The 229827-nt window shown below is 72.7% G+C and carries 186 protein-coding genes, 5 pseudogenes and 1 riboswitch (2 of these 192 only partly in view); of the genes and pseudogenes, 81 read left to right on the top strand and 110 right to left on the bottom strand.

Annotated elements, in window-relative coordinates; translation table 11 throughout:
* From ACFY9V_RS12385 to ACFY9V_RS12400, 4 genes are all read right to left on the bottom strand, one after another.
* Positions 1–281: the 5' end (the start) of an alpha-galactosidase gene (locus tag ACFY9V_RS12385; protein WP_391161110.1), read on the bottom strand. The gene continues 1942 nt to the left of window position 1, outside the view; 281 of the gene's 2223 nt are visible here — the first part of the coding sequence; its start codon is at positions 279–281; its stop codon lies off the left edge, out of view.
* A gap of 708 nt (positions 282–989) precedes the next feature.
* Positions 990–2054 carry a substrate-binding domain-containing protein gene (locus ACFY9V_RS12390; RefSeq protein WP_391161112.1) on the bottom strand — a complete coding sequence of 355 codons (1065 nt, stop codon included), beginning with the start codon at positions 2052–2054 and terminating at the stop codon, positions 990–992.
* Between the two features lie 86 nt (positions 2055–2140).
* Positions 2141–5242, bottom strand: coding sequence for a glycoside hydrolase family 2 TIM barrel-domain containing protein (locus tag ACFY9V_RS12395; protein ID WP_391161114.1), 3102 nt, complete (start codon positions 5240–5242; stop codon positions 2141–2143).
* Between the two features lie 163 nt (positions 5243–5405).
* Complete coding sequence (locus ACFY9V_RS12400) at positions 5406–6434, bottom strand: substrate-binding domain-containing protein (RefSeq protein WP_391161115.1); 1029 nt, start codon at positions 6432–6434, stop codon at positions 5406–5408.
* Between the two features lie 198 nt (positions 6435–6632).
* On the opposite strand from ACFY9V_RS12400, the gene ACFY9V_RS12405 reads away from it, so the two are divergent.
* The 3 genes from ACFY9V_RS12405 (at position 6633) to ACFY9V_RS12415 (ending at position 10990) form a co-directional block, all read left to right on the top strand.
* Positions 6633–8867, top strand: coding sequence for a hypothetical protein (locus tag ACFY9V_RS12405; RefSeq protein WP_391161117.1), 2235 nt, complete (start codon positions 6633–6635; stop codon positions 8865–8867).
* A 138-nt stretch (positions 8868–9005) separates the two neighbouring features.
* Positions 9006–9896, top strand: a complete 891-nt coding sequence (locus tag ACFY9V_RS12410) for an alpha/beta fold hydrolase (protein ID WP_391161119.1) — start codon at positions 9006–9008, stop codon at positions 9894–9896.
* Positions 9893–10990, top strand: coding sequence for a Gfo/Idh/MocA family oxidoreductase (locus ACFY9V_RS12415; protein ID WP_391048319.1), 1098 nt, complete (start codon positions 9893–9895; stop codon positions 10988–10990). Before ACFY9V_RS12410 ends, ACFY9V_RS12415 begins: the two co-directional genes overlap by 4 nt.
* A 36-nt stretch (positions 10991–11026) precedes the next feature.
* Here the strand turns inward: ACFY9V_RS12415 and ACFY9V_RS12420 are convergent, their stop codons facing one another.
* From ACFY9V_RS12420 to ACFY9V_RS12440, 5 genes are all read right to left on the bottom strand, one after another.
* On the bottom strand, positions 11027–11380 hold the full coding sequence (locus ACFY9V_RS12420) for a hypothetical protein (RefSeq protein WP_391161121.1): 354 nt from the start codon (positions 11378–11380) through the stop codon (positions 11027–11029).
* Between the two features lie 256 nt (positions 11381–11636).
* Positions 11637–13946 (bottom strand): 5-methyltetrahydropteroyltriglutamate--homocysteine S-methyltransferase, encoded by a 2310-nt coding sequence (gene metE, locus ACFY9V_RS12425; RefSeq protein ID WP_391161124.1) that lies wholly within the window; start codon positions 13944–13946, stop codon positions 11637–11639.
* Positions 13947–14110: 164 nt separating this feature from the next.
* Positions 14111–14333: riboswitch (cobalamin riboswitch) on the bottom strand.
* Positions 14334–14473: 140 nt separating this feature from the next.
* Positions 14474–15319 (bottom strand): undecaprenyl-diphosphate phosphatase, encoded by an 846-nt coding sequence (locus tag ACFY9V_RS12430; RefSeq protein WP_355333158.1) that lies wholly within the window; start codon positions 15317–15319, stop codon positions 14474–14476.
* A 169-nt stretch (positions 15320–15488) separates the two neighbouring features.
* Positions 15489–16064: a TerD family protein gene (locus ACFY9V_RS12435; protein WP_188283548.1), complete on the bottom strand. Its 576-nt coding sequence runs from the start codon at positions 16062–16064 to the stop codon at positions 15489–15491.
* Between the two features lie 152 nt (positions 16065–16216).
* Positions 16217–17875 (bottom strand): LCP family protein, encoded by a 1659-nt coding sequence (locus ACFY9V_RS12440; protein WP_355333160.1) that lies wholly within the window; start codon positions 17873–17875, stop codon positions 16217–16219.
* A gap of 206 nt (positions 17876–18081) precedes the next feature.
* On the opposite strand from ACFY9V_RS12440, the gene ACFY9V_RS12445 reads away from it, so the two are divergent.
* Positions 18082–18333, top strand: a complete 252-nt coding sequence (locus ACFY9V_RS12445; protein ID WP_391048328.1) for a hypothetical protein — start codon at positions 18082–18084, stop codon at positions 18331–18333.
* Positions 18334–18395: 62 nt separating this feature from the next.
* On the opposite strand, the gene tatA is transcribed toward ACFY9V_RS12445, so the two are convergent.
* Positions 18396–18674, bottom strand: coding sequence for a Sec-independent protein translocase subunit TatA (gene tatA / locus ACFY9V_RS12450; protein WP_391161128.1), 279 nt, complete (start codon positions 18672–18674; stop codon positions 18396–18398).
* A 180-nt stretch (positions 18675–18854) separates the two neighbouring features.
* Between tatA and ACFY9V_RS12455 the strand changes: the two genes are divergently transcribed.
* A complete protein-coding gene (locus tag ACFY9V_RS12455; protein WP_391161130.1) occupies positions 18855–19292 on the top strand; it encodes a Sec-independent protein translocase TatB in 438 nt (145 codons plus the stop codon).
* A gap of 42 nt (positions 19293–19334) precedes the next feature.
* Here the strand turns inward: ACFY9V_RS12455 and ACFY9V_RS12460 are convergent, their stop codons facing one another.
* Positions 19335–20105, bottom strand: coding sequence for a hypothetical protein (locus ACFY9V_RS12460; RefSeq protein WP_391161132.1), 771 nt, complete (start codon positions 20103–20105; stop codon positions 19335–19337).
* A 147-nt stretch (positions 20106–20252) separates the two neighbouring features.
* Here ACFY9V_RS12460 and ACFY9V_RS12465 point away from each other — a divergent pair, with 147 nt between their 5' ends.
* Entirely contained in the window at positions 20253–20651 is a 399-nt protein-coding gene (locus ACFY9V_RS12465) for a metalloregulator ArsR/SmtB family transcription factor (protein WP_188283553.1), read from the top strand.
* A 33-nt stretch (positions 20652–20684) separates the two neighbouring features.
* On the opposite strand, the gene ACFY9V_RS12470 is transcribed toward ACFY9V_RS12465, so the two are convergent.
* Both ACFY9V_RS12470 and ACFY9V_RS12475 read right to left on the bottom strand, forming a co-directional pair.
* Complete coding sequence (locus ACFY9V_RS12470; RefSeq protein ID WP_355333171.1) at positions 20685–21974, bottom strand: cation:proton antiporter; 1290 nt, start codon at positions 21972–21974, stop codon at positions 20685–20687.
* A gap of 6 nt (positions 21975–21980) precedes the next feature.
* Positions 21981–22466 (bottom strand): TrkA C-terminal domain-containing protein, encoded by a 486-nt coding sequence (locus ACFY9V_RS12475; protein ID WP_391129492.1) that lies wholly within the window; start codon positions 22464–22466, stop codon positions 21981–21983.
* A 729-nt stretch (positions 22467–23195) separates the two neighbouring features.
* Between ACFY9V_RS12475 and ACFY9V_RS12480 the strand changes: the two genes are divergently transcribed.
* Positions 23196–24449, top strand: a complete 1254-nt coding sequence (locus ACFY9V_RS12480) for an MFS transporter (protein WP_355333594.1) — start codon at positions 23196–23198, stop codon at positions 24447–24449.
* 66 nt (positions 24450–24515) lie between these two features.
* Here the strand turns inward: ACFY9V_RS12480 and ACFY9V_RS12485 are convergent, their stop codons facing one another.
* Entirely contained in the window at positions 24516–26366 is a 1851-nt protein-coding gene (locus ACFY9V_RS12485) for an arabinofuranosidase catalytic domain-containing protein (protein ID WP_391161134.1), read from the bottom strand.
* Positions 26367–26764: 398 nt separating this feature from the next.
* On the opposite strand from ACFY9V_RS12485, the gene ACFY9V_RS12490 reads away from it, so the two are divergent.
* Positions 26765–28288 (top strand): FAD-dependent oxidoreductase, encoded by a 1524-nt coding sequence (locus ACFY9V_RS12490; protein WP_391161388.1) that lies wholly within the window; start codon positions 26765–26767, stop codon positions 28286–28288.
* Between the two features lie 64 nt (positions 28289–28352).
* Here ACFY9V_RS12490 and ACFY9V_RS12495 read toward each other — a convergent pair whose 3' ends face one another.
* Positions 28353–28595, bottom strand: a complete 243-nt coding sequence (locus ACFY9V_RS12495) for a hypothetical protein (protein WP_391161136.1) — start codon at positions 28593–28595, stop codon at positions 28353–28355.
* A gap of 88 nt (positions 28596–28683) precedes the next feature.
* Here ACFY9V_RS12495 and ACFY9V_RS12500 point away from each other — a divergent pair, with 88 nt between their 5' ends.
* Entirely contained in the window at positions 28684–29445 is a 762-nt protein-coding gene (locus ACFY9V_RS12500; RefSeq protein WP_391161138.1) for an FCD domain-containing protein, read from the top strand.
* Positions 29446–29603: 158 nt separating this feature from the next.
* Here the strand turns inward: ACFY9V_RS12500 and ACFY9V_RS12505 are convergent, their stop codons facing one another.
* A complete protein-coding gene (locus ACFY9V_RS12505) occupies positions 29604–31061 on the bottom strand; it encodes a UbiD family decarboxylase (RefSeq protein ID WP_391161141.1) in 1458 nt (485 codons plus the stop codon).
* A gap of 451 nt (positions 31062–31512) precedes the next feature.
* On the opposite strand from ACFY9V_RS12505, the gene ACFY9V_RS12510 reads away from it, so the two are divergent.
* Complete coding sequence (locus ACFY9V_RS12510) at positions 31513–33531, top strand: NPCBM/NEW2 domain-containing protein (protein WP_391161144.1); 2019 nt, start codon at positions 31513–31515, stop codon at positions 33529–33531.
* A gap of 85 nt (positions 33532–33616) precedes the next feature.
* Here the strand turns inward: ACFY9V_RS12510 and ACFY9V_RS12515 are convergent, their stop codons facing one another.
* From ACFY9V_RS12515 to ACFY9V_RS12595, 17 genes and pseudogenes are all read right to left on the bottom strand, one after another.
* A complete protein-coding gene (locus ACFY9V_RS12515; protein WP_355333187.1) occupies positions 33617–34519 on the bottom strand; it encodes a BadF/BadG/BcrA/BcrD ATPase family protein in 903 nt (300 codons plus the stop codon).
* Entirely contained in the window at positions 34516–35538 is a 1023-nt protein-coding gene (locus tag ACFY9V_RS12520; RefSeq protein WP_391161149.1) for an SIS domain-containing protein, read from the bottom strand. The genes ACFY9V_RS12515 and ACFY9V_RS12520 overlap by 4 nt, the downstream gene beginning before the upstream one ends.
* The gene (locus ACFY9V_RS12525) at positions 35535–36662 is read right to left on the bottom strand and encodes a Gfo/Idh/MocA family oxidoreductase (protein ID WP_391161150.1); all 1128 of its coding nucleotides are present in this window, start codon (positions 36660–36662) and stop codon (positions 35535–35537) included. Before ACFY9V_RS12525 ends, ACFY9V_RS12520 begins: the two co-directional genes overlap by 4 nt.
* Positions 36659–37411 carry a TIM barrel protein gene (locus ACFY9V_RS12530; RefSeq protein WP_355333193.1) on the bottom strand — a complete coding sequence of 251 codons (753 nt, stop codon included), beginning with the start codon at positions 37409–37411 and terminating at the stop codon, positions 36659–36661. Before ACFY9V_RS12530 ends, ACFY9V_RS12525 begins: the two co-directional genes overlap by 4 nt.
* On the bottom strand, positions 37408–39579 hold the full coding sequence (locus ACFY9V_RS12535; RefSeq protein ID WP_391161152.1) for a primary-amine oxidase: 2172 nt from the start codon (positions 39577–39579) through the stop codon (positions 37408–37410). Before ACFY9V_RS12535 ends, ACFY9V_RS12530 begins: the two co-directional genes overlap by 4 nt.
* A gap of 151 nt (positions 39580–39730) precedes the next feature.
* A complete protein-coding gene (locus ACFY9V_RS12540) occupies positions 39731–40492 on the bottom strand; it encodes a GntR family transcriptional regulator (protein WP_355333197.1) in 762 nt (253 codons plus the stop codon).
* Entirely contained in the window at positions 40489–41550 is a 1062-nt protein-coding gene (locus ACFY9V_RS12545; RefSeq protein ID WP_391048358.1) for a Gfo/Idh/MocA family oxidoreductase, read from the bottom strand. The genes ACFY9V_RS12540 and ACFY9V_RS12545 overlap by 4 nt, the downstream gene beginning before the upstream one ends.
* Positions 41551–41643: 93 nt before the next feature.
* Entirely contained in the window at positions 41644–42615 is a 972-nt protein-coding gene (locus ACFY9V_RS12550; RefSeq protein ID WP_391161154.1) for an NAD-dependent epimerase/dehydratase family protein, read from the bottom strand.
* Entirely contained in the window at positions 42612–43406 is a 795-nt protein-coding gene (locus ACFY9V_RS12555) for a sugar phosphate isomerase/epimerase (protein ID WP_355333205.1), read from the bottom strand. The genes ACFY9V_RS12550 and ACFY9V_RS12555 overlap by 4 nt, the downstream gene beginning before the upstream one ends.
* Entirely contained in the window at positions 43403–44062 is a 660-nt protein-coding gene (locus ACFY9V_RS12560; protein WP_366823664.1) for a ThuA domain-containing protein, read from the bottom strand. The genes ACFY9V_RS12555 and ACFY9V_RS12560 overlap by 4 nt, the downstream gene beginning before the upstream one ends.
* Positions 44063–44184: 122 nt before the next feature.
* Positions 44185–45828, bottom strand: coding sequence for an ABC transporter substrate-binding protein (locus tag ACFY9V_RS12565; protein ID WP_391161157.1), 1644 nt, complete (start codon positions 45826–45828; stop codon positions 44185–44187).
* Between the two features lie 29 nt (positions 45829–45857).
* Complete coding sequence (locus ACFY9V_RS12570) at positions 45858–47054, bottom strand: oligopeptide/dipeptide ABC transporter ATP-binding protein (RefSeq protein WP_391161159.1); 1197 nt, start codon at positions 47052–47054, stop codon at positions 45858–45860.
* Complete coding sequence (locus ACFY9V_RS12575) at positions 47051–48058, bottom strand: oligopeptide/dipeptide ABC transporter ATP-binding protein (RefSeq protein ID WP_391048662.1); 1008 nt, start codon at positions 48056–48058, stop codon at positions 47051–47053. Before ACFY9V_RS12575 ends, ACFY9V_RS12570 begins: the two co-directional genes overlap by 4 nt.
* Before the next feature lie 207 nt (positions 48059–48265).
* A pseudogene (locus ACFY9V_RS12580) lies at positions 48266–49108 on the bottom strand (ABC transporter permease); the annotation flags it as partial.
* A 3-nt stretch (positions 49109–49111) separates the two neighbouring features.
* Positions 49112–50086: an ABC transporter permease gene (locus ACFY9V_RS12585; RefSeq protein ID WP_355333214.1), complete on the bottom strand. Its 975-nt coding sequence runs from the start codon at positions 50084–50086 to the stop codon at positions 49112–49114.
* A gap of 3 nt (positions 50087–50089) precedes the next feature.
* Positions 50090–50725: a ThuA domain-containing protein gene (locus ACFY9V_RS12590; RefSeq protein WP_391048373.1), complete on the bottom strand. Its 636-nt coding sequence runs from the start codon at positions 50723–50725 to the stop codon at positions 50090–50092.
* Positions 50726–50741: 16 nt separating this feature from the next.
* Positions 50742–51821, bottom strand: a complete 1080-nt coding sequence (locus tag ACFY9V_RS12595) for a Gfo/Idh/MocA family oxidoreductase (RefSeq protein ID WP_391161162.1) — start codon at positions 51819–51821, stop codon at positions 50742–50744.
* A gap of 383 nt (positions 51822–52204) precedes the next feature.
* Between ACFY9V_RS12595 and ACFY9V_RS12600 the strand changes: the two genes are divergently transcribed.
* On the top strand, positions 52205–53149 hold the full coding sequence (locus ACFY9V_RS12600; RefSeq protein ID WP_391161164.1) for a zinc-binding dehydrogenase: 945 nt from the start codon (positions 52205–52207) through the stop codon (positions 53147–53149).
* Positions 53150–53197: 48 nt separating this feature from the next.
* On the opposite strand, the gene ACFY9V_RS12605 is transcribed toward ACFY9V_RS12600, so the two are convergent.
* On the bottom strand, positions 53198–53959 hold the full coding sequence (locus tag ACFY9V_RS12605) for a GntR family transcriptional regulator (RefSeq protein ID WP_355333224.1): 762 nt from the start codon (positions 53957–53959) through the stop codon (positions 53198–53200).
* Positions 53960–54146: 187 nt separating this feature from the next.
* Here ACFY9V_RS12605 and ACFY9V_RS12610 point away from each other — a divergent pair, with 187 nt between their 5' ends.
* The 3 genes from ACFY9V_RS12610 to ACFY9V_RS12620 all read left to right on the top strand — a co-directional run bounded on the left by ACFY9V_RS12610 (position 54147) and on the right by ACFY9V_RS12620 (position 57880).
* A complete protein-coding gene (locus ACFY9V_RS12610; RefSeq protein WP_391048380.1) occupies positions 54147–54827 on the top strand; it encodes a PhzF family phenazine biosynthesis protein in 681 nt (226 codons plus the stop codon).
* 180 nt (positions 54828–55007) lie between these two features.
* Positions 55008–55985: a YhjD/YihY/BrkB family envelope integrity protein gene (locus tag ACFY9V_RS12615; protein ID WP_355333229.1), complete on the top strand. Its 978-nt coding sequence runs from the start codon at positions 55008–55010 to the stop codon at positions 55983–55985.
* Between the two features lie 68 nt (positions 55986–56053).
* Positions 56054–57880: a glycoside hydrolase family 15 protein gene (locus ACFY9V_RS12620; RefSeq protein WP_391161167.1), complete on the top strand. Its 1827-nt coding sequence runs from the start codon at positions 56054–56056 to the stop codon at positions 57878–57880.
* Between the two features lie 19 nt (positions 57881–57899).
* On the opposite strand, the gene ACFY9V_RS12625 is transcribed toward ACFY9V_RS12620, so the two are convergent.
* A complete protein-coding gene (locus tag ACFY9V_RS12625) occupies positions 57900–58412 on the bottom strand; it encodes a hypothetical protein (RefSeq protein ID WP_391161169.1) in 513 nt (170 codons plus the stop codon).
* A gap of 178 nt (positions 58413–58590) precedes the next feature.
* Between ACFY9V_RS12625 and ACFY9V_RS12630 the strand changes: the two genes are divergently transcribed.
* Both ACFY9V_RS12630 and ACFY9V_RS12635 read left to right on the top strand, forming a co-directional pair.
* Positions 58591–59511: a PfkB family carbohydrate kinase gene (locus ACFY9V_RS12630; RefSeq protein ID WP_391161171.1), complete on the top strand. Its 921-nt coding sequence runs from the start codon at positions 58591–58593 to the stop codon at positions 59509–59511.
* Between the two features lie 165 nt (positions 59512–59676).
* Positions 59677–61308, top strand: coding sequence for a hypothetical protein (locus tag ACFY9V_RS12635; protein ID WP_391161173.1), 1632 nt, complete (start codon positions 59677–59679; stop codon positions 61306–61308).
* Here the strand turns inward: ACFY9V_RS12635 and ACFY9V_RS12640 are convergent.
* Positions 61303–61932 carry an HAD-IA family hydrolase gene (locus ACFY9V_RS12640; RefSeq protein WP_391161176.1) on the bottom strand — a complete coding sequence of 210 codons (630 nt, stop codon included), beginning with the start codon at positions 61930–61932 and terminating at the stop codon, positions 61303–61305. The genes ACFY9V_RS12635 and ACFY9V_RS12640 overlap by 6 nt on opposite strands.
* 286 nt (positions 61933–62218) lie before the next feature.
* On the opposite strand from ACFY9V_RS12640, the gene ACFY9V_RS12645 reads away from it, so the two are divergent.
* Positions 62219–63319, top strand: coding sequence for a substrate-binding domain-containing protein (locus ACFY9V_RS12645; protein ID WP_391161178.1), 1101 nt, complete (start codon positions 62219–62221; stop codon positions 63317–63319).
* Between the two features lie 46 nt (positions 63320–63365).
* Here the strand turns inward: ACFY9V_RS12645 and ACFY9V_RS12650 are convergent, their stop codons facing one another.
* The 7 genes from ACFY9V_RS12650 to ACFY9V_RS12680 form a co-directional block, all read right to left on the bottom strand.
* Positions 63366–63770, bottom strand: a complete 405-nt coding sequence (locus tag ACFY9V_RS12650; RefSeq protein WP_355333246.1) for a hypothetical protein — start codon at positions 63768–63770, stop codon at positions 63366–63368.
* 111 nt (positions 63771–63881) lie between these two features.
* Positions 63882–64343, bottom strand: a complete 462-nt coding sequence (locus ACFY9V_RS12655; protein WP_355333247.1) for an SRPBCC family protein — start codon at positions 64341–64343, stop codon at positions 63882–63884.
* Positions 64344–64368: 25 nt separating this feature from the next.
* A complete protein-coding gene (locus ACFY9V_RS12660; protein WP_391161180.1) occupies positions 64369–65343 on the bottom strand; it encodes a phosphotransferase in 975 nt (324 codons plus the stop codon).
* 97 nt (positions 65344–65440) lie between these two features.
* Positions 65441–73114, bottom strand: a complete 7674-nt coding sequence (locus ACFY9V_RS12665) for an amino acid adenylation domain-containing protein (RefSeq protein WP_391161182.1) — start codon at positions 73112–73114, stop codon at positions 65441–65443.
* The gene (locus ACFY9V_RS12670; RefSeq protein WP_391161185.1) at positions 73111–87897 is read right to left on the bottom strand and encodes an amino acid adenylation domain-containing protein; all 14787 of its coding nucleotides are present in this window, start codon (positions 87895–87897) and stop codon (positions 73111–73113) included. Before ACFY9V_RS12670 ends, ACFY9V_RS12665 begins: the two co-directional genes overlap by 4 nt.
* Positions 87898–88273: 376 nt before the next feature.
* A complete protein-coding gene (locus tag ACFY9V_RS12675) occupies positions 88274–88492 on the bottom strand; it encodes an MbtH family protein (RefSeq protein WP_188285961.1) in 219 nt (72 codons plus the stop codon).
* A gap of 835 nt (positions 88493–89327) precedes the next feature.
* The gene (locus tag ACFY9V_RS12680) at positions 89328–90737 is read right to left on the bottom strand and encodes an SDR family NAD(P)-dependent oxidoreductase (RefSeq protein ID WP_355333601.1); all 1410 of its coding nucleotides are present in this window, start codon (positions 90735–90737) and stop codon (positions 89328–89330) included.
* A gap of 307 nt (positions 90738–91044) precedes the next feature.
* Here ACFY9V_RS12680 and fahA point away from each other — a divergent pair, with 307 nt between their 5' ends.
* The 3 genes from fahA (at position 91045) to glpK (ending at position 95053) form a co-directional block, all read left to right on the top strand.
* The gene (fahA, locus tag ACFY9V_RS12685; RefSeq protein WP_391161187.1) at positions 91045–92283 is read left to right on the top strand and encodes a fumarylacetoacetase; all 1239 of its coding nucleotides are present in this window, start codon (positions 91045–91047) and stop codon (positions 92281–92283) included.
* 256 nt (positions 92284–92539) lie between these two features.
* On the top strand, positions 92540–93394 hold the full coding sequence (locus ACFY9V_RS12690; protein ID WP_355333260.1) for an MIP/aquaporin family protein: 855 nt from the start codon (positions 92540–92542) through the stop codon (positions 93392–93394).
* A 141-nt stretch (positions 93395–93535) separates the two neighbouring features.
* On the top strand, positions 93536–95053 hold the full coding sequence (gene glpK, locus ACFY9V_RS12695) for a glycerol kinase GlpK (protein WP_355333263.1): 1518 nt from the start codon (positions 93536–93538) through the stop codon (positions 95051–95053).
* 135 nt (positions 95054–95188) lie between these two features.
* Here glpK and ACFY9V_RS12700 read toward each other — a convergent pair whose 3' ends face one another.
* The 3 genes from ACFY9V_RS12700 to ACFY9V_RS12710 are packed head-to-tail and all read right to left on the bottom strand — an operon-like array spanning position 95189 to position 98036.
* On the bottom strand, positions 95189–95743 hold the full coding sequence (locus ACFY9V_RS12700) for a hypothetical protein (protein ID WP_391161190.1): 555 nt from the start codon (positions 95741–95743) through the stop codon (positions 95189–95191).
* A complete protein-coding gene (locus ACFY9V_RS12705) occupies positions 95740–97320 on the bottom strand; it encodes an ATP-binding protein (protein ID WP_391161192.1) in 1581 nt (526 codons plus the stop codon). Before ACFY9V_RS12705 ends, ACFY9V_RS12700 begins: the two co-directional genes overlap by 4 nt.
* Positions 97317–98036 (bottom strand): response regulator, encoded by a 720-nt coding sequence (locus tag ACFY9V_RS12710; RefSeq protein ID WP_391048419.1) that lies wholly within the window; start codon positions 98034–98036, stop codon positions 97317–97319. Before ACFY9V_RS12710 ends, ACFY9V_RS12705 begins: the two co-directional genes overlap by 4 nt.
* Positions 98037–98321: 285 nt before the next feature.
* On the opposite strand from ACFY9V_RS12710, the gene ACFY9V_RS12715 reads away from it, so the two are divergent.
* Positions 98322–99116 (top strand): DUF3152 domain-containing protein, encoded by a 795-nt coding sequence (locus tag ACFY9V_RS12715; protein ID WP_391161389.1) that lies wholly within the window; start codon positions 98322–98324, stop codon positions 99114–99116.
* A gap of 172 nt (positions 99117–99288) precedes the next feature.
* Here ACFY9V_RS12715 and ACFY9V_RS12720 read toward each other — a convergent pair whose 3' ends face one another.
* Positions 99289–100488 carry an Ig-like domain-containing protein gene (locus ACFY9V_RS12720; protein ID WP_391161195.1) on the bottom strand — a complete coding sequence of 400 codons (1200 nt, stop codon included), beginning with the start codon at positions 100486–100488 and terminating at the stop codon, positions 99289–99291.
* A gap of 362 nt (positions 100489–100850) precedes the next feature.
* Here ACFY9V_RS12720 and ACFY9V_RS12725 point away from each other — a divergent pair, with 362 nt between their 5' ends.
* Positions 100851–101861 carry an ABC transporter permease gene (locus tag ACFY9V_RS12725; RefSeq protein ID WP_391161390.1) on the top strand — a complete coding sequence of 337 codons (1011 nt, stop codon included), beginning with the start codon at positions 100851–100853 and terminating at the stop codon, positions 101859–101861.
* A gap of 167 nt (positions 101862–102028) precedes the next feature.
* Here ACFY9V_RS12725 and ACFY9V_RS12730 read toward each other — a convergent pair whose 3' ends face one another.
* The 8 genes from ACFY9V_RS12730 to ACFY9V_RS12765 form a co-directional block, all read right to left on the bottom strand.
* On the bottom strand, positions 102029–102346 hold the full coding sequence (locus tag ACFY9V_RS12730) for a hypothetical protein (protein WP_391161198.1): 318 nt from the start codon (positions 102344–102346) through the stop codon (positions 102029–102031).
* 50 nt (positions 102347–102396) lie between these two features.
* Entirely contained in the window at positions 102397–103782 is a 1386-nt protein-coding gene (locus ACFY9V_RS12735; RefSeq protein ID WP_391161201.1) for an FAD-dependent oxidoreductase, read from the bottom strand.
* Positions 103773–105404, bottom strand: coding sequence for an AMP-binding protein (locus ACFY9V_RS12740; RefSeq protein ID WP_391161205.1), 1632 nt, complete (start codon positions 105402–105404; stop codon positions 103773–103775). Before ACFY9V_RS12740 ends, ACFY9V_RS12735 begins: the two co-directional genes overlap by 10 nt.
* Positions 105401–106444: a UbiA family prenyltransferase gene (locus ACFY9V_RS12745; RefSeq protein ID WP_391048430.1), complete on the bottom strand. Its 1044-nt coding sequence runs from the start codon at positions 106442–106444 to the stop codon at positions 105401–105403. The genes ACFY9V_RS12740 and ACFY9V_RS12745 overlap by 4 nt, the downstream gene beginning before the upstream one ends.
* A gap of 43 nt (positions 106445–106487) precedes the next feature.
* Entirely contained in the window at positions 106488–108239 is a 1752-nt protein-coding gene (locus ACFY9V_RS12750) for an AMP-binding protein (RefSeq protein ID WP_391161207.1), read from the bottom strand.
* Positions 108236–109852 (bottom strand): CoA transferase, encoded by a 1617-nt coding sequence (locus tag ACFY9V_RS12755; protein WP_391161209.1) that lies wholly within the window; start codon positions 109850–109852, stop codon positions 108236–108238. Before ACFY9V_RS12755 ends, ACFY9V_RS12750 begins: the two co-directional genes overlap by 4 nt.
* Complete coding sequence (locus ACFY9V_RS12760; protein WP_391161211.1) at positions 109849–110688, bottom strand: methyltransferase; 840 nt, start codon at positions 110686–110688, stop codon at positions 109849–109851. Before ACFY9V_RS12760 ends, ACFY9V_RS12755 begins: the two co-directional genes overlap by 4 nt.
* 77 nt (positions 110689–110765) lie before the next feature.
* Positions 110766–111272 (bottom strand): hypothetical protein, encoded by a 507-nt coding sequence (locus tag ACFY9V_RS12765; protein ID WP_355333292.1) that lies wholly within the window; start codon positions 111270–111272, stop codon positions 110766–110768.
* A 364-nt stretch (positions 111273–111636) separates the two neighbouring features.
* Here ACFY9V_RS12765 and ACFY9V_RS12770 point away from each other — a divergent pair, with 364 nt between their 5' ends.
* Complete coding sequence (locus ACFY9V_RS12770) at positions 111637–112887, top strand: nucleotide sugar dehydrogenase (RefSeq protein ID WP_391161213.1); 1251 nt, start codon at positions 111637–111639, stop codon at positions 112885–112887.
* Positions 112888–112910: 23 nt separating this feature from the next.
* Here ACFY9V_RS12770 and ACFY9V_RS12775 read toward each other — a convergent pair whose 3' ends face one another.
* Complete coding sequence (locus tag ACFY9V_RS12775; RefSeq protein WP_391161215.1) at positions 112911–114170, bottom strand: DegT/DnrJ/EryC1/StrS family aminotransferase; 1260 nt, start codon at positions 114168–114170, stop codon at positions 112911–112913.
* Positions 114167–115369 (bottom strand): aminotransferase class I/II-fold pyridoxal phosphate-dependent enzyme, encoded by a 1203-nt coding sequence (locus ACFY9V_RS12780; RefSeq protein ID WP_391048445.1) that lies wholly within the window; start codon positions 115367–115369, stop codon positions 114167–114169. Before ACFY9V_RS12780 ends, ACFY9V_RS12775 begins: the two co-directional genes overlap by 4 nt.
* A 410-nt stretch (positions 115370–115779) precedes the next feature.
* Here ACFY9V_RS12780 and ACFY9V_RS12785 point away from each other — a divergent pair, with 410 nt between their 5' ends.
* The 7 genes from ACFY9V_RS12785 to ACFY9V_RS12815 are packed head-to-tail and all read left to right on the top strand — an operon-like array spanning position 115780 to position 122266.
* Positions 115780–116826 carry a Gfo/Idh/MocA family oxidoreductase gene (locus tag ACFY9V_RS12785; protein ID WP_391161218.1) on the top strand — a complete coding sequence of 349 codons (1047 nt, stop codon included), beginning with the start codon at positions 115780–115782 and terminating at the stop codon, positions 116824–116826.
* On the top strand, positions 116816–117763 hold the full coding sequence (locus ACFY9V_RS12790; protein ID WP_391161220.1) for a TIM barrel protein: 948 nt from the start codon (positions 116816–116818) through the stop codon (positions 117761–117763). The genes ACFY9V_RS12785 and ACFY9V_RS12790 overlap by 11 nt, the downstream gene beginning before the upstream one ends.
* Positions 117760–119226 carry a M20/M25/M40 family metallo-hydrolase gene (locus ACFY9V_RS12795; protein WP_391161222.1) on the top strand — a complete coding sequence of 489 codons (1467 nt, stop codon included), beginning with the start codon at positions 117760–117762 and terminating at the stop codon, positions 119224–119226. Before ACFY9V_RS12790 ends, ACFY9V_RS12795 begins: the two co-directional genes overlap by 4 nt.
* Positions 119210–120316, top strand: coding sequence for an Ldh family oxidoreductase (locus ACFY9V_RS12800; protein ID WP_391161225.1), 1107 nt, complete (start codon positions 119210–119212; stop codon positions 120314–120316). The genes ACFY9V_RS12795 and ACFY9V_RS12800 overlap by 17 nt, the downstream gene beginning before the upstream one ends.
* Positions 120313–121251 (top strand): Gfo/Idh/MocA family oxidoreductase, encoded by a 939-nt coding sequence (locus ACFY9V_RS12805; protein WP_391161227.1) that lies wholly within the window; start codon positions 120313–120315, stop codon positions 121249–121251. The genes ACFY9V_RS12800 and ACFY9V_RS12805 overlap by 4 nt, the downstream gene beginning before the upstream one ends.
* Positions 121245–121799 (top strand): DUF6917 domain-containing protein, encoded by a 555-nt coding sequence (locus ACFY9V_RS12810; protein WP_391161229.1) that lies wholly within the window; start codon positions 121245–121247, stop codon positions 121797–121799. The genes ACFY9V_RS12805 and ACFY9V_RS12810 overlap by 7 nt, the downstream gene beginning before the upstream one ends.
* An 11-nt stretch (positions 121800–121810) precedes the next feature.
* Complete coding sequence (locus ACFY9V_RS12815; RefSeq protein WP_391161231.1) at positions 121811–122266, top strand: carboxymuconolactone decarboxylase family protein; 456 nt, start codon at positions 121811–121813, stop codon at positions 122264–122266.
* A 12-nt stretch (positions 122267–122278) separates the two neighbouring features.
* Here ACFY9V_RS12815 and ACFY9V_RS12820 read toward each other — a convergent pair whose 3' ends face one another.
* From ACFY9V_RS12820 to ACFY9V_RS12840, 5 genes are all read right to left on the bottom strand, one after another.
* A complete protein-coding gene (locus ACFY9V_RS12820) occupies positions 122279–123046 on the bottom strand; it encodes a methyltransferase domain-containing protein (protein ID WP_391048459.1) in 768 nt (255 codons plus the stop codon).
* 95 nt (positions 123047–123141) lie between these two features.
* On the bottom strand, positions 123142–123504 hold the full coding sequence (locus ACFY9V_RS12825) for a DUF742 domain-containing protein (protein WP_188283832.1): 363 nt from the start codon (positions 123502–123504) through the stop codon (positions 123142–123144).
* Positions 123505–123553: 49 nt separating this feature from the next.
* Positions 123554–123976: a roadblock/LC7 domain-containing protein gene (locus tag ACFY9V_RS12830; protein ID WP_355333321.1), complete on the bottom strand. Its 423-nt coding sequence runs from the start codon at positions 123974–123976 to the stop codon at positions 123554–123556.
* Positions 123977–124075: 99 nt separating this feature from the next.
* Complete coding sequence (locus tag ACFY9V_RS12835) at positions 124076–126940, bottom strand: nitrate- and nitrite sensing domain-containing protein (RefSeq protein WP_391161233.1); 2865 nt, start codon at positions 126938–126940, stop codon at positions 124076–124078.
* A 285-nt stretch (positions 126941–127225) separates the two neighbouring features.
* A complete protein-coding gene (locus tag ACFY9V_RS12840) occupies positions 127226–128440 on the bottom strand; it encodes a transposase domain-containing protein (protein WP_391161235.1) in 1215 nt (404 codons plus the stop codon).
* A gap of 271 nt (positions 128441–128711) precedes the next feature.
* Between ACFY9V_RS12840 and ACFY9V_RS12845 the strand changes: the two genes are divergently transcribed.
* The 3 genes from ACFY9V_RS12845 to ACFY9V_RS12855 all read left to right on the top strand — a co-directional run bounded on the left by ACFY9V_RS12845 (position 128712) and on the right by ACFY9V_RS12855 (position 131704).
* Positions 128712–129536, top strand: a complete 825-nt coding sequence (locus tag ACFY9V_RS12845) for an ATP-binding cassette domain-containing protein (protein WP_391048467.1) — start codon at positions 128712–128714, stop codon at positions 129534–129536.
* A 28-nt stretch (positions 129537–129564) separates the two neighbouring features.
* Complete coding sequence (locus ACFY9V_RS12850) at positions 129565–130470, top strand: ABC transporter permease subunit (protein WP_391048469.1); 906 nt, start codon at positions 129565–129567, stop codon at positions 130468–130470.
* Positions 130471–130642: 172 nt separating this feature from the next.
* The gene (locus tag ACFY9V_RS12855; RefSeq protein WP_391161239.1) at positions 130643–131704 is read left to right on the top strand and encodes an ABC transporter substrate-binding protein; all 1062 of its coding nucleotides are present in this window, start codon (positions 130643–130645) and stop codon (positions 131702–131704) included.
* 84 nt (positions 131705–131788) lie between these two features.
* Here the strand turns inward: ACFY9V_RS12855 and ACFY9V_RS12860 are convergent, their stop codons facing one another.
* From ACFY9V_RS12860 to ACFY9V_RS12870, 3 genes are all read right to left on the bottom strand, one after another.
* Positions 131789–132757 carry a pirin family protein gene (locus tag ACFY9V_RS12860; RefSeq protein WP_391161241.1) on the bottom strand — a complete coding sequence of 323 codons (969 nt, stop codon included), beginning with the start codon at positions 132755–132757 and terminating at the stop codon, positions 131789–131791.
* A gap of 120 nt (positions 132758–132877) precedes the next feature.
* Complete coding sequence (locus ACFY9V_RS12865) at positions 132878–133069, bottom strand: hypothetical protein (RefSeq protein ID WP_188283824.1); 192 nt, start codon at positions 133067–133069, stop codon at positions 132878–132880.
* Positions 133070–133138: 69 nt separating this feature from the next.
* On the bottom strand, positions 133139–135061 hold the full coding sequence (locus ACFY9V_RS12870; RefSeq protein WP_391161243.1) for an acyclic terpene utilization AtuA family protein: 1923 nt from the start codon (positions 135059–135061) through the stop codon (positions 133139–133141).
* Positions 135062–135187: 126 nt separating this feature from the next.
* Between ACFY9V_RS12870 and ACFY9V_RS12875 the strand changes: the two genes are divergently transcribed.
* Positions 135188–135730 carry an NUDIX domain-containing protein gene (locus tag ACFY9V_RS12875; RefSeq protein WP_391161245.1) on the top strand — a complete coding sequence of 181 codons (543 nt, stop codon included), beginning with the start codon at positions 135188–135190 and terminating at the stop codon, positions 135728–135730.
* 12 nt (positions 135731–135742) lie between these two features.
* On the opposite strand, the gene ACFY9V_RS12880 is transcribed toward ACFY9V_RS12875, so the two are convergent.
* Positions 135743–136075 carry a hypothetical protein gene (locus ACFY9V_RS12880; protein WP_391161247.1) on the bottom strand — a complete coding sequence of 111 codons (333 nt, stop codon included), beginning with the start codon at positions 136073–136075 and terminating at the stop codon, positions 135743–135745.
* A gap of 29 nt (positions 136076–136104) precedes the next feature.
* Between ACFY9V_RS12880 and ACFY9V_RS12885 the strand changes: the two genes are divergently transcribed.
* From ACFY9V_RS12885 to ACFY9V_RS12900, 4 genes are all read left to right on the top strand, one after another.
* Positions 136105–137280 carry a hypothetical protein gene (locus ACFY9V_RS12885; RefSeq protein WP_391161250.1) on the top strand — a complete coding sequence of 392 codons (1176 nt, stop codon included), beginning with the start codon at positions 136105–136107 and terminating at the stop codon, positions 137278–137280.
* A complete protein-coding gene (locus tag ACFY9V_RS12890; RefSeq protein WP_355333343.1) occupies positions 137267–137404 on the top strand; it encodes a hypothetical protein in 138 nt (45 codons plus the stop codon). Before ACFY9V_RS12885 ends, ACFY9V_RS12890 begins: the two co-directional genes overlap by 14 nt.
* 74 nt (positions 137405–137478) lie before the next feature.
* Complete coding sequence (locus ACFY9V_RS12895; RefSeq protein ID WP_188283850.1) at positions 137479–137874, top strand: YidH family protein; 396 nt, start codon at positions 137479–137481, stop codon at positions 137872–137874.
* Positions 137871–138230: a DUF202 domain-containing protein gene (locus ACFY9V_RS12900; RefSeq protein ID WP_355333345.1), complete on the top strand. Its 360-nt coding sequence runs from the start codon at positions 137871–137873 to the stop codon at positions 138228–138230. The genes ACFY9V_RS12895 and ACFY9V_RS12900 overlap by 4 nt, the downstream gene beginning before the upstream one ends.
* 95 nt (positions 138231–138325) lie before the next feature.
* Here ACFY9V_RS12900 and ACFY9V_RS12905 read toward each other — a convergent pair whose 3' ends face one another.
* Both ACFY9V_RS12905 and ACFY9V_RS12910 read right to left on the bottom strand, forming a co-directional pair.
* A complete protein-coding gene (locus tag ACFY9V_RS12905; protein ID WP_391161252.1) occupies positions 138326–139210 on the bottom strand; it encodes a hypothetical protein in 885 nt (294 codons plus the stop codon).
* Positions 139211–139254: 44 nt separating this feature from the next.
* Positions 139255–139974, bottom strand: a complete 720-nt coding sequence (locus ACFY9V_RS12910; RefSeq protein WP_391161254.1) for an FCD domain-containing protein — start codon at positions 139972–139974, stop codon at positions 139255–139257.
* A 114-nt stretch (positions 139975–140088) separates the two neighbouring features.
* Between ACFY9V_RS12910 and ACFY9V_RS12915 the strand changes: the two genes are divergently transcribed.
* A complete protein-coding gene (locus ACFY9V_RS12915) occupies positions 140089–140607 on the top strand; it encodes a gluconokinase, GntK/IdnK-type (RefSeq protein ID WP_391161256.1) in 519 nt (172 codons plus the stop codon).
* 74 nt (positions 140608–140681) lie between these two features.
* Positions 140682–142076 (top strand): gluconate:H+ symporter, encoded by a 1395-nt coding sequence (locus ACFY9V_RS12920; RefSeq protein WP_391048487.1) that lies wholly within the window; start codon positions 140682–140684, stop codon positions 142074–142076.
* A 64-nt stretch (positions 142077–142140) separates the two neighbouring features.
* On the opposite strand, the gene ACFY9V_RS12925 is transcribed toward ACFY9V_RS12920, so the two are convergent.
* Positions 142141–143448: an enolase C-terminal domain-like protein gene (locus ACFY9V_RS12925; protein WP_391161258.1), complete on the bottom strand. Its 1308-nt coding sequence runs from the start codon at positions 143446–143448 to the stop codon at positions 142141–142143.
* A 175-nt stretch (positions 143449–143623) separates the two neighbouring features.
* On the opposite strand from ACFY9V_RS12925, the gene ACFY9V_RS12930 reads away from it, so the two are divergent.
* The gene (locus tag ACFY9V_RS12930; protein WP_391161260.1) at positions 143624–144703 is read left to right on the top strand and encodes a phosphotransferase; all 1080 of its coding nucleotides are present in this window, start codon (positions 143624–143626) and stop codon (positions 144701–144703) included.
* Positions 144704–144709: 6 nt separating this feature from the next.
* The gene (locus ACFY9V_RS12935) at positions 144710–145930 is read left to right on the top strand and encodes an acyl-CoA dehydrogenase family protein (protein ID WP_391048496.1); all 1221 of its coding nucleotides are present in this window, start codon (positions 144710–144712) and stop codon (positions 145928–145930) included.
* Positions 145931–146038: 108 nt separating this feature from the next.
* Here the strand turns inward: ACFY9V_RS12935 and ACFY9V_RS12940 are convergent, their stop codons facing one another.
* The 4 genes and pseudogenes from ACFY9V_RS12940 to ACFY9V_RS12955 form a co-directional block, all read right to left on the bottom strand.
* Complete coding sequence (locus ACFY9V_RS12940; protein ID WP_391161262.1) at positions 146039–147022, bottom strand: zinc-binding dehydrogenase; 984 nt, start codon at positions 147020–147022, stop codon at positions 146039–146041.
* Positions 147023–147040: 18 nt separating this feature from the next.
* Positions 147041–147664: a TetR/AcrR family transcriptional regulator gene (locus ACFY9V_RS12945; RefSeq protein ID WP_355333369.1), complete on the bottom strand. Its 624-nt coding sequence runs from the start codon at positions 147662–147664 to the stop codon at positions 147041–147043.
* A gap of 112 nt (positions 147665–147776) precedes the next feature.
* Entirely contained in the window at positions 147777–149441 is a 1665-nt protein-coding gene (locus tag ACFY9V_RS12950; protein WP_391161265.1) for an AMP-binding protein, read from the bottom strand.
* A gap of 176 nt (positions 149442–149617) precedes the next feature.
* A pseudogene (locus ACFY9V_RS12955) lies at positions 149618–150379 on the bottom strand (SDR family oxidoreductase); the annotation flags it as partial.
* A 285-nt stretch (positions 150380–150664) separates the two neighbouring features.
* On the opposite strand from ACFY9V_RS12955, the gene ACFY9V_RS12960 reads away from it, so the two are divergent.
* Entirely contained in the window at positions 150665–152131 is a 1467-nt protein-coding gene (locus tag ACFY9V_RS12960; protein WP_391161267.1) for a serine-threonine protein kinase, read from the top strand.
* A gap of 60 nt (positions 152132–152191) precedes the next feature.
* Here ACFY9V_RS12960 and ACFY9V_RS12965 read toward each other — a convergent pair whose 3' ends face one another.
* Both ACFY9V_RS12965 and ACFY9V_RS12970 read right to left on the bottom strand, forming a co-directional pair.
* Positions 152192–154966, bottom strand: coding sequence for a penicillin acylase family protein (locus ACFY9V_RS12965; RefSeq protein WP_391048505.1), 2775 nt, complete (start codon positions 154964–154966; stop codon positions 152192–152194).
* Positions 154967–155189: 223 nt separating this feature from the next.
* Positions 155190–155933: a class I SAM-dependent methyltransferase gene (locus ACFY9V_RS12970; RefSeq protein WP_355333380.1), complete on the bottom strand. Its 744-nt coding sequence runs from the start codon at positions 155931–155933 to the stop codon at positions 155190–155192.
* Positions 155934–156271: 338 nt separating this feature from the next.
* Here ACFY9V_RS12970 and ACFY9V_RS12975 point away from each other — a divergent pair, with 338 nt between their 5' ends.
* A complete protein-coding gene (locus tag ACFY9V_RS12975) occupies positions 156272–157711 on the top strand; it encodes an amidase family protein (protein WP_391161269.1) in 1440 nt (479 codons plus the stop codon).
* Positions 157712–157905: 194 nt separating this feature from the next.
* Entirely contained in the window at positions 157906–158367 is a 462-nt protein-coding gene (locus ACFY9V_RS12980; protein ID WP_391048511.1) for a MaoC/PaaZ C-terminal domain-containing protein, read from the top strand.
* Between the two features lie 55 nt (positions 158368–158422).
* Here ACFY9V_RS12980 and ACFY9V_RS12985 read toward each other — a convergent pair whose 3' ends face one another.
* Together ACFY9V_RS12985 and ACFY9V_RS12990 are read right to left on the bottom strand one after the other, a co-directional pair.
* On the bottom strand, positions 158423–159037 hold the full coding sequence (locus ACFY9V_RS12985) for a TetR family transcriptional regulator (RefSeq protein ID WP_391048514.1): 615 nt from the start codon (positions 159035–159037) through the stop codon (positions 158423–158425).
* A gap of 186 nt (positions 159038–159223) precedes the next feature.
* Entirely contained in the window at positions 159224–160378 is a 1155-nt protein-coding gene (locus ACFY9V_RS12990) for an acyl-CoA dehydrogenase family protein (protein WP_391048517.1), read from the bottom strand.
* An 89-nt stretch (positions 160379–160467) separates the two neighbouring features.
* On the opposite strand from ACFY9V_RS12990, the gene ACFY9V_RS12995 reads away from it, so the two are divergent.
* The gene (locus ACFY9V_RS12995; protein ID WP_391161271.1) at positions 160468–161121 is read left to right on the top strand and encodes a TetR family transcriptional regulator; all 654 of its coding nucleotides are present in this window, start codon (positions 160468–160470) and stop codon (positions 161119–161121) included.
* 72 nt (positions 161122–161193) lie between these two features.
* Entirely contained in the window at positions 161194–161739 is a 546-nt protein-coding gene (locus ACFY9V_RS13000; RefSeq protein WP_391161273.1) for a DUF402 domain-containing protein, read from the top strand.
* A gap of 97 nt (positions 161740–161836) precedes the next feature.
* Here the strand turns inward: ACFY9V_RS13000 and ACFY9V_RS13005 are convergent, their stop codons facing one another.
* From ACFY9V_RS13005 to ACFY9V_RS13025, 5 genes are all read right to left on the bottom strand, one after another.
* Positions 161837–162919 (bottom strand): zinc-binding dehydrogenase, encoded by a 1083-nt coding sequence (locus ACFY9V_RS13005; RefSeq protein WP_391161275.1) that lies wholly within the window; start codon positions 162917–162919, stop codon positions 161837–161839.
* Between the two features lie 266 nt (positions 162920–163185).
* Positions 163186–164586 carry an aldehyde dehydrogenase family protein gene (locus tag ACFY9V_RS13010; RefSeq protein ID WP_355333606.1) on the bottom strand — a complete coding sequence of 467 codons (1401 nt, stop codon included), beginning with the start codon at positions 164584–164586 and terminating at the stop codon, positions 163186–163188.
* A 301-nt stretch (positions 164587–164887) separates the two neighbouring features.
* Positions 164888–167128, bottom strand: a complete 2241-nt coding sequence (locus tag ACFY9V_RS13015) for a molybdopterin-dependent oxidoreductase (protein ID WP_391161278.1) — start codon at positions 167126–167128, stop codon at positions 164888–164890.
* 147 nt (positions 167129–167275) lie between these two features.
* Entirely contained in the window at positions 167276–167881 is a 606-nt protein-coding gene (locus ACFY9V_RS13020) for a TetR/AcrR family transcriptional regulator (protein WP_355333401.1), read from the bottom strand.
* 7 nt (positions 167882–167888) lie between these two features.
* Positions 167889–168542, bottom strand: a complete 654-nt coding sequence (locus ACFY9V_RS13025) for a TetR family transcriptional regulator (RefSeq protein WP_391048525.1) — start codon at positions 168540–168542, stop codon at positions 167889–167891.
* 142 nt (positions 168543–168684) lie between these two features.
* Here ACFY9V_RS13025 and ACFY9V_RS13030 point away from each other — a divergent pair, with 142 nt between their 5' ends.
* The 5 genes from ACFY9V_RS13030 (at position 168685) to ACFY9V_RS13050 (ending at position 174363) form a co-directional block, all read left to right on the top strand.
* Complete coding sequence (locus ACFY9V_RS13030; protein WP_391161280.1) at positions 168685–170100, top strand: DHA2 family efflux MFS transporter permease subunit; 1416 nt, start codon at positions 168685–168687, stop codon at positions 170098–170100.
* A 1-nt stretch (position 170101) separates the two neighbouring features.
* Entirely contained in the window at positions 170102–170929 is an 828-nt protein-coding gene (locus ACFY9V_RS13035; RefSeq protein WP_391161282.1) for a GDSL-type esterase/lipase family protein, read from the top strand.
* 67 nt (positions 170930–170996) lie between these two features.
* The gene (hmgA, locus tag ACFY9V_RS13040; protein WP_391161284.1) at positions 170997–172337 is read left to right on the top strand and encodes a homogentisate 1,2-dioxygenase; all 1341 of its coding nucleotides are present in this window, start codon (positions 170997–170999) and stop codon (positions 172335–172337) included.
* Entirely contained in the window at positions 172334–173080 is a 747-nt protein-coding gene (locus tag ACFY9V_RS13045; protein WP_355333412.1) for a GntR family transcriptional regulator, read from the top strand. The genes hmgA and ACFY9V_RS13045 overlap by 4 nt, the downstream gene beginning before the upstream one ends.
* A 14-nt stretch (positions 173081–173094) precedes the next feature.
* A complete protein-coding gene (locus ACFY9V_RS13050; protein ID WP_391161287.1) occupies positions 173095–174363 on the top strand; it encodes a type ISP restriction/modification enzyme in 1269 nt (422 codons plus the stop codon).
* Positions 174364–174627: 264 nt separating this feature from the next.
* On the opposite strand, the gene ACFY9V_RS13055 is transcribed toward ACFY9V_RS13050, so the two are convergent.
* Entirely contained in the window at positions 174628–174891 is a 264-nt protein-coding gene (locus ACFY9V_RS13055) for a hypothetical protein (protein WP_188283793.1), read from the bottom strand.
* A 390-nt stretch (positions 174892–175281) separates the two neighbouring features.
* On the opposite strand from ACFY9V_RS13055, the gene ACFY9V_RS13060 reads away from it, so the two are divergent.
* Positions 175282–176451 (top strand): DUF5925 domain-containing protein, encoded by a 1170-nt coding sequence (locus ACFY9V_RS13060; protein WP_355333418.1) that lies wholly within the window; start codon positions 175282–175284, stop codon positions 176449–176451.
* 477 nt (positions 176452–176928) lie between these two features.
* On the opposite strand, the gene ACFY9V_RS13065 is transcribed toward ACFY9V_RS13060, so the two are convergent.
* The 4 genes from ACFY9V_RS13065 to ACFY9V_RS13080 form a co-directional block, all read right to left on the bottom strand.
* The gene (locus tag ACFY9V_RS13065) at positions 176929–177300 is read right to left on the bottom strand and encodes a GntR family transcriptional regulator (RefSeq protein WP_188283791.1); all 372 of its coding nucleotides are present in this window, start codon (positions 177298–177300) and stop codon (positions 176929–176931) included.
* Complete coding sequence (locus tag ACFY9V_RS13070; protein ID WP_391161289.1) at positions 177297–178427, bottom strand: methyltransferase domain-containing protein; 1131 nt, start codon at positions 178425–178427, stop codon at positions 177297–177299. Before ACFY9V_RS13070 ends, ACFY9V_RS13065 begins: the two co-directional genes overlap by 4 nt.
* Before the next feature lie 36 nt (positions 178428–178463).
* Complete coding sequence (locus ACFY9V_RS13075; RefSeq protein WP_391161292.1) at positions 178464–180116, bottom strand: carboxyl transferase domain-containing protein; 1653 nt, start codon at positions 180114–180116, stop codon at positions 178464–178466.
* Between the two features lie 67 nt (positions 180117–180183).
* Entirely contained in the window at positions 180184–180630 is a 447-nt protein-coding gene (locus ACFY9V_RS13080) for a MarR family transcriptional regulator (RefSeq protein WP_391161294.1), read from the bottom strand.
* A gap of 86 nt (positions 180631–180716) precedes the next feature.
* Between ACFY9V_RS13080 and ACFY9V_RS13085 the strand changes: the two genes are divergently transcribed.
* On the top strand, positions 180717–181091 hold the full coding sequence (locus ACFY9V_RS13085) for a cupin domain-containing protein (protein ID WP_391161297.1): 375 nt from the start codon (positions 180717–180719) through the stop codon (positions 181089–181091).
* On the opposite strand, the gene ACFY9V_RS13090 is transcribed toward ACFY9V_RS13085, so the two are convergent.
* The gene (locus tag ACFY9V_RS13090) at positions 181084–181944 is read right to left on the bottom strand and encodes an alpha/beta fold hydrolase (protein ID WP_391161300.1); all 861 of its coding nucleotides are present in this window, start codon (positions 181942–181944) and stop codon (positions 181084–181086) included. The genes ACFY9V_RS13085 and ACFY9V_RS13090 overlap by 8 nt on opposite strands.
* 435 nt (positions 181945–182379) lie before the next feature.
* Here ACFY9V_RS13090 and ACFY9V_RS13095 point away from each other — a divergent pair, with 435 nt between their 5' ends.
* From ACFY9V_RS13095 to ACFY9V_RS13110, 4 genes are all read left to right on the top strand, one after another.
* A complete protein-coding gene (locus ACFY9V_RS13095) occupies positions 182380–183078 on the top strand; it encodes a hypothetical protein (RefSeq protein WP_391161302.1) in 699 nt (232 codons plus the stop codon).
* Positions 183079–183084: 6 nt separating this feature from the next.
* Complete coding sequence (locus ACFY9V_RS13100; RefSeq protein WP_391161304.1) at positions 183085–184626, top strand: DNA polymerase Y family protein; 1542 nt, start codon at positions 183085–183087, stop codon at positions 184624–184626.
* Entirely contained in the window at positions 184619–187918 is a 3300-nt protein-coding gene (locus ACFY9V_RS13105) for an error-prone DNA polymerase (protein WP_391161306.1), read from the top strand. Before ACFY9V_RS13100 ends, ACFY9V_RS13105 begins: the two co-directional genes overlap by 8 nt.
* Before the next feature lie 90 nt (positions 187919–188008).
* The gene (locus tag ACFY9V_RS13110; protein WP_391161308.1) at positions 188009–188572 is read left to right on the top strand and encodes a 2'-5' RNA ligase family protein; all 564 of its coding nucleotides are present in this window, start codon (positions 188009–188011) and stop codon (positions 188570–188572) included.
* Here the strand turns inward: ACFY9V_RS13110 and ACFY9V_RS13115 are convergent.
* Positions 188456–189817 carry an MFS transporter gene (locus ACFY9V_RS13115; RefSeq protein WP_391161311.1) on the bottom strand — a complete coding sequence of 454 codons (1362 nt, stop codon included), beginning with the start codon at positions 189815–189817 and terminating at the stop codon, positions 188456–188458. The genes ACFY9V_RS13110 and ACFY9V_RS13115 overlap by 117 nt on opposite strands.
* An 80-nt stretch (positions 189818–189897) precedes the next feature.
* Here ACFY9V_RS13115 and ACFY9V_RS13120 point away from each other — a divergent pair, with 80 nt between their 5' ends.
* The 3 genes from ACFY9V_RS13120 to ACFY9V_RS13130 all read left to right on the top strand — a co-directional run bounded on the left by ACFY9V_RS13120 (position 189898) and on the right by ACFY9V_RS13130 (position 192077).
* Entirely contained in the window at positions 189898–190593 is a 696-nt protein-coding gene (locus ACFY9V_RS13120; protein ID WP_391161313.1) for a helix-turn-helix domain-containing protein, read from the top strand.
* Positions 190593–191060 (top strand): PPOX class F420-dependent oxidoreductase, encoded by a 468-nt coding sequence (locus ACFY9V_RS13125; protein WP_355333452.1) that lies wholly within the window; start codon positions 190593–190595, stop codon positions 191058–191060. The genes ACFY9V_RS13120 and ACFY9V_RS13125 overlap by 1 nt, the downstream gene beginning before the upstream one ends.
* Positions 191061–191153: 93 nt before the next feature.
* Positions 191154–192077: a transglutaminase domain-containing protein gene (locus tag ACFY9V_RS13130; protein WP_391161316.1), complete on the top strand. Its 924-nt coding sequence runs from the start codon at positions 191154–191156 to the stop codon at positions 192075–192077.
* 7 nt (positions 192078–192084) lie between these two features.
* Here the strand turns inward: ACFY9V_RS13130 and ACFY9V_RS13135 are convergent, their stop codons facing one another.
* The 5 genes from ACFY9V_RS13135 to ACFY9V_RS13155 all read right to left on the bottom strand — a co-directional run bounded on the left by ACFY9V_RS13135 (position 192085) and on the right by ACFY9V_RS13155 (position 198387).
* Complete coding sequence (locus tag ACFY9V_RS13135; RefSeq protein WP_391161319.1) at positions 192085–193074, bottom strand: WYL domain-containing protein; 990 nt, start codon at positions 193072–193074, stop codon at positions 192085–192087.
* A 173-nt stretch (positions 193075–193247) separates the two neighbouring features.
* On the bottom strand, positions 193248–194273 hold the full coding sequence (locus tag ACFY9V_RS13140; protein ID WP_391161321.1) for an alpha-lytic protease prodomain-containing protein: 1026 nt from the start codon (positions 194271–194273) through the stop codon (positions 193248–193250).
* 239 nt (positions 194274–194512) lie between these two features.
* A complete protein-coding gene (locus ACFY9V_RS13145) occupies positions 194513–195256 on the bottom strand; it encodes a DUF1684 domain-containing protein (RefSeq protein WP_391161323.1) in 744 nt (247 codons plus the stop codon).
* 236 nt (positions 195257–195492) lie between these two features.
* A complete protein-coding gene (locus tag ACFY9V_RS13150) occupies positions 195493–196557 on the bottom strand; it encodes an FMNH2-dependent monooxygenase (protein WP_391161325.1) in 1065 nt (354 codons plus the stop codon).
* 588 nt (positions 196558–197145) lie between these two features.
* Positions 197146–198387 (bottom strand): DUF5685 family protein, encoded by a 1242-nt coding sequence (locus ACFY9V_RS13155; protein WP_391161327.1) that lies wholly within the window; start codon positions 198385–198387, stop codon positions 197146–197148.
* Between the two features lie 458 nt (positions 198388–198845).
* Between ACFY9V_RS13155 and ACFY9V_RS13160 the strand changes: the two genes are divergently transcribed.
* From ACFY9V_RS13160 to ACFY9V_RS13170, 3 genes are all read left to right on the top strand, one after another.
* A complete protein-coding gene (locus tag ACFY9V_RS13160; protein WP_391161329.1) occupies positions 198846–199289 on the top strand; it encodes a cell division protein SepF in 444 nt (147 codons plus the stop codon).
* Positions 199290–199870: 581 nt separating this feature from the next.
* A complete protein-coding gene (locus ACFY9V_RS13165) occupies positions 199871–200974 on the top strand; it encodes a DUF262 domain-containing protein (RefSeq protein ID WP_391161331.1) in 1104 nt (367 codons plus the stop codon).
* 13 nt (positions 200975–200987) lie between these two features.
* Positions 200988–201632, top strand: a complete 645-nt coding sequence (locus tag ACFY9V_RS13170) for an MAE_28990/MAE_18760 family HEPN-like nuclease (RefSeq protein WP_391161333.1) — start codon at positions 200988–200990, stop codon at positions 201630–201632.
* 41 nt (positions 201633–201673) lie between these two features.
* Here the strand turns inward: ACFY9V_RS13170 and ACFY9V_RS13175 are convergent, their stop codons facing one another.
* Positions 201674–202144 (bottom strand): GNAT family N-acetyltransferase, encoded by a 471-nt coding sequence (locus ACFY9V_RS13175; RefSeq protein ID WP_391161335.1) that lies wholly within the window; start codon positions 202142–202144, stop codon positions 201674–201676.
* Between the two features lie 36 nt (positions 202145–202180).
* Positions 202181–202963 (bottom strand): UTRA domain-containing protein, encoded by a 783-nt coding sequence (locus tag ACFY9V_RS13180; protein ID WP_391161337.1) that lies wholly within the window; start codon positions 202961–202963, stop codon positions 202181–202183.
* 457 nt (positions 202964–203420) lie between these two features.
* Here ACFY9V_RS13180 and ACFY9V_RS13185 point away from each other — a divergent pair, with 457 nt between their 5' ends.
* The 12 genes and pseudogenes from ACFY9V_RS13185 to ACFY9V_RS13240 form a co-directional block, all read left to right on the top strand.
* Positions 203421–203717, top strand: a complete 297-nt coding sequence (locus ACFY9V_RS13185) for a hypothetical protein (protein ID WP_391161339.1) — start codon at positions 203421–203423, stop codon at positions 203715–203717.
* A complete protein-coding gene (locus tag ACFY9V_RS13190) occupies positions 203714–204001 on the top strand; it encodes a hypothetical protein (protein WP_391161340.1) in 288 nt (95 codons plus the stop codon). Before ACFY9V_RS13185 ends, ACFY9V_RS13190 begins: the two co-directional genes overlap by 4 nt.
* A 20-nt stretch (positions 204002–204021) precedes the next feature.
* Positions 204022–204330: a DUF6303 family protein gene (locus tag ACFY9V_RS13195; RefSeq protein WP_391161342.1), complete on the top strand. Its 309-nt coding sequence runs from the start codon at positions 204022–204024 to the stop codon at positions 204328–204330.
* Between the two features lie 20 nt (positions 204331–204350).
* Positions 204351–205218: pseudogene (locus tag ACFY9V_RS13200) on the top strand (protein spdB).
* Complete coding sequence (locus tag ACFY9V_RS13205) at positions 205215–205529, top strand: hypothetical protein (protein WP_391161344.1); 315 nt, start codon at positions 205215–205217, stop codon at positions 205527–205529. Before ACFY9V_RS13200 ends, ACFY9V_RS13205 begins: the two are co-directional and overlap by 4 nt.
* A 6-nt stretch (positions 205530–205535) precedes the next feature.
* Entirely contained in the window at positions 205536–205712 is a 177-nt protein-coding gene (locus ACFY9V_RS13210) for a DUF6257 family protein (RefSeq protein WP_391161345.1), read from the top strand.
* An 87-nt stretch (positions 205713–205799) separates the two neighbouring features.
* The gene (locus tag ACFY9V_RS13215; RefSeq protein ID WP_391161346.1) at positions 205800–208001 is read left to right on the top strand and encodes an FtsK/SpoIIIE domain-containing protein; all 2202 of its coding nucleotides are present in this window, start codon (positions 205800–205802) and stop codon (positions 207999–208001) included.
* A gap of 137 nt (positions 208002–208138) precedes the next feature.
* Positions 208139–208447 (top strand): RRQRL motif-containing zinc-binding protein, encoded by a 309-nt coding sequence (locus ACFY9V_RS13220; protein WP_391161347.1) that lies wholly within the window; start codon positions 208139–208141, stop codon positions 208445–208447.
* An 87-nt stretch (positions 208448–208534) separates the two neighbouring features.
* Positions 208535–209182: a DNA methylase gene (locus tag ACFY9V_RS13225; protein ID WP_391161348.1), complete on the top strand. Its 648-nt coding sequence runs from the start codon at positions 208535–208537 to the stop codon at positions 209180–209182.
* Positions 209152–210121 (top strand): annotated as a pseudogene (locus tag ACFY9V_RS13230) (ATP-binding protein); the annotation flags it as partial. The gene ACFY9V_RS13225 and the pseudogene ACFY9V_RS13230, both read left to right, overlap by 31 nt.
* A 442-nt stretch (positions 210122–210563) precedes the next feature.
* A complete protein-coding gene (locus ACFY9V_RS13235; protein ID WP_391161349.1) occupies positions 210564–210800 on the top strand; it encodes a helix-turn-helix domain-containing protein in 237 nt (78 codons plus the stop codon).
* A 143-nt stretch (positions 210801–210943) separates the two neighbouring features.
* Positions 210944–211102: pseudogene (locus ACFY9V_RS13240) on the top strand (integrase); the annotation flags it as partial.
* Positions 211103–211337: 235 nt separating this feature from the next.
* Here the strand turns inward: ACFY9V_RS13240 and ACFY9V_RS13245 are convergent.
* A complete protein-coding gene (locus tag ACFY9V_RS13245; RefSeq protein WP_188283771.1) occupies positions 211338–212537 on the bottom strand; it encodes an acyl-CoA dehydrogenase family protein in 1200 nt (399 codons plus the stop codon).
* 321 nt (positions 212538–212858) lie between these two features.
* Positions 212859–214451, bottom strand: a complete 1593-nt coding sequence (locus tag ACFY9V_RS13250; RefSeq protein WP_391161350.1) for an MFS transporter — start codon at positions 214449–214451, stop codon at positions 212859–212861.
* A 388-nt stretch (positions 214452–214839) separates the two neighbouring features.
* Between ACFY9V_RS13250 and ACFY9V_RS13255 the strand changes: the two genes are divergently transcribed.
* Positions 214840–215910, top strand: coding sequence for a phosphatase PAP2 family protein (locus ACFY9V_RS13255; protein WP_355333473.1), 1071 nt, complete (start codon positions 214840–214842; stop codon positions 215908–215910).
* Between the two features lie 18 nt (positions 215911–215928).
* On the opposite strand, the gene ACFY9V_RS13260 is transcribed toward ACFY9V_RS13255, so the two are convergent.
* From ACFY9V_RS13260 to ACFY9V_RS13275, 4 genes are all read right to left on the bottom strand, one after another.
* The gene (locus tag ACFY9V_RS13260) at positions 215929–216162 is read right to left on the bottom strand and encodes an I78 family peptidase inhibitor (protein WP_188285797.1); all 234 of its coding nucleotides are present in this window, start codon (positions 216160–216162) and stop codon (positions 215929–215931) included.
* Between the two features lie 210 nt (positions 216163–216372).
* Positions 216373–217650 (bottom strand): glycosyltransferase family 4 protein, encoded by a 1278-nt coding sequence (locus tag ACFY9V_RS13265; protein ID WP_355333476.1) that lies wholly within the window; start codon positions 217648–217650, stop codon positions 216373–216375.
* Between the two features lie 137 nt (positions 217651–217787).
* A complete protein-coding gene (locus tag ACFY9V_RS13270) occupies positions 217788–218489 on the bottom strand; it encodes a transglycosylase family protein (RefSeq protein WP_355333479.1) in 702 nt (233 codons plus the stop codon).
* A 217-nt stretch (positions 218490–218706) separates the two neighbouring features.
* Positions 218707–219336, bottom strand: coding sequence for a transglycosylase family protein (locus ACFY9V_RS13275; protein ID WP_391161351.1), 630 nt, complete (start codon positions 219334–219336; stop codon positions 218707–218709).
* A gap of 477 nt (positions 219337–219813) precedes the next feature.
* On the opposite strand from ACFY9V_RS13275, the gene ACFY9V_RS13280 reads away from it, so the two are divergent.
* A complete protein-coding gene (locus tag ACFY9V_RS13280; protein ID WP_355333484.1) occupies positions 219814–220626 on the top strand; it encodes a hypothetical protein in 813 nt (270 codons plus the stop codon).
* Positions 220627–220822: 196 nt separating this feature from the next.
* Complete coding sequence (locus tag ACFY9V_RS13285) at positions 220823–221071, top strand: hypothetical protein (RefSeq protein WP_355333486.1); 249 nt, start codon at positions 220823–220825, stop codon at positions 221069–221071.
* 39 nt (positions 221072–221110) lie between these two features.
* Here ACFY9V_RS13285 and der read toward each other — a convergent pair whose 3' ends face one another.
* From der to ACFY9V_RS13310, 5 genes are all read right to left on the bottom strand, one after another.
* Positions 221111–222577, bottom strand: a complete 1467-nt coding sequence (gene der, locus ACFY9V_RS13290; RefSeq protein WP_355333489.1) for a ribosome biogenesis GTPase Der — start codon at positions 222575–222577, stop codon at positions 221111–221113.
* A gap of 90 nt (positions 222578–222667) precedes the next feature.
* Entirely contained in the window at positions 222668–223363 is a 696-nt protein-coding gene (locus ACFY9V_RS13295) for a 1-acyl-sn-glycerol-3-phosphate acyltransferase (RefSeq protein ID WP_391048590.1), read from the bottom strand.
* The gene (cmk, locus tag ACFY9V_RS13300) at positions 223321–223998 is read right to left on the bottom strand and encodes a (d)CMP kinase (protein WP_355333492.1); all 678 of its coding nucleotides are present in this window, start codon (positions 223996–223998) and stop codon (positions 223321–223323) included. The genes ACFY9V_RS13295 and cmk overlap by 43 nt, the downstream gene beginning before the upstream one ends.
* Positions 223999–224335: 337 nt before the next feature.
* The gene (locus tag ACFY9V_RS13305; protein WP_355333494.1) at positions 224336–225421 is read right to left on the bottom strand and encodes a prephenate dehydrogenase; all 1086 of its coding nucleotides are present in this window, start codon (positions 225419–225421) and stop codon (positions 224336–224338) included.
* 312 nt (positions 225422–225733) lie between these two features.
* Complete coding sequence (locus ACFY9V_RS13310; RefSeq protein WP_391161352.1) at positions 225734–226210, bottom strand: YidB family protein; 477 nt, start codon at positions 226208–226210, stop codon at positions 225734–225736.
* A gap of 136 nt (positions 226211–226346) precedes the next feature.
* Between ACFY9V_RS13310 and ACFY9V_RS13315 the strand changes: the two genes are divergently transcribed.
* Both ACFY9V_RS13315 and ACFY9V_RS13320 read left to right on the top strand, forming a co-directional pair.
* On the top strand, positions 226347–226709 hold the full coding sequence (locus ACFY9V_RS13315) for a DUF952 domain-containing protein (protein WP_355333500.1): 363 nt from the start codon (positions 226347–226349) through the stop codon (positions 226707–226709).
* Positions 226710–226844: 135 nt separating this feature from the next.
* On the top strand, positions 226845–227558 hold the full coding sequence (locus ACFY9V_RS13320; protein ID WP_391048599.1) for a DNA polymerase beta superfamily protein: 714 nt from the start codon (positions 226845–226847) through the stop codon (positions 227556–227558).
* Positions 227559–227661: 103 nt separating this feature from the next.
* Here the strand turns inward: ACFY9V_RS13320 and ACFY9V_RS13325 are convergent, their stop codons facing one another.
* The 3 genes in view from ACFY9V_RS13325 to ACFY9V_RS13335 are tightly spaced (each overlapping or abutting the next) and all read right to left on the bottom strand, a layout consistent with a single transcriptional unit that may run on beyond the window.
* Positions 227662–228795: a pseudouridine synthase gene (locus tag ACFY9V_RS13325; protein ID WP_188285806.1), complete on the bottom strand. Its 1134-nt coding sequence runs from the start codon at positions 228793–228795 to the stop codon at positions 227662–227664.
* Positions 228795–229487 (bottom strand): SMC-Scp complex subunit ScpB, encoded by a 693-nt coding sequence (scpB, locus tag ACFY9V_RS13330; RefSeq protein WP_391161353.1) that lies wholly within the window; start codon positions 229485–229487, stop codon positions 228795–228797. Before scpB ends, ACFY9V_RS13325 begins: the two co-directional genes overlap by 1 nt.
* Positions 229484–229827, bottom strand: partial view of a segregation/condensation protein A gene (locus tag ACFY9V_RS13335; protein WP_391161354.1) — the final stretch only. 769 nt of this gene lie beyond the right edge of the window; the window shows 344 of its 1113 coding nt (coding positions 770–1113); its start codon lies beyond the right edge, outside the window — the gene reads right to left on this strand; its stop codon occupies positions 229484–229486. The genes scpB and ACFY9V_RS13335 overlap by 4 nt, the downstream gene beginning before the upstream one ends.

Here is a 229827-nt window from a genome sequence, read left to right on the forward strand (position 1 = left end):
ACCAGGTGCCGGTCCCAGCCCGCCCCCGGATGCCAGTAACCCGCCGCGTCGCCGAGCGGAACGGCCAGCCGCAGTACGGCCGTTGTGGCCGCGTCGGCGCGCAGTTCGAGCACGTCGGCGTCCACGGGACGCCCGGCGCCCCCGTCCGCACCGGCCACGTGACCGCCCGCGGGCTCAACGCTCAGCCGCGCGCCGTCCGTCAGCAGGCTGACCGAGGCGCCCCGCACACACAGGGCGTCGCGTGCGGCCCACAACCGCGCCGGACTGGCGAAGTCGGCCATCACCGCTCCTTTCCGAGGTCGGGGAAACATGTCTGACCAGCTGAGACAACGTTGCCTGACGAGACAAGCGGCGTCCCCCAGGGGGTTGGAGGGGATCACGACGCCCGCGCCACGGCTCCGGCCGTGCGCGCTCACCGACAGGTGGCGCCTTCGTTCCTGGTCAGCTACGTCCTGACGGCTGTCGACAGATCAACCACGCATACCGGAAGGAGCACCGGGGCAGGAGGCCCGACCCGGCCGCCCTCCGCAGGCGGTCGTGCTGAACCCTAGCCACCTGAGACAACGTTGCCTAGAGTTTTCGCGCGAGTGACAGAGAAATCCCGCGCGGAGATCCGGAGAGCGACCGTGTCACAAGCCGTTCACCCGCACGCGCCGGACATCTCCGTCCCCGGCGGGGCCGGGGCCGGGGTCGGGGCCGGGGTCGGCGAGGGTCCCGTCGTGGACCACCGCACCGGCGAACCGGACTGGGTGGACATCCCGTTGGGCGCACTGTGGCGCGCCGCCCTCGGCGGCCGGGGAACGGCGCACGGGGCGGCCCGTATCGGCATGAGTCTCGGCGCGGTAGCGGTACGGGACCGCGCCGGTTGCGTGGCGAGTGGGGACGTTCGCGGGGGTGAGTGCGGGGTGGGCGTGGGGGGCGGGGCCTGAACAGGACCGACGGCGGCCCGGTTCAGTCCCGCGCGGGACTCGGCGGGGCCCCCTCGCCGGTCACCGTCCGGCGCCCGGCCGCGCCGCGCCGTGCTCGACCAGGGTGGTGGGGATGACCACCGTCTGGGGCCGCGACTTGTCCCCCGCGATCCGCCTGAAGAGCAGTTCCGCGCCGATCCGGCCGATGGCGCGGGCGTCGTAGGACACCACGGTCAGCGGGTGGGCCATCAGCGCGGCGGTCTCGAAGTCGTCGAAGCCCACCACTTCGACGGCGCTGCCCGCGCCGCCCGCGCTGCGCGCGCCGCCGAGCCGGTTCAGCGCGCCGAGCACGCCGAGCGTGAGCCGGTTGTTCAGCGCGAACAGCGCGGTCGGCGGCTGCGGCCCGGTGAGCATCCGCTCGACGGCGGCCTCGGTGTCGCGCACGGTGTGCAGGCCATATCTGATCAGGTCGGGGCGGTACGGCAGCCCGGCCCGCTCCAGCGCCGTCTCGGCGGCCGACAGCCGCTCGACCATGGGGTGGATGCTCAGCCAGTCCGAGACCACGCCGATCCGCTCGTGGCCGCGGGCCGTCAGGTGCTCGATCGCGGACCGCGCGCCCGCCGCGTTGTCGATCAGCACGGTGTCCGCGCGCAGGTTGGTGGGCGGCCGGTCGAGGAACACCGCGGGAGTGCCCATGTCGATCTCCGCGCGCAGGTAGACGTGGTCGGCGGTGCTGCCGGCCGGTACGACCAGCAGCCCGTCGACGCGTCGCTCGCACATCTGCAACAGCAGTCGGCGTTCCCGCTCGGCGTCCTCCTCGGAACTGGCGGTGATCAGCAGGGTGTCGTTCTCCAGGGCGCACTGCGCCGCGGCGGCGGCGATGCCCGCGTAGAACGGGTTGGCCAGGTCCTCGATGAGCAGGCCGACCGTGGCCGAGGTGGACTGCGTGCGCAGGTCCCTGGCCATGTTGTTGCGGCGGAAGCCGAGCCGCACCACGGCGGCCCTGACCCGCTCGGCCATCTCCGGATCGACGGTGGACACGCCGTTGACCACACGCGAGACCGTTTTGAGACTGACGTCGGCCTCCCGGGCGACGTCGGTCATCGTCGGCCGCCGCGGGGCCGCGCTCGGGCTCGGTGTACTCACGTGCTGCTCCCCTCGGCGACGCGGCGCCGAGGGGAGGGCCAACGTTGTCTCACGCTCGGATCATACCGCCGCCGGGGTCGCCGAAATCACCCTACGCCATCGGCTGCCGCCTCCCCTTCCGTCAGACCGAACCCGAGCGTGAAGCGGCCCGGTACGGCGGCCAGATGGTGCCGGGGCTGCAACGCGTGTCCGCAGGAGGCGCTGCCGAGGCCGTGGTGTTCGAGGTCGACATTGAGGTGGATGCGGCCGTCGGGCCTGAGGTCGGCGGTGTGCCTGGCCGCCGCCAGGGCCGCGGTGGACCAGGGCCGCGCGGTCAGGTCGAACCAGGGGCTGCCGGTGATCTCCAGACCGGGCCCCGCGGAGTCGCCTTCGGGACCGGTGAGGCGGGCCCAGCGCACATGCCGCCGGTTGCCGTTCTCCTGCGGGTACACGTACGGCGTCTGCGCCTCGGCGACCGTGGTCGCGTACCGCCCGACGCGGACGGCCTCCTCGCTGTCCCGGTAGGACTCGCCGGGACCGAGGCCGAACCAGCTCAGCCGGTCGAGCGCCGCCGGGAGGGTCAGCGCGACGCCGAGCCGGGGCAGCGGTACCTCCCAGGTGCCGACGGGCCGGGTGTCGACGGTGAGCACGAGCCGGTCTCCGGGCCCGGTGGTCCAGTGGTAGTCCGCCAGCATCGCGAGGTCCAGGCCCGCCGGGGCGATCCTGGTCCTCACCGTGAGGCTCGCCTCGCCCGTCGAGATCTCCAGCACCTTGTGCCGGAGCCGGTGCAGGCCACTGCGGTGCCAGGCGGCCAGGAGCGGCGACCGGCCGTCGTTGTCGATCGGGGCCCGCCACAGGTCGACGCGGGGGCCTTCGAGCGCCAGGTCACCGAGGCGGAGCAGCCGTCCGTCGGCCGCGTCGAACTGTCCGGCGCCGAGGCTGATCGTTCCGCGGCGGCGCGCCCGAGGGGTGGTCGTGGTGGAAGCCGCGCCCGCGGGTGCCGCCGTCAGCATGGTCGTGGTGGAAGCCGCGCCCGCAGGTGCCGCCGTCAGCATGGTCGTGGTGGAAGCCGCGCCCGCAGATCCCGCCGTCAGCGTGGTCGCGCCGTTGCCGTCCGGGGCGAACTGGGACCAGGCGACGGTGTGCCCGGCTCCGGCCCACGACTCGTCCGCGCCGAGCTGCGCGCTGAGGGTCACCCAGCGCTCCCCCGGTCCCGCCGCGGCGAGCGCCTTGGCCAGGCTGTCGGGCCAGTCCGCGCGGCGGGTGTCGCCGGGGCCGGTCACCGGGACCTCCCACGCGCCCTCCCCCGCCTGCTCGCCGTCGACTTCGAGCAGCCAGACCCAGCGCAGGTAGCCGGTGTCCCGCGTGTGGTGCAGATTGCGGATCTCGACTCCGCCGCCGTCGCGGCGGGCGGTGATCCTGACCGGCTCGATGACCTTCGCGTACTCCAGGAGTCCGGGAGAGGGGGTGCGGTCGGGGAAGACCAGGCCGTCGGCGACGAAGTTGCCGTCGTGGACGGGCTCGCCGAAGTCGCCTCCGTAGGCGTAGAAGAGCGTGCCCTCCTCGTCGCGCTGGGCGACGCCGTGGTCGATCCACTCCCAGACGAAGCCGCCCGCCAGCCGGGGGCTGCTCTCGAACAGCTCCTGGTACTGGCGCAGTCCGCCGGGGCCGTTGCCCATCGCGTGGGCGTACTCGCACAGCAGGAACGGCATCGCGCGCCTGCGGGCGTCGTTGGCCGGGTCGCCGGTGAGCGGTTCCTGGCGCGCGGCGACCGCCGCCACGAACGCGTAGTCGGGGTACATCACCGAGTACACGTCGGTGTAGGCGCAGTCGTCCCAGTCGCCCTCGTAGTGGATCAGCCGGTCGGGGTCGCGGTCGCGGATCCACTCGGCCATGGCCGCGAGATTCGCGCCGACGCCGGACTCGTTGCCGAGCGACCACATCACGACGCTGGGGTGGTTCTTGTCGCGCTCGACCATCCGCTCGGCCCGGTCGAGCAGCGCGGGGCGCCACTCGGGCTCGTCGGAAGGGTTGCGGCGCCAGCCGTTCTCCGAGAAGCCGTGGGTCTCCAGGTCGCACTCGTCGACCACCCACAGGCCGTGTTCGTCGCAGAGGTCGAGGAAGGCGGCGGCGGGCGGATAGTGGCTGGTCCGCACGGCGTTGATGTTGTGCCGCTTCATCAGCAGCACGTCGGCGAGCATCGTCTCGCGGGTCAGCGCGCGGCCCCTGACCGGGTCCCATTCGTGCCGGTTAACGCCGCGGAAGACGAGCGGCCTGCCGTTGGCGGTGACGACGCCGTCCTCGACCACGACCCGGCGGAAGCCGATACGCAGCGGGACGCGTTCGGTGGCCGTGACGAGTTCGCCCGCGTAGAGCCGGGGCTGTTCGTCGCTCCAGGGGGTGACGCCCGGCGCTGTGTGCGGACCGGCGGGATCGGCGTCGGTGATGCCGAGTTCGGGGACGCTCAGGCGCGCGTCGTCCGCGCCGTCGACGTCGACCCGCAGGGTGCCGGTGCCGGAGTGGTGGTCGTAGTCGGCGTGCACGAAGAAGTCGGCGATGCCGCCGGCCGGCCGGACCAGCAGCCGTACGGGGCGGAAGACACCCGACAGCCACCACATGTCCTGGTCTTCCAAGTAGCTGGCGGACGACCACTGGTGGACCCGTACGGCCAGCACATTGCGGCCGGTCCGCAGGGTGTCGGTGACGTCGAATTCGGTGGGCAGCCGGCTGCCCTTGCCGTCGCCGAGCGGCCGGCCGTTGAGCCAGACCGCGAAGGCGGAGTCGACGCCCTCGAAGCGGAGCACCGCGGTGCCGCCGTCAGCGAAGCCCTCCGCGACGTCGAACTCCCTGCGGTACTCGCCTGTCGGGTTCTCGTCGGGCACGCGCGGCGGGTCGACGGGGATCGGGAAGGTGACGTTGGTGTACGCGGGTGTGCCGAAGCGGCCGGGTCCGGGGACGCCGTCCATCTGCCAGGACGAGGGCACGGGGACGGTCGTCCACTCGGCGGCGTCGAACTCCGGGGCCTCGAAGCCCACGGTCACGTCGTGGAGACCGTCGCCGAGCCGGAAGCTCCAGTCGCCGTTCAGGTCGAGGGCGGGTGCGTCGGAGTCGAACGACGCGCGGGGCCGCAGCCGGCCGTTGCCGGGTGATACGTCCTCGACGTAGGCGCAGGCGTCCGGGCTTTCGCTCCGGTTCTGGGCGTGGTCCATCGGTGCGACCGGTCCTTTCCGGGGTATGGGGCGTACCTATCGGGGGTGTACGAGTCGGGGCTGACGCGTCAGGCGGCGGGATCGCGCGGGGCGGGGCTGATGTGCCGCGGGCTTGCGCGAAGCGGGGCTGACGCGGGGCGGGATCGCGCGGGGCGGCGGGTGCTCAACCGGCCGCGCGCGGCGGCGCTGTGGAAGCGCGGACCTTGAGCGTGCTGGGCATGACGTTCTCGCGCTGGGCCGGCGGGCGGCCGTCCAGCAGGTCGAGCAGGATCTGTGCGGCGCGTCGGCCCACGTCGACGCTGTGCAGGTTGACGCTGGTCAGCGTCGGGTCGACGAGGTCGGCGGCCTCGGTGTCGTCGAAGCCCGCCACGGACACGTCGGCGGGCAGGGCGTGTTTGTGCTCGCGCAGCCAGCGCAGCGCGCCCAGGGCCATGCCGTCGTTGAAGGCGAAGATCGCGGTGGGCGGTTCCGGGTGGGCCATGAGCCGTTCGGCCGCCGCGTAGCCGGAAGCGGCGGTGAAGTCGCCGTGCTCCATGAGGTCGTCGGGGACAGCGCGGTGCGCGTCGGCCAGGGCGCGGTGCAGCCCGCGCAGCCGGGCGGCCATCGCGAGCCGGTTCTCCCGGGGGCCGTTGACCACGCCGATGCGGCGGTGGCCGAGGGCCAGCAGGTGCTGGGCGACGGCGTAGGCGCCGCCCTCGTCGTCGGGGTGGACGCAGGTGAGGTCTTCGGCGGTGTAGCCGATGACCACGGTGGGATATCCGGCGGACCGCAGGGCGGGCAGCGACTCCCCGCCGGTTCCGGCCTCGACCAGCAGGCCGTCGACCTGGCGGCGCTGGACGAACCGGCGGTAGGCGGAGGCGGGTTCGTCGGCCACCTCGCAGGTGGACAGCAGCAACCCGTAGCCGCGCGAGGTCAGTTCCTGGTCGGCGCCCTGCACCAGGCGGATCAAGTGGTCGTTGGAGAAGGCGAATCCGGGGTTGTGCGGCAGGACGACGCCGATCACCTCGGTACGGCCGCTGGCCAGGGCGCGGGCACCGGCGCTCGGCCGGTAGTCGAGCGTCCGCATGGCGACCAGCACCCGGTCGCGTACGGCGTCGGTGACCGTACGGTCGCCGTTGATCACGCGGGAGACCGTCTGGTGGGAGACACCCGCCTCGGCCGCGACGGTACGCAGAGTCGGCCGGTCCGACACGGGGCATCCTCGATTCTTCAGTGACCGTTCACATGACGCGTCACTCATCGTAGAACCGATCGCCGCCGAGCGGAAGAGGTACGCGCCATTGACGCCGGGTACGGCGAGTCCTAGCTTTACCTCCCGTCAAGTGAACGGTCACTCGTGTACCGCCAGACCGGCTCGAAGGTGTCGGCCCCACGACGGAGGTCCCCGAACATGAGCGAGCAGGAACCCGCAGACAATCCCCCCGCACCCCGTCACACCCCGCGCGGTACCGGCGCGGTCTCCCGCCGGCGGATGCTGGCCTACGGCAGGAACGCCGCGATCGTCGCCGGAGCCGCCGTGGCGCTTCCGGCCGCTGTCACCTCCGCGGCGCGGGCCGCCGCCCCGCCGCCCGCCGCGCCCACCGGCGCGTCAGGACCGCTCGCCGCGCCCCCGGTGGCCACCGCGATCCCGACCAACACCCTGCCGAACGTGGTCACTTCCTGGACCGGGAACACCTTCTCCGGGGCCACCGAGTGGGTGCAGGACTTCGTCTTCAACATCGCCGTCGCCAAGGACGGCACCGTCTACACCGTCAGCTTCTGGGACGAGGGCGGGAACTACGCCGGCATCTACAAGGACGGTCATCTCATCGGGAACTGCCACGGCGCGAACGGCGACGCGGTGGCGGTCAACGACTCGTACGTCTATCTCAGCGTCGGCAACGGCCTGACGCGCTTCGGCCTGAACGGCGCCGCCACCTCGCTGACCTACGCCGTGGGCAGTCCGCCCGCCGCCGCCGCGGCCTCGGCGACGCAGGTGGTCGCCACCGACCGGGCGGCCAACCTCGTCAAGGTCTTCGACGCCGCCAGCGGTGCGCTGCTGCGCAGTTGGAGCGTCAACAAGCCCGGCGCGGTGGCGATCGGCGCCAACGGCGAGATCTGGGTGGTCGCGAATGTCACCCGCGACGCCAACGACGGCCACTTCTGGCACGCCGACCCCGCGCACCCGGCGCAGATCCTGCACTTCTCCAACACCGGCGCGGCGCTGGGCGGAACGATCAGCGGCCCCTCAGCCGACTGGCTGCCCACCTCGCTCGCCGTGGACGTCCACGGCGACCTCCTCGTCGGCGACAACGGCCCGCTGCGCCAAGTCCACACGTACACCGGCCTGTCCGGTACGCCCACCCGGGCCCGCAGCCTCGGCCAGGCGGGCGGCATCGGCGCGGGGACACCGGGCCGGGTCACCGCGGACAAGTTCTTCGGCATCGTCGGCGTCGGCGGCGACTCCGCGGGCAACGTCTATGTCGCGATGTACGAATTCGGCACCTGGCTGCGGAAGTTCACCGCGACCGGGGCCGTGGTGTGGCAGCTCCAGGGCAGCGCCTTCGTGGACTCCGCCGACTTCGACCCGGCCTCCGACGGCGTCGAGGTCTACACCAAGCAGAATCACTACACCATCAACTACGCGCGGCAGCCCGGCACCGACGCGACCTGGCGCGGCTACACCCTCGACTCGGTCAACTACCCGCAGGACGCACGGCTGTTCCTGCCCGGCCATCACCACCACGCCACCTCGCCCTTCCTGAAGCGGCTCAACGGGCAGATGTACATGTACGTGACGGGCATGTACTGCGGTCACCTGCTCATCTACCGCTTCCAGGGCGAGATCGCGAAGCCGTCGGGGGCGATCTTCAAGGCGCACTGGTCGGGCGCCGATCCGGGCGACGACCCCAACTGGCCGCCGAACCAGCCCGCCTCGGGTCAGTGGATCTGGCGCGACCTGAGCGGCAACGGCGCCTTCGAGGCCGGGGAGTTCTTCCAGCCGGGCGACGGCAGCAACTCCCCCGGCAACTGCTGGGTCTGGTACGTCGACGACCGGGGCGACATCTGGGAGGGCGGCGACCGCGACCTGCGCCGCTACCCGTTGCAGGGCTTCGACGCGCAGGGCAACCCGGTCTACACGTACGCGAGCCGGGAGACGATCGCGCTGCCCGCGCCGTTCAGCGTCGTCCGCCGTCTGCACTACGACGTGGCCACCGACGTGATGTACATGGTCGGCTACACCCCTGACCAGGTCTTCGACAACGCCCACTGGAAGGAGTGCGGCAAGGTCCTGGTGCGCTACGACAAGTGGAGCACCGGCAACCGCACCCCGGCCTGGACGCTGCTGCTGCCCTGGGACACCGCCGCCAACCCGATCGTGACGATGGTGAGTCTGGCCTTCGCGGGCGACTACATCTTCATCTCCGGTATCGCGACGCGCGGGCAGATCTGGGTGTGGAAGGCCGCCGACGCCAGCCCGGTCGGGACCTGGCAGCCCGGCGCCAACGTCGGCGGCGTGGAACGTACGGGGTGGGTCGACGTGCCGTACGGCATCACCGCGACCCGCAGGTCCAACGGCGACTATCTGGTCCAGGTCGAGGACGACCTGTTCAACAAGGTGCTGCTGTACCGCTGGACGCCGTAAGGACGCGCGGGTGCGCGGACGGGCGGCCGGAGGGGTGCCGCCCGTCCGCGCCGATGCGCGCCGGTACCAGCCGCCGCAAGTCGTCGAATGTCGGTCCGTGGGGATGACGTCAACACATCGAGCAGACAGGGAGTTTCCGTGACGGACGGACAACGGGTGCGGGTGGTCGCATCCGACGGCGTCGAGCTGGACGCCGTCGTGCACCGCCCCGCGTCCGGCGCCCCCGGTACAGAGTCCGGAACAGAGTCCGGAACAGGGGCCGGAACAGGGGCCGGGAGCAGGCCAGGGACCAGGTCCGGAACGGGCCCCGAGGGCACGGTGCTCCTGGTCCACGGAATCTCCGCGGATCTGGACGAGGGCGGGGCGTTCGTGCGGCTCGCCCAGCGGCTGGCCGAACAGGGCCTGACCGCGCTGCGGTTCAGCTTCCGCGGGCACGGGGAGAGCGGCGGCGCTCCGCAAGGTGTGACGATCGCCGGGGAGATGCTGGACCTGGCGGCCGTCGCGGCCTACGCCGAGCGGGAGTTGCCCGGTCCGCTGGCGGTGGTGGCGGCGAGCTTCGGCGCCGTGTCCACCGGCCTGTCGATGCCCTGGCTGGGCGGGCGGCTGGCCCGCCTGGTGCTGTGGAATCCCGTCCTCGACCTGCGCCGGACCTTCCTCGAACCCGAACTCCCCTGGGGGCTGGCGAACTTCGGACCGGGTCCGCTGAAGGGCCTCGCCGAGCACGGGGAGCTGCTGATCGGCGGCCGGTTCGCCCTGGGCCGGGTGCTGTTCGCGGAGCTGGCCGCCCACCGGCCGATCGACGCCTACACCGCGGGCGGCCCGCCCGCCCTCGTCCTGCACGGGGACCGCGACGACTGCGTCTCCTTCGACATCGCCCGTGACGTCGCGGCGACGGTCCCGCACTGGGAATTCCGCCCGCTGCCCGGCGCCGGCCACGGTTTCCACTCCCCCGAGCACGAGCCCGAGGCGATCGCGGTGACCGCGCGGTGGCTCGCGCGCGGCATGACGGCCCAGGGGGGCACCGTATGACCCGGCCGGCCGGAGACCTTCCGTACCGTACGGCGCTGATCGGCGCGGGCAGCATCGCCGACGACGCCCATGTCCCCGCGATCCGGGCGCTGTCCGGGCAGCTCGACCTGGTGGCGGTCGCGGACTCCGACCCGGCGCGGGCCGGGGACTTCGCGGCGCGGCACGGCATCGCGCGCGGTTACGACGACCCGCTGGAACTGCTGGCCGTCGAACGGCCCGACCTGGTGGTGATCTGCTCCCCGTCGTTCACCCACACCGATCTGACGGTGGCCGCGCTGGAGGCGGGTGCCTGGGTCTACTGCGAGAAGCCGCTGTGCGGTTCGCTGGCCGACCACGACCGGATTCTGGCCGCGGAGCGCGCGACGGGCCGCTGCTGCGCGCCGGTCTTCCAGTGGCGGGCGGGGTCGGGCGCCGCGCACGTACGCGGTCTGCTGCGCGACGGTGTGCTCGGGCCGCCGCTGCTGGCGCTGTGCCAGACCACCTGGTACCGGGGCGCGGATTACTACGCGGCCCCGTGGCGCGGTCGGCGCGCCACCGAACTGGGCGGTGCCACCGTCACGCAGGGCATCCACGCCATGGACCTGATGCTGTGGCTGATGCCCGACTGGGCGGAGGTGAGCGCGCGGATCGCGACGGTCGACCGGGACATCGAGACGGAGGACGTGTCCCTCGCCCATGTCGCCTTCGCCTCCGGCGCGCAGGCGTCGATCGTGAACAGCGTCGTGTCGGCGCGCCAGGAGTCGTATCTGCGGATCGACTGCGCGCGGGCCAGTACGGAGCTGCGCCACCTGTACGCGTACGGCAACGAGCACTGGACGTTCACCCCCGCGCCCGACCGGCCGCCGTCCACGCCCGGCTGGGACACCATCGGCGCCGAGGTGCCCGCGCACCAGGCGCCGCAGCTCGCGGACCTGGTCGCGCGGATGCGGCGGGGCGAGCCGCCCGAGCACACGGCGGCCGACGCGCGCCGCACCACCGAATTCGTCACCGCCCTCTACAAGTCGGCCGCGACCGGCCGCCCGGTCCCGCGGGGCTCGATCGGCGCGGACGACCCCTTCCACCGGTCCTGGTGGGGCGCCCCGCCCTCTTCCTGACGGCTCCCGCGCTCCCCCGGCCCGCGCGCCGCGCCCTCACCGCCGGGCGGTGCGCGGGCTCCGGCGGCGCAGGTACTCGAGGAGCAGGACGTTGGCGAGGGCCGCGGCGATCAGGAGGACGACATTGAGCGTCGCACTGCCCGCGCTGAGCCAGGCGGCGTCGTCGCCGTCGGCGTTCGTGGTGGACGCCCACAGCCCGCCCACCCCCTTGAGCAGCGCGTAGCCGCCGTAGACGAGGACCAGTGCCGCGATCCCGAAGGGCAGGGTCACGGCCACGGCCAGCAGGTAAGGAAGGCTCGTCCCGGTGACGGCGCCGAGCACCGCCAGGACGGCCACGACCGCCATGTACAGGCCCTGGACGGTCCGCCATCCCCATGTCGCGCCGCGCATCGCCGTACTCCCCCCGCTGACGAACCACCACCGCACATGACTGTAGGCCCGGCGTGCGCGCGGGGAGCCGGGAGGGCCTCGCCATACGGGCCGGAGGGGCCATACGGGCCGTACGCGTCGCATACGCCGCACGCGCCGTACGCACACCGCGTCGAGCCGGGACAGGCGGCGGCGCGCCCGGCCGGGAGAGACGGCGAAGGCTCCGCGCGTCCCTCCCTGCCGTCGCGACCGCGTCACGCGGCCGTCGGCCGGAGCCTCACAGCTCGGCGCGCACCGTACGGGCCGCCGCCACCAGATTCTCCAGCGACGCCTTCGTCTCGGGCCAGCCGCGGGTCTTCAGGCCGCAGTCGGGGTTGACCCACAGCCGCTCGGCGGGGATGGCGAGCAGGCCCTCGCGCAGCAGCGAGGCCGCCTCCGCCGCGTCGGGCACCCGCGGCGAGTGGATGTCGTACACGCCGGGTCCCGCCTCGCGCGGGTAGCCGTGCGCGGCCAGTTCGGTGGCGACCTGCATGTGGGAGCGGGCGGCCTCCAGGCTGATGACGTCGGCGTCGAGGTCGTCGATGGCCTGGACGATGTCGCCGAACTCGGCGTAGCACATGTGGGTGTGGATCTGGGTGCCGGGAGCGACGGCGCCGGTGGTGAGCCGGAACGCCTCGGTGGCCCAGTCCAGGTACGCGGGCCGGTCGGCGGCGCGCAGCGGCAGGGTCTCGCGCAGCGCGGGCTCGTCGACCTGGATCACGCAGGTGCCCGCGGCCTCGAGGTCGGTGACCTCGTCGCGCAGGGCGAGCGCGACCTGCCGCGCGGTGTCGCCGAGCGGTTGGTCGTCGCGGACGAAGGACCAGGCCAGCATGGTGACGGGACCGGTGAGCATGCCCTTGACCGGGCGGTCGGTGAGCGACTGGGCGTACGACGTCCAGCGCACCGTCATCGGCTCCGGCCGGGAGATGTCCCCGGCCAGGACCGGCGGGCGCACGTACCGGGTGCCGTAGGACTGCACCCAGCCGTGCCGGGTGGCGAGGTAGCCGGTGAGCTGCTCGGCGAAGTACTGCACCATGTCGTTGCGTTCGGGTTCGCCGTGCACGAGCACGTCGAGGCCGGTCCTCTCCTGGAAGGAGACGACCTCGCCGATCTCGGCCCTGATCCGCTCCTCGTACCCCGCGGTGTCGATCCGGCCGGCCCGCAGGTCGGCGCGGGCGGCGCGCAGGTCGTCGGTCTGCGGGAACGAGCCGATGGTGGTGGTCGGCAGCAGCGGCAGGCCGAGCCGGGCGCGCTGGGCGGCGGCGCGCTCGGTGTACGGCTGGGAGCGGCGCCCGTCGGCGTCGGTGACGGCCGCGCTCCTGGCGCGTACGGCCGGGTCGCGGGTGATCGGGGAGGCGGCGCGGGAGGCGAGGGCGGCGCGGTTGGCGGCGATCTCGGCGGCGATGGTGTCGGTGCCCTCGGCCAGGCCCTTGGCGAGCGTCACGATCTCGGTGGTCTTCTGCGCGGCGAAGGCGAGCCAGCCCAGAATCCGGGGGTCGATGTCGCGTTCGGGCGCGGTGTCGAGCGGGACGTGCAGCAGCGAGCAGGACGCGGCCACGTCGACGCGGTCGGCGAAGCCGAGGAGGGTGGCGAGGGTGGCCAGCGACTTCTCGTAGTCGTTGATCCAGATGTTGCGGCCGTTGACGACGCCCGCGACGAGCCGCTTGCCCGGCAGTCCGCCGACGGCGGCGAGGCCGTCCAGATTCGCGGCGGCGGCGTCGGTGAAGTCCAGCGCCAGGCCCTCGACCGGGGCCTTGGCCAGGACGGGCAGCGCCTCGCCGAGCCGGTCGAAGTACGAGGCGACCAGCAGTTTCGGCCGGTCGGTGAGGCCGCCGAGGTCGCGGTAGGCGCGGGCGACGGCGTTCAGTTCGGCCGGGGAGCGGTCCTGGACGAGCGCGGGCTCGTCGAGCTGCGCCCAGGTGGCGCCCGCGGCGCGCAGGTCGGCGAGGACTTCGGCGTAGACGGGCAGCAGCCGGTCGAGCAGCGTCAGCGGCTCGAAGTCGGCGGCGACGCCGGGGGCGGGCTTGGCGAGCAGCAGATACGTGACCGGGCCGACCAGGACGGGCCGGGCGGTGTGGCCGAGTGCGGCGGCTTCCTTGAACTCGGCGACCTGCTTGGCGGAGTCGGCGGTGAAGACGGTGTCGGGGCCCAGTTCGGGGACCAGGTAGTGGTAGTTCGTGTCGAACCACTTGGTCATCTCCAGCGGCGCCACGTCCTGCGTGCCGCGGGCCATCGCGAAGTAGCCGTCGAGCGCGTCCGCGGTGACGGCCGACCGGTGCCTCGGGGGGACGGCGCCGACCATGACACTGGTGTCCAGCATGTGGTCGTAGTACGAGAAGTCGCCGGTCGGCACCTCGTGGACGCCCGCCTCGGCCAGCTTCCGCCAGTTCGAGCGGCGCAGGTCCGCCGCGGTCTGCCGGAGGGCGTCGGCGGTGACGCGGCCCTTCCAGTAGCCCTCGACGGCCTTCTTCAGTTCACGGTTCTCACCCTGGCGGGGGTAGCCGTACACGGTGGCCCGTGCTGCCGCGGCTGCGGACTTCGCTGTCACGGAAATCTCCTTCGCGAGATGACTCCTGGCCTCCCGGCGACGGGACGCGAGCGCGAAAGGGAGGTGACAGACCCGACGGACCCACAGTGCCCCGCAATGGCACCGGTCCGTCCGATATGCACGCCGACCCGCCCACGAGGTCACCGGGATATCCGTACGCGAACGGTCGCGTACGGGCGACGGGCAGGTCTTCGGACTCGCGGGCACGTCCGCCTGAGGCGGACACCTACTGACCGTCGCTTCCCAGGTCCGGTACGTCGGACCCAGTGCGTATGACGGCGGTCGTTCCCACTCACCGCTGCGGGGCAGTCCCGGATTCGCACCGGGTTCCCTCTTGCGACGCGACCGCCTGGCTGACGGACGCGAACCTGTCGCACCGGCCAGGCTAGAGCGCGGACCACGCTCCGGTCACGTCGGACCACATTCCGGACGGCGGCCCCGGCCCTGAACCGGTCCTGGCCCTGCCATGACGCGGCCCTGGCCCGGTCCTGACCCAGCCCTGACCCGGTCCTGGCCCGGTGCGCGCTCTAGCCGGAGGTGGCGCCCGCGCCCGCCGCGACCGCGCCCGTCGCCACCAGCGCGATGATGACCACGCCGAGCAGCACCCGGTAGATCACGAACGGCGTGAAGCTGCGGTGGGAGATGTACTTCAGGAACCAGGCGATGGCCGCGTAGCCGACCGCGAAGGCGATGACCGTCGCCAGCATCGTCGGGCCCCAGGCGGGCGCCGGGCCGCTGCCGAGCTTGAACAGCTCCAGGCCGCCGGAGGCCAGCACGGCGGGGATGGCCAGCAGGAACGAGTAGCGCGCGGCGGCCTCGCGGCTGTAGCCGAGGAACAGTCCGGCGCTGATGGTGCCGCCGGAGCGGGAGACGCCGGGGATCAGGGCGAGCGACTGCGCCAGGCCGTACCAGAGGGAGTGCCGGAAGGTCAGCTCGGTGATCGGCTTGGGGCGGCGCACGGCGCGGGTGCGGTCGGCGACCGCCAGGACGAGTCCGAACAGGATCAGGACGGTGCCGGTGATCCGCAGGTCGCGCAGGCCGTTCTCGATGGTGTGCTGGAATGCCGCGCCCAGGACGGCGATCGGGACCGTACCGACGATCACGAACCAGCCCATCCGCGCGTCGTGGTCCTTGCGGCGCTCGGGGTGGAACAGCGACGCGGTCCACGCCTTGACGATGGTGGCGATGTCGCGCCGGAAGTAGATCAGCACGGCGGTCTCCGTGCCCAGTTGGGTGACCGCGGTGAAGGCCGCTCCGGGGTCGTCCCATCCGGCGAGGACGGAGACCACGCGTATGTGCGCGCTCGACGACACCGGCAGGAATTCGGTCAGACCCTGCACAAGGCCCAGGACAGCGGCGGTGAACCAGGACACGGCGGGGTGCTCCGGGGAGAGTTCGAGGGGAGGGTGGGTGAAGCGGGCGACGGCGTGCGGAGTCCGGGCCGGGGACGCCCGAAGGGAATGCGGGCGGCCCCGGCCCGGCCGAGGACGTCAGCGGCCGACGCGGCGGCCGGCGTCAGAGGTGGTGACGCCGGCACCCACGTCAGATGTTGACGCCGAAGTCGGTGGCGATGCCCGCCAGGCCCGAGGCGTACCCCTGGCCGATGGCGCGGAACTTCCACTCCGCGCCGTTGCGGTACAGCTCTCCGAAGACCATAGCCGTCTCGGTCGAGGCGTCCTCGGTCAGGTCGTACCTGGCCAGCTCCCGCCCGTCGGCCTGGTTCACGATCCGGATGAACGCGTTGCGCACCTGGCCGAAGCTCTGGCCGCGCTTCTCGGCGTCGTAGATCGACACGGGGAAGACGACCTTGTCGACCTGCGGGGGCACGGTGGCGAGGCTGACCTTGATCTGCTCGTCGTCGCCGTCGCCGCCACCGGTCAGATTGTCGCCGCTGTGCACCACGGAGCCGTCAGGGCTGCCGAGGTTGTTGAAGAACACGAAGTGCTGGTCGCTGAGGACCTTCCCGCCCACGTCGCACAGCAGCGCGGACGCGTCCAGGTCGTAGTCGGCGCCCGTGGTGGTCCGTACGTCCCACCCCAGGCCGACGGTGACCGCGGTGAGTCCGGGAGCTTCCTTGCTCAAAGAGACATTGCCGCCCTTGGACAGAGTCACGCCCACGAAATTACCTCCGGTTGCTTGGGGGTTGTCGGTAGTCGGTTGTCGATCGCCGGTATGTCGTCGTCCGCGCGCGTCTGCCAGGTCAACGGCGTGCGCGCCACGACAGTTCCACGGTTGCGTAACAGCTTAAGCGTTACGGGTGTGTGCGCGGGTCAGTCGTCCGAGTCGGGCTTGGAACGGGCGGCGGCGTACGCCTGGGTCGGCGTCATCGGGACCCGGTTGATCTGGACGGTCCGGTAGCGGCTGACCTTGGCGCACGTGTCGGAGTCGTCGGCGGTCTGGGCGTGGGAGTTGCCCAGCGCCACCTTGGTGTCGGCGGGCGGCGCGGAGGACTTCCCGCCGGGGAAGGTGGTGCCGCTCGGCCAGTCCGCCCCGATCACGAGGGTGAGCCCGGCGACGGCGCCCTCCTTGAGGTGGGACGTCGCGATGCCGAGCGTACGGGCGACGGTCCCCGCCTCGGACCGCTGGCCGGGGCCGTAGGTCAGGGTCGTGGTGGCGGCGGGTGCCGGGGCGTTGCCGCCTGCGGTGGCCGGGTTGAAGCCCTTGCCGGTCAGGGTGTCGACGATCTCGGACGCGCGGCCCCCGATGCCGGTGCCGTTGCGCACCCGTACGGTGATCGCCGAGGCGGGGACGGACGTCGCGGTCGGGCTCGCCGACGCGGTCGCCGAGGCCGCGGCGGACGTGCCGCCCGAGGCGGTGGTCAGCGACTGGTCGTTGGCGATGGTGGCGAACAGCGTCTTCGCGCCGGGTCCGACCACCACCCGGTTGGGGTCGGTCGGGTCGGGCCCGGTCTGCATGGTGGTGAAGGTGATCCGCTTGGACGGGACCTTGTCGAGGTCGGAGGCCAGGCCGACCAGCTTGCTGATGCTGCCGAGGCCGGTGTCGACGGTCAGCGCCTTGGTCGCCGCGTTGGCGAGCTTGTAGACGGCCGCCGGGTTGGTGAGGGTGCCCGCGCTCTTGAACTTGCGGATCAGCGAGCTGAGGTAGATGTGCTGCGCGTACGTACGGCCGAGGTCGCTGCCGTCGCCGAAGCCGTGCCGCGAGCGGAGGAATTCCAGCGCCCCGACGCCCTTGAGGGTGTGGGTGCCCCGGGAGAGCTTCAGATGCGAGTAGGTGTCGTACACGTCGGCGTCCACACAGACCGACACCCCGCCCACGGCGTCGGACATGCTGACGACGCCGGAGAAGTCGACCTGGATGAAGTGGTCGATCGGAATTCCGGTCAACTTGTGGACGGTGGCCACCTGGCACGCCTGGCCGTACGTCAGGGCGCTGTTGATCATGCCGTGGTAGCCGGGGGTGGACGCGCCGGTCTTGGGATTCTCGCAGGCGGGCACGTCGGTGAGGGTGTCGCGCGGGATGCTCATCACGGTGGCGTTGGAGCGGTCGGCGGAGATGTGCACGACCATCTCGACATCGGCGTTGCCCCCGGTCTGGACGCCGGTCTTGGCGCAGCCGCCGCCCAGTTTGCAGTCGGCCTCGGTGGTCCGGCCGTCGCTGCCCATCACCAGGATGTTGATCGGCGTGCGCCCGAAGGCGTCCGCCTTCTCCTGGCCCGCGCTGTCCTTGCCCGCGCCGTCGGTCAGGGACACGCTGGTGATGTTGCCGTTGAGGTGCTGGTAGAGCCAGTAGCCCCCGCCCGCGGTGACCAGCAGGAGCACGGCCAGGGATATGCCGCCGATCTTCAGGAACCGCCGGCCCCGGCCGGCCTGCCTGGCGCGCCTGCCCCCGCGGCCCGACGGCCGGGACCGCCCGCTCTCGGCGCGAGCGGCCGCCCGCGCCGCGGCCCGGCCGCTCCAGGGCTCGGTCATCTCCCGTGCTCCCTCTCCCGGGCGGCCCCCGTGGGGTGGTGCGGCCGGATTCGGCGGGTGAAGCGGCGCTTCACCCAAGGCTTCATGGTTGCGCAACGCGGCAAGGGTAAATCATGGCTCTGTGGGGTATCCGTGAGCGTCGCACCCGCGGCCGGCCTCCCCACCGGACACAGTTCCTGGTTTACGCAACCTTTAAAGTGTCTGCTATGCCAGAAACGCTACGACGAACCGGAAGGACACCTGTGGCCTGGGAGTGGGCGCATCTCGACGGAGGCCCGGCGGACGGCATGCGGGTACGGGTGACAGGCCCGCCCCGCGTGCTCCAAGTCACATCCGGATGCCAGGCGGAGGACGAGGCCGACGGCGACGGGCGGGGGCTGCGCGTCGAGGCGCTGTACGTCTACCGCCTCAAGCACGGTCAGCCACTGCGCTACGGCTGGGACCACGCCAGCCCCTGATGTCGTACGGGCCCGCGCCCCGGATCACGCGGGCCCGCGGCGCGCCGCGGGAGGGAGGTCAGTCAGTCTCGCGGCGCGCGTTCGGGTTCGCGCACAGGGCGCGCGCCGACGGTCTCGCCGGGCGCGGACTTGACCGTACGGACCGCGGGGTCCGCGCTCGCCCCGGCCGTCGCCGTGCCGGGACCGGGCTCGTCCTTCAACGCCTTGGTCTCGCTCTTGAGGATGCGGAGCGACTTGCCCAGCGCCCGCGCGGAGTCCGGCAGCCGCTTGGAGCCGAACAGCACGATGACCACGAGCGCCACCACCAGCAGGTGCCAGGGCTCCAGTCCGTTTCTGAGCATCAACGTCTCCGCTTCCACACGCGTCGGTCCGCCGTCGCCGGACGGCGATGTGCCGCCCGGACTCAACAGTTGCTACATTGCGCAATTATGAGAGTAGCGGTACCGAGGCGCAATGCCCGCACGGGCCCCCGTCCGGACCGTCCCCGCCCGTGCGCGCACCCTTCTCGGAGGTGACCGAAGGTGATCTTCGACATCGGCCCGCTCAAGCTGCTGACACTGCTCGTCCTGGCCACGCTGGTCTTCGGCGACAAACTGCCCGACATGATCACGCGGGCGAGAGACCTCATCCGCGCGGTACGCTCCTTCGCGGACGACGCCAAGGAGGATGTGCGGCGCGAACTCGGCCCGGAGTTCAAGGACTTCGAGTTCGAGGACCTGAACCCGCGGACGTTCATCGCCAAGAATCTGCTCGGCGACGACGACGCGCTCGGCCTACGCGAGATCCGCGACAGCCTGCGACTGGACGGCGAGGCCGAGGAGTTGCGCGAGGCGGCGCGGACGCTCAGCGACGGCGTGGACCTCACGAAGCCGTCCGCCGCGCCGGTCGCCGCGCGGGCGGCCGACGGGTCCGAGCCGGTCGCGTACCAGCCCGTCGCGTACGACACCGAGGCCACGTAGGACGGGCGCCGGGATCAAGCGCCTTGGCGGGTCAGGCCGTTGTCACCGCTCGCCGTCGTTCGGGCTGCTGAAGCCGGGGCTGCTGTAGCCGAGCCGGGGCGGCTGTCGCACCAGACTCACGCCGTCGCCCGAGCTGAAGCCCGGGCTGCTGTAGCCCAGGCGCGGCCGTTGGCGTACCAGGTCGACGCCGACCGGCGGCGGGCCGACCGCGCGGGGAGCGGCGGCCCCCGCCTCGCGCGCCAACCGGTCGAGCAGATACGGCAGTACGCCCCGCACCAGCAGCGCCTGCCGCCATGCCTCGTGGGCCTCGGCCACGTCCCGGCTCTCGCGCGTGACCGCGCCGTCGCGCCGGGCGGTCAGCGCCAGTCCGGCCAGACCGATCAGCAGGCTGACGCCGAAGACCGCCGCGCACAGGAAGCCGATGTCGATCAGCGGGGCGCTGATTCCCGCGCCGCTCGCGACGGCCCTGATCCCGTACCCCAGCACCAGGAAGATCGCCGCCGCGATACCGCTCAGCATCGGGACCAGGACGGCCAGGGTGGCGAGGACGCCGGGGCCGCCGACCGCGCGCACGACCGGGCGGACGCGGCCGCGGGAGTGCGCGCGCAGGCCGGTGTACCGCTCGTACTCGGGCGCCGCGGTGGCACCGATGGCGTCGGCGTCGGCCAGGGCGGCCGTCCGCAACTGCTCGGTGTTGGGCGCGCCCGGCAGGGCGCGGAGCGCGAGCCGGACGCGCTCGCCGCGCAGCGCCTGATCGAGAACCTGGGCGAAGTCAGCCCGGTAGATGTCGTCCGGCCGCTTGCCGCTGTCCATCATCCCCGCCCCGGCGTGTGTCGACGCGCGGCACGTCACCTTGTCTGCCCGCGCGTACGCATCAGGATAATCTTCCCAGTTGCATGATTGCATAATTACGCAACTGACTGAGAGTATCATGCCAGCGGCGCGGACCGCGGGCGCCGCATGCGTACTCTGGTGCTCGGAAAAGCCGCTGCGGTCAGGGAGGTTCACGTGACGAGGTCTGCCGCGGAGTTCGGCGACCCCAGCCCGGAGTTGTTCCAGAACGCCGCCGCTTCCTTCGGCTTGCTGGCGTCGACCATGCGACTCCAGATCGTCTGGATCCTGTCCGAGGGCGACTGCGACGTCACGGGGCTGGCCGAGCGGGTCGGCGCGACCCTGCCCGCGGTCAGCCAGCACCTGGCCAAGCTCAAGCTCGCCGGGCTCGTGCACTCACGGCGCGAGGGCCGACGGCAGGTCTATCTGGTGGACGATCCCGATGTCGTCACGGTGGTGCGGGTGATGGTCAGTCAGCTCGACCGCCGCTCCGCCCCCTCGCGTGACGTCCGCGGGCTGGGGGCCTGACAGGCCACGCCCCGGCCCCCTGCCGCGCGGAGGTCACGTACGGCTGGGCGCCGGATCGGCATCCGCGTCCACGTCGATCTCCACCGGCTCGACCGGCTCGACCGACTCGACCGGCTCCACCGACTTGACCAACTCGACCGCGGGAGCGGCGGGCGCGGGTTCCGGGCGGCGGATGGCCCCGGTGAGTTTGCGGGCGATGGGCTCGGTCCAGCGGGCGGTGAGCGGGCCGAGGACGACCAGGATCAGCACATACGCGGTGGCCAGCGGCCCGATCCGGGGCTCGACACCGACCGCGAGTCCCGCGATGACGATGGAGAACTCGCCGCGCGCGACCAGCGTGCCGCCCGCCCGCCACCGTCCGGCGGGCCGGATTCCGGCCCTGCGCGCCGCGTACCAGCCGGTGGCGATCTTGGTGAGGGTCGTGACGACGGCCAGGATCAGCGCGGGGACCAGGACCGGCGGGATGTCGGCGGGGATGGTGCTCAGGCCGAAGAAGACGAAGAAGACCGCCGCGAACAGGTCCCGCAGCGGGGTCAGGAGATTGCGGGCGCCTTCGGCGACCTCACCGGAGAGCGCGATGCCGACCAGGAACGCGCCGACGGCGGCGGACACCTGGAGCTGCTGGGCGACACCGGCCACCAGCAGCGTCAGGCCGAGCACGACCAGCAGCAGCATCTCGGGATTGTCGGAGGAGACGGCGCGGCTGATCAGCCGCCCGTGGCGCAGCGCCACGTACAGGACGATCCCGACCGTGCCGAGCGAGATCAGCAGAGTGAGGGTGCCGCCCGCCAGGCTCACGCCCGCCAGCAGGGCGCTCAGGATCGGCAGATAGACCGCCATCGAGAGGTCTTCGAGGACCAGCACACCCAGAATGAGCGGGGTCTCACGGTTGCCGAGACGGCCGAGGTCCCCGAGGACCTTCGCGATCACACCCGACGAGGAGATCCACGTCACGCCCGCCAGCGCGACGGCCGCGACCGGACCCCAGCCGAGGAGGATCGCGGCGGCGGCGCCCGGCAATGCGTTGAGGACGAAGTCGACCGCGCCGGACGGATATTGGGTCTTGAGGTTGGTGACGAGTTCCGAGGCGCTGTATTCCAGACCCAGGAGGAGAAGCAGCAATACGACACCGATCTCGGCGCCGGTCGCGACGAATTCCTCGCTGGCCTGGAGCGGGATCAGTCCGCCTTTGCCGAAGGCGAGTCCCGCGAGCAGGTAGAGCGGGATCGGCGAGAAGCCGACGCGTCCCGCGAGGCGGCCGAGGATGCCCAGGGCGAGGATGATCGCTCCGAGTTCGATGAGCATGTCGGTCGTGTTGTGCACAGGTTTCTATCCTCCTGTGATCAGTTCGGCGACGGCGCCGACGCCTTCGCGGGTGCCGACGACCACGAGGGTGTCGCCGACGGCGAAGCGGAAGTCGGGGGTGGGCGAGGGCACGGCGGAGGTGCGGCGGAGCACGGCGACGATCGAGGCGCCGGTACGGGTGCGTACCTGCGTGTCGCCGAGCGTGCGGCCCGCGTACGGCGAGCGTTTGCTCACGGTGATGTGTTCGGTGACCAGGTCGATCTCAAGGTGTTGTTGCAGGTGGCCGACGGGGTCGGGGGTCAGCAGGTCGGCCAGCGCGGTCGCCTCGTGGGGCGCGAGCGCGGTCGCGTCCTTGCAGGCGTCGTCGTCCTCGGGGTCATGGAACGCCAGGAACCGCCTGCCGTCCTGGTGCACGACCACCGACAGGTGGCGGCCGGACTCGGTCGTCATGTCATAGCGGGCCCCGACTCCCGGCAGCGGGGTCTTTCGGGCGCGGGCGGTTGGTTCCATGAACGTGCTCCATCGGGACGCGGGTGCGTGAGTGCCGGTCGCGGACGCCAGCATGCGCGTCACCCGGCAGAGTTCTGTGCCGGGTGACGACGCGCGTTATGCGGTGGCGTGCCGCAGCGCTCCTGCCACAGCGCCCGGCGTGGGAGCCGGACGCTGTCAGCAGTAAGGCGCGGAAAGGGGGTCCGTATCAGGTACGGCGTCCCGAGGCGCGTTCTCGACACGCGCGACCCGGGGAAAATACGGCGATGCCGTGGGGAGGACTTCCGACATGGTCGCGGATGCGCCTACGACGAGGACATCCCGTTCCATGACGTATCCTCCTCGGCTCACCTCTGCGACATATGTAAAGCGCTGGTCAAGACTCTAGCGCATAATAAATGCCGCAAATCCCACATGAGTGGATATAACACCCCATGCGGATCTCTCATGGCCGGGAATTCACCTGGGCGTCACAGGGCGGGTCGGACCGCCGCGACGCGCCCCGACCTGCCGGTACGCCGGGTCCGGCCGGCCCCGCCAACAATTCGGGTGCGCCCTTCGCCGCCCGGGGGCTAGGGTCCCCGGGGCCCATGACTGAGCGGTTCCGAGGAGACGAAGGGGTGGTCGGCCGTTCCGGCGCGCGCTGACGACGGAGGCGTTCCCGCGAAGGCCGCCGAGCCGCCCGCGGCTCCGGAGACGCCCGGGTCGCAGGGGCCGCAGGGGCCGCCGCGATCGCCGGGACCGCCAGGGCTGTGGCGGGACCGGGATTTCCGCTGGTTATGGGTGGGGCAGACGGTCTCGCAGCTCGGGGAGCACGGGAGCGCGGTGGTCCTGCCGCTGATCGCGGTGCTGCTGCTGGGCGCCGACGGCGGTGAGGTCGGGGTGCTGCGGGCGGTGGGGCAGGCGCCGATACCGCTGCTGTCGCTGTTCGTCGGGGCGTGGGTGGACGGATGGCGGACCCGTACGGTCATGGTGGCGGCGGACTGCGGGCGGGCGCTGGCGCTGGGGGCGGTGGCCGTGGCGTGCCTGCTCGGCGGGCTCGGTCTGCCGGTGCTGCTGGTGGCCGCGTTCGGCGTCGGGGCGCTGTCGGTCTTCTTCGACGTGGCGTATCAGGCGTCTGTCGTACGGCTGTTGGACCGCGACCAACTGGTCAGCGCCAACAGCGCGCTCGAAGGCAGCAGGTCGGCGGCGCAGATCGGCGGCCCGGCGCTCGGCGGTGTGCTGGTGTCGCTGCTGTCGGCGGCGGTCGCGCTCGCGTCCAGCGCGCTGTTCTTCGCGCTGTCGTTCGTGTCGATCCGGCGGATTCGGCGCGGCGAGGCGGTGCCTCGGCGCTCGGGACGTACGCCCGCTGTCCGGCGGCGGATTCGCGAGGGGGTCGGATTCGTCGTCGGTGAACCGTCGTTGCGGGCGGTGTGCCTCGCCTCCGCCGCCTTCCAGTGCGCCTTCGCGGCGACGATGACCGTCTATCTGCTGTTCCTGCCCAGGGAGTTGGGCCTGTCGGGCGCTGTCGTCGGGCTGGTGCTCGCGGCGACGGGGCCCGGCGCGCTGGTGGGTTCGCTGCTGGCGGCCCGGCTGCCGGGCCGGTTCGGCCACGGCCCGGTGCTCGCGTGCGCGGCCGTGCTCGGCGACAGCGTGATGATCGGCGTACCCGCGCTGCACGGCGGCGGCGCGCTGACCGTTCCGGCGCTCGTGGCGGTCAACCTGACGTTCGGCGCGTGCGGTCAGCTGGTCAGTGTGACGCTGATGGCGGTGCGGCAGACCGTCACTCCGGACGAGATGCAGGGCCGCGCGGCGGCGACGATCGGCTTCGTCGGCATGGGGACGGCCCCGCTCGGCTCGCTGCTCGGCGGTCTCCTCGCGGCGCAGTGCGGTCTGCGCACCGGCTTCCTGGTGGCGGCGGCGGGCATGCTGCTCTCCCCGCTGGTGATCTCCCTGTCCCCGCTCGCCCGGCTGGGCCGTACGCTCCCCGTCCGCGGAGCGGCGGACGCGTCGGCCCGGACGTGAGCGCGACGGAGGTGGCGCGGGCACCGGGCCCGCGCCACCTCGGTCACACGTGCGTTGCGCGCTCTGTCAGTTGAGGGTGAACTTCTGCGCGGCGCTGCCGTTGCAGTCGTAGATCTGGAGCCGGGTGCCGTTGGCGCCTGCGCTGTTGGGGTCGTCGAGGCAGCGGCCCGACTGCGGGTTGAGCAGCGAGCCGTCGGCCTGCTGCTGCCAGACCTGGCCGCCGACGCCGTTGCAGTCCCACAGCTCGACCTGCGTGTTGTTCGCCGTGCCGTTGCCGTTGATGTCCAGGCAACGGCCGATCGTGCTCAGCGAGCCGTTGGCGTTGTGGTACCAGTGCTGGTCGGCGGCCCAGGACTGGCAGTCCCAGAGCTGCACGGCGGTGCCGTTGACGCCCGTGTCGTCGGCGGCGACGTCCACGCACTTCCCGGCGGGCGCGGGCACCGGGGCGCCGCCCTTGACGGCGAATTTCTGCGCCGCGCTGCCGTTGCAGTCGTAGATCTGGAGGCGGGTGCCGTTCCCGGTGGCGCCGCTCGGCGAGTCGAGACAGCGGCCCGACTGCGGGTTGAACAGCGAGCCGTCGGAGCGCTGGATCCACTTCTGGCCGCCGACGCCGTTGCAGTCCCACAGCTCGACCTGCGTGTTGTTCGCCGTGCCGTTGCCGTTGATGTCCAGGCAACGGCCGATCGTGCTCAGCGAGTTGTCGGCGTTGTGCGTCCAGTGCTGGTCCTCGGCGTACGTCTGGCAGTCCCAGAGCTGCACGGCCGCGCCGTTGACCCCGGTGTCGTCGGCGGCGACGTCCACGCACTTGCCGCCGGGGCCGGTGATCGTGCCCTGCGGGCCGTTGGGCACATTGGTCTGGCCCGAGTAGCCGACGGAGACGATGTTCGCCTGGACGGCGTTCTCGGCGGCGTCGGTCGGATAACCGGCGACCATCACGCCCTCGAAGAAGGTGCCCATGTTGCGGTTGCTGTTGTCACCGCCGGTGCCCAGGATGATGCCGCCTTCCTGGTGCATCGGTTTGTAGCCGCCCCGTGTCGGCAGCGACCCGTTCCACCAGGTCGACAGGCCCCCCGATTGGGAGTCGCCGCCCTTGATGGCGTACGTCGTCTGCCCGTTGTTCTTCAGCACCGCCGTGACGTAGGCGCTCTTGTTGCCCGCGTTGGCCGTGTTGGAGCCGTTGTCGCCCTGGAACATGCCGTTCTCCATGTCGGCCTCGACCCAGGGGCCCGAGCCGTTGCACGGCGCGAAGTAGCAGGTGGTGGCGATGCTCACGGCGTCCATGTGGCCGTTGCCGGTGTCGGACGGCGTGCTCTCGGCGTTGCCGTAGTCGAAGCAGCAGTCGGAGCCGACGTGGGTGCCGCTGGCGACCATGTAGACGCCCTCGGGCTGGCCGTTGACGGGGACGCCGGAGGCCGCGCCGGTGTAGCGGTAGCCGACGCCCGGCGAGATCCAGATGCCGTACACCTTGTGGCCGCCCGCGTGCACGGCGATCTCGCTCGCGTCCGCCCCGCGGTCCACGCCGCCTGCCGTGCCCGCGGGGCCCGGCAGCAGGTCGTTGTGGCGCGAGGTCTGGTCGTAGACCTTGGAGATGCGGCAGGTGGTGTTGGCACAGAAGACGTCCTGCTGCTCGGCGTTGGCGTAACCGCCCGTGGCCAGCAGCCCGATGTCGGCCCTGCCGCCGTCCGAGGCGCGCGTGACCTGGTACAGCGGGCCGTTGTACGCGGAGAACAGGGCGCGGGTGGTGCTGTGCGCGGCGACGCAGGGGGTGCCCGCCGCGCCGTAGAGGTCACAGGGCAGCGAACCGGCGGCCTGCGCGGTGCCCGGCAGGCTGATGAAGGCGCTGAAGACCAGGCCGAGGGTGGCCACGACCGAGGTCAGCAGGGCTTTCCAGCGGGCGGTGTATCTCCTTTTGCGCATGCGGTGCTCCTAGGGGTGGGGGGTGGAGCGGAGACGAGCGGTGCCTGCGGGGACGGGCGGCCCGAGCCGGGCGTGGGGGCCCGGATCGATCGCCTGGGGGACGTGACGGGTGCGGGAGGGACGTGAAGGACACGCGGGGTCGACCGGCTCGGAAAGTACGCCCCCTGTTCGACCCCGTCAATATTTGTTGCTTTCTTTGGCTTCGGCCGGGCACGACCTGTCCGAATCTGTGGCCCGGCGAGGAGTGCATTACCTCTGTGACACAAGTCAACTGACGTGGTGTAACACGCCGCTGCGAGAGTTCCCCGCGCCATGAGCGAAAGGGGACATGACAGATGACACCGTTCAATCGCCGTGACTTCCTGCGCGCCGTCGGGGCCACCGGCGGCGCGGGAGCGATGCTGGCCACGATGGGTGCGCTGGGTCTGGCGCCCAGCGCGGAGGCGGCCACGCGCGGGGCGCCGTACCGCGCGCCGCGGCCGGGCGACTTCCACCTCACCGGCCGCGCCGCCGCCAAGGTCGTCGTGCTCGGCGGCGGCATCGCCGGACTGACGACCGCCTACGAACTGGGCAAGGCGGGCTACGACTGTACGGTCCTGGAGGCCCGCGACCGGCCCGGCGGCCGCAACTTCACCGTACGCGGCGGCGACACCACCACCGACCTGTACGGCAACCGGCAGACCGCCCGCTTCTCCGACGGCCAGTACATGAACGCCGGTCCCGCGCGGATCGCCCAGTGGATGGTCACGCTCGACTACTGCCGTGAACTCGGCGTGCCCATCGAGGTGTTCACCAACGTCAACGCCGACACCTACCTCTACAACGAGTCGGCCGGAATGACCGAGCCCATGCGTTACCGCAGCGCCAAGGCCGATGTGCTGGGCTACGTCAGCGAGTTGCTGGCCAAGGCCACCGACCAGGGCGCGCTGGACAAGGACCTGACCGCCGCCGACCAGGAGAAGCTGGTCGAATTCCTCAAGGACTACGGCGCGCTCGGCAACACCCTCGACTACAGCGGCGGTTCGCGGCGCGGCTACTCGGCCTGGCCGGGCGCCGCGGGCACACCGGGCGTGGTGGCGGGCGGCGTGCCGACCGCCTCCGAGATCTTCGCGACCGGCGTCGGCCGCTACTTCGCCTTCGAGTTCGAGTTCGACCAGGCGATGCTGATGTTCCAGCCGGTCGGCGGCATGGACCGGATACCCCACGCGCTGGCCGCCGCGGTCGGCACGCGCAGGGTGCGGACGGGCTGCGCGGTCACGAAGGTCACCGACACCGCGCACGGCGTCACCGTCACGTACACCCAGGGCGGCAGGACGCGGACGGTCGACGCGGACTTCTGCGTCGCCGCCATGCCGCCGAACATCCTCGCCAAGGTGCCGCACAATCTGGGCGCGGGCGTCCAGTCGGCACTTGAGGCCATCACCCCGTCCTCGGCGGGCAAGATCGGCCTGGAGTACGCCTCGCGCTGGTGGGAGACCGACCACCGGATCTACGGCGGGATCACCGAGACCGACCTCGACGTCACCCACATCTGGCACCCGTCCTACGGCTTCCACGGCAGGCGCGGTCTGCTGATCGGCTACTACAACACCGGTTCCAAGGCCGACTCCTACGCGGCGCTGAGCCCCAAGGCCCGCGAGGCGCGGGCGGTCGCCGCGGGCGTGAAGATCTACGGCGAGAAGTACCGTACGGAGCTGGCCACGTCCTTCTCGCACCACTGGCGGCAGTTCCCGTACCAGGAGGCCGCCTGGCACAGCACGCCCGGCGGACCGGACGCCGCCCGCTACCAGCCGCTCAACGAGCCGACCGGGCATGTGTACTTCGCCGGTGACTGGCTCAGCTACATGGACGCCTGGCAGCACGGCGCCTTCACCTCCGCGCGCAAGGCGGTGACGGCGCTGCACCGGCGGGTCCTGGCCTGACGCACCGGGTCGGCCGCGAGCCGACGGGGGCGGTACGGGAGGGGTACGGGGGCCGGGGCCGGTCTCAGGCCGCGGGGCGGTGGATGTCACCGCTCAGCCCGGTCAGCGGCAACCCCGTACCGCCCCAACGGCACGTGACGAACCCGGCGGCCACGGGCACCGCCGTCTCCTCCGGGGTGCGGGCCCCGAGGTCGACGGCCTCACCCGCGTCGAGCGGCCCGCGGATGACGGCCGCGGCGTACGGCGTGCCGCCGGCTCCGGTGATTCCGACGCCCCGTGCCACCCGTGGTGTGATGTGGTGATCCATGACAGACCCTTCCATGAGTCGCGAGGAGGGCCCGCGAAGTGCCGGGAGAACCCGCGGGCGTGGGCGGGCGGCCGTGAGCGGAGAGGCGGTGGGTGACGCGATGGCGGTCAACGGGGAGGGCCGGGACGCCCCGCGTGCGTCCGGACCGCCGCTGACGGCCGGTGAGCGGGAGATCCTGCGGGTGCTGCGCCGGTCGGAGGACCTGGACAGCGTGGCGGCCCGCATCCTGGTCTCGGTCGGCAGCGCGATCATCGAGGGCCGGCTGAAGCCGGGCGACGACCTCAACTCCGTCGACCTCGCCCGGCAGTTCAGCAGCAGCCGGACTCCGGTGCGCGAGGCGTTGCTGACCCTGGAGCGCGAGGGCCTGGTCGAGATCGCGGCCCGCAAGCGCCCCCGCGTGCGCCGCCTGGGCCTCACCGAGGTCCGGGAGATCTACGAGCTGCGGTCCGAGCTGTACGGGCTGGTGAGCCGCCGGATCATCGCCCACCGCACGGCCGGTGAGATCGAGGTCTTCGACGGCGTTCAGGCCCGTCTCGAGGAGGCCGCGGCGGCCGGGGACCTGGAGCGGTACTTCTGGCTGATCGTGGACTTCCGCAACACCGAGGCGCGGCTGGCCGGGAACGAGACCGTGCGCGCCGTCCTCGACTCGGTCGGCATCAGGACCCTGCATCTGCGTCACCTCAGCCTCTCCCTGCCGGGCCGCCTCGACACGTCGGTGGAGGACCACCGCAGGCTGGTCCGCGCGTACGCCGACGGCGAGGCGGAACTGGCCGTCGCGCTCACACGGTCCATCGTTCTGCGCGGTCTGGCGGCGGTGGAGCGCTCGGGGTGGACGGGCTCCCCGGACTGACCCGCCGGTCGACGTCAGCGGGCCTGCGCGTCGTGGGCGCTCCTGGACCGCGCGGCCCCGCCGGGGGCGTCCGCCGCGGTGCGGGCCCGGTGGAGGGCGACCGCTTCGGGGCGGCGGCCGCCGCGATCTCGTCGGCGATCCTGTCCAGGACCGGGCTGTCACCTGGCACCGCCCAGGATGTCCGGCCAGCGGCGTATCACGTGGTCGACCAGTTCCCTGCTGGCCTCCGCGACCCGCGGGAAGTCCTTGAGCCGGGTCCAGGGGCGGCAGGCGTCGATCACGGCGCGGGTGTTGAACGGCGGCAGGCCGGGTGCGCGCAGCGGGTCGACCCTGCTCCCCCACGTCTGCCGCATCGTCTCGATGTCGTCGGCGGGGTCGGTGCGGGTGCAGACCGCCCACATCACGTCGTTGAGGCTGCGCGGGTCGACGTCGGCGTCCACGACGACCACGAATTTGTTCATGTACGCGGCCTGCGGGAGCTGCGAGGTGAGGTAGCCCGCCTGCCGGGCGTGACCCGCGTAGTTCTGGTGGATCGACACCGCGAGCAACTGCCGTCCGCCGCCGACCTCGTGGGCCCAGACGCCCTCGACGCCGGGCAGTCCTGACCGCACCAGCGCGTCCTGGATCATCGCGGACTTCATCACGCTGCGCATGTAGGAGTAGTCGTGCGGCGGCTTGCCGGGAGGGGCGCCGAGCAGGATCGGGTCGTGGCGGTGGTAGATCCGCTCGACGTCCATGGTGAGCACGGCCTCGGTGCCGCCGCTGTAGTAGCCGGTCCACTCGCCGAACGGCCCTTCCTGCTCCCGGCGTTCGGGATACAGCCAGCCCTCGACGGCTATTTCGGCGGTCGCGGGGATCGGCAGCCCGGTGACCTCGCCGCGGATCACCTCGACGGGGCGGCCCAACACGGCCCCGGCGTACTCCAGTTCCGACAGTCCTGTGGGCACCTCGGTGCCCGCGACGACCAGCAGCAGCGGGTCGTGGCCGAGCGAGGCGGTGACCGGCGCCCGGCCCTCGCGGGCGAACCACTCGCGGACGTGCGCGGCGCCGTGCTTGCCCGCCTCCATGTTGATGCTCGCCGCCCGCCCGCCGTTCTGCACCTGCATGCGGTACGCGCCCGCGTTGAGGACGCCGGTGGCCGGGTCGGTGGTGAAGACGGCGCAGCCGGTGCCGATGTACCGGCCGCCGTCGTTCTCGTGCCATTTCGGCACGGGGAAGGCGAGCAGGTCGGCGTCGGCCGCGGTGATCACGTTCTCGGTGACGGGGCCCCGGTCGACGGCCTCGACGGGGTACTTCCCGGCGTTCTCCACCCACTCGTTGGGTCGGGTGCGCAGCGCCTCGACCAGACCGCGGTCGTCCAGGTCGGTGCCGAGCCGCAGGGTCATGCCGAGCCTGCGGGCGTTGGCCATGCTGGCGGTGAGCACTCGCCGGCCGGGCCGGTAGCCCTCGATGTCGTCGAAGAGCAGCGCGGGCGGCGAGGGGCGTTTGTAGTTGACCTCGGACGCGGCGCCGATCTCCTTGTCCCAGTGCGCGCCGGAGAGGGTGCGGACCTCACCGAGTTCCCCGGCCAGTTCGAGCCAGGTCCGCAGGTCATTGACGTCGTCGAGAGACCTCACGCCACTCGCCTCCCGTTCTCTCATGTGTGTCGCGACGCGATGAAGGTCGAAGAAGCCGCAAGAGTAGTCCGCGAGTTGTACGTCGCCGGTGCCGCTGCGCCCGCGGATGCCCGGGTCCCTCCTCGTCGAGGTGAGCGAGCACCGCATTTCCCCTGAAGTGTCGACACTCGACCACGGGACCCGATTGAAGCAGGGGGGATACCCCCTGTCCAGGGGCCAGCGACCGCACCCCTGCGCCGTTGAGTGTCGACACTTCTGGTGAATCTGACCGAAGTCTTGTCATGGCCCCGCACGGCTCCTAACGTGTCGCCGCGAAGAAATTTGCTCGACTCTGTTCAGTTCCGTTGAGTCAAAGCGTCGAAATGCCAGCGATCCGCACACGATCAGTCCCACGGCGCGCATCCGCGGACCTCCGGTCCGCCTCGCCCACCCCGCGAGCAGAGGATTCTCCATGCCACGACTCGTCCGCAGGCTGCTCGCCTGCGCCACCGCCTGCACCCTGTGGGGCGGCGCCCTCGCGGGCGCGGCCGTCACGGCCGGTGCGGTGGTCACCGCCACCCCCGCCGCCGCACTCGACAACAGCCTCGCCCGTACGCCCCCGATGGGCTTCAACGACTGGAACGCCTTCGGCTGCGACGTCAGCCAGGCCCTGATCGAGCAGACCGCCGACTACCTGGTCAGCTCCGGTCTGAAGAGCGCCGGATACACCTACGTCAACATCGACGACTGCTGGATGACGCACACCCGCGACGCCGACGGCCGCCTGGTCCCCGACCCGGTGAAGTTCCCCGACGGCATCAAGGGCACCGCCGACTACGTGCACGGCAAGGGACTCAAGCTCGGCATCTACGAGGACGCGGGCACGGCGACCTGCGCCGGGTACCCGGGCAGCCTCGGCCACGAGACCACGGACGCGCGGACCTTCGCGGACTGGGGTGTGGACTACCTCAAGTACGACAACTGCAACAACACCAGCGACGGCACCCGCGAGGACTACGTCAGGCGGTACACCGCGATGCGCGACGCGCTGGCCGCCACCGGCCGCCCGATCGTGTACTCGCTGTGCGAGTGGGGCGTGCAGAACCCGTGGGAGTGGGCCGGTGACGTCGGCAACTCGTGGCGCACCACGGGCGACATCAGCGACAACTGGACGAGCATGCTGTCCATCGCCGAGGACAACATGCCGCTGGCGCCGTACGCGGGCCCCGGCCGCTGGAACGACCCCGACATGCTGGAGGTCGGCAACGGCGGCATGACCGACACCGAGTACCGCACGCACTTCTCGCTCTGGTCGATGATGAACTCGCCGCTGCTGATCGGCACCGACCTGCGCAAGGCGACCCCGCAGACCCTGTCGATCCTCGGCAACAAGGACGTCATCGCCCTCGACCAGGACCCGCTCGGCAGCCAGGCCGCCGTGGTCTCCTCCGACGGCGGCCGGTACGTGCTCAGCAAGAAGCTGGCAGGCGGCGAGCGGGCGGTGGCCCTGTTCAACTCGGGCGACCAGGCGCAGCGGATCTCCACCACCGCGCGGGCCGCGGGACTGCCCAAGCGCGGCAACTACTCGGTGCGCGACCTGTGGTCGCACACCGACTACCAGAGCGCGGGCGGCCTGTCCGCGACCGTGCCCGCGCACGGCACCGTCCTGCTGCGGGTCGGCACCGACCCGCGCGCGGTCCTCGCGCCGCCGCTGTTCGACACCGGGGTCACCGGACCCGACCACATCGAGCCGGGCCACAGCGCGACCGTGTCCACGTACGCCACCGACCTCGGCTCGCTGCCCGCCGCGACGGTGAAGGTGCGGCTGACCGGCCCCGACGGCTGGACGGTCCGCGCGACCGGCGCCACCGGCAGCCTGCTGCTGCCCGGCGGCCGGACCCTCACCACACCGTGGACGGTCACCGTGCCCGCCGACGCGCGACCGGGCGCGTATCCGGTCACCGGCACGGTCAGCTACCGCGATCTGGTCAACGGCCGTACCGTCACGGTGCCGTTGGTCGGCAGCGTCGCCGTCAAGGTGCCGCCGCCCGCGGGGACCAGCTACCTCAGCGACCTGCCCTGGACGACGTCGAGCAACGGGTGGGGGCCGGTCGAACGCGACCGCAGCAACGGTGAGACCGGCGCGGACGACGGCAGTCCGATCACGCTCGGCGGCACCGTCTACGCCAAGGGCCTCGGGGTGCACGCGCCGAGCGACATCGCCTACTACCTCGGCGGCGTCTGCTCCACGGTGACGGCGACGGTCGGCGTGGACGACGAGAAGAACGGCAAGGGCACCGTCCGCTTCACGGTCGTCGCGGACGGCACGACGGTCGCCGACAGCGGCGTGGTCACCAACGCCATGGGCGGCAAGGCGCTCACGGCCGACGTGACCGGCGCGCAGAATGTGCGGCTCGTCGTGGACGACGGCGGCGACGGCAACGACAGCGACCACGCGGACTGGGCGGACGCGAAGCTCATCTGCTCCTGACCGCCCACGAGCCGGGGCGGCGGCGCGTATCCCTCCCACGCGCCGCCGCCCCGGCCCATGTCAGCCCGTGTCGCCCCGGCCCATGTCAGCCCGTGCGGTGCCGGGCCCGGGCCAGCGCCACCGCGCCCGCCACCGGGGGAACGTCCAGCAGGCGCAGGGTCAGCGAGGGGTGCGCGGCGGCGAGCCGGGCGCGGAAGGCGTCGGCGAGCCGCGGCTGGCGCACGACGACGCTGCCCGCGGCCACCACCGTGTCCCCGACGGCGCCCCGGCCGACGAGCCGGGTCACCAGCAGCGCCAACTGCCGGCCCGCCTCCTCGACCACCGCGGCGGCGAGCGCGGAGCCCGCGTCGGCGGCACGGAAGACGGCGGGCGCGGCCGGTCCCCAATTGCCGGGCGTGGGTTCGTCGTTGACGGTACGGGCCAGCGTCTGCGGGTCCGGGTCGCCGAAGTGGTCCAGCAGCGCCGCGAGCAGTCCGTCGTCGGCCCGCCCGGCGTCGTACGCGGCCAGCGCCGATCTGACGGCGTCCCTGACGATCGCGGGCGCGCCGCCCTCGTCGCCCAGCACCCAGCCCCAGCCGCCCGCGAAGAGCACCTCGCCCGCGGCGTCGGCGCCGACGCCGATCGAGCCGGTGCCCGCGATGACGCCGATGCCGGTGTCGAGACCGGCCGCGGGCACCAGCAGCGCCGCGTCGTTGACGACGACGGCGGGTACGCCGAGGGCTTCGACGGCAGCCGCCAGGTGCGCGCAGTGCCGCTGGGTGTCGCAGCCCTGCGCGCCGATCCCGACGGCGGCGATCTCGTCGCCCTCGGGCACCGCGCCCGTCAGCCGTTCCAGCAGCCAGCGCGCGGCGGTGTCGACCGGCGCCGCCTCCCAGCCGTCGGCCGGCAGCGTGCGGTCGGCGCGCGGCGACGCCGCCGGGTCGGCCAACGGCGCGACGCGGACGGCGAGTTTGGTGCCGCCCACGTCGGCGCCGACAACGACCTTCATACGCCCGGCCGTTCGGCCGCGACCTTGATGTCGGAGTTGTGGAACACGAATTCCTCGATCTCAACTCCCCTGACCTCGGCGACCGCTTCGACGAGGATCTGTGCGACCAGGATTTCGATGATCGCACGCTGCGCGGCCGGGAGGCGCGGCACGGTGACGGGGTGCAGCAGCGGGCCGCCCTGGACGGGCTCGCTGGTGACGAGGACGACCCGGTGGCCGGAGTACGCCAGGGTCTCGGCGACGGCGAGTTCGCGGGTGTCGCCGAAGATGACGTGCACCCCGCCGCCCGCCGACTCCATCGAGCCGTGCAGATACTGCCGGGTGCTCATGCCGGTCGACGGAATCCTGGCGACCTCGCGGAAGAGCAGGGCGCTCGCCTCCGCCGAGCCGACCGCGGGTCCGGTGCCGACGAAGTCCGCGGAGGTCGCGGACGCGAACAGCGGTGCCAGCGCGCGCAGTTGGGGTGTCAGGACGCGCTCGGTGCGGGCGAAGACCTCGCCGAGGCGGGCCCAGCCGTCGTCGATCCGGCCGCCGTCCCAGGCGTCGGCGAGGAGGCCGAGCGCGGCGACGGTCGCGGTGTAGCCGATGGTGGACGCGTAGCTGTCGGGGATGCTGCCGAGGCCGAGCACACCGCTGGCGAGGTCCGCGATCGGCGACGGCACGACGTTGACCACCGCGAACCGTCGCGCCGGGTCGACGGAGTCCAGCACGGCGAGCGTCTCCGCGCTGCGTCCGCTCTGCGAGACGCCGACCACCGGGTGGGCGCTGGCGGGGAAGGGCAGCGGGTGGTCGCCCGCGCCGAGCCGCCAGGAGTGGACACCGCGGCTGCGCAGCGCCCAGACCGGCGCGCACGCGGCGGCCAGGCTGGCGCCGATGCCGACGAAGACCGGTCCCGGCCCCGCCAGCCGGCCCTCCGCCGCCGACGCCGTGACCGCGCCGGTCAGCCGGGTGACCGCCGTGGCGAGGGCCTCCGCCTGGGTCGCGCGGGCCGCCGAGTAGGCGATGTAGCCGTCGGTCATTTCTGCTCCGTTCCTTCGGACGTCCGGGTGGTCGGATCCCAGTGCGGCGGGATCGGTGGGACAGGCGGCGCGGTGCTGTCGATCCGTACCGGCGCGCCGAGGTCGGCGGACTCCTCGATCGCGAGCATGACGTCGAGTACGTGGTAGGCCAGTTCGCCGCCGGCGCGCGGTGGTCGGCCCGCCCGGATCGCGCGGGCCATCTCCAGGACGCCCACGCCCCGCCCGGCCGGGGCGCCGGTCGCGGGGACGGTCCGCCACGGCGCCTCGGGGGTGATGTCGGTCAACAGCCGTGTGGGGCCGTCGAATCCGCTGACCGGGACCTCCAGCACCCCGTCCGCGCCGGTCACTTCGAACAACTGGCGGCGTACCGGCGAGTCGAAGCTGTAGACGGACGTGCCGACCACCCCGGACGCGAAGGTGGTGAGGACGCTGAGGTGCGTGTCCACCTCGACGGGGAAGCGGGTGCCCGCGTCCGGTCCGGAGCCGACGGTGCGCTCCGCGCGCGGCCGGTGCCCCGCGGCGGTCACCGAGGCGACCGGGCCGAGGAGTTGGACGAGCGCGGTGAGGTAGTAGGGGCCGATGTCGAAGAGCGGGCCCGCGCCCTTGGCGAAGAGGAACCCCGGCCCGGGGTGCCAGGCGTCGGGTCCCGGGCCCTGCATCAGGGTCAGTACGGTCCGCGCCGGGCCGACCGCGCCGTCCGCGAGCAGCCGCGCGGCGGTCTGGATGCCGGGGCCCAGGATCGTGTCGGGCGCGTTGCCCACCGCGACCCCGGCGGCGCTCGCGGCGTCCAGGACGGCGCGGGCGCTGTCGCGGTCCAGCGTGAGCGGCTTCTCGCCCCACACGTGCTTGCCCGCCTCGATCGCGGCGAGCGCGACCTCGTCGTGCGCGGCGGGGACGGTCAGGTTGACCACGAGGTCGACGTCGTCGCGGCGCAGCACCTCGGCCGTCGTGCCGGACACCGGGACGCCGTACGCGTCGGCCTGCGCCCTGGCCCGCGCGGGGTCGAGGTCCGCGACGGCCGTGACGGCGAGGTCGGGGTAGGAGGTCAGCGAGCGCAGGTACTCGTCGGAGATGTTGCCCGCGCCGACCACCGCGACGCGGGTCGGTGCCCCGTGCGCGCTCACGCGGTCACCAGCTCGCGGAAGTAGGCGGCGTTGCGCTCCACCAGCGGCCATACGTCGCTGTGGTGGGCGACGACCTCGACGACCGGCAGTTCGAGTACGGGGGCCGCCAGCGCCACGACCTCGGCCATCCGGTCGGTGGCGTCGACGCCGAGCACCGGCCGGTCGTTGCCCGGCTCGCGGTCCCGTACGACGTGCAGCAGCCTGACCCGGTCGCCGAGCCGGGGCAGCAGCTCGAAGACGTCGGCGCCGCCGACCCCGGCCCAGTAGACGTCCAGTTCCAGGACGACGGCCGGGTCGAGGAGTCCGGCCAGCACCTCGTAGGCGGGGACGCCGTCCACGCGCTGCGCGAACTCGAAGTCGTGGTTGTGGTAGCCGATCCGCACACCGCGCGCGGCGGCCTGCTCGGCCGCCGCGTTGAGCGTGTCGGCGAGCCGCTGGACCCCGGCGCGGTCGGCGACGCTGTCGGGGGCGACCCACGGGGTGATCACCGTGCCGATGCCCGACTCGACCGCGGCGTCCACGATTTCGGCGGTGTCGTGGCGCAGTACGGAGGAGTGCGCGGTGGCCGCGTGCAGGCCGCTGTCGCGCAGGGCGGCGGCGAGCCCGGCCGGGTCGGTGAGGATGTCGTACGGCTCGGCGTGTGTGAAGCCCAGCGCCGCCAGGCGCGCGAGCGTGCCGTCGAGCCGGTCGGGCCCGAGGTCGTCACGCACGCTGTAGAGCTGGATGCCCAGCGGGTGCTCTGCCGTCATGCTCCGGCCTTTCCGTGATCGTCGTGCTGCTGCTGGTGTTGGTGGGTGTGGTCGTGGCGGCCGTGGTCGTGGTCTTCGCCCCGGCCGTCCCGGTCGTCGTGGCCCCGGTGACCGTCATGGCCCTCGTGGCCCTGGTGACCGTCATGGCCCTCGTGGCCGTTGTGGCCCGCGCCGTGGGTTCCGGCCGGGTGGCAGTGGTCGCCGCTCGACGGCGGGATGTCGAGGGTGGGATTGCGGCCGAAGAACCCGTACGGCTTGAGGACGAAGCCGGCCGAGTCGACCGGCATGACCGGCCAGTCCTCGGGGCGCGGGAAGTGGGTGAGCCCGAAGGTGTGCCACAGCACGATGTCGGTGCCGTCCACGTCCCGGTCGGCGGCGGTCCAGGCGGGCAGCCCCGCGCCGCCGGTGTGCATGTTCACCAGGTCGCCCGCCGGATAGTTCTCGTCCGGCGCGTACGGCGTCACCCACAGGTGCTTGGTGGCGTACGTGGCCCGCCGGTGGATGTCCGACTCCTCGTCGGCGAGCAGCACGGGAAGGCCCTCGGGGTGCAGCATCCAGCCGACCGGGTTGCCGAGCCGGTTGGTCACCGAGGGGTTGGTGATCAGCCAGGAGCGGTTGCGGGTGTTGTCGGCGAGCCGCTGCGCGCCCGCCTCGGTGCGCAGCCGGGTGACGGACTGGGTGAAGCCGGTGCCGGTGGGGTTGGCGGGTCCGCGCGGGACGAGGGCGGCCTCGACCTCGTCCACGGCGTTGTCCGTACCGTCGACCGTCATGTCCAGCCGGGCGCTGAACAGGTGCTGGTGGTAGGGGGCGCCGAGGCCGGGGGCGAGTTCCGAGGCGAAGGGGTGGCCGGGGCCCTGGTAGGCCGAGGTGAAGACGACACCGGTCGCCTTGACCTCCAGCTCGATCGCGCCGTCGAGCGAGAAGTACCAGTAGAAGCCGTAGTCGTAGTTGCCGACGGTGACGAAGAAGGAGACGACCAGGCGGCGGTTGCGGCGTGAGTCGGACGAGCCGGTCCAGTTGTCGTAGTGCTTCCAGAGGATGCCGGTGTCCTCCTCGTGGACGCAGATGGCCTGCGGGACGACCCGGACCTCGCCCGCGCTGTCGGCGAGCACGGCGTCCAGGTAGGTGATGTCGCCGACGCAGTCGCAGCCCGGTTCAAGGGAGTTGGCGAAGCCGCCGAGCAGGTATTCGCCGCAGTCGAAGAAGTTCTGGAACCAGCGCTGCGGGCTCGGGTCGCCGTAGGGGACCATCATCTCCGCGATGGAGGCGCGGTAGAGCACGGGGCGCGGCACGCCCGCGTCCTCGATGGCAACGTTGTGCAGGACCAGGCCCTCGCGCTGGTCGAAGCCGATCTGGAGGGACCAGCCGAGCCAGTGCAGGACGCCGTCGTCGTCGACGGTGAAGCTGGGGCCCTCGGGCTGGGTGATCTCGATGGGCTTCAGTCCCGCGCGCGGCTGCTGCCCGACCCACGCGGGGTCGTGGAAATTGCCGTCCTCGCGCGGCACCGGCAGGTCCATGTGGTCCTGGACATCGAGGACTTCGCGGGTCACGACGTCCACGATCGCGGTGACGCCGTCCACCGGGTGCGCCCACCCGAGGTCGTCGGGGGTCTTCTGCACGAAGGTGAAGCAGCGCTGGAGGCGGCGGCCGGTCTCGCCCTCGCCCGGCACCCCGGCCGACAGCGGATTGACCCGGAGCTGCGTGAGGTCGGTCAGGCCGCGCTTGCGCATGGCGGCGAGCCAGCGCTCGTCGCGGTGCACGATCTCCTCGACCAGCGGGAACTCGGCCAGGACGACGGGGACATGGCCGTCGGTGGCGACGTCCAGTTCCCTGGCGGTCACGACCCGGTCCTGCTCGGGGCAGACGACGGTGTGGTACGAGACCCCGGTGCGCATGTCGATGAGCATCACGCGGAAGCGGCGGGGGGCCACGTCGCCCGCGAGCAGTTCGCGCTTGTCCTGTTCGGCCAGGCCGAGGTACGCGACATGGGTGTCGGGGCCGAGGAGCCCTTCGCGCCGCAGCAGCGCGGTGGTCGCGGTGATCTCCGCCGGCCGCGGTGAGGCGAGGGCCCCCGCGAGAGCCCCGGCGGGGGACCCGGCGAGCGCGTCGGCGCGGGCTCCCGGGACGGCCCCGGCTATGACGGACGGTTCAGGCGGGGTCGGGGTCACGAGGTCTCCGCATCTGCGAGTGGGTCCGGGCGGCGGGTCGGGGCGAGGGAGGCGGCGCGCGGGCGGCGGGCCGGGGCGGCTGCCGCGACCCCCGGGCGGCGGGCCGGAACCGTACGGGAGCGCGCCGTGGCGGCGGCCTTCGGGTGACGGCTCATGTCGCGTTGCCGCGCGCGAAGGAGGTCCGCAGCCGGTAGCGGTCGCCCGCGTACCGGATCGCCGAGGAGAGCAGCGGGCGCTGGCTCCGGTCGCGGACGATCTGCCGCATCTCCAGCACTGGCGTGCCCGCGGCGATGGCGAGGTGTCCGGCCAGTACGTCGTCGGCCGGACGCGCCTCGATCGTCGTGTCGGCCCGGTCGAGCTGGAAGCCGAGCCCCGCGATGGTGTCGTAGAGCGAGTGGTCGGTGAAGTCGACCTCGTCGAAGCCGACGGCGATGTCGGCGGGGACGAAGGACTCGTCCACCGCGATCGGCACACCGTCGAGCATGCGCACCCGGTCGACGCGGTAGAGCGGGGTGCCCGGCGCGATCTGGAACGCCTCGGCCTCGTCGAAGGTCGAGGTGCCCAGTTCGCGGCGGAGCACCCGCGAGGTCGGCACCAGGCCCATCCGGCGGGCCGTCTCGGTGAACGACTCCAGGGTGTTGGGCCACTCCTTGCGCTCGGGCACGCCGACGTACCAGCCGCGGCCGTGCGCCGGGCGCAGCACGCCCTCCTCGACCAGCGCGGTGAGCGCCTTGCGCAGGGTCACGCGGGAGATGGCGAGCATCTGGCACAGTTCGCGCTCGGGCGGCAGCCGTGAGCCGGGCTCGACCTCGCCCGCGGCGATCCGTTCCTGGAGCGCGGCCTTGGCCTGGAGCCACAGCGGCTCCGGGTAGTGCGTGGTGAGCGCCCGGGGCGCCGTGTGCTGCGTGCTCATGCCGGGACCTGGACCTTCTCCCATGTGCCCGAGCGCATGGAGGCGTAGCAGGCGTCGAGGACGCGGTTGACGACATGGCCGTCCTCGAAGGTCTCCAGCGGGGTCTCGCCGCGGGCGAAGCGGTCCACGAAGTGCCGCATCTCCTGGCTGAAGCCGTAGGCACGGGCCTCCTCGGGCACCGGGTGGACCCAGCCGGTGTCGGCGTCGGCCTTCTCCACCAGGTAGCCCGCGGGGTTCTCGATGAAGCCCCACACCGGGGTCGCCGAGGTGTCGGTGACCAACCGGCCCGCGCTGCCGACCAGTTCGTGGCGCAGTTGCATGCCGCCCTTCTCGATCCACGAGGACTCGACGGTGGCGAGCTGGCCGCCGGCGAATTTCAGCAGCGCGACGGCGGTGTCCTCGCCGGTGGTGCGGTCGGCGTGGGCGAGGGTGGCGCCCCAGGCGAAGACCTCGGTGACGGGGTTGTCCTTGCCGAAGAAGTGCCGGGCGGACTCCACGGTGTGGCAGCCCATGTCGAGCAGGGCGCCGCCGCCCGCGGTCCGCGCGTCCCAGAAGTGCGGGGCGTGCGGCCCGGAGTGCGCCTCGCGGGCGCGCAGGGTCAGCAGGTCGCCGATGGCGCCCGCGGCGACCATCTCGTGCGCCTTGGCGATGTTCGGCGAGAAGACCGAACTCTCGGCGTAGCCGTGCCAGATCCCGGCCTCGCGGACCACCCGCAGGATCTCGGCGGCCTCGTCGCCGTCGCGGGCCAACGGCTTGGTGCAGACCACGCCCTTGCCCGCGGCGGCGACCGCCCGTACCGCGTCCAGGTGTGCCTCGTTGGGCACGGCGACCACGACGAGGTCGACGTCCGGGTCCGCGCACAGCGCCGCCATGTCGTCGTAACAGGTCGCGTCCGGCGCCCACTTGGCGGCCAGCGCCTGTGCGCGTGCGAGGTCGCGCGAACAGGCGGCGACGAGCGCCGCGTTCCGTACGTCCTGGAGAGCGTCCGCGTAGGTGTCGCCGATGAATCCGGAACCGATGAGCCCGACGCCGATCACGCGTTCCTCTTCCCTCGTCATTCTCGCCCCATGATAGCAAAGTGGTTTTGCATTGGTCTTATAAAGGTACGCCACGTAAAGACCACGGAGTACCACTGTCCGGTGCGGCGCCCATCACGCCTCCAGCAGGCCGTCGAAGGCCCGGTCCAGGTCCTCGTCGACCACCCGCAGTCCGGGGTGGGCGTCGTAGTGCGCGAGCGCCTCACGCGCGCCCTGCGCGAAGGAGACCTCCGGCGCGAAACCGGGGACCAGCGCCCGCAGCTTGGAGGTGTCGAAGAGCATCGAGTGCCGGAAGTCGTGCTCCAGCACGTCCCGCCACCCCGGCACCAGCTCGGCGATCGACTCGCTCGACCGGTGCCGCAGCACCGGCTCCCGCACCCCGGCCGCGGCGGCCAGCGCGAGATGGATCTGGTCCCAGGTGAGGATCGCGCCGCTGACGACGTTGACGCTCTCGCCGATCGCCTGACCGTTGCCGAGCAGCGGGACGAAGGCGCGCGCGAAGTCCCGTGAGTGCGTCAGGGACCACAGCGAGGTGCCGTCACCGTGCACGACGACCGGCCGGCCCGCCCGCATCCGCTCGATCGCGGTCCAGCCCGCGAGCACCGGGATCACCGTGCGGTCGTAGGTGTGGAAGGGCCGCACGATCGTCAGCGGGAAGCCCGCCTCGCGGTACGCCTCCTCCAGCAGCAGCTCACAGGCGATCTTGTCCCGCGCGTAGCCGAAGTGCGGCTGGCGGCGCGGGCTGGACTCGGTGATCGGCAGCAGCGGCACCGGGCGGCCGAAGACCGAGCAGGTGCTGATGAAGACGTACTGCCCGGCCCTGCCGGCGAACAGCTCCCGGTGGTCGCGCACGTCGTCGGGCGTGAAGCCGACCCAGTTGACGACGGCGTCGAACTCCTCGCCGCCCAGCGCCGACGCGAGCGCGGCGGCGTCCCGAACGTCCGCGCGCAGCGACCGTACGCCCTCGGCCGGCGGCCGGACGGGCGCGGACCGCGTCACGATCGTCACGTCGGCGCGGCGCGCGACGGCCTCGCGGGCCGCCGCGGAACCGATCATCCCGGCGCCGCCGAGGAACAGCACCCTCATGCCCGCTCCTCGGTCGGCGCCGGGACGTGCGAGGCGCCGCGGGAGAGCCCGCGGCCGACCAGGTGGTCGTAGGAGCGGCGCAGCGCCTCGAACGTGTCGATGTGCAGCCGCTCCAGCTCGACGATGTGCCAGCGCAGGCCGGACGGCGTGGTCAGCGTGCGCGCCCAGTCGATCCGCCCCTCGCCGATGGGCACCATCACGTCGTCCTCGTAGCTGACGGCGGGGCCGTCCTTGACGTGCACGAAGCGCGCCCGGTCGCCGAGCCCGGCCAGCACCTCGGCCGGGTCGGCGCCGCCCATCTGCGCCCAGTAGGCGTCGAGTTCGACCAGGACGCGGTCGTCCAGCAGGTCGAGCAGCAGGTCGTATGCCTGCCGCCCGTCGAAGACCTGCGAGAACTCGGCGAAGTGGTTGTGGTACGCGATCCGCATGCCGCGCCCGGCGGCGCGCTCGGCGGCCTCGTTCACCCGCTCCACACCGCGCCTGATCGCGTCCGGCGAGTCGAACTCCTCGCGCTCCATGCTCCAGACCAGCACCTCGGCGCCCAGCTCCTGGTTGGTGTCCAGCAGCGCCTCGGCGTCAGGACCGGCGGGGAACGGGGTGTGCGCGCTGGTCAGCGCGAGCCCGGCGGACGCGACGGCGTCCCTGACCCGGGCGGCCCCGAAGTGCTCCACCAGGCCGTACGTCTCCACGCCCGCGTAACCGATCCCGGCGATCTCGGCGAGCGTGCCCTCCAGGTCGGCGCGGGCCAGATCGAGCACCGTGTACGTCATCACACCGATCTCGGCGGTCACGCGTCCTCCTCCGTACGGCGGGCCGCCCACAGCAGGGCCTGACGGACCAGGGCGCGCACCGGCGGCTCGCCCCACGAGCGCATGTCGTGGCCGAGCGCCAGATACACCACGCGGCCTTCCCCGGCCTCGCGGGCGTAGAGCACCGGGATCACCTCGCCGTCCGCGCGGCGGCGCGAGGCGAGGACCGTCACGTCGTCGTCGGCCAGCTCGAACTCGTAGTACTCGTCGAAGAGTTCGAAGTCGGACAAGCCGCGTGTGACCGGGTGGTCCGCGACGATCTCGACGGTGTGGCGGCCCTCGTGGTGACCGGGGCCGTGCGAGAGGTAGCGGTTGCCGAGCAGTTCGAACAGCGGCCGGTCGGCCGGGTCGAGCCCGTCGCCCGCCCAGCCCATGATGTTGGCGCCGTGCACGCCGACCAGGCCCTTGCCCGCGCGTACGGCGTCGGCCAGCGCCTGCTGCTGCTCGGTCGCGAAGTGGCCGCCCGCGGTGTAGAAGAGGTACACGTCCGCCTCGGCGGTCTCCGGCCGCGCGTCGACGAAGCGGCTGGTGCCCATCGCCTTGCGGGTCGCGAACCCGGCCTCGGTACCGAGCTGTTGGAAGACCTCGGCAGCGCTCAGCAGGTCGTGGTGGATGTCGTCGCCGTTCACGATGACCATGGCTCTCGGGGTCGAGAGGTGTGGCATTGCGTTCCTCACAGATGGCTTGGGTCGTGCGTCGTGGCGTGGCTCGGCGGCCCCCGCCCGGCCGCGGGAGGCGGGCCGGGCGGGGGCGGGGAGGGTCAGACGGGCTTGAGCCGCAGGGCGACGACGGGGTTGGGCACCGGGCTGAAGTACGGGTTCTGCGGTGTGGGGAACCCGGTGGCCTTGGCGGTGCTCCAGTTGCCGTAGCTGCCCCAGTAGAACATCGGGATCCACGGCAGGTTCTCGACGAAGATCTCCTCGATCCTGTTGATGATCTGCTGCCGCTGCTCGTCCGTGGTCGCCTTGGGGTACTCGGTGAACAGCGTCGCGGCCTCGGCGTTCTGGAACCGCTCGATGTTCTGGAAGGTCGGCGTCGCCTTGCCGACCGGGTAGTACAGATTCGGGTTGATCGTGTCGTTGTAGTACGAGAAGGCGCGCGGCGCGGAGTTGACCGGGTAGCCCATCGTGGAGTCGAAGTTCCCCTTGGACGTCAGCCCGTTGATGTCGTTGACCGTGGTCGTGTCGACGTTGAGCTTGATGCCGATGTCCTTGAGCTGCGAGACCAGCACCTGCACGCGCGCGGCGATGTCGGTGTACGCGGAGGGGAAGCTGATCGAGAACTCGACGCGCTTGCCGTCCTTGCGGTAGTAGCCGTCGCCGCCCTTGGCGTATCCGGCGTCGGTCAGCGTCTTGTGCGCCTTGTCGACGTCCTGGACGAAGTCGACTCCCTTGTACCGCGGGGCGATCGAGGAGGCGTAGGCGGGCATCGGCAGACCGGTGACGCTGGTCGCGGGCGGCGCGCCGCTGGCCGCGCCGACCTGCTTGCGGTTCACACCGAGACTGATCGCCCTGCGCACCGCGATGTCGCTGAGCGGCCAGCGCTCCAGGTTGGGGATGATGCCGTCGGTTCCGGCGATCGGGGCCCAGTAGTTGTAGTGCTTGTTCCGGCTGAGATACGTCTTGTCGGCATTGGCGATGTACGTGCCGCCCCAGTCCGCGAGGCCCTGGACGAGCGCGTTGGTCATGCTCTCGTTGTCCTTGTACGCCACGAACCGCAGCGAGCTGATCTCCGCCTTCGGCTGCCAGTAGTCCTCGTTGCGCACCAGCAGGAAGCTCTGCGCGGAGAACGACGACAGCTTGAACGGCCCGGTCCCCACGGGGTTCTTGTCGGTGTACGTCGTCGGGTCCTTGACCTTCGACCACAGGTGCTGGGGGACGATCGGCGCCGACACGATGTTGGTGAAGTGCTGCTCGGAGGGCGCGGGGAAGGTGAAGACGACCTGCGCCGGACCGGGCGCGGTGACCGAACTGAATTCGATGCCCAGCAGGTTGAGCCCCGGATACCGCTTGAGCATCGAGTACGTGAAGACGACGTCGTCGGCGGAGAACGGGGTGCCGTCCGTCCACTTCACACCGGTCCGGAGCTCCATCGTCAGCGTCTTGTTGCCGTCCGACCAGCGCCAGGACTTGGCGAGCCACGGCAGGTCGCGCCCGATGTCGACGGTGTTGATCTGCACCAGCGGCTCGTAGATGAAGCCGCCCTGGCCCTGCGGGGTGTAGGTGAGGCTCTGCGCGGTGTTGGCCAGGAACGGGTTGAAGACCTGGGTGAGGTTGTCGGACTGGCCCGCCACGGTGAGCGTGCCCTTGGCGGAGCCCGAGCCTCCCGCGGTTCCCGAACAGGCCGACAGGGCAAGGGTTCCCGCGCCCGCGAGGGCGCCTGCGAGAAGACCGCGTCTCGTCATTCCTGACGCGATCGACGACTGCGTTGTGGTCACTGTGCGTCTGCTCCTTCGGAGGTAGGGACAGCGGAATCGGGTGTGGGGAGAGCGGGTTCGTCGACAGTGGGGTCGGTCCCGGCCGGCCGCGCGGCGGAGGCGGTGACGGCCGCCGCGTTCTCTGCGCGCCGCCCGCGCGCCTGCTCGTCGTCCGCGTACAGCCAGCAGCGGGCGGTGTGGCCGTCGGTCAGGTCGAAGGACGGCGGGATGTCGGTGGCGCAGCGCTCCATCGCGTACGGACAGCGCGGGTGGAAACGGCAGCCGCCCGGCGGGGAGATGAGGCTGGGCGGCTGCCCGATGTCCTTGACCCGCGCGGCGCCGCCCCGCGAGGGATCGGGCGCGGAGGCGATCAGGAGCTGGGTGTACGGGTGCGCCGCCTGCTGGGTGACCGCTTCCGAGGGGCCGGTCTCGATGACCTCGCCCGCGTACATCACGGCGGTGTCGGCCGCGAAGTACCGCGCGGAGGCGATGTCGTGGGTGACGTACAGCATCGCGACGTTGCGTTCCTCGGTGAGGCGGCGCAGCAGGTTGAGGATGCCGAGGCGGATGGAGACGTCGAGGCTGGAGACCGGTTCGTCGGCGAGGAACACCTCGGGGTCGGCCGCCAGGGCGCGGGCGATGGAGAGCCGCTGGAGCTGGCCGCCGGACAGTTCGTGCGGGTACTTCTCGGTGAACTGCCGTGGCGGCACGAGGTTGATCTGCTGGAGCAGGTCGTCGATGACGGCGGTCTGCTCCTTGCCGCGCTTGCCGGGGTGGTGGATGGCCACCGCGCGCTTGAGGGTGCCCGCGATGGTGGCGACCGGGTTGAAGGACGCGAAGGGGTCCTGGAGGATCAACTGCACCTGGCGGACGTGGTCGCGAAAGGCCCGGCCGCGCGGCGACTTCACGGGGACGCCGTGCAGCCGCACCTCCCCGCCGGTGACCGGGTAGAGCTGGGCGAGCAGCCGGGCCAGCGTCGACTTGCCGGAGCCCGATTCGCCGACCAGCGCGGTGATCCGGCCCGCGTACAGGCTCAGGCTGACGTTCTCCACGGCGTGCACGACCTGCGGGGCCGCGCCGCGGCGCAGGCGTCCGCCGCGTACCGGGAAGTGCTTGGTCACGTTGACCGCTTCGAGCACCGGCCGGGCGCCGTCCGCGGCGCGGCCGTCGCGGGCGGCGGCCCCGGCGTTCTTCTTCGTCACGTCGCCGCTCATCGCATCTCACCTGTCACGAGTCGGTCCTGGTTCTGGGCGCCGTCCGCGTGCAGCAGGCAGGCGGCGTGCGAGGTGGCGCCGTCCGGCCCGGTGATCCGCAGGAGCGGCGGTACGTGGCTCCCGCAGGCGTCGAAGGCGAGCGGGCAGCGCGGCTGGAAGGCGCAGCCGCTGGGCAGCCTGCGCAGGTCGGGCGGCGAGCCGACGATGCCGGTCAGCTCCCGCTTGGGGCCGCCGAGGGTCGGGAAGGACGCCAGCAGGCCCCGGCTGTAAGGGTGTTGGGGGCGGCGGTAGAAGTCGTCGGCCGCCGCCGTCTCGACGATCTTGCCGCCGTACATCACGGCGATCGTGTCGGAGAGTTCGATCAGCAGCGACAGGTCGTGGGTGATGAAGACGACCGAGAAGCCGAGCCGGTCCTTCAGCTCCATGATCTTCTCGATGATCTGCCGCTGGATGACGACGTCGAGCGCGGTGGTCGGCTCGTCCATCACGATGATCTCGGGGTCGAGCGCGAGGCCGATCGCGATCATCGCGCGCTGCCGCATGCCGCCGGACAGCTCGTGCGGGTAGGAGCCCGCCCGGTCGGCGGGGATGCCGACGATGCCGAGGAGTTCGACCACCCGGGCGGCCCGTTCCTGCCGGGTCATCCGCGGCCGGTGCGCGACGATGACGTCCTCGATCTGCTCGCCGATCCGCATGATCGGGTTGAGCGCGTGCATGGCCGACTGGAAGACGATCGACAGCTCCTCCCAGCGAAAGCCCCGCAGTTCGGCGTCGCCCATCGCGAGCACGTCCACGGTGTCGCCGTCGGGCTTGGTGTAGACGATCCGGCCCTGGGTGATCTCGGCGGGCGGTTTGTGCAGCCGGGTGATGGCGTACGCGAGGGTGGACTTGCCGGAGCCCGACTCGCCCGCGATGCCGAGGACTTCGCCGCGCCGCAGGGTGAACGACACGTCGCTGACCGCCGGGGTGCGCTCACCGCCGTCACCGACGTACTCCACCCGCAGGTCGCGGACGTCGAGGACGACATCGGTGCTGTCCGGGGTGAAGGGCGTGACCTCGGTGCGGCGTTCGGCCGGGGCGTGGTTCTTGATCCGGCGGGCGCGCTTGGCGGCGACCTGGCCGCGCTGGGCCTTCTTGGTGCCGATCCCGGCCTGGCGCAGCCGGGGGTTGATGAACTCGTCGATGCCGAAGTTGACCAGCGACAGGGCGGTGCCGAGCAGGGCGATGGCCAGGCCGGCGGGGACGAACCACCACCAGGCGCCGGTCAGCAGCGCGCTGCCGGTCTGGGCCCAGTACAGGATCGTGCCCCACGACCACTGGGTGACGTCGGCGAGGCCGAGGAAGGCCAGGGTCGCCTGGGTGAGGATCGCGAAGTTGACGGTGCCGAGGAAGGACGCGGCGATCACCGCGAGCTGGTTCGGCAGGATGTCCTTGAGGATGATCCGCCAGGTCTTGTCGCCGGTGGCGCGGGCGGCCTCCACGAAGTCGCGTTTGCGCAGCGAGAGCGTCTGCGCCCGCAGCACCCGCGCTCCCCAGGCCCAGCCGGTGAGCGTGATGACCAGGATGATGCCGAGCGAGCCGCTGTGCGGCAGATAAGCGGCCAGGATGATCGTCAGCGGCACGCTGGGCAGCACCAGGAACACGTTGGCCAGCAGCGACAGCACTTCGTCACCGAGGCCGCCGACGTATCCGGCGGTGACGCCGACGATCACCGACAGGAAGGTGGCGAGGACCGCGGCGCCCAGGCCGACGAGCATCGAGGCGCGGGCGCCGTAGAGCATCTGCGACAGGACGTCCTGGCCGTTCTGGGTGGTGCCGAGCCAGTGCGCGGTGGACGGTCCCACGAGGGTGTCATCGCTGACCGTCGAGGGGTCGTACGGCGAGATCCACGGCGCGACGACGGCCAGGACGACGAAGACCAGCACGACCGCGAGGCCGATGAGGGTCAGCGGTGAGCGCAGCAGGCGCGACCGGAGGCGGGCGGGTCCGCCGGCGGGCTCGGCGGCGGTGTCGGCGGTGTCCGCCTCGGCGAGGGCGGCGGCTTGCACGGCCATGGATCAGCTCTCCCTTGTCCTCGGGTCGAGGAACACGTACGCGATGTCGGCGATCAGGTTGGCGATCAGCACCAGCACGGTGATGAGCAGGAAGATCGCGGACATCAGCGGGTAGTCGGCCGCCTGTGCGGCCTTGAACAGCACCGACCCGATGCCGGGGTAGTTGAAGACGACCTCGGTGACGATGGAGCCGCCGATCACGAAGCCGAGCGACATGGCGAAGCCGGAGAAGGACGGCAGCATCGCGTTGCGGGCGGCGTAGGTGTACATCACCCGGCGCCTGGGGAGCCCCTTGGCCTCGGCGAGCCGTACGTAGTCCTCGCTGAGCGTGGTGACCATCATGTTGCGCATGCTGATCAGCCAGCCGCCCACGGAGGCGACGGTGATGGTGACGGCGGGCAGGACGGCGTAGTTGATCGCGCTGCCGATGAACCCGGCGTTCAGGCCGATGGTCTGGTCGAGCCCGTAACCGCCGGACAGCGGGAACCACTTGAGGGTGATCGCGAAGACGTACACGATCATGATCGCGAACCAGAAGTACGGGATCGACGACAGGAAGGTGGTGATCGGTATCAGCGAGTCGAGCCAGGTGCCGCGCTTCCAGCCGACGAGCATGCCGAGCGTGGTGCCGATGACGAAGCCGAGCACCGTGCAGATGGTGACCAGGATCAGCGTCCAGTACATGCTCTGCCCGAGCACGGTGCTCACCTGCGACGGGTAGTAGGCGTACGAGGTGCCGAAGTCGCCGGTGAAGATGCTGTGCCAGTAACTGACGTACTGCTCCCACAGGTTCTTGTCGGACTCGCCGAACAGCACCCGCAGGGCCTGGACCGCGGAGGGGCTGAGCTTCCCGTGGAACTGCTGGATCAGGTTGTCCGCGGGGTTTCCCGGCATGACGCGCGGGATGACGAAGTTGAGGCTGATGGCCGCCCACGCCGTGAGCAGGTAGAAACAGATCTTCCGGAAAAGGATGCGCATGGGTCAGTTCCCTCGGGCTTCGAGGCGGCACGCCCAGCGGGCCGCGCGCCGGACGAGAAGGCGCACGGCGGGTTCTCCCCAGCTCCGCATGTCGTGGCCCAACTGGAGGTAGCAGACACGTCCGTCCCCGAATTCGCGGACGTGCAGCAGGGGTTCGGTGCCGCCGGGGGTCGTACGGCGGGCGAGGGTGAGCACGCCGGGCGCGGTCTCGACGTGGTAGTGCTCGTGCGTCAGCTCGAACGGCGGTATTCCGGCGGTCACTTCGTGTGCGCCGTCGAGGGTGACGGTGAACCGGCTCTCGTGGGGCGGTGGCCCGTGCGAGACGTACCGGCTGCCGACCAGGTCGAACAGGTCCGCGTCCACGGTGGTGGAGTGCAGGGCGATCAGTCCGGCGCCGCCGCGTACCGCGCGGGCCAGGCTCGCGCGCTGTGCGTCGGTGAAGCGGCCCAAGGCCGTGTAGAGCACGATGAGTTCGGCGTCGACCGGGCCGTCGAAGCGGCCGGTGCCGACGGCGGTACGGGTGACGAATCCCTCGTCGGTCAGCAGGGTCCGCACTTCGCGGGCGGCGGTGAAGAGGTCTTCGTGGACGTCGTCGCCGCTGAAGACGGCGAGGGCGGTGGGGCTGGCGGTTCTCGGCATCGTCGGGCCGCTCGTTTCAGTAGGTGGAGCGCAGTTCGCCGGTAGGGCTCCAGTAGCCCTGCGCACGCCCGCTGAGCAGGGCGTTGTCCATGCGGTCGAGCGGCAGCGGCACGCGCCGCCGGGACCGGCTGCTCTCGTAGGTCGCGAAGACCAGTTCGGCGCCGCGCAGGCCGTACTCGGCGTCGAGGGCGGGCTTGCCGCCGGTGCGCAGGCTGTCGACCGCGTCCCGCACCGCCTCGGCCGTGGCGGCCACGATCGCCGGGTCGACGCCTCGGTCCCAGGTGCGGGGGTCGGTGTCGAAGGGTGAGTCGTGGACCAGGTCGTCCTTGCCGAAGCGCTGGATCAGGCAGCGCGCGCCGCGGATGTCGGCGCGCCCGCGGGTGCCCTGGATGATCAGCCCCAGGTTGTTCTGGAGGTTGAGGACCGGGGTGTGCGGTTCGCGTCCGGTGGAGACCACCGCGCGGACGCCGTCGGCCCAGCCGATCTGGGTGACCGACGCGGTCTCGACGAAGGCGCCGTACACATAGCGGTCGAGCGTCACGTCGAGTTGGCCGAAGACCCACTCCGGTGCGGTGTCGCCGCGGTGGAAGAGGATCAGGTCGAGGATGTGGGTGCCCCAGTCGAACAGGTTCGGGCAGTACCCCTCGATGGTCACGACCTCGCCGATCTCGCCCCCGGCGACGGCTTCGCGGGCGAAGCGCTGCACGGCCTCGAAGCGGCGCTGGAGGTTGTAGGTCAGTTGCGTGCCGGCGTCGGCCGCGACCCGCGTCATCTCCAGGGCCTCTCCGTACGACAGCGCGACCGGCTTCTCGCAGTGCACCGCGCGGACCCCGGCCGCCGCCGCGGCCCGGACGATCTCCGGGTGCAGGGCGGGCGGTGTGCAGACGCTGACGACGTCGGGCCGTTCCAGGACGAGCAGTTCACGGTAGTCGCGGTACGTCCGCGGTACGCCCAGCTCCCCCGCCAGGTCCTCCGCGGTCCGCTCGTCGACGTCGGCGAGGGCGATGAGCTCGACGCCCGGCACCGCCCTCAGGCCGAGGCCGTGCACCCGGCCCTGCGAACCCGCGCCGATGACTGCCGCGGTGACGGATGCCATCCGCTCTCCTCCCCTGAGTCCCGCCTGAAGTGAGTCCCGCCAGGACCGCTTCCGGGGCTGTCGAGGGCCCGGACAGCGGTCGTTGGGTATGTGCCAAAGCCATACCACTTGCCGCCATCGTAATACGAAAGCCGGTCCTGTCTAGAGGGTGAAGCAGACCAGAATGCCGGGGAAACCGGGCGCACTTCGCACTTTTCAGCCACAGACAGGCACAATTCCGCCGTCACTCCGGCTGGATTCCTACGACACCACTACTGACCACATAGGACCACTTCGCTACGCTGGTCCCCGGTCGTCACCGACCCCGTCACCCCGCTCGGCCCGCCATCCCCGCCCAGCCGTCACACCACCAGCCGTCACACCACTCAGGCCAGGAGATCCGTATGAAGATCAGTCAGCTCGTCGGCCCGCGCACCTCGGAGGTCGTCGCGGCCGACGACCCGGTCCCCGGCGCCGGCCAGGTGCTGGTCGAGGTGCTGGCCAGCGGGGTCTGCACCTCCGACATCGGGCCGTGGCTCTCGCACGACCCGGCCGCGCCGCCGGTCAGGCTGGGCCACGAGATCGTGGGGCGGGTGGTCGGCACCGGCCGGGACGCGGGCCGCTGGGCGCCGGGCGACCTGGTGACCGGGCTCGGCGGCGAGGGATTCGCGACGCTCGCCGTCATGGACGCGCACGCCGTCCTGCCGGTACCGGCCGGGATCGAACCCGCGCACGCGATCGGCGAACCGGTCGCCGACCTGGAGGAGGCGCTGTCCCGTACGGGCGTGCGCGCGGGCGACCGGGTCGCCGTCGTCGGCCTCGGCTTCATGGGCCTCGGCCTGGTCCAGCTCGCCAAGCGGCACGCGCCGGGGCTGCTGGTGGGCGTCGACCCCGACCCGGCCCGCCGCGAGCGCGCCCTGCGGCTCGGCGCCGACCTCGTCTTCGCCCCCGACGACCTCCCGGAGGAGTACCGGAAGGACACCGGACGGGCCACCGACGCGCGGCTCGCCGTGGTCCTGGAGGCGACCGGCACGACGAGCGGGCTCGGCACGGCCGGCAGCCTGGTACGGCCCTTCGGCACCCTGTGCGTCGTCGGCTACCACCACACCGGCGACGCGATGATGGACATGGACCTCTGGTACAAGGCCGTCACCGTCGTCAACGGCTTCTGCCCGGACCGCACCCGGCTGATGGGCGCCATGCGCGACGCGCTGGCGCTGATCGGCGAACGCCGCTTCAGCTACGCGCCGTTGATCACCCACCGCTTCGGCCTCGAAGGCGTGGACGACGCCTTCCGCGCCATGACGGCGGCCGGTCCCGACTTCGTCAAGGGAGTGCTGGTGCTCTGACCACGCGCACGGCTGAGGTCGGCAACCGGTCCGGCCTCAGCCCGCGGCTCAGCCGTGCGAGCGCGCGAAGGACGTACGCAGCCGGTACCGGTCGCCCGCGTACTGGATCGTGGACTCGAACAGCGGCTCCTCGTCGGAGCCGACGGCGATCTGGTGCATGACCAGAAGCGGATCGCCCGAGGCCATGTCGAGCTGTCCCGCGGCGCGGTCGTCGGCCTTGGTCGCCTCGATCGTGCTGTCCGCGCGGACCGGCTCGACCCCGGCGGCGGAAAGCGTCGCGTACAGCGAGCGGTCCGCGAAATCGACGTCCTCGATGCCGGGCACCAGAGCGAGCGGAATTCGCGTCAGGTCCAGCGCTATCGGAACACCGTCGAGCAGCCGTACCCGCTCCAGCCGGAACAGCGGAGTGCCGGGCGCGATACCGAGCCGCTCCGCCTCGTCGATGCTGGCCGGGCTCGCCTGTGCCATTAATACCTTGGAGTGCGGCTTCAACCCCATTCGTGCCGCGGTCTCGCTGAAGGATTCCAGGCTGTTCGGCCATTCCTTCTTCGGCGCCGACTGCGTCACGTACCAGCCACGGCCGTGGGACGCGCTGAGCACGCCCTCCTCCACCAGGTGACCCAGGGCTTTCCTCAACGTGACCCGGCTGATGCCCAGTTGACGGCAGAGCTCCCGCTCGGGCGCCAGCCGCATTCCCGGCCTCAGCTCGCCCCGGTCGATTTCGCTGCGGATCAAATTCACCGCCTGGATCCACAGGGGTTCTGGATAGCCCGGCAGGATAACGCCCGCGACCTCGCGAGAGTCGTTCATACGTGAGGCCCCCATAATGACGCGCTCGCGACCTCCGGCCGCCGACGCCGTAACTGATGAACAGCGACGCTCAGGATAGCTTTCCGCCAGGTGGTCTGACCAGTTCCACGGGTCCCGGCGGCGGGACGGCCGGAACCGGCCGGTGCGAGCGGGTCCGCTCCCGCGCCCCGAATGCTTGAATGCCGGAGTGAATACGACATCGGGCGGCATCGATGTGCTGCGGGTCTTCTGCGGCCCCGACCGGCGGTACGGCAACCCGCTCGGCGTGGTCCGCGACGGCTCGCGCTACCCGGACCGCGCGGCACGGCAGGCCCTGGCCGGTGAACTCGGCTTCAGCGAAACGGTGTTCGTGGACGACCCGGAGCGCGGCGCGGTCGACATCTACACGCCGGGGCTGCGACTGCCCTTCGCCGGGCACCCGTTGGTCGGGGTCGCCTGGCTGCTCGACGTGGAGGTGCTCGAACCCGAGGTCGGGGAGGTCTTCACGCGCGACGACGGGGAGTTCACCTGGATCACCGTCCGCGCGGAGTGGGCGCCGCCGCGCACCCTGCGCGAATACGCGCTGCCCGCCGAGGTCGACGCGCTGGACGTGCCGGAGCCGGGCGAGTGGGTGTACGCCTGGGCGTGGCAGGACGAGGCCGCCGGCCGGATCAGGGCGCGCGCCTTCCCCGGCCGCGGCGACGGCATCGACGAGGACGAGGCGACGGGCGCCGCCGCGCTGCTGCTCACCCGGCAGCTCGGCCGCGCGCTGCACATCACGCAGGGCCGGGGCTCGCAGATCCTCACCGCGCCCGGCCCTGACGGCACCGTCGAGATCGGCGGCCGGGTGTGTCTGGAGGCCGTCCTTCCCGCGCCGCGGGCCCGCTGAGGCCGGCGCGGAGGCCGGCGCGGAGGCCGTCCGCCGACGTCACAAGTCGCGCGTTCCCCGTACACCGCCTTGACTGGTGGCGTTCGTGGCGTTCGTCGCCGCCGTGTTCGCGGTGCTCGCCATGTCCGCCTGTCACAGCCGTGTCCGCCGTGTCCGCCGTGTCCGCCGTGGAGGTCGCGTATGGCCGCCGCACCCTCCGGGCCTCCGGGCCGTGAGAAGGGCCGGGCCGACCGCGAGAAGGGCCTGGTCGGCCGTACGGTCGCGGGGGCGGCCGGGCGCGCGGCGCGGTGGAAGGCGCGCGGGCTGCGGCTGCGCCACGCGGCGGAACGCCGCTTCCCCGTCATCACCGAGCTGACCGCCCGCCTGCTGTCGGTGAATCTGCTGGACGCGGGCACCCGGCTGGCCGCCCAGCTCTTCCTGACCGCCGTCCCGCTGCTGTTCGTGGTCGCGGCCTTCGCGCCGAAGACCGTACGCGACCAGCTCGTGAGCACCGCGCGTAACGTCTTCGGCCTCACCGGGGCGTCGGACGAGCAGCTCAGGCAGGTCTACAGCGCGAACGGCGGGGATCTGCGGCAGACCATCGGGGTGATCGGCGTCCTGATGGCGCTGCTGTCCGCCACCGCGTGCAGCCGGGCGATGGCGCGGGTGTGCGAGCGGGCGTGGGGGCTGCCGCGCGCCTCGGTGCGGGTCGCGGTGTGGCGCTGGGTGGTGTGGATCGCCGCGTGGATGGTGGCGCTGGTGCTCCAGGGGCCGCTGCGCGACGGCTTCGGCGTCGGGCTGTGGCTCGGCCTGCCGCTGACCTTCCTCGCGGACGTGCTGGTGTGGTGGTGGACCCAGCGGCTGCTGCTGAGCAAGCGCGTCGCGTGGCTGCCGCTGCTGCCCGGCGCGATCCTCACCGCGCTGGCGATGACGGCCCTGTCGGTGACCGCCCGCCTCTACATGCCGACCGCCCTCAACCGCAGCCTGGCCAATTACGGCTCCCTGGGGTCGGTCTTCACGATGCTCTCCTGGCTGATCGCGATCTGCGCGGTGCTGACCTTCACCATCACCGCGGGCGCCGTGCTGGCCTCCGAGCCGCCGCTGGCCTCCCTCCTCGGACCCGCCGGCGGCACGGACCCGCGATCGCGCCGGAATGCCGGTGCGGACCGCGTCATCTAGCGTGGTCAGGGCGGGGGGACGCCTCGCGGCGGGCGCACCGCGGCGGGGGAACGGCGAAAGGTGCCCTCATGCGTCGCTACCCGCCGATCGCGGACCACGGCCTCATCGGAGACCTCCAGACCAGCGCGCTGGTGTCGTCGCGGGGCGTCGTCGACTGGTTCTGCGCGCCGCGCTTCGACTCGCCGAGCGTCTTCGCCTCGCTCCTCGACCACGACCGCGGCGGCTACTTCTCGATCGCGGCCGCGAGCCCTGAGGCGAGGGTCAGGCAGCTCTATCTGCCGGACACCGCGGTGCTCGTCACCCGCTTCATGACCCCCGACGGCGTCGGCGAGGTCATCGACTTCATGCCGGTGGACCGGCCGGAGACCGCCACCGACCGGCACCGGCTGCTGCGCGTCATGCGGGTGGTGCGCGGCACGGTCCGCTTCGCCCTGGAGTGCAGGCCGCGCTTCGACTACGGCCGCTGCGACCACCGGCTGCACGTGACTGACGACGGCACGGCCAGATTCGGCGCGTCGGGGGCGTGGGCGTACCTCCAGCCGGTCGGCCCGCTGGACCTCGAACGCGACGAGGAGGACGTCCGCGCCGCGGTCACGCTGGAGCAGGGCGAGATGGCCGCCGCGGTGCTGACGGTGTGCGCGGCGCACGGCGAGCCGCCCGAGCCGGTGACGGTGGACGGCCTGCGGGCGGAATTCGACGGGGTGCGGGAGTTCTGGCACGGCTGGATCCGGCAGTGCCGCTACCGGGGCCGCTGGCAGCAGGCGGTGAACCGCTCGGCGATCACCTTGAAGCTGCTCACGTACGCGCCGACCGGCGCTCCGGTCGCCGCCGCCACCATGGGCCTGCCGGAGCAGGTCGGCGGCGAGCGCAACTGGGACTACCGCTATACGTGGGTCAGGGACGCGTCGCTGTCGGTGAACGCGCTGGTCGACCTCGGTTTCACCGCGGAGGCGGACGCCTTCCGCCGCTGGCTCGGCGGGCGGCTGCGCGCGGGCGGCACGGTCACCGGCGAGCCGTTGCAGATCATGTACCGGGTGGACGGCGACCCGCACCTGGCCGAGGAGACGCTGGACCACTTCGAGGGCTACCGCGGCTCCGCGCCCGTCCGGCTCGGCAACGGGGCCGCCGACCAGCTCCAGCTCGACATCTACGGCGAGGCCGTGCACGCCCTGTCCCGGTCGCAGGACATCGCCCAGCTCGCCGGGTGGGAGGGCTGGCGGGCCTTCTCCGGGCTGCTGGACTGGCTGGCCGCGCACTGGGACCGCGCGGACGAGGGCATCTGGGAGACCCGCGGCGGGCGGCAGGACTTCACGTACAGCCGTCTGATGTGCTGGTCGGCCTTCGACCGCGGCATCCGGCTGGCCGCGGAACTCGCCAGGCCCGCCGATCTGGAGACCTGGACGACGGCGCGCGACACGATCATGGAACAGGTCATGGACCGCGGCTGGAGCGAGAAGCGGCACGCCTTCGTGCAGCACTACGGCAGCGAGGTGCTGGACGCGTCGCTGCTGCTGATGCCGGAGGTCGGCTTCGTCGCGCCGAAGGAGCCGCGCTGGCTGTCGACGCTGGACGCGATGGACGAGGAGCTGGTCTCCGACAGCCTCGTCTACCGCTACGACCCGGGCGCGTCCCCCGACGGGCTGCGCGGCGGCGAGGGCACCTTCTCGCTGTGCAGCTTCCTGTACGTCGGCGCGCTCGCCCGCGCCGGGCGCCTGGGCCCGGCCCGTTACGCCTTCGACAAGATGCTCACCTACGCCAACCACGTCGGCCTGTTCGCCGAGGAGATCGGGCCGACTGGTGAGCAACTGGGCAACTTCCCGCAGGCGTTCACGCATCTGTCACTGATCACGGCGGCGACGGCGCTGGACGAGGAGCTGGACAGGTCCGAGTCCTGACCGCCGGGCCCTGCCGCCGTCAGGCAGTCGTCGGGCCGCCGCCGTGGACGGTGGTGCTCCTGATGTCGCGGCCCTGGATGACCGGGGCGTGGAACACCCCGTCGTTGACGGTGTTGTTGACGACGCTGACCGAGCCACGACCGGCCGCCGGGGCCAACTCCTCCAGCAGCAGCCGCAGTTCCGCGGCGGCGGCCGGATCGTCCCGCAGGACGCGGCGCAGCCGGGTGCGCCAGCCCGCCTCGATGTCGGCGGCGGCGTCCGCGTCCCCCGAGACCCTGGCGGCCGTCAACTCGGCTCGGGAGAGCTGGAGTTCGTCGAGAGCGGCGGTCTCGTCCCCGGCGCGTCCGGCGGCCCCGGTCGTACCGTCGTCGGCTGCCGTACCATCCTCGGCCGCCGCCCCGGCGCTGCCGCCGCTGCCGCGTGCGAGGAACCGCGCCAGCCGGTCCCGTACCTGTGTCCAGGCGTCGGACGCCATCAGTGTGACCACCTGCGTCGCGCCCGACGCGGCCAGTGCCGCCAACTCCGCGTCCACGGAGCCCCCCTTCGTCCGCCGCCCCGCTCATCCGCGGGGCCGCCGCCACCAGCGTAGGGCGGGCGGGCCCGCCGCGGCAGACGGTCTCCGGCCGCGTACCGGCAGGGGACCGCCCGCGTGATCGCGTACGGGGACGGGGGGTCGCCGGGCGGGACCGCGATACGGCAGCATGTGGCCCATGAGCGACTTCCTGGTGATCGGTGAGTGCGTAGCGGACATCGTCCGGACCCCCGGACAGCCCGATGTGCCGCATCCCGGCGGCAGTCCCGCCAACGTGGCGTACGGGCTGGCCCGCCTCGGCCACGCCACCGCGCTCCTCACGCAGCTCGGCGACGACCCCTCGGGCAAGCTCATCACCGACCACCTGCGGTCGGCGGGCGTACACCTGCTCGCGGACGGCCGGCACGACGTCCGCACGCCGACGGCGGTGGTCACGCTCGACGAACAGGGCGCGGCGCGCTACGACTTCGACATCGCGTGGACGCTCGGGCCCGTCGAGCCGCCTACCGCGCTCCGGCACGTCCACATCGGGTCGATCGCCGCCGTGGCGGAGCCGGGCGCGGCCACCACCGTGGACCTCGCCGCACGGCTGCGCGCGGACGCCACCGTCAGCTACGACCCCAACATCCGGCCGGAGTTGATGGGCACGCACGAGCAGGGTGTCGCCGGAGTCGAGCGGTGCGTGGCGCTGAGCGACCTCGTCAAGGCGAGCGACGAGGATCTGGAGTGGCTGTATCCGGGCGAGCCGGTCGCGGCGGTCGCCGCGCGCTGGCTGGCGGCGGGGCCCGCCGTCGTCTTCGTGACCATGGGCGGGGAGGGCGCCGCCGCCTTCACCCGTGACATCGAGGTGACGGGCGCGCCGGTGCGGACCGAGGTCGCCGACACCGTGGGCGCGGGCGACTCCTTCATGTCCGCGACGCTGGACGCCCTCACCGGCCTCGGCCTCACCGGCGCCGCCGCCCGGCCCGCCCTCGGCGCCCTGGACAAGGCGACCCTCGCCCATGTGCTGCGCCACGCGGGCACCGCCGCCGCGCTCACCGTCTCGCGGCCCGGCGCCAACCCGCCCACGACAGGGGAGTTGCGGGCGGCGCTCGCGTAGGCCACCGGGGCAGCGGAGGTGTGACGCCCAGCGGCCGTGGACCCGATTCGCCCTGGATCGGGCAGCCCGTACGGCCCGGCCGGACGGCGTGCCCCCTATCACCGTGACACCGCGCTCTTCTAGCCTCCCCTTGAAGATCGATCAGCCCACCGAGGGGGGACTTGCGTGGACGCGTCCGCGTACCGCATGGTCGTGTGGACCGAGCAGGACTACGTCACGGCCGCCGCGACGGCCGACCGGCTGGTCGCGGAGTGGCTCACCGACGCCAAGGGTTATCCGGTCACGGCGCTGCACGACGGCCGCAACGAGATAGCCGAGCACGTGACGCTCGACCGCGACACCGATTCGGGGCAGCAGGGCGCGCACAGCCGCTGGCGATTGCGGGAGAGCCCGCCGGCATTGCGGGCGACCTGGCAGTCCACGCTCATCGTCCGGACCGACATGGCCGATCCGGGCCGCACCTGGGTGCAGCTCGATGTCGAGCACCGCCCGGACTCGGCGGAGATACCGCAGATCCGCGCGTCCAAGCCGCGGCTGGCCGACGCGATACTCGACGCCCTGGACACGCACAGCGGCATCGCCGAGATCCGCGCCCGCGCCAGCTTCATCTACGCCGGTGACGTGAAGGAGGTGGTCGAGGAGCTGACCGACCGGGAGCGGCGGCTGCCCATCGTCGTGGCGAGCGTGCCGTACGGGACCGACGCCGACGAGTGGCTGGAGAAGGTCGTGGACCGCGCCTTCACCCAACTCGTGGGCCGCGCGGTGCTGTACGTGCTGACCCGCGAGGCGCAGGCCGCGTTCAACAAGGCGCTCGAACACCATCCGGTCTTCGGCGGCGGCATCCGTACGTACATGCCGCGCGTCGACCCCGCGTGGGCCGCCGACGGGCAGCGGCACCCGGTGATGTCCCGCGCCACGGTCGAGGCCGATCCGGTACGGGCCGCCACCGTGCTGACCGCGCTGCCGCGCAACCAGGCGGCCCGCATGCCGCTCCCCCAGCCGCTGGCCCGCCTGCACGCCCAGCGCCCGCGGCCCCGGTCCACCGAGCACGGCGACGAGATAGCGCGCCTGCGCGCCGACCACGAGAGCCTGATCGCCCTTCTCGACGAGGCGGCGGAGGCCGAGGCCGCCCGCTACAAGCAGGTCCGCGAGCTCCAGCACGACCTCGCCGACGCCAACTGGCTCGCCGAGGAGTTCTACGCCGAGCGCCGCGCCGCCCAACAGCAGGTCCGCGCGCTCCAGTTACGTCTCCAGCAAGTCGGCGCCTACGAGGCCGCCTTCGCCCCCGTCGAGGAGGACGAGAGCGAGGCGCTGCCCGGCAGCTTCACCGAACTCCACGCCCGGCTGCACCAGTTCCCCACCCTGCTCTTCACCGGGGACGCCAAGGTGATGACCGGTCTCGACGACCGTTCCAAGCCCAACTGGGTCAACGTCTGCTGGGAAGCGCTCCAGGCTCTCGAGGACTTCGCCGCCGCCTCCGTGGCCGGCCGCGCCCGCGGCGACTTCCGCTCCTGGTGCCAGGATCTCCCCTCCGGCTGCCACCCCTTCCCCGCGGGCAAGGTCCTGATGAAGGAGTCCGACACCGTCTGGCGCAATCTCTCCTGGCGCAAGGAGCGCACCCTCCCCGTGCCCCGCGCCGTCGATCCCTCCGGCGCGGTCTACATGGAGGCCCATCTGCGGATCGGCGGCGGCAGCACCATCTCCCCGCGGCTGCACTTCTTCGACGACACCGCCAACACCGGTCTGCTCTACATCGGCCACATCGGACCGCACCTCACCAACACCCGCACCTCATAGCGCCGGCAGATGGGCTTCGACGCGGGCGACGGCCTGCGGGGTGCCGGTGAAGAGGTGGGCGTGCATGCCCGCGGTCTCGGCGGCGGCGATATTGGGGGCGTGGTCGTCGATGAACAGGCAGTCCGACGGGCGGACTTCGAGGCGCTCGCAGGTGAGCGCGAAGGCGCGGGGGTCGGGCTTGGAGACGCCGATCTCGTGGGAGTAGACGATCTCGTCGACCAGTGAGTCGAAGCGGTAGCGGGCGGTCTCCCGTTCGCGGGCGCCGACGAAGCTGTTGCTGAGGATGCCGAGGCGGCAGCGGGAGCGCAGGCCGCGGACGTAGTCGATGAGTTCCGTGTTGGGGGCGCCGAGGTATTCGGCCCAGAGGTCGGACATGAAGGACTCGACCTGGCGGGCGTCGAGGCCGAAACGGGCGCCGACCTGGGCGCGTACCTCGGGCTCGGTGATCGCGCCGACCGCGCCGGCCTCCCAGACGTCGTCGAGACGGCGGTCCACGGTGCCCGGCGGGAGGCCGAGGCGCTCGTCCCACCGCTCGATCCAGCCCGTCGGCGGTGTGATCTCCAGGACTCCGCCGATGTCGAGGATGACGCAGCGCTCTGTCGGGGAAGGTCCTGTCGTCTTCATGGAAGGTCCTCTCGTCCGGTTCTGCGGCGTGCGGTACGCCCTGCCCTCACGGTGGGCTCTCACCTGCGGTGAGGGTCAAGGCGGTGACGGAACCCGCGGACCGCCGCCGGGTCCTGGGACCGCGACCAGGCCCGCCGACCGCTGCCGGACCCGCCGTCCGTCTCCCGGCCCGCGGACCGCCGCCGGGTCCGGGGACCGCGACCGCGGTGATTCGCGATAGCTTTCGCAAAAGGCGGACCGGCACGGCGGTACGGCCGCCGGGGGCGCGAGCGCGGGAGAGCAGAGGATGGCGGCGGCGGAACCGGGGCACGAAGCCGACGGCGGCACAGGCGGCGGCACAGACGCGGGCGCGGGGAGCGGCGCGGGCGGCGGAGGCACGACGACGCTCGCCGAGATCGCGCGGCAGGCGGGGGTGTCGGTCTCCACGGTCTCCAAGGTGCTGCACGACCGCTCGGACGTGGCGTCCAGGACCCGCGCCAAGGTCCAGCGGCTGCTGGAGCAGCACGGGTATCTCGCGCGGCACCGCCCCGCGGCGACGGCGCTGGCGGCGGGCGGCCTGATCGACTTCGTGATCAACGAACTGGCCAGCCCGTGGGCGGGCGAGCTGATCCGGGGCGCGGAGGAGTCGCTGCACGCCGAGGGGCTGGGCATGGTGGTGTCGGCGACGCACGGCCGCAGCCGGCTCACCCGGCAGTGGCTGGACTCGCTCGCCACCCGCCGCACGCGCGGCGCGATCCTGGTGCTGCCGGAGCTGACGCCCGCGCAGCACGAGGAGTTGCGCAGGCTCGGCCTGCCCTTCGCGCTGATCGCCCCGGCCGACGAGCCCGCGCCCGGAGTGCCGTGGGTGGGCGCCACGAACTGGCCGGGCGGGCTGGCCGCGACCCGCCATCTCATCGGGCTCGGCCACCGCAGGATCGCCGTCATCAGCGGGCCGCCGGAGCGGCTGGCCTCACGCGCCCGCGTGGACGGCTACCGCTCGGCGCTCGACGAGGCCGGGCTGCCCTTCGACCCGGCGCTCGTCCGCTACGGCGACTTCACCCACGAGCCCGCGCACCGGCACGCCCTGGACCTGCTGGGGCTGCCGGACCCGCCGACCGCGGTCTTCGCGGGCAACGACCAGCAGGCGCTGAGCACCTACCGCGCCGCCGCCGCGCTCGGGCTGCGCGTCCCGGCCGACCTGAGCGTCGTCGGCTTCGACGACCTGCCCTTCGCCGACTGGGTCACCCCGCGGCTGACCACCGTACGCACCCCGCTCGCCGACATGGCCGCGCTCGCCGCCCGGATGGTGCTCCAGCTCCTCGGCGGGGAGCAGCCCGCGTCGACCAGGGTGGAGGTCGCGGGCGAACTGGTCGTCCGCGAGAGCAGCGGGCCGCCGCCCGTACGGTGACCAGGCCGCTGGACCAGGGGCGGGTCAGCGCTGGACCAGGGGCGGGTCAGCCCTGCGCGAGGGCCGGGTCCAGCCAGAACAGCTCCCAGTGGTGGCCGTCCAGGTCGAAGAAGCTCCGGGTGTACATCGGGCTCTCCTGCTCGGTGCGCTTGGCCGCCGTGCCGCCCCCGGCCACGGCCGCCTCCGCGATCCGGTCGACCTGCTCCTTGCTGTCCAGGCCCAGCGCCACGATGGCCTCGGTCGTGGTGGCGGTGTCCGCGATCTCCTTCTCGGTGAAGGTCCGGAAGAAGGGCTCGACCAGCAGCATCGCGTAGATGTCGTCGCTGATCACCATGCAGGTCGCGTTGTCGTCGGTGAACTGCGGGTTGAAGGTGAACCCGGCGGCGGTGAAGAAGGCCACGGAGCGGTCGAGGTCCTTCACGGGGAGGTTGACGAAGATCTTCGTGGACATGGGTGCCTGCCTTACGTTCCGCTGGTCGGTGTCATGGGAAGGTCGTGCGCTTCACCGGGGTAGACCGGTGCGCGGCGCGGAACTCATCGGTACCCGCGGGCCGTCTTCGCCTCACTCCCCGCGCAGCAGGGTGTCCACGGCCCGGCCGAAGACGAGCCGTCCGGTACGCGCCGTGACCGCGTCGAACGCTCCCGGCAGCCGCCACACCCGCAGCTCCTCGCGCCAGCGCACCCACGAGCCGGTATCCGCGCCCGCACCTGTACCGCTGTCGTCCGGCCGTACGTCGATCTCCGCCCAGCCGGTGACGATCCGGCCGGTCTTCTCCAGACGGCAGAATCCGGGGCCGCCGTCGACCGGCGGCTCCCAGCGCACGATCCGCATCGGGTCGTCGAACCCGGCACCGCCGAGCCCGGTCCGCGCCACGAAGGCCGTGCCGACCCCGTCGGGCGGCGGCGTCAGCACGCTGATCCGGGTCAACGGCACGGTGGCGGTGTGCCGTTCCCAGTCGGTCAGCCGCCGCCACGCCTCGGCGACGGGCAGCGGGGTGCGGCGCTCGACCACGAAAGGGGACATAAGGCCAGGGTAGGGCGCGCCGCCGTCAGGACCAGCCGGTACGGGTCCGCAGCCAGTCGAGCGCGACGACGCCCTGGGCGTGCTGGAAGGGGCGCAGTGTCGGCAGGCCGGGCGGCGCGGGCCGCCGCGCGTGGCCGAGCAGGAAGCCGGCGAAGGCGGCCAGCACCGCCGTGACGCCGTCCGGGTCGGCGCCCGCGGCCACCGGGTGCCGGTCGAAGATCTCGGCGGGGGGCGGTCCGCCCTGCATCCCCACGCTGGGCAGCATCAGCAGCAGGTCGAACCAGGGCGCCGCCAGGCAGGCCCACGGCCAGTCCACGACCATGACGCGGCCGTCCGCGGTGAGCAGCAGATTGTCGGCCCGCAGGTCCGCGTGGGCCAGGGTCTTTCCGGCCGCCGCCCGCGCCCATCCGGCCTCCAACACGGCCAGTTCCGCCAGATGGCGTACGGCCCAGGGGTCGAGGCCCGTCAGGTCGTCGGTGCCCGCCGCGTGCTCGGCGGCCAGGGCGCGCCAGCCGTGGAAGTTCTCCGCGTTCGCCTCCGCCACGGGCGGGACCTCCACCGGGGACGGTGTGAGCAGCGTCGCGAGGTCGCCGACCGCGGTCAGGACGCGCTCCAACTCGGCCGCGTCCCACGGCTGTGCGGGCGTGCGGCCCTCGATGTCCTCGAAGAGCAGGACCACCCAGTCGTCCCGCTCGAAGGAGGCCAGCAGGCGCGGGGCCGGGACTTCACGGGGAAGCGCCGCGGCCACCGCGGCCTCCGCCCGGTGGATGCCCGGGCTCTCCGGATTCGCCGCCGAGGTGACGGCCTTGACGAACGCCCTCGTCCCGTCCGTCAGCCGCAGGCGGGCCGCCACGCCCGGCGAGAAGCCGCCGGCCTGCGTCTCCGCCGCCGCGACGCGTGCCCCCAGGCGTACCTCGGCCTCTCCCCGCACCCCCGCGGGCACGTCCCCCCACTCGGCTCGCACACCCTGTGCCCCCACGGCCCCGCTGTCGGTCGTCATCGCCCCATCCTCCCGACCCCCCGGGGCCTGGGGCCACCGCGTTTCGGGAGGCGCGGGTCCTGAGGGGTCGGTCGGTCGCGGCGCGGACGGGGCCGGGTCAGGGGGTGGGGAGGTAGCCGGTGGTGTGGCCGTGGGTGAGGTAGCGGGTGAGGACCGTGTCGGTCAGGGGCGGCAGGTGGACGCCCGCGGCGGCGGCTTGCGCGGCGGTGCGCCGGGAGTCGAAGCGGCGGTGGTGGGAGGGGGCGGAGCCGGCGGGCGGGGTGTCGTCGCCGAGCAGGAGCTGGGCGGCGTTGTCGGGCTGCGCCGCCACGCGGGAGCGCCACCGTGCCACCGGGACGGTGGGCAGGTCGTGGCCCAGGCGGGCGGCCACTTCGAAGACGGTCCGCAGGTCGGGGGCGTCCGGGTTGGTGAGGTGGTACACGGGCATGGCGGTACTGGTCCCGGCGGAGCGGGCCAGTGCCACGACGGCCGCGCTGACGTAGTCGACGGGTATCCAGTCGGTCGAGCCGTGCGGCAGGTCCGGCACCGCCCCGGCCTGGAGGCAGCCCTTGATGAGCTGCCAGAGCAGGTCGCGGTCCTGGCAGGCGCCGGTGGCGGTGTCGCCGCTGATCCGGCCGGGGCGGTAGACGGTGACCGGCAGGCCGCGGGCGCGCGCCAGGCCGACGATCCCCTCGGCCACCCACTTGCTCTGCGCGTAGCCGCCCGGCAGGTCGGCGGCCGGGCCGGTCGGCGTCGACTCCGTGACGGGCGCGGCGTCGGGATCGGACGACGGGGCGTAGACGCTCGTGGTCGAGATGTAGTGCATGCCCGGTGAGCCGGAGTCGGCGAGCAGCCGCAGCAGTTCCTCGGTACCGGCCACGTTGGGGGCGCGCAGATCGCCGTACGGGGCGGCGAAGTTGACCCGGGCGCCGTTGTGCAGCACGGGGCCGAGGCGGCGGGCCAGGGCGGCGCGGTCGTCGGGCGACAGGCCGAGGCCGGGGGCGGCCAGGTCGCCGGGGACGGGACGGACCAGGTCGGCGTAGGCGGGGCGCCAGAGGCCGTAGCGCTCCAGGTTGGCCCGCAGCCGGTGCGCCGCGTGGTCCGGGCCGTCGGCGCGGACCAGGCAGTCGACGGGGCCGTCCGTGGCCTCGATGAGGTCGCGCAGCAGGAACGCGCCGAGGAAGCCGGAAGCGCCGGTCAGCAGGGGGCGGGCGGCGGGGCGGGAGCGGGTGGGAGCGGGCACCGGCGCGGTCCGGCGCGCACCGCCCGTGATGTCGGGGGCGAGCCGGACCTCCGCGAGGAGGTACGACGCGACCGGGTCCAGCGGTCCCTCGCCCGGGCCCTCGCCCGGCCCGGTCGGCGTGGTGTCCGGCGCCGCCGGACCTCTGTCCGCCGCGCCGTCCAGCGACCGGATGACGCCTTCGACCGTCGGCGCCGCGAACAGCGCCCTGAGCGAGGGCCGTCGGCCGCACCGCTCCTCGATCCTGCGGGCCAGGGTCACCGCGAGCAGCGAGTGGCCGCCGAGGGCGAAGAAGTCGTCCGTCACCCCGACCTCGGGCACGCCGAGCGTCTGCGCGAACGCCGCGCACAGCTCGCGTTCGCGGTCGGTGGCCGGGGGCCTGGACGCGGCGGGCGCGGCGTGACCGGGCGCGGGCAGGGCACGACGGTCGGTCTTCCCGTTGGGGGTGACCGGCAGCGCGTCGAGCCGGACGCACGCGGCCGGGATCATGTGGCCGGGCAGCGTGTCGGCGAGCCGGGCGCGGATCGCCGCCTCGTCGGGGGCCGTCTCGCCGCGCGCGGCCACGGTGTAGGCGACCAGGCGCCGGTCGCCCGGCCGGTCCTCGCGGACGACGACGCAGGCCGCCGCGACGCCGGGCAGCGCCGTGATCGCGGCCTCGATCTCACCGGGTTCCACCCGGAATCCGCGGAGCTTGACCTGGTCGTCGACCCGGCCGACGTAGACGATCTGGCCCTCGGCCGTACGGCGCACCAGGTCGCCGGTGCGGTACATACGGCCGCCGGAGCGGTCGAACGGGTCGGCCACGAAGCGGGACGCGGTGAGGGCGGCCCGGCCGAGGTAGCCGCGGGCCAGTCCCGCGCCCGACACGTACAACTCGCCGATGACACCGGACGGGACGGGTGCCAGCCGGTCGTCCAGTACGTGCACGCGGGTGCCGTCCACGGGCAGGCCGATGGGGACCGTGCGGTCGGGGGCGAGGGCGCCGTCCGCCTGCTGGAAGCCGCTCATGGTGGCGCAGACGGTCGTCTCCGTGGGGCCGTAGGCGTTGACGAGGTACCGCTCGCGCGCCCAGGCCCGCGCCAGCTCCGGCGGGCACGCCTCGCCCGCGAGCACCAGGGTGATCCCGGTGGGCAGGGAGCCGGGCTCCATCACCGCGAGCGCGGCCGGGGGCAGCGTGAGGTGGGTGACGCCGCGCGTGCGGACGGCGGCCGCGAGGGCGGGTCCCGGCAGCAGGGCCTCGCGTTCCCCGATCTCCAGGCAGGCGCCGGACAGCAGCCCCATGCACAGCTCCCAGAACGCGGCGTCGAAGCTGACCGACGCCATCTGGAGGACCCGGCTGCCGGGACCGGCCCGGAGCCGGTCGCGCTGCGTCCTGGCCATGGCGCCGACGCCCTGGTGGGTGACGACCACGCCCTTGGGCCGGCCGGTGGAGCCGGAGGTGTAGATGACGTACGCGGGATGCGACGGGAACGCACGCGGCGGGACGGCGGTGTCCCCGGGCGGCGGGACCGGCTGACCGTCCGCCTCGGGGCTGTCGAGCACCAGGCGCGGTACGGCGGTCTCCGGGAGGCGGGCGCCGACGTCGGCCGTGGTGAGGAGCAGCCGCGGCCCGGCGTCGTCGAGCATGAAGGACAGCCGCTGGGCCGGGTAGTCGGGGTCGAGCGGCAGATAGGCGGCACCGGCCTTGAGGACGCCGAGGAGGGCGACGACGAGGTCGTTGGTCCGGGGCAGCGCGACGGCCACCCGGTCCTCGGGGCCGATGCCCCGCGCGAGGAGACGGCGGGCCAGGGCTTCGGCGCGCGCGTCGAGTTCGGCGTAGCTGAGGGTGGTGGCCGCGTCGCGCACCGCCGGGGCGTCCGGGGCGCGGCGGACCTGCCGGGCGAAGAGTTCGGGGACCGTCGAGCGGGGCAGGTCGTCGGCCGGTCCTGTGCCCAGGGCGGCGATCCGGGCGCGTTCGCCGGGGCCGAGGACGTCGTAGGTCCGCAGCGGGCGGCCGGGGTCGGCGGTGACCTCGCCGAGCAGGACGACGAGGCGCTCGGCGAGCGCGCCGACCGTGGCCTCGGTGAACAGCTCCGTCGCGTAGTCCACGGTCGCGCGCATGCCGCCGGACGGGCCGGACGCGCCGGACGCGTCCTGACCGTCCGCCGTATCCGTATCCGTACCCGTATCCGTATCCGTACCGGCGGGTGTCTCGGTGAAGGTGAACGACAGGTCGAATTTGCTGACGCCCGGATCGACGGGCAGGCCGGAGACGGTGAGGCCGGGCAGGTCGAAGGGGGCGGCGGGGGCGTGGTTCTGGAGCACGAGCATGGTCTGGAAGAGCGGGTGGTGGTTCTGCGAGCGCGCGGGGTTGAGCAGTTCGACCAGCCGCTCGAAGGGGACGTCCTGGTGGGCGTAGGCCGCGAGGTCGGCGTCCTTGACGCGGTCCAGGAGTTCGAGGAACGTCGGGTCGCCCGTCAGGTCCGTGCGCAGCACGAGGGTGTTCACGAAGAAGCCCACGAGGTCGGTCGCGGCCTCGTCGGTGCGTCCGGCGACCGCCGTGCCCAGCGGGATGTCGTCACCGGCTCCGTGCCGGGACAACAGCAGTGACAGGGCCGCCTGGAGCACCATGAAGACCGTGCAGCCGCGGCTGCGGGCGAGGTCGGTGACGCGCCGGGCCACGGCGGGGTCCAGGACGAAGTCGTGGCTGGCGCCGGTGTGCCGGGGGACGGCGGGGCGCGGCAGGTCCCACGGCAGTTCGACCAGGTGCGGCAGGCCGTCCAACGCCTGCTTCCAGTACCGCAGTTGGCGGGCCATGGCGCTGTCGGGGTCCTGCTCGTCGCCGAGCAGCCGGCGCTGCCAGAGCGTGAAGTCGGCGTAGTCGACGGGCGGTTCGGCCCAGGCCGGGGCCCGCCCGCCGACGCGGGCGCGGTAGGCGGCGGCGAGGTCACGGGCGAGGGGCGCCATGGAGGACCCGTCGGAAGCGATGTGGTGGATCACCAGGACCAGGACGTGGGCGTCGTCGGCCAGCCGCAGCACAGTCGCCCGCAGCGGCAACTGCCGCTCGATGTCGATCGGTTCGGCCGCCGCGGACCTGACCCGGTCGTGCAGCTTGTCCGGCTCGACGGTCTCCGCGGCCAGGACGAGGCGGACGTCGTCGGCCGCCGTGATGAGCTGGCGCGGTCCGCCGTCGTGCTCGGGGAAGACCGTGCGCAGCGCGGAGTGCCGGACGACGACATCGCGCAGGGCCCGGCGCAGCGCGCCGGTGTCGAGGGGCCCGTCCAGGCGTACGGCGAAGGGGATGTTGTACGTCGCCGAGGGCCCTTCGAGGCGGTGCAGGAACCACAGGCGGCGCTGGGCGTACGACAGCGGGAGGACGGCAGGGCGGGGCTGGGGGACGAGCGCGGGCCGCGCCGGGCGGCGCGCGTCCTTCAGCGCGGTCGCGAGGGCGGCGGCGGTGGGGTGGTCGAACAGCGTGCGGATCTCGGTCTCGGCGGCCAGGGCGGTCCGGATGCGGCCCACCAGGCGGGTGGCGAGCAGCGAGTGGCCGCCGAGCGCGAAGAAGCTGTCGTCCGGGCCGACCCGGGGCACCCCGAGCACGTCGGCGAACAGGCCGGTCAGGATCTCCTCGTGGGCGTCGCGCGGGGCCCGGACCGGGGCCAGGTCAGGGGCGGCGGGCGCGGGGAGGGCCGCCCGGTCCAGCTTGCCGTTGACGGTCAGCGGGAAGCCGTCGAGCACCTGGATCGCGGTCGGCACCATGTAGCCGGGAAGGTGGCTGCCGACGTGCGCGGTGAGCAGGTCGGGGTCGGGGGTGCGGCCGGGCGCGGGGACGACGTACGCGGCGAGTCCGCGACCGCCGGGCAGGTCCTCGCGCACCATGACGCAGGCGGACCGCACCGACGGGTCGGCGCGCAGCACCGCCTCGATCTCGCCGGGCTCGATGCGGTGGCCGCGCAGTTTGACCTGCTGGTCGGCCCGTGCGACGTACTGGAGGACGCCGTCGGGCTGTTGGCGCACGAGGTCGCCGGTGCGGTACATGCGGTCCCCGGTGGCGGCGAACGGGTCGGCGACGAAGCGGGTGGCCGTCAGGGCGGGCCGCTCCAGGTAGCCGCGCGCCACGCCGGGGCCCGCGACGTACAGTTCGCCCTCGGCTCCCGGCGGGACCGGGCGCAGCGCGGCGTCCAGGACGTAGGCGCGGGTGCCGTCGGTGGGGCCGCCGATCGGCGGCGCGCCGTCGGGGCCGTCCTCGGGGCGCACTTGGTGGCGGGTGGCGAAGGTGGTCGTCTCGGTGGGCCCGTACACATTGAGGACGGCGGTGCCGGGGTGGGCGGCGGCCAGGCGTTGCAGGACGCCGGGGGCGGCGGCCTCGCCGCCCGAGGCGACCGTGCGGAGCAGGCCGAGCGCGTCCGGGTCGGCCTCGGCGACGAGGTTGAACAGGGAGGTGGTCAAGAACGCCGACGTCAGGCCGTGCCGGGCCACGAGGTCCCGGAGCACGGCGGGCTGGAGGGGGCCGGGCGGGGCCACGACGACCCGGCCGCCGCTGAGCAGCGGCGCCCACATCTCGAAGGTGGAGGCGTCGAAGACGTACGCCGAGTGCAGCAGGACGGCGTCGGCCGCGCCGCCGTGCCAGACGCGGTCGGCGGCCAGCGCGGCGATGTCGGCGTGGGTGACGCCGACGGCCTTGGGCAGGCCGGTGGAGCCCGAGGTGAACATCACGTACGCGAGCCGGGCGCCCCCGGTGACCTCCGGCAGGGTTCCGGGGGCGGCGGGCGCGCCTGCGCGGACCCGACCCGCGGCGTCCACGGTCAGCGTCGGCAGGGCGGTGGCGAGACCGCGGACCCACGGATGGGCGGCGGCGGCCTCGTCGACCACCAGGGCGCGCAGTCCGGCCGCCTCGGCGACACGGGTGAGCCGTTCGTCGGGCCAGCGCGGGTCGAGCGGCACATAGGCGGCGCCCGCGCCCAGCACGGCCAGGGACACGGTGACCTGGGCGGCCGAGCGCTCCGTCATGACACCGACGCGGCTGCCGGACGCGGTGGTGAGCCCGGTCAGGGCGCGGGCCGTCTCCCCCGCGACGTCGGCCAGTTCGCGGTACGACAACGGCTCGCCCGCGCCGGTCACGGCGGACCGGTCGGGGTGGTCGGCGGCGTGGCGCAGCACGGTGTCCCAGACGCTGGTGTCCACGGTGCCGACGGGGAGCGGGGCGCCGCGCCCTAGGGCGAGCAGCCGTTCGCGCTCGCCGTCGAGGAGGACGTCGACGGTGTCGGCGCGGCGGTCGAGGCCGTCGGCCATCGCGGTCAGCACGCGCCGCACGCGGGCGACGGTGCGGGCCACGTCGTCGTGGTCGAGGACGGCGGCCCGGTAGCCGAAGGTGATCCTCAGCCGGTCGCCCGGCGCGATGGTGAGGGTGAGCGGGTAGTGGGCGGCGTCCGTGCCGGTGAAGCCGGTGAGGTCGAGGCCGGGCAGTCCGCGCCGGGCGGTGCTCAGCGCGGCGGCGTCCACCGGGTAGTTCTCGAAGACCGCGAGGGTGTCGAAGAGTTCGTCCAGTCCGGTGACGCCGCGGATCTCGGTCAGGCCCAGGTACTGGCTGTCCAGGAGGCGGCCCTGTTCGGCCTGGAGCCTGGTCAGGAGCGCGGCCAGGGTCTCGCCGGGCTCCAGGCGCAGCCGTACCGGCACGGTGTTGATGAACAGGCCGATCATCGATTCGACGCCGGGTATCTCGGGCGGGCGGCCGGAGACGGTGGTGCCGAAGACGATGTCGTCGCGCCCGGTGAGGTGCGTCAGCAGCAGTCCCCAGGCGCCCTGGACCAGGGTGTTGACGGTGAGCCGGTGGGCGCGGGCGGTCTCGCGCAGCCGGGCCGTGGTGGCCGCGTCCAGGTCGAGGACGAGCGTTCCGGGCAGGTCGTCGGTGGCGGCCGTCCGCGTCCGGCCGGGCCCGGCGAGCAGGGTCGGGGCCTCCAGGCCCGCCAGGGCGGTGCGCCAGGTGTCCAGGGCGGCGGCGCGGTCCTGCCGGGCCAGCCAGGCCAGGTAGGTCCGGTAGGGGGTGGGGCGGGGCAGCGCGGTGTCGTCGCCGCGGCTCGCGTACAGCTCGAACAGCTCCCGTACCAGCAGCGGTGTCGACCAGCCGTCGAGCAGGATGTGGTGGCTCGTCATGACCAGCCGCGACTGACGGGGGGCGGTGCGCACCAGGGTGAACCGCATCAGCGGCGGGGAGGTGAGGTCGAAGCGCCGGGTCCGGTCGGCGGCGAGGAACGCGCCGAGCCGTTCGCCCGCCGCCACGCCGTCCCGCCCGGTCAGATCGAGTTCCTCCAGCGGTACGGGGACGGTGGCGGCGACCGCCTGTACCGGCTCGTCCAGGTCCTCGTGCAGGAAACCGACCCGCAGGTTGGCGTGCCGCCGCAGCAGGGCGCCGATGGCGGCGCGCAGCGCGGCGACGTCGACGGCGCCTTCGAGGTCGAAGACGAACTGCGCGGTGTAGACGTCCACGGCGGCGGAGTCGTACAGCGCGTGGAAGAGCATCCCCGACTGAAGCGGTGTCAGCGGAAGTACGTCCTCCAACTGGAACCCGGTCACTTGTGTCCACCCCACTTGTTCTGAAGCCGGTCGATCTGGGCCTGGTCGAGCGAGACCAGCGGTAGGTCGGAGGGCGTGTAGCCGCCCGCGTCGGGTTGTTCGGTGTGCTCGGCGATGGCGCGCAGGGCGCGGCCGAAGGCGTCGGACAGGGCGTCGATCTCCTCTTCCCCGATCAGGTCGGCGGCCCACGTCCACCGGGTCACCAGGCGCGGGCCGTCGGGCAGGTCCTCGGTGTGCGCGTTGATGTCGAGGACGTGGTGGACGGGCATGTCCGGGTCCTGGGCGCGTGGGCCGCCGCCGTCGAGCAGCACTTCCCAGTCGGCGCCCGCGTCCTGCCGCGCGGCCCCGGCGGTGTCCTGGTGCGAAGTGGTGTACCGGCCGAGGTAGTTGAAGCCGATCTGCGGTTCCGGCAGGGCGGCGAGCCGGGGGCGGGTGGCCGGGTTGAGGTGGCGCAGCATCCCGAATCCGAGGCCGTGGTCGGGCACGGCCCGCAACTGCTCCTTGACGCGTTTGAGCGCGCGGTCCACGAGCGCGGGGCCGAAGCGCCCGGGGTCGCGGGGATCGACGGGTCCCGGATCGACGCTGACCGGGTAGAGGCTGGTGAACCAGCCGACGGTACGGGACAGGTCGACGTGGTCGGCGATCTGCTCGCGTCCGTGGCCCTCGACGTCGAGCAGCACGCCGGTGCCGCCGGGCAACGGGCCGCCGTCTGCCGCCCGTTGGGCCTGCCAGGAGTTCAGGGCGAGGGCGAGGCCGGTGAGCAGGACGTCGCCGACTCCCGCGTGGAAGGCGGCGGGCACGTCGGTGAGCAGCGGCGCGGTCCAGGTGGCGGGCAGCCGGGTGGTCACCGTGCGGGTCCGGTCGGCGGTGTCCAGGTCGGGGTGGAGCGGCCGGTTTCCCAGGCGGGGCGCGGGGGTGCTCAAGGCCCTTTCCCACAGCGGGAGTTCCGCTTCGCGCGCCGGTTCCAGCGCCTGGGCGGCGAGCAGCCGCGCCCAGCCGCGGTAGGTCGTGCCGACGGCGGGCAGGCCGTCCTCGGGCGGACCCGAGGTGACGGCGTGCCAGGCGGTGGCGAGGTCTTCGGCGAGGACGCGCCAGGAGACGGCGTCGACGGCGAGGTGGTGCACGACCAGCAGCAGCCGTCCGCGCGCGTGCGGTCCCGCGTCGCACCAGACCGCCTCGATCACGTGGCCGTGCGCGGGCCGCAGCCGCCGCCGGGCCCGCTCCCCCGCCTCGGCGAGGACGGTGCGGACGGCGTCGGCGTCGAGCCCCGCGACATCGACACGGGTGAGGCGTCGGCGGATGCTCACGGCGCCGGGCGGCAGCACGTCGAGCACGGGGCCGTCCTCGCCGGTCCTGACGGCCCGCAGCCGGAGCGTGTCGTGGTGGTCGATGAGGCGCTGGAGCGTGGCGGCGACGCTGTCCTCGTCGGCTCCCGCGGGTGTGCGCAGCACCCCTGACTGGTTGTACCCGTCGATGGTGCCGGGCCGTCGCAGCAGCCACGCGGCGATGGGCGTGGCCGGCAGTTCGCCGGAGCCGGGTACGGCCTGGGCCGGCACGTCCTGGCCGAGGGTTCGGGCGACGGCCGCGATCGCCTCGGGCGTGCGGTGCGCGAACACGTCGCGCGGTGTGACGCTCAGCCCGGCCTCCCGTGCGCGGCTGACGAGCTGGATCGAGAGGATGCTGTCGCCGCCGAGACCGAAGAAGTCGTCGTCGGTCCGGACGGTGTCGGTGTGCAGCAGCGCGGCGAAGGCCTCGCAGAGCACGCGCTCGGACGCGGTGCGCGGCTGTCCTCCGGGCCGGGCGGCGGCGGGCCGGGCCGGGGCGGGCAGCGCCTTGCGGTCGGTCTTTCCGTTGGGCAGCAGGGGCAGCGCGTCCAGCGGGACGAAGACGGCGGGTGTCATGTAGGCGGGCAGTTCCGCGGCCAGGCGGTCGCGCAGTTCGCGGTCGGTGGGGGCGCCGGGCCGGTCGGGGACGGTGTAGGCGACCAGGCGCCGCTCCCCCGGTATGTCCTCGCGGACCAGTACGCACGCGGCGGCGATCCCGTCCAGGCCGGTGAGGGCGGCCTCGATCTCGCCGGGTTCGATGCGCAGGCCGTTGAGCTTGACCTGTTCGTCGGCGCGGGCGACGAAGGTGAGCTCGCCGTCGGCGCCGTATCTGACGAGGTCGCCCGTGCGGTACATCCGGGCGCCGCCGGGTCCGTGCGGGTCGGCGACGAACCGCGCCGCGGTCAGCGCCGGGCGGCCGAGGTAGCCGCGGGCGAGGCCGTCGCCCGCGAGGTACAGCTCCCCGGTGACGCCGGGCGGCACGGGCTGGAGGCCGCTGTCGAGAACGTAGGCGCGGGTGTTGTCGACGGGGCGGCCCAGCGGGACGCTCTCCCCGTACCCGTCGGTGTCCTGCCGCCCGTCCCACCGGTGGGCGGTGGCGTCGATGGTGGCCTCGGTCGGGCCGTAGAGATTGTGCACCCGCGCCCGCCAGTCGCGGCCGACGCGCTCCGCCAGTGTCCGGGTCAGCGGCTCGCCGCCGCACAGCACCGCGCGCAGGCTCCCGGGCGCGTCGCCGGGGTCGGTCTCGGCCAGCAGGAGCGAGAGGTGCGAGGGCACGAACTGCGCGACGGTCACCTCCGTCTCGCGCATCAGGGCCAGCAGTCCCGCCGGGTCGTGGTTGGCCGCGGGCGGGACGGGGCAGGTGGCACCGCCGTGGAGCAGCGGCAGCCAGGTCTCCCAGACGGAGGCGTCGAAGCTCGGTGAGGTGCGGGCGAGGACCCGGTCGTCGTCGGTGAGTTCGAGGTGGGCGGCCATCCACGCCATGTGGTTGGTGACGGAGCCGTGGGTGACGACCACGCCCTTGGGGCGCCCGGTGGAGCCCGAGGTGTAGATGACGTACGCCGCGTCGCGCGGGTCGGCCGCCACAGCATTCCGACCGGCCGCGCCGGTGCTCACGGCCCCCGGGTCCACGTCCACGTCCAGGTCCAGGACGGGTACGGGCAGGTCCTGCGGCGCGGTGGCCCCGCGGGTGAGCAGCAGTACGGGACGGGCGTCGTCGATCATGAAGGCGATACGGGCCCGCGGGTACTCGGGGTCGACCGCGAGATAGGCCGCCCCGGCCTTGGCCACCGCCAGCATGGCGACCGTCTGGTCCGCGGTGCCGGGCATCGCGAGGGCGACCAGGTCGCCGCGGCCGACCCCGCGACCGCGCAGGCGGTCCGCCAACTGGTCGGAGAGCGCGTCGAGTTCGGTGAAGGTCAGGGTCCGCGCGCCCGCGCGCACCGCGACGGCCTCCGGGGTCCGGGCGCGCTGGGCCTCGAACGCCGAGGGGATCGTGCCCGCCGCGGGCCGGAGCGGGCCGTGCCCGGCCGCCAGCAGCGCCGCCCGCCGGTCGGCGGCCAGGACGGGGGCGGTGTGCACCGGCCGCTCCGGCTCGGCGGCGAGCGCGCCGAGGAGCCGGGTGAGGCGGTCGGCCAGGCCGTGCGCGGTGGAGTGGGCGAACAGTTCGGTGGAGAACTCCAGGACCGCGTCGAGACCGGCGGGCGCGTTCGCCTCGTCGCGCTTCTCGGTGAAGGTGAACGTCAGGTCGAACTTGCTGATGCCGGTGCCGACCCGCTGCCCGGTCACGGTGAGGCCGGGCAGGTCCACGGCGGCGTCGGCCTGGTTCTGGAGCGCGACCATGGTCTGGAAGAGCGGGTGCCGGTTCTGGGCGCGGACCGGGTCGAGGCTGTCCACCAGGCGTTCGAACGGAATGTCCTGGTGGGCGTAGGCGGCCAGGTCGAACTCCCGCACGCGGTCGAGCACTTCGCCGAAGGTGGGGTTCCCCGACAGGTCGGTGCGCAGCACGAGGGTGTTGACGAAGAAGCCCACCAGGTCGTCCAGGGCCTCGTCGGTGCGCCCGGCCACGGGGGTGCCGAGCGGGATGTCCTCGCCCGCGCCGTGCCGGGAGAGCAGCACCGCCACACCGGCCTGGAGCACCATGAACAGGCTGCACCCGCGGGCGCGGGCGAGGTCCGCCAGCGCCCGATGGGTACCGGCGTCCACGGCGAAGGAGAACGCGTCGCCGCGATGCGAGGTGACGTCGGGGCGCGGCCGGTCGTACGGCAGGTCGAGCAGTTCGGGAGCGCCGTCGAGCGCGCCGCGCCAGAAGTCCAGTTGGCGCGCGGCCCGGCTGGACGGGTCGTCCTCGGCGCCGAGCAGTTCCCGCTGCCACAGCGTGTAGTCGGCGTACTGCACGGCGAGTTCGGTCCAGCCGGGCTCCTCGCCCGCGACGCGGGCCCGGTACGCCAGGCCCAGGTCACGGGCGAGCGGGGCCAGCGACCAGCCGTCGCCCGCGATGTGGTGGACCAGCAGGACCAGGACGTGGGCGTCGTCGGCCAGCCGCAGCAGCCTCGCCCGCAGCGGGAGGCCGGTGCTCACGTCGAAGGTGTGCGCCACCTCCGCGCTCAGCGCCTCGTCCAGCCGTCCGGGGTCGGTGTCGCGCGGCGCGAGGTCGATGTCCGCGTCGTCGGCGGCGCGCACCACCTGGCGTGCCACGCCCCGTGTGTCGGGGAAGACCGTGCGCAGGCTCTCGTGCCGCTCGACGACGTCGGCCACGGCGCTCGCGAGGGCGTCCGCGTCGAGCGGACCGTCCAGCCGCAGCACCATCGGCACGTTGTACGTGGCGCTGGGCCCCTCGAACCGGTTGAGGAACCACAGCCGTTGCTGCGCGAAGGACAGCGGCAGCGGGTCGGGGCGGGAGGCGGCCCGCAGCAGCGGCGTCCTGGCCCGCCGCGCGTCGTCGAGAGCGTCGGCGAGCCGGGCCGGGGTGGGGTGCTCGAACAGGGCTCTGACCTCGATCTCCACACCGAGCGCGGTGCGGACGCGGGCGGCGAGGCGGGTGGCGAGCAGCGAGTGGCCGCCCAGTGCGAAGAAGTCGTCGTCGGCCGCCGCGGCGGGCAGTCCGAGGACGTCGGCGAACAGGCCGCGGACGATCTCCTCGCGGGCGGTGCGGGCGGCCGTCGTGCGGACCGGCGCGCGGCGGGCGGGTTCGGGGAGCGCGTGCCGGTCGACCTTGCCGTTGGGGGTCAGCGGCAGCGTGTCGAGGAGGACGAACGCCGACGGCACCATGTAGGCGGGCAGCGAGTGGCCGAGGGCGCTCGCGAGCGCACCGGCCTCCGGGCGGCCGTCGGCCGCGGGCACCACGTAGGCCACGAGCCGGCGGTCACCGGGGGTGTCCTCCCTGACCATGGCGAAGGCGTCGGCGACCCCCTCGCAGCCTGCCAGCGCCCCTTCGATCTCGCCCAGTTCGATGCGGTAGCCGCGCAGCTTGACCTGGCCGTCGGCGCGGCCGACGTACTCCACGTGGCCGCCCGGGGTCCAGCGCACGAGGTCTCCGGTGCGGTACATCCGGCCGCCCCCCGTACCGAACGGGTCGGCCACGAAGCGCGTGGCGGTCAGGTCGGGGCGGCCGATGTACCCGCGCGCCACGCCGCGTCCTGCCAGGTACAGCTCGCCCGTGACACCGGGCGGCACCGGACGCAGGTGGTGGTCGAGGACGTGACCGCGCATGCCGTCCAGCGGGCGGCCGATGGGCGGCGGCCCGGTCGGCAGATCCTCGGTGACCTGGTGGCGGGTGGCGAAGGTGGTGGTCTCGGTGGGCCCGTACACGTGCAGGAGTCGCGCTCCGGGCGCGACCCGGGCGACGCGCTGCATCAGGTCGGGCGAGGCCAGTTCACCACCGGCGCAGACGAGCCGCAGCCCCGCGAAGGCGCCGGGATCGGTCTCCGCGATCACGTTGAACAGGGCGGTGGTCAGGAAGACGGCGGTCACGCCGTGCTCGTGGACGGCGTGGTCGAGGACGTGTGCCTCCAGGGCGCCTTCGGGTGCGACGACGATCCGGCCGCCGCTGAGCAGCGGCGCCCAGATCTCGAACGTCGAGGCGTCGAAGACGTACGCCGAATGCATCAGCACCGCTTCCACCGCGCCGTCGTGCCACGCGGAGTCGGCCGCCAGCGCCAGGACGTCCCCGTGCGTGACGCCGACTCCCTTGGGCAGACCGGTCGAGCCCGAGGTGAACATGACGTACGCCAGGGTCGCGGGGCCGGGCACGGGGGCCGGGGCGGCGGGGCGACGCGCTCCGGACAGCACCCGGCCGAGCCGGTCCACGACCACGACCGGCGTCCCGGCGGCGGCGACCCGGGGCGATCGCGCGGCCTCCTCGCCGACGACGAGGAGGCGGATGTCCGCGATGTCGGCGACCTGGCTGTGGCGTTCGTCGGGCCAGCGCCCGTCGAGGGGGACGTAGGCGGCGCCGGAGCGGACGATGCCGAGGGACACCGACACCACCGCGGCGGACCGGTCGAGCAGCACACCGACCCGTGTCTCCGGACCGGCCCCGAGACCGGCGAGCACCCCGGCGAGGTCGGCCGAGATCCGGTCGAGTCCCGCGTAGTCGAGGGTGGTGTCGTCGGCGACGACGGCCACGGCGTCCGGCGTGCGCCGCGCCTGGGCGGCGAAGGCGGCGGTCAGGGTGCCGTCCTCCGGGCCGGTCGGCAGGGCGCGGCCGGTGCCCCAGCGCGTGATGCGGGTGTGTTCGTCCGGCGTCATCAGGTCGTACGCGGCCAGGCGCAGGTCCGGATCGGCCACGACCTGTTCCAGCAGCCCGACCAGGCGCGCGGCGAGGGTTTCGACGGTGGCACGGTCGAAGAGGGCGGTGGCGTACTCGATTCCGGCGCTCAGGGAGCCGTCCGCATCGGGGGCCCCCGCGGGCTCCTCGGTGAAGGCGAAGGTGAGGTCGAACTTGCTCAGGCCGTTGTGGACGAGGCGGTCCTCGACGGTGACGCCGGGCAGGTCGGGGCGGGGACTGTCCTGGTTCTGCAGGACGAGCATGGTCTGGAACAGCGGGTGGTGGTCGCGCGCTCTGGCGGGGTTGAGCTCCTCCACCAGCCGCTCGAAGGGTATGTCCTGGTGCGCGTAGGCCGTCAGGTCGAACTCCCTGACACGGGTGAGGAGTTCGGCGAAGGTGGGGTCGCCGGACAGGTCGGTGCGCAGCACGAGGGTGTTGACGAAGAACCCGACCAGGTCTTCGAGCGCCTCGTCCGTGCGGCCCGCCACCGGGGTGCCGAGCGGGATGTCGTCCCCGGCGCCGTGCCGGCTCAGCAGGGTGGCGACGGCCGCCTGGAGCACCATGAACAGGCTGCTCCCCGACTGCCTGGCCAGCTTCAGCAGGCCGTCGCGCACGGCGGGCGGCACGTCGAAGGCGTGCACCGCGCCCCTCGGGTCGACGACGGCCGGGCGCGGCCGGTCCGAGGGCAGGTCGATCAGGACGGGCAGCCCGTCGAGGGCGGCGCGCCAGTGGTCGAGCTGTTCCCGCAGCAGGCTGTCGCCGTGGGCGGCGGGGTCCTCGACGGCGCTGTCGCTTCCGCCGTCGGCGAGAAGGGCGTGCTGCCACAGGGTGTAGTCGGCGTACTGGAGCCGCGGGCCGGGCGCCGTGCCGTCCCCTTCGCCCGCCAGGCGCGCCCGGTAGGCGTCGCCGAGGTGGCGGGCGAGCGGGGCCAGCGACCAGCCGTCTCCCGCGATGTGGTGCAACACCAGGACCAGGACGTGGTGTTCGGGCGCGGAGCGCAGCAGCAGCGCGCGCAGCGGCAGGTCGGTCCCGACGTCGAACGGCTCCTGTACGGCGTCCAGGACGGCCGCCTCCAGCCGCGAGGGGGCGGTGCTCGTGACGGGCAGCGCGGGCGCGGCCGTGTCGGCCGGCAGGATCAACTGGTGCGGTACGCCGTCCCGTTCGGGGAACACCGTGCGCAGCGCCTCGTGCCGGGCGACGGTGTCGCGCAGCGCGCCGCGCAGGGCGTCCGCGTCCAGGGCGCCCCGCAGTTGCAGGACGAGCGGGATGTTGTACGTGGAGCTGGGGCCCTCCAGCCGGTTGAGGAACCACAGGCGGCGCTGGGCGAACGACAGCGGCAGCGGGTCGGGCCGCCGCGTGACGGGCAGCACCGCGGGTCGGCGGCGGCCCGGCGTGTCCAGGACGCGGGCCAGCTCCTCGACGGTCGGGTGCTCGAACAGCGTGCGCAGGGTGACGTCGGCGTGCAGCAGGGTGCGGATACGGCTGACGACGCGCATCGCGAGCAGGGAGTGCCCGCCGAGGTCGAAGAAGCTGTCCCCGGGCCGTACTTGGGGCACTTCGAGGACGTCGGCGAAGATCCCGGCGAGCAGTTCCTCCTGGAAGGTGCGCCGTCCCGGTGCGCTCGGGCCGCCGGTGCCCGCGGCGGGCTCGGGCAGGGCGCGGCGGTCCACCTTGCCGTTGGGCAGCAGCGGAAGGGCGTCGAGCACGACGACCGCCGAGGGGACCATGTGGTGGGGCAGCGTCCCGGCGAGCGCGTCGCGCAGGCCGGGACCCTGCGGTGCCGGGTCGCCGGTGACGGCGTACGCGACCAGGACGGGCCTGCCGGGGACGTCCTCGCGGACGACGGCGCAGGCGGCCGTGACGCCGGGCAGGGCCGCCAGTTCGGCCTCGACCTCGCCCAACTCGATCCGGAAGCCGCGGAGTTTGACCTGGTCGTCGGCGCGGCCCCGGTATTCGAGCAGGCCGTCGCGGCTCCACCGCACGAGGTCGCCCGTCCGGTACATCCGGGCACCGGCGGCGGAGGTCGGGTCGCCGGGGTCGGCGGTGGCGGCGAGGTCAACGGTGGCGGCTGTTGTGGCGGTGGCGGCGAGGTCGGCGGCGAAGGGGTCGGCGACGAACCGGGCGGCGGTCAGCCCCGGCCGGTCGAGGTAGCCGCGCGCGAGGTTGGGGCCCGCCAGGTACAACTCCCCCGTGACACCCGGCGGGACGGGCCGCAGCCGGTCGTCGAGGACGTACCCGCGCATGGTGTCGACGGGACGGCCGATCGGCACGGTCTCGAACGCGGCGGGCGCGGCGGACGGCTCGTCGGGCGCGGCGGGCCGGGCGTGCGGGCCGGTCGTCGCGTCCGGCACGCGGTGGGCGGTGGCGTCGATGGTCGCCTCGGTCGGCCCGTAGAGATTGTGCGTCGGCACCCGCCACTGGGCGGCGACCTCGGCCGCGACGGCGCGCGGCAGCGGTTCGCCGCCGCACAGCACGGCGCGCAGGTCGGGCAGCGGGGCGTGGCTCCCGGCCTCGGCGAGGACGAGGGCGAGGTGGGAGGGCACGAATTGGGCGAGGGTCACTCCGAACTTGCTCATCCAGGAGACGAGTTCACGGGGTTCCTCGTTGGCCTCGCGCGGCAGCACGCAGACCTCGGCGCCGTTCACCAGCGGGAGCCACACCTCCCAGACGGACGCGTCGAAGCTGGTGGAGGTGCGGGCGAGCACCCGGTCGTCCGCGGTGACGTCCAAGTGCCGCGTCATCCAGGCCATGTGGTTGGCCAGCGCGCCGTGCGGCACGACCACGCCTTTGGGGCGGCCGGTGGAACCTGAGGTGTAGATGACGTACGCGGGGTCGGCCGGATGGGACGGTCTCGGGTCCCGCGCCATGGGGCCGGCCGCCATGTCGGCCGGGTCGTCGAGCGCGAGCCGGGGCGGGCCGCCGACAGGCAGGTCCTCGCGTATCCGCCCGGTGGTGAGCAGCAGGACGGGCCCGGCGTCGTCGAGCATCTGCCGGATGCGCGCCGCCGGGTACCGCGGATCGACGGGCAGGTAGGCCCCGCCCGCCCGCAGGACCGCCAGCATGGCCACCACGGTGTCCACGGACGGCGGTACGGCCAGGGCCACGACGCTCTCGCGGCCGACCCCTCGCTCGCGCAGTACCTGGGCGAGGCTGTCGGCGCGGGCGTCGAGAGCGGCGTAGGTCAGGCTGGCGCCCGCGTCGCGCACGGCGACGGCGCCGGGTGTGCGCAGGGCCCACTCCCGGACCGCCTCGGGCACGGTACGGGTCGGCAGCGGTCGCCGCTCGCCCTGTCCGCGGCCGAGGAGCCGGGCCCGCGCGCCGGGCGCCATCGGCTCCAACGCGCTGACGGTGAGGCCGGGTTCGGCGACGGCCTGGGTGAGGACACGGACGAAGCCGTCGCACAGGTCGCGGGCGGTGTCCGGGTCGAAGAGGTCGGCGGCGTACTCCAGATACCCGCTGATGCCGGCCGCCTCGGCCGGGTCGCCGTCGGGGTCGGGGTCGGCCTCCGTCAGCGAGAGGGTCAGGTCGAATTTGCTGATCCCGGTGTGCGCGGACCGGTCGTGGACGGTGACGCCCGGCAGGTCGAGCCGCGCCTGCCGCTGGCTCTGGAGGACCAGCATGGTCTGGAAGAGCGGGTGGTGGTCGCCCGAGCGCTCCGGGTTCAGCTCCTCCACCAGCCGTTCGAAGGGCAGGTCGGCGTGGCCGAAGGCGGCCAGGTCGAACCGCCCCACCCGGTCCAGCAGTTCGCGGAAGGTCGGGTCGCCGGACAGGTCGGTGCGCAGCACGAGGGTGTTGACGAAGAAGCCGACCAGGTCGTCCAGGGCCTCGTCGGTACGTCCGGCAACCGCGGTGCCCAGCGGGATGTCGGTGCCCGCGCCGTACGCGTGCAGCGTCACCGCGAGGGCCGCCTGGAGGACCATGAACGGGGTACGGCCGCACGCGCGGGCGAGCCGGACCAGCGCCGTGTGCGTGGCGGCGGGCAGTTCGATCGGGTGCGCGCCGCCGCGGTGGGTGGGCACCGCGCGCCGGGGCCGGTCGAGCGGCAGGTCGAGGAGGTCGGGCGCGCCCGCCAACGCCGCCCGCCAGAAGGCGAGTTGGCGTGCGCCCAGGCCGTCCGGGCCGTCGCCGCCGAGCAGTTCGCGCTGCCAGAGCGTGTAGTCGGCGTACTGCACGCGCAACGCGGGCCAGTCGGGGGCGTCCGCGCCCGCGGTCCTGGCCCGGTAGGCGGCTCCGAGGTCACGCACGAGCGGGGCCAGCGACCAGCCGTCGGCGACGACGTGGTGCAGGACGAGGACCAGGACGTGCCGGGCGGGGCCCAGCACGAGCAGGTGGGCGCGCAGCGGGGCGTCCCCTGCGAGGTCGAAGGGGAGCGAGGTCAGGTGCCGTACCGTTTCCTCGGCCCAGGCGGCGGCATGCTCCTGGCCCTGCTCGCGTCCCAGGCCCGCGCCGACTTCCGCGCCTTCCGCGCCTTCCGCGCCGTCGTCGCGTGCTGCCACTGCCCCGCCTGCCCTGTCTGCCCTGTCTGCCCCGTCTGCCCTGCCTGCCCCGTCTGCCCTGCCTGCCCCGCCTTCTTCGGACGGCGCGTGCGCGACCGTGAGCGGGACGAGCGCCGCCGCGTCGGCGCCGTGCCGGATCACCTGCCGGGCGACGCCGTCCTCCTCGGCGAAGACGGTGCGCAGGCTCTCGTGCCGGTCGACCACGTCGGCCAGCGCCTCGCGCAGGGTCCGCACGTCCAGGTCGCCGTCGAGCGCGAGGACGAGCGGGACGTTGTACGTGCTGCCGGGGCGGCCCTCGACGCGGTTGAGGAACCACAGCCGCTGCTGCGCGAAGGACAGCGGCAACGGGTCGGGGCGCTGGCGCGGGGCGAGGACCGGTCCGCGGGCGCGGGCGGTGTCGAGGACCCCGGCGAGGGAGGCGACCGTCGGGTGGTCGAAGAGGGTGCGCAGGTCGAGTTCGGCCCCCAACGCCGCCCGTAACCGGCCGGTGAGCCGGGTGGCCAGCAGCGAATGGCCGCCCAGCGCGAAGAAGTTGTCGTCGATGCCGACGGCGGCCACGCCCAGGACGTCGGCGAACAGCCCGGCGAGCACCTCCTCGCGCGGGGTGCGCGGGGCACGGCCGGTCGCGACCGCGGCCGGCGGCACGGGCAGGGCGCGCCGGTCGACCTTGCCGTTGGGGTTCAGCGGCAGCGCGTCCAGCGGGACGAACACCGAGGGCACCATGTACGAGGGCAGGGCGCGCGTGACGTGCCGGACCAGGGACTCCTCGTCGGGGCGGACGTCGGCCGACGGCACGATATAGGCGGCCAGCCGCCGGTCGCCCGGCGTGTCCTCGCGCACCACGACGCACGCGGCGCGCACACCCGGCGCGGTGAGCAGGACGGACTCGATCTCGGCGGGCTCGATGCGGTAGCCGCGGAGCTTGACCTGGCCGTCCGCGCGGCCGACGTACTCCACCTGGCCGCCCGCGGTCCAGCGCACGAGGTCTCCGGTGCGGTACATCCGGCCGCCCCCCGTACCGAACGGGTCGGCCACGAAACGGGTCGCGGTCAGGTCGGGGCGGCCGACGTAGCCGCGCGCCACACCGGAGCCGCCGACGTACAGCTCCCCCACCACGCCGGGCGGCACCAGGCGCAGGGCGTCGTCGAGCACGTACAGGCGCATGCCGTCCAGGGGCCGGCCGATGGGCGGCGGTCCCGGCAGCGGGTCGGCGGTGACGTGGTGGCGGGTGGCGAAGGTGGTGGTCTCGGTGGGCCCGTACACGTGCAGCACCGTCACGTCGGGCGCGCCGACGGCCACCCGTCGCAGCAGGTCGGGAGCGGCGGCCTCGCCTCCGGAGCAGACCAGGCGCAGTCCGGCGAACGCCGTCGGCTCCTCCTCGGCCACCAGGTTGAACAGGGCGGTGGTCAGGAACAGCGCGGTCACCGCGTGGCGCTCCACCATGTCGCGCAGGACCGGTGCGTGCAGGACGCCTTCGGGTGCGACGACGATCCGGCCGCCGCTGAGCAGCGGCGCCCAGATCTCGAACGTCGAGGCGTCGAAGACGTACGCCGAGTGCATCAGCACCGCTTCCACCGCGCCGTCGTGCCACGCGGAGTCGGCCGCCAGCGCCAGAACGTCCCCGTGCGTGACGCCAACTCCCTTGGGCAGACCGGTCGAGCCCGAGGTGAACATCACGTACGCGAGCCGGTCGGGATGTCCGGCCCTCGGCGGCGGCGTGGGGGACGGCGGCCCGCCGCGGACGACGGCGCCGGTCCTGTCGACGACGACGACCGGCAGACCGGCCGCCGCCTCCTTCACCCACGGCTGCGCGGCGGCGGCCTCGTCGACCACCAGGGCGCGTACGTCCGCGACGCCGCAGACGCCGCTGAGCCGTTCCGCGGGCCAGGCCGGGTCCATCGGCACGTAGGCGGCGCCCGCGCCCACCACGCCGAGGGTGGCGGACACCACCGCGGCCGAGCGTTCCAAGAGCACCGCGACCCGGTCCTCCGCGGCCACGCCCCAGCCCGCCAGGGCGTGGGACAGGGCGTCCGCGGTGCGGGCGAGTTCGCGGTAGGAGAGCGTGCGGGCGCCGTCCACGACGGCCGTCGCGTCCGGGGTCAGGCGCGCCTGGGCGGCGAACGCCTCGGGCAGGTTCGCCGCGGCGGTGCGCGGCGGCAGTTGCGCGCCGCGGCCCTGGGCGAGGACCGCCTCGGCCGCGTCGTCATCCAGGAACGGCAGGTCGCGCAGCAGGGTGTCGGCGTCCGCCGCCGCCAGAGCGGTGAGGAAGGAGACGAGAGCGTGCTGGTGGAGCAGGACGTCGTCGGGGTGGTAGAGCGCCGGGGCGGCGTCCAGCCCGATCAGCGGGCCTATGCCCTCCGACCGTTCGGAGACGAAGAGCGACACGTCGTCGACGGGTCCGATGGACAGCACGCGGGAGGTGGCGGGGCTGCCCGCGAGGTCGAGGTCGAAGTTGTAGGGCATGACGTTGACGACGAGATCGGTCAGGCGCGCGGCGTCGTCGCCCGCGTCCACCTCGCGGGCGAGCTGTTCGCGGGAGTAGCGGCGGTGGCGCAGGGCGCGGGCCATCTCGGCGGACACCGACCGGATCAGGTCGCCGACGGTCCGGTCGGCGGGCAGGCGCAGCCTGATCGGCAGCACGTTGGCCGTCATGCCGACGGCGTGCCGCAGCGCGCTGTGCCGACCGTTCGAGGCCAGCCCGACGGTGACGTCCTCGCGGCCGGTGGCCCGCGCGACGTACGCGGCGGCCGCGCTCACCACGACGGCCGTCCAGGTGGTGCGGCGGGCGGAGCCGAGTCGTCGCAGGCCGTCCAGGACGGCGACGGGCAGCGACTCGCCGGTGTGCAGCGGGGCGGCAGGGCCCGCGCCCGGCGGGGCGGCGTCGCCCGCGTCCGGCAGGTCCGCGGCGCGGCGGCGGATGAGCGGCGCGCCGCCGCGGGCGTCCGCCTCGTCCGCTGTTCGTGCCGTTCCCGCCGGTGCCGCTGTCCCGGCCGTCCCGGCCGCGTCCGTCCCTCGTTCGGCGGTCGGCCCGGCGAAGGTGTCGATCCAGTACGCCCGGTCCGCGCGGTGGCGCTCCGACCCGAGGTACGCCAGCTCGTCCGCCACCAGCTCGCGCAGTGAGGCGGCCGGGAGGTCGACCTCGGCGATGTCCTCGCCGCGGATCGCACGCGCGTAGAGGTCGGCCACGAGGTGGTTGACCACGCCGCCGCTGAGGCCGTCGATGGCTATGTGGTGGTAGCGCACGTACCAGTAGCGCAGCCGGGGGGCCAGACGCAGCAGCGCGAAGTGGTGGGACGGGGCGTCGAGCCGGTCGACGGTGGCCATGTCCCGTGCCATGTACGCCTCGGCCTCGGCCGCCGGGTCCTCCGCCCCGGACAGGTCGATCAGGCGGACCCGGTCGGTCGCGATGGCCGGGCGGTCGGTGACGTACTGCCGGACGCCGTCGTCGCCGGTCTCGAACCGCAGGTGGAGATTGTCGCAGTGGGCGACGGCCCGGCCGAGCGCGGCGGCGAAAAGCGCCTCGTCGAGGTCGCCGCGGATCTCCAGGCATTCCCCGATGTTGTACTTCGGACTGTCCGGATCGATCAACTGCCCGTACCAGACACCTTGCTGGGCCGACGTCAGTTCGAAGAGATCCCGGGAAACGCTGTCCGCCGGGAAGGAACTGTCTTCTGAGAAGGAGCTGTCTTCATGCATGCCGGTCGACCCCTTCGGGGAGATTCTGGAACGGTGCGGAGAAACGACGAAATCAGCCCGTCGATAAAAAGGCCGCCGACGCCGTGCCGAGGGAGGCGGGCCGAAAGCGCGCCCGCGTCATCGCGTCGGGCACTCGGGTTCCGCCGGCGCGGCGATTCGCGGCGAAGGGCGTTCCCTGCCGCGCGCGGCGGATGACGCCGCGAAGGACCGGATGATGGTCCCGGTGAAACACCCGCGACGAAAGAGAGCATTCACGGACCGAAAGTGATCGCGTGCGGTCACCTTCGGTCGGACCCGCTCACCGAGGCGGCGGGAAGCGCGAGGGACGGGGTCGGCACCCGTCCCGACGAGGACGGGTGCCGACCCGGGATTCCGCCTACCGGACGTCCGCCTCCATCGCGCGCACCAGGCTCGTGGGCCGCATGTCGATCCAGGACTTCTCGATCGCGTCCAGGCACTCCTGACGGGATCTCTCCGGGCCGTCCGCGTGCCAGCCGCCGGGTTGGTCGAGATGTGCGGGCCACAGGGAGTGCTGTCCCTCGTCGTTCACCAATACGACGAACCGAGCCGAGTCGTCGTCGAAAGGATTAACCATGGCCGCTCCACCTTCCCTCAGTTTTCCGTTTCTTCTCGCCGTACGGGCCCCGGTAAAGCGCGGGGCGGCACAGCCCTGTCCCTATTCGCATCATCGTCAGAGTACAACAGCCGACTTCTTCGGACGGAAAGACTGCCGGGAGGCCGACGATTGGCCGGTTTCACCTGTTGGGGGTACGAACTTCCTCCTCACCTGATTCAGATCGAAGAACCGGGGTATATAGGCCCCGGCGGCGACGGACATACTTTCGATTACCGGGTGCACCCCGCCCCGAACTGCGCCTTCTTCGACGGTGGCGGAGCGGACCGGCCGGGCCGTAGATAAATGCCAGGGCATCGCATCACGTAAAGCTCGCCGCCTTGGCGCCCGAAACGACGGCGCGGAATCGGCGGCGCTCGTTAATGGCCAAATCCGTACATCGGTAATCGACCCGGCGGCATCACGGATTATTCGGCAAGAGCGGCTGGCATAGGCCACCGGATTCGGTGATTCCGCTCCGCGGGGAATTCGCACGTCACAGGTGCGCGCCAGGAAATGCGCCGTGCGGGCGCCGGGTGCCGCGCGCCCCCCGCGCGCCGGTTGCACTCGGGGCACGGGAGGGGCGCGTGAGGGGCGTGGGAGCTGAGATCTACGACCTTGCGCGTACGGCGACGCGGACGCGCGTAGGCGGACTGCTCAGCATTCCTGGTACGCGCGGCGACGCGTGACCGCCGGACCGGCCGGACGGCCCGGTGCGGCCCGGTCCGGTCCGATGGGTCGTCGGCGGCAACGGCAGCAGCGGCAGCGGCAGCGGCAGCGGCAGCGGCAGCGGATGAGCGTCACCGCCCGCGCGGTGTCACCAGGCGGAGGGGGCGTAGTCCTTCAGGAAGCAGCCGTACAGATCCTCGCCGCGTTCGCCCCGGACGACGGGGTCGTAGACACGGGCGGCGCCGTCGACGAGGTCGAGGGGGGCGTGGAAGCCCTCGGCGGCGAGCCGGACCTTGTCGGGGTGGGGCCGTTCGTCGGTGATCCAGCCGGTGTCGACGGCGGTCATGAGGATGCCGTCGGTGTCGAGCATCTCCTGGGCGCTGGTGCGGGTGAGCATGTTGAGCGCGGCCTTGGCCATGTTGGTGTGGGGGTGGCCGGGGCCCTTGTAGCCGCGGCTGAACTGCCCCTCCATGGCGGAGACGTTGACGACGTACTTGCGGCGCGCCGCGGCGGCGGCCATGGCGGGCCTGAGCCGGCTGACGAGGACGAACGGCGCGGTGACGTTGCAGAGCTGGACTTCGAGGAGTTCGACGGGGTCGACCTCGCCGACGGTCTGCACCCAGGTGTTGGTGGGGTCGAGGTCGGGCACGAGCCCGCCCGCGTCGATGGCGGTGCCCGCTTCGATCCTGGCGAGCGAGGCGGAGCCGCTGACGAGCGCGAGGCCGGTGACGTCCTGCGCGGTGAGGGCGTCCTCGCGGCGCGGGGCCGGGAGGGCGGCCGCGGTCTGCGCGCCGCTGCCGAAGGCGCCGAAGACCTCGGAGGCGGGCAGTTCGCCCGCGGGCAGCGGCGCGGACTCGGCGGCGACCAGCTCGCGGTAGGCGTCCGGGGAACGGCGTACGGTCTGGGCGGCGTTGTTGATCAGGATGTCGAGCGGGCCCGCCGCCGCGACCGAGTCGGCGAGGGCGACGACCTGGGCGGGGTCGCGCAGGTCGATGCCGACGATCTTGAGCCGGTGGATCCACTCGTCGCTGTCGGGCATGGCCTTGAAGCGGCGGACGGCGTCGTTGGGGAAGCGGGTGGTGATCGTCGTGTGCGCGCCGTCGCGGAGCAGCCGCAGCGCGATGTACATGCCGATCTTGGCGCGTCCGCCGGTGAGCAGCGCGCGGCGCCCGGTGAGGTCGGTGCGCGCGTCGCGGCGGGCCCGGTTCTCGGCGGCGCACGACGGGCAGAGCTGGTGGTAGAAGGCGTCGACCTCGACGTAGCGGGTCTTGCAGACGTAGCAGGAGCGGGGCCGCTCCAGGATGCCCGCGATCTCCGTGCTGACGGAGGTGGTGAGCTGGATGCCGAGGGTCTCGTCGTCGATCCGGTCGGCGGCGCCGGTCGCGGTGGCCTCGGTGACGGCCTTGTCGTTGGCGGTCTTGGCGGCCCGGCGCTCCTGACGGCGGCGCTGCTTCACCGACCGGTAGATGCCCGCGGTGGCCCGGCGTACGGCGATGGCGTCGGGGTGGTCGACGGGCAGCGTGTCGAGCTCGCCGAGTACGGCGAGGCAGACCGCCATCCGCGCGGGATCGATGCCGGGCACGTCGGCGAAGCCCTCCACGGCCTCCGCAGCGTCCACGGCCTCCGCGCCGTCCGTGTCCTCGGCATCACCGATCGGTTCCTCGTAGGCCCCGTGGCCGTGAAGGTCCTGCGTTGTCGCCGTCATCCCGCCGCTGCTCTCTCCGTATGTGCCCATGCGATGCCCCCGCGTGCCCCGCCCCGGCCGAACTTTACGTTTGCACCGGTAGCAGCTCCAAACCCGGCCGCAGGACCCGGCGGTACCCTCGGGTCGTTTCCGCCGCGCAGGAGCCGCACCTGGAGGTCCGTTGAGCGCCAGCAGCCCGCTCGCCGTCCCGTACGACGCGCCCTTCGGGGTGCGCAATCTGCCGTACGGGGTGTTCAGCACCGCCGACGAGCCCGCCGCGCGGCGGATCGGGGTGGCGTACGGCGATCACGTACTGGACGCGGGGGCCGCCGCGCGGGCGGCCGGGGCTCCCGCCGATCTGGCCGCCGCGCTCGGCGCGGACTCGCTCAACCCGCTGCTGGCCGCGGGCCGTCCGCTGTGGACGCGGGTCAGGGCGGCGCTGACCGCGTGGCTGACCGAGGACACCTACGCCGACGCCGTCGAGCCGTGCCTGCTGCCGCGCGCGGAGCTGACGATGCGCCTGCCGTTCGAGGTGGCGGACTACGTGGACTTCTACGCCTCGGAGCACCACGCCGCGAACATCGGCCGGATCTTCCGGCCGGGGTCCGAGCCGCTGACCCCGAACTGGAAGCATCTGCCGATCGGTTACCACGGACGGGCGGGCACCGTCGTGGTCTCCGGCACGCCGGTGGTCAGGCCGTGCGGGCAGCGCAAGGCGGCGGCCGATCCGGCGCCGGACTTCGGCCCCTCGCGGAAGCTGGACATCGAGGCGGAGTTGGGCTTCGTGGTGGGCGCGCCCTCGCCGCTCGGCGGCCGGGTGGCGCTGGCCGACGCGGACGCGCACGTCTTCGGGGTGTGCCTGGTCAACGACTGGTCGGCGCGCGACCTCCAGGCGTGGGAGTACGTCCCGCTCGGCCCCTTCCTCGGCAAGTCCTTCGCCACGTCGGTGTCGCCGTGGGTGGTGCCGCTGGCCGCGCTCGCGCAGGCCCGTACCGACCCGCCGGTCCGCGACACCGAGCCGCTGCCGTATCTCGACGACCGCGCGGCGCGACCGCCGTACGGCCTCGACATCGCCCTGGAGGTACGGCTCAACGGGCATCTGGTGTCCCGGCCGCCGTTCGCCGCCATGTACTGGACGTACGCGCAGATGCTGGCGCACATGACGGTGAACGGCGCGAGCCTGCGGACCGGGGACTTCTTCGCCTCGGGCACGGTCAGCGGTCCCGACAGGGAGACCAGGGGCGCGCTGATGGAGCTGGCCTGGAACGGCGAGGAGCCGCTGGAGCTGCCGGACGGGACGCGTCGGTCGTTCCTGGAGGACGGCGACGAGGTGGTGATCAGCGCCACCGCGCCCGGCCCCGGCGGTACGCGGATCGGCCTCGGCGAGGTCGTCGGCCGCGTCGAGCCCGCCCGTCCCTGACACACACCCGCCTTCAGCGGACCGCGCCACCGGACCGGCCGCGCCTCTAACAGACCGGTCGCCGCTTCCGGTGCCGCCACTCCCGTGTTCGCCTCACCTCTCCCATCACTCTCCCCCGTACGGCGCAATCCCATCCGGCACAGCCGGTTCACACGTGCTTCCGTGTGAAGGAGCATGCGGAGAGCAGAAGACGCATGGCCAAGAGCGGGACGAGCTACAGCCGGTCCATACGGCGGCCGGCGGGAAGCGGGAATCCATGGCGACACGTGCACGCTCAGGACTTCTGGGCGAACTGTCGGCGGAGTTCGTCGGGACGATGATCCTCATTCTGATCGGTGTCGGCGTCGTGGCCCAAGTCGTCGGCGGCGGCGCGCTGACCGATCCGAAGGGCGGTCTCGGCGACCATGACAGCATCGCCTGGGCCTGGGGGCTCGGCGTCACCCTCGGTGTCTATGTCGCCGCGCGACTCAGCGGCGCGCACCTCAACCCGGCGGTGACGCTGACCCTGGCGGTGTTCAAGGGCTTCGACTGGAAGAAGGTCGCGCCCTACGCGCTGGCGCAGACCGCGGGCGCCTTCGTCGCCGCGCTGCTGGTGCGCTGGAACTACTCCGAGATCCTGGGCCACGCCGACCCGGGACACACCATCAAGACGCAGACGGTCTTCGCCACCCTGCCGGGCAACGGCTCGCTGACGGCCGGTGTCCACGAGTGGGGCGCCTTCCGCGACCAGGTGATCGGCACGGCGATCCTGCTGATCCTGATCCTCGCGGTCACCGATGTGCTCAACACCGCGCCCCGCGCGAATCTCGGCCCGTTCATCGTCGGCCTGATCGTGGTCGCGATCGGCATGGCGTACGGCGCCAACGCCGGTTACGCGATCAACCCGGCGCGTGACCTCGGCCCGCGGCTGGCCAGCTACATCACGGGCTACAGCACGGCGTGGCGCGACCAGTGGGGGAATCTCTACTTCTGGGTGCCGATCGTCGGACCGCTGATCGGCGGCGTCCTCGGCGGCGCGATCTACAAGATCTTCGTCGGCCGCTTCCTGCCCGAGGCCCCGCCGGAGCCCCCGGGACGCGCCCCCGCCTCCGAGCCCGCTGCCGAGGTCTGAGCCCGCCGGTCCACGAGGTCCGTACACCCCCGCGGTCCGTACGCGGGGGTCACGTACACGGCGGCCGTGCGGACGGCGGTCACGCACACCGCGGTCACGTACACCGCGGTCCGGTACACCCACGAAAGGCAGGAAGCACCCATGGCGGACTTCGTCGGCGCGGTGGATCAGGGAACCACCAGCAGCCGCTTCATGATCTTCGACCACGACGGAAACGAAGTGGCCAAGCACCAGTTGGAGCACACCCAGTACCTGCCGAAGCCGGGCTGGGTGGAGCACGACCCGGTGGAGATCTGGGAGCGGACCAACGTCGCGATCCAGAACGCGGTGCGGTCGGCCGGTATCTCGGCCTCCGACCTCGCGGCGATCGGCATCACCAACCAGCGTGAGACCACCGTCGTCTGGGACCCGCGCACCGGTCGCCCGTACGGCAACGCGATCGTCTGGCAGGACACCAGGACCGACTCGATCGCCAAGGCGCTGGAGCGCGACGGCCACGGCGACCTGATCCGGCGCCGGGCGGGCCTGCCGCCCGCGACGTACTTCTCCGGCGGCAAGATCAAGTGGATCCTGGAGAACGTCGACGGGGTCCGCCAGGCCGCCGAGCAGGGGCACGCGCTGTTCGGCACCACGGACTCCTGGATCCTGTGGAACCTCACCGGCGGTCCGAACGGCGGCATCCACGCCACCGACGTCACCAACGCCAGCCGCACGATGCTGATGGACCTGGAGACGCTGGACTGGGACGAGGAGCTGCTCGGCATCTTCAACATCCCGCGCGCGATGCTGCCGACGATCCACGCGTCGTCGCACCCCGAGGCGTTCGGCACCACCCGCACCTCGCGCCCGCTGAGCGCGCCGATCCCCATCACGGGTGTGCTCGGCGACCAGCAGGCGGCCACCGTCGGCCAGGTCTGCTTCGCGCCGGGCGAGGCGAAGAACACCTACGGCACCGGTAACTTCCTGCTGCTCAACACTGGTACGGAGGCGGTCCGCTCCGAGCACGGCCTGCTGACGACCGTGGCGTACAAGTTCGGTGACGCCCCGGCGGTGTACGCGCTGGAGGGCTCCATCGCGGTGACCGGTTCCGCGGTGCAGTGGCTGCGCGACCAGATGCACCTGATCAGCGAGGCCGCGGAGAGCGAGCGGCTGGCGAAGACCGTCGAGAGCAGCGACGGGATCTACTTCGTGCCCGCCTTCTCCGGGCTGTTCGCGCCGTACTGGCGGTCCGACGCGCGCGGCGCCATCGTCGGCCTCGCACGCTTCCACACCAACGGCCACCTGGCGCGGGCCACGCTGGAGTCCATGTGCTACCAGAGCCGCGACGTGGTCGAGGCGATGGAGCAGGACTCCGGTGTGCACCTGGACGTGCTCAAGGTCGACGGCGGTGTCACGGCCAACGACCTGTGCATGCAGACCCAGGCCGACGTCCTGGGCGTCCCGGTCAGCCGTCCGGTGGTCGCCGAGACCACCGCGCTGGGCGCGGCCTACGCGGCCGGTCTCGCCACCGGCTTCTGGCGCGACACCGACGAGCTGCGCGAGCACTGGCACGAGTCGCGCCGCTGGGAGCCCCAGTGGAGCGAGGAGCAGCGCGCCACGGGCTACAAGGGCTGGAAGAAGGCCGTGGACCGGACCCTGGACTGGGTCGACGTCGAGTAGTCCGGCGCCCGGGCGGCCCCCGGCTCTCCGCAGCCGTCCCCCGTACGCCCCGCCGGTCCCACGACCGGCGGGGCGTCCGCGTGTCCGCGGCCCCGACGTACCGGCCCAGCGGGCGGTACGGTCGCCCGCCGGTCGCTACGGGCAGCTCTCCACGAGCCGGGACAGCGCCCAGCCCGCGCCGATGACGCGGACGTCGGGGCTGGGCGACGCCGACCGCGGGGTCCCGGCGGTCGGGACGTCGGGGACGGCGGTGGGGACGGCGCTGGCCCCGCCGGGCGGCGCGGTGCGCCGCGGGCCGCCCGGATTGGCCGCCACCGTGCACACCACCTGGTCCATGGCCAGCGGCGAGAGGCGGTCGACGCCCGCGGGCAGGCGCACGACGGTGGTGACGCCGTCGAAGGCGATCACGGGCGGGTGCGGCAGGGACGGCAGTCGCGTGGTGAGCGTCGTCGGGTCGGCGTCGCCGGGGCCCGCGAACAGCAGCCGCAGCGCGACGACCGGACCGGCGCCGTCGGGCGCGCGGCGGGGAACCGCCCGCAAGGTGTCGTCGGAGAGGAAGTAGACGCTGACGCCGGGGGTCATGCCCACCGCGGGCTCCCCGGCCTGGATGACGCTGGTCGGCGGGACGCCGCAGGCCGTGAGCGCGGCGGCGGACGCCAGGCAGGCCAGCGGACCGGCGGCGCGCCTCATCGGACGTCCTCGCTTCCGAAGGCGGCGGAATCAGCGGAAGCGGCAGAAGCGGCAGAACCGACGGAACCGGCGCGGTCCCCGGCGTCGGCGGTGCCCGCGGCCGAGTCGCGGCGCAGCGGCAGTTCGACGGTGAGGACGGAGCCGCCGCCGTCCGCGTTGCGGGCGGTGATCCGGCCGCCGTGCAGCCGTACGTTCTCGGCCGTGATGGCCAGGCCGAGGCCGCTGCTCTCACTGCGGGTGCGCGAGGTGTCCGCCTTGTAGAAGCGCTCGAAGATGTGCGGCAGGGCCGCCTCCGGGATGCCGGGACCGGCGTCCCGTACCTCGATCACCGCCCACGCTCCCCCGGCGGACCGCCCGCCGACCGCGTTCAGGGACAGCACCACGGGCGGCGCGCCGTGCCGCAGCGCGTTGCCGACGAGGTTGGCCACCACCACGTCCAGGCGGCGCGGGTCGACGCGGGCGCGCAGGGCGCCGGGCGCGGGCAGCCGGGTGTCGACCTCCGCCAGCCAGCCGCGCGAGACGAGGGTGCGGCGCACCGACTCGGCCAGGTCGATCTCGTCCAGGTTGAGCCGCGCGGCGCCCGCGTCGAAGCGCGACACCTCCATCAGGTCCTCCACGAGCCGGGCGAGCCGTACCGTCTCCTCGCTGATCAGGCCGACCGCGGTGGCCGTCTCGGGGTCGAGGCGGCCCGCTCCCTCGTCCAGCACGTCGGTGACCGAGGACATCGCGGCCAGCGGTGTGCGCAGTTCGTGCGAGACGTCGGCGACGAACCGCCGGGCCTGCGCCTCCAGCCGCCGCAGTTCGGTCACCGAGCGCTCCAGGGCGGCGGCCGTGTCGTTGAAGGACCGGGAGAGGTCGGCGAGTTCGTCGGAGCCGTTGACGGCCAGCCGTACGTCGAGGTGGCCCTCCGCCATCCGCCGGGTCGCGCGGCGCAGGGCGCGTACCGGGCGCAGCACGCCGCGCGCGGCGAAGAGCGCCAGGACGACCGCGAGGACCACGGCCCACAGCGCGGCGTCCTTGATGGCGGTGATCATGGCCTGGACGTACGCCTGCTCGGTGTCCTGCGGCACGATCAGGTACATGACGAGGCCGGAGAGCGTCAGCGACTGGTTCTCGGCGGCGCGGTACGCGACCGGCAGGCCGACGACGAGGACCGGGCCGTCGTCGGTGCTCACCCGTTGGAAGACCGCGGCGGCCTGGTCGCGCACCGACCCGAGGAGTTCGGGGGTCAGCCGCTCGAAGGCGTTCTCCGGCGCGGATCCGGCGCGGCGCTCCCCGTACGTGGCAAGGACCTGCCAGCGCTGCGACTGGTGGGCCCTCGCGACCTGGGTGACCAGCGAGTCCATCGCCGCCTGGTCGGGCTCCGCGGGGATCGCGGGGGCCAGCGCGTCGACGCTGTCGCGGAACTGCCGGATGACCGCGTCCTGGCTCTGCTGGAGCACGCCGGTCCGCGCCTCCCTGAAGGCGAGGGCCCCGGTGCTCAGCGCGCTGACGACCGCGACCAGCACGAAGGCGACCACCAGTCGGGTGCGCAGCCCGCGCAGCGCGAGCAGGGCCCTGGAGACGGCGGACCTCATGGGGTCGGCTGGAGCGGCCGCGCGTACGGCGCGCGGAAGCGGTAGCCGAAGCCCCGTACGGTCTCGATGTAGCCGGACCCGGCGCCCGGTCCGCCGCCGAGCTTGCCGCGCAGCCGCTTCACGCAGGCGTCGACCAGCCGGATGTCGCCGTGGTAGCTGTGCTCCCAGACCGCTTCCAGGAGTTGCTGGCGGCTGAGCACCTGTCCCGGCGAGGCCGACAGGGTCAGCAGCAGCCGCAGTTCCGAGGGGGCCAGCGGTACGGGCTCGCCGCGCAGGGAGACCCGCAGCCCGGCGCGGTCGATGGACAGGTCGCCGTGCGACTCCTGCCGGGGCCTGGTGCCGTCGGCGCCGGGTGCGGCGATCCGGCGCAGCACCGCGCGTATGCGGGCTTCGAGGACGCGGGCCTGTACCGGCTTGACCACGTAGTCGTCCGCTCCGGCCTCCAGGCCGACCACCACGTCCACGTCGTCGCCGCGCGCGGTCACGATGATGATCGGGACCTGGTCGTGCTCGCGTATGCGACGGCAGACGTCGAGTCCGGCGATGCCGGGGAGCATGAGGTCGAGCACGACGACGTCGGGCCGGAAGGGGCGCAGGTGGCTCAGGCCCTCCTCACCGGTCGCGGCGGCGAGGACGTCGTGTCCCTGGTGGCGCAGGGCCAGCTGCACGCCCTTGCGGACCGCGGGGTCGTCTTCGACGAGCAGAACGCGGGGCATGCAGGTCAGTATGCGTGAGGTCCGGGCGGGCAGGGCCGTGAGAGGGGCTCGGCCGGGCAGCTGTTACGAAGGGGTCATACAGCGGCCGTCCGCCGCCGTGGTTACGCTTTCGTGATCTTCCGGGCCAGGGGCCATCACACGCGGACCGCAGTGTGAACGGCCATGCACCGGGAGAAGAAACGGAAATCGGCGGGGCGGGCGGGGGGCGGCGGCGCCCGTACGCGGCGTTCCCTGGCGACCCTACGGCGGCGCAGGTGACGGCGGACGACGTACACGCTCGGCACGCTGGCGGCGGTCGGGGTGGCCGGGGCGCTGCTGGTCGCCGCGCACGGCGGGAAGGACGGGAAGGGCGGGAAGGGCGACCACGCGGCGGACGGGGCTACGGCGGGTTCGCCGCCCGCCGCCACCGAACCGGCGAGGACGCCGGCGGCGCCTTCCACGTCACCCGCCGGGCGGGCGCCCGCGTCCGCGCCGCCATCCGCGCCGCCATCCGCACCGTCATCCGCGCCGTCGTCCGGCACCGGAGGCAACGGCGTCTTCGACACCGCCCAGGCGTCGGGGACGTCGGTCGGCACCGGCACGCTGCGCCGCTACAAGGTGCAGGTCGAGCAGGGCACGGGCGTCAGAGCCGCCGACGCGGCGCGCGAGATCGAGAGCATCCTCGGCGACCGGCGGAGCTGGATCGCCGACGGCGACGACGCCTTCCAGCTCGTCTCCGGCGGCCAATACGACTTCGAGGTGAAGATCGCCAGCCCGGACACCGTGGACCGGATCTGCGGGGCGGCCGGGCTGCACACCCGTGGCGAGGTCAACTGCGATGTCGGCGACCAGGTGGTGGTGAACCTCAAGCGCTGGCGGACCGGTTCGCCGCAGTTCCCCGGGCCGCTCCACGAGTACCGCGCCCTGATCGTCAACCACGAGGTGGGCCACCGCATCGGGCACGGCCACGAGGGGTGTCCCGGCGCCGGGCGTCCGGCGCCCGCGATGATGCAGCAGATCGACGGACTGCACGGCTGTGTGGCGAACGCGTGGCCGTACGACGCGCACGGCACGTATCTGGCGGGACCGCCGATGCCCTGACATCGATGTCCGCACCGGTGTGTCCCGCGCGGAACGGCCCCGGAACGCCTGAGCGTTCCGGGGCCGCGATCCATTCGTCAACCACCCGGGACCCGTTCGTCAACCGCCCGGGACCCGTTCCCCGGGCCGCCCGGGACGCGTGTCCGGACGGTCGGGGGCCGTGGTCCGAGGGTCAGTTGGCCACCCAGGTGGCCCAGGACATGTTCCAGCCGTTGATGCCGTTGCTCGGGTCGATGACCTTGTCGGGCGAGTGCACGACCTCGACGACGTCACCGATGAGCGAGTGGCTGTAGAACCAGGCGGCCGGGGTGTCCGGGTCGCCGCCGCCCTTCACGTCGTGCAGGCCCACGCAGCCGTGGCTGGTGTTCTCGTGTCCGAACACCGACACCGGGCGCCAGTAGTTGCCGTGCGCGAAGGTCCCCGAGTCGGACAGCCGCATGCCGTGCGGCACGTCCTTGATGTGGTACGAGTTGCCGAGGCCCACGGTGCGGGAGTCCATGTCCACCACCGGGTCCTTCTCCTCGATCACCATCTTGCCGTTGTACGTGGTGTGCTGGGGGTCACCGAGGCTCGCCGGGTACGTCTTGTACAGCTTCCCGCCCCGGTAGATCTTCAGCGTCTTCGCGGTGTTGTCGGCCACCGAGGTCTGCGAGCGGCCGATGGTGAAGCTCACGTCCTTCGACTGCTGGCCGTAGACACCGGGCGACATCTGCACACCGTTGAGGTTCATGTGCAGCGTGACCTTGGTGCCGGGCGCCCAGTACCTCTCCGGCCGGAAGTCGATCCGCTGATTGCCGAACCAGTGGCCCTCGACGGGCACCTGCGGGTCCGCCGTGACGGTGATCCCCTTGTGCGTCGCGGCCTGGTCGGCGACCGGCTTGTTGAAGCGGATCGACACCTCCATGCCCACGCCGTACGTCGAGCCCGGATCCACGTTGAACACGCCGTAGTTGACGGCCTGGGGCTTCAGCGTGGTGAACGACGACTGCTGTACGGTGCTGCGCCCGGCCGAGTCCACCGCCTCCGCGTTCACGGTGTACTTGGTCGCGGTGCGCAGAATCCCGGACGGCTTCCAACTGGTGCCGTCCGCCGATATCGCGCCGTCGACCGGCCGGTGGCCGGCCGCGTCGGTCACCGCGATCTTCACCAACTTGCCCTTGGCAGCCGTGATCTTGAGCGCGCCCGTGGTGTCCACCCCGGTCGCGCCGTCCTTGGGCACGATGCTCAGCGCCACCTGCGAGGCAGGCGTCGTCGTGGCACCGCCCGACGCCGAACCCTTGCCGTCCTGCTTTCCCTTGTCGGTCGACGCGCCCGCGCTCCCGCTGCAGGCGGTCGCCCCCAGCAGGACGGCGCCGAGCGCCAACGCCAACATCCCCTTCGCCACCCGCCGCTTAGGCGAGCCCTGAGCGGCGGTGTCAACCGCCGTTGCCGTGATCAATCGAGTCTCCCCATCTCGCCGGTCGCACTATAGGAGAGTACGACCGCCCCAGCGGTTGCAGGTGCCGCATGACTGATACCCAACCCTTAGGCGGCGGTCGGGCGTACGCCGAACGGGTTGCCGGGACGGGCGCCGTGGGCGCGCCCCGGCGACGGACGCCGACGCGGAGCCGAGGATTTGACGACTTCGGCCGGGCTCATGGCCCCGGCGTACCAGAAGGGCGGACAGCGTTGACGGGCACGGGGAGCAGTCGGGTCGTACTCGACAGGCCGGGCAGGCACGGCATCGTGGAGGAGTTGCGGGACGCGATCACATTCAGGGCCGTCCTGGTCGTGCTGGGCGTGCTCCTGCTGCAACTGGGCTTCGCGCTGTCCTACATGGGCGCCTTCCACTCGCCCAAGCCCCACCGGGTGCCGATCGTCGTGGTCGCACCGCAGGCCGCGGCGCGGGACGCGGTGGCCCGGCTCAACGCCCTTCCCGGTGAGCCGGTGCACGCCGTCGCGGTCGCCGACCGCGCCGAGGCCAGGGCCCGGCTGCTGGACCGGCGCACCGACGCCGCCGTCGTCGTCGACCCGCGCGGGACGACGGACACCGTCCTGGTCGCGTCCGCGGGCGGCCCCTCCGCTTCGGACGCGGCGACCCAGGTCGTGCGGCTGGCGGGACAGGCGCAGCACCGTGAGGTCGTCGTACGCGACATCCGCCCGCCGGTGAAGGGCGACTCGCGCGGCCTGTCGTCCTTCTACCTCGTCCTGAGCTGGACGATCGGCGGCTATCTGGCCGCGTCCGCGCTGAACATGGCGGCCGGGTCGGCGCGCCCCACCCTGCGCCGCGTCCTGGTGCGGCTGACCGCGATGCTGCCCTACGCCTTCGTCTCCGGCATCGGCGGCGCGGTGATCGTCGGTCCCGTCCTGCACTGCCTGCCCGGCGCCTTCTGGGACCTGGTCGGCATCGGCACCCTGATCGTGTTCGCCTCGGGCGCGGTGGGCGTCGCCCTCCAGTCGGTGGCGGGCACCATCGGCCTCGGCCTGACCATCCTGATCTTCACCGTCCTGGGCAATCCCAGCTCCGGCGGGGTCTATCCGGCCGCTCTCCTGCCGCCCTTCTGGCGGGCCATCGGCCAGATCCTGCCGCCGGGCGCCGGGACGACCGTGGTCCGCAACACCGTCTACTTCGACGGGCACGACATCACCAGGTCCCTGTGGATCCTGGGCGCCTGGGCCTTCGGCGGCATCGTCGTGTCGGTGCTGTCCGCCGCCCTGCGCGACCGTCGCCGCCCCACCCCCATGCCCCTCCCGGCGACGGTCTGACCCTCGGCCGCGTCCTCATGGCGATGCTCGGCCCGGACTCGCTCCGCGGGGCCATGTTCCTGTTCCGGGGGCCGAACCGCCTCACACCCTGACCGGGCCGGCCGCCCCGCCGTACCACCGCACCCCGACGGCGGTGGTACGGCGGGCGCGCGTGCCGCGACCGGTGGTCAGGCGGAGAAGCTGCCGACTCCGGTGACGTGAGTGCCGAAGCCGGCCGGAAGGACGCCGACGCCGGTGGTGGGAAGGGTCGCCGGGACCGTGCAGAAGGGGTCGGCGAAGACCTTGACCGGCTGGTCGGTGAGGTTGTCCAGCACATGCGCCGTCAACGGGAGTCGCTGACAGCCGGTGGGGTCCTGGTAGACCTTCAGCGGCTGGCCCTCGACGGAGAAGACGACGACCTGGCCGGTGGCGGCCTGGGCGGGAGTGGCCGCGAGGCCGACGACGGCCGCCGCGGCCATCGCGATCATGGTGGTGCTTCGACGCATGACAGGTGCCTCCAGTGCACGTGATTCGCGGGTGGGACATGTGCGCCGAATCACGCGGGTCGGCCGGTGGGTGCCGGGCTCACCGCGCGCTTCGGACGAGAGGGGTGGGCCGTGCGCGCGGCGACGCGTCGCGCGGCCAGTTCCGCCGAGCGGACCGCGCCCTCGCTGCTGGGCCGCAGGAGAGTCCAGTCGCCGACGTAGTCGACGGGCCCCGCGGGCCGGGCGGCGAAGGCCGCGCGCAGGCCCAGCGCGGCGGGGGTGGCTTCGGGCAGGCCGTACCGGAAGCGGTGCACGAGCGTGCGGGTGGTGGCCTCGCCGAGCCCCGGCAGAAAGCGTTCTGCCTCGCCGACGAGCGTACGGGTGACCTCGGCGTCGTCGGCGTCCAGCAGGCGGGGGCCGATCGCGGGCGAGGCGAAGAGGCTGACCATCCCGCGGCCCGGCGGGACGCGCCCCTCGGCCTTGAGGTGGTCGAGGAGCAGCCCGCCGCAGATCCGGCTCTCGGTCGCGGGAACGGACAGGGCGTAGCTGGGGGCGCGGGTCGGGCTGGGCAGCGGTCGGTCGAGGAGGCAGACGGCCTTGAGCATGGGGGTGAAGGAACAGGCCGCCAGATAGGCGCGTTCGTCGGGCGACGGGTCGGCGTAGAGGGACAGCGCGACCGGTGCCGGTACGGCCATCAGGATCTGACGCGCCGTCAAGATCCCGCCGTCGGCGAGGTGCAGCCGTGCCTCGTCCGCGCCGGCCCGCTCAACGGCCGTGACCGAGCTGCCGAGTTGTACGGGGACCCGTTCGGCCAGGGCGCGCGGGAGGGTGTCCATGCCGGTGGTGTAGGTGGTCCAGCGGGCTCCGGCGCCGCCGACCGCGAGCAGCGTGGCGAGCATGGGGGCGGCGGCCGAGCGTTCCGAGTGCCAGCCGAAGCAGTGGCCCGACAGCGGCTGGAGCAGGCGGTCGTGCACGTCGGGGTGGTAGGCGCGGGCGTACTCGGCGAGGGTGGCCGTGCCGGGCGGCGCGAGTTCGGGCCGGTCGGCGTCGAAGTCCCCGCGGCGGCGCAGCAGTCGGGCGGTGAAGCGCAGCCAGTCCAGCCGCCCGCGCCAGGACATGCCCGCGCCGGTGAGCAGCCCCGCCGGGTGGCCGAGCCGGGCGTGGGCGCGGCCCTCGTGCCAGAGGGCGAATCCGGCCCGCACCGGGGTGAGGTGTGCGGGCGGCACGGCGAGTTCGTCGATGAGGCGCCAGGTGGCCTGGTAGCCGCGGGTGGCGATGGTCTCCGCTCCCTCGTCGACGAGGCAGCCGTCGACGAGGGAACTGGCCATGCGTCCGCCGACGCGCGGGGCGGCCTCGAAGACCCGCACGGACCGGCCCGCCCGTTGCAGCCGGTAGGCGGCGGCGAGGCCGCCGATGCCGCCGCCTACGACCGCGACGTCGAGGTCCGTCACGTCCATCTCCCGGTTCCGTGGGTGGCGGTGCCGGCGAGGTAGCGGTCGCGCAGCTCGTGGCGGCGGACCTTGCCGGTGGCGGTGCGCGGGACGGCGTCCCAGTCCACCGTGAGGGGTTCGGCGAGCGCGGGCAGGTCGCGTACGGCGTGCCGCCAACGGGCCGGGTCGATGGGCGCGTTGACGACCAGGACGGTCTGCGGGTCGCGGTCCACGACGCCGAGGACGACGGCCTCCTCGACCTCGGGCAGCCGGTCGTGCAGGACGTCCTCCAGTTCCACGCAGCTCAGCCCCGGGATCATGTCGACCTCCCGGTCCAGCAGGATCAGCGAGCCGCCGCGCGTGCGGACTGCGAGGTCTCCGGTGTTGAACCAGGGCCCGTGCGCCTTCTCGTCCCAGCGGTCCTGTTCGCCGAGGTAGCCGAGGCAGCGGGCCTTGGTCCGGGTGAGGACGAGGCCGACCTGTCCGCGCGGCACGGGTTGGAAGGTCCGCGGGTCCACCACCCGCAGGCCGACCCAGCCGGGGACCGGGCGGCCGAGGTCGCGGGTGGTGGGGTGGCGCTCCGCGCGCCGGGCCAGCGCCCCTCGGGTGAGGAAGCGGAAGGTGAGCGGCCCGGTCTCGGTCTGGCCCCAGCCCTGCATCCACAGCGGCCGGGCGCGCCGGCTGGCGTCGAGGAAGACCCGCACGGTCGGCGGGTGGACGGCGTCGAAGGTGGAGATGTACATGCGTACGTCCCGGAAGGGACTGTCGGGCTCGGCGGCCAGGCGCTGCCAGCGCACATACGTGGAGGGCAGCGCTTCCAGGACGGTGGGCGGGTGCGCGGTCAGGGTGCGGCGGGCCGCGTCGGGATCGGAGTCGGCGACGATCACGGCCTCGCGGGGCTGGTGCCACAGCGCGCTGACGGTCCAGGCGAGCGCGCGGCCGTGCGCGAAGGAGATGGCGCTGGCGACGGTGTCGCCGGCGCGCGGGGTGACCACGGGCCAGCGCCTGGCCTCGAATCCGGCGAGCCGCCGGATGAGCGTCGTGGTGGAGTGGACGACCAGCTTGGGCACGCCGGTGGTCCCCGAGGTGTGGTGCACGGCCAGCGGCTCGCCGTCACCGCGGCGGTGGATCGGGGCGAGCGGCCGTGCGGGCAGGTCGTGGAAGGAGCGGACCGGCTGGGGCGGCCGGGTGTCGTCCGGTACCGAGTCGTGCAGGCTCGCGCTGTCCAGGGTCAGCGTGCACGCGCTGTGGCGCGCCAGCTCGACATCGGCTCTGGCGGCCGTGCGCAGCAGGTGCGTCTGGGTGACCAGGACGGCGGGGCGCAGCCGTTCGAGCAGGGTGTCGAGCACCTCGGGGGCGAGGTGGTCGGAGAGCAGCGCGGGGACGGCGCCGATCCGGACGGCGGCGCAGGCGAGCAGGACGTAGTCCCAGTGGTTGCGCTTGACGACGGCCACGTGGTCGCCGGGACCCGCTCCCGCCGCGGCGAGCCGGGCGGCGGTGTCCCGTACCAGGCCGGCCAGTTGGGGCACCGTCCACCGGGTGCCCTCCTGGGGCGCGAGGTCGAGGGGGCGGCTGAGGTGGACGACGGTCGGCGAGCCGCGGCGGGCGAGCGCGTCGAAGACGATGCCGGGGTCGAGGGGCTTGGTCACCGGGTCACCGCCAGCAGCAGGTCGGCCGCGATCATCAGCGCGGTGGCGAGGCGGTGCAGCCGGATGCCGCGGGTGCGGGCCCCCAGGACGTCACCGCGCCGATTGCCGCGTACCCACTGGCGGGCGCGCAGCACGAGGACGGGCGACATGAGCGGCGGGAACCACCACGGCGCGATCCCGGCGGCGGCGGGGACGACGATCAGCAGGGCCTCCAGCCCGGAAACCCCGGCGATGAAGGCGGAGTTGCCGCGCTCGGAGGCGACGGCGGCCACGGTCAGCCGCCCGACCGCGTGGTCCCCGTCCCGGTCGTTGATGTTGGAGTAGACGCCGAACAGGACGGGGCCGAGCCCGAAGATCAGCGCCTGCACGACGACGAAGCCGGGTGCGCCGCCGTTCAGCAGGCCGAAGAGCGGCAGCACATAGCCCCAGCCGAGCGCGGCCAGGAAGATCTCCTGGCCGCCGCGGTAGCTGAACTTCAGCCACCAGGAGTACTGGAACCCGAAGAGCGCGCAGGCCGCCGTGCCGAGCACCGCCCACAGCGGCCGGGCGGGAGCGGCGAGGACGGCCGCGCCCCAGAACAGCGCGCACAGCGCGACCGCCGCCCAGCCGAACCGGATCGCCTGCCGCTCGGTGAGCGTCCCGGCGACCAGCGGTTTACGGGCGAGGCGGCGGGCGGCGGCGTCGGGGCCGTAGTTGGCCGCGTCGCTGCCGTCGCGGTAGCCGGTCACGTCGTCGAAGGCGACCATCCCGGCCACCATGGTCAGTTCGCCCAGGAAGAAAAGGACCAGCACGAGCGCGGCGCGTCCCGTGGTCTCGGGTCGGAGCCCGGCCCCGGTGACGAGCCCGGCCCCGGTGACGACGCCGAACGGGACGAGCATCGCGGCGGCCAGCGGGATGCTCAGGTAGTAGTCGAGGATGTCCAGCTTGGCCAGCTTGGCGTAGGCGCGCCAACTGCCGGGCGCGATCGGCGAGGTGTCGGCGGCGGGAACGGCGCCGACGGGGGGCCTGGCCGCGGTGTCGAGTACGGGCGCGGGTTCCATGGGCGGGTGCTCCTCCTGCGGTGCGGTGTGGCTCAGGCGCTGCTCAGCGCCGGGGGGCGCGTACCGGGTCTTCTGGCGGGCGGGCGAGGGCCGCGGCGGCGAGGGTGCGGCGGCAGACCTTGCCGGTGGCCCCGAGCGGCAACCGGTCCAGGTGCAGCACGAGTTCGGGCAGCTTGCGCCGGGCCAGACCGCGCTCGCCGGTCAGATACGCGGACAGCGCCGCGACGGTCAACGGCTCCGTGCCCGGGCGCTGGACCAGGAAGGCGCACAGCCGCTCGCCGAGATCCGGGTCGGGGACGGGTACGCAGGCGGCCTCGGCGACGTGCGGGTGGGTGTGCAGCTCCTCCTCGACCTCGGCGGGGCTGATCGTCCAGCCGCCGCGGATCACGGTCTGCCTGATCCGGTCCAGGACGCGCAGCGAACCGTCGGCGTCGAAGACCCCGAGGTCACCGGTCCTGATCCAGCCGTCGTCGGTGCGGTAGCGCAGGTCGAGGTCGGGCGCGCCGACGTAGGCCAGCGGGCTCATCGGGCCGCGGGCCTGGATCTCGCCGCTGTGCCCCGCGGGCAGCGGCCGGTCGTCGGCGCCGCAGACGCGCAGGTCGGTGACGCGCGGGTCCGGGTGTCCGACGCGGCGGACGTCGCCGTCAGAACCGGTCCAGGTGATACGGCAGTTCACGCCGTCGCTCGACCCGTAGACGTTGGTGACCGGGCGGCCGAAGCGGCGCAGCGCGGCGGCGAGGACGGTGGAGGTGAGCGGGGCGCCGCTGGAGACGACGGCCCGCAGCGAGCCCAGGTCCTCGCCGGGCACGGTGGGGTGGTCGGCGATCCGGCCCAGCATGGTGGGTACGGCGACGACGTGGGTGGGCCGCCAGTCGGTGACGGCGCGCAGGGCGGCGCCGGGGTCGAAGCGGTCCAGCAGGTGGAGGGTCGCGCCGCAGCGGGCGAGGGCGACCAGTCCGAAGGAGCCGAAGGAGGAGGCGAGCGGGACGAGGACGAGCGCGGCCGGGCCGCCGTCCTCGGCGCTTTCGCCGGTGCCGGGGTCGCCGCCTGGCGTGTCCTGGCCGGTGCGGGTGGCCGTGTCGTGTCCGGCGCCGCCGCCGCGCAGCACCGCGTCCACGTAACTGCCGCGTCCGCCGAGCAGCGCGTTGTGGCTGTAGGCGGTCATCTTGGGCGCGGCCTCGGAGCCCGAGGAGACCAGGACGCGGGCCGGGTCCTCGGGGTCCACGACGGCGGGGACGCATCCGTCGGGGTCGCCGTAGAGGAGTTCCCCGACCGTGGTGAGGCGTTCCAGGTACGGGAGGGGGCCGTGCCGGTGGTCCAGTGGGGTGTCGCTCACCATGTAGCGGGCGCGGGACAGCTCCAGCAGGGCGTGGCTCTCGCGGGTGCCCTGCCCCGTGGGCCAGGGAAGGGCGACCGCGCCGACGGCGGCGACGGCGAGGTCTGTGGCCAGCGCGGGCCAGCCGCCGTTCAGCCGGATGCCGACCACATCGCCGGGGCCCGCGCCGAGCGCGCCCAGCGCCGACGCCATCCCGCGTACCCGCAGGTCGAGTTCGCGGTAGGTCAGCGCGAGGCCGGGAGTGCGTACGGCTGTCCGGTCGCCGTGGTCGCGTACGTGCTCGGCGAAGGCCGCGTACAGCCCCGTGTCGGGACACTCCTCGCGCCGGGCCCAGCGCCGCCGCAGCGGGGCCGGGACCGTGTCGCGCAGCACGAGGCCGTTGCGGGACCGCCAGGTGCGTCCGGCCGCCGCCCGTACGGGAGGTGTCGCGTCGGTCGGCGTCTCCACCGGAGTGGTCATCGGTGGAACTCCCAGGGGTTTGCGGCCCGCGTGCACAGGTCGCGGTCGAGGGCGGGCGCGAGGCGGGGGTCCGCCGCGAGGTCGGTCAGGTCGGCGCGGTCGGGGACCGTCGTCCGCGCGGGAGCCGAGCGGAACCGCGGCCCGCACAGCAGCCGGGCGGCGGACAGCAGCGAGGAGGTGACGGCCTGTCCGCGCCCGGTCCGCCGGGCCGCGAGCAGACCCGCGACGGCGCCTTCCGCGCAGATCACGCCGCCGAGCACGTCGGTGAGGGTGAGCAGGGACGGTGTCGGCGGCAGTCCCGGCGGGGTGACCAGGGCGGCGAGGCCCGTCCACGCCTGTACGGGGAAGTCGGTGCCGACGGGAGGCCGGGAGCCGCGCGCGTCGCCCCAGCCGGAGGCGGCGGCGTGCACCAGGCCGGGGCGGTGGGCGGTCAGGGTGTCGGCGTCGAGCCCGGACCGCCGGTCCTTGCCGGGGGCCAGGCTGTGCAGGAACACCTCGGCCCCCGCGAGGAGTTCGCGGACCGCGGCGCGCCCGGACGCGGTGGTGAGATCCGCCTCCACCGTCTCCTTGCCGTCGTTCAGGGCCGTGAAGCGGGCCGATGTGCCGCCCGCCATGGGCGGCATGCCCCGCATCGGGTCGCCGCCCGGCGGCTCGACGCGGACGACGCGCGCGCCGAGCAGCCGCAGCAGGTGCCCGGCGAGCGGGCCCTGGACGCGGCGGCACACCTCGACGACGGTCACCCCGTCCAGCGGCGCCCCGGTGCCGGGCGCGGCCTGCGGCGCGGCCGGCGGGCCGGTGGGGCGCAGCCGCCAGGGCCGCTCGTCGCCGTCCGCCCACGGGGGCGGCCCCGCGGCGACCGGGGTCAGATCCACGCCGATCGCGTCGGCGAGGCGGCCGAGTTCGGGGAAGGGCAGCCGGGCGACGGCCTCGTGGAGGGCGGGCGGGAGCGGGCAGACCGCGGTGGCGTACCGCTGCTGGAAGGGGAGCCAGCCGCGTGCGGCGTCCGCGCGGTCCACGCCGAGCGCGGACCAGAAGCCGCGCCACGCCTCGGGGTCCAGGGTCTCCAGTTCGAACCGGACGCCGTCGGCGGCGGCGAAGGGCGGGCCGCCGGGGGCGTGGCGTTCCGGCCAGTCGTCGGCCGCGGTCGCGGCGGCCAGGTACTGGCCGACCGAGAGCAGCGCCGCCTGGGCGACCGAGGTGGTGACGCGGATCTCGCCGCCGTCGTCGGCGGGCCCGGCGGCCAGCGCGGCGAGGGTGCCGGTGGCGGCGAGCGCGCCCGCGACGCAGGAGGCGTAGTCGACGCCGAGCGGGGTCGGTGCACCGTAGCGGCGGCCGTGCACCTGCGTCAGACCGCACGCGGCCTGTACGTCGGCCTCGCTGGTCAGCGGGAGGTCCACGGGCCCGGCCCAGCTCACCTCGCAGCGCGCGCGGACCCGGCCGTAGTGCGCGGTGAACGCTCCCGACCTGCCGTGCTCGGTACCGCAGCCGAGCGCCCGCAGGTGGGCGACGGCGAGCCGGACGGCCGTGGCGGGCGCGCCGCCGCGCGCGGAAACCGGCGCCGTGCCGATACGCGGCGCCGCGGTGGTACGGGGGCCGGCCGTGGTGGCCGTCACTCCGGTCGCCTCGCCTGTACGCAGTACAGGACGCAGGAGGCGGCGCGGAAGTCCGGGTGGCGCATCGCGTCGCGCGCCGCGAGCAGTTCGTCCTCCGTCATCCCGTGCTCCAGGAGCGCGTCCCGCAGGTGGTAGGTGTGGTGCAGTTGCAGCCGCAGGCCCGGGGAGTCCGCCGTCCAGGGCACGAGGTGCGGTACGGGTTCGATGTCGGTGAATCCGGCGGCCCGCAGGTCGGCGGCGCAGGTGCGGCCCCACGCGGGGTCGGCCCCCGCGGCCCGCAGCACGCGGCCCTTGGCGGCCCGGAACGCCTCGTAGCCCGCGCGGGTGCGCTCGTCGGGGGCGAGGAGCACCGGCGCGTAGTCGATGTCGAACTCCTCCAACTGGAGGTGCCCGCCGGGCCGCAGGGCGCCCAGCAGCCGGCCGAGCACGGCCCGCCGCTGGGGCAGGTGGGTGAGCACCAGGCGGGAGTGGACGAGGTCGAAGGCCGCGTCGGGGAGCGGGTCGCGCACGATGTCGTGGCGGCGCTGTTCGAGACCGGGGCGGGCGGGGATGTGCTCGGGCTTGATGTCGGTGGCCAGCACGCTGCCGCCGGGCGCGGTGCGGTCGGCCAGCCACAGGGCGACGCTGCCGCCGCCCGCTCCCGCCTCCAGGCAGTCCCAGCCGGGGCCGACGCCGGTCTCCGCCAGCCGCGCGGTGGTGATCGCGTCGTGCGCGGCGGCCAGGCAGCGGTGCTGCTCGGTGGCGTACGGGCTGTCGTTGTCGAAGGCGTAGTCGCCTTCGGGGCGGTCGGCCGTCGCCGCCGTGGCGGTGGTCGTGCCGGGACTCGCGGCTAGCATGGACTCTCCGGTGCGTGGGCGGGGTGGCGGTGGGCCGCCGTCCGGACGGCGGCCCACCGGAAAGGACTTCAGATCCCTCAGGCGTCCCAGCTCACGGTGTAGACCGCGAGCGCGGTGTTGGTGAAGTGGGCCGCGCCGGTGAGGCCCTTGTAGGCGCCCGTGCCGCCGACGACGACGCCGTCGAAGGACTTCGGGTAGGTCGCGGTGAGCGGGTTCTGGATCGGGAAGACCACCGAGAGGGCGACCTGGTCACCGCCGTTGAAGACGATGTTCGCGTGGCAGAACGCGGTCACCTCCTTGGCGGAGATGGCGTCCTTGTCGCACATGTCGTAGGCGGTGCCGACCGGCTTCCCGGAGGAGTCCTTGACCGTGGCGCTGCCGCCGAAGCCCGCGCCCACGGTGCTGGCGGCGGCGCCCGCGCTGTTGTTGCCGCTGAAGTCCAGCGTCAGCGACGGCGGGGTGGCGCGTACCTGCGTGGCGGTCGCGGTGGCGGTGGCGGAGGAACCGGCCACCAGGGCGAGGGCTGCGGCGCCGGTGGCGGTGGCTGCGACAGCGGCACGCTTCGCCGTGACAAAACGGGTCATGAACTCTCCTCGAACGGTCCGGACCGAATGTCCGGGTTCGCACGAAGTGGACCATATCGGAAGAAGGTTCGCATATGACTACGGGATGTGCCGCCGTCGCCGTGTCGCGGGGAGCCCGATGGCCCGATCGTGGCCCGGCCCGCTGCTCGTCGGCGCCGGACGCGGGTCGTCACCGGCCGCTCCCGGCTCCCCCGAAGGCCGGACCAGCGCCGACAGGGTGAAGAATTCACCCTCATGACCGCCGCCCGGCCGCCACACGCACGGGCCGGCCGGGGACTGGTTCAAGATCGCGGTGAGCGGGCCCCGGGGCGCCTTCCCGGACCGCCCGTCGCGCAGCGCCCACCGTCCCCGGGGAGTCTCGGTCATGTCCTTCGATCTGCTGGTGGTGGGCCTGGGATACGTGGGTCTTCCCCTCGCCCGCGCCGCCGCCGACGCCGGGCTCGCGGTGGCCGGATACGACATCGCGCCGTCGACCGTCGCCGCGCTGCGCGGCGGGCGGTCTCCGGTCCGTGACGTCACCGACGCGGACGTGACCCGGATGCTCGCCGCCGGTTTCGCCGTCGACACCGACCCCGCGCCGCTCGCGCGGGCCCAGGCCGTCGCGATCTGCGTCCCCACCGGTCTGACCCGCGAAGGAGGCCCCGACCTCGGCCCGCTCACCGCCGCCTGTCGTACGGTCGCCGCGCATCTGCGGCCGGGAACGCTGGTCGTCGTCGAATCGACCTCGTTCCCCGGCACCACCGAGGAGTTGGCCAGACCGCTGCTGGAGGCGTCGGGGCTGGTTGCGGGGAGGGACTTCCACCTCGGCTACTCCCCCGAACGCGTCGATCCGGCCAACCAGTTCTTCGGCATCGGCAACACGCCCAAGGTGGTCTCCGGGGTGACGCAGGTGTGCGCCAAGCAGTGCGCGGCGCTGTACGAGCGTTTCGTGGACCGGGTGATCGTGGCCCGCGGCACGCGCGAGGCGGAGCTGGCGAAGCTGCTGGAGAACACCTACCGCAGCGTCAACATCGCCCTGGTCAACGAATTCGCCCGCTACTGCCACGACGTGGGCGCGGACGTGTGGGACGTGGTGGCGTGCGCGGCGACGAAGCCCTTCGGCTTCCAGTCGTTCCGCCCCGGCCCCGGCGTCGGCGGGCACTGCATCCCGGTCGACCCGGTCTACCTGCTGCAAGGCGCGCCCGCCGACGCGTTCCAGGTCGTACGGGCCGCCCTGCGCGCGAACCGCGTCATGCCCGGCCATGTCGTCGCGCGCGCCTCGCGGTTGCTCCAGGACCGCGGGGTGCCACTGCCCGGTGCCCGCGTCGCGCTGCTCGGTGCCGCGTACAAGCCCGACACCGACGACCTGCGCGAGTCGCCCGCGCTCGAGGTGGCGAGCGGGCTGCTCGACCTCGGCGCGCGGGTCGGCTGGCACGACCCGCACGCGGCGGACCTGCCGCTGGCGGACCCCCGGCTGCGGCGGTACGACGACGCGCTGTCGGCCGCGGCCGAGGCGGACCTGGTCGTCCTGCTCCAGGCCCACCGCGCCTACGACCTGGGCGCGATCACCAAGACGGCCCGGCTGCTCTTCGACACGACGGGCCGGCTGTCAGGGGAGCGCGTCGTACGGCTCTAGCGCCTGTCGGCGGACCGCGGGCGTCAGGGGGCCAGGGCGAACTCCCTGACGGCGTCGGCGATGTACTCCACCTGCGCGTCGCTCAGGTGCGGGTAGACGGGCAGGGAGAGGATCCGCTCGCCCGCGCGTTCCGCGGCGGGCCAGCTGTCGCCGGGGGCGGCGAAGCCGGAGAAGGCGGGCTGGCGGGGCAGCGGCAGCGGGTAGTAGACGTGCGAGTCGACACCGCGCTCGGCCAGGTGCGCCTTGAGCGCGTCGCGCCGGTCGCACTGGAGCGTGTAGACGTAATAGCAGCGGCCGTCGCGGCCGGGCGGCGGGGCGAGGACACCGCGCTCGGCGAGGTCGGCGAAGCGCTCGGTGTAGTGACCGGCGATCCGGGCGCGGCGCTCCAGACGGGCGGCCAGCCCCGGCAGGCGGTGGAGCTGGAAGGCGGCGAGCACCTCGTCGAACCGGCTGTTCCAGCCGATCCGGTGGTGGACGAAGCGGTGGACGCCGTCCTGCCCGTGGTTGCGCAGCATCCGTACCGTACGGCCGAGTTCCGCGTCGCGGGTGACGACCGCGCCGCCCTCCCCCGCCGTGCCGAAGGTCTTCACCTGGACGAAGGAGTAGACCCCCGCCTCGCCCGCCAGCCCCGCGGGAACCCCGCCCTGGACGCCGCCCTGCGCGACGGCGGAGTCCTCGACCAGCCGCAGCCCGCGGTCCCGCGCGAGCGCGGTCAGGCGCGGCATGTCCGCCATCACCGAGAACAGGTGAGCGGGCATCAGGGCCTTGGTGCGCGCGGTGATCCGGCGTTCCATGTCGTCGGGGTCGACCACCATGGTCCACGGGTCGATGTCGGCGAAGACCGGTGTCGCGCCGAGCGCCACGACCGAACCGGCCAGCGGCGCGCATCCGAAGGCCGGGACCACGACCTCGTCGCCCGCGCCGACGTCCATCGCGGCCAGCACCAGGGTCAGCGCGCTGGTGCCGCTGCCGCAGGCGACGACGTCGGCGGCGCCGAGCTGCTCGCGCAGGGCCTGCTCGAAGCGGGCCGTGTGCTCGCCGAGGATGAACTTCTGGGCCGGTCCGGTGCCGGTCTCGCGCACGACGCGCAGCAGGTGCTCGCGGTCGGCCTCGAAGAGGTCGGGGGGGAAGAACGGCAGCCGCGGGCGGTCGCCCCGGGCCGTCGCGGGCGCGGGGGGCGGGGGCACGGTGGTGGGCGTCGGAGGCACGGGAGCGGTCGCGGGCGTCGGCGTGGTCGCGGGCACCGGCGTGGTCGCGGGCGTCGGCGTGGTCGCGGGCGTCATGGGCGGGCTCCGGCTCCGGAGAAGAAGTCCTGGACCAGATCGCAGACCCGGTCCACGGCCTCGGTGGTCAGATCGGGGTAGAGCGGCAGCGCGAGGGTGCGCGCGCAGGCGGCCTCGGCCACGGGGAAGTCGCCCGGCTGGTGGCCGAGTTCGGCGAAGCAGGGCTGGAGGTGCAGCGGGCTCGGGTAGTACGTCTCGGTGCTCACGCCGTGCGCGGCCAGGTGCCCGGCCAGCTCGTCACGGCGCTCGGCCTCGATCAGATAGACGTAGAAGACCGGATCGGCCGTGCCGCCGCGGGCCACGACCGTCGGCAGCCGCAGGATTCCCGGCGTTCCGGCCAGCCGCCGGCTGTACGCGTCGGCCAGCGCTTCCCTGCGGGCGATGTCCGCGTCCAGCCGGGTGAGCTTCGCGAGCAGTACGGACGCCTGCACGTCGTCCATCTTGCTGTTGCAGCCCGGCAGCGAACTGCTGGTGTTGATGGTGGTGAAGTCCGCGATGGTGCGCCCGAACCGGCCGTGGTGGCGCAGCGCGTCCACGGTACGGGCGATCTCGTCGTCGTCGGTGAGCACCGCCCCCGCGTCCCCGATCGCGCCCAGGGTCTTGGTCGGGAAGAACGACAGCACCCCTCCGGCGCCGAACAGCCCCGCGTGGACGCCCTCGCGGCGCATGCCGATCGCCTCGGCGCTGTCCTCGACCACGGTGAGCCCGTGCCGCCCGGCCAGTTCGCCGAGCCGTTCCACGTCCGCGAGCTGGCAGAAGAGGTGGACCGGCATCAGGAAGCGGCAGCGCGGGGTGAGCACGCGCTCCACCGAGGCGGGGTCGAGGGCGTACGTGACCGGGTCGATGTCCGCGAACACCGGCCGCCCGCCCGCCAGGACGACCGAGGAGGCGGAGGCCACGAAGCTGAAGGCCGGGACGACGACCTCGTCCCCCGGCCGCAGACCGGCCGCGCGCAGCAGCAGGACCAGGGCGTCGGTGCCGCTGTTGACCCCGATGACGTGCCGGGCGCCGGTGTAGGCGGCGAGCGCCCGTTCCAGCTCCGCCACCTTGGTGCCGTGGGAGAACTTCCCGTCCTCGAACATCTCCGACAGGTGCCGCTCGATCCGCGGCCAGAGGGCGGAGAAGGACTCGGCCTGGGTGAAGAACGGCACGTCGGCGGGGGCCGGTTCGCGCGGCTCGACGGTGTGCTGGAGGTCCATCTCCGCCTCTCTGCTGCCCGGATACGCCGGGTACGCCGAATGCGCTGGTCCATCCGGACGCGGTCGCTCATCCGGACGCTGTCGCTCGTCCGGACGCGGCGGTTCGCCCGGTCGTGCCGGACGAACCGGGCGTCCCGGACGCGCTGGAGGCCGACGCTATGCCAGGCCCTCGGCCGGACCGGGGTCGGCGGCGCGGCCGACGGGGGGATTCACACAAAAGGGCGCTATCGGCGCGTTTGTTTGACTTCGCCCGGTTCGGGCGAGCAGGCTGACCGACGTCGTCGCGCCCTGCCCTCTTTTTTCCGCAACTCCCCCCGGCGCCCGGCGCTTTCCCCCCGCTGTCCCGTACCGCCCTGTTCCGCTTCGTTTCCCCCGCCCCCACCGAAGTCGACGGAAGGCTGACGCAGGAGATGCCGCTGCGCACGATGGTCCTCGGCCTCGGCCGCGCGGGGGCGGGTCTGCACCTGCCGGTCCTCGCCAAGGCGCGGGACCTGCGGCCCCGGCTCTTCGCACCGGAGCCGGTGATCGCCTTCGACCGCGACCCGGCCGAACGGGCCAGGGCCGCGGGCGACACCAGTCTGAGCGTCGTGGACTCGCTCGCGCGGGCGCGGGAGTCGCTGGACCCGGAGCACACGGTCGTGCACATCTGCACCCCGCCGCTCGCCCGCGCCGAGGTCGTGGCCGAACTGCTCCGACTCGGCTTCCGCAGGCTGCTGTTGGAGAAGCCGCTCGCGGCGGGGCCGCGCGATCTCGCGCGGCTGGTGGAGCTGGTGGGGCGGCCCGGCGTCCAAGCCACCGTCGTGGCGCCCTGGTTGGCGAGCACGCTCACCGACCGGCTGATCGCCCTCGTGGAGGAGCGGCCCGGTCTCGGCGCGCTGCGGCAGATCTCGGTCGTGCAGGACAAGCCGCGCTTCCAGCGCACGCTCGCCACCTCGGGGCACCCCACGGCGTTCGACATCGAGATCCCGCACGCGCTCGGCGTCCTGCTGCGACTGGCCGGGGACGCCGAAGTGGTCGGCGCCTCGTGCACCGACCTGGACGTGGACGGACGGCGGCTGCCCCGGCTCGGCGGCGCCGAGGTGCGCCTGGCCCACCGCGACGGCGTGCTCGCCGACATCCGCTCCGACCTCACCTCCCCGGTGCGCGAGCGCCGGATCACGCTCGGATTCGACGGCGGCACCGCCGTCGGCCACTACCCGGCCGACGCCGGCGACCACTACGCCCAACTGCGGCTGACCACACCGGAATGCCCGGCCGGGGACCGCGAGGTGTTCCGCGACGACGCCCTGACCGCGTTCATGCTCCGCGCCTACGCCGACTTCGCCGGGGACGACGGCCCCTGCCCCACGGACTTCGCGCGGCAGGCGCGCGTGGTCGGCCTGCTCACCGACGCCAAGAATCTGGCGGCCCCGCCCGACGCCTCGGGCCCACGAAGGGAGTTGGCCGGTGCCCGCTGAACAGCAGACCGCCGTACAGGCGGACGAGCCGTTGCGCCTCACCGGGATCGGCGACGAGGCCGCGCTCGGCGTGGAGGGCCAGATCGCGGCCGTCAGCGCCTTGGGCTGGCGGTCGGTCGAGCTGCGGACCGTGGACGGCACGCCGGTCGCCGACCTGTCCCCTACCGCCTTCGACCGGGTCGCGGGGACGCTCGCGGACGCCGGGGTGTCGGTCGCCGCGGTGGACGCGAGGATCGGTGGCTGGGCCCGCCCGGTGACCGGTGACTTCGCCGCCGACCTGGCCGAACTCGCGGTCCTGGAACAGCGATGCGCCCGGCTCGGCACCCGCTTCGTCCGCGTGATGTCCTTCCCGAACGACGGGCTCGACGCCGACGCCTGGGAGCGTGAGGCGCTGCGCCGCGTCCGCGAACTCGCCCACCGCGCCGCCGAGTCGGGCCTGACGCTGCTGCACGAGAACTGCTCCGGCTGGGCGGGCGCCGACGCGACCCGTACGGTCCGCCTCCTGGAGACCGCGGGCCCGGGGCTCGCCCTGCTCTTCGACACCGGAAACGGCCCCGCGTACGGCTACGACGGCCACCGGCTGCTGACCGAACTGCTGCCGTACGCCGACCGAATCCTGCACGTCCACGTCAAGGACGCCGTCATCGCCCCCGACGGCCGCCCCGCCTACTGCGAGCCGGGCACCGGCGACCTGCGGATCGCCGACTGTCTGCGCGCCCTGCTGGCCCACGGCTACCGGGGCGCGCTGTCGATCGAACCGCACATCGCCGTACGGCCGCACGAGGACCACCGCGATCCGGAGGAGCGGTGCCACGCCGCCTTCGTCAGGAGCGGGGTGGCGCTGCGGAATCTGCTGGACGCGTGCGCGCGGGTGCCCGGCGGCACCATCGCGCACACCCCGCCGGACGGGGCGGCGCTGCGGGAGCCCGCTCAGTGAGCCCGCTCAGCCCCGCCGACCGCGCCCTGCTGCTCGACCTGCTCGCCCTGCCGACGGCCGGCCCGCTCGAGTGCGGCCCCGACGCGCCCGCACCCGCGCTGTGGGAGGCGCAGCGCCGTTACGCGGAGGCCGCCGCCGAACTCGGTTTCACCGTCCTGCACCACGCGGCCCCGCCGCCCGCCTGCGTCGACCGCGACGACGTACCGCTCCTGGTACGTCAAGCCGCCGCCGAGCGGCCGGAGTTCCTGGCCTGCCAGCCCAGCCTGGTGCTCGCCCTCGGCCCGGCCGGGGCACCGCGCGAGCGTACGGTGATGTTCAACGTCCACCTCGACACCGTCGCGGGCCTCGAACCGGTCTCGTTCGACGGTGACCGCTTCCACGGCAGAGGCGCGATCGACGCGAAGGGCCCGGCCGTCGCGCTGCTGGCCGGACTGCGGCGCGCCCTGCGGGAGCGGCCCGAACTCCCCCGCGACACCCGGATTCTGGTGCAGGCCGTCTCCGGCGAGGAGGGCGGCGCGCTCGGCGCCTTCGGCACCCGTCCGCTCGTGGACGCCGGGCACCACGGACGGCTCAACGTCTTCTGCGAACCCACCGGCGGCCGGGCCCTGACCCGCAGCACCGCGGCCATGACCGCGCGGCTGAGCGTCCGCGGCCGTGACGCGATCGACGACCGGCCCGAGGCGGGGCACAACGCCACCGTCCTGCTCGGCCATCTCGCCCAGCACCTCGCCGCCGCGCTCGACCCGCGACTCGACCCGGCCGACGGGCAGGTGTGCGTGGCGGGCCTGCGCACCGGCGACCTGCACAACCGCGTCTACGGCAGCGGCGACCTGCTGCTCAACCTCTCCTACGGCTCGGCCGCCACCGGACGGCGGCTGGAGCGGCTGCTGGGCGACGCCGTCGCCGAGGGGCTGGAGTCCTTCTGCGCCGCCTTCCGGCACAGCCGGCGGTTCGCCCGCACCGCGGCCGACGCGGCGGACATCCTGCGGCTGGACTGGCTCAAGCGCGGCCTGCCCGCGCTCGACGGCGACCCGTCGTGGCTCGGTCCGCTGCTCGACCGCGCCGAGGTGCCGCGGTGGCCCGCCGCCGAACCCGCCTTCACCTGCGACGCGATCTGGATGTCCGGCGTGCCCGACGCCCACACCGTGGTCCTGGGCCCCGGCAGCCTGGACGCCAACCGCGCCCACGCCGCGGGTGAGTTCGCCGATCTGGCCGACCTGGACGCCTTCGCGGCCACGGTCCCGCGCCTCCTGGCCGCCTTCGACGCGGCCGTGTCGCCTGCCGTGCCCGCGCCCGCCGTACCGCTCGCGCCGTCCGCGCCGCCGTCACTTCCCGCGCCGTCCACGCCACTTGCGCCGTCCACGCCCGTCAGCAGGAGGAACGAGCCCCATGCCGTTGTCGAGCCCGCCGCAGTCGACCCTTCCGGCGCGGGCGCCGGACAGTACCGTGCGCCTCGCGTATGAGGAGTTGCTGACCTTCGTCACCGGCGTCTTCACGCGGTGCGGTCTCGCCGGGGAGCGGGCGGCCACGGCGGCCGAGGCGCTGTGTTACGGCGATCTGGCCGGGATGAGCTCCCATGGCGTGACGAATCTGACCCGGCTGTATCTGCCGCTGTTCGAGGAGCGCCGCGCCGACCCGGCGGCCGAGCCGGACCGTACCGTGGATCTCGGCGCCGCGGTCCGCCTGGACGCCCGGCGCGCGCTCGGCCTGTGGGCCGCGGCCGACGCGATGGACCTGGCCGTCGAGCGCGCGGAGCGCTTCGGCGTCGGCCTGGTCAGCGTCCACAACGCCACCCATCTGGGCTGCGCCGGGTACCACGCGGCGCGCGCGGCGCACCGCGGCATGGTCGGCCTGGTGGCCTCCAACTGCGGCCGTCAGCGCATCGCCCGCCCGCCGGGCGGCCGGGTCACGATGCTCGGCACGAACCCGCTCGCCGTCGCGGCCCCCGCCGGGCCGCGCCACCCGTTCGTGCTCGACATGAGCACCACCGTCGTCCCCACCGGACGCGTGCGCGCCGCCGCCCGCGCGGGCCGGGCGGTGCCCGAGGGCTGGCTGACCGACGAGGCCGGGCTTCCGGTCACCGACCCGGCGGCCTTCGACCGCGGCCAGGCGTACCTCGGCTGGCTCGGCGGCGCACCGGAGACCGGCGCGTACAAGGGCTACGGACTCGGGCTCGCGGTGGAGGTGCTGGCCGGTCTGGTCAGCGGCTCCGGCCTCGGCCCGGCCCCCGAGGCGCTGGACGGGGACGGGCTCCCCTCGGGCCGCGACGACGACATCGGCACTCTGGTCGCCGCCATCGCCCCCGCCATGCTCCGCCCGCGGGAGGACGTCGCCTCGGACGCCGACTCGCTGTTCGGCAGCCTGCTCGCCTGCCCGCCGGTCGACCCCGCCTCCCCCGTCCGCTACCCCGGCTGGACCGAGGGCGCGACGGCCGACGCCCACCGTGCGGACGGTGTGCCGGTCACCGCCGGGCAGTACCGCGAACTCGGCGATGTGGCAGGGCGGTTCGGCCTGACCGCGCCCGTCCCGCTGGACGGGGGCCTTCGCCGATGACCCGGCACTCGATCGCCGTCGTCGGCCTGGGCGTCATCTCCCGCTTCTACCTGGCCGCCCTCGACGCCTCCCCGGCGGCCCGCCTCGCCGCCGTCTGCGACCGCGACCCGGCCGCGCTCGCCGCCAGGGGCGGACAGGACGCGTCCGGGGCCGTACCCGCCTACCGCGACCACCGCGAACTCCTCGCCGCCGGGCCGCCGCTCGACGGCGTGGTGATCACCGTCCCGAACGACGCCCACGCGGCGCTCTGCGCCGACTTCCTGCGCGCGGGCGTACCGGTGTGCGTGGAGAAGCCGCTGGCCCTCACCGGCGCGGAGGGCGCCGAACTGACCGCGCTCGCGCAGGCGTCCGGGGTGCCGCTGTTCACCGCCTTCCACCGGCGCTACAACGCGGCGGTCAGGGCGCTGGCCGCCGGGCTGCCGCGGGACGTGCCGGTCGAGCGGGTCACGGTCCGGTACTTCGAGCGGATCGAGGAGCACATCGGGCGGGACCGCTGGTATCTGGACCCGGCCCGGTGCGGTGGCGGCTGCGTCGCCGACAACGGGCCCAACGCGTTCGACCTGGTACGGCTGTTGCTGGGCGAGGTGACCGTCGAGACCGCCCGGATCGGCTACGACGGGACGGGGCTCGACCGCACCGCGACGATCGGGCTGCGCTCCGTCTCCGGCGCCGCGCGTGCCACGGTCGAGCTGGACTGGTCGTATCCGGGCGAGTTGAAGGACGTGACGGTCACGCTGGCCGACGGGTCCGTGCACCACGCCGACATGCTGGCCGGGCACCAGGGCTTCAAGTCCTCGCTCCGGCACGAGTACGCGGCGATCCTCGCGGACTTCGCCGCCCGGCTCCGCGGTCCGTACCGCGTCGACCACGGCGGTACGGCGGCCCTGGAGCTGGTCGAGGCCGCGTACCGGCGTACGGAGGTGACGGCGTGCTGACCCCGCCTGCGGCGCACGAGCCCGCCACGCACGAGGCCGACGCGCACGAGCCCACCGTTCAAGAACCCACCGCTCAAGAGCCCGCCGTTCAAGAACCCACCGTTCAAGAGCCGACCCCCGAAAGGGCTGCCGCCCCGCACGAGGACGGCCTCAAGCGCACCGTCCACGGCTGTCTGGTCAAGGTCCTGATCCACCGCCGCGACGACCGCGGCATGGCCCTGGAACCCCACGCCAGCCGCTGCGTGCGCGCGGGCGAGGTCCATGAGCTGGTCACCACCGACCACACCGACAGCGCGCCGGGGGCGCGGATCGACCGCGTGGGCTTCCTCGGCTTCGTCGAACTGGACCGCGGCGGCGTCATCGACCGCGGCGACACCGTCCGTATCGGCGGACGGACCGTCGGCACGGTCCTCGGCTTTGACGCCTGCCACTTCCCCAACCACTACAACATCCTCATCCACGCCGACGCCCCGGTGACCGGCGCCGACCTGGAGCTCACCCCCGAGACACCGGTCAGCTTCGAACAGACCCCGTCCCCACACCCCTGAGAGCCACGCCCATGCCGCAGGTCAACCCCACCGCCGCCGCCCCCGACGCCCTCCAGGCGCTCACCGAGCTGACCCGGATCTCCGCCGAGGGCCTGGCTCCCGAGATCGCCGAACTGGTCAGCCTGCACGTCTCACAGATGAACGGCTGCGCCTACTGCACCGCCCTGCACCACGACGCCGCCCTCGCGGCGGGCCACCCTCCGCTCAAGCTCGCCGCTCTCCCCCAGTGGCCCGACTCCCCCGACTTCACGCCCGCCGAGCGCGCCGCCCTCGACCTGGCGCGGCACCTCACCCGCCCCGCCGACGGTGCCGTCCCGGCCGCCGTCCACGCCGAGGTCACCACCCTCCTCGGCCCCGAAGCCACGGCCCGCCTGATCTGGACCGTCGCGGCGACCAACGCCTGGAACCGGATCGGCATCGCCACCGCGACCCGGCCGGCGGAGGCCGAGGAGCCCCGCGCGAACTGACCGCCCGCCGGATCAGGAGGCGGTCAGGCGGGTGCGCCAGCCGTGGCAGATCATGGGCATCACGACCAGGCCGTCCCGCATCTCGGCCGTCTCGCGGACCTTCGCCTCGATCAGGTCCGCGAGTTCGCGCTTCTGGCCGTCCGGCAGGGCGATGTACCTGCTGTAGGTGGCGAACATCGCGACGACCTCCTCGACGGTCAACTCGGCCGTCCAGGTGACGACATGAGCCTGCGGCGGCGCGAAGGGGACACCGTCGGGGAGCCACGGTCCGTCGGACATGCGCTGGATCAGGTCGCCGATCCAGTCGTCGTTGCCCATCTCGTCGTGGACGTAGGCGTCCAGCACGTCCACCCAGGGCACCCGCCGGTCGCGGCGGGTGTAGAGGATGCCGAGCGAGCCGCCCGGGGTGAGCACCCGGGCGATCTCGGGGAGCGTGAGGGCCGGGTCCATCCAGTGCCACGCCGAGGACACCGTGACCGCGGCGACCCGCGCGTCCGGCAGCGGAATGCGCTCGCCGAACCCGTGGAGCACCGTCGCCCGCGGGCAGACGCCGGTCAGCACCCGCCGCATGCGCGCGTCGGGTTCGACCGCCACGACGTCCTCGACCCGTTCGGCGAGCCACCGGGTCAGCAGCCCGGTCCCGGCGCCCAGGTCGAGCACCGAGGGGCAGTCCGCGGGCAGCAGCCAGTCGAGCATCCGGGCCGAGGGACCCACTCGGTAGCGGTCGTAGTCCCGTGCCGCGGCCCCGAAGGACAGGGCGAGGCTGGACAGTTCGGGCACGGCACTCCGTAGGTCGTCGGGCGCGGCCGTCGTACGGCCGGGAACAGGGCAGGACCGGCGCGGGACCGGACCTCGGGTACCGCGACCGCGCGGCCTCAGAGGCCGCGCAGCCCGGTGAGCACCCGCTCCAGCAGCGTGACGTCCGGTCGGCCCTCGGCGTACGTGGGCTGCTGGACGATGACGAAGCCGCTCTCGGCGAGGTCGCCCACCAGGACGCGGGTCACGCCGAGCGGGATGTTCATCAGCGCGGAGATCTCGGCCACCGATGTGAGGTTCATGCACAGCCGGCAGATCGCCTGCTGCTCGGGGAAGAACCGCACACCGCTCTCCCAGGCGAGAGCGGTCGTACCGACCAGGGCCTCCAGCGCGAAGTCGGTCCGCGCCGTCGTCCGGCCGCGGGTGACGGCGTACGGACGGACGAACGGCGAGTTGCGCCTTCGGTCTCGGTCTCCACTCACGAACGCACATCCTTCCGGGTGTGATTCGGACGGCCCATCGCGCCGGCCCTCAGCCGGCCAGCGCGTTCTGCAGTTCCCTGCGCACGTCGGGCGTGAGGACGTCGCCGGTCCGCTCGACCAGCAACGCCATCTCGTAACCGACGACCTTCATGTCGCAGGTCGGCGAGGCCAGCACCACCAGCACGGAGCCGTCGCTGACCGACATCAGGAAGAGGAATCCGTTCTCCATGTCGACGACGGTCTGCGTGACCACCCCGGCCTCGAAGAGCAGGGCCGCGCCCTGCGTCAGACTCGCCAGGCCCGAGGCCATCGCGGCGAGTTGCTCGCCGCGGTCCCTGGGCAGGGACGCGGAGGCCAGGAGTTGAACGCCGTCCGAGGAGATCACGACCGCGTGCGCGACTCCCGGCACCTGCTTCACGAAGTTGGCGATGAGCCAGTTCAGGTTCTGTGCTTCGTTGCTCAGATCGCTCATGGGTGTAGCTGCTTCCTATGCTGCCGAGGACGTCGTCCGACGGCGCTACGGACAGGGGAAACACGGGAAACACGGAGGTCGTGGGAGCTGTGAGTCCGCTCATAGCGGACCCGATCCGCCCGGCGTCCGGCCGGGCCCCTCGCGGTCGGACCCATCCTTACCCTGTCTGACCCCTTGGTGGAAGTTCGACAGCCGATCCCTCATCAGGTTCGCCGCGCGCGGGGCGGTGGGCGCCGCGTTCGGCTGCGGCACCGGGCCGCGCGGCCGCGCCTCGGCCGAGAGGTTGTTCAGGGGCACCCGCCGGGGCAGACCCTGGGCGGTCGTGCCTCCGGTCGCCTGGCCGCCCGTGTCCTCGGGTCCCGGCCGGGCCCACGAGGGTGCGGGGTGACCGGGGTTGCCCGGCGGCTGGGCCGGCGGGCGGGGTTGTGCCTGCGGCCGGAGCTGCGCCTGGGGTTGGGGCTGCGGCAGGGGCTGCGGACGCTGGACCGGCGGCTGGACCCGCTGGTGGGGCAGCGCCTGCGGCTGCGGCGGGACCTGCGGACGTACGTGCCCCTGCGGGGGCCGCGCCTGCTGCGGTCCCTGCCCGGCCGGCCACTGCGACCTCATCGCGTCGAAGATCGGTAACCGGTCGGACCCGTGCCCTTCCAGGCGTGCGACCGCCTCGGCCTCCTCCTCTTCCGAGGCGAACCACGAGAAGTCGCCGTCGGGGCCGCCGCCCTCCTCCTGGTCGTGGAACCACGGGAAGCCGCCGTCGGGCTGACCGGAGTGGCGGCCCGCCGGAACGTCGTCGTACGACCGGCCGCGCGAGGGCGTGCCCGCGGGCCCGTAGGGGTCGTCGAAGCGCGGGTCGCCCGCCTGTCCGGCCGCGACCCCGCTGCCCGGCAGCCCGGCCATCTCGCCGGTGTCGTACGGTCCGGGCCGCAGCGCCGACTGGTCGAAGACCTGCGGGCCGTCCACCTCCAGCTCGCTCGCGGACACCAGCAAAGTCAGTGGGATCCGGATGAGCGCGTTCAGGCCGGTCCTGCCCGTACTGGTCAGCCGTACCTGGATGCCGTACTTGGCCGCCAGCCGGCCGACCACGAACAGGCCCATGCGGCGGGAGGTCGCGACATCGAGGACCGGGGGCTCGGCGAGCCGCCGGTTGATCCGCTCCAGCTCCTCTGGCCGGATGCCGATGCCCGCGTCCGCGATGTCCAGGACCACATCGCCCGCGGTGAGCATCTTGGCGCCCACCAGCACCTGGGTCTCGGGGCCGGAGAACGTCGTGGCGTTCTCGATGATCTCGGCCATCAGGTGGACGACGTCGGTGGCGGCATGTCCGACCACCGCCACGTCGGGCAGTTCGTAGAGCACCACGCGCTCGTACTGCTCGACCTCGGCGGTCGCGGCGCGGACCAGGTCGAACAGCGACACCGGCTGGTCCCAGCGGCGGCTCTGCTCCTCGCCCGCGAGCACCAGCAGGTTCTCGTTGTTGCGGCGCATGCGGGTGGCGAGGTGGTCGAGCTGGAACAGGGCGGTGAGCTGGCCGGGGTCCTGCTCGCTGTTCTCCAGGTCGTCGATGAGCTGGAGTTGGCGCAGCACCAGGCTCTCACTGCGCCGCGAGAGGTTGGTGAAGATCGCGTTGACGTTGGAGCGCATCCGCGCCTGCTCGGTGGCGAGCCGGACCGCCTCGAAGTGCACGCGGTCGAAGGCGCGCGCGACCTGGCCGACCTCGTCCTGCGACTGCACCTCGATCGGCTCGACCCGTACCGGCCGGTCCGTCTCCGAGGGGTTCACGTCGCGCAGTCGGCGGACCGCGCCCGGCAGCCGGTTGTCGGCCACGTCCAGTGCGGACACCCGCAGTTGGCGCAGCGGCCGGACCACGGACCTGGCCAGGATCAGCGCGCCGAGGAAGGACAGCGCGACCACGGCGACGATGATGGCGATGTTCTGGTAGAGCTGGGTGCGCACGGCCGACAGCAGGTGCGAGGACCGGTCGTTGAGGTCCGCCACGGTCTGCCGTTCGACGGTGCGTACGGCGTCGAGCTTGTCGGTGATCTGCTGGAACGCGGTGGCCTTGGTGATGCCGAGGCTGTCGAGCGGGATGTCCTCCTGCGCGGCGGTGGCGACCACCTGGATGGTGCCGTCGGCCGCGCCGACTTTGTCGCCGCTGACCGTCGACTGGTACAGGTTGAGCAGCGAGGTCGACGCGTTGTTCGTGAAGGTGCCGTTGGCGGTCTCGAAGTGCGCCTGCTCGATGTTCTCCTTGAGCTCCAGTGTGAAGCCGCGGTCGAGCGCGTCGACGATGAAGCCGCGTTCGCTCGACGTCTGCTGCTCGATCTGCTCGATCGAGGCGAGCGTGGTGACCAGGCTGCCGAGCGTGTGGTCGGAGCCGACCGCCGCGAGCTGCTGGCTGAAGTCCAGCAGATTGCCGATGATCGTGCTGTAGGCGCTGAAGGTCGGCGTGTTGGCGCCGTGGGCGAGGCCCTTGGTCGAGGCGCGCAGCGGGGTCAGGTCACCGAGCCGGGCCTCGGCGCGCACGCCGATCAGGCGTACGGCGGCGGGCAGCGCGTCGACGCTGCTCCGGTGTTCGTCCAGGCTCTGGCCGAACGCCTTCACCTGCGCGTTGGTGGCCTGTTGCGCCGCCGCGAGCTTGTCGTCCTTGGCGGTACCCGACCCGGTGAGTGCCAACTGGGTGAGGTCGCGTTCGTCGTCGAGCGCGCTGACCAGCGTGGACACCTGTCGGGCGAGTTGCGCCTGCCCTTGGATATGGGCCGCGCTCCGGAGGTTGCCGACCGCGGAGAACACGCGCACGCCCGCCAGCGGAATGATCGCGATCAGCGGGACGAGCACGAGGAGCAGCATGCGATTGCGCAGCCGCCAGTCACCGAGCTTGCGTTTGGTCCAGAGCCTGGAGCCGAGCCCGGTGAGGGGGGAGATCCATTTCGGTGCGGGCGCGCGACCCCGTCTCCGCGCGCTCGTCATGCCGTCGCCGCATCGTGCTGTGTCAAGCGGTCCCCGCATGTCAACGGATTGCCGGCTCCGTGAGACCGCTGGTCTTCCATTCACTAACCCTTAACCCTCATAACGCCGCCGCATGGCGCGGCGACGCTTGATTATCCGGTTCACCGCGATGAGACGTTCGGCTCCGACCGCATACCACTGCGTACCAGGTCGGAGGCTCTTTGTGTCTGTTCACTTCCACGCCCTCTGCGGGAACTTTATTGCAGCACACGCGTGCCCGCAGGAGCAAAGGGTTGCGCTACTGACTTAACGTGGCCTCACCGCCGCCCACTCCCCCAGTCCAGTGGTCGGATCGGTCGAAATCGGACCCACCGAAAGCGGCGGCGATACGAGGTGTCCGACGGCATGATAGGTGCACAGGAGGGCATATATTTCCTGCTGCACGAGTTCAGGGCTTTTCGACCGTAATAGCACCCGTGGCCCGGTGATCTGCTCGACGAAGTGGGCGACCCCGTCACCGCTCGCGACGGCCGCCTGTTCGTAGCGGGCCCTGATCTCGTCGGCCGGCACCGTGCTGTCGAGTACCGAGGTGACCAGCAGCGGAGCGCCCAGCACCGGTCCCGCGGCGGCGGCTCGCGCGGCCGTGCGGTCGCCGCACGGCACCACCCGGACCGCGGTCCCCGGCCCCGGACCTTCGCCGGGACCGGCGTCCGTCGCCAGTTCCGACAGGTAGGAGCCGTCGGGGAGTTCGCGCATCACCGGCAGTGAGTACGGGGCGGGTCCGAGGCCGCCGGAGCGCCAGATCTGGTCGGCGCCGGTCTCGGCCAGCGCCGACCACAGCGCGACCGGGATCAGTTCCTCGTCGCCGACCACCAGCGCCCGCTTGTCGAGAAGGTCTTCCGGCCACTGCGCGAGCAGGCCCTCGGCGCCTTCCTCGGCCCGGGGCGTGATGGCCGCGACCGCCGAGACGCGCAGCCGGCAGTCGGTGAGCGAGGACACCCACACGTCGAGCGACCGGTGCTTGTCCAACCGGGGCGCCGTGGTGTCGGGGGAGCCGTAACCTGCCCTGTTCGCGGGGGTGTCCGGCACTTCCATCGCGACGCTCTCGTAGACGAAGACCCGCTCGCCGTCCAGCCGGGTCCCGTGGCCCGCGGCGTCGGCGAGGTGGCCGCAGAGCGCCTTGAGGGGTTCGACGCCGAGCCGCATGCGGGCCCGCGCGATGGCGGCCGCGCTGGCCACGTCGCCCGATCCGCCGACGCCTGCGCCCGGGAACATCTCGGGCAGACCGCCGGTGAGTTTGGCGAGCACCTCCTCATAAGAGGAGGCCCCGAAGAGCCACATCGCCAGAACGAAATACATCATGAGCTGTGCGGGCAGGAGACGCCTGCGGCGCTCTCGGCGCTCGGTTTTGTCCACGAGCCGGTCCATCACATCCGGCCGGAAAGTCTCCACGAGCATGCGCAGTGCGAGCCGGTCGGGAAGATGCGTTTCAGGCGATATGTCGAGATGGCGAAACGTCATTCGCCAGAAGCTACCCCCGGAGAACCCTCCGCGTCTAACCCACTATGGATAGTCGGGAGAAAGAGGCACTAGACGGAATTTCTCCGGACAACGACGTCGACGGAGAGTGAGGTCAGCGGCCTCCGGACGCTTAAGTCAATGCACCCTTGTTCGACGAGGTTGGTGTCTGCCCGTCGGTTCTGGCAGCCTCACTCGCGTGGCAAGCGAATCCCAGCACGGGCACAGCAATGGTCTAGTCAAATCGCCGCAACCGACGACATCGCCTATCGCGATGCGCGACGTGTGCAAGTCCTTCAGTACCCCGCAGGGCGGAAATCATGACGTCCTGCGCAACATCGATTTCACCGTCAGGCCCGGAGAGTTCACCGCGGTCGTGGGTCCCACCGGATGCGGGAAATCGACGACTCTCTCGTTGATCTCCGGCATGGAACGTCCGGACAGCGGTGAGGTGCTCGTCGACGGGCGCCCGGTGGAGGGCATTGGCAAGGACGTCGGGTTCGTCTTCCAGACGGACGCGGTGTTCCCCTGGAAGACCGTCATCGGCAACGTCGCGGCGGGTCCGCGCTTCCGGGGCGCGTCCCGCAAGGAGGCGCACGCCGCCGCGGCCGAGTGGATCCGCCGGGTGGGCCTCGCCGGGTTCGAGCGGTACCACCCGCACCAGCTCTCCGGCGGAATGCGCAAGAGGGTGGCGCTCGCGCAGACGATGATCAACGAGCCGCGGGTGCTGCTGATGGACGAGCCCTTCTCCGGGCTCGATGTGCAGACCCGTCAGATCATGTCCGACGAACTGCTCTCGCTCTGGGACCTGACCCGGCCCTCGGTCGTGTTCGTCACGCACGACCTGGAGGAGGCGATCTCGCTCGCCGACAAGGTCGTGGTGCTGACGGCGGGACCGGCCACCGTGAAGGAGGAGTTCGAGATCGATCTCCCCCGGCCGCGCAATCCCCGCGAGATCCGGCACACTCCCGAATTCGTCAAGCTCCACGAACGGGTCTGGCAGGCGCTGCGGGACGAGGTGCAGCTCGCGTACTCCCGCACGGCCGCGCGGCCCGAGACCGTGTCGGCCGAGACCGTGGCGCCCGAATCGGCGGCCTGAACCATCCGTACGGAAGAGGCATGAGCCTATGAAGACCGACACCGCGACCGGGTCGGCGACCGACGAGATCCTCGCGCGACCCGAACCGCCGAAGAGCGACGCCGGAGCGGCCCGCGCCGCGCTGGCCAGGCGACAACGGGCCAGGCGCCGCGTGTGGGTCAACGTTGTCAGGGCCGCCGTCCTCGCCGCGTTCATCGGCCTGTGGCAGGTGCTCGCCTCGACGGAGGTCGTCGACCCGTTCTATTCCGGCAAGCCGTCGGGCATCTGCTCGAAGCTGTGGGGCTGGGTGCGCGACGGTACGTCGCAGGGGCCGCTGTGGGACCAGGTGTGGGTGACGTTGCAGGAGACCCTGATGGGCTTCGGCATCGGGGTCACCCTGGGTGTCGTCCTCGGCATCGTGCTGGGCCGGCTGCGCTTCCTGGCCGATGTCTTCGCCCCCTACATCAAGACCCTGAACTCGATCCCGCGCATCCTGCTGGGCTCGGTGTTCGCGATCTGGTTCGGTCTCGGCATCAGCTCCAAGGTCATGCTGGCCGCCGTACTGGTCTTCTTCGGCGTGTTCTTCAACGCCTTCCAGGGCGCCCGCGAGGTGGACCGCAATCTCCTCGCCAACGCCCGCATCCTCGGCGCGAGCAACACCCGGGTGACCTTGCACGTGGTCGTCCCGTCCGCGCTGAGCTGGATCACCACCAGCCTGCACGTGGCCTTCGGCTTCGCCATCACCGGCGCGATCGTGGGCGAACTGCTCGGGGCGCAGCAGGGCCTCGGGCTGCTCATCTTCCAGGCGCAGGCCAACTTCGATCCCAACGGGGTCTACGCGGGACTCGTCATCACCGCCGCGTTCGCGCTGGCGGCCGAGGGACTGATCTCGCTGCTGGAGCGGTGGCTGCTGAGCTGGCAGCCGCGTCCGCAGAAGTCCGGAGCGCAGGCGTGACCGCCGTGACCGGCGACAGCACCGCCGGGACCGGGGCCGCCTCCGGCACTCCCGCCCTCCCCGCCCATTCCGCCATCCCCCCGACGGTCAACCGCCCCGCGGCGACTCGCGGCCCGCGGCACGACCCGAGACGGCGCACGACCCACCCGCTTCCGAGGAGAAGACAACGCACATGTGGCACAAGAAGATCGTTCTCGCAGCCGCGACGGTAGTCCTGGCGACAGGCGTGACGGCCTGCTCGGACAGCAAGTCCGACAAGACCACCGACGCGGCGAGCGCGGGGTCGCTGGAGACGGTGACGATCGCCCTGTCGAACCAGGCGAACCAGAGTTACCTCCCGCTGATCCTGGCGCAGCGGATGGGCTACTTCACGAAGCAGGGTCTGAACGTGAAGATCGCCAACCTCCAGGGCACGCCGCAGGTCTCCGACGCGCTGCTCAAGGGTGACGCCCAGGGCATGATCGGCTTCTACGACTCGAACCTCAAGCTCCAGCTCAAGGGCAAGAACACCCAGGCGGTCGTCCAGCTCCTCCAGGCGCCCGGCATGGTCGAGATGGCCCGTACGAACGCGCCGTCGATCAAGTCGCCCGCGGACCTCAAGGGCAAGAACGTCGGCGTCACCTCGCTCGGTTCCGCCAGTTCCACCATCGCCTCGTACCTCGCGATCCACAACAACATCGCGGTGGCCGACACCCACTTGGTGGCGGTGGCGGCCGGTGCCACCTTCGTGGCGGCCTTCGAGCACAACCGGATCGACGCGGGTGTCACCACCGAACCGACCATTTCGACGCTGCTCAAGAAGCAGCTCGGGACGATCATCGCGGACATGCGCACCGCGGCGGGCACCAAGGCCGCGCTCGGCGGCCCGTACCCCGGCACCGCGCTGACCGTCCAGACGGCGTGGGCCAACAGCCACAAGGAGACCGTCCAGAAGATGGTCAACGCCGTCTACCAGACGCTCCAGTGGATGGAGGCCCACTCGGCCGCGGAGATCACCGAGCAGGTCCCGGCCGACTTCTACGCGGGCAGCGGCAAGGACCAGTACGTCCAGGCGCTGGCCAACGAGATGGGCATGTACAACCCGACCGGCCAGATGCCGGCCGACGCCCCGCAGACGGTGCTCCGCGTCCTGACCGCGGTCGACCCGAAAGTGAAGGGCAAGACGATCGACCTGTCGAAGACGTACACCGACGAGTACGTCCAGAAGGCGGCCCAGGACCACTCCGCGTCCTGACCCCCCGGTCCCCCCAGGGCCCCTGCCCGGCGCGCCCCCGCCGCCCAGGGGCCCTGTGCCGTTCCCCGCCGCGCCTCCGCCCGGTCAGCGCTCCCGGCCGCGCGCTTTCAGCGGGCCCGGCGGGAGGGCGGGGGCGGACAGGCGCTCGCCGTCGTAGCCGTGGACGTCGCCGAAGCGGGTGGCGGACTGCCAGGCGGTACGGGCCTCGGTGATCTCCTCGCTGGTGCGGGCGACGAAGTTCCACCACATGATGATGCGTTCGGCGAAGGGCTCGCCGCCCAGCAGCATGAGGGAGGCGGGGGTGTCGGCGCGCAGGGGGAGTTCGCGGCGGCCGCAGCCGAGGTAGAGCAGGGAGCCGGGGGTGAGGGGGACGCCGTCGACGTGGGATTCGCCGGACATGGTGAGGACGGCGTACTCGAAGTCGGGGTCGAGCGGGAGCCGGGCGTCGGTACCGGCGGCGAGGGTGAGGTCGGCGCCGACGAGCGGGGTGTGGATCGTGCCGGGCGAGGCGGCGCCGTCGAGGTCGCCGAGGATGACGGTGGCGTGGAGTCCGCCGCCGCCGGTGACCTCGGGGAGTACGGGGTGGTGCTCGAAGGAGGGCGCGGTGTCGCGGGTGGCGTCGGGCAGGGCGACCCAGAGCTGGGCGCCGTGCAGGTAGCGGGCGTGGTCGCGCGGTGATTCCTCGGAGTGGGCGATGGCCCGGCCCGAGGTCATCAGGCCCAGCTCGCGGGGGCGCACCGTCTGGAGGCTGCCGAGGCTGTCGCGGTGCAGGACCTCGCCGTCGTGCAGCCAGCTGACGGTCTGCAAGCCCATGTGCGGATGGGGCGGCACCTGCATGCCGGGCTCGTCGGCGATGTCGTCGGGCCCGTAATGGTCAACAAAGCACCAAGCGCCGACCATGCGCCGCCCGAGGTTGGGGAGCAGCCGCCGTACCTCGGTGCTCTCGCCGAGCTGGACGGTGCGGCCGGCGAGCAGGTCGCGGACCGGGGCGGCGGAGACGTCGGCGCGCCCGCCGCAGCGGGTGGCGGCGGGCGTCGTGTCGAGATTGCTCATGGTGCCGATCATGCCGCGCGCGACCGCCCGAAGCGAGGAGGGGACCGGGCGGTCGCGCGGGTTAGGGGGTCCGTCGGCCCCGGGCGGCAGGAGTCCCGAGGCCAGGGGCCGGGCGGGCGGTTACCGGGCGGGCGGCGCGGAGTGGGCGGGGTGGATGCCGTGCACGAGGTCGCGGGCCTCGCTGACGTACATCTCCCGGTCGCCGAGCGTCAGGCCGGGGAAGTAGTCCTTGAGCCTGGTCACGACCTGCTGCTCCGACTCGTGGCACTCACGCAGCAGAAAGATCGCCTTGCGCAGGATGTCGCCGTCCATGGGGACCGCCCTTCACTACCCCCGCGGGCCCGTCGCCCTCGGACGATTCCCATCATGACTCCACGAATGTCACCTCTTGGGCAACGGCGTGTACTGGCTCTGCAAAAGATCCACCAGCTTTTCCGGCACGTCCGCGAGGCATCCCCGAAGCCGCTCCCCCAGCGCCTTGGCCTGCGGATCGGCCCTGGTGGAAGCGGCGACGCCGTCGCCGAGCAGCCCGTGCACGACGAAGTTCACCGCGCGCAGATTCGGCAGTTCCCAGCGGCTCACCGGCAGCGTCGCGGTCTCCGGCAGCAGGGCCCGCAGCCGGGGTACGTCCAGATACGCGCGCAGCCACGCGTACCCCTCGTCGTCCCGTGCCCACAGCCCGACGTTCGCGTCGCCGCCCTTGTCCCCCGAGCGCGCCCCGACGACGGTCCCGAGCGGCAGCCGTACCGTCCGGCCGAAGGGCTCGGGCGGCCCGGTCCGCGCCTGGCGGGGCGCGGGTCCGGTGACCGGCGACACCAGCGGCGGCGGTACGGGGCCGGAGTCGGGCACCGGAGCCGGCCGTCCCTCGCGGAGGTCGGTGGCGCCGTGCGGCGGGCGCGGTACGGGCAGCCGGGTGCCGTCGGCGAGCACGGTCACGGCGGTGACCTCGTCGGCGGCCACCAGCGCGGGCCAGTACACGCCGTACTCGGTGGGGCGCGGCGAGGCGTGCTCCAGGTAGAGCCCGGGGTAGCCGGCCAGCGCGGAGCCCGCGACGTCGGTGAAGAAGCCGCGGCCGACGGTGTCGAGGTCCGGGTCCTTGACGGTGAGCGTCAACCGGTCGGCCTCGCCGCCGTGTTCGCGCCGCAGGTCGTACCCGGCGAAGCGGCCCGGCCCGCCGGTCGCGTCGCGCAGGGTGGCCTCGGCGAAGTCCGCCTTCGCGTCGAGGTCGAGGCCGGTGAGCACGAAGGTAGCGGAATTGCGGTAGCCGCCGCGGTGGTTGAGGCAGACCTTGAGGGTGTCGGGCGCGGGCTCGCCCGCGACCGGGCCGACGGAGACCCGGTCGGGGCCCTGCTGGATGAGCCGGACGGTGTCGAAGCGGGCCACGACGTCGGTGTTGAGGTAGCCGGGTCCGCCGATCTCGTACAGGAGTTGGGCGGTGACGGTGCCGATGGTGACGGCGCCGCCGGTGCCGGGGTGCTTGGTGATGACGCTGGAGCCGTCGGCGTGGATCTCGGCGATCGGGAAGCCGGGGTGCACCGGGTCGGGGATCTCGGTGAAGAAGGAGTAGTTGCCGCCGGTGGCCTGGGTGCCGCACTCGATGATGTGGCCCGCGGTGACGGCGCCCGCCAGCCGGTCCCAGTCGTCGAGCGCCCACTCGAAGGCCCAGGCGGCGGGCCCGACGACCAGCGAGGCGTCGGTGACCCGGCCGCAGATCACCACGTCGGCGCCGCCGCGCAGCGCCTGCGCGATGCCCCAGCCGCCGAGGTACGCGTTGGCGGTGACCGGCTCGACGCCGGAGCCCGCCAGCGGGCGGCCGGTGGCCAGGTGCGCGAAGTCGTGGCCGCGGGACTGGAGTTCGGGCAGCCGGTCCAGCAGGTCGTCGCCCTCGACGTACGCCACGGACGGGTGCAGGCCGCCGACCGCGGCCAACTCGGCGAGTTTGGCGGCCAGTCCCGCCGGGTTGAGGCCGCCCGCGTTGACGACGATCTTGATGCCGCGCTCCAGGCAGGTGCCGAGCACCTCGCGCATCTGGGCGAGGAAGGAGACCGCGTAGCCGCCGTCCGGGTCGCGCTGCCGCGCCTTCCACAGCAGCAGCATGGTCAGTTCGGCCAGGTAGTCGCCGGTGAGGACGTCGATGGGGCCGCCCTCGACCATCTCGCGGGCGGCCGACAGCCGGTCACCGTAGTAGCCGGAGCAGTTCGCGATCCGCAGCGGCGCCCCGCGCTCCCGCTGCGCCCGCGGTGCCCGCCGGTCCTGTCGCGTCTGGGGCGCCTGCGGTACCCGGGGCGCCTGGTGTGCCGTCATCCCACACTCCCGTCACTCCCCCGTCTCACCGAACCGGGACGATCATCTTGCCGGTGTCCGCGCCGCGCAAGACCACCAGGGGGCGCGCCCGGGGCGGGTCCGGCGGCCGGTGGTTGAATCGGCTCCATGAACGAGCCCACACCGCGACCCCCGCTGTCCGCCGACGAGATCATCGACATCGTGGACGAGCACGACCGGGTCGTCGGCAGGTCGCCGCGCGGCGAGGCGTACGCCAAGGGCCTGCGGCACCGCTGCGTCTTCATCCTGGCCAGGGACGCCGAGGACCGGATCTTCGTGCACCGCCGCACCACGGAGAAGCTGGTCTTCCCCTCCCTCTACGACATGTTCGTCGGCGGTGTCGTCGGCGCGGGCGAGTCCTACGAGGAGGCGGCGCTGCGCGAGGCGGAGGAGGAACTGGGGGTGAGCGGACTGCCGCGCCCCGAGCCGCTGTTCCGATTCCTCTACGAGGACGGGCCGCGGACGTGGTGGTCGTCGGTCTACCAGGTGCGGTGCACACTGCCGGTCGCCCCGCAGGCCGAGGAGGTGGCCTGGCACACCTTCCTCACCGAGGAGGAGCTGGCCGCCAGGCTCACCGAGTGGGAGTGGGTGCCGGACGGCCTCGACGGCTACCGCAGGCTGCTCGAATGGCGTGCGACGCACGGGAGTTGACCGCCCGGCGGCTCAACCCGCGACCAGGAGACCGGCGATGACCGAGGCGCAGTTGGCGGCGACCGAGGCCGCGTACGGCAACGGGCCCCGCAGCCGCAGCAGTCGGCCGAGCAGCAGACCCTCCACGAGGCAGACCGCGCTCTCGGCGACGGCGAAGGCGGGCCAGTACGCGGCGCCGTGCGTCTGCCGCAGGAACCACCACAGCGGCGGGTGCGTCACACAGTTGACCATGACGGCCGCGAGAGCGGTCCGCGTCGGTCGGACGGCGGACGCCGCGGTGACCGCCGCGACGTAGCAGGGCACCTCGACGAGCAGGGTCAGGGCGAGGGCCAGCGGATACGGCACGGGCGGATCGTGCCACGGGGAGGGGACGAGTGGCCAGCGCGGTGGGGGCGCCCCTGGTGGGCGGTGCGGGCACGGGCGATACGGGCACGGCCGATACGGGACGCGCGGGGCGTACGCTGCCGGTCGCCGGTTTCGTCCTGGCGGCGGCGGTGGCGCTCGCCGTCTCGCTGCGGCTGCCCGCGGGCACGGCCGTGGTGGGCCTCGCGGTCTTCGGCATTCTGCACAATGTGCTCGAACTGCGGTACGTGACCGGCCGGTTCGAAGGCGTCCTGCACGGCCCGTTCCTGCGGCTGCTGGGCGCGCTCATCACCGGCATCGTCGTGTGCCGCCTGCTGCCGCCGTCCTCGGGCACCCGTACCGCCGAGATCCTGCTCGCGTACGTGCTGCTCGCCGCGGCCTGCGTGCACGCGCTGCGGACCAGGCCCGTACCGCTGGCCGCCTCCTGCGCGCTGCTGGCGGGCGCCGCCATGGCGTCGCTGGCTTTCCCCGCCTACCACTTCGTGGTGCTGGCCCATCTGCACAATGTGGTGCCGCTGCTCTTCTTGTGGGAGTGGTCGCGCGCCATGCCGCGCGGCCGTGCCGCCTTCCGGGCGGTGCAGTGCGGGTGGGTGCTGGTGGTCCCCGCGCTGCTGCTGTCCGGCGCCCTCGACGGGCTGCTCGGCGCGGGCTCGGGCTGGACGGACCGGCTGGCGCTGTCGTACACCCCGCCCGCCTGGCAGCACACGCACGCCGGGCTGCGCTTCGTCGCGGTCTTCGCCTTCCTCCAGACCATGCATTACGTGGTGTGGGTGTGGTTCATGCCGCGGTACGCGCCGGACGCGACCGCGGCGTTCGAGCGCCGCGCGCCCGTGCTGCGCGGTGTCCGGGCCTGGGCGCTGGGGCTCGGCGGGGCGGCGGCCCTGTCGGTGCTGTTCGTCAGCGACTACACGCGGGGCAGGTCGCTGTACGCGGCGGTGGCCAGCTACCACGCGTATCTGGAGTTCCCGGTGCTGCTGATGCTGGTGCTGGGGCTCGGGGAGCGGGGCCGGGCGGCCGGGGCGGACCTGACCGGGACGAGGCCGACCGGGACGAGGCCGACCGGGACGAGCGCGACCGAAGAGAGGCCGCCCGAGAAGAGCCCGCCCGCAATGGGCGCGACCGAAGGGAGCGCGACCGACGCGCGTGCGACCGACGGAAGGAAGGAGTCCTCCGATGCTGCTCGCTGACGTCGCGCCACCGCAGGACGGTGGCGGCGGCTCCGCAGGCCATGTGGTGATCGCCGTGGTCGGCGTGGTGCTGCTGGCCGCGGTGCTCGCCGTGATCATCGCGGCGGTCTCCCGCCGGAAGTGACCGCCCGCGCCCGCTTCCGACCTGGTCGTTAGTGTGGACACGTGAGCGCTTTCGCCCAGGAGCTGCCCGCGCGGCTGCGTGCCGCGCGGGATTCCGTACGTCTGTGGTTCGCCCCCGCCCGCGTGCGGGACGAGGGCACGACCCCCGACTACCGCTTCTCGCTGGCCAACGAGCGGACCTTCCTCGCCTGGATCCGCACCGCGCTCGCCCTGATCGGCGGCGGTTTCGCCGTCGACCAGTTCCTCACCGACCACCTCGCGCACTGGGTACGGGTCTCGCTGGCGCTCGTCCTGCTGGCCGGTGGCGTCGCCTGCACGCTGCGCGCGGTCAACCACTGGGCCCGCTGCGAACGCGCCATGCGCCGCGGCGCCGACCTGCCCGTCTCCCGCTTCCCCGCGCTGCTCGCGGTCGCCATCGCGGTGATCGCCGTCGCGATGGTGTGCGTGGTGCTCTTCGGCTGGGCCGGATGAGCCACGACCGCCAGGACGGCGGGCCGTCGGGAGTCGGCGGCCGACCCGGTGACGACCGGGATCCGGGGCTCCAGCCGGAACGAACGCGGCTGGCGTGGCGGCGTACGACGCTGTCCTGCGCGGTGACGGCCGTGCTGGCCGGGCGGCAGGTGCTGCACCACGAGGGCGGGGCGCTCCCCGCGGTGGCCATCGGTCTGACCGCGCTCGCGTTCCTGGCCTTCCTCCGGCTGGCGCACCGCAGGATTCAGCAGCTCGGCGGCGCGCCGCACCCGGCGGTCATGGCACCGGGCGCCGCCGTCGCGGTGGTGGGCTGCACGGTGGCGCTCGCGGTGTTCGGCGCGGCGCTGGTGTGGTGAGGCGCGCCCTGATGTGGTGAGGCGCCCTGCTGTGGTGACGCGCGCCCTCGTGTGGTGAAGCGCCCAGCTGTGGTGAGGCGCGCCCGCCGCGCCCCTCAGCGTCGTCGCAGCACGCTCACCAGCGCCCGGACCTCCCGGTCGGCGAAGCCCGGCTCGCCCGCGACGGTCCGCACGAGTCCGTCCCGCACGGTACGGCTTCGGCCGGCCTCCACCAGCGCCAGCGACTCGGCCAGCGCCTGCGGGAGCGCCTGGTGGTACCAGGGTGTGTCCGCGTCCTCGTCGAACCAGCGGCTCGGCGGAAAGGTGCCGTTGAGCTTGGGCTGCGCATTGCCGTACCAGCCCCATTCGGGCCAGGGCAGCGACACGTTGACCACGTGTCCCGCGGGCAGCGTCCGCACCCAGCGGGCGGAATCGGGCGACTGCTGCCAGCGGTCGGCGTTCGGGCCGCTCTTGCCGCGGGGCGTCACCCCGACGTAGCGCAGCTTGCGGCGGATCACCGACCAGGGTTCGCGGCTCTCGGCGATCCACGCGGCCAGTTCGCGGTGGAGCGCGTCGAAGGTGGAGCCGCTGTGGACCACGTCGACCACGGCCAGCGGGCGCTTGCGGCGGGCCAGGGCGCGCGGTTCGAGGCCCGCCGCGGCCAGGTGCTCGCGCAAGCGCTCCCGCTGGGGCTGCGGGAGACGGGCGGAGCGGCGGATCGACAGGGGGAGCCGCAGGAGTCCGCCAGGGCGGTCCGCGTGTTCCAGCGCGCCGGTGAGCAGGTCGTACATGCTGTCCAGCGAGCGGCCGACGAAGCGGAGGTCGGCGGCGCGGGAGCGGGCCAGCACCTTGCCCGTGCACTGTGTGAGCGCCGGAAGGTGCCACAGCCGTACGGGTTCCGAGCCGTCCGCGAGCGTGCCGAGGCGGTCCGGCGGGCGGCCCTCGTACGAGGACAGCGCCCAGCGGAAGGGCTGCGGCGGGGCGGGTTGACGAGCGGTCACGCGTATTAGTGCAGCACTGCCGGGCCGTGCGGGTAAACGGATTTTCAGGGCGCCAGGATGTCCAGCTCGTGCAGGGCGCCCACGCAGATCTCGCGCATCAGGTCCTCGGCGGCGGCGGCCTCGCGGGAGCGGATCGCCTCGGCGACGCGAACGTGGAGGGTGACGGCGGCGGGGTCGGGCTCGGCGAACATCACATGGTGTTCGGTGCGGCCGGTGAGGACTTCGGCGACGACGTCCCCGAGGCGGGCGAACATCTCGTTGCCCGAGGCGTCGAGGACGACGCGGTGGAAGGCGACGTCGTGCACGAGGTACGCGTCGAGGTCGGCGGCGCGGGCGGCGGCGGCCATCTCGGCGGCCAGCACGGTGAGTTCGCGGCACTGGGCGGGATCGGCGGCGGTCGCGGCGAGTCCCGCGGCGACCGGTTCGACGGCGGTGCGCAAGGTGGTGAGGGAGCGCAGTTGGCGGGGGCGGTCGGCGCCGGCCAGGCGCCAGCGGATGACGGCCGGGTCGAAGACGTTCCACTCCTCGCTGCGCAGCACGGTGACGCCGACGCGGCGGCGGGACTCCACGAGGTGCATCGCCTCCAGCACCCGGACCGCCTCGCGGACGACGGTGCGCGAGACGCCGTAGCGCGATTCCAGTTCGTCGATGCGCAGAACCGTCCCCGGCGGGTAGTCGCCCGAGGCGATGGCGGGGCCGAGTTCGGCCAGAACACGGGCGTGCAGACCCCCGGCGTCGTCCCGCGGTGCTTCCTGCTGAGGCATGAGGACAGCTTATGCGGCAGCACAGTCATGTGACTTTTACATCACAGACTCTTGAATAAGTAGTACCTATGGCGTTGAGTGTCCCCGACCGCTTGCACAAGGAGGTTCGAGCGCATGACCAGCTCCCCGCGCCCACCGCACTCCCCCGTCGTCGTCGTGATGGGGGTCTCCGGTTCGGGCAAGTCGACCGTCGGCGGCCTGCTGGCGGATCGGCTGAGCGTCCCGTACGCCGAGGCCGACGACTTCCACCCGGCGGCCAACATCGCCAAGATGTCGGCCGGTCACCCGCTGGACGACGCCGACCGGGCGCCCTGGCTGGACGCCATCGGCGCGTGGATCGCGCAACGCGAGGGCAAGGGCGGGGTGGTGAGCTGTTCCGCCCTGCGCCGCCGCTACCGCGACCACCTGCGTCAGAGCGCGCCCGACCTGTTCTTCCTGCACCTGGACGGGTCCCCGGAGCTGATCGCCTCCCGGCTGGCCGCGCGGATGCAGCACTTCATGCCGTCCGAGTTGCTGCGCTCGCAGTTCGCGACGCTGGAGCCGCTGGAGCCGGACGAGGCGGGCGCGGTCGTGACGATCGAGGGCGGGCCGCGGGAGATCGCGGACCGCGCGCTCGCCGCCGTACCCCGCTGACGTCGCCGGACTGACCCGCCCCACCCGTTCGAACCCCCTCTCCCCTGTCCCCGTCCTTCCCCCTGGAGTCCTCCGTGTCCGCACTCAGCGTGGAGCTGCTGGCCGCCGATCCGTCCCCGATCACCGACGCGGGCAACACCCGCCTGGCACTGGCCGCCCTGGCCGGTATCGCCGTCATCGTGCTGCTGATCACCCGCTGGAAGGTGCACGCCTTCCTCGCCCTGACCATCGGCTCCGGTGTGCTCGGCTCCGTCGCGGGCGCGCCGCTGGCCAAGACGATCACCAGTTTCTCGACCGGCCTCGGCTCGACCGTGGCGAGCGTCGGCACCCTGATCGCGCTCGGCGCGATACTCGGCAAACTGCTCGCCGACTCCGGCGGCGCGGACCAGATCGTCGACACGATCCTGGCCCGTACCAGCGAGAAACGGCTGCCGTGGGCGATGGCCCTGATCGCGGGTCTGGTCGGCCTGCCGCTCTTCTTCGAGATCGGCATCGTGATCCTCATCCCGGTGGTGCTGCTGGTCGCCAAGCGCAGCGGCCAGTCGCTGATCCGGCTGGGCATCCCGGCGCTGGCCGGTCTGTCGGTGATGCACGGTCTGGTGCCGCCGCACCCCGGCCCGCTGGCCGCGATCGGCGCCATCCACGCCGACATGGGCATCACGCTCGCGCTCGGCGTGCTGGTCGCGATACCCACGCTCGCCATCGCGGGTCCGCTCTTCGGCCGGGTGGCCGCGGGCTGGGTGGACGTGACGCCGCCGGAGCGGATGACGCCCGCGCGCGCCTCCGACGACCTGGAGCGGCGGCCGAGCTTCGCCGCGACGACCTGCACGATGCTGCTGCCGGTGGTGCTGATGCTGGCCAAGGCCCTGGTCGACGTGATCGTGGACGACCAGAGCAGCCTGACGTACCGGATCTTCGACGTCATCGGTACGCCGCTGGTGGCGCTGCTGGCCGCGGTGATCGTGGCGATGTTCACCCTCGGGCGGGCCGCGGGCTTCAGCAAGGACCGCATCTCCTCGACCGTGGACGCCTCGCTCGGCCCGATCGCGGGCATCCTGCTGATCGTCGGCGCGGGCGGCGGCTTCAAGCAGACCCTGATCGACTGCGGGGTCGGTCAGATGATCCTCGACTGGTCCAAGAGCTGGCACATCTCGGCGCTGCTGCTCGCCTGGCTGATCGCGGTGCTGATCCGGGTCGCGACCGGTTCCGCGACGGTGGCGATCATCTCGGCCGCCGGTCTCGTCGCGCCGCTCGCCGAGGGCATGTCGTCCTCGCACACCGCGCTGCTGGTGCTGTCGGTGGGCGCCGGTTCGCTGTTCTTCTCGCACGTCAACGACGCCGGATTCTGGCTGGTGAAGGAGTACTTCGGGATGGACGTCCCGCAGACCCTCAAGACCTGGTCGGTGATGGAGACGGTGATCTCGGTGGTGGCGCTGGGCTTCGTCATGCTGCTGTCGCTGGTGCTGTGAGGCGCTGACGTCGTGAGGCGTGTGGGGCGGCGGGCCGTACGGTCCGCCGCCCCACACGCGTGTGTCACCAGCGCGGCACGGGCGGCGTCCGCCAGTCCGGGTCCGCCTTGCGCATCGCGGCGGCGTCGTCGCGGTCGCGCATGGCCCCGTCGTCGTCGAGCCAGCGCTGGTGCAGCGCCTTGAGCGCGTCCTGGTCGAGTTCGACGCCGAGGCCGGGGAGGTCGCTGACGGCGAGGCGGCCGTCCTCGAAGACATGGCGGCGGGTGATGACGTCCTCGGTCTGCCACGGGTAGTGCGAGTCGCAGGCGTAGTCGAGGTTGGGCACGGTGGCCGCGACATGGGTCATGGCGGCGAGGCTGATGCCGAGGTGGGTGTTGGAATGCATGGACAGGCCCACGCCGAACGTCCGGCAGATCGCGGCGAGTTGCTGCGTGTTGCGCAGGCCGCCCCAGTAGTGGTGGTCGGAGAGCACCACCTGGACGGCGCCGCGCGTGAAGGCGTCCTGGATCTCGGCGAAGGTCGTCACGCACATGTTGGTCGCCAGCGGCACGGAGGTGCCGCTCGCGACCCGGGCCATGCGGTCGGTGGTGCTGGCCGGGTCCTCCAGGTACTCCAGCACCTCGCCCAGCTCGCGGGCCACGTACAGCGAGGTCTCCACCGACCAGGCGCCGTTGGGGTCGAGGCGCAGCGGCCGGCCGGGGAAGGCGGCGGCCAGGGCGCGTACGGCGGCGATCTCCTCGTCGGGCGGGAAGACACCGCCCTTGAGCTTGAAGGAGCCGAAGCCGTACGTGTCGGCGAAGCGGCGGGCCTGGGCGACGACGCCTTCCGGGTCGAGGGCGGGACCCCAGTCGTCGGCCTCGCCCTGCCCCTCGGGGTGGGCGGCGAGCCGGTAGAAGAGGTAGGCGCTGTAGTCGACGGCGTCGCGGACCTTGCCGCCGAGCAGCGCGTGCACCGGCAGGCCGAGGTGCTTGCCGAGGGCGTCGAGGCAGGCCACCTCGAAGCCGGAGATGACCGACAGCCGCAGCTTGTCGGCGGTCTGCACACCGCGCAGCCCGCCGACGTCGACGGAGTCGGAGACGTCGGCGGGGTCGCCGCAGACCTCTTCCGCGAGGGTGAACAGCCCGTTCAGATCGCTGACCGTGTGGCCGGGCAGCGCGCGGGCCAGGGGCGCGGCGAGGTCGAGATAGCGGGTGTCGCCGTAGGTCTCGCCCACCCCGGCCGTACCGTCGGCGGTGACGACCTCGATGATGAGGCGGGGCGTGTAGGGCTGGTGGACACCCTGGGTGTTGAGCAGCGGCGGATCGGCGATGAGGATGGGGGTCAGCCGCACCTCGGTGATCACGAGTCCGGCGGAGCGATCTACTGTCTGCATATGTGAATTACGTTCACCCATAAGTCCAGAGCGTAGGTGCGGTGACCACGGCCGTCAATGCGGCCTCCCGAGCGCGGATGTGACGGACGGGACGCGACGGGGAGAGCGAAGAGCTGGACGACATACCGACTGGTCGGTACGATTTCTGAAGCCACGACGGTGACGAGGAGACGGCATGAGCGATACCGACAACCCCCCGGGTCTCGATCTGGGCCGGCTGCGCGCCCATCTCGACCGGGAGCGGCCGGGGCTGGTCGGCGGCGGCCTGCGCGGCAAGCTCATCGAGGGCGGCCGGTCCAACCTCACGTACTGGGTCACCGACGGCGGCACCGAATGGGTCGTCCGCAGGCCGCCGCTCGGGCACGTCCTGGCCACCGCGCACGACATGACGCGCGAGCACCGGGTGATCAGCGCGCTCGCCGCCACCCCGGTACCGGTGCCGGGCACGGTGCTGCTGTGCGAGGACGGCGAGGTGATCGGCGCCCCGTTCTACGTCATGGAATTCGTCGAGGGCACCCCCTTCCGCACCGAGAGCCAGCTCAGGGAGCTGGGCGCCGAGCGGACCCGCGAGGTCGTGCTCGCGCTGGTCGACACGCTGGTCGACCTGCACGCGGTGGACCCGGCGGCGGTCGGCCTCGGCGACTTCGGCCGCCCCGAGGGCTATCTGGAACGGCAGTTGCGCCGCTGGGGCAAGCAGCTCGACGCCTCCCGCAGCCGTGAACTGCCCGGCATCGACGCGCTGCACGCCGCGCTCGGCGCGGCCCTGCCCGACTCCCCCGGCGGCGCCGTCATCCACGGCGACTACAAGCTGGACAACGTCCTGGTGGACACCGCCGACCGGCTCACCGCCGTCCTGGACTGGGAGATGTCCACCCTCGGCGACCCGCTCACCGACCTCGGGCTGCTGCTGGTCTACAGCGAGCCGCAGATCGCCTCCGACTTCCCCATCCAGGCGGCGGGCGGCGCGCCCGGCCACCCCTCGGAGGCGGAACTCCTCCAGCGGTACGCCGAGCGGTCCGGCCGCGACGTGTCGACCGTCGACTGGTACACGGCCTTCGCCTGCTACAAGCTCGCCGTCATCTCCGAGGGCATCCACTACCGCTACACCCTCGGGCAGACGATCGGCGCCGGATTCGACCGGATCGGCGGCATCGTCCCCCACTTCGTCGAACGCGGCCTCGACCGGCTCCGGCGGCACGCCGAGCGGCAGGGCCGGCCGCGCCCCTCGCAGGACTCCCCCCGGAAGGAAGGCTGAGCAGCCATGGAATTCGCCTTCGACACCCGTACCGAGGAACTGCGGTCGCGGCTGACCGCGTTCCTCGACGAGCACGTCTACCCCGCCGAGCCGGTCTTCGCCGAGCAGCGCGCCGAGGCCACGGGGGACGACCGGTGGACCGCGCCGCCCGTGGTGGAGGACCTCAAGGCCGAGGCCAGGCGGCAGGGCCTGTGGAATCTCTTCCTGCCCGGCGAGCACGGCGCGGGACTGACCAATCTCCAGTACGCGCCGCTCGCCGAACTCACCGGCCGCAGCCCCCACTTGGCCCCGCCCGCCCTCAACTGCGCCGCTCCCGACACCGGCAACATGGAAGTCCTCAGCGAATTCGGCACCCCCGCCCAGCGCAAGGAGTGGCTGGAGCCGCTGCTCGCCGGGGAGATCAGGTCCGCCTTCGCGATGACCGAGCCGGACGTCGCCTCCTCCGACGCCACCAACATCGAGACGCGGATCGTACGGGACGGCGACTCGTACGTGATCAACGGCCGCAAGTGGTACATCTCCGGGGCGATGAACCCCAAGTGCGCGGTCTTCATCGTCATGGGCAAGACCGACCCGGACGCAGAACGGCACCGCCAGCAGAGCCAGATCCTCGTGCCGCGCGACACCCCCGGCATCGAAGTACGGCGCGGCATGCGGGTGTTCGGCTTCGACGACGGCGACCACGGCGGTCACGCCGAGATCGTCTTCCACGACGTGCGCGTGCCCGCCGGGAATCTGATCGGCGAGGAGGGCGGCGGCTTCGCCATCGCCCAGGCCCGGCTCGGCCCCGGCCGCATCCACCACTGCATGCGGCTGATCGGCATGGCCGAGCGCGCGCTTGAACTCATGTGCCGCCGCGCCGCCTCCCGTGTCGCCTTCGGCAAGCCGCTCGCCGCCCAGGGCGTGGTCCAGGAGTGGATCGCCGAAGCCCGCGTCGAGATCGAGCAGTTGCGGCTCCTCGTCCTCAAGACGGCCTGGCTCATGGACACCGTCGGCAATCAGGGCGCCCACACCGAGATCCAGTCCATCAAGATCGCCACCCCCGTCGCCGTCCAGCGCATCGTCGACCGCGCCATCCAGGTCCACGGCGCCGGCGGCGTCAGCCAGGACTTCCCCCTGTCCCAACTCTTCGCCGCCGCCCGTAGCCTGCGGCTCGCGGACGGACCCGACGAGGTCCACAAGCGCTCGCTCGCCCGCCGCGAGCTGAAGAAGTACCTGACCCCGTAAGGGGACCGCGCCCGCGCTGGGCGATACGCCGGTGTCTTGAGCGGCCCACCGCGGAGGGGTACCTCCGCGGTGGGCGGCGCGCCGGTCTTTTCAGGGGCGCTGAGGGCGTTACGGCTGGACGACCAGCCGGCCGATCGTCGTGCCGTCCGCGACGCGTTGAACGGCCTCGGCGGCGCCGTCGAAAGCCACCCGCTCGCTCACGAGGGGACGGACGGCCCCGGAAGCCGCCAGCTCGCAGAGCGCCTCGTGGGCCTGGCGGACCGCCACCGGATCGTGGGTGTTGTAGAGCCCCCAGTGGAGACCGAGGATGGCGTAGTTCTTGACGAGGGCGTGGCTGAGCGCGGGCGCGGGGACGGTGCCGCCGGCGAAGCCGACGACGACGATGCGCCCTTCGAAGGCGACGCACTTGGTGGACTTGGTGTAGGAGTCGCCGCCGACGGGGTCGAAGACGACGTTGGCACCGCGCCCGGCGGTGGCTTCCTTGACGACCGCGACGAAGTCCTCCGCGTGCCGGTCCACGACGATGTCGGCGCCGAGCTCACGGGCGGCCTTCGCCTTGTCGGGGCCGCCGACGACACCGATGACGGTGGCGCCCGCGGCCTTGCCGAGCTGGACGGCGGCGCTGCCGACACCGCCCGCGGCGGCGTGCACGAGCAGGGTCTCGCCGGGCCTGAGGGCGGCGCGGCGGTGCAGGGCGAACCAGCCGGTCTGGTAGCCGATGTGGAGGGCGGCGGCCTCGGCGTCGTCCAGGGCCTCGGGCGCGGGCAGCACCCCGGCGGCGGGGACGACGGCGTATTCGGCGAAGGCGCCGCGCGGCAGGGCGGCGGGCGTGATGACGCGGGCGCCGGTGTCCAGGTCCGTGACCCCTTCACCGACGGCGACGACCTCGCCGCAGAATTCCACGCCGGGCGTGAACGGCAGCGGCGGCCGGATCTGGTAGGTGCCCCGGCAGAGCATCGCGTCGGGGAAGTTGACCCCGGCGGCGCGTACCCGCAGCAGCACCTCGCCGGGACCCGGCTCGGGGGTGGGGACCTCGTCGAGGCGCATCGCCTCGCGCGGCTCGCCGTTCTCGTGCACGCGCCATGCCTTCACGTCAAAGCTCCCAGCGGGTCAGTGCCGCCGCACCGAGTGCAGCAGCAGGTCGGAGAATTCGGTGGCGACCTGCTCGGCGGAGAGCGGGCCCTCCGCGTGGTACCAGGTGCCGAGGTGGTGCACGGAGCCGAAGAAGAAGTCGACCACGAGGTCGGGCCGCAGGTCGGCGCGGAAGTGGCCGCCGCGCTGGCCCTCCTCGATCAGGGAGCGGAACTTCTCGTGGTAGCGGCGGCGCTCGGCACGCACCGCCTTCTGCTTCTCCGGGGCGAGCTGGTGGATGGAGCGGAAGAAGATCTTGGTGTCGTCCAGGTTCTGGATGCTGGTGACGACGACGTCGGCGGCGGCCTCGGCGAGCCGGTCGGGCACGGCGGTGTCGCGGGCGGCGATGGCGTCGAGACGTTCGGTCTGGAGCCGCAGCACCCGGCCGTAGATCTCGTGCAGCAGATCGTCCTTGGAGCCGAAGTAGTGGTAGAGCGCGCCCTTGGTGACTCCGGCGGCCTCCACGATCTCCTGGACGGAGGTGCGGTCGTAGCCGCGCTCGGCGAAGAGCCGGGTGGCCTCGGCGAGCAGCCGCTCGGGTACCGCGGCGGTGCCGCCCTCGCCCGAGCCGCCGCTGCCGCCGCCCGTCGCATTGCGTGCCATGGCCTGACCTCTTTCCGTACCCACGTGCCCACGTATCCCCGTACCGACCTGCCGGTGAACCGATGTGGCGCCGTACCGACAAAGCGACGCGCGTTCCGGCCGGTAGGGAACCCTATCCGGCCCGGACCTTGAGTTCGCGCCGGAGGATCTTCCCGGTGGCCGTCTTGGGGAGGTCGCCGAGCACCTCGACCTCGCGCGGGTATTTGAAGGCGGCGAGCCGGTCCTTGCAGTAGGCGACGATCTCCTCGGGCCCCGCGGTGGCGCCGGGCCGCAGGCTGACGTACGCCTTGACGCTCTCGCCGCGGTAGGCGTCGGGGACGCCGACGACGGCCGCCTCGCGGACCGCGGGGTGGGTGTAGAGGACGTCCTCGACCTCGCGCGGCCAGACCTTGAAGCCGGACGCGTTGATCATGTCCTTCTTGCGGTCGACGACATAGAGCCAGCCGTCCTCGTCCATGAAGCCGATGTCGCCGGTCAGCAGCTCGCCGCCGGGCAGGGCCGCCGCGGACTCCTCCGGCCGGTTCCAGTAGCCCGGTACGACCATCGGTCCGGTGACGGCGATCTCGCCGGATTCGCCGAACGGCACCTCGGCGCCCGTGTCGTCCAGGATCCGGACCATCGTGCCGGGTCCCGGAACGCCGACGGCGAGGGTGCCGGACGCGGGGTCGACGGGGGCCTCGGTGCCGGGCGGGACACTGGCGCAGGGGGCCGTGCACTCGGTGAGGCCATATCCGTTGGCGAGGTAGAGGCCGCCGGAGCGGGCGCGGAAGCCCTCCACCACGGCGGGCGGCAGCGGCGCGCCGCCCGAGGAGATCAGCCGGAAGGACGCGAAGTCCGCGGCGTCGGCGTCGGGCCTGGCCAGCAGCGCCATGAAGGCGGTGGACGGGCCGACGGTGTACGTCGGGCGGTGCTCGCGGAAGGCGTCGAGCACCACGCCCGGCTCGAAGCGGTACGCGAGGACGACGGTGTGTCCGCCCGCCAGCCCCGCCGACAACTGGCAGACCATGCCGGTGATGTGGAAGAGCGGCGCGAGCGCGAAGATGACGGCGTCGTCGGCGAAGCCCTGGACGCGTACCTGCCGGTGGGCGTTGAAGGAGATGTTGCCGTGTGTGTTGAGCGCCCCCTTGGGCTTGCCGCTGGTGCCCGAGGTGTAGCTGATCAGCGCGATGTCGCGGGCGGCGGGCAGGGGAACGTCGGGGCGCGGTCCGGCCGCGGCGCGGGCGGCGGTGAGCACGTCGTCCGCGCCCTCACCGGCCTGCGCGGGCGGCCGTTCCCCGGTCAGTACGCGGCTGTCGTCGCGCGTCTGGAGGTCGAATTCGCTGGCGGTCAGCGCGATACGGACCGGCGAGTCCACGACGGTGGCGCGGACGTATCCCTGCCAGGCGCGCTCCGAGCAGAGGATCGCGGCGGCCCCGGCGTCGGTCAGGATGTGCGCCAACTCGCCCTGCTTGTACATGGGGTTGACCGGGATGACGGTGCCGCCCGCCTTCCACCCGGCGAGCAGGCCGACGACGAACTGCGGCACATTTTGCAGCATGACCGCGAGGCGGTCGCCGGGGGCGAAGCCGCGCGCGGCCAGATGCCGGGCCAACCCGTCGGAGAGGGCGTCGAGTTCGCGGTAGCTCAGCGCGCCGTCGAAGTAGGCGAGCGCGCGGTGGTCGGGTATCCGCGCGGCGACGTCGAGGAAGGTGTGCAGGACGGACGGCGGGTGCTCGGCGTCCTCGCGCTGCTCGTCGGTGAAGTGCTTGAGCCAGGGCTGGTCGGCGTAGGTGGTCATGCCGGTTCCCCTTCCCGCGCGGGGGCGTTGGCGGATTCCGTGGTCTGCCCGGCTCTCCCTGTGTCCTCGGCTTTCCCGGCCTTCCCCGCGCCCTCGGCTTTCACGGCGTCCTCGGCTTTCACGGCGTCCTCGGCTTTCCCGGCCTTCCCCGCGCCCTCGGCCTGTCCGGCTTCCTTCGCCCGCAACTCCTCGTAGGTGCGCTGGAGTTTGTTCATGCCGCGGAGCCAGCGGTCGGGTTCCGCGGCGCGGGCCGCGTAATAACCGGCGACCTCGGGGTGCGGCAGGATCAGGAAGCGGTCGGCCGCGATGCCGTCGAGCACCGCCTGGGCGACGTCCTCGGGCTCGATGGCGTTCGGCGCGAGCACGAGGTCGCCCGCGACCCCGGTGGAACGGAGCATCGCGGTGCGCACGCCCTGCGGGCACACCGCGTGCACGTGGACGCCGCGGTGCCGGTAGGTGAGCGAGAGCCATTCGGCGAAGGCGAGCGCGCCGTGCTTGGTGACCGAGTACGGGGCCGCGCCGATCATCGTCAGCAGTCCGGCGGCCGAGACGGTGGACACGAAGCGCCCCTGTCCGCGCTCCAGCCATTCGGGGAGCAGCGCGCGGGCGGCGCGGACATGGCTCATGACGTTGACGTCCCAGGCCAGCTCCCAGGCGGCGTCGTCCGCCTCGGGGCCGCCGCCGGTGCCGACCCCGGCGTTGGCGCAGAAGATGTCGACGCCGCCGCCGAGCGCGGTGCGGGCGGCGGGCACGATGCCGGAGGCGTCGCCGGGGACGACGGCCGCGCCGATCTCGTCGGCGACCGCGCGGGCGGCGTCGGCGTCCAGGTCGTTCACCACGACCCGGGCGCCCTCGGCGGCGAATCTGCGGGCGAGGGCGGCTCCGATGCCGCCGCCCGCCCCGGTGACGACCACCCGGGCGCCGCGCACTGCTTCCACGACCACGATCGTGTCTCCTTCGACTCGACTCGGCTCCTTCGCATACTAAGCGGTCGGTCACACAATCCGGTAGTGCCGGGCCGGGGGGCGGGGGCGGACCCCGGACGCCGGGGCCTGGGGTCCGGCCGCGCGCCGTGTACGTAGCCGGTGCCGCCGCGTACGTAGCCGGTGCGTATTCAGCCGTCCGGGGGATGGACGACACCCGGCCCTGTCGGGATGATGCGGGCGAACCACACCATCACGGCGTATTTCCAGGGGGGCACCATGGCCGTGACCGGCACCTCAGTGACCAGCACCTCAGTGACCAGCGTCCGGCCGTACTGGGACCTGACCTTCGACGCGGACGGCGACCCCGACCCCCGGCAGCGGGACGCGCTGCTGGAGGCGGTCGGGAACCGGACCGATCTGGTGGTCTTCTCGCACGGCTGGAACAACGACATCGCCACCGCGACCGCGCTCTACGACGGCTTCTTCGGCCACTTCCCCGGCCTGCTGGCCGCCGCGCCGGACCTCCGCTTCGGCTACGTCGGCGTGCACTGGCCGTCGATGCGCTTCAGCGACGAGCCCATCCCCGATTTCCCGCGCACCTCCCCGACGCTCGCCGCGCCCGTGGCGGACGGCGCCGCCGCGTCGGGCGCCGCGCTCGACCCCCTGACCAGGGCCGCGCTCGGCGAGGTCTTCCCTGGCAGCGGACCCACGCTCGACCGGATCGCGGAACTGCTGGCCGAGCGGCCGGAAGCGCCCGAGCGGCTGGACGAATTCGCCGCGCTGGTCCGTACGCTCACCGGACTGCCGCCGAGTCCGGGCGCCGCCGCACGGATTCCCGCCGCACGGGGTCCCGCCGCCTCAGGTCCCGCCGCCTCCGGTCCCGCCGCACAAGGCGTCGCCGCCCAGAGCCTCCTCGCCGAGGACATGGGCACCGCGCCGGGCGCCGAGCCGCTCCTCTTCACCCAGGACCCCGTCACCACCTGCCTCTCACTGGCCGACGCCCTGGCGACAGCGGGCGCCGAGGTCGCCCCGGCCCAACCCGTCTCCGGCGAGGCGCTGTTCGGCGGGCTCGGCCGGCGCGTGTGGGACGGCGCCAAGGAGTTGCTGCGGCAGGCCACGTACTACGCGATGAAGCGGCGCGCGGGGACCGTCGGGCAGCGCGGGCTCGGGCCGCTGCTCGGGGTGCTGGCGCGCCGGGCGCCCTCGGTCCGGGTTCACCTGATCGGGCACAGCTTCGGCGCGCGGCTGGTGTCCTTCGCCCTGGACGGCATGCCGTCCACCGTCCGGGTCTCGTCGGTGACCCTGCTCCAAGGGGCCCTCTCGCACTACGCGTTCAGCGGCCCGCAGCCCTTCGACGCGCGGGGCGGGGCGCTGCACGGCAGACAACAGCGGGTCACCGGGCCCCTGGTGGCCTGCCATTCGCGGCACGACCAGGCGCTCGGCGTGTTCTACCCGCTGGCCTCGCGGCTCGCGGGTGAGGACGAGTCGCTGCTCGGCGACATCGCCCACGCGGGAGCGGATCTGCTCGGCTTCGGCGAACGCTGGGGCGCGCTGGGCCACGACGGCTTCCAAGCTCTGGACGGCGCACCGGAGTTGACCCTGGAGCGGGCCCTGGCCGGTGAGCTGCCGAGGACCGGCTGCGTCAGCGTGGACGCGTCCTCGGTGGTGTGCTCGGGCGGGCCGCCGTCCGGCGCGCACAGCGACATCTGCCACGAGGAGCTGGCCCGTCTGGTGCTGCGCACCGCGGGCCGGGTCCCCGGCTGAGGACCCGGCCCGCGACTGTCACCGCGCACCGCTCAAGGGCTCACCCCTGAGCGGGACGCGTCACCTGTGTGACGGGAATTCCACCACCTGCTGGAAGGTGGGCCGGTTCTGCCACGCGATCCGGTCGTCCGTGACTCCGCCCAGCGGACGCTGGACGATCGAGTCGGCGCACCACTGGTCACCGGCGGAGCAGCCGCTGTCGTCGGCCGGGTAGACGGTGGCCGCCGGGACGGCCGCCGCCTGCTTCAGCGTGGACAGCAACATGTCGCGGCAGGCGGTCAGTTGGCCGCCGCCGCAGTACGTCTGGTCGAGCGCGCCCTGCACCGGCTTGCCGAGCACCTTGCGCAGATCCTTGTCGGCGTACGACCACCAGCCGTACTGGAAGGCGCTGCCCGCGTGCGAGCCGGTCGGCCCGTGTCCCGCGGACGGCGACTCGTCGATCGCGAGGTTCGCGGCCAGCGCGTTGTAGAGGTCGCTGCCGAGGCCGGGCTGGAACTCGCCCGCGATCAGCAGCGGCCACCACGCGTCCATCACCCGTACCGCGTCCGCGTTGGCGTACGTGTGCGAGCCGGGCGAGGTCTCGTGCCGCTTGGTGCCCGCCGTGCTCCACGCCTCCAACTGCTGTACGGCGGTGGCCTCCTGGGGATCGGTGACCGGTGCGCTGTGGATCACCTGGAGCAGGTCGGGCAGGACGTCCTCACCGCGCAGGTCGGTGAGCGCCGCGTCCGCCATGGCCTTGGTGAGCGCGGCGCGGGTGACGCCGCCCGCCTGGGTGAGCGCCTTCACCCGGTCCTCCAGCAGGTCGGCGCGGTGCACGGAGCCGTTGCCGAAGCCCGCCGAGGTGTACCCCTTGGCCTGCTTGTTGTTCCACGACACGTAGTAGTCCTGGTCGACGGACTGCGGATGCTGCGCGGGCGGGGTGTAGGAGGCGGTGTTGGTCACCGGGTCCCAGCCGCGCCAGTCGTAGGCGGCCTGCGCCCACACCGGGAACGACGGGTCCACGCCGTCCGCCCTGACCGGGTTGGTGCCGCTGTTGTAGTACGCGGTGTGCTGGGAGTCCGCGTAGAACCAGTTGAAGGTGTAGTTGATGTCCTGCGTCGCCCGCTGGAACGAGGCGGCGTCGTGCACGAATCCGGGGTCGTTCAGCTCCTGGAAGCCCAGGATCGAGTCGGCCTCGTGCCGGTACGAACTGCGCAGCGCCGTATAGGCGACGGCCTTGCCGCCGACGGTCGCCCGGTACTGCACCGGGCCGTACGCCGTGCGCCAGACCTGCATGCGGTACGAGCCCGCCGCCGTGGAGTCGGCGACGGTCGGCGACCAGGAGTTGGTGCGTTCCAGCTTCTCCATCGGCACGCACGCGCCGTGCAGCACATAGTGCGTGGAGTCCTGGCACAGCTCCACGGCGTAGGTGTCGGTGACGTCCTGGCTCGCGGAGGTCGCGCTCCAGGCGTAGTCCTGGCCCCGGCCGAGTTCCACGTACATGCCCAGGCCCGCGAAGGACGCGCCGCGCGCGCTGATGCCGGGGCCCTGCAACTCCTGGAGCATCAGCAACTGTGGCGCGAAATAGCCGGTTTGCGGACCGAAGACGGCGACCGGGTGGCCGCTGGCGGTGTGCGCGCCACTGACCACGAGAGCGTTGGACATTCCCTTCTTCGTGGCGTCGCCGGAGAAGAGGTTGCTCGGCAGCACTCCGGGGCTCTTGGTGGTGGCCTGCTTGGCGCCGCCGGTCGCGTCGTAGACCAGCGGTTCCGGTACGACCGAACCGGCGTCGGGCAGCGCCTGGCCCTTGGCCTGCGCGGGCTTGCCGGCGTACGGGAAGCTGCTGCCGTCGTGCACGGTGGGCGTGGCCTCGGGGTCGTCCCGCTCGCGGAAGGACTCCCAGACCTTGGTGCCCTCGGCGACCCCGTACTTCTGCTGCGCTGCCAGCAGCGACAGCGCGGACTCCACCTCTCCGCCGCCGCCGGTGCCGAACAGCGCGCCGATCACCGAGGCGAGCGCGATCATGTCGGTGAGCTGGAACGGGTCGATCGTGCCCGCGTTGGTGATCGCGTCCATGTGCCCGGTGAGGACGTACTCGCCGGGGAAGTAACGGCCGTTCTTGGACTGCGTGATGTAGGCGTTGATGCCGTCGACGTACGCCTGCGCGTCGGCGAGCGCCTGCTGGCCGCGGGCGCCGCCGCTGTTCGCCAGCCGGGTGACCTGGTCCTGGAGGTCGGCCTCGGTGTACGGGGCCTGCCGCCAGAACTCCTGCTCCAGGCCGCGGTTGGCCGCCGCGCCGCCCGCGAACGACGACAGTTCGCCGCGTCCGACGTGCCGGAAGAGGTCCATCAGCCACAGCCGGTCCTGCGCCGCCGCGTATCCGGCGCCGTACTCCGTGCCCTGCCTGGTCGTGCCCTTGATGTGGGGGACGCCCGTCGCCTTGTCACGGGTGATCGTCACGTCCGAGCGCGGGCTGATCACCGAGGCGACCTGGCCCGAAGGGACGCCGAAGGACGAGCTGTTGAAGAAGTTGCTGATGGTCGCGTCGGTCAGCCCTGGGTATCCGTCGGCGAGCGACGAATACGGTCCGAGCTGGTCAGAGGTGTGCGCGGGGCGTGTCCCGAGCACCTTGTTCGCCAGAATGTCCGCGAGCGTGGCGTTGCCGTTCTCGCCAGGCGGCAGAATGTCAGAGCACTGTCCCGCGCAGTAGTCGCCCGAGTTGTCCGCGGCCTGCGCCGCCAGCGGCAACGGGGCCACCAAGGTGGCCCCGAGCGCCAGCAGCGCCGCGGCTGTCGCCGTTCTCCACTTGCCGATCCTGCCCAGCTTGCCGATCCGTCGTGGGGTCCGCAGCGGCATGTCTGCTCCTTCCGGATACCAGTCCCCGGACGTTACCGCCGGTACCTCCTTCCCGGAAGATGAACATGCGTCAGCTTTTCACTTCCCCCACATCCCGCCGCCCCCGACTCCCGCAGCCGCGGGGGGGGTGGGGGCGCGTTGGGGTGAGTGGGGGCGCGTTGGGGTCAGCGGGCACGCGTCGCGGTCAGCGGGGGCACGCCGGGATCAGCGGCGCGCGTCGCGGTCAGCGGGGGCGCAGGACGAAGACGCCCCAGCCGAAGTAGCGCTTGCCGTAGGTGAGATGGCCGCGCCGCTGGTGGTCGAGGAATTCGCGCATGGCCGGTACGTCGGGGTGGTCGGCGGGGGTGCGGCGGAGCCATTCGGAGATCGCGAACCACTGGGGCGCGTAGTAGCGGTCCCAGTTGTCGCCGTCGGCCAGCACCATTTCGACCAGGTCGACGCCCGCCGCCTCGAAGCGGTCCAGGGTGCCGCTGAGCGACACGAAGTCGTCCGGCTCGGTGCCGAGGGCCTCGTACGCCTCCTCCGGAGGTGTCTCGTGCCAGTACGGCTCGCCGATCAGCATGAGTCCGCCGGGGCGCAGGGCGGGCCGCAGCAGCTCGATCGTGCCCGCGAGGCCGTCCCCGATCCAGGTGGCGCCGAGGCACGAGGCGATGTCGAAGGCGGCGGGCTCCGGCTGGTATTTCCCGGCGTCGCCGCGCTCGAAGGTCACGCTCTCCGACACGCCGAATTCCGCGGCCCGCTCGCGCGCCGCCGTCAGGAAGACCTCGCTGAGGTCGACGCCGACACCGCCCGTGCCGTACCGCTTCGCCCAGCCGGCCAGCATCTCGCCCTTCCCGCAGGCGAGGTCGAGGTGCCGCTGCCCCTCCTTCAACCGGCAGATCTCACCGAGCAGCCGCAGCTTCTCCTGGCTGAGGGGGTTGAGGATGCGGTTGTCCGCCTCGGCGATCTCGTGGTGGCGCAGGCTCATGTGGCTCCTTGGCGGTGCTGGTCGTTCACAGGCGGGCTCGGGCGTTCGCGATGGTCCCCGATCGGGATGGCGGGTGCCACTCGTTTTGGCCCGTCGGCTCGGCTCCATAGTGGCCGACGGCGGGGCGACGGCCGTCACCGGTCGGCGGGGGTCACCGGCCCGCGGGCGTCACCGGCCGACGGGCGTCACCGCCACGGGGCCGTGGTCATCAGGCGTGACGGGTCCCGGGCGGTGACCGGGTCCGCCGAGGGGCTGGTCGGTACCCGCCGGTAATGCGAGGATCGCGGCGCACGACGCGTGGCGCACGGCGGTACGAGCGGCGGAAGGCGGGAGCGGGCATGGCCCAGTTGCACGATCTGACGGCGGTGGAGCAGGCGGCTGCGGTACGTGAGGGGGCGGTGTCGCCGGTCGAGTTGACCGAGCACTATCTGGAGCGGATCGACCGGCTCGACGCGACGCTCGGCGCGTTCATCACCGTGACGCCGGAGGTCGCCCGCAAGCAGGCGGCGGAGGCCGAGGCGTGGGCGCTGGCCGCGCGGCGCGAGGGCGCGGCCGACGAACTGCCCGTGCTGCACGGCGTCCCGGTGCCGGTCAAGGACCTGAATCTGGTGGCGGGTGTGCGCTGCACCTTCGGTTCCGCGGCCTTCGCGGAGCACGTACCCGACGCCGAGGACCATGTGGCGGCCCGGCTGCGCAAGGCGGGCACGATCCTGCTCGGCAAGACCAACACCCCCGAGTTCGGGCTGCCCTGCTACACCGAGAACCGGCTGGCGCCGCCTGCCCGCACGCCCTGGGACCTGGAGCGGTCGGCGGGCGGTTCGAGCGGTGGCGCCGGGGCGGCGGTGGCGGGCGGCCTCGCGCCGGTCGCGCAGGGCAGCGACGGCGGCGGCTCGATCCGTATCCCGTCCTCGGTTTGCGGGCTGTTCGGCATAAAACCGAGCCGCGGCCGGGTGAGCGGCGGCCCCGTCCTGCACGACGTGAGCGGGCTCAGTACGTCGGGCCCGATCGCCCGTACCGTCGCCGACGCGGCGGCGCTGCTCGACATCCTCGCGGGCCCCGAGCCCGGCGCCCCGTACGGGGCGCCCGCGCTGCCGCCCGGCGAGACCTTCCTCTCCCACGCCCGCCGCGAGCCGGGGCCGCTGCGCGTGGTGGCGCTCGCCGATCCGCCGGTGCCCGGCGTCGCGCTGCACCCCGACTGCCGGGCCGCGCTCGACGGCGCGGCGGGGCTGCTGCGCGAACTGGGCCACGACGTGGACGAGATGGCGCTGCCGGTGGACGACTCGGTGCGGCAGGCGTTCAACGCGGTCTGGTCGGTGATGGCCGCGGCCCGGCCGGTCGCGCCGGGCGACGAGCACTTGCTGATGCCGCTGACCCGGCATCTGCGGGCGGCGGGCGGCAAGGTGTCGGGGCTGGACTTCGCGGGCGCCCTCTACGTCTTCCGCATGCTCGGCCAGCTCATCGCGGATGCGCTCCTGACGTCGTACGACGTGATCCTGACGCCGACGCTCGCGCAGCCGCCCGCCCTGGTCGGGGGCATGCGCGACGACGCGGACCCGACGGCCGAATTCGACGCGATGGCCGCCTTCACGCCCTTCACCCCGCTGTACAACGCGACGGGCCAGCCCGCGGTCAGCGTCCCGCTGCACTGGACGGACGCGGGGCTGCCGATCGGCGTGATGCTGGGCGGGCGGTACGGCGACGAGGCGACGCTGGTGTCGCTGTCGGCGCAGTTGGAACGGGCCAGGCCCTGGGCGGGGCGGCGGCCGGAGGTCTGGTAGCGGCGCGGCGGCCGGAGCTCTGGTAGCGGCGCGGGAGCCGGGGGTACGGGATCGGCGGCCGGGCGGCGCGAGGGGCGGCCGACCGCGCGGCGGCGATTGACACCCGGCGGCCCCCGAACCATGCTGAGAGTCGCTGAGCAAGCGCTTAGAAACCCCGTAGCGTGCCGTACCGGACCGCCCCTGGAGGCCACCCCATGTCGCAGCCCCGCATCTTCGCTTCGCCGGACGAACTGCGCGCCGCCGTCGGCGAACAGCTCGGCTGGACCGAGTGGCAGGAGATCGACCAGAAGCGGATCGACCTGTTCGCCGAGGCCACCGGGGACCACCAGTGGATCCACGTCGACGCGGAGAAGGCGGCGCTCGGCCCGTTCGGCACGACCATCGCGCACGGCTATCTGACGCTCTCCCTGATCCCGTCCCTCACCCCGCAGCTCCTGCTGGTCGAGGGCGTGAAGATGGGCGTCAACTACGGCGTGAACAAGGTGCGTTTCCCCGCTCCCGTACCGGTCGGCTCCCGGCTCCGCGCGACCGCCGAGGTCGCGGAGGTCACCGAGGTGGGCGGCGGCATCCAGCTCGTGACGAAGGTGACGATCGAGCGCGAGGGCGGCGACAAGCCGGTGTGCGTGGCGGAGACGGTGGCCCGCTTCTATCTGTAGCTCTGCGGACGCGTTCGGACGGCTGTCCGTGGACGCGTTCGCGCGGGTAGCGCCCTCAGGCCGTGGGCCGCACCATGCGCAGCACGAGGTCGGCGTAGAGCGCGCCGACCTCGTCCGGGGTCCTGCGGCCTTCGGGGTTGAACCAGCGGGCCACGTCGATGCAGAGCGACAGCACGGCGAGCGTGGTCCCGGAGACCTCGGGGACGTCGAATTCGCCCGCCGTCACGCCGTCCTTGATGATCGTGCGGATCGCGTCCTCGCTCTGCCGCCGCAGCGCCACGATCTCCGCGTGGTGCTCGGGGGCGAGCGCGCCCAGCTCGTACTGCACGACCCGCCCGGTCGTGTGGTGCTCGGCGTGCCAGCGGACGAAGGCGCGTACGGCGCTCTCCAGCCGTTCGGCCGCGCTGCCGTCGCCGTCCCTGGCCTCGGAGAGCATGGCGAGCGAGCGCAGGTGGCCGACCTTGCTGATCTGGTAGAGCAGTTCCTCTTTGGTCTTGTAGTGGATGTAGAGCGCGGCGGGGCTCATGCCCGCGCGCCCGGCGATGTCGCGGGTGGTCGTGGCGTGGTAGCCGCGCTCGGCGAACGCCTGTACCGCCGCGATCACCAGCCGCCTCGCGGCGTCGGGGCTGATGTCCCCCCACGCCTCGCCGGTTGTCGCCTCGACGCTCATCGCACGCTCCTCACCGCCGGTCACAGCCGCCACCCTATCGCGGGGCTGAGCAAGCGCTTAGATACTAAGCGGTCGCTCGTCACTTGTCGTGACCAGGGCAGGGGGACGTCGAGACAGGACGTCGAAGCGGTACGAGGGCGCGGTGCGTGGAAGCGGTGCGGGTGCGTACGGGTGCGCGGCCTGCGGTCAGAACGCCGATACGCCGGTCAGCGCCCGTCCGATCAGCAGCTTGTGTATCTGGCTGGTGCCTTCGTACAACGTCATGACCCGCGCATCCCGCAGCAGCTTGCCCGCCGGGTACTCGTCGATGTAGCCGTAGCCGCCGAAGACCTGGAGGGCGTTGTTGGCACAGCGCACGGCGGCCTCGCTCGCGTAGAGCTTGGCGACCGAGGACTCGGTGGCGAAGGGCAGCCCGCGGTCGATCAGGTCGGCGACCCGCCAGGTGAGCAGCCGGGCCGCGTCCACGTCCACCGCGATGTCGGCGAGCAGCTCCTGGACGAGCTGGCGCCCGGCGATCGGCGCGCCGAACTGCTCGCGCTCCCCCGCGTACGCCACCGCCGCGTCCAGGCACGCCTGGGCGATGCCGACACAGCCCGCCGCGACCGACATCCGGCCCTTGGCCAGCGCGGACATCGCCACGGAGAAGCCCTTGCCCTCGGGCGCGAGCATCGCGGAGGCCGGGACGCGGACGCCGTCGAGGACCAGCTCGGCCGTCGCCTGCCCGCGCAGCCCGAGCTTGCCGTGGATCTCGCGGCGGGTCAGGCCCGCCGTGTCGGTCGGCACCAGGAAGGCGCTGACGCCCTTGTGCCCCTCGTCGGCGCGGCCGGTGCGGGCGAAGAGCAGGACGACATCGGCCCAGGTGCCGTTGGTGATGAACATCTTGCTGCCGGTGATCACGTACGAGTCGCCGTCCCGTACCGCGCGGGTGGTGAGATTCGCGGCGTCCGAACCGGTGCCCGGCTCGGTCAGCCCGAAGCAGCCGACCGCGTCGCCCGCGGTGAGCCGGGGCAGCCACGCGCGCTTGTGCTCCTCGCTCCCCCAGCGCGCGATCGACTTGGCGACCAGCCCGAGCGAGACCGAGACGATGCCGCGCACGGAGGAGTCGCCGCGGCCCAGCTCCTCGGTCACCAGGCAGTAGGCGAGGTGGTCGCCGCCGGAGCCGCCGTACTCCTCGTCGACGGTGAGTCCCAGGAAACCGAGCGCGCCGAGCTTCTTCACGATGGCGCGATCCACGCTCTCGGCGCGGTCCCACGCCACCGCGTTCGGCGTGATCTCGCGCTCGGTGAAGTCCCTGGCCAGCTCCTTGACGGCGGCCTGCTCCTCGGTCAGCTCAAGGTTCACTGCGTCGTCACCGCATCCCACGATCGTCCGGACGATCCTTCGAAACTACCACCGCTAGTTTTCGGGCGGCAGGCTCTACTATGTGCCGCATGGCCCGCCCCCGCAAGCCCCTGCTCAGCCGCGACCGGATCGTCACGGCGGCCCTCGCCCTCATCGACGAGGAGGGTCTGGCGGCCCTGTCCACCCGGCGGCTCGCGGCCGAACTGGGCGTGAGCGGGCCCTCCCTCTACAACCACTTCGCCACCAAGGAAGCCATCCTCGACGCGGCGGCCGACACCGTCGTCACCCAGGTCGACCTGTCGATGTTCGGTGACGGCAGGGACTGGCGGCAGGCGCTGCTCGACTGGGGCCGCTCCTATCGCGCCGCCCTCACCGACCACCCGCACATCGTGCCGTTCCTCGCCGTCGGGCCCGGCCTGCGGCCCGCCGGGCTCCGGATGGCCGACGCCGTCTTCGGCGGCATGGTCGAGGCGGGCTGGCCGCCCGCCCACGCCACCCGGATCGGCGCCCTCATGCGCTACTTCGTCACCGGCTCCGCACTCGGCTCCTTCGCGGGCGGCTTCGTCGGCGACGCGGACGTCTACGACCCCGCCGACTATCCGCACCTCGGCCAGGCCCACCTCCTCGCCAAGCACCAGCGGCAGATCGACAGCGGCGCCTTCGAGACGGGGCTGCGCGCGCTGATCGACGGTCTGGCCGTGCAGTTCGAGGCTCTCGCGGGCCCGGGAACCGCCCCGGCGTGAGCCCCGGCGCGGGTGGCCTCCCGGCGGGAAATCCGGGGGCGGACCGGCCGCGCCTGCTGACAGGATGGCGCCATGTCAGAACCGGTCCCGCAGGGCCCCGAGCCCGACTTCGTCCAGGTCAACTACCGCAAATACGACGGCACTCTGCACTGGAATCTGCGGATGCGGCGGCTCGGCGAGGACGAGCACGGCGTATGGCTCGGCCTCCCCGGCTTCGGCCTGGTGCGCAAGGGCCACAATCCCCACGTCCCGATCCCCGAGGCGCACATCATCCTCTTCCCGCGCGACGCCTGGTGGACGGCGACCTTCAACGCCGCGCCCCGCCGCACCGAGATCTACTGCGACATCACCACCCCGCCGCGGTGGCCGTCCCCCGCCGAGGTCACCATGGTCGACCTCGACCTGGACGTCCTGCTCAAGCGCGGCGCCGACCTGCCGATCCTGGTCGACGAGGACGAATTCGCCGAGCACCAGGTGCGGTACGGCTACCCCGCCGATGTGATCGGCGCCGCCGAATCCGCCGCCGCGTGGCTGATGACGGCGGTGGCGGAGGGCACCGGTCCCTTCGACGGCACTCACCGGCACTGGCTGGCGATGGTCGACGGCGCGCAGGCGTAGGCGTACGCGTAGACGTCCGCCTAGACGTACGCCTGGGGACGCGCCCGCTGACAGCGGCGGGTGCGCGGTCCCGCGGGAATCCGGCCCGACCGACCGGTCAGAAGACCACCAGCGCCCGGCCGCCGCGCCCGGCGGTCATCGCCTCGAAGGCCGCCGGGATGCCGTCGAGCGTGATGCGGTCGGTGACCATGGCGGACAGGTCGAGGCGGCCCGCCCGTACGTGCTCGGCGAGCACCGGCAGATCCACGGCCGGGTCGCAGTTTCCGTACACGCAGCCGGAGAGCGTGCGGCCGAAGTAGAAGAGTTCCAGCGCGGTGAAGGTGACCTGCTGGTCCTGGCCGCCGATGCCGACCACCGTCGTACGGCCGCCGCGGCGCGTGGAGGACCAGGCGGTGCGGATGGTGTCGGCGCGGCCCACGCACTCGATGGCCGCGTCGGCGCCGAAGCCGTCGGTGAGCTTGCGGATCCGCTTGGCCGTGTCGTCCCCGGAGACGACGAAGTCGGTGGCGCCGGCCGCCCGCGCCAGCTCCTCCTTGGCGGGCGCGACATCGACCGCGATGATCCGCTCGGCGCCCGCGATCCGCGCCGACTGGAGCACGGCGAGCCCCACGCCGCCGACCCCGTAGACGGCGACGCTCTCGCCGGTACGGATCCGCGCCGAGTGGTGCACCGCGCCGTAGCCGGTGAGTACGGCGCAGCCGAGCAGCGCGGCGTCGGTGAGCGGGACGCCGTCGGGGAGCGGCAGGACCGCGCCCGCGGCGACCACGGTCTCCTCGGCGAAGACGGCGGTGCCCAGGCCCGGGTAGAGCGGGCTGCCGTCGGCGGCCAGCGTGGCGTACGGACTGGCGGCTGCCGTGGCGGAGTTGGCGCACAGCCAGGGCTCGGCGAGGCCGCAGAAGTGGCAGTCGCCGCAGGCGGGCGCCCAGTTGAGGACCACGCGGTCACCGGAGGCGAGATGGCCGACGCCGTCTCCGACCGCCACCACCGTGCCCGCGCCCTCATGGCCGAGGACGGCGGGTACCGGCTGGCGCAGCGTCCCGTTGGACAGCGACAGGTCGGAGTGGCACACGCCCGCCGCCGCCAGCCGGACCCGGACCTGTCCGGGGCCGGGGTCGGGCAGCTCGATGTCGGCGACGGCCAGCGGCGCGTTGACGGCGGGCAGGACGGCTGCGCGTACCACGAGGTCTCCTGGGTGCGGGGCTGCGAGCGGATCCGGATGCGGACGGATGCGGTCGGGGGCTGGCGGATGCGGTCGGGGGCTGACGGACGCGGATGCGGGTGCGGGTGCGGACGAGCGGGCGTGAGCGGGGTGGGGCATCGGGCCGGTCGGACCGGGTCGGCCGGGGTGATCCTGGTCGACCGAGCCGGCCCGAACGGGTCGGGAGGGGCGGGCGGTTCGTGCGGTTCAGCCAGGTCGGGCGGTCCTGGGGTCCTGGGGTCCTGCGGTCAGAACTGGAGGGACTTGGTCTGGAGGTACTCCGCCAGCCCGTGCGCGCCCAGCTCGCGGCCGACCCCGGACTGCTTGTAACCGCCGAAGGGCGCCAGCGGGTTGAACCGGCCGCCGTTGATGTCGACCTGTCCGGTGTCCATCCGGCGGGCGAAGGCGACGGCCTCCGCGTCGTCGGCGCCCCAGACCGCGCCCGCGAGCCCGTAGACCGTGCCGTTGGCGATGCGCAGGGCGTCGTCCTCGTCCTCGTACCTGATCAGGGCGACGACCGGGCCGAAGATCTCCTCCTGGGCGATCGTCATACCGGGGTCGACGTCGGCGAAGACGGTGGGGCGTACGTAGTAGCCGGTCTCCAGTCCGTCCGGCGCGTCGGGGCCGCCGACGACGATCCGCGCGCCTTCCGCGGCGCCGCGCCGGATATAGCCGCGCACCCGCTCGCGCTGCTTGGCGTTGACGACCGGGCCGAGCCGTTCGCCGGGTACGTACTTGGCGGCTGCCGCGGTGGCCGCCTCGACGGCTTCGTCGTAGCGCGCGGAGTCGACGAGGATCCGGGTCCAGGCGCTGCATGTCTGGCCGGAGTTGGCGAAGACGTTGGCGATGCCGACGTTGACGGCGCGGGCGAGGTCGGCGCCGGGGAGGATGACGTTCGCGGACTTTCCGCCCAGTTCGAGCGCGACGCGCTTGACGGCGGCGCCCGCGGTGGCGCCGATCTGCCGTCCGACCGCGGTGGAACCGGTGAAGGAGACCATGTCCACGCCTGGGTGCTCGGCGAGCGCCTGTCCGGCGACCGGGCCGAGGCCGGTGACCAGGTTGAAGACTCCGGCGGGGAGCCCGGCCTCGTCGAGGATCGCGGCGAAGAGCTGGGCGACCAGCGGGGTGTCCTCCGCGGGCTTGAGCACCACGGTGCAGCCCGCGGCCAGCGCGGGGGCGGCCTTGGCGACGACCTGGTGCAGCGGGTAGTTCCACGGGGTGATCGCGCCGACGACGCCGACCGGCTCCTGGAACACCCGTGAGTTGCCGACCTGTTCCTCGAAGCCGTACCCGGCGGCGAGCGCGGCGAAGCTGCCCATGACGGCGGTGGGCATGTCGGTGTGGACGGCGGCGGCGAAGGCGGGCGGGGCACCCAACTCGGCGGCGACGGTCGCGGCGATCTCCTCGCGGCGCGCCGCCATCAGGTCGCGTACCGCGCCGAGTATCGCGCCGCGTTCCGCGGGCGGGGTGGCCGCCCAGCCGGGCAGGGCGGCGCGCGCGGCGCGTACGGCCTCGTCCACGTCCTCCGCGGTGCCCGCGGGCACCTGTCCGATGACCTTCTCGGTCACCGGGTTGACGACGTCGATCCGGCCGCCGCCCGCGGCGGGGCGCCACTTCCCGCCGATGTACTGGGCGTCGCGCGATGTCACCAGGTCCTGTGCGCCCTCTGCCGTACCGTCCACCGTTGCTGCCCTCCGGGGTCACCGCTCTGCGTCCGACGCCCAAACTAGCGCCGTTAGTTTTTTGTGGCCAGGGTGTGTCGCGTGCCGTCAGTCACGTCGCGCCGGGAACACCCGACGACCCGGGCTCCGCGCGGGGCCGGGCCGGGCCCGTGACGTCCGGCCGCCCTCCCCGGGCGACCCGCGCCCAGGGGTCCCGTGCCCCGCTGTCCGGGTGTCACACCACTCGGCGGCGCCGTGTCACCCGGCCGTGTCACGGGCGCGGCGCGGGTCAGCGGACGGCCTCCATCCGTATCGGGAATCCGTTGAGCACGGCCGTGCCGGAGAGCGGGTCGAGCCGCGTGCCGTCGAGCAACTGATTGACGTTGACGCCCGGCTCGCGGGCCGCCTCGGTCAGCCGGGTGCCCTCGCGGTCGTGACCCCAGCCGTGCGGCACGCTGACCACTCCGGGGCGCAGCGCGTCGGTGATCTCGACGGCCGCGGTGATCTCCCCGCCGTCGCCCTTGATCAGGGCGAGCGCCCCGTCGGCCAGCCCGAGCCGGGCCGCGTCGACGGGGTGTATCTGCGCCGTGCAGCGGTTGGTGCCGCCGGTGAGCGCGGGCACATTGTGCATCCAGGAGTTGTTGGACCGCAGATGGCGGCGCCCGATGAGGACCAGCCCTTCGCCGTCCGCGCCGCGCGTCACCGCGGCCCGCAGCCGCGGCAGATCGGCGGCAATGGCCTCGGGCGCCAGCTCGACCGTGCCGGACGGTGTCCGCAGCACCTCGGGCACGCGCGGGCGCAGCGGGCCGAGGTCGATGCCGTGCGGCCGGTCCAGGACCCTCGCCAGGGTGAGGCCGTCGGGGTCGGCGCCGAAGCCGTCGCCGTACGGGCCGAGGCGCAGCATCATGTCGAGCCGCCGCTCGTATCCGGTGCTCCCGCCGAGCGCGGCGGACAGCTCCGCGACGTCCCGGCCGTGGACCGGCGAGTGCGGGTCGCCGGTCTCGGCGGTGAGCTTGCGGACCACCGCCTGTTCGTCCACGAGCGCGGGGTCGGCTCCCTGCTCCCGGGTCTGTCCCAGGACGGCGAGGATCAGCCGGGCGTGGATCTCCGGTTCGTCCAGCAGTCCGTCCTCCAGCGGCACCGCGGGCGGGCTGTAGCGGACGGTGTTGCGGACCGCGAGCGTGCTGAAGGCGAAGTCGTAGTGCGCGCTCTGCGCGGGCGGGGGCGGCGGCAGCACCACATCGGCGTGGCGCGAGGTCTCGTTGAGGTACGGATCGACGCTGACCATGAAGTCCAGGCCGTCCAGGGCGCGGTCGAGCCGCAGGCCGTCGGGGGCGGACAGCACCGGGTTGGCCGCGACCACGACGAGGGCGCGCAGGCGGCCGTCCCCGGAAGTGTCGATCTCCTCGGCGAGGGCGGCGGCGGGCAGTTCGCCCTTGACCTCGGGGTGTCCCGCGACCCGGCTGTGCCAGCGGCCGACACGGAATCCCTTGCCGGGGCCGGGCGGTCGGGGCGCCCGCGCGGTGGCCGCGAGCGGGAACATGGCACCGCCCGGCCGGTCCAGATTGCCGGTCAGCGCGTTGAGCACGTCGACCGCCCAGCTCGCCAGGGTGCCGAATTCCACGGCGGTGCTGCCGAGCCGCCCGTAGACCACGGCGCGCCCGGCCGCCGCCAACTCGCGCGCCAGGGCCCGGATGTCGTCGGCCGGGACGTCGCAATACGCGGCGACCGCCTCCGGCGCGAAATCCGTCACCAGGTCGCGTACTTCGGCCACGCCGCTGAGCCACGGGGTCAGTTCGCCGGGGTCCGCGAGCCCTTCGGCGAACAGTGTCCTGACCATGGCGAGCAGCAGGGCCGCGTCGGTGCCGGGCCTGGGCGCCACATGGCGGTCGGCGGCGCGGGCGGTCCTGGTGCGGTGCGGGTCGATGACGACGAGTCTGCCGCCGCGCCGCCGCAGCGCCTTGAGCTTGCCGGGGAAGTCGGCGGCGGTGGCCAGACTGCCGTTGGACACCAGCGGGTTCGCGCCGATGAGCAGCAGATGGTCGGTGCGGTCCAGGTCGGGCACCGGGATCGCGTTCGGGTCGCCGAAGAGGTAGCCGCAGGACACGTGCTTGGGCATCTGGTCGAGCGTGCTCGCGGTGAAGACGCGGCGGGTGCGCAGCGCGCCGATGAGCTGCGCGGGGTAGAGGCCGCCCGCCATCGTGTGCACATTGGGGTTGCCGAGGACGACGCCGACCGCGTCACCGCCGTGCGCGCCGGTGACCGCGCCGATCCCGGCGGCGACGGCCGCGTACGCCTCGTCCCACGTCGCCTCGGTCAGCCGGCCCTCGCGGCGCACCAGGGGGCGCCGCAGCCGGTCGGGGTCGGCGTCGAGCGCGCCGAAAGCGGCGCCCTTGGGGCAGATGAAGCCCGCGCTGAACACGTCGTCCCGGTCGCCGCGGGCGTGCGTCACCCGTCCGTCGTCGACGGACAGCGTGAGGCCGCAGGTGGCCTCGCAGAGCGGACAGATGCGCAGGGCGGTTCGGGTCATCGGGGACTCCCCTGGACGGGCGGCGACGTTGGCGCGCGGTCGTCTTCGACATTACCCGGCGGTACTGACAACGACCCCTGGAGCGGGCATCGGGCCTCGCGAGGGCGGGTGCGGGAGATCCGGGAAGGGGCGGGGAGGCCCGGGAGGTCAGTCCAGGACGGTCGCGAGATAGGCCCGGATCAGCTCCTTCGTCTCGGAGATCACCCCGGGGTCGCCCGACGGGTCGGTGCGGAAGGCGAGTTGCAGCGCGGCGTCCGCCGTCTCGACGGCGATCACCAGGGCCAGCCGCAGCCGGGGTTCCGAGGGGTCGACCGAGAGCCGTTCGCCGAGCAGCGCGGGCAGCCGGTCGGCGAGGTCGTGGTTGGTCTCGCCCGGCACGCCGAAGTCGACCAGCGCGAAACCGGGCGCGGTGCGCTTCATGGCGGTGTACTCGTCGACCAGGATGTTCACCGCCGTGCGCCAGTCGGGGTCGGTGCCGGGCTCCGCGAGACGCGCGGCCGTACGGTCGAGGAATTCGTCGAGGTTGCGGTGGGCGAGGGCGTCCGCGAGGGCGCGCTTGTCGGAGAAGAAACGGTAGACCGACCCGATGGGGACGCCCGCGCGGGCGGCGACGGCGCGGGTGCTGAGACGCTCGTAACCGCCCTCGTCCAACAGCCGGGCGCAGGCGTCGAGGATGCGTTCCAGGCGTTCGGTGCTGCGCTGCTGCACCGGTGCGCGGCGCAGTCCGCTGTCCGCGCCCACGGCCCGTGGCACGGCTCCCTCAGCCCTTCGCGGCGAGCGCGTCGAAGAGCTTGCGCAGGTCGGCGAGGGCTTCCGCCAGGGCGGCCGGCGGGTCGTCGGCCCTGACGATCGCCATCGCGCTCTCGCTGAGTCCGCCGTAGAGCATCGACGTCAGCGGGTCGGCGGGGCGCTGCGAGATCGCGCCCGCCTTGATGGCGTACTTCACGCCGCGCAGGGTGAGTTGGCGGCAGTTGACGCCGAGGTCGCGCATCGCCTCCCAGCCGAGCGCGCCCGGAGCGTCGAAGAGCGTGATGCGCTGCACCTCGGGGTCCAAGGACGCCTCCAGATAGGCGCGGCTGCCCTCGTAGACCGCCTCCCACGGGTCGGCGACCTGGAGATACGCGGTCGAGATCCGGTGGGCGAGACGTTCCTGCTCGCGGGTGTAGACGGCGCTGAAGAGCTGCCTCTTGCCGGAGAAGTGGTGGTACAGGGCGCCTTTGGTGACGCCCGCCCGCTCGCAGACCGCGTCCAGCGAGGTGGCCGCGTAGCCCTCGGCGGCGAACAGCGCGCGCGCCGCGGTGAGCAGGTCCTCGACGGTGGCGTCCGACCGCTCGCGCTGCGTGGGGCGTGCCGCCGCCCTGCGGGCCGGGACGGTGCCCGTCCCGCTTCCGGTGCCTGTGCGCGGTGCTGCCACGGCGGCGCCCTCCTGTCGTTCGCGATGCCCTTCCCACCCTAGGGCCTGCCCACTCTTGACACGCACATACCTTCGGTATGTATTTTCATACCGTCAGTATGTACTCCCAGTATGTTTCTCGCTGCCAAGGCAAGGACGGCCCATGTCCTCCCCCGCTTCCACCCTCCCCGCACCGCCCGGCTCAGGACGGACCCCGGACGTCAGACCGGGGCTCGTCCTGCTGCTCAGCGCGGGCGCCACCTTCATCGCGTTCCTCGACGCCACCGTGGTCAACGTCGCTTTCCCCGACCTGGCCGAGAGCTTCCCCGCCGACCGCGTGTCCGACCTGTCGTGGGTCGTGAGCAGCTACGCGGTGCTCTTCGCCGCGCTGCTCACCCCGGCGGGACGGATAGCCGACGCCTTCGGCCGCAAGCGCGTCTTCCTGCTGTCGCTCACCGGCTTCACGGTCGCCTCCGCCTTGTGCGCCGCCGCGCCCGGCCTGCCCTGGCTGATCGCCGCCCGCGCCCTCCAGGGCGCCGCCGCGGCCGGGATGATCCCGGCCGCACTCGGGCTGCTGCTCGCCACCACGCCCCCCGCCGGGCTCGCGGCGGCGATCGGCGTCTGGGGCGCCGCGGGCTCGATGGCCAGCGCCGCCGGGCCGAGCCTGGGCGGTCTGCTGGTCGACGCCTTCGGCTGGCGCTCCGTTTTCCTCATCAATGTGCCGGTGGGCATCCTCCTGGTGGCCGCGGGACTGCGCGGCCTGCCGGAACGCGTCGGCGCGGAACGGCGGTTGCCCGACCCGCTGGGCACGCTCGCCGTCACCCTGGGCATCGGCCTGCTGGTGCTCGGCCTCAGCAAGGGCAGCGACTGGGGCTGGGCGTCCGCGGCCACTGTGGGCAGCACATTGTGCGGCGCGGCACTGCTCGTCGTGGCGCTCGTCCGTTCCACGCACCAGGTGACGCCCGCCGTCGAGACCGGCCTGTTCCGCGACAGCGCCTTCGCCGTCGTCTCCGCCGCAGCCGCTTTCGCCGGGGCCGCGCTCTTCGCCTGGATGCTCTGCGGACCGCTGTTCCTCACCACCGTGTGGCACTACTCGGTCCTCAAGGCGGGCTTCGCCCTCACACCCGGCGCGCTCACCTCCGCGGTGGCCGCCCTGGTGGTCGGCAAACGCGCCCGGCCGCACCATCTGCCCGCTGTCGTGGCCGTGTCCATGGCCGCCTTCGCCGCGGTGAGCGTCTGGACCTGGTGCCAACTCGGCGCCGACACTCGTTTCCTGGCACTGTGGCTGCCCATGGGCCTGATCGGCGGCGCCGCCTTCGGGGCCACGCTCACCGCCCTGTCCACCGCCGCCGCGACATCGCTGCCGCCCCGGCAGTTCGCCTCGGGCGTCGGCATGACCACCACCGCGCGGCAGTTGGGCGGCGCGCTCGGCGTCGCCGCGACCGCCTCGGTCATCGCCGCCCACGGTTTGGACGGGACGCGGGCGTTCCGCGAGGTGTTCCTCGTCTGCGCCGCGCTTGCCGCCGTCGCCGCCGTGGTCGGCCTCGGCCTGACCCGCACTCTTGCCAAGGAGTCCTGAGATGACGCAGCACGGCGACGCCGTTCCCGTTCCCCTCCCCGCTCCCGATCCCGATCCCGATCCCGCTCAGAGTCCCGTCCCCGCTCCCGGTCCCGATCCCGTCCCCGGTCCCGTCCGCAGCGCGGTCAGCGCCTTCTCCGCCACCTATGCGGCCGACCACCCGGCGGAGGCCGCCGACCCCCACTGCCTGTCACCCGAGGAGAGCGACCGGCTGCTGCGCGGCGCGCCCTGGAAGCGCTTCGCGGTCGTCGGCGACAGCATCGCCGAGGGCCTGGGCGACCCCGTGCCCGGCTACCGCACCGCGCCCTGGGCCGACCGCACCGCGGAGGCCCTGCGCCGGGTCGTGCCGGAGCTGACGTATCTCAACCTCGGCATGCGCGGTCTCACCGCGGGCCAGGTACGCGCCGACCAGGCCGAGCGCGCCGCGCGCTTCGCGCCCGACCTGGTCGCGATCGTCTGCGGCGGCAACGACCTGCTGCTGCCCGGCTTCTCCCCCGAGGTGCTGGACAAGGAGCTCGACCTGCTCTTCGCCCGGCTGGCCGCGCCCGGCAGGACCCTGTTCGCGTACGCGCTGGTGAATGTCGCGGCGGCCGTGCCGGAACTGCGCGGCGGACCGCTGGAGAGCGGCGTCGCCGTCCTCAATCAGGTGACCCGGGCGGTCGCGGAGCGCTACGGCGCGGTGGTCGTCGAGATGTACGACCATCCCGCCGTCGCCGATCGCGACCTGTACAGCGCCGACCTGGTGCACGCCTCGGCGCGCGGCCACGCGGTCTCGGCCGCGGCCACCGTCCGGGCCCTGGCAGCGGAGTTTTCCACAGGCTCGGGCTGAGGGTTGCCGCCGTGATTCCTATGGTTCAGCATAGGAATCACGGACGAGACCCCACCGGGAGCAGACCATGAACGCCACGAACGCCGTGAACGGGCCGGGCGGCGCCGACGCCGAGGACGGCAAGGACCTGCCGTACTCCTCGGGCTTCGGCAACGAGCACAGCAGCGAAGCCGTGGCGGGCGCGCTCCCGGAGGGGCGCAACTCACCGCAGCGCGCCCCCTTCGGGCTCTACGCGGAACAGCTCAGCGGCACCGCGTTCACCGAGCCGCGCGCCCGCAACCGACGGAGCTGGCTCTACCGGATCCGGCCCTCGGCCGCCCATCCGCCCTTCCGCCGGGTCCCCAACGGCCAGGTGCGCAGCGCCCCGTTCCTCGACGTGGAGCCCGACCCCAACCGGCTGCGCTGGGGCCCGCTGCCGATGCCGCAGGAGCCGACGGATTTCGTGACCGGCCTGGTCACGGTCGGGGGCAACGGCGATGTGCTGCGCCGTGAGGGCATCGGCATCCACTGGTACGCGGCCAACCTCTCGATGCACAACCGGGTGTTCTCCTCCTCTGACGGCGAGTTCCTGATCGTGCCGCAGCGGGGCGCCCTGCTGCTGCGGACCGAGTTGGGGCTGATCCGCGCCGATCCGGGCGAGGTCGCGCTGATCCCGCGCGGCGTCCGCTTCCGCGTCGAGCTGCCGGACGGCACGGCGAGCGGCTACGTCTGCGAGAACTACGGCCAGCCCTTCCAGCTCCCGGAGTTGGGCCCGATCGGTGCGAACGGACTCGCCAACGCGCGGGACTTCCGCGCCCCGGTCGCCGCCTACGAGGACCGGGACGAGCAGACGGAGGTGGTCAACAAATTCGGCGGCAATCTGTGGGCCGCGGTCTACGACCACTCGCCGCTCGACGTGGTCGCCTGGCACGGCAGCCATGTGCCGTACGTGTACGACCTGCACCGCTTCAACGTGCTGGGGTCGCTCAGCTACGACCACCCCGACCCGTCGATCTTCACGGTGCTCACCTCCCCCTCGGACACGCCGGGGCTCGCGGGCGCGGACTTCGTGGTCTTCGCCCCCCGCTGGCTGGTCGGCGAGGACACCTTCAGGCCGCCGTACTTCCACCGCAATGTGATGACCGAGTTCATGGGCCTGATCGAGGGGGCGTACGACGCCAAGGCCGAGGGCTTCGTGCCCGGCGGCGCCTCGCTGCACAACATGATGTCGGCGCACGGACCTGACCGGGCCACCTTCGACAAGGCGAGCGCCGCCGAACTGGCGCCGCAGCGCGTGGACGACGGGCTGGCGTTCATGTTCGAGACCCGTTGGCCGGTCGTGCCCACCGAGTTCGCGCTGAACGGGGAGCACCGGCAGGGGGGCTACGACCGGGTGTGGGAGGGGCTTGCGAGAAACTTCCGGCCGTGACGTCCTTCGCCCCCGACTCCCTCGTCCTGAACCGCAAGCTGCCGCTGTGGTACCAGGTCTCGCAGTCGTTGCGCGCCTCGATACTGGGCCGCCACGCGCAGGCCCCGCTGCGGCTGCCCACCGAGGACGAGCTGGCCGGGCACTACGGGGTGAGCGTCCTCACCATGCGGCAGGCGCTCAAGGAGCTGGAGGACGAGGGCCTGATCAGCCGGCACCGCAGGCGTGGCACCTTCATCGAGCCGACGGCGCTGCGCGGGGCGCCGGTGAAGCTGCTCGGCTCGGTGGACGCGATCGTGGCGCAGCAGTCCGGCGGCCGTACGGCGGTGCTGCGCTACGGTTCCGAGCCGCTCCCGCCGGGGGCCGCCGAGCACTTCCCCGACCTCGACCGGGCCATGGCCTACCGCAGGCTGCGCTGCGACGAGAGCGGTGAGCCCACCAACTGGGCGGAGAATTTCGTACGTCCGGAACTCGGCGCCCGGATCGACCTCGCCGACCTGGAGCGGTGGCCGATGACGAAGGTGCTGCGGGACGTGCTCGGCGTGCGGATCAGCCGGATCACCGACACCGTGGAGGCGCGGCTGGCCGACCCCGAGACGGCGCGGCTGCTGCAAGTGCCGCTGCTGAGCCCGATATTGCACTACACCGGGGTGACCTACGACGAGTCGGGCCGGGCGGTGGACGTGGTGCGCATCCATTACCGGGGTGACCGCTTCTCGTTCACGGTGACGATGGAGGCGCCCTGAGGGTCGTCAGTAGCATGCGTGCGGTGAGCAATGACGCGCCTTTGCTGCACGACGTGATGCCGTGGTCCGTACGCCCGCTGCGGATCGGCCGCGGCTGGCCGATGGCCGCGGAGCCTTCCTGTCTGCGTGCCCGGTGGGCGCTGTTCACCGGCACCGCGGACCAGGACGCCCGGTCGGCGCTGCTGCATCCGACGCGGGCCAGGAATCTGCACACGCCCGTCGCGCAGTTGCCGGGCCACCGCACCCCGACCACCGCGCTGGCCGGCGAGACCGGTCGCTGCCCCGAGCCGGTGCGGGTGCAGCACGGCCCGTACGACCGGCAGTGGCTGATACCCGACCACCGGCTGATCGACGTGGCGCGGGCCGAGATATGGCGGACGGCCGACGACCGGCAGGTCTTCGCGCTGGAACAGGCGTATCAGGCGCGGGCCGCGTCGGTGGCGGAGTCCGGGGCGCCGGAGCCCGCTGTGGTGTTCTGCGCGCTGCTGCCCGACGGGCGCTCCCCTGCCGGGCGGCCGGGCTGGATACGGCCGCTGTTCCGGCAGCCGGGCGGCCGGGACCCCAACATCGCGCCGGGGCTGACCGCCCTGCTCTCCGCGCGGCTGGGCACCGAGGTCGCCGCCGCGGACGTGCTGGCCTGGATCGGCGCGGCGGCGCGGCCGGGCCCCGGCGGCGCCCTCGTACCGCTGCCCCGTGATCCCGCGCTCTGGCAGGAGGGGCTGGCGCTCGGGCGCCGGACGCTGTGGCTCCAGACCCACGGGGCGCGGTTCGCCGATGCCGCCGAGGGACGCGACGCCGGTCGGCTCCGGCTGCCCGGAGGAAGCCGCCCTTACGTCCGCTCGCCGCTGCCGGACACCCCGGCCGCCGGGGAGTTGTCGTACGACCCGGACGAGCGGGCGCTGCTGATCGGTGACGGCCGGATCTCGCCGGTCTCACCGGCCGCCTGGGAGGTCACCGCGGGTGGGGTGCGGGTGATCGAGGCGTGGTTCGAGCGGCGTACGGCGCCGGGTGCGCCGGGGACCCTGGAGGCGCTGCGACCCGCCGCGTGGAGGCGGGCTACCACGTCGGAACTGCTGGAACTGATCAGTGTGCTGACGCTGCTGGCCGGTCTGCGCGCGGACCGCGAGAGTCTGGCGCGCCGCCTGGCGGTGCGCGGCGAGACGGTCACGACGGCCGAACTGCGGGCCGGCGGCGTACTGCCGGTACCCGCCGCCAGGCGCAGGCCCGCCTCCGTGCTGGAACACCACGAGGAAGGGCCGGACGGGCAGTTCGCCCTGCTGTGACCAGCCGTGCCGTGAACGACACTGCCGTAAGCGGTCCTGCTGCGGCCGGGTGCAGGGTGTCCGCGCGACCTGGTGTCGCGGCGGACCGTCCGGTGGGGAGGGACGGCCGCGGCGGGCACACACCGAAGCGCCGCGCGAAGCAGCGCCGAGCCGGGACGGTGTGGCCGCCGGACGATCCGAGCACCTGGCCGGTCCGCGGCCCCGACCGAGGTCAGGGGACGGCGGGACCTGGGAGTCCGAGTCCTGGGAGAGGGCGGAGCGGACTCAGCCTCGGTTGCCGAACAGCGATCTCCGCAGCCGTCGCAGCGGCGCGAAGAGCGACACCCTCGCACCGCGGTTGGCCTTGGTGTGCACGGTGTTGCGCGAGGTCAGCTCCTGCATCAGCACAGTCGCTTCCTCTGTGTCGCGCTGGGGCAGGGCAGGCCCGGCCAGTATCGCGAGGTGCCGGTCGAGGCGCGCACTGGACGCGCCTGTACCGCAGTTGATGGCAGGCACTCGTGGCCTGCTGTGCATCGCTATCTGTTCCATTACTCTCCCCACCCTTACGAGGGCACCCGGCTCGGGCAGGCTAACCCTATCGCCCCGCCACGTCACGTGCGCATCCTGGACTCATTCGCGACGCCGTATTCACCTTCTCCTCAAGGGCGTTGACATTCCAAGGGCATGTGCCCAGCTCGGCCGCCCGATCGGCGGCGACCGCTGTGACCTGGCAACAGTGCCGTTCCCGTGGGTCTCCCCCGCCGCCCCGCCGGGGACACCCACGAGCGTGGACGTACGCTTGTACGAGAAGTTCAAGCCGCCCGGCACCTCGCTCGCCAAATACTGACAAGACGGTATGAATCCACCAACGGCGTGGTGGGAGGCCCGGCATGGAAAAAGACTGGGCGAATCGGGCCCGCGTGCCGGATCATGGGCCGCATGTCCGCGACACCCAGTGAACCGAGGAGGCAAGTGCCGCCCACCACCGGAACCGGCAAGGGACCGGCCGCCAAGCCGACCGCCGCCACCGCCCCGCACCAGGCGCTCCCCGTCCATCTGCGACTGGACGACAGCGACTCCCCGTCCGATGTCGTGGACGCCCTCTTCCTGGGCCGGTTCACCTCGGGCGAGCAGCCGTTCTCGCGCGGCGCCTCGCTGGAGAATGTGAAGTCCGGCCTCACACTGCTGCCGCCGGACGCGGTGGTACTGCGCCAGGCCCGCGACAAGGACCGCAGCGCCACCCTCGCCGAGGGCGACGGCTGGACCGTCCTCATCTCCCGCTGGAACCGGGGCGCCGACGTCACCGTGGCCGCCGTCACGGACGAACTGGCCGAGCAGGTGCTGAAGTCCTCCGTCGACGACGCCGAGGACGAGCCGGAGCCGCAGCCCGAGAACGTCACCATGGGCTTCTGGTACGTCTCGCCGCGCCGCGGACCGCACCGCACCACCCGGCAGATCTCCGCCGCCACGTGGGAGGAGCTGCGCGGGAACTACACCGCGCCGGTCGCCGACTCGATGGACGGCCTGATGAAGCTCACGGCCGACGACATCACCGGCCGCCTGCTGCTGCTCCACGGCCCGCCCGGCACCGGCAAAACCTCGGCGCTGCGCACCCTGGCCCGGTCCTGGCGCGACTGGTGCCAGGTCGACTGCGTGCTCGACCCCGAGCGGCTCTTCAACGACGTCGGCTATCTGATGGACATCGCCATCGGCGAGGACGACGGCACGGCGGGCGGTCGCTGGCGGCTCCTGCTGCTGGAGGACTGCGACGAGCTGATCCGGGGCCAGGCCAAGCACCAGACCGGCCAGGCGCTGTCCCGGCTGCTCAATCTCACGGACGGGCTGCTCGGCCAGGGCCGCAATGTGCTGGTCGGCATCACCACCAACGAGGATCTGGAACGCCTGCACCCCGCGGTGGTCCGGCCGGGCCGCTGCCTGGCCAGGATCGAGGTCGGCCCGCTGACCCGTGACGAGGCCGTCAACTGGCTGGGCACTCCTGAGGGCATCGGCCGCGAAGGCGCCACCCTCGCCGAGCTGTACGCGCTCCGCCGCGGCAGCACGGCCGCCCTGCCCGTCCCCGCCCAGGCGTCGGACGGCCTCTACCTCTAGCAGCTCCGGCGGTTTCCCCGACCCGGACGCCGCCAAGGCCGATGAGGCGTCCGGGAACCGCGCCGCCCGGGTGTGAGAAGACGCACGGGGAGACGCGCGAGTGCCGGACGCCGCCTTGGAGACGTCCGCTGCTGTCATGCCTCCGACGACACCGATGCCCTCGTGGCCCGAGTGGCGGAGGAACTCGCGGCAGCGCCCGGCGAACGCTCCGAGCAGACGGTGTACGCGGCGGGCGGTCTCGCCGTGGCCGTCCGTACCGGCATTCCGGCGACCGATCCTCCACCACCTGCGGACCATCGCGATCACTCCCCCCCGTCTCACCGAAGCCGACTCCCCCATGGGCCGGCTCCGTTACGCACTCCCGCCGATCCACTACGACGGCTCCCCCATCACCTGGTCACGCCCGCCCGGCCCCCCGGCCGCCGACCTGCCACGCTGGCGCCCCTCCGAGAGCGAGAACCTCCGGGGTCCGGGGCTCTAGGTCTCGTCGACGGCGCGCAGCGCCTCGTCCACCGCGGCCCGCGCGGCGTCCCGGTCGAGCCCGAGGCGGCGCGTGCGTGCCACGTACTCCGCCGCCGCGGCGGCCACTTCCCGTGCGCGGGCGTCGGCTGCGGCGATGTAGGTGCCGTGCCTGCCGCGGGTCTCGATCACCCCGTCGGCCTCCAGCGCGCGGTACGCCTTGGCGACCGTGTTGGCCGCAAGCCCCAACTGCTCGGCGAGTCCCCGTACGGTGGGCAGCTTGTAGCCGACCGGAAGGCGTCCCTCGCGGGCCTCTTCCGCGATCTGCCCGCGCAGTTGCTCGTACGGGGCGGTGGCCGCGTCCGCGTCTACGGTGATCTTCAGGCTCATATCCGGGATCCTGGCACAGCGGACGGCGGCAGCGGCACCGCTCGGCCGCTGCCGCCCGGGTCGTGGGCGATCGGGTCCCCGCTCTCGTGCAGGTGGAGCAGGAACGGCTGCCCGCCCCGGTAGGCGTCGATCCCCGCTCGGCAGTACGCGACCATGTCGTCGGGCAGGGCGTCCAGCGGGTACCAGCCCAGCTCGGAGCACTTGTCGGGCTCGCGGTTGACGGGCTCGCCGCCGCTGCCGTATTCGGCCGTGAAGAACCAGCCGACCCTGGCCGCGCCGTCCGGTGCGCGGTGCTGCATGACCAGGGCGACCGCCAGCTCCTCCGACGCCAACTCGATGCCGATCTCCTCGCGGGCCTCGCGGATCATGCCGCTTCTGACGTCCTCGCCGTCCTCCAGGTGTCCGGACGGCGCGTTCAGCAGACCGTCCGCGTAGCCGGTGCCCGAGCGGCGGGCGAGCAGCACCTCGTCGCCGCGGAGCAGCAGCAGATGGACGTCGACGATCTCCTTGTGCCGTTGGGGCGCGGGCGGCCGGAGCACCGCCGCGTACCGCTCGTCCTCGACCTCACGGCCCCACAACGCGGCGTCGTGCCCGAGCTGTTCGATCACCAGTCGGCCGCCGAGCGGTGCGGTCAGCTCGACGAGTTCCGCGGCCCCGATGCCGACCGGGCTGATCGCGCCCCAGCGCCCTTCGACCAGTACGAGCCTGCCGCCCGGCCGCAACAACCCCACCCAGTGCCGCAGTACGGCCGCCGGATCCGGCAGGGTCCACAGCACGTGCCGGACGAGGACGACATCGAATCCGGCAGGGCCGACCGGCGGCCGGGCGGCGTCGCCGACCAGCACCCGCGCCCCCGTACCCGTCAGCTTCTCCTCGGCCCGCGCGACCATCTTTGTCGATGAGTCGACAGCGGTGATCCGGTGTCCCGCCTCGGCCGCGAGCAACGCGAGGCTTCCCGTGCCGCAGCCGAGGTCGAGCACGTCGGACGGCGTCCCGGGCAGCCACGAGCGCAGCCGTATGGCCCAGGCGTCCCTGACCTTCGGGTCGCGCAGGCCGTGGTCGGGCTCGTCGTCGAAGCGGTCGGCTTCGCCGTCCCAGAAGTCGCGGTTGTCCGTCTCGGTGCTCATGGGAAAAGCCTGCCACCCACCACTGACAATGGCCCCTCAGACCCCGCCCAGCCTGCGATAACGCGCTCTGCGGGCGGCTGTTCGCCGCTCGGGGTCCATCGCGCGGAGGTCCGCGAGACGCGCGCCGAGAACGTGGGCGAGACGGGTGAGGAAGGCGTCCGGGTCGTCGGCGGCGTCCGGGTCCTCCGGGACGACGGCGTCCGCGATGCCGTGGGCGAGCAGCGCGGCCGAGCCGATGCCCTGCTGTTCGGCGAGTTCGACGGCGCGGTCCGTCGTGCGGTGGAGGATCGCGGAGGCGCCTTCGGGCGGGAGCGGGGACAGCCAGGCGTGCCGGGCGACGAGCACCTGATCGGCGGGCAGCAGAGCGAGCGCGCCGCCGCCCGCCCCTTGGCCGAGGAGCAGGCACAGCGTGGGCGCGGGGAGCGTGACGAGGTCGGCGAGGCTGCGGGCGATCTCGGCGGCGAGACCGCCTTCCTCCGCCTCGCGGGAGAGCGCGGCGCCCGCCGTGTCGACAACGGTGAGGAGAGGCAGGCCGAGTTCGGCGGCGATCCGCATCCCGCGCCGTGCCTCGCGCAGCCCGGCGGGTCCCAGCGGCGCGGGTCCGGCTTCCGCGGGGCGGCGGTCGTGGCCGAGCACCACGCACGGCGAGGGTCCGAAGCGGGCGAGTGCCAGCAGCAGACCGGGGTCGCGCTCTCCCGCGCCGGTGCCGCTCAGCGGTGTCACATCGGTGGCACGGGCCAACAGGTCGTGCAGTCCGGGGCGTTCGGGTCGGCGGCTGCGGCGCAGCGAGTCGGCGGTGTCGGCGGGAAGTGACGCGCTCGTGGGAAGCGACGCGTCCACGGGTAGCGGCGTGTCCTCTCCTTGTCCTCTCTCTTCCTGCCCTGCGGGCGTGGGCGGAGATAGGAGTGCGGGCGGAGATACGGGCGCGGGCGTGGACACGGACGGAGGCGCGGGCACGTGCCGGGGCGCGGTCAGGGGCCGGTGCGAGAGCGGGCCCTGCTCGCCGCAGAGCACGTCGAGCGCCGTGGCCGCCGCCGCGGCGAGCGCGCCCGCGGGCAGCACCGCGTCGATCAGACCGTGGGCGAGCAGATTCTCGGAGGTCTGCACTCCGGCGGGGAACTCCTCGCCGTAGAGCGCCTGGTGCACCCGTGGTCCCAGGAAGCCGATGAGCGCGCCGGGTTCCGCCGAGGTGACATGGCCGAGCGATCCCCAGGACGCGAGCACCCCGCCGGTCGTGGGGTGCCGCAGGTGGACCAGGTAAGGGAGTCCGGCGGCTTTGTGGTCGGCGATGGCGGCGGTGACCTTGACCATCTGGAGGAAGGCGATGGTCCCTTCCTGCATGCGGGTGCCGCCGGAGGCGGGCGTGGCCAGCAGCGGGAGCCGTTCGCGGGTGGCGCGTTCGACCGCCGTGACCAGCCGGGTGCCCGCGGCGACTCCGATGGACCCGCCGAGGAAGCCGAACTCCCCTGCCATCAGCGCCACTCGGCGCCCCCGGATCCGCCCCTCCCCCGTCACCACCGACTCGTCCAGGCCGGTACGGGCGCGGGCGGCGAGCAGATCCGCCCGGTAGTCGCCCGCTTCGGGCAGGTCGGCCACGGTCACCGGTTCGTCCCAGCGGCGCCAGGTGCCGGGGTCGAGGACGGTCCCGATGATCCGGAGGGCGGTGGGCCGGCGGTCTGGGTCGCTCATGGCGCCACCCTGCCACGGCCGGTGCGGCCGGGCCGCGTTCTGCTCCGGCGGTCGGCCGCGTGCCGCGCTACCAGCTCGGACGGATGGGGCCGGTGGGCGCGAGGCGGACCAGTTCGTCGCGCAGCGCGAGCAGCCGCTTCTCGCCGAGGAGTTCGATCCAGGGCTGGACGGCTTCCGCGGCGGACTCCTCGGCGGCGCGGGTGCACCGCCACCCTTGCGGGGTGAGCACGACCAGCCGGGCCCGCGCGTCGTCGGGGTGCGGGCGGCGTTCGACGTACCCCTTGCGCTCCAGCTCGTCCACGATCTGACTGGCCGCCTGGCGGGTGACGCCGAGGTGTTCGGCGATCTCGGTGACGGTCGCGCCGGACGGGGCCAGCCGGGAGAAGACGAAGCCGTGCGTGGGGCGCAGGTCGGTGTAGCCGAGGGCCACGACGCCGTTGTGGATGTCCTCGACGAGCGAGCCGGTGGCGGCGAGGAGCGCCGCGCTCAGGCTCATGGCATCGGAATTCTTCACAGGAACACCTTGACACAGTGCGCAAGCTGCTTGAACATATAGGCAAGGAGCTTACGCAAGTTACTTGCCTAACACCGGAGGTTGTCATGCCTTTCATCACCGCGGCCGACGCCCTCGCACATGAGATCCACGGGGTGCGCTTCGTGTCCTACGCGGCACCCGCACTCGGCAGCGAGGAACTGTGCGCCTGGCGCAGCGAGGTCCCGGCCGGGACGTCGGGACCTCCGCACACCATCACTCGCGAGGAGGTGTTCCTGGTCCTGTCCGGGTCGGTGGAGCTGTCCGTCGACGGGGAGACGCGCTCCCTGACACCGGGAGATGCCGCCATCGCACGGCCCGGCTCCTCCATAGGTCTGTCCAACCGCACGGAGGAGCCGGCCACCTTGTGGGTCACCACGAGCATCGGCCTGCAAGCCACGCTGGCCGACGGCTCGCGCGTATCACCGCCATGGGCTAACTGAACGCCGACAGGCAGGTGGTCGGGGTCGCGTGCGCCGGATCGAGCGCGTTCGCCGCCTCGTGGAAGGCGATGCGGTCGGTCAGGCCGATGGCCACATGCTCGGACACGTCGACCGGGCACAGGTCCTGGAGCACGACGTTGTGCACGTCGGGCCCGGACAGCGCCTGGGTCGTATACGGCGTGACGACCTCGTCGTAGATGGTCGAGATCACCGTGTAGTGCACGCCGGGCACGGTGTCGCCGCCCGCGTTCAGGTGCTGCTGGAAGGGCGATCCGGCCACCTGGTCGGCGAGTCCGGGGGTGATCCCGTGGAGCGCGTCGGCCGCGCCGGGGAAGTACGGGAGCAGCTTGGTGAGTCCGTCGAGCGTGGTCCCGTGGTTGTCGGGGGCCAGTGCGACCAGGGCGTTCACCTTCGTCGCGCCGCCGAGGAAGCGCAGGTAGTAACGCGGCATCATGCCGCCCTGCGAGTGCCCGACGATGTCGACCTTGGAGGTGCCGGAGGCGGCGAGCACCCGGTCGGTGAAGTCGGAGAGCTGCTGCGCCGAGTCCGCGATCGGACCGAGGCCGCCGATCAACGGCACGCCGGGCAGCATCCCGTAGTCGAACGAGTAGACGCAGTAGCCGCGCTGCACCAGGTAGGGGGCGAAGGCGAGCCAGTTGTCGGTGCCGTTGCCGAAGGTGCCGTGGACCAGGACGACAGGACGGGGGTGTTGGGCCGAGGGGCGGCAGGAGAAGTTGTTCCACCCGCTTGACGGTGCCGAGTTGGCAGATGCGGAGGCGGTGGCAGCGGGCGCCACAACCATCGCGGCAGCCAGCGAAAGCGCGGCCAAGAGCCGTCGCCAGGGCAGCCTCATGTGATCTCCTCGCAGTTCGGGAAAATGGACACACGCAGGCCCTGTGATCCGGATCACGAGGTTGCTGAACACCCGTTAAATTACGCGCGAGTAAGTACGGGCGGCTAGTTACGCGTGAGTAAAAAGTCGGCGCGTCGTTATCCGCCGGTCACAAAACCCACGGCCCTCCACGGCATCGCGGCGGAAGTGACGGCCTCCACCGGCGTCCGCGAGTACGGCAGGCGGCGGGCGGACGTCGGCCACCGGAGTGACGACGGCCGGGCGGGCCGAGAACGGCGTCGCGACCACCCCCGCCGGGGCGGCCAGGGGCGGGCCGAGCGGCCGCGGTCGAGCGGATGCAAAGGACATGCGTATCGACCGTACGACACCCCTCACGTGCAGTGATGGTGGTGCGCCGACTTGCCTTGTTCGAACGCGCGTGCGAATGTCGGGGGCATGGGTGCAGTGCTGGCGGCAGACGGTCGGGCGGGACACGGGACGGTCGCCGGACCGGGGTCCGTGTGGGGTCCGCTGCTGCCCGAAGGGCGGCTGCGGGCGGGCACGGTGACCGCTGTCGGCGGGGACAAGGGGCTGCTGCTGGCGTTGGCGGCGCAGGCGGTGGGACGGCGTCCCGGGGCCGGCTGGGCCGTGGTGGGGCTGCCGTCCTTGGGGGCGCTGGCCGCGCGGGACGCGGGGCTGGACGCCGGGGCGGGCCTGTGGGTGGACGCGCCGGGGGGCCGGTGGGCGCAGGTGGTGTCGTTGCTGGTGTCGACGGTGCCGGTGATCCTGCTCGGCGCGCCGAGGTCGGCGCCGGGGCGAGTGGTGCGACGGGTGGCAGGACAGGTGCGGGCCCACGGGGCCGTGTTGCTCGTGGCCGGTCCGTGGGACGGCGCCGATCTGCGGCTGCGGGTGACCGAGGCGCGGTGGGACGGGCTCGGTGCGGGCCACGGTGTGCTGCGTCATCGCCGCGTGGTGGTGGAGGTGTCCGGGCGCGGCGCCGCGGGCGGTGCCCCGCGCCGGGCGGAGCTGTTGCTGCCCGGCCCGACCGGGATGGCGATGCCCGTGGCGGAGCCCGAACCGGTCTCTCCGCCCGCGGATCAGGTGCGGGCCGGGGCCGCGCCGGGCCGGGGCCGGGCGCTGCGCGTGGTGGGGTGAGCGGGCGTGCGAGTGCTGGTGTCGTGGGTCCCGGACTGGCCGCTGATCACCACGGGGCTGCCGGACGGGGAGCCGGTGGCGGTCGTGTCGGGGGACGGACGGGTGGTGGCGTGTTCGGCCGCGGCGCGGGCGGCCGGGGTACGCCGGGGGATGCGGGTGCGGCAGGCGCAGTCCCGCTGCGCCGGGCTGCGGGTCGCCGAACGGGATCAGGCGGCCGAAACGCGCGGGTTCGAGCCGGTGGTACGCCGGTTGGAGGCGGAGGTGATGCCGCGGCTGGAGGTGATCCGTCCGGGCATGGTGGCCGCGCCGGCCCGCGGTCCCGCGCGGTACTGGGGCGGCGAGGCGGAGCTGGCCGCGCGGGTCGCCGCGGCGCTCTCCCGGCTCGGCCACCCCGTGCAGAGCGGGGCCGCGGATACGACGTTCGCCGCGGCGCTGGCGGCCCGCGCCCGGTCCGGGGTCCTGGTTCCGGCCGGGGAGACGGCCGGTTTACTCGCCCCCTATCCGGTGGGCGTGCTCGGTCGGCCCCGGCTGGCCGAACTGCTGGTCAGGCTCGGGATCGGCACGCTGGGCGGTTTCGCGGCGCTGCCCTCGGACCAGGTGTCGGCCCGCTTCGGCGCCGACGGGGCGGCGGCGCACCGCACCGCGTCCGGGCGTGAGCCGCGGCTTCTGAACGCCTCGGGCGCGGAGCCCGACCACGCGGTGCGGTGGGGCTTCGACCCTGCCGAGGAACGCACCGAGCCGTTGGCGTTCGCGGGGAAGGCACTGGCCGAACGGTTGCAGGAGCGGCTGACGTCGTCGGGCGTGGTCGGAGCACGAGTGGAGGTGGAGGTGGGCCTGGCCGACGGCCGCAAGTTGCGGCGGGCGTGGCGGCACGAGGGACGGCTGTCGTCGTTGGCGGTCGCGGAGCGGGTGCGCTGGCAGGTGCAGGCGTGGACCGATGCCGGGGATCTCGCCCCGGCCGCCGACGGGGCCGGGGGCGCGGTCGGAGTGGTGGAGCTGGTGCTGCGGCCCCGGCAGCTCAGCGCGGCCACCGGCCGTCAGACGGTGCTGTTCGGCGGGGGCGCCACGCTGGACGATCTGGAGCGTGCGGCCGGTCAGGTGCAGGCGCTGCTCGGGCACCGGGCGGTCACGCGGGTGGAGTTGACCGGGGGCCGCGGCCCGGCCGACCGGGTCCGCAAGGTCCCGGTCGGCGACATCGCCACGCCCCCGGCCGGTGGCGGGCCGTGGCCCGGCAGGCTGCCCGCCCCGCACCCGGCCACGGTGTACCAGCCGCTGCTGCCCGCCCGGTTGCTGGACGGCGCCGGGCAGGTGGTGGGCGTCTCGGGACGGCTGGCGGTCTCCGCGCCTCCGGTCCGGCTGACCGTGGACGGGCTCCCCGGCGTACTGGAGGTGACCGCGTGGAGTGCGCCGTGGCCCGCGCTGGAACAGTGGTGGGACCGGGACCGTGCGCGGCGGATCGCCCGGATGCAGATCACCACCGCCGCGGGCGGGGCATGGCTGTTGCAGATCTCCGCGGGCCGGTGGTGGGCTGAGGCCCACTATGGCTGACCGCCGCACCGGTCGTCTGCTGCGCCTGCCCGCCGCCGCTCCGCGCACGGCGCGCCCAGCGGATCCGGCGCACGCGGCGGACCCGGCGGACCCGGCACACGCGGCACACACCGAATACCGGGAAGAGCGGAGCCGGTTGCCGTGGGCGGAGCTGCATGTGCACAGCTCGCTGTCGTTCCTCCAGGGGGCCAGTGATCCGGGGGCGCTGGTCACGGAGGCCGTGCGGCTGGGCATCGAGGTGCTGGCGCTCACCGACCGGGACGGGCTGTACGGGGCCCGGCGGGTTGCCGAGGCCGCCCGCAGTACCGGGCTGCGGACCGTGTTCGGCGCCGAACTCACCCTCACCGCTCACGGGCTCGGGCACCCCGTCGTCCTCGCCCGGAACCTCGACGGGTTCCACCGCCTGTCCGCGGCGATCACCGCGGCCCAGCTCGCCGGGTCCAAAGGCCGTCCGGTGTACGACCTCGACGTGCTCGCCCGCGCCGCCGCCGGCGGCGACTGGGCGGTCCTGACCGGCTGCCCGCCCGCCGACGCGGGCGAGGACGGTACGGAGATCGGACAGCTCGCCTTCCACCTCGACCGGCTCGGCGAGGTGTTCGGCAGCGGCAGCGTGCACGCGGAACTCATCGACTGGAATCTTCCCGTCGACAGCGTGCGCGCCGACGCCCTGGTGGTGGCCGCTCACCGCACCGGCACCCCCGTGGTCGCCACCAACGCCGTCCACTACGCCGCGCCCGCGCAGGCCCGGCTCGCCCAGGCCCTCACCGCACTGCGACGGATCGAGACCCTCGACCAGGCCACCGGGCATCTGATGGCCGCGCCGACCGCGCACCTGCGGACCGGGGCGGAGATGGAGGAGCGGCTGGCCCGCTACCCCGGAGCGTACGAATCGACCATCGCCCTGGGCCAGTCGTGCGTCCTCGACCTCGCCGAGCTGCGGCCCGAACTGCCGCGCTTCCCCGTACCGCCCGGTCACGACGACAGCTCCTGGCTGCGGCGACTGGCCGAGCGGGGCTGCGCCGCCCGCTACGGGGCCCGTGACGATCCGGCGGCGGCGACCGCGTGGCGGCAGCTCGACCACGAACTGGGGGTGATCGGCGATCTGGGCATGGCCGGGTACTTCCTGATCGTCCACGACATCGTGCGCTTCTCGCAGGAGCAGGGCATCTGGTGCCAGGGCCGGGGCAGCGCCGCCAGCAGCGTGGTCTGCTACGTCCTGGGCATCACGGCGGTGGACGCGCTCAAGCACGGGTTGCTCTTCGAACGGTTCCTGTCGATGGAGAAGTCGGGGCCACCGGACATCGACATCGACTTCGAGAACCACCGCCGCGAAGAGGTCATCCAGTACGTCTACACCCGCTACGGCCGTGACCACGCCGCGCAGGTCGCCAACCTCATCAGCTACCAGCCGAAGCTGGCGGTCAGGGACGCGGCCCGAGTGCTCGGTTACCCGGCCGCCGCCGTCAACGCCATGACCCGGTCCCTGCACCACCGGCCCGGCCGCCCCCACACCCCCGACGGCGCGAGCAGCGACACAAACACGGGCACGGCCACAAACACGGGCACGGGCACGGGCACGACAGCCGATCCGGACATCCCCGCCGACGTCACCGACCTGGCCGCTCAGCTCAAAGGTCTGCCACGGCACCTGGGGGTGCACTCCGGCGGCATGGTGCTGACCGCGCAGCCGATCGGCGAGGTCATGCCGGTCGAATGGGCCACCATGCCCGGCCGGTCCGTCCTCCAGGGCGACAAGGACGACGTCGCCGCCGCCCATCTGGTCAAGATCGATCTGCTGGGTCTCGGCATGCTCGCGGCTCTGCACACCGCCTGTGACCTGATCGCCGGACACCACGGCGTACACCTCGACATGGCGACGATCCCGCAGGACGACCCGCGGGTGTACGCGATGATCGCCCGCGCCGACACCATAGGGGTCTACCAGGCCGAGAGCCGCGCCCAGATCAGCACCCTGCCGCAGCTGAAACCGGCCTGCTTCGAGGACCTCACCGTCGCCGCCTCGATCATCCGCCCCGGGCCGATCCAGGCCGGGAGCAAGCACCCGTATCTGCGGCGCAGGGCGGGCGAGGAACCCGTCACCTACCCCCACCCGCTGGCCGAAGCGGCGCTGAAGAAGTCCCTGGGGGTGGTGTTGTGGCAGGAGCAGGCGATCCGGCTCGCCACCGACTGCGCCGGGCTCACCCCCGGCGAGGCCGACCGGCTCCGCAAGGACCTCGCCGCCAAACACGCCACCGAGAAGGTCGCCCGGCTGCGCGACCGGCTGCTGACCGGCATGGCGCGGCGCGGGATCGGCCCGGACGCCGCGGAGCGGATCATCACCATGATCTCGTCGCTGAGCAGTTACGGCTTCCCCGAGTCCCACGCGCAGTCCATGGCGGGCATCATCTACGCGTCCGCCTGGATCAAGCACTACTACCCCGCGGCCCTGATCGCCGGGATCATGGCCCACCTGCCGATGGGCTTCTACGACTCCCAGACCCTCATCCAGGACGCCCGCCACCACGGCATCGCCGTGCGGGGCGTCGACATCAACGCCTCCGGCGTGCACGCCACCCTCGAACCCGACTCCGCACGGCCCGACGGACACCCGGCGATCCGCCGTGGGCTCACCAGCGTCCGCGGACTGTCGCAGGACGCCGCCACGACCCTCCTCACGGCCCGCGCCGAGCGGCCGTTCCGGGACCTGGACGATGTCGCCCGACGCGGCGGCCTGGGCGCCCGGCTCCTCGAACAGCTCGCCACCGCCGGCGCCTTCGCGTCCCTGGGCACCGGCCGCCGCACCGCGATCTGGCGCTCCGGCGCCCACACCGCGCACCAGCAGCCGGTCCTGCCCGGCTTCGACGCCCTGCCCGACGCCCCCGAACTCCCCGCCATGACCGCGGGCGAGACCACCCTGGCCGACCTCACCGCCACCGGCGCCACCGCGGGACCGCACCCCGTCCACCATCTGCGCCCCTACCTCGACCACCTCGGCGCACAGCCCACCAAGGCCATCCGCACCTGGCCCGCACAGCGCCGCATCCGCGTCGGCGGCATCGTCAAATACCTCCAACGCCCCCCGACCGCCAACGGCATGGCCTTCGCCGTCGTCGAGGACGAGACCGCCATGGCCAACCTCGTCATCACCCCACCGGTCTGGGCCCTCATCCGCCGCACCATCCTCGACGCCCCCGCCGTCCTGCTCGACGGCCACATCGAACGCGAACACGACGTCACCAACCTCGTCGTCCACACCGCCCGCCCCCTCGGCGAGGGCGAGCCGAAGGCGTAGGACCGCGACGGGTGTTGGGGGACGGTGGGTGTCGGGTGACGGTGGGTGTTGGGTGGCGGTGCGAGGGAAGGGCGGGGGACGATGCCAGGTATGGGTCAGAAGGGAACGTCGGGACGCGCGGCGGGTACGACCGCGTTGGTGGCTGTGGTGCCGGAGGCGGAGAAGGTGGTGGGCGCGGCGCGGGAGCGGTACGACCCGGCCGCGGCGGAGGGGGTGCCCGCGCATCTCACGGTGCTGTATCCGTTCCTTCCGGCCGAGCGGATCGACGCGGGGGTGCGGGCTGCGCTGGGTGAACTCTTCGCGGGCCACGCGCCGTTCGAGGTGCGCTTCCCCCGCTTCGGGCGGTTCCCGGATCTGCTGTGGCTGGCGCCCGAGCCCGAAGGACCCGTGCGGGCGCTGACCGCGGCGGTGGCGACCCGGTGGCCGGAAGCCCCGCCGTACGGAGGCGCGTTCGGTGATCCGGCCCCCCATCTGACCGTCGCGCAGGGGCAGTCGGACGAGGTGTACGCCGCGGTGGAGGCGGAGTGCGTCCCGGCGCTAGCGCTGCTGCGGACGCGGATCGCGGAGGTCCGGCTGGTGGTCTTCGACGGCGTCCGCTGGACGCAGGACGCCGTGTTCCCCCTGGGCGGAGCCCCCCTCGGCGGGGCTCGCTGAAACAGAGCCCACTGAAACGGCGTCCGCCAAACCCGCGGCCCTCACCGAACCCGCGTCCGCCGAACCCGCGCCCCCGCCACGCAGCAGCAGAAGCCACGCGGCCAGCAGCCCGAGGACGCCGACGGAGGCGAGTTGGAGCCGGAAGTCGACCAGGGCGACCAGCCCCGCGCCGAGGGCGGCGGCCAGCGCCGTGGGGCCGAAGATCACCGTGCTCGCGGTGGCCGCGACCCGGCCGACCAGTTCGGGAGCGGTGCGCTGCTGGACGGCGGTGAAGGCCGCGACGATGACCCAGGGCAGCCCGACCCCGATGGCGAGGGTCGCGACGAGCACGACGGGCAGTGAGGGGACGGCGCGCAGGGCGGCGCCGGTGGTGAAGAGCAGCAGGCCGACGGCGGCGAAGACCCGTTCCGGCAGGCGGCGCATGACCGCGCCCGCGACCACTCCGGCGACGATCGACCCGGCGCCCTGCATCACGTAGAGCACCGCCACGAAGGCGGGCGGACGGTGCAGCCCGGCCTCGGTCATCTCGTAGATCGCGGAGCTGCTGAGCCCGGACAGCACCATCGCGACCGCTCCGACGGTCACCAGCGGGCGCAGCAGGGGGTGGTCGCGCAGACAGCGGATGCCCTCCGCGGTCTGCTCGCGCCAGCCCTCGGCCGGTGGGACCGGCGGGAGTTCACGGGTGCGCAGCATCGCGAAGGCCGCCGCCGCGAGGACGAAGGTGACGGCGTCGAGGACGGCGACGGCCCCGCCGCCGTAGCGCAGGAAGAGGCCCGCGCCGACGAGCGGGGCGAGCAGTTTCATGGCCTCGTTGACGGTCATCCGCAGGCCGTTGAAGTCGCCGCGCAGGTCGACGGGGACGGCGGCGGTGACGAGACCGGCCTCGGCGGCGTCCGACAGCACGGAGGCGGCGCCGACCACCGCGAGGACCACGAACAGCAGCCATGCCTCGCGGCCGGACCGTACCGCGAGAAGGACCGGGAGCAGGACGGCCAGGGCCGCGTTGGTCCAGATCAGCAGCGAGCGGCGGCGCACCCGGTCGGCGAGGGTGCCGAGCACGGGCCCGGCCAGGGCGGGCGCCCACACGCAGAAGGTCACGGCCGCCGCGAGGCTGCTGGAGCCGGTCAGCGTCTTCACCCAGATACCGGCGACGAGCAGCATCGCCGAGTCGCCGAAACCGGAGACCAGGACACCGCCCAGATACGTCGCCGCGTCACGGTCCCCCAGGACCTTGCGCACCGTCATGACTCCCAACATATTGCTTGGGAGTCAGCGACGGCAACCGCCTGCCCGCTTCCCGCGGCCGTGGACGGTCTAATGGGCACATGACGGCGACCGATCCCCTCCTCAGAGCCCTCGCCCACCCGGTGCGGCTGCGCATCGTGTCCCTGGTCTGGAACGCGCCGCTGTCCGCCGCGGAACTCGCCCGCGAACTGGGCGTCTCGCACGCCCTGGCCAGTCAGCATCTGCGCAGGCTGGACGCGGTCGGCCTGGTGGAACTCGCCGAGGTGCGCGCCAACCGCGGCGGCAGGGAGCGCCGTTACCGCGCGGTGCACGGCTCCCCGCTCTCCGATCAGCGGGACGAGGGGGCGCTGCTGATCGCCGAGGCACTGGCCCACAATCTGCGCGACCGGGCGGGCCGCCGCGCGCCGGGCGCCGCGGGGGTGACCTCGGACGCGGAGCTATGGGTGGCGCCCGAGGTCTGGGACACCTTCCGTGTCCGACTGGCCGCGCTCTTCGACGAGCTGCACGACGCGGCGCGAGCGCCGCATTCGCCGGGCACGGTCGGAATCGGCGCGACGGTGATGGCGTTTCCCCTCACTGAACCCGACGCCGGACCGGGACCCGCACAGCCCGACCACAAGCACGAGCCAGCCCGCGAGCGCGACCACGACGAGCACCAGCACCAGCACCAGCACCAGCACCAGCATGACCACGCACCCGCACCCGCACCCGTGCCCGAGGCCGCACCGGCCACCGGCCACCACCCCGAAGCCCCACGATCAGAACCGGAGCGATGATGAGCCGTCAGGAAACCTCCGCCCACCCGCTGTTCGACCTCCTCCAGCGGCAGCTCAACGGCGTCCTCGTCACGCTGAAGCGGGACGGCCGGCCGCAGTTGTCCAACGTGACCTTCCACTACGACGACTCGACCCGCACCATCCGCGTCTCGGCGACCGACGACCGCGCGAAGACCCGCAATCTGCGCCGCGACCCGCGGGCCAGCTTCTACGTCTCCACGCCCGACCTCGGCGCGTACCTGGTCGCCGAGGGCGACGCCGAACTCACCCCGGTGGCCGCCGATCCGCACGACGCGACCGTGGAGGAGCTGGTCGACCTGTACCGCGCGCTCCGGGGCGAGCACCCGGACTGGGACGAGTACCGCGCCGCGATGGTCGCCGACCACCGCCTGGTGATCAAGCTGCGCGCCGACCGCGCCTATGGCTGGGGCCGCGAAGAGGGCGCCACCAGCGGCCCGTTGACCTGAGGCCCCCTGAGGCCCGGCGCCGCGACACCGATTGATACGGCCAGCCGGCCGAACAGGTTGAATTCCGGCGGGAATTCCCGGCAGAGTTCCCTCATGGACGAAAATGAGTTCGATTTCTACCGGACGCAGAGCGTGGCCAGCGATCCGGGCGGCACGGACGTCTTCGCCGGGCTGCCCGCCGACCCGGGGGTCCTCGCCGAGACGGTGCGCAGTCTGCTCGTCCACCGGGAGGAGACGCACCTGTTCGGGTACGAGCTGCCGCGCGACCGCAAGGACGCCGAGGCGGAGACCCGTTACGCCGCGGACATCCTCGCGGTGGCGCGCGGCCTGTGCGACGCGCCGCTCGACCGCCCGCGCCGCCCGGAGGAGCGATTCGCCGGTACCTGCCGGGACTTCGCGCTGCTGCTGTGCTCCGCGCTGCGCGAGAAGGGCGTCCCCGCCAGGGTCCGCGGCGGCTACGCCACGTACTTCACACCGGGTTTCCACGACGACCACTGGATCACCGAGTACTGGGACGCGGACCGCGCGAGCTGGCGGCTGGTCGACGCGCAGATGGCCGCGCCCGAGCTGATCAGCGCGCACGGCATCGACTTCGACCCGTTCGACGTGCCGCGCGACCGGTTCGTGGTGGCGGGCCGGGCGTGGCAGGACTGCCGGTCGGGCGCGGCGGAACCGCGGACGTACGGGGTCGAACTCCTCGGTCTGCGAGGGTGGTGGTTCGTGCAGCACAATCTGCTGCTCGACCTGGCGATGCTCAACAGCACCGAACTGCTGGTGTGGGACGGCTGGGGGCTGGCCGACCCGCCGATGGACCAGCCGTTCGACGCGCTCGGCGCCGATGACGTGGCGCTGCTCGACGCGGTCGCCGAACTCAGCGCCGCGGGCGGCCCCTTCACCGGAATCCGCCGTCTCCCGCGCGAGCACGAGGCGCTGCGGGTGCCGCCGGTGGTCAGCTCGCACACCACCTACCTGGGCGAACGGAGTGTGACGCTCCGTCAAGCGGTCGCTTTCGACTGAGCCTTGCTCACCCCGGCCCCGAGGACGCCTCCGTCCCGTCGGCCACCCCGCGGTCCGCCGCCCGCGTCAGCCGCCCCGCCACCACCCGCAGATAATCGGCGAGTTCGGGCGGCTCCCGCACCTCGAAGTCCACCCCGAGCATGCCGACGAACATCGCCAGCGCGTCCAACGACTCGAAGCCGGTGGTCAGTTCGCAGGTGTCGGCGTCGATCGGGTCGACCGCTCCGAAACCCGCCCAGATCTGCCGGACGGTCGAGGCGGGCGCGTGCAGCACCACGCGCGCCTGGAAGCGGTACGCGTGCGAGGTGACGCCCTTGGCCACGTACTCCGCCGCGTCCTCGGGCAGTTCGCGGGGCGTGAAGCGCGGGCCGGTGGGCGGCTTGGGCTCCATCCGGTCGACGCGGAAGGTCCGCCAGTCCGCGCGGTCGACGTCGTAGGCGAGCAGGTACCAGCGCCATCCGTGGTGGACGAGCCGGTACGGTTCCACGGCCCGGCGGCTGGCCTTGCCCGCGTAGTCGCGGTAGTCGAAGCGCAGCAGCTCCCGGTCCCGGCACGCGGCGCCGATCACGGTCAGCACCTCCTGGCCGACCGTCGGGCCGGCGGCGCGCGGCCGTACGGTGACCGCCTGCATCGCCTGGACGCGGTGCCGCAGCCGGGACGGCAGCACCTGCTCCAGCTTGGTCAGCGCGCGTACCGACGTCTCCTGGATCCCCTCGACGCTGCTGCCCGCCCCGGTGCGCAGGCAGAGCGCGACCGCCACCGCCTCCTCGTCGTCGAGCAGCAGCGGCGGCAGCGCGGCGCCCGCGCCCAGCCGGTAGCCGCCCGCGGTGCCGGGCGCCGCGTGCACGGGATAGCCGAGCGCCCGCAGCCGCTCGACGTCACGGCGGATCGTGCGCGCGGTGACGTCCAGCCGCTCGGCGAGGTCGGGCCCCGTCCAGTCGCGGCGTGACTGGAGCAGCGAGAGCAGGCGCAACAGCCGCGCCGAGGTTTCCAGCATGCCGTCCAGTCTGTACGAACCGGCGCCCCCACCGCGCGGGGTGCGGTGGGTGCGCCGGACGGTGGAGCTGTTGAGCGGGTGAACTGCCTTTGCTCGCAAGGCTTCCGCCCGCTCGGCCGATTCACGCCGACTCGCGCGGGCCTCGCTTACTCGCGCGGGTTTCGGCGGACGGCTCAGTAGACGCTGACCCCGTACGCGCTCAGCGCCTCCGTGACGGGCTGGAAGTACGTGGTCCCGCCGGAGGAGCAGTTGCCGCTGCCGCCGGAGGTCAGGCCGATGGCCTTGGTGCCGTCGTAGAGGGAGCCGCCGCTGTCGCCGGGCTCGGCGCAGACGTTGGTCTTGATCAGACCGTAGACGATCTCGCCGTTGCCGTAGTTGACGGTGGCGTTGAGGGCCTGGACGGTGCCGCTGTGGATGCCGGTGGTCGAGCCGCGACGCGTGACGGACTCGCCGACGTAGGCGTTGGCGGCGCTGGTGATGTCCTGGCTGCCGACGGTGCCGTCATGGGCGACCGTCGAGTCGTAGCGGACGATGCCGTAGTCGTTGGTCGGGAAGCTGGTGCCCGTCGTCGGGCCGATGTAGGTGCCGGAGGTGGTGTAGTACGCGGGCTTGCCCTCGGTGCAGTGACCCGCGGTCAGGAAGTAGTACGTGCTGCCGCTGCGGACGTTGAAGCCCACCGAGCAGCGCCACTGGGTGGTCTGCACCGCGTCGCCGCCGGAGAGCAGCGTGTTGAAGGTGCCCTCGACCCGGTTGATGCGCACGGCGTCGCCGAAGCCGGCCGTGGACTTCTTGAGCTGGTCGAGCTGGGAGGCGGTGACCCGGCTGTCGATGCTGACTTCCAGGGTGTTGCTGCGCGGGTCGACGGACCAGGCGGTGCCCGCGACGTCGGCCGCCTTGGTCGCGTCGCCCGCCTTGGCGAGCTGCGCGGCGCTGTGGCTGACCAGGCGCGGGGTGGCGCCCGCGGCGCGGACGCTGTCGGCCGCGGCCTGGGTGGTGACGTTGACGACGGTGGTCTTGCTCGCCGCGTCGTAGTAGGTGCCCGCGGTGCTGTTCGCGCCGAGGTGGGTCGCGAGGGTGGCGGCCGCGTCGGGCGTGGCCTTGGGGGTGGGGGTGGCGCTCGCCGACGGGAGTGCGATGGCGGTGGCGGCGATCAGGCCGGAGGTGACGGCCAGAAGCTGTATGCGCCGGGTGGTCTTCACTCGTTTCCTCCTGTGGGGGTGGGAGGTTGCGGGGGGATTTGTCGGTGTACTGTCAGACTCGATCCGATATTCGAACGCCTCATACGCCTGACAAGCACTCACAGGAGTATTCAGATCCCACAGGCAACACACAAGGGGGCCTTTCGGCCGGGTAGTTCGGCCGAATGTCCGTACGGCGCCTGACACAGCGCTGCCCCGGCGGTCCAAAAACCGCCGGGGCAACCGGATGTGACGCTGTCTCAGTTGGTGAGAACTGCCCGCTCCCCCGCTTCCAGCGCGAAGGCCAGGGTGTTGCCCGGCGGCGGGAACGGGCAGATGAAGGCGTCCGCGAAAGCGCACGGCGGCAGCGTCGTACGGTTCAGGTCCAGCGTCAGCGAACCGTCGGCGTCCGGCGCGGGCGCGTGCAGGAAACGGAACCGGAAGGTGCTGGTTCCGCTGGTCGCGTCCGCGATGACGCCCCACAGCCTGCCGTCGTCCTCGACCGTCACGGCGAGCGTGTGCTCGGTCCCGTCCACCGTGAACGCCAGCTCGCCGCCGAGGCCGAGACCGCGCTCACGGCCGTCCGCGTTCGGTACCCGGACGGTGCGGTCGGCCTCGAACGGGCGGAAGACCGCGGGCAGCACCCAGCGCTCGTCGGGGTCGAAGGCCGCGATCCCGGCGAAGGCCAGACGGGCGGGCGACCGCGGGTCCCAGACCCGTACGGCGAGCAGGCCCTCGCGGACGATCGCCAGCAGTTTCCTGCCGTCCGGCAGGAACACCGGTTCGCCCTCGGCCTCCAGCAGGGTCGACACGCCGTCCGCCTCGTGCACCACCGCCCCGCCGTCCTGCCGCCACCGGCCCGGCAGTCCGGGGATCGTCCCGTCCCCGGCCACGTCGTCGAGCCAGTACGTACCGATCAGGGCCAGCGGACCGTACGGCGCCGCGACGGTCTCGGCCCGCCGCTCGTGCCACCGCTTCCAAGCAAGAACCGTTTCTGCGCTCATGCCGACCAAGCCTTCCATACGGGCCGCGCGAGCCGGACGCGCTCGCACGGCGGTGACCTGCGGGGAGTGTGCCGTGAGGGGGTACGGGGAGTGTCGCGGGAGAGGGCGCGCGGAGTCATGGGACAGGACGTGCGAAGCCTCGGAAGGAGGCGCGCGGAGTCTCGGGAGGAGGCGCGCGGAGTCTCGGGAGGAGGCGCGCGGCGACGCACCGCCGTCCGACCGGTGAGACGGGCGGTTCACCGGAGGTCCGGTAACGGGCGGTGCAGGCCCAGGTGTTCGCGCAGTGTCGCGCCCGGGTGGAAGGAGCGGAACAGACCCCGGTGCTGGAGCAGCGCGGTGGTCCCGTTCACAAAGCGCTCCAGATCACGTCGGGGCTCCACCGGCCGGACGCGGAAGCCGTCGACCGCGCCCGCCTGCTGCCACGCGGCGATCAGCTCGGCCAGGTCGACGGGGCCGCCGCAGAACAGCACGCCGCCCGCGCCGTCCGGCACCAGGGTGATCTCGGCGCCCGGCTCCGGGCCGATCTCGCCGCCGCCGAGGTCGACGGAGAGTTCGGCGAGCACCAGCAGCCGGTCCGGGTCCCGCCCCGCTCCGACCGCCAGCCGCCGCAGTTCGTCCCGTACCAGCCCGGCGGTCTCTGGACCCGCGGCGCGGACGAAGGCGAGGTCGGCGTACCGGGCCGCGACGGCGCGGGCGGCGGGTTCGGTCGCGTCCACCGCCGTGACCGGCCGCCCCTGCCGCACCCGCGGGCCGGGCGCGCCGCCGTCCCACTCCCGCGCGACCGCCTCGGCGACGGCCGCCGTCTCCCGCCACATCGCCTCGGCTCTCGCTTTCGGCGTGAGCGCGGATCTCGGACCGGATCTCAGGTCGGCCGTCCCCCCGGCCGTCCCCCCGGCCCTCGACTCGGACCTCCGACCGGACGCCGGACCGGACGCCGACTCAGGCACCGGCTCTGGCACCGCCCGGGGCGTCCAGCCGGCCCGGCCCCGGCTGGCCGAATCCAGGGCGCCGACCGCCGCCGCGACACCACGCGGCCCGGCGCGGGTCACGGGCACCGCGGGGACGAGCCCGATCCGGCCGGTCTCGGCGGCCACCGCGGTGAGTACGGCGAGCGGATCGGCGTCGGCCGCGCCGTCCAGGGTGACGAAGTCCAGCGCGCCGCCCTCCGCGAGCCGGGCCAACTCCCCGTACGAGGCCACCTCGTAGCGGTCGGGGACGTCGATCGCGGCGGCGAGATGCAGCGAGCGCGTACGACGCCGGACGGCGGGTGCGGGCGGCGCGGCGGCAGCGGCGGCGGTCACGGAGGCACCCGGCGACGCGGCGGCCGGGGAAGAAGAGGAAGAAGGCGAGGGAGAAGAAGGGGAGAAGGCAGCAGGCATGCGAAGGCTCCGTGGACACGCGGAAGGGGCACGGGAGTCGTCTTCACACAGGCCGCCGCGTCCCTCAACGCGGCTGGGCCCGTCAAGGGCCTTGACACGAGGCTATGCCGACGCCGTCACCCGCTGTCAAGCATGTCCAGGTGCTGGACCACGCGTCTCAGCGTGGTTGACGGATGCCCTGATGGGCTGCTGCACTGTGGGCATGCGTAGCTGTCGGCTCGTCACTCGCGGCCACATCGACTTCGGTCGGGTGTGGTCGGCGTCGTGTTGTTGTAGCTGACCTTTCTCCGACGGATCGTCCCGTCCTCACACACGCGCGCACGCAGCCCCGCCGTTTGGCCGCCCTCCCTCGGGCGCTCCCCTCGCAGGTCACCCCCGCAGGCCGTCCCGCCCACCGGGCTCCCGCTACGGGCCCGACCTCATTCGCAGAGTTCATTCGTAGAGCTCATTCGTACAGCTCACCCGAACACCTCACCCGAACAGCTCATCCGCACGCCCCGCCGTACAGCCTCAGCAGTCGCACCCGCAGTCGCAGCAGTCACAGCAATCGCAACAATCACCGCAGTCCGAGCAGCCGTCGCAGTCGCAGTCGCAGTTGCTGCACCAGGAGTCGCGGCGCTGCCCGCTCCATGGGTCGTCGTGCTCGCGGCAGCACAGCTCACAGGTGCAGCACATCCCGGCGTAGACCAGGCAGCCCATGACCAGTCCGCGCCTGCGCGGCGGCTCGGGCGGCGGGAAGCCGCCGGGAAAACCGGGGCCGCCGGGCGCGTTCGGCCGCTGGCCCGGACCGTGCGGAGTGCCGCCGGGCGCGCCCGGCGCGTAGGGGTTGCCCGGCGGGGGCGAGGCGGCGGACGGCGCCGCGCCCTGGTGCGCGCAACCGCCGGTGCCGAAGGCCCTGTCCACCGACCGTCCCAATTCGTGGACGAGCAGGACATGGGTGAGCTTGCCCGAGGCGGACCCGGCGAAGTCGGTGTCGCGGAGCGCGAGCCGTATGCCGTGCAGCGCGTCGTCGCACAGCCGCCGCGCCTCGGCGAGGTCGGTGCCGGTCGCGGTGAGCGGGTTCCAGGCGCCGGAGCGGGTGTCCTCGGCCAGGTCCTCGACCGCGTCCAGGAGGTGGGCGAGCCGTCCGAAGAGCCGTCCGGCCTCCGCCAGCGGTTCCCGGTTGGCGGGCCGCCCGGCGAGTACGGCGGTGTGCGCGAAGGCCGCGGCGGTCGCCGTCTCGGTGGGCTCGGTGACGGTCAGCAGCGAGGTGCCGAGTCCGGCCGCCGCCTCAATCCCGCCCTGCCGCCCGACCGCGTCGAGCAGCACCGCGGTGTCGAAGCCCAGGCTGTCACCGGTACGCGCCCCGGCCCGGTCCCAGCGGCGGGCGACCGTACGGGCCGCCGCGGCGACAGGCCGCCGGGCGAACGCCCCGTCGGCGTCCTCCACATGGTCACGCATCTTCGCCGAGGCGAGCACCAGCGAGACGGCCGCGGCCAGCCGCGCGCCCTCCCCCATGGCGACCGGCGCCGTCCGCATCCCGCGCAGCGGGCACGGCCCGGCCTTGCGGCGCAGGCTGTCGGCGTCACCGGACACGGCCGTCTGCGCCTCGACGAGCACCGACACGACGAGTCCGTCGTAGTTGGTGGCGATTCTCGCGAACTGGCCGTGCCCGTCCCGCAACGCGAGACACAGGCCGCACAAGTGGGCCGTCCAGGAGGCCGCGAGCCCCTCGGACATGCGGTGCCGACACGGCCTGATGATCCCGAACATCGCGTGCTCCCCCGTTGAACTCGCCCGCCCGCAGGGCCGACCCCTGCGACCGGCGGACATATTATCCGCAGCCGGGGGCAGGGGTGAGTCGCCGGCGGCAGCCGTACGGGCCCGGACGGGCCCACGGTCGGCCGCTCGCCACGACGCGCGGATCGTGTACGACGGTTCGGGGCCGGCCGGTCGGCGCCGGATACGAGCGGACTTACGACGACACGTACGGCCGTGCCTACGAGCGCGCGTACGGCCGGACGGCCCCGCGTGTCACCCGGAAGTGGGGAGCGCTCCCAACGAAGTGTCAGGGGCCATATCCCTGGGCCTGCCTGACGATCCGCCACTATCGTGTGCACCAGTACCGTCACAAGACGCCTGACTGGCGGCAATCCGCTTGGCACATCATCCACATCATGGACGACCATAGGACTGCGGACGGTACTGACCGTGTGAGAGAGGAGGCGTCCATGGGATCGGTTCGACGGGCGAGTGCTTGGCTGGGCCTCGTTGACGACAACAGCGGCGAGGGTTACTACGACGAGGAGTACGCCGACTACGGCGAGGGCTCCGAGCGGGCTGACACGTGGGTGACCGACCCGCGGGTGCGGGTGGCCACCGAGACCGCCGAAGAGCAGGGCCGCAGGATCGCCACCGTGACCCCGGACGGTTTCCGGGACGCGCGCGGCATCGGGGAGCTGTTCCGCGAGGGCGTCCCGGTCATCGTCAACCTCACCGGCATGGAGCCGAGCGACGCCAAGCGCGTCGTCGACTTCGCCGCCGGTCTCACGTTCGGGCTGCGCGGCTCCATCGAGCGCGTCGCCACCAGGGTCTTCCTGCTGACTCCCGCCGACTACATGGTCATGAACGCCGACGCCAAGCGCGGCGGCGACGGCTTCTTCAACCAGAACTGATGATCAAGGGAACCCACCTGCGGTCCCCTCCCCCGCCCTCGCGCTGACCAGCGCGGGGGCGGTTGTTGGCGGTGGTCCCTGGGTGTCCCCGGCCGACCTCGTACGGCCCACAGACGGCCCGGTAACCCGCAGCCCCGAGATTGCGACCTGCTGCGGGTGGGCTGCGCGGACAGTGGCCACGTCGTTCAACGACGGATTTACAGACTGCGCAGCGGGTGGCGTCTGAGCGGCGCGTATACGCCTAGTGTGATCTTCGGCCCCACGGATGCCCCATATCGGATCGCGGGTAATCGAGCACTACATGACGATTCTTCTGTCTTCCCTGGTCAACCGCCCGCGGTTCAACCTCTAGTTGAACAGCGCGTCTCGGCCTCGGCCATGCGACACGAGATACGCACGTGCATTCTGATCCATGGGACCGACACTCCCGACTGAGAGTGCTCACGTCACCACGTCCACCCCGCAAGATGGTCGGATAGACGCCTGCACAGTAGACCCCTGTCCAACTAGGATCTCAGGGTTCGTGCGCAGACCGCTCCGCAAGGCACCCCGGAAGCGTCCAGCGATGCTAACATTCAGAAATGGAACTCGAAGAGGAACTCACCCTATACCGGCAGAGAATCACAACCGACTCTTACCCCATGTCGATTAGCGAAATCGCGAACTTGTATCGCGACGGCGAAATGGACATCCATCCAGAATTTCAACGCATCTTCCGCTGGACCGGAGCACAGCGGACGAAACTTATTGAGAGCATCCTGTTGGGGATCCCACTCCCGAGTATTTTTGTCGCTCAAAACGAGGATGGAATCTGGGATGTAGTGGACGGTGTACAGAGGCTATCGACGATCTTCCAGTTCATGGGAATTCTTCGCGACGAAGATGGAGATCTGATGGATCCTTTGATCTGTCAAGCAGGTCCATTCCTGTCGAGCTTGGAAGGCGTCTCGTACGACCGGAGCGAGCATGCGAGCAGTCACCTGAGTCGTGCTCAGCAGCTCGACTTTAAGCGAGCACGGGTAGATGTCAAGATTATCAAGCGTGAAAGTGACAACCGGGCTAAGTACGACCTGTTTCAGCGACTTAATTCCTTCGGCAGCCTAGCTACACCGCAGGAGCTTCGAAACTGCCTACTGGTTAGCCTTAGCAAAAAGCACTTTGATTGGCTACAAGAAATCTCGTCTATGGATGCATTCAAGAATGTATTGAATCTTCCCGATAGGCTAATTAACGAACAATATCACCTAGAGTTGGCACTTAGGTTCGTCTCGCTTCGCAACCTACCAGAAGAGAAAATTTCCGCCATCGGAAACATTGGCGAATTTCTTTCTTCCGAAATTCTATCAATCATTGAATTCAGCGACGAAAAACTGAAAGAAGAGAGGGAAGCCTTCCGGGAATGCTTCGCGCTACTGAGTGACGCATTGGGGAGTGACGCTCTACGTAAGTGGAATCCAAATTCAGAGCGGAGCGAAGGCGCATTTTCTTCCAGCGCATTCGAGGTGCTCGCCCTTGGTCTCGGCCACTTCATGCCAAGCGGAAGTTTCACATCTGCACACGTCATCGCTGCTCGCAAAACTCTCTGGGCAGATGAAAAATTCGCACCCGGACACGCTACAGGGGTCCGCGCCGATCAGCGAATGAAGAGAACAATTCCATTCGGCCGGCTACTCTTCGCCGCATAGCCAAGGATTCAATATGGAATCTTCGGCATTCGTTGACGGAATCGATAGACAATTGGCGCGCCGTAAGGTTGAACTTTCCAACCTCACTCTTATGGTAAAAGGCGATAATCCAGACCCTCACAGGCTGAGCTGCATTGCGCGGTCTGCTATTGTTCTCGCGTACGCGCACTGGGAAGGCTTCGTGAAGCAGAGCAGTTCTGACTATGTGAATTATGTCAACGGCGTCAGAATCAAGGTTTCAGAACTCAAGTTCTCACTCCAAGCCGCGCACGTCTCCTCATCATTCAAGAGGGCAGCCGCTAGTTCAAAAACTCGTTATCTAGGTGAGATGTTGGAAGAAATCGATCGACGCCGAAATGAAATATTCAAAGTTTCCCCGGAAAAATGCATCGACACAGAGAGCAATCTCTCGTCGCTAGTATTTAAAGACATTCTCCGAGGAATCGGGCTAGACGTACTACCACTCTACGAGACCCGCAGTGTGTTCATCGACCGGAGATTGGTGAAGGCTCGGAATCAAGTCGCACATGGAGAATTGGTTAGCTTCGATGCGGTCGATGTGGAGGATCGAATCGATGGGGTTCGACTACTAATCGACTCTTACGCAGAACAGCTCAAAAAAGCTGTCGCATCGAACGAGTACATCAACGGGCAGTAGCTAGAAATTCCATGAGCCAACCTTCGCGATGCTAAATAAATTCAGTTCGAATTTTTCGCGGGCCGCTGGAACAGCGCTCCTGAGCCCCGGTGATGGAGGTCAACCACACGCACCAAGGCGAACCCTGCGATTTCGTAGTAGCGATGCAGGGAACGGTTATCTTTCCATGCATCGAGTCGCAGCCAAGACTTACCCGCCGCGGCGGCACGCGCCGCGGCCCAGTCGAGCAGAGTGCCACCCACTCCAATACCAGCCGATTCTCGGGTGACTACCATCCGATGTACAAGCAGCGCATCGTCAGGTTGGTCATTTGGGGTCCAAAATTCTGGGTCTGCGTAAGTATCCACTTGCAGTGTGGCGATTACGTGACCGTCGCAAGTACCCAAAAAGACATCGCCTTCGGACAAAGCTCGCAGGATACGATCTCGATGCGGCGGGAATTGCCATTGGTCGATCCCGCGCGAAGCGAGCCACTTAGATGCCTCGTGCAGCAGGGCCTCAACCGTGTCCAACTCATCTAGGCGCGCAGCACGAATGCGTAGGTCCTTTCATGCGCCACCTTCTGCGGTCTCACGTCGACGCTCATATGAGATGACGTGACGGTCGCCGGGTAGCGTGGTCACGGCGACGCGTACCGGAAGGCCATCACCTGTGAAGCCCGTTGTCAGGTGAATCCCTACAGGTGTACCGGGACCGAGGTCGAGGCGGTGTGCCTCGTCCGGGACCGGCATCCGGACGTATAGCTCGTCCAGGGCACGCACTTGGCGATAACCAAGTTTGGCAAGCACTTCGTTGGTGCCCCGCGTGATGTTCTCCGGGCGCATGATCTCTGAGTCCCGCACTATGTCCAGCGGGAAATAGCTGTCGTTCGTGTTGAAGGGCTCACCGTCCAAGTACCGGACGCGCTTCCGTATGGCGACCAGCTTCCCCGGCTCAAGCCTGAGTCGTTTCGCCACGTCGGCCGGCGGCTCCACGATCGCCACCTCGATCTCCTGCCGAGGCTCGCGCCCCTCCGCGCTGTACTCGGTCACGAAGGCGTCCATCTCCGGCGTGTAGGGCCGCTCTCGGAATTCCGCCTGCGGCCGGAACACCATCGGCTGACGCTGGCGCACGAAGTGCCCCTGCGGGCGGGCAGACACGACCAAGCCTTCGTTGACGAGCAGGCCGAGCGCCTTGCGCACCGTCTCCCGGGAGACGCCGTACTCGTCTCTTAGCTCCGCCTCGGTGGGCAGTTTGGCTTTCGGAGCGAGTTGTCCGGTGTCGATCTGCGCCCGGATCGCGTCCGCGATCTGCTGGTACATCGGGTTTCGCCCGAGTCGGTTCACCGTCACGCCTCCATCAAAGCCGCAGGTTGTAGGCATTGTCCAGTCAATGCAAGCAACGTGCTTGACGCTGCACGTCTCGCCATGCCAGCACCTCAGTTATAGCAATTGTACGGACAATGGCTACAACGCAGGAGCCCCGCGTTGGTCGGGGGGAGGCGCCCGGAGCCTTTGCATCCCGGAGGGCACGAGAGCGAAAGGTCACGTCTCTGCCTGAAACAGGCCATGGCGGCTCTACCTGATACGGGGGCCGCAGTCCTGGAGGAGACATCTCTGCACGTCATCAGCCATCGCGGCGTCTTGCGCTGCGGCCGGTTGCCTCCCCTGCCCGTCTCGTACGGGCAGGGCTGAGGGGAGCCGGAACGCTCGACTCTCTTTCCTTTGTTCCCGCCCGTGGTCGGTGGTTCCCGACCAAGGAAACGCCACCGACCACGGCACACCAGCACCCGTCTGGAGACCTCAACTCATGCGTGATTACGTCGGCCCGCACCGGGCCCTGAGTACTGATGACTTCCTCGAACTGGCCCTTGGCACCCCGCCGGACTTGTGGCTCGGTGTCGACGGTGAGGGCGCGGAGGAGCGCGCGGCCCGTGAGGCTGCGGCGCGCGACATCCTCGCCGATGACCCGGCCCTGTACGACCGGACCACCGCGCTGGCGGCCGAGACGATCGGCCGCACGTGGCCGGAGCTGCTGGCGCTGGCGCCGGCCCGTCCGGTGGTTCCGGCGCGGTGCCGTCCGCGGGGGAAGCAGGTGGCGGCATGACCACCACCGACACCACGCCCGGCGCGGGCACGGCGCGCACGGATGTGAATCTGGACGCCGCCCGCGCGGACGTGAAAGCCGAGATCAGCCGCACCGACACCAAGGCGTCGCTGTTACTGGCGTTCGTCGGGGCCATGCTGGCCGGAGTGTGGACCGTGGGGTCCGGCCGCCATCTTCCGCCGGCAGCAATGCTTATCGGCGGTCTCGCGGTGCTGTTGCTGGCCGGAGTTGCCGGGGTGCTGCTGCTCGTTGCCGCGGTGATCACGGTTGGGGGTACGGTATGAGCACACCGGACCGCGCTCTGATGTCGGTACATCCTGACGGCCGGTGGCACCTGTTCGTGGCGTCGGCAGGCTCTCTGCTCTCGAACAACGCGGTGTTCATCTGGCCGCAGGGTTCGCCGGTCCCGACCCCCGCCGCGCGGCGTGAGGCCTTGGCCGATCTGGGCTACCAGGGAGCGGCCGGTGCGGAGTGGGAGTGGTGCGAGGCGTACCCGGCCCCCGACCACGACACCACCAACGTCGAACTGATCGCGTCCCTCACCGTGCAGCCCACCGGCCAGGAAGGCGGTGCGCGAAGAACCGGCGAACGCACCTGCGAAGGAAGCTTCTGACAGTCGCCCCCGCGGTCGCCATGACGGTCGTGTCGATGGTCCTCACTCTCGCAGTGGTGGTGATGTGGCTGGGCACGGCGATGCCGTGGCCGGTCGCGCTGGTCGTGGGTCTCGGTCTGGACGGCGGCTGGCTGGCTGGCTGGCTGGCCACCTTGGCCTACGAACGCCGTCTTGCCGCGCAGGGCGACCACTCCCGTGGCGTCACTGCGGTCGGCTGGTGCTTCGGCCTGGTCGCCACCGGCGTGCTGGTCGCACACGCCATGCTCGCGGAAGCGTCCGCGGGTGCGTGGCTGGCCGTGGCGTGGCTGCCGGTCGCCGCCAAAAGCCCTGTGGCTGGTGCACGGCCTGTGGGAGCGCACCGCGCTCGCCCCGGCCGCTCTGGAGGCCATCGCCGGGATTCAGCAGGAAGCCCGAGACACCGCGGCCGTTGCCCGCGCCCGGTTGCACGCGGATGCCTCGACGGAGGAAACCCGGCTGCTGGCCGTGACCACCGCGGGTTCGCGTGTCGCCCGTGTCCAGGCCGCCACAGCTTCGGCGTTGTCGGAGGCGTGGGCGGTGCTGGAGAAGGCGCGCGCAAATGAGAGTGCCGCGCACGCGCTGACCAGCGTGACCGGCCGCGCCACACCCGCGTCACAGGCGCGTTGGCAACTGCCGGTGTGGGGGCCGGTCGACCCCGTGCCCGCGCTGGACGCGTCGGCGCTCACCGATGACGGACTGGACGCGATCGTGACCGCGATCCTGGCCAGTTCGACCCGGCCGCCGTCGTACCGCGACATGGCGGCCCGCTTCCGCGCCGCCGGCCACACCGCAGCCGAAATGCGGCTGCGCGCCGCGTGGAAGCGCTGCACCACCGACACCGACCAGCAGACCGGCGGTACCCGGCCGTGACCGACCTGACGCACATCAGCGCAGCGTCCGCCGAAGCAGTCGAAGCCGCGAAGCAGGGCGAACAGTTCGCGCTCATCCTCGCCGCGGTCCAGGCCGCGCAGACCGTCCAGGCACAGCAGCCGGTCCCGCCCCCGCCGGTCGTGGTCCAGCAGTCCGGCACCACGGGCAAGTGGCTCGCCATCGCCGTCGGCGGATCGATGCTCATGATCACCGTGGCGTTCGCCGCGGTCGCCCTCGCCATCGCCATCGCGTCCCTCGCCCTGGTCGCGCTGGTCGTCTACGGCATCTACCGCGACATCCGGAAGCGGTGACCAGCCGTGATCCGAACCCACCCCAACGACCCGCCGCTGACCACGGGCGAGGCCGCCGACATCGCACGCATCACCGCCCTAGCGTGCCTGCGCGGCGGTGTGCTGACGTCACGTCAGCCAAACCGGATTGACCGCATCATCGACGGCGCCCGTACACGCGCCGAGCAGGCCGCCAAGAAGTGATTTCGCCCCGGACCGGCCGCACATCCGCCAAGGCAACCGGCCGGTCCGGGCCCCCGCGCCTCACCTCGGAGAGCAGGAGAACCCAGCATGACCGAGATCATCGACATTCACACGCGGCGGGCCCGGCCCGTCCCGGATCTGACCAAGCACGACACGGGCCCGGACGCCGCCGACATACCCGCCGACGCCCCGCGTGAAGTGCTTGAAGGGGTCGTCATCGCGTCCGGCCCCGCCGCCGAGCGTCGCACGGCGGGGCGTCACGCGGCCCGCCTGCGGCGTGCCGCGGGTGTGACGGCCCACGTCATCACCCATGACCGCACCAAGACCGTTGCCCGTCTCGCCGTCCGGCACACCGCCTACGTCGCCCGCGGGGTGCGGATCGTGGCGAAGCGGACGTGGGACGGGCGGACGGTTGCCCGGCACGAGCGGATGATGCGCTCGGCCGAGGCCGCGGGGCAGCACGAGGTGGCGAAGGAGTGGGAGCAGCGCGCGGAGTTGTTCCGGCAGCAGCGTCACCAGCGCCGTATGGACCTGCTGACCTCCGGGCCCCGGCTGGTGAAGTCCGCCGCCTACGGCGCCGCCGGCGGCGCGGGCGGTCTGCTCGCCTTGGGCACGATCCTGGCCGTTGCCGAGCGCGACCCGTTGTTGGTCATCGGTCCGGTGATGTTCACCGTCGACATGATCCGCTGGGTGGTGCTGATCGTGTCCGTGGTGTGGGGCCCGGCGCTGTTCCTCGCGCCGTGGCTGGCGTTCCTGGGCCTGTGGAACACCGGACGCCGCGGGCAGGCCGCACCACAGTGGGCATTGCCGCCCTCGGAGCAGGACAAGCGGGACGTGGTGCCGGATGAGGGCGCGATCCTGGACGCGCTGCGGCACCTGAACATCGGACCCATGAACCAGGCCTTCAAGGCCGGTTGGCAGCCGCGGTGGATGCAGCCCACCACGAGGCTGGGGAAGGGCTGGCACTCCCAGGTGCAGCTCCCGATGGGCGTCACCGTCGAGATGATCAACAAGCACAAGGACGTGCTGGCCCACAACCTGCTGCGCCTGCCCGTGGAGGTCTGGCCGACCGAACCGGCCAACGCCCCCGGCACCCTGGATCTGTGGGTCGCCGACCAAGGATCACTGTCCGGCAGCGTGCCGGCGTGGCCGTTGCTGACCGAGGGGACCGCGGACTACTTCAAGGGCGTGCCGGTCGGCGTCTCGCAGCGCGGGGAACCGGTGCTCGGCAAGCTCATGGCCGCCAACTACATGGTCGGCGGGATCATGGGTTCGGGTAAGTCGTCGCTGGTCGTCGGGCTGTTGCTGGGTGCGATGCTCGATCCGCTGGTCGAGATCGACGTCTACGTCATGGCCTGCAACGTCGACTACGACCCGATGCACGAACGGCTCTGCACCCTGGTCAAGGGCAACGACGACGAACAGGTCGAGGCCGCCCTCCACGCGCTGCGGGACCTGCGGGACGAGGTCACCGAACGCGGCAAGCTGCTGGCCGAACTCGGCGGGGGCAGCGTCAAACTCACCCGTGAACTGGCCGAACGCGACCCCCGCATGCGCCCGAGGGTGGTCGTCTTTGACGAGTGCCACGAGCTGTTCGAGCACAAGACCTACGGCCCGGAGGCCGCCGAGCTGGCCATCAAGGTGCTGAAGAAGGCGCGGAAGGTCGGCATCACCCTGGTGTTCGTCACCGTCTCCCCGACCACGTCCAGCATCCCCAAGGACGTCACCCGCAACACCAGCCACCGGGTCGCGTTCGCGGTCGGCGACCACGTCGCGAACGACGGACTGCTCGGAACCGGCAAGCACCGGACCGGGATCACCGCCACCACCCTCAACCCCGCCGAGAACATCGGCACCGCCCTGACAGTAGGCTTCACCTCCAACGCGTTCGAGCTGGTCCGCGCCTACTACGTCCGCAAAGACGCCAGCACCGACCAGGTCACGCCGGTCGTCGCGCGGGCACTGGCGCTGCGCGACGGCATCACCCCCGCCGCTGCCACGGTCGTACCGGCCGCCGGCGAGAAGCCGGACCACCTCGCCGACGTGAACACCGTCCTCGGCACCGACACACGGGTGCGGACCCAGGAAGTCCTCAACCGCCTGTCGGCCCACAACCCGCGCGAGTACCGCGGCTGGACGTTCATGGACCTCAAGCGCGTCCTGGACCCGCACGGCGCGGTCCGCAAGTCGCACGGGCAGATGGTCGTGGACCGCGACCGCGTCCGCGACGCTCTGGCCGACTGCGACGACGGCGCCGCTCCGGACGCGGCCGGTATTGATACAGAGTGACGGGGAAGGACCGGGGAGGCGGGGAGACACACCCCGCGGACCTGCGGAAACCCCCGAAAACCAGGCTCCGGCAGCATCCCCCGCCTCCCTCCCCACCACACACAGTCACCATCCTGGCGTCAGGAAGGAACGACGCTGTGAGCCTGCCCGTCTACCGCTACCGCCTCGCCCCCGATGGCCTGATGACTCGCCGTCAGCTCAACGCGATCGGTCTCAGTGCGTGCCGCGCCGACGTGGTCGGCGAGATCCGCTGGCGCCGCGGTCGTCGCGTCGCCTGCCTCTACGACCCGGCCACCGCCCGCCCGTTGCGGCCCATGACGCCGGGCCGCTGGCGCTCCCACCACGCGATAATGCGCGCCCGCCGCACCTGCCCCGCCTGCCGGACCGATCGCGGATACGTCATCCCCGCCTCGCTCGGCTGCTGCGTGCCCTGTCACACCACCTGAACACGCCCGTGGGCGGTGGCTCCCGACCAAGGAACCGCCACCGCCCACGGCACACCAGCACCCGTCAAGGAACTGGAGACCACCAGCATGACCCATCACACTCCCATGCGGCGACGGCCGAACCGGCCGTTACTGCTGGACCTGTTCTGCTGCGCCGGCGGCGCCGCCAAGGGCTACGCCGACGCGGGGTTCGAGGTGCACGGCGTCGACACCGCCGACCGCACCAACTACCCCTTCACCCTCACCCGCGCCGACGCGCTCACCCACCTCGCCGACCTGATCAGCTCCGGCGGGATCTACCGCTACGCGATGGTGCACGCGTCCCCGCCATGCCAGGCCGGATGCGCGCTGACCGTGGGCGCCAACCGGTCCCGCGGCTGGGGCCGCACCCATGTGGATCTGGTCGCCGACGTGCGCACGCTGCTGGACGTGGCCGGCCTGCCGTACGTGATCGCGCAGCCCAACGGCCGCGCGAAGATCCGCAAAGACCTCACGATGTGCGGGGAGATGTTCAGCCTGGACGTGATCCGGCACCGCAACTTCGAGTTGGGCGGGTGGACCACCGTACGGCCGGCGCCCGTCCCGCACCGGGGCCGGGTCCGCGGCTACCGGCACGGCGTGTTCTACGACGGCCCCTACGTCGCCGCGTACGGCAACGGCGGGGGCAAGCCCAGCATCGGCGAGTTGCAGGCCGCCATGGGCATCACACTGAGTGCCTGGCCATCGCGTGGCTGATCGGCTGCCTCGGACCGTCCGTTCCGGTGCCGGCGCCGTTCCTCACCGGGCCGCAAGGTGCGGGCAAGTCCACCGGCGGGCGGATGCTGGTCCGGATCATTGAAGGCATGAGCGGGGACCTGCGCCGCGCCCCAAAGGATGAGGAGAACCTGATCGCGGCGGTGGCAGCCGGTTGGGTCACCGCCCTGGACAACCTGAGCCACATGACGCCGGACCTGTCCGACGCAATGTGCTGCATCGTCACCGGCGCGGAGAACGTCAAACGGGCGCTGTTCACCGACGGGGACGTCTTCCGCGTCGGCTACCGCCGCCCTCTCCTGCTCACCGGCATCGACGTCGGAGTCATCCGCCCGGACCTCGCCGAACGGCTGCTACCCCTGCGGCTCGAACGCCCCCGCGTCCGACGCACCGAGGCCGAACTGTGGGCCGGCTACGCCGAAGCCCTGCCGGTCGTCCTCGGGTCGCTGCTGGACCTCACGGTCAAGGTCCGCGCCGTGACCGCGGAGACGCCGACGGATTTGCGGATGGCGGACTCCGCCCACCTGTGCGCACAACTCGACGCGGCAACCGGATTGGGTGCGCTGAACGCCTATCGGGCGAGTCTGGACGACCTCAACGACGACGTGATCGAAGGGGATCTCCTCGCGCAGACCGTTTTCCGTCATGCCGAAAGCATCACGCCCGGCGCACCGGAGCGGATGACGTCCACCGAGTGGCTGGCCTGTCTCAGCCGCCTCTACGCGGGCGAGGAACTGCGCTCCCTCCCTAAAAGGCTGGCCCACCACAGGGAAAGTCCTCTCAGACCGCCTCAAACGCCTCCAACCCACCCTTGCCGCCCGAGGCGTCCTCATCGACACCTGGCGCACCAAAGAAGGGCGCTACCTCGAAATGGCCCGCCCCGCACCACTGCCCCTGCCCGAGCAACAGCACGCGTTCTGACCGGCGTTCAATCGGACAGGCAAGAAGAGCACCACGCCCGGGGTGCTCTTCTTGCTGTTCGGCGCACCGCGCCGCCCCAAGGGTCGCGCCGCGAAGCGGCCCCTTCTTCACTCGCGAAGGCGCACCGAAGCACTACAGGCACCCCTCTTTTGTCCTAAGTAGGAAGATCCTGCGTCACCCGGCCCGGAAAACGGCTTCTGAACTGCGGAAACAGGGGTGACGCAGACGGAAACCTCTGCGTCATCGTGCGTCACCTGCGTCACCCGATGACGCAGCCGGTGACGCAGGGGTGACGCACGCCCAGACCCTTGCGTCATCCAAACCCGCAGGTCAAAGGCCCGTATGACGCAGGTGACGCGGTGACGCAGAAATGCGAACCTCGGACACGCGAGGCGTCCGAGGAACCGCTGAAGCCAGCGTGACTCAACTCCCCGAGGACTCCATGAGCCGAACACGTTCCGCTCAATCCGATCCCCGCGCCACCCTCCGCGGCGGTCTGCCCGATCGGTACCTCACCCCCGACGACATCACCGAGCTGTTCGGCGTGCCACTGGAGACTGTCTACCACTGGCGCAAGAAACGGACCGGCCCGCCCGGATTCCGCGTCGGCAAACACGTGCGCTACGACCCCGAAGCCGTCCGCGCCTGGACCGCGAAACAGAGCACACAAGCCGCCTAACCCCGTCAATCACCGCGGCCGGTGGCGAGCCCGAACGCCCGCCACCGGCCGCAGCCACGTCTACAGGAGTCGCCCACCATGGCAGGCCATATCCAAGACCGCTGGTACAAGACCGAGACCGATGCCAACGGCAAGACGATCCGAGCGCCTACCTCGGTCACTCCGATCCTGGCTTCACGCTGCGGACGTACACGCACCTCATGCCGAGCAGTGAGGGCCGTACGCGCAAGGCGGTGGATGCGGTGTACCGGGCACCCCGGAAGGCTCGGAGGACACCGGACGGCCCACAGACGGCCCAGTAGACGCGCCCGCGCCCCCACCGATGACTAAGCCGCAGGTGGGGGCCGCTTTCGCCGGATCGCGTACCACTTCAACCAGAACTGACACTCTGGTTCGACCAGAACCGACACTCTGGCCGCCGCTCCCTCACCCGCCCGCCGGTCCCGCCCCTGCCGGGGGCCGGGGGTTGTCTCCCCGGGGACAACCCCCGATCAGGACCGGGCAGGGCGCTCACCGGGCCGGTACGGCCGCACCGCGTCATCCGCGGAAGGCGTCGAGTCCGGTGAGCGCCTTGCCCAGGACGAGCTGGTGCATCTCGACCGTGCCCTCATAGGTGAGCACGGACTCCAGGTTGGTGGCGTGCCGCATCACCGGGTACTCCAGTGAGATCCCGTTGGCGCCCAGGATCGTCCGGGCGGTGCGGCAGATCTCGATCGCCTCGCGGACGTTGTTGAGCTTGCCGAAGCTCACCTGTTCCGGCCGCAGCCGTCCGGCGTCCATCCGCTGTCCCAGGTGGTGGGCGAGCAGGATGCCCTTGTGCAGTTCGACCGCCATGTCGGCGAGTTTGGCCTGGGTGAGCTGGAAGCCGCCGATCGGCCTGCCGAACTGCTCGCGCGTCGTCGCGTACGACAGCGCGGCCTCGAAGCTGCTGCGCGCGGCGCCCATCGCGCCCCACACGATTCCGTAGCGCGCGTGGCTGAGGCAGCTCAGCGGTCCGCGCAGACCGGTGACCTCGGGGAGCACGGCGTCGGCGGGCAACCGGACGTCGTCCATGACGAGTTCGCTGGTGACCGAGGCGCGCAGGCTCCACTTGTGGTGGATCTCCGGCGCGGAGAAGCCGGGGGTGTCGGTGGGGACGACGAAGCCGCGGATGCCGCCGGGCGCGTCCGTCGTCTGGGCCCAGACGACGGCGACACCGGCCACCGAGCCGTTGGTGATCCACATCTTGCGGCCGCTGAGCACCCAGTCGGAGCCGTCCCGCCTGGCGTGGGTGGTCATGGCGGCCGGGTCGGAGCCGTGGTCGGGTTCGGTGAGGCCGAAGCAGCCGATCACCTCGCCCGCGGCCATCGACGGGAGCCAGCGCTGCTTTTGTTCCTCGGAGCCGTAGCGGTGGACGGCGTACATCGCGAGCGAGCCCTGGACCGAGACCAGCGAGCGGATGCCGGAGTCGGCGGCCTCCAGCTCCAGACAGGCCAGGCCGTACTGGACGGCGCTCGCGCCCGCGCAGCCGTAGCCGGTCAGCGGCATGCCGAGGGCGCCGATCGCGCCCAGCTCACGGGCGAGTTCCCTGATGACGGGCAGTTCGCCGCGCTCGTACCAGTCGGCGACATGCGGCAGGACGCGGTCGGCGGCCCATTTCCGTACGGTGTCGCGGACCGCGCGGTCCTCGGGCGTCAGCAGGTCGTCGAGGCCCAGCGGGTCGTACGGGTCGAAGGGCGGGGTTGCGGCTCCGGGCATGACGGGGGACCTCCGGCACAGAAGGACACGGAAACTAGCGGCGGTAACCTACGGCTCGGCGCCGACGTTACGTTTCAGTCTGCCGTGCGTCCAGACCGCTCGGCCCGCCGCGCGCCGGGAGCGTCGGGAGCCGGATGTCCCGGCCGGCGGGAGCCCGATCTCATGGCCAAAGGCAGCGGGTGGGAGCCGCGCGCCGGGACCTTCGCGCACCCCGTGGCCCGGCCGCCGGGGGCCGGGACCTTCGCGCACCCCGTGGCCCGGCCGCCGGGGGCCGGGACCTTCGCGCACCCCGTGGCCCGGCCGCCGGGGGCCGGACGCCGCTCACTCCCCCGGCGCGCCGGACCGTACGGCCGCCGCGGGCTCCTGGCGGGCCGGGAGCACCAGATCGCAGGTGGCCTGCCCCTTGTCCGCGCCGCATTCCATGACGCGTGGCAGCCGCAGCGCGGCCAGCGCCCCGGTGAGCAGCAGCCCCGCGCTCACCAGCAGGGTCATGTGCAGCCCGGTGACGAAGGAGTGCCGGGCCGCGTGCCGCAGCGCCGCGCCCGAGCCGCCGCCGAGCCGGTCGGCGACGTCGTACGCCTCACCGAGCGAGTGGCCCGCGGCGGTGCTGTCGGCGGCGCTCACTCCCGGGGTGCGGGCGACGCCCGGCGCATAGGCGGCGTTCATCACACTGCCGAGCAGCGCGATGCCCATCCCGGCGCCCAGTTGGTACGAGGTCTCGCCGATCGCCGCCGCGCCGCCCGCCTGGTGCGCGGGGGATTCGCTGAGCATGGACTCGTAGGCGCCGAAGAGGGTGGCCTCCAGGCCGAAGCCGAGCAGGACGAAGGCGGTGGTGAGCAGGACCGGCCGGTCGCTCTGGCCCATGGCGGTCAGCGCGAGTACGGCGACGGCGGTGAGCACGAATCCGCCGCAGACCATGCGGCGTGGACCGAAGCCGCGCAGCATGCGGGAGCCGGTGAGTCCCGCGGCCATGGCGGCGAAGGTGAGCGGCAGCAGGCGCAGTCCGGTCTGGAGCGGGCTGAGGCCGAGGACCAGTTGCAGGTACTGCACCGCGATCAGTTCCAGGCCGACCAGGGCGAGCATGGCGAGCACGATGCAGCCGACCGAGGTGGAGAAGGCGGGCTGGGAGAACATCCGGACGTCGATCAGCGGGTGCTCGCGGCGGCGCTGGCGGCGTATGAACCAGACCAGCAGGCCCACTCCGGCCAGCAGCGGGATGAAGGCCGCGGCGTCCAGCGGGCTCGCGCCGCCGCCGAGCCGCTTCATGCCGAGGACCACGCCGAGGACGCCGAGGGCGGCGGTGACCGCGCCGAGCACGTCCCACGGGCCGTCGGTGCTGCCCCGGGACTCCGGCAGGAGTATCCGGCCGAGCGGCAGCATCACGGCCATCAGCGGGATGTTGATCAGGAAGACCGAGCCCCACCAGAAGTGCTCGACGAGGAAGCCGCCGAGCACCGGGCCGACGGCGGCGCCCACCGCGGCGACCGCGCTCCACACGCCGATCGCCGTCGCGCGCTCGCGGCGGTCGGGGAAGACCTGTCGAAGTATCGACAAAGTGGCAGGCATGATCATCGCGCCGCCGGCGCCGAGCAGCGCGCGGGCGGCGATCAGTACGTGGGGTGTCGGCGCGAAGGCGGCGAGCGCGGAGGCCACGCCGAAGAGGGCGTAGCCGATCAGCAGGACCTTGCGGCGGCCGATGCGGTCGCCGAGTGTCCCGAAAAGGATCAGCAGAGAGGCGGCGATCAGCGGATAGGCGTCCACGATCCACAGCAGGTCCTGGGCGCCGGGCCGCAGATCCTCGGTGAGGGCGGGGACGGCCACGTGCAGCACCGTCGCGTCGAGAGCGACGATCAGCAGGCTGACGCAGAGGACGAACAGAATGGTCCACCTGCTGACCGGCCTCGTCATACGCATACCTCCACGAACGAGTGAGTCGTCAGCGTACGCGAGACCACTCGCTGGTCACGGGCTCACAACACCCGGTCACCGCCCCCGCGGGACCCCCTCGGACACCCGTCGCGCGCCCCGGCGCCGCCCGTGCGCGGCCCCGTTCGATCACGTCGGCCCGGGTATGGACGGGGAAACTGCGGAGAAAGGTGAGGGAAATAAGCAATAAATAAGAAGGCCGCACCTTGCCGACCCTGTGAGTATCAACACCCGAACATAAACTCCAGCCACTCCCGCATTCCGCCCGAATCACCGGCCGCCAAAGGGCTCCCTGAGACGCACTCCACATCACATCGTCATTACAAAGCAGCTCGTACGGCCGAACTATGCCGTCACACGCTGTAACGTCGATTGAGTGCGAACCGATGAGAAGCGCCTCCGTACGGCGGAGCGCCCGACCACCCGCGACCTGCCGCGGATGAGCCGAACACGCGTGTGGCTGTTCGGTTCGACGCTGGCGGTCTACGTGGCGATCGTCGTGGGCGTCCTCACCACTTCCAAACTGGTGACGCTGGACTGGCAGGTCATGCTCTGGCGTCCTTACAAACAATGGCCGCAAATCCACGCGTTCCTGGATTATTTCGTCGTCCTCGGCCAACGAGGTCCCACCGCGGTGATGGTGCTCGCGTGGCTGGGGTGGCGCGCGTGGCGCCACCGCACGCTGCACCCGCTGCTGGTCCTCGGCACCTCACTGCTGTTGCTGAACATCACCGTGGGAGCCGTGAAATACGGTCTCGGGCGGCTCGGTCCGCACTACGCGACGACCGTCGGCTCCGCCGAGATGTTCGCCGGCGGCGATATATTTCCCTCGGGTCACACCGCCAACGCGGTCGTGACCTGGGGCGTTCTGGCGTATCTGGCCACGACTCCGCGCGCCCGCAGGCTGGGGTCCGTGGTGAGCGCGCTGCTCGCGCTCGGCGTGGGCGCCACGACGGTCTACCTCGGTACGCACTGGGTGAGCGACGTGCTGCTCGGCTGGGCGGCCGGTCTGCTGATCCTGCTGGCGCTGCCGTGGTTCGAGCCCGCGATGGCACGGGCCGAGGACTTCCTGGCCTACGCCTGGGCCCGGATGCGCACCGGTTCCGCCGAAGCGGTCCTCCGCCCGGAGGCCGTGAGCCCGGTGCTGGTCGCCCAGCGTTCCCCGGCCTCCGCGCAGGACCAGGACCCGGACGCGGAGCAGGAGGAGCACGCGCCGAGCCGCGCGACGGTCGGCGCGGTCGCCCGGGGCGCCACCGCGGCGGTCACGGCCACCACGACCACTCCGGTCGCCGCCGCCCCGCACGCGCCCGGCAGGCCGCCCACCGGACGCAACGAACGCACACCGCTCACCCCGGTCGGCAGCCGCCGTCCGCCCGTCGAGCGCCCGGCCAGGCCCACGACCCCGCTCGCGCACCAGCAGGTGCGCGGCCGGGGCATCGCGGGCTGAGCCGGGCGGCTCGGCCCGTCAGCCGACCCAGCAGCGCTGGACGCGGCCCCCTTCCACGGTGAAGTTCAGCCGCCCGACGACGTACTCCATGGTCACGATCGCGCCGGGCGGCAGGCTGCGCACCGTCTGCCAGCCCCGCTGCTCGGCCAGGCGCTCGGCCTCCCGCGCGTCGAGGCCGGTGTAGGCGTCGGGGTCGTCGGCCGGGCTCCGTGGGGGCCGCGGATCCTGTGGGGTCTGAGGGTTGTGAGGCATACCTTCACGGTAGGCGTCCCCGAGCCGGAACGACCTTGATCATCACGTTTCTGTCACAGATCGTGCCCTACGGTTCGCTCCGTCCCCGTGAATACCCGCAGGTCACTGAATTACCTGTCCACACAACTCCCGCACAGCATCTTCGCAATGCCTCCGGTTACTCGCGGGTCCATGAGCATGAAGAGATAGGAATTGGGTAGACGGTCGTCTTTAACTGACGATGTGTTGCCTTCGGCGTCCGGCCTTCCTGACCGCGGCCCCCGTCATGTCCCCCGCGGACAGCAGGGCGCCCATCGTCCGCCCGACCGACGCGCGGACCGCGGCGCGCGACCGGGCGCCGCCGCGCGCCCGGTCGTCCAGCAGCCGCTGGAAGAGGTCCACATGGCGCCGGGCGATGACCGAGGGGTCGTAGTGCGCCGAGGAGGCCAGCGCGGCGCGGCCCATCTCCCGGCGGCGCTCGTCGTCCTCGATGAGCGACAGCAGCGCGCCGGCGATCGCGTCGATGTCGCGCGGCGGCACCAGCAGACCGTTCACGCCGTCGTCGACGATCTCCCGCGGCCCGAGCGGGCAGTCGGTGGAGACCACGGGAAGCCCCGCGCACATGCCCTCCACCAGCGTCATGCCGAAGGACTCCAGGGTCGAGGTGACGGCGAGCACCGACGCCTTGGCCAGCTCCGGTTCGATCGGCGAGACCGCGCCCATCAGCTTCACGTTGTCGCGCACGCCCAGTTCGGTGACGAGCGCGTCGAGCTTCGCGCGCTCGCGGCCCGAGCCGTACAGCCGCAGCGTCCAGTCGGGGCGGCGGTCGCGGACGACGGCGAAGGCGCGGATCAGGTCGTCGTAGCGCTTGGCGGGGGCGAGCCGTCCGGCGGCGACCACGACGGGCGCGGTGCAGTCGGAGGGTGCGGCGCCGGTGGGCGGCACGCTGTTGGGGACGGCGGCGACCCGGACGCCCGGCATACGGCGGCGGTAGACGGCCGCGTCGGCCTCCGTGGTGGTGGTGACGGCGTCCAGACCCGGGTAGTGGCGGCGCAGGGTCAGCACGAGCCGCGTGGAGTGCGTGTCGAGCGTCAGGTGTTCCTGGGCGACCCGGACGAGGCCGCGCGGCGCCTGGCGGGCGAGGTGCACGTTGAGGCCCGGCCGGGTGCCGACCACCACGTCGGTGTCGAGTTCCGCCAGGCACGCGCCGATGCGTTCGTCGGTGATCGGGCTGTAGAGGGCGTGCCGCCGGTCGGTGGACGGGAAGATCGCCGACGGCCGCTGGTGGCGCGGGTCGTCGAGGACGCCGTCCTGGGCGCCTTTGCGGATGTCGACCAGATATCTCAGCCGGATCCGGGGGTCGTACGTGAACTCGGGCCGGTCGCGGTCGCGGAAGACCGAGACGATCTCGACCTCGTGTTCGTCGGCCAGCCGCGCCGCCAGATTGCGCACCGTGCGAATGGTGCCGCCGATGCCGTACGTGGTGTGTATCAGGAAGGTGATGCGCATGGGCGTGCCCGTGTTCCTGTTCCCCCGCTGGACGCGGGTCGGTCGGCCCGCGCGACCGACCGTAGCAACCGTGGCGCGTCCCTTTGCCGGACGCGCCACGGACGGGTGAACGGGGTTGACTCGGGTGGGCCGCCGCGTCAGTTGACGGTGAGGACGGTTCCCGCGATCAGCCGGTCGGGGTCGGGGCCGATGAGGTCCTTGTTGAGCTGGTAGAGGTACTGCCAGCCCCCTTGGGTTCCATAGGAACGGGCAATGGCCGACAAGGTCTCGCCGCTCTTGACGGTGTGCACGATGTGGCGGTGGCCGGTGAAGCCGTTGCGCCGTGCGCAGACCGGCCAGGCGTTCCAGCCCTGCACCTTCAGCACTTCCTCCGCGACCGAGATCTGCTCGGCGGGGGTGGCGAGGTCGGCGCGCCGGGCATAGGCGCGACCGCCGAACAGCTCCCAGGTGGGCTGCCAGAACTGGAGTCCGCCGTAGTAGCTGTTGCCGGTGTTGATGTGCCAGTTCCCGCTGCTCTCGCACATGGCGATCCGGTCCCAGACGGTCGGGGACCCGGCGGCGGCCCGCGCGGCCTGGAAGGCGATGGCCGCCTGTACCGACGGCACCGACTGCGGGGACCCGCCGGACCGCTCGGGCTGCTGCGGCTGTCCCGGCCGCTCCACGGGCGGTGGGACGGCCGGCGCGCCCTGGGCGGCCGTCGCGGGTGGCGCGGCGGCCACCGGCAGCAGCACGGCCGCACCGAGCGCGGCCAGCGTGGCGGCGGCGCGTGCGACGGCCACGGCGACGCGCACCGAGGCACGCGGGGAGACGATATGACGATAAGACGACTGATCGCTCATCGGGCCACGCTAAGCACGGCCGCACCCCGGATCGGGGGCATCGCGTCCGTACGTCGCGCGTACCCCACCCGGTCGGACCACAACGGGATGGGGCACACGGGGGAACGCGGCGGGTCCGGTTTACGGCGGCCTTACGACGCTCCGGCACCGAACGAGCGCGGTCCCGAGGCGCCCCGGCCGGGCGGGCGCCCGAACCGCCCCTCCGGCGGACGGTCCGTCACCAGTGCGGCCACCACGCCGGAACGACCGGGCCCTGACCCCGCTCCGCCGGGCCGCGCACGACGGCGATCAGGGCGGTGCGTGTCGCGTTGCGGTCGGCCCGGCCCTCGGCGGCCGACTCGTAGCGCGGCATGGTCCGCCGTACGACCTTCGCCGGCTCCCGCTTCTTCGGCTCGGCGGCGGGCTTGACGGTCTTCCTGACGGGCTTGTCGAGGGACTTGCCCGTCGACTTCGCGGACGGCGTGCCCGCGGACGGCGTGCCCGCGGACGGCGCGTCCCCGTAGGCTCCCGCGCGGCGCGAGCAGACGGGCCAGGCGCCCCAGCCGCTGGCGCGCTGGAGCTTTGTCGCTATGGCGATCTGCTGCTCGCGGCTGGCGAGGTCCGCGGTCGGCGCGTACGCGGTGCCGCCGTAGGACCGCCAGGTGCCGGGGGCGAACTGGAGACCGCCGTAGTAGCCGTTGTGGGTGTTGATGTGCCAGTTCCCGCCGCTCTCGCACTGCGCGATACGGTCCCACACCCCGTTGTCGGCCGCCGACGCCTCTCCCGCGGCGGCCAGCACGCCCAGCGGCGCCAGTGCGGCGACGCCGGTCAGGAGCGCGGTGTGCCGGTACTTGCAGTTCAAGACCATGGATTCCCTCTCCACGGACCCGGGTGTCCCCCTTGCTGCGTCACGACGGGCGCCGCTCCCCCACGGATGCGGCGCCCGTCCGAACCCGGGCGGTGCGATTTGCACACGGCGGGCGAATCTAGGCAGCCGCACCCCCTCGCACCAAACAATTGCCGTCCGCCGCAGGCCAGTTGAGGGTTACCGGCGGTAAGAAGACGAGGTTTACGGGTGATTGGCGCGTACGTATCGTCGTAAATGAGGATCTAAACGGCGCGCTCCGTGAGTAGCCTCACAGGCCCAACTTTCGTCACCCACACGGCCGTTCGACGCTGCGTGAGCGATTCGCCGGGAATCTCACCCTCGGCGACCGGTAACGGAATACATCCCCCCGCAAAGCGTGACTCCCACCACAGATCATCCGTTGTCACTATGCGCCGGGACAGGTCCGGCGTTCCGGCCGGATTCGTGACCGCACCACCGCACTTCAAGGAGACTCCCGTGCCGCCCATGCTCGACGTGAGTGACGAGGTACGAGCCGAGATCGGCGACGAGGAGACCCAGCGGCTCCTCAACGGCGCCAACGCTCCTGGCACGTACGACTGCACGTCCTGTCGCACCCCCGGGGACACCGGACAGGAGCGGACCAGCACCGTGCTCTTCGTGGGCGACGAGACGGCGGTCCTCGCCTTCGCGCACGCCGCCTGCATCCCCTCGCAGGTCGTCCCGGTCACCGAGGAGCAGTTGCAGGGCGCCGTCCGCAGCATCGGCGGCCCCGAGACGGCGGCGGGGCCCTCGATCGGCGGCCAGGCCGACGCGCCGCCCGTGGAGACCGCGCCCCGGCAGGCGGTGCTCGGCATCACCTGCGGTCTGATCATCGTCGAGGAGACGCTGCGCCCGGCGCTCGTGATCGAGCCCACCGGGCCGGTCGCACGGGTCGGCGCCACCGGCGCGGGCGACGACTTCCTGCCGCTCCTGATCGAGCAGGGCTTCATGCCGCAGCTCGACCTGGAGGTGCCGCCGTCGCCGCTGTCGGGCTGGTCGGTGCTGCTGGCCACCGGGCGGCTGCACGCCGTGCTCCAGCCCGGCGCGGGCGGCACCCCCGGCACCGCGTGGTGGCAGGCCCACCAGCCGCTCCAGGTCAGCGACGGCTGGCGGAACGCCGTCAACCGGACCAACGAGGTGTACGTCTACGCCGCCCCGGCCGGTTCCATCGGCCGTCAGCCGCGCGAGGACCTGATGCGGGACGCCCTGGCCAGGGCGTGCTCGCGGGGCCTGCTGGTGGCCGCGACGATGCCGCTGTCGGGGACCTGAGCCACCCGTCTCACCGGAAACGAGGGGCGTGTACGGGACACCGTGCGCGCCCCTTCCGCGCGCCCACTGCCGCCCGGGTCAAAGATCTGCAATTCAACCGACTGGCCCGCATCCCGGACAACACCGGCTCGTTGGCACATACGTGCACACCTTTGACACCTCCTCCCGGGCCCCTTTCCAGCGCTACATCCCGTCCATGCGCAGCGCGCTGGACGCGACCGGGGGCGGTGCCACAGAAACACCCATCTACGACGCGCTCTACTCGGAGTACCAGCGGCTCTTCCGCACGCTGCCCGGCGACCGGACCGGCGAGGAGGCGTTGCAGTTCAACGGCTTCACCACCTGGCACGCGGAGCAGCCGGCGTACGCCCCCGGCAGACACCGCGGCAACGGCCCGGCGGCGCTGCCGCCGGGCCGTCCCGACAATCGGATGCCCGGGCTCTGACCCCGGGAGCCCCCGGCTCGCGGGGGCCCGTGCGCGCCGCTACTTCTTGCGCCCGCGCTTCTCGCGGACCCGGACCGACACCTGGATCGGCGTACCGGCGAAGCCGAACTCCTCGCGCAGCCGACGCTCGATGAAGCGCCGGTAGCCCGCCTCCAGGAAGCCCGAGGCGAACAGCACGAACCGCGGCGGCTTGATGCCCGCCTGCGTCCCGAACAGGATGCGGGGCTGCTTTCCGCCGCGGATCGGGTGCGGGTGCGCGGCGACCAGCTCGCCCAGGAACGCGTTGAGGCGGCCGGTCGGCACCCGGGTCTCCCAGCCCGCGATGGCCGTCTCGATCGCCGGGACCAGCCGCTCCATGTGCCGCCCGGTGCGCGCCGAGACGTTGACCCGCGGCGCCCATTGCACCTGCACGAGGTCCTTCTCGATCTCGCGCTCCAGGTAGTAGCGCCGCTCCTCGTCCAGCAGGTCCCACTTGTTGTACGCGATCACGACCGCGCGGCCCGCCTCGACGGCCATGGTGATGATCCGGGTGTCCTGCTCGGCCAGCGTCTCACTGGCGTCCACCAGGATGACCGCGACCTCGGCCTTCTCCAGCGCCGCCGCCGTACGCAGCGAGGCGTAGTAGTCCGCGCCCTCGGTGAGGTGGACGCGGCGGCGGATGCCCGCGGTGTCGATGAACTTCCAGGTGACACCGCCGAGCTGGATCAGCTCGTCCACCGGGTCGCGGGTGGTGCCCGCGACCTCGTTGACGACCACCCGGTCCTCGTTGGCCACCTTGTTCAGCAGGGACGACTTGCCGACGTTCGGGCGGCCGATGAGCGCGATCCTGCGCGGGCCGCCGACGACATCGCCGAAGGTCAGCGCGGGCGCCTCGGGCAGCACCCCGATGATGGCGTCGAGCAGATCGCCGGTGCCGCGGCCGTGCAGCGAGGAGACCGGGTAGGGCTCGCCGAGGCCGAGGTTCCACAGCGCGGCCGCGTCGGCCTCGCCGGACGGTCCGTCGACCTTGTTGGCGGCCAGCACGACCGGCTTGCCCGCGCGGCGCAGCAGCCGTACGACCGCCGCGTCGGTGTCGGTGGCGCCGACGGTGGAGTCCACGACGAAGACCACCGCGTCGGACGCCTCGATGGCGAACTCGGCCTGCGCCGCCACGGAGGCGTCGATGCCGAGGACGTCCTGCTCCCAGCCGCCGGTGTCCACGATCTTGAAGCGGCGGCCGTTCCAGTTCGCCTCGTACGTGACGCGGTCGCGGGTGACGCCCGGCTTGTCCTCCACGACCGCCTCGCGGCGGCCGATGATCCGGTTGACCAGTGTCGACTTGCCGACGTTGGGACGGCCGACCACGGCGAGCACCGGCAGCGGGCCGTGCCCGGCCTCGGCCAGGTCGTCGGCCACCTCTTCGAGGTCGAAGCCCTCCTCGGCGGCAAGCTCCATGAACTCGGCGTATTCGGCGTCGCCGAGCGCGCCGGTCCCGCCGTGCTCGGTCTGCTCGTCTGCGTGGTCCATGAGGTATCTCCGTCGATCAACTGTGGCGGCTGCGGTAACCAGTGTGGTGCAGCCGGTGCGGTTCGGCCTGCGCGTTTTCCGTCTGCGCGGTCAGCGGCCAGTGGCTTGCTTGGCGTGCGCCAGGTGGGCGGTGAGCCGCTCCTGGATGCGCAGCGTGGCGGCGTCCATCGCGCTGCGGGTGCGGCGCCCGCTGCCGTCGCCCGCCTCGAAGGGCTCCCCGAAGACGACGTCGATCCGCGAGCGCAGCGGCGGCAGCGCCGGGACCGCCCGGCCCTTGGCGGTGCTGCCGAGGACGGCGACCGGCACGACGGGCGCGCCGGAGCGCACCGCGAAGTACGCCAGACCCGAGCGCAGCTCGGCGAAGTCGCCGTCGCCCCGGGTGCCCTCGGGGAAGATGCCGAGCATCCCGCCGCGCTCCAGGACGCCGAGCGCGGCGGTTATCGCCGTACGGTCGGCGGTCTCGCGGTCGACCTTGAGCTGCCCGATGGAGCGCAGGAACGGGTCGAGCGGCCCGACGAAGGCTTCCTTCTTCACCAGGAAGTGCAGCGGGCGCGGCGAGATGCCGATCAGCATCGGGCCGTCGATGTTGTGCGAGTGGTTGCCCGCCAGGATGACCGGGCCGTGCGCCGGTACCCGCCAGGCGCCGAGCACCCGGGGCCGCCACAGGCCGTTCATCAAGACGATGCCGATCCGGCGTCCGACGGCCGCTCCGCGCGGTCCCGGCGCCGTGCCCTGCTCTGCGGTCACCTGGGCGCCCGCTTCTCCTCGACCAGAGTGACGATGCACTCGATGACCTGGTCGAGGGTGAGGTCGGTGGTGTCGACCTCGACCGCGTCGGCGGCCTTGGCCAGCGGGGAGGTCTTGCGGCCCGAGTCGGCCGCGTCCCGCTTGATGAGCGCGGCCCGGGTGTCCGCGACGCTCAGCGCGCCGTTCAGCTCACCGCTGCGGCGGGCGGCGCGGGCCTCGGCGGACGCGGTGAGGAAGATCTTGACGGTGGCGTCAGGGAAGACGGTCGTGCCGATGTCCCGGCCCTCGACCACGATGCCGCCGGGGGACGCGGTGGCGGCGGCGCGCTGCAACTCGACCATCCTGGCCCGTACCTCGGGGACCGCGCTGACGGCGCTGACCGCGGCGGTGACCTCCTGGGTGCGGATCGGGCCCGAGGCGTCCACGCCGTCCACGGTGATGCCGGGGGCCGCCGGGTCGTGGCCCGCGACGATGGCGGGCTTGCCCGCGCAGTCGGCGACGGCCACCGGGTCGTTGACGTCGATGCCGTTGCTCAGCATCCACCAGGTGATCGCGCGGTACTGCGCCCCGGTGTCGAGGTAGCTCAGCCCCAGCTTCGCCGCGACCGCCCTGGACGTGCTGGACTTGCCGGTACCGGAAGGGCCGTCGATGGCGACGATCACCGGATTTTCCACAGCGGGTGGCCTTCCTCGTGCGCGGAGCGGGGGGCGGGCGGGCCGGCCGAGGGGCCGGATGCCATTCCCCCAAGGTTACCGGCCGCCCGCGCGCCGGAACGCCACGGGTTTTCCCTGCCGGGACGGGCACGGGGGCGGGGGCGGGGCCGGGGTGCCGGGCCGGGTGCCCGTCACGCTCGCGCCCGGGTGTGCCGGGTGAGCCATGTGCGCCCTGTGCCCGCGTACGGTCCTGCGGCTGGCCCGTCCGGCACGCGTCCGATCCGTACCGCCGGAGCCCGGCCGCGCCCCGACCGTGCCACCGCCCGGCCCGCGCCACCGCCCGGCCCGCGCCGTACGTCTACTGCCGGATCGACCAGCCGCGTTCGCGCAGTGCCACGGTCAGGGCGGGCGCGGTGCGCGGCTCGACCATGAGGTGCACCAGACCGGCCTGCTGTCCGGTGGAGTGTTCGATGCGGACGTCCTCGATGTTGACGCCCGCCGCGCCCGCGTCGGCGAAGAGGCGGGCCAGCTCGCCCGGCTGGTCGCCGATGAGGACGGCCACGATCTCGTACGCCTTGGGCGCCGTGCCGTGCTTGCCGGGGACCTTGGCGCGGCCCGCGTTGCCGCGCCGCAGGATGTCCTCGATGCCCGCCGCGCCGCCGCGCCGCTTGTCCTCGTCGGCGGACTGGAGGGCGCGCAGCGCCGCGACCGTCTCGGTCAGGTCGACGGCGACGTCGGCGAGGACGTCGGCGACCGGTCCGGGGTTGGCGGCCAGGATGTCCATCCACATGCCGGGCTCGGAGCCCGCGATCCGCGTGACGTCGAGGATGCCCTGGCCGCACAGGCGTACGGCGGTGTCCTCAGCGTGCTCCAGGCGGGCCGCGACCATGCTGGAGACGAGCTGCGGGGTGTGCGAGACCAGGGCGACGGCCCGGTCGTGGGCGTCGGCGTCCATGACGACGGGGACGGCGCGGCACAGCGCGACCAGTTCGAGGGCGAGGTTGAGCACCTCGGTGTCGGTGGCCGGGGTCGGGGTGAGCACCCAGGGGCGGCCCTCGAAGAGGTCGGCGGTCGCGGCCAGCGGCCCGGAGCGCTCGCGGCCCGCCATGGGGTGGGTGCCGATGTAGTGGGTGAGGTCGCAGCCCAGCGCCTCCAGGTCGCGGCGCGGGCCGCCCTTGACGCTGGCGATGTCGAGGTAGCCGCGGCCGAGGCCGCGGGTCAGCGCGTCGGCGAGGGTGGCCGCGACGTGGGCGGGCGGCACGGCGACGATCACGAGGTCGACCGGGCCCTCGGGCTCCCCCGTGGTGCCCGCGCCGAGCGAGGCCGCGGTGCGCGCGGTGCCCGGGTCGTGGTCGGTGAGGTGGACGTCCACACCGCGCGCGGTGAGCGCGAGGGCGGCGGAGGTGCCCATCAGGCCGCTGCCGACGACCAGGGCGGTCCTCACTGGGCGACGCTCCCGGAGGCGTCCCGCTCGGGTCGGCCGCTCCCGCGGACCGTTCGTACCGCCACGTCACTGCTCCCTCGGCTGCTCACGTACCTGCCGACCAGGGTAGTCACCGGGGGCGGGGCGCGAGACGGACGCCCGCACTGCGAGACGCGCGCCGCGGGCGTACGGGCGCCACGGACGTACGGGCGGCGCGGGCGTACGGGCGCCGCGGACGTACGGGCGCCGCGGGCGTACGCGCGGCGCGGGCGTACAGGCAAGGCCCCCGTGACGGCCGGGTACGCGAGCCGGACCGCCACGGGGGCGGGGACATTACTTGCCGAGGCCGCCGAGCTTGCCGAGCTGCCTGCTGATGACGTCCTGGAGGGACTCCCCCTGCGGGACCTCGCCCTCGGGCGTCAGCTTGTCCACCGCCTCGGGGAGGCTGCCCGCGAGGTGGTCGGCGGCCTCCCGCGGGGAGACGCCCGCGTCCTGCGCCGCCTTCTGGAGGGCGTCGTCGGGAAGCGCCTGGGCGATCTGGTCGCCGGTGACGGGCTTGTTGTCGCCCTGGCCCACCCACGACCTGGCCTGCTCGCCGAGGCCGGACTTGTTGAGCATGCCCAGCAGCCCTTCGAGGGGGTTGCCCGATGCGCCGTTGGCCGCGGCGGCGCCGGTGCCACCGGCCGCGCCCTTGCCGCCGAGCTGGCCCAGCAGCGAACCGAGGAGGCCGCCCGCGCCGCCGGCGGAGGAGCCGCCCTTCGCGCCGCTGAGCAGAGTGCCGAGAAGGCTTCCGAGGTCGTTTCCCGCCATGGTCTCGTCCCTTTCAGGAGTCGGGCCGTCGGCGCGCGTCACGTCGCCCGGCACCGAACACGGACAATGTCCCGCAAACCCGTCTCCGCCGCCACTTGCCACCGCCTCACCCGCCCGGACCAGGTAGAACTTCCCCATGCTCTTCCACTTGGTGCCGCTGGACGACTGGCTGCACGCGCCCGAGCGCCCGTACGCCCCCGCCTCCCTGGACGAGGAGGGTTTTGTGCACTGCTCGCCCGACGAGGCCGTGACCCTCGCGGTGGCCGACGCCTTCTACCGGGAGGTGGCGGGGCCGCTGATGGTGCTGCTGATCGAGGAGGCCGCGCTGCGCGCCGAGGTCCGCTGGGAGGCGGCCGATCCGGCGCCGCCGCCCGGCGTTCCGGAGGGCACGGCCTTCCCGCACGTCTACGGCCCCATCGACCGGCCCGCGGTGACCGGCATGCTGGAGGTCGTACGGGATCCGTACGGCCGTCCGCTCGGGCTGACGGCCTGGTCGTAGTCCCGCTACGGCCCTCGGGATCTCCCCCGCCGCAGCGGTACCGTGGGCCCCGCCCTCACCGTCCGCAACGTAATCACCGCACGAAGCAGTGGAAACTCCGGCGCTTGGTCGGACTTCATGGCGATAATCGCCCTCATGCGCGATCCGCTGGGGCACGACCTTGTCCGGGACCACACGGTCTATGCCTGCGTCATGGGCTCGCGCGCCTTCGGTCTGGCCACCGACGGCAGTGACACCGACCGGCGGGGTGTGTACGTGGCGCCCACCGAATTGTTCTGGCGTTTCGACAAGCCGCCGACGCATGTCACCGGACCGCGGCACGAACAGTTCTCCTGGGAGCTGGAGCGATTCTGCTCGCTCGCGCTGCGCGCCAACCCCAATCTGCTCGAATGCCTGCACTCACCGCTGGTGGAGTACGCCGACCCGACCGGGCTCGAACTCCTCGACCTGCGCGACGCGTTCCTCTCCCGCCGCGCCGACGCCACCTTCCGCGGCTACGCCGCCCAGCAGCTCGGCCGCCTCGAAGCGGACATCCGCACCCACGGCCAGCCGCGCTGGAAGCACGCCATGCACCTGCTGCGGCTCCTGATGTCCTGCCGCGACCTGCTGCGCACCGGCCGCCTCACCATCGACGTCGGCGACCAGCGCGAGCGCCTGCTGTCCGTCAAGCGCGGCGAACTGAGCTGGGACGAGGTCCGCGCCTGGATGCGCACGCTCCACGAAGAGACCGACACCGCCGCCGCCCGCTCCCCCCTCCCCCCCGACCCCGACCGCCCCCGCATAGAAGCCTTCCTCACCCGCGTCCGCCGCACCTCAGCCACATTCCCACTCCCCCCCAAGCCCGCGTAGCTCACCCGCGCGAAGGCGCCCGTCCATCTGGACGGACGCCCGCGCGGGTCCGCACTTCCAGGCCCGGCGGTCCGGCGGGGCCGGGGGCGTCCGGCGGTGGGGGTTAGAGCTCGACCTCGTGCATCAGCATGCCGACCTCGGTGTTGGTCAGGCGGCGGAGCCAGCCGGACTTCTGGTCGCCGAGGGGGATGGGGCCGAAGCTGGTGCGGACCAGTTTGTCGACGGGGAAGCCCGCTTCGGAGAGCATGCGGCGGACGATGTGCTTGCGGCCCTCGTGCAGGGTGACCTCGACGAGGTAGTTCTTGCCGGTGTTCTGGACCACGCGGAAGTGGTCCGCGCGGGCCCAGCCGTCCTCCAGCTCGATACCGCTCTTGAGCTGCTTGCCGAGGTCGCGCGGGAGCGGCCCCTGGATCGCGGCGAGATAGGTCTTCTGCACGCCGTAGCGCGGGTGGGTCAGCCGGTGGGCCAGCTCGCCGTGGTTGGTGAGCAGGATCAGGCCCTCGGTCTCGGTGTCGAGCCGACCGACGTGGAAGAGCCGGGTCTCGCGGTTGGTGACGTAGTCGCCGAGGCACTGGCGGCCGTCGGGGTCCTCCATGGTGGAGACGACACCGGCCGGCTTGTTGAGCGCGAAGAAGAGATACGACTGGGTGGCGACGGTCAGCCCGTCGACCTTCACCTCGTCGTGGTCCACGTCGACCCGCAGGCCCTGCTCGGTGACGATCCGCCCGTTGACCTCGACGCGGTGCTGTTCGATCAGCTCCTCGCACGCCCGGCGCGAACCCATTCCGGCCCGCGCGAGCACCTTTTGCAGGCGCTCGCCCTCCTGCTCGGCGCCGGGGAAGGTCTTGGGCGTCTTGATCTGCGGCTTGCTGTGCCGCTCCCGGTTGCGCTCCTCGATCTGCGCGTCCAGCTCGCGCGGCCGGGCCGGCACTGGCTTGCGGCCGCGGTTGCCGGTCGGCTTGTTGCTGCCGGGCTTGGTACGCGGCATGCCGCCGGGCTTGTTCGCACCGGACTGGCCGGTGCTGCCCACGTCGTAGCGGCGCTCCTCGGGACGCGGCGTGCCCTTGGGCCGCTGGCTCTGGCCCTCACCGCGGCGCGCGTCCCCCGAGCGCCCGTCGCCCGAGCGGCCGTCGCCGCGCCGGTCGGCACCGCCACGCCGGTCGGCGTCACGGGGCCTGTCGCCTCCGCCGCCCCGCGGGTTCCGGTTGCCGCCGCTGTTCCTGTCGCTGCTTCGCATCAAGTGTCCGTTGTCGAGGTGTCGTCCGGCGCGTCCGGATCGAACGACGGAAGCCCCTCCTGGGACTCCGCCTCGATCGCTTCCGCCTCCGGCAGGAACGGTGCTAGCTCGGGCAGCTCGTCGAGGCTGCGCAGGCCCATACGTTCCAGGAAGTAGTTCGTCGTCCTGTACAGGATCGCACCTGTCTCGGGTTCCGTCCCACCTTCCTCGACCAGCCCCCGCTGGAGGAGGGTGCGCATGACGCCGTCGCAGTTGACTCCGCGGACCGCCGAGACGCGCGAACGGCTGACCGGCTGCCGGTACGCGACCACCGCCAGCGTCTCCAGCGCGGCCTGCGTGAGCCGGGCGTGCTGCCCGTCGAGGACGAACTTCTCCACGGCGGGCGCGAAGGCGGGCCGGGTGTAGAAGCGCCAGCCACCGGCGACCAGCCGCAGGTCGAAGCCGCGTCCCTCGCGGGTGTAGTCGTCGGACAGCTCGCGCAGCGCCCTGCCGACGGCCCGCCGCGGCCGTTCCAGGACCTTGGCCAGGTGCTCCTCGGTGGCCGGTTCGTCGACGACCATCAGCACGGCCTCCAGGGCGGGCTTCAGCTCCAGCTCGGCGGTCGCGGCGGCGAGCAGGCCCGAGGGCGCCGCCGTATCGCCTGCCGCGCCGGCCGCGGCAAGGGCCCCGGTGATATCCGACACGTCCGTCATTCCTCGGCCTCTCCCTGCTCGTGCTGCGGCTCACGCACCGGCACTGACTCCGGCACCGGCACCGGCACCGGTTCCGGCTCCCGCCGCGGTTCCGGCTTGCGCGCCGGAGCCGCCGCCTCCTGGTCGAACTCGTCGGTCACCAGCGGCGCCGCCGTGTCCTGTTCCCCGCCCGTCCAGCGGACCTGGAGCAGCCCCAGGGCCTCCTCCTGGTCCAGCGCGACCGCCTTCTCCCGGTACAGCTCGAGAAGCGCGAGGAAGCGCGCCACGACCGTCAGCGTGTCCGGCGCGTCCTCGGTCAACTGCCCGAAACTGGCCACGCCGAGCTCCCGCAGCAGTGCGA

The sequence above is a fragment of the Streptomyces sp. NPDC008317 genome (genome assembly GCF_042955955.1).
GTDB lineage: Bacteria > Actinomycetota > Actinomycetes > Streptomycetales > Streptomycetaceae > Actinacidiphila.

What these genes read in the sequence shown, in the direction of transcription:
- ACFY9V_RS12850 (WP_391048469.1), top strand. Translation starts at nt 129,565, where the DNA reads ATGAAGACCGACACCGCGACCGGGTCGGCGACCGACGAGATCCTCGCG.
- ACFY9V_RS13030 (WP_391161280.1), top strand. Translation starts at nt 168,685, where the DNA reads ATGTCCTCCCCCGCTTCCACCCTCCCCGCACCGCCCGGCTCAGGACGG.
- ACFY9V_RS13085 (WP_391161297.1), top strand. Translation starts at nt 180,717, where the DNA reads ATGCCTTTCATCACCGCGGCCGACGCCCTCGCACATGAGATCCACGGG.
- ACFY9V_RS13315 (WP_355333500.1), top strand. Translation starts at nt 226,347, where the DNA reads ATGCTCTTCCACTTGGTGCCGCTGGACGACTGGCTGCACGCGCCCGAG.
- ACFY9V_RS12785 (WP_391161218.1), top strand. Translation starts at nt 115,780, where the DNA reads ATGCCGCTGCGCACGATGGTCCTCGGCCTCGGCCGCGCGGGGGCGGGT.
- ACFY9V_RS13185 (WP_391161339.1), top strand. Translation starts at nt 203,421, where the DNA reads ATGCGTGATTACGTCGGCCCGCACCGGGCCCTGAGTACTGATGACTTC.
- ACFY9V_RS13105 (WP_391161306.1), top strand. Translation starts at nt 184,619, where the DNA reads ATGGCTGACCGCCGCACCGGTCGTCTGCTGCGCCTGCCCGCCGCCGCT.
- ACFY9V_RS12650 (WP_355333246.1), bottom strand. Translation starts at nt 63,770, where the DNA reads ATGTCCACGAAGATCTTCGTCAACCTCCCCGTGAAGGACCTCGACCGC.
- ACFY9V_RS12840 (WP_391161235.1), bottom strand. Translation starts at nt 128,440, where the DNA reads ATGACGTTTCGCCATCTCGACATATCGCCTGAAACGCATCTTCCCGAC.
- ACFY9V_RS12590 (WP_391048373.1), bottom strand. Translation starts at nt 50,725, where the DNA reads ATGCCGAGAACCGCCAGCCCCACCGCCCTCGCCGTCTTCAGCGGCGAC.
- ACFY9V_RS13170 (WP_391161333.1), top strand. Translation starts at nt 200,988, where the DNA reads ATGGAATCTTCGGCATTCGTTGACGGAATCGATAGACAATTGGCGCGC.
- ACFY9V_RS12415 (WP_391048319.1), top strand. Translation starts at nt 9,893, where the DNA reads ATGACCCGGCCGGCCGGAGACCTTCCGTACCGTACGGCGCTGATCGGC.
- ACFY9V_RS12520 (WP_391161149.1), bottom strand. Translation starts at nt 35,538, where the DNA reads ATGACCGACGGCTACATCGCCTACTCGGCGGCCCGCGCGACCCAGGCG.
- ACFY9V_RS12975 (WP_391161269.1), top strand. Translation starts at nt 156,272, where the DNA reads ATGGCCCAGTTGCACGATCTGACGGCGGTGGAGCAGGCGGCTGCGGTA.
- ACFY9V_RS13120 (WP_391161313.1), top strand. Translation starts at nt 189,898, where the DNA reads ATGACGGCGACCGATCCCCTCCTCAGAGCCCTCGCCCACCCGGTGCGG.
- ACFY9V_RS12775 (WP_391161215.1), bottom strand. Translation starts at nt 114,170, where the DNA reads ATGACGCCCGCGACCACGCCGACGCCCGCGACCACGCCGGTGCCCGCG.
- ACFY9V_RS12490 (WP_391161388.1), top strand. Translation starts at nt 26,765, where the DNA reads ATGCTGGCCACGATGGGTGCGCTGGGTCTGGCGCCCAGCGCGGAGGCG.
- ACFY9V_RS13325 (WP_188285806.1), bottom strand. Translation starts at nt 228,795, where the DNA reads ATGCGAAGCAGCGACAGGAACAGCGGCGGCAACCGGAACCCGCGGGGC.
- ACFY9V_RS12860 (WP_391161241.1), bottom strand. Translation starts at nt 132,757, where the DNA reads ATGAGCAATCTCGACACGACGCCCGCCGCCACCCGCTGCGGCGGGCGC.
- ACFY9V_RS13285 (WP_355333486.1), top strand. Translation starts at nt 220,823, where the DNA reads ATGCGCAGCGCGCTGGACGCGACCGGGGGCGGTGCCACAGAAACACCC.
- ACFY9V_RS13000 (WP_391161273.1), top strand. Translation starts at nt 161,194, where the DNA reads ATGTCAGAACCGGTCCCGCAGGGCCCCGAGCCCGACTTCGTCCAGGTC.
- ACFY9V_RS12485 (WP_391161134.1), bottom strand. Translation starts at nt 26,366, where the DNA reads ATGCGCAAAAGGAGATACACCGCCCGCTGGAAAGCCCTGCTGACCTCG.
- tatA (WP_391161128.1), bottom strand. Translation starts at nt 18,674, where the DNA reads ATGCTCAGAAACGGACTGGAGCCCTGGCACCTGCTGGTGGTGGCGCTC.
- ACFY9V_RS12655 (WP_355333247.1), bottom strand. Translation starts at nt 64,343, where the DNA reads ATGTCCCCTTTCGTGGTCGAGCGCCGCACCCCGCTGCCCGTCGCCGAG.
- ACFY9V_RS12950 (WP_391161265.1), bottom strand. Translation starts at nt 149,441, where the DNA reads ATGACCACCTACGCCGACCAGCCCTGGCTCAAGCACTTCACCGACGAG.
- ACFY9V_RS12615 (WP_355333229.1), top strand. Translation starts at nt 55,008, where the DNA reads ATGGCCGCCGCACCCTCCGGGCCTCCGGGCCGTGAGAAGGGCCGGGCC.
- ACFY9V_RS12550 (WP_391161154.1), bottom strand. Translation starts at nt 42,615, where the DNA reads ATGAGGGTGCTGTTCCTCGGCGGCGCCGGGATGATCGGTTCCGCGGCG.
- ACFY9V_RS12515 (WP_355333187.1), bottom strand. Translation starts at nt 34,519, where the DNA reads ATGAAGGTCGTTGTCGGCGCCGACGTGGGCGGCACCAAACTCGCCGTC.
- ACFY9V_RS12770 (WP_391161213.1), top strand. Translation starts at nt 111,637, where the DNA reads ATGTCCTTCGATCTGCTGGTGGTGGGCCTGGGATACGTGGGTCTTCCC.
- ACFY9V_RS12675 (WP_188285961.1), bottom strand. Translation starts at nt 88,492, where the DNA reads ATGGTTAATCCTTTCGACGACGACTCGGCTCGGTTCGTCGTATTGGTG.
- ACFY9V_RS12445 (WP_391048328.1), top strand. Translation starts at nt 18,082, where the DNA reads ATGCCAGAAACGCTACGACGAACCGGAAGGACACCTGTGGCCTGGGAG.
- ACFY9V_RS12835 (WP_391161233.1), bottom strand. Translation starts at nt 126,940, where the DNA reads ATGACGAGCGCGCGGAGACGGGGTCGCGCGCCCGCACCGAAATGGATC.
- ACFY9V_RS13215 (WP_391161346.1), top strand. Translation starts at nt 205,800, where the DNA reads ATGACCGAGATCATCGACATTCACACGCGGCGGGCCCGGCCCGTCCCG.
- ACFY9V_RS13310 (WP_391161352.1), bottom strand. Translation starts at nt 226,210, where the DNA reads ATGGCGGGAAACGACCTCGGAAGCCTTCTCGGCACTCTGCTCAGCGGC.
- ACFY9V_RS12545 (WP_391048358.1), bottom strand. Translation starts at nt 41,550, where the DNA reads ATGACGAGGGAAGAGGAACGCGTGATCGGCGTCGGGCTCATCGGTTCC.
- ACFY9V_RS13320 (WP_391048599.1), top strand. Translation starts at nt 226,845, where the DNA reads ATGCGCGATCCGCTGGGGCACGACCTTGTCCGGGACCACACGGTCTAT.
- ACFY9V_RS12900 (WP_355333345.1), top strand. Translation starts at nt 137,871, where the DNA reads ATGAGCCACGACCGCCAGGACGGCGGGCCGTCGGGAGTCGGCGGCCGA.
- ACFY9V_RS12865 (WP_188283824.1), bottom strand. Translation starts at nt 133,069, where the DNA reads ATGGACGGCGACATCCTGCGCAAGGCGATCTTTCTGCTGCGTGAGTGC.
- ACFY9V_RS12440 (WP_355333160.1), bottom strand. Translation starts at nt 17,875, where the DNA reads ATGACCGAGCCCTGGAGCGGCCGGGCCGCGGCGCGGGCGGCCGCTCGC.
- ACFY9V_RS12745 (WP_391048430.1), bottom strand. Translation starts at nt 106,444, where the DNA reads ATGGAACCCGCGCCCGTACTCGACACCGCGGCCAGGCCCCCCGTCGGC.
- ACFY9V_RS12475 (WP_391129492.1), bottom strand. Translation starts at nt 22,466, where the DNA reads ATGGAACCAACCGCCCGCGCCCGAAAGACCCCGCTGCCGGGAGTCGGG.
- ACFY9V_RS13125 (WP_355333452.1), top strand. Translation starts at nt 190,593, where the DNA reads ATGAGCCGTCAGGAAACCTCCGCCCACCCGCTGTTCGACCTCCTCCAG.
- ACFY9V_RS13160 (WP_391161329.1), top strand. Translation starts at nt 198,846, where the DNA reads ATGGGATCGGTTCGACGGGCGAGTGCTTGGCTGGGCCTCGTTGACGAC.
- ACFY9V_RS13090 (WP_391161300.1), bottom strand. Translation starts at nt 181,944, where the DNA reads ATGAGGCTGCCCTGGCGACGGCTCTTGGCCGCGCTTTCGCTGGCTGCC.
- ACFY9V_RS12705 (WP_391161192.1), bottom strand. Translation starts at nt 97,320, where the DNA reads ATGAGGTCCGCCGTCTCCAGGGCCCTGCTCGCGCTGCGCGGGCTGCGC.
- ACFY9V_RS12995 (WP_391161271.1), top strand. Translation starts at nt 160,468, where the DNA reads ATGGCCCGCCCCCGCAAGCCCCTGCTCAGCCGCGACCGGATCGTCACG.
- ACFY9V_RS13225 (WP_391161348.1), top strand. Translation starts at nt 208,535, where the DNA reads ATGACCCATCACACTCCCATGCGGCGACGGCCGAACCGGCCGTTACTG.
- ACFY9V_RS12930 (WP_391161260.1), top strand. Translation starts at nt 143,624, where the DNA reads ATGAGCGATACCGACAACCCCCCGGGTCTCGATCTGGGCCGGCTGCGC.
- hmgA (WP_391161284.1), top strand. Translation starts at nt 170,997, where the DNA reads ATGAACGCCACGAACGCCGTGAACGGGCCGGGCGGCGCCGACGCCGAG.
- ACFY9V_RS12845 (WP_391048467.1), top strand. Translation starts at nt 128,712, where the DNA reads ATGCGCGACGTGTGCAAGTCCTTCAGTACCCCGCAGGGCGGAAATCAT.
- ACFY9V_RS13055 (WP_188283793.1), bottom strand. Translation starts at nt 174,891, where the DNA reads ATGGAACAGATAGCGATGCACAGCAGGCCACGAGTGCCTGCCATCAAC.
- ACFY9V_RS12670 (WP_391161185.1), bottom strand. Translation starts at nt 87,897, where the DNA reads ATGCATGAAGACAGCTCCTTCTCAGAAGACAGTTCCTTCCCGGCGGAC.
- ACFY9V_RS12925 (WP_391161258.1), bottom strand. Translation starts at nt 143,448, where the DNA reads ATGCAGACAGTAGATCGCTCCGCCGGACTCGTGATCACCGAGGTGCGG.
- ACFY9V_RS13145 (WP_391161323.1), bottom strand. Translation starts at nt 195,256, where the DNA reads ATGAGCGCAGAAACGGTTCTTGCTTGGAAGCGGTGGCACGAGCGGCGG.
- ACFY9V_RS12605 (WP_355333224.1), bottom strand. Translation starts at nt 53,959, where the DNA reads ATGAACGACTCTCGCGAGGTCGCGGGCGTTATCCTGCCGGGCTATCCA.
- ACFY9V_RS12530 (WP_355333193.1), bottom strand. Translation starts at nt 37,411, where the DNA reads ATGACGGCAGAGCACCCGCTGGGCATCCAGCTCTACAGCGTGCGTGAC.
- ACFY9V_RS13235 (WP_391161349.1), top strand. Translation starts at nt 210,564, where the DNA reads ATGAGCCGAACACGTTCCGCTCAATCCGATCCCCGCGCCACCCTCCGC.
- ACFY9V_RS13135 (WP_391161319.1), bottom strand. Translation starts at nt 193,074, where the DNA reads ATGCTGGAAACCTCGGCGCGGCTGTTGCGCCTGCTCTCGCTGCTCCAG.
- ACFY9V_RS12780 (WP_391048445.1), bottom strand. Translation starts at nt 115,369, where the DNA reads ATGGACCTCCAGCACACCGTCGAGCCGCGCGAACCGGCCCCCGCCGAC.
- ACFY9V_RS12600 (WP_391161164.1), top strand. Translation starts at nt 52,205, where the DNA reads ATGAAGATCAGTCAGCTCGTCGGCCCGCGCACCTCGGAGGTCGTCGCG.
- ACFY9V_RS12980 (WP_391048511.1), top strand. Translation starts at nt 157,906, where the DNA reads ATGTCGCAGCCCCGCATCTTCGCTTCGCCGGACGAACTGCGCGCCGCC.
- ACFY9V_RS12750 (WP_391161207.1), bottom strand. Translation starts at nt 108,239, where the DNA reads ATGACCACTCCGGTGGAGACGCCGACCGACGCGACACCTCCCGTACGG.
- ACFY9V_RS12875 (WP_391161245.1), top strand. Translation starts at nt 135,188, where the DNA reads ATGAACGAGCCCACACCGCGACCCCCGCTGTCCGCCGACGAGATCATC.
- ACFY9V_RS12855 (WP_391161239.1), top strand. Translation starts at nt 130,643, where the DNA reads ATGTGGCACAAGAAGATCGTTCTCGCAGCCGCGACGGTAGTCCTGGCG.
- ACFY9V_RS13155 (WP_391161327.1), bottom strand. Translation starts at nt 198,387, where the DNA reads ATGTTCGGGATCATCAGGCCGTGTCGGCACCGCATGTCCGAGGGGCTC.
- ACFY9V_RS12700 (WP_391161190.1), bottom strand. Translation starts at nt 95,743, where the DNA reads ATGAGGCGCGCCGCCGGTCCGCTGGCCTGCCTGGCGTCCGCCGCCGCG.
- ACFY9V_RS13275 (WP_391161351.1), bottom strand. Translation starts at nt 219,336, where the DNA reads ATGGTCTTGAACTGCAAGTACCGGCACACCGCGCTCCTGACCGGCGTC.
- ACFY9V_RS12915 (WP_391161256.1), top strand. Translation starts at nt 140,089, where the DNA reads ATGACCAGCTCCCCGCGCCCACCGCACTCCCCCGTCGTCGTCGTGATG.
- ACFY9V_RS12660 (WP_391161180.1), bottom strand. Translation starts at nt 65,343, where the DNA reads ATGACGACCGACAGCGGGGCCGTGGGGGCACAGGGTGTGCGAGCCGAG.
- ACFY9V_RS12560 (WP_366823664.1), bottom strand. Translation starts at nt 44,062, where the DNA reads ATGGTCATCGTGAACGGCGACGACATCCACCACGACCTGCTGAGCGCT.
- ACFY9V_RS12935 (WP_391048496.1), top strand. Translation starts at nt 144,710, where the DNA reads ATGGAATTCGCCTTCGACACCCGTACCGAGGAACTGCGGTCGCGGCTG.
- ACFY9V_RS12970 (WP_355333380.1), bottom strand. Translation starts at nt 155,933, where the DNA reads ATGAGCCTGCGCCACCACGAGATCGCCGAGGCGGACAACCGCATCCTC.
- ACFY9V_RS12540 (WP_355333197.1), bottom strand. Translation starts at nt 40,492, where the DNA reads ATGAGCACGCAGCACACGGCGCCCCGGGCGCTCACCACGCACTACCCG.
- scpB (WP_391161353.1), bottom strand. Translation starts at nt 229,487, where the DNA reads ATGACGGACGTGTCGGATATCACCGGGGCCCTTGCCGCGGCCGGCGCG.
- ACFY9V_RS13190 (WP_391161340.1), top strand. Translation starts at nt 203,714, where the DNA reads ATGACCACCACCGACACCACGCCCGGCGCGGGCACGGCGCGCACGGAT.
- ACFY9V_RS13250 (WP_391161350.1), bottom strand. Translation starts at nt 214,451, where the DNA reads ATGCGTATGACGAGGCCGGTCAGCAGGTGGACCATTCTGTTCGTCCTC.
- ACFY9V_RS13130 (WP_391161316.1), top strand. Translation starts at nt 191,154, where the DNA reads ATGGACGAAAATGAGTTCGATTTCTACCGGACGCAGAGCGTGGCCAGC.
- ACFY9V_RS12720 (WP_391161195.1), bottom strand. Translation starts at nt 100,488, where the DNA reads ATGTTGGCGTTGGCGCTCGGCGCCGTCCTGCTGGGGGCGACCGCCTGC.
- ACFY9V_RS13095 (WP_391161302.1), top strand. Translation starts at nt 182,380, where the DNA reads ATGGGTGCAGTGCTGGCGGCAGACGGTCGGGCGGGACACGGGACGGTC.
- ACFY9V_RS13110 (WP_391161308.1), top strand. Translation starts at nt 188,009, where the DNA reads ATGGGTCAGAAGGGAACGTCGGGACGCGCGGCGGGTACGACCGCGTTG.
- der (WP_355333489.1), bottom strand. Translation starts at nt 222,577, where the DNA reads ATGGACCACGCAGACGAGCAGACCGAGCACGGCGGGACCGGCGCGCTC.
- ACFY9V_RS13060 (WP_355333418.1), top strand. Translation starts at nt 175,282, where the DNA reads ATGTCCGCGACACCCAGTGAACCGAGGAGGCAAGTGCCGCCCACCACC.
- ACFY9V_RS12420 (WP_391161121.1), bottom strand. Translation starts at nt 11,380, where the DNA reads ATGCGCGGCGCGACATGGGGATGGCGGACCGTCCAGGGCCTGTACATG.
- ACFY9V_RS12495 (WP_391161136.1), bottom strand. Translation starts at nt 28,595, where the DNA reads ATGGATCACCACATCACACCACGGGTGGCACGGGGCGTCGGAATCACC.
- ACFY9V_RS12945 (WP_355333369.1), bottom strand. Translation starts at nt 147,664, where the DNA reads ATGGCACGCAATGCGACGGGCGGCGGCAGCGGCGGCTCGGGCGAGGGC.
- ACFY9V_RS12680 (WP_355333601.1), bottom strand. Translation starts at nt 90,737, where the DNA reads ATGGCGGTCTGCCTCGCCGTACTCGGCGAGCTCGACACGCTGCCCGTC.
- ACFY9V_RS12640 (WP_391161176.1), bottom strand. Translation starts at nt 61,932, where the DNA reads ATGAAGACGACAGGACCTTCCCCGACAGAGCGCTGCGTCATCCTCGAC.
- ACFY9V_RS13270 (WP_355333479.1), bottom strand. Translation starts at nt 218,489, where the DNA reads ATGAGCGATCAGTCGTCTTATCGTCATATCGTCTCCCCGCGTGCCTCG.
- ACFY9V_RS12870 (WP_391161243.1), bottom strand. Translation starts at nt 135,061, where the DNA reads ATGACGGCACACCAGGCGCCCCGGGTACCGCAGGCGCCCCAGACGCGA.
- ACFY9V_RS13050 (WP_391161287.1), top strand. Translation starts at nt 173,095, where the DNA reads ATGCGTGCGGTGAGCAATGACGCGCCTTTGCTGCACGACGTGATGCCG.
- ACFY9V_RS13070 (WP_391161289.1), bottom strand. Translation starts at nt 178,427, where the DNA reads ATGAGCACCGAGACGGACAACCGCGACTTCTGGGACGGCGAAGCCGAC.
- ACFY9V_RS13260 (WP_188285797.1), bottom strand. Translation starts at nt 216,162, where the DNA reads ATGCCTCACAACCCTCAGACCCCACAGGATCCGCGGCCCCCACGGAGC.
- ACFY9V_RS12890 (WP_355333343.1), top strand. Translation starts at nt 137,267, where the DNA reads ATGCTGCTCGCTGACGTCGCGCCACCGCAGGACGGTGGCGGCGGCTCC.
- glpK (WP_355333263.1), top strand. Translation starts at nt 93,536, where the DNA reads ATGGCGGACTTCGTCGGCGCGGTGGATCAGGGAACCACCAGCAGCCGC.
- ACFY9V_RS12830 (WP_355333321.1), bottom strand. Translation starts at nt 123,976, where the DNA reads ATGAGCGATCTGAGCAACGAAGCACAGAACCTGAACTGGCTCATCGCC.
- ACFY9V_RS12730 (WP_391161198.1), bottom strand. Translation starts at nt 102,346, where the DNA reads ATGCGTCGAAGCACCACCATGATCGCGATGGCCGCGGCGGCCGTCGTC.
- ACFY9V_RS12985 (WP_391048514.1), bottom strand. Translation starts at nt 159,037, where the DNA reads ATGAGCGTCGAGGCGACAACCGGCGAGGCGTGGGGGGACATCAGCCCC.
- ACFY9V_RS12465 (WP_188283553.1), top strand. Translation starts at nt 20,253, where the DNA reads ATGCGTACTCTGGTGCTCGGAAAAGCCGCTGCGGTCAGGGAGGTTCAC.
- ACFY9V_RS12710 (WP_391048419.1), bottom strand. Translation starts at nt 98,036, where the DNA reads ATGCCCCGCGTTCTGCTCGTCGAAGACGACCCCGCGGTCCGCAAGGGC.
- ACFY9V_RS12630 (WP_391161171.1), top strand. Translation starts at nt 58,591, where the DNA reads ATGAGCGACTTCCTGGTGATCGGTGAGTGCGTAGCGGACATCGTCCGG.
- ACFY9V_RS13245 (WP_188283771.1), bottom strand. Translation starts at nt 212,537, where the DNA reads ATGCCCGGAGCCGCAACCCCGCCCTTCGACCCGTACGACCCGCTGGGC.
- ACFY9V_RS12965 (WP_391048505.1), bottom strand. Translation starts at nt 154,966, where the DNA reads ATGCCGCTGCGGACCCCACGACGGATCGGCAAGCTGGGCAGGATCGGC.
- ACFY9V_RS12760 (WP_391161211.1), bottom strand. Translation starts at nt 110,688, where the DNA reads ATGCTAGCCGCGAGTCCCGGCACGACCACCGCCACGGCGGCGACGGCC.
- ACFY9V_RS12735 (WP_391161201.1), bottom strand. Translation starts at nt 103,782, where the DNA reads ATGGACGTGACGGACCTCGACGTCGCGGTCGTAGGCGGCGGCATCGGC.
- ACFY9V_RS13165 (WP_391161331.1), top strand. Translation starts at nt 199,871, where the DNA reads ATGGAACTCGAAGAGGAACTCACCCTATACCGGCAGAGAATCACAACC.
- ACFY9V_RS12595 (WP_391161162.1), bottom strand. Translation starts at nt 51,821, where the DNA reads ATGGCATCCGTCACCGCGGCAGTCATCGGCGCGGGTTCGCAGGGCCGG.
- ACFY9V_RS12565 (WP_391161157.1), bottom strand. Translation starts at nt 45,828, where the DNA reads ATGACGAGACGCGGTCTTCTCGCAGGCGCCCTCGCGGGCGCGGGAACC.
- ACFY9V_RS12815 (WP_391161231.1), top strand. Translation starts at nt 121,811, where the DNA reads ATGCCGCAGGTCAACCCCACCGCCGCCGCCCCCGACGCCCTCCAGGCG.
- ACFY9V_RS12570 (WP_391161159.1), bottom strand. Translation starts at nt 47,054, where the DNA reads ATGAGCGGCGACGTGACGAAGAAGAACGCCGGGGCCGCCGCCCGCGAC.
- ACFY9V_RS12460 (WP_391161132.1), bottom strand. Translation starts at nt 20,105, where the DNA reads ATGGACAGCGGCAAGCGGCCGGACGACATCTACCGGGCTGACTTCGCC.
- ACFY9V_RS13075 (WP_391161292.1), bottom strand. Translation starts at nt 180,116, where the DNA reads ATGAGCGACCCAGACCGCCGGCCCACCGCCCTCCGGATCATCGGGACC.
- ACFY9V_RS12395 (WP_391161114.1), bottom strand. Translation starts at nt 5,242, where the DNA reads ATGGACCACGCCCAGAACCGGAGCGAAAGCCCGGACGCCTGCGCCTAC.
- ACFY9V_RS12765 (WP_355333292.1), bottom strand. Translation starts at nt 111,272, where the DNA reads ATGACCCGTTTTGTCACGGCGAAGCGTGCCGCTGTCGCAGCCACCGCC.
- ACFY9V_RS12645 (WP_391161178.1), top strand. Translation starts at nt 62,219, where the DNA reads ATGGCGGCGGCGGAACCGGGGCACGAAGCCGACGGCGGCACAGGCGGC.
- ACFY9V_RS13035 (WP_391161282.1), top strand. Translation starts at nt 170,102, where the DNA reads ATGACGCAGCACGGCGACGCCGTTCCCGTTCCCCTCCCCGCTCCCGAT.
- ACFY9V_RS13015 (WP_391161278.1), bottom strand. Translation starts at nt 167,128, where the DNA reads ATGACCCGAACCGCCCTGCGCATCTGTCCGCTCTGCGAGGCCACCTGC.
- ACFY9V_RS12585 (WP_355333214.1), bottom strand. Translation starts at nt 50,086, where the DNA reads ATGCGCATCCTTTTCCGGAAGATCTGTTTCTACCTGCTCACGGCGTGG.
- ACFY9V_RS13115 (WP_391161311.1), bottom strand. Translation starts at nt 189,817, where the DNA reads ATGACGGTGCGCAAGGTCCTGGGGGACCGTGACGCGGCGACGTATCTG.
- ACFY9V_RS12690 (WP_355333260.1), top strand. Translation starts at nt 92,540, where the DNA reads ATGGCGACACGTGCACGCTCAGGACTTCTGGGCGAACTGTCGGCGGAG.
- ACFY9V_RS12805 (WP_391161227.1), top strand. Translation starts at nt 120,313, where the DNA reads ATGACCCGGCACTCGATCGCCGTCGTCGGCCTGGGCGTCATCTCCCGC.
- ACFY9V_RS12620 (WP_391161167.1), top strand. Translation starts at nt 56,054, where the DNA reads ATGCGTCGCTACCCGCCGATCGCGGACCACGGCCTCATCGGAGACCTC.
- ACFY9V_RS13265 (WP_355333476.1), bottom strand. Translation starts at nt 217,650, where the DNA reads ATGCGCATCACCTTCCTGATACACACCACGTACGGCATCGGCGGCACC.
- ACFY9V_RS13065 (WP_188283791.1), bottom strand. Translation starts at nt 177,300, where the DNA reads ATGAGCCTGAAGATCACCGTAGACGCGGACGCGGCCACCGCCCCGTAC.
- ACFY9V_RS12405 (WP_391161117.1), top strand. Translation starts at nt 6,633, where the DNA reads ATGAGCGAGCAGGAACCCGCAGACAATCCCCCCGCACCCCGTCACACC.
- ACFY9V_RS12510 (WP_391161144.1), top strand. Translation starts at nt 31,513, where the DNA reads ATGCCACGACTCGTCCGCAGGCTGCTCGCCTGCGCCACCGCCTGCACC.
- ACFY9V_RS13195 (WP_391161342.1), top strand. Translation starts at nt 204,022, where the DNA reads ATGTCGGTACATCCTGACGGCCGGTGGCACCTGTTCGTGGCGTCGGCA.
- ACFY9V_RS12910 (WP_391161254.1), bottom strand. Translation starts at nt 139,974, where the DNA reads ATGCCTCAGCAGGAAGCACCGCGGGACGACGCCGGGGGTCTGCACGCC.